The following is a 220,979-nucleotide window of genomic DNA, read 5'->3' on the forward strand; positions in this document are numbered from 1 at the left end:
CAAAAAAGCGCTAAAAGCCCGGTTTTTTGTTACCAAAAGATGGGTTTAGCTCTTTGTATTTTATCTCTGATGATCTTTGTGATTTATTTGTAAAAAATTGACATACATTCAAAATCAAACTAACATCAAAATCTTAATGATTCCAATTTATCTGTCAAAGTGATGAGGGTGTTGGGGTTGGTATTTCTTTGTTAAAGAGTTTGATTATTTAGATACAAACACTCTTTTAGGGTTAGAAGAAGAAATAGGAAAATTAGAGAAAAATACCCTGGCATTTTGTAATAAAAACCCTGCTTTCCATGTTCTTATTTGGGGTGACAGAGGATGTGGCAAAAGCTCAATGATAAAAGGAGTACTCACAAAATTTCTCAACCAATTCCATATTACATTGCGCGTGATTGAAATTGAGATGTGTGTAACCTCAAACAGACGACACCTTATTGTTGAAGAAGAAAATATTCAAGAAATACATCAAAATTGGTTAGTTTTTGAGGTTAGAGTAGTGTTTTATTTCTGTGACTCTAAAAACTTTTAATAAATAATATAATATATTTTGTTATCAATATAGAATTATGAAAAATAGTTGAATAGAGATATAAAATTAGGATAAATAATTGAGAGAATATGCTTTGAAACATCCCCTTAACCCTGTTTATGATGAAGATTGCAAAATTTTGATTCTTGGAAGTTTTCCATCAAAAAAATCTAGAGAAAGCTTTTACTATGCTCATTCTCAAAATCGTTTTTGGAAAATTCTATCTCGTTTATTTGGGATGGAGAACTTAGAGAGTATTGAAATGAAAAAAGGAATTTTGTTAATGCATCATATTGCTTTGTGGGATGTGGTTGGACAATGTGATATTCAAGGATCTAGCGATGCCTGCATTCAGAATGTTATCGCTAATGATATAAATAGAATTTTAAGATTAGCTCCCATCAAAAGGATTTTTGCTAATGGCAAAAAAGCAGGGGAATTATACTTAAAATACTCTTACCCTTCTACAAAACAAGAAATTACTGTTTTGCCCTCCACAAGTGCGGCAAATGCAAAATATAGCTTGGATTTATTGCTAAAAGAATGGAGCGTCGTAGCTAAAAAAATATAAAAATTTGCTTAGTTTTTTAACTATTTATGATTTTTGTCTAAAATTTTTGTTTAAAAACCATCTAATGAGGAGTTACAATGAAGTATAAAGTTTTGATAAGCACTATTTTGGCAGGAGCATTGAGTTTAAGTGCTTTTAGTATCCAAGATATGCCAAATGTTAATAAACGTGTGAGCCCTGATATTGCGCCCGGGACGATTTATTCTTATAATGATTCCGTGCAGCAAGCTTCAAAAGCGGTTGTGAATATTTCTACACAAAAGAAGATTAAAAATCAGATGACAAATAACCCCATGTTTAATGATCCTTTTTTCCAACAATTTTTTGGAGACTTGTATAGTCAAATTCCAAAAGATAGAATTGAGAGAGCGCTAGGAAGCGGAGTGATTATTTCTCCTGATGGTTATATTGTTACGAATAATCATGTTATTGATGGTGCAGATAAAATCACTGTTACCTTGCCGGGAAGCACACAAGAGTATTCTGCTACACTTGTAGGGGCAGATCCTGATGGAGATATAGCAGTGATTAGAATCAACAAGAAAGACTTGCCTTTTATTAAATTTGCCAATAGTTCTGATTTGCGTATGGGGGATTTGGTTTTTGCTATAGGAAATCCATTTGGAGTAGGAGAAACTGTGACACAAGGAATTATTTCTGCATTGAATAAAAATGGAATGGGGATTAATAACTATGAAAATTTTATCCAAACCGATGCTTCTATTAATCCGGGAAATTCCGGAGGTGCATTGATTGATAGTAGAGGTGCGCTTGTTGGGATTAATACAGCCATCATTTCAAGAACAGGGGGCAATCAAGGTATTGGTTTTGCTATCCCTTCAAATATGGTTAAGACTACCGCAACAGAGCTCATTAAAAATGGAAAAATAGAAAGAGGTTATTTGGGTGTAGGGATTCAAGATATTACCAATGATTTAAGAGGAACTTATAATGACAAGCAAGGTGCAGTTGTTATCAGTATTGAAAAAGACTCTCCGGCAAAAAAATCAGGATTAATGGTGTGGGATTTGATTACAGAAGTTAATGGTCAAAAAATAGATAATGCTGCAGAACTTAAGAATCTTATTGGTTCACTGAGTCCTAATCAAAAAATCACTATCAAATATATTCGGAATAAGCAAGAGCATACAGCTACAATTATTTTAGGGGAGAGAAAAAATAGTAGCAAAAAAGAAGTAACTGTGCCAAAAGACAATGCACAAGGACAGCTTAGCGGGCTAAAAGTAGAAACACTTACTCCTCAAATCAGACAAAGATATAAAATTCCTAATGATATTAATGGGGTGATGGTTACTTCAGTTGCAGAAAATTCACCTGCAGAAGATGCCGGGTTTATGCAAGGAGATATTATTTCTCAAATTGAAGATATTAGCATTAAGAATACAGCAGACTTTACCAAAGCTCTTGATAAATATAAAGGTAAGTTAAAAAGAATACTTGTTTATGGGAATAATGGCATTAAAACAATTGTAACTAAATAGTCTCTTTTTATTTAACTCCCCTTCAAAAGGGAGTTAAGAGTTAGATAACTTTAGCATTGCTTGCTTTATAAGCCAAAAATAGAAGTAAAAATGTAAGGATAATAAACAAAATAAGAGGCGGATTCCAAGAATGGGACAAATCATAAATGAACCCTAAAAATATAGGTCCTACTGCTGCAATTAAGTAACCAAGAGACTGAGACATTCCGGAGAGTCGGGCTACTTTTTGAGGGTGGGATACTTTTGTTGAAATGAACAGAAGTGCAATTCCAAACATGCCGCCCATTGGGAAAGAAAGTAAAATTGTTGCTATAAGTACAGCCATCGTATTGTGATAGAGATATAAAATCCCAAAAGCAAAACCATACAAAAAGCATAGAGCACCTGTCAAAAGATGTTTATTTTTATTGCGGATTCTTGTGATAGCTATAGGAGCAAGCAAGGCTATGGGGATGGAACATACTTGGTATAAAAGTGTCATATTGGAGGCAAAGTGCATGTTAAAGCCTTTGCCTATTAGGATAGAAGGGAACCAAGCCACAACACTATAGAAAATTAAAGATTGCACACCCATAAACAACGTAATCCACCAAGCTGTACTATAGTGATAAATAGCCTTTGAGTCTCCTTGTGTGATTTTTGAAGTTTTGTATTTCCTTCTACCTCCCAGATGAGGATACCACAATATCAAAGCTATGACGCCTATAAGAGCCCAAATAGCTAACGTATGATGCCAACCAAAGCCAAAAGATATAGCCAGAGGTACAGAAATCCCCGCACCAATGCTTGCAGATATGGTCAAAACAAGAGAATAAATACCCATAATTTTGCCAAATGTTTTTGGAAATTTTGTTTTGATAATGCTAGGGAGTAACACATTGGCAATAGCAATCCCTGCTCCCATAATCAAAGTCCCTATAAAAAGACCTATTTCTCCCAAATAAGAGCGAATTATTTCTCCTAAAATAATCATAATAATGCCATAAAACATAGTAATAGCGTATTTAAATCTTGCTACTAATGGGGAAAAAAATGCAAAGGCCAAAAGTGGTAATGTAGTAATGAGTCCGGCAGTAGCGCTAGAAAATTGATATTGATCTTTAATAAGCTCAATAATAGGACCAACCCCGGTAATAGGACCTCGTAAATTAAGCGTTATAAAAATAATTCCCAACAAAATAAAGCATTCAATATTTTTTTTGCTAAACATTAATAAATCTCCAAAAATAAAGAACTGATTATACTTAATTTTTTATAGAATTAAATTGAGTTTGTATTTTAATAATATTATCAATAATTCTTGGAGTGCCCCGAAGTAGAGAATAAGCATTGATATAGTAAATTCGCGCATTTTTTGCTGCTTTTGTCTTAGATAGCAAAGGATTGGTGCGTAAAAGATCGTTTTGATTGCGAACCCTAAGACCATATAAAATAATTTCAGGATTTTCTTTGAGAATAAATTCTTCAGAGAGTATGGGTCTTGCTCCGGCGACATCTTTAGCAATGTTTGTAATCCCGAGAGTTTGCAAAATATCATCAGGCAAAGTGCCTGGTGTAAAAACCATTAAGGGGGAGTCTGAATAAATCAAAACGCCTTTTTTATGAAGAGGGTGTTTTTTGATATTTTTGATCTTATCTTTATAATCAGCAATGAGTTTTTTGGCTTTTTCTTCTTCGCCAACTATGTCGCCTAAGGTTTTTATATTTTGAGCTATTTCATTCAGATTGTCAGCTTTGAGATAGAGAGTTTTGATTCCAAAGGTTTCAAGTTTTTGTTTCAGATTTAAGCTATAAGAACTTAAGATAACCATATCAGGTTTTAGGGCAATAATTTTTTCAAGAGAGGGGTGTGAAAATGTCCCTACACTTTGAAGTTTTGAAGTTTTTTCTTTGGGGTAAATTTGTGAGTTTTGCATATTTGCAATAGCAAGAATACTATCTTCTCTCTCTAGCATATACAGAATCTCAATACTTGCAGGGTCCAAAACAATCAAAGCTTGCTTAGAGAATCCAAAGTCTAAAAACAAGCACAATAACAATAATATTTTTTTCATCTTTTTTCCTTTTTTGGGATAATAAATGGACGTCCATGATGGGTAATCACATCACAAGCAAATCCATAGACTTCTTCTAAAATTTCCGGATTAAATAATTCGCTTACTTGACCTTGATAAAGAATTTCTCCTTTTTTGAGAAAAAATATTTTTGTGCAAAATAAACTTGCTAAATTCAAATCATGCAAAACTACAATTATGGTTATTTGATTCTCCAAAGATAATTTTTCGCAGATTTTCATTATTTCAATTGCATAATTAATATCAAGAGCGCTTGTGGGCTCATCAAGCAAAAGAATTTTAGGTGAAGAGGCTAAAGCCCGCCCCAATAAAACTCTCTGAAATTCGCCTCCACTCAAAGTGAGAATAACACGCTTTTTTAAGTGATGGATGTGAAGCATTTTGGCTATGGTATCAATATGATGCATATCATTTTGGTCATAACCTTTGAGTGGATTTTGTAAGTAAGAATATCTCCCCATATACAAAACATCTTCAACCAATAATGGCATTGATAAAGAGGACTTTTGAGGCACAAAGCCAAGAATATTAGCTAATTGTTTATGAGAATAATCAGTGATATTTTTATTGATAATTTTGATATACCCTACATCGGGTTCTAAAATGCCCAAAATTTGTTTGATGAGAGTGCTTTTGCCACTCCCATTGCTGCCTAGTATCCCAATAAATTCACCTTTTTTGGCTTCAAAATTAATATTTTGGAGAATTTTGTGGGTATGGTAACTAAAATTTAATTCTTGGATACTGATGGATTCTAGCATGGTTTGAAACTTTTTTGAAACGCAAGATAGAGAAAAAAAGGTGCTCCAAAAAAAGCCGTGATCACACCAATGGGAATTTCTATAGGAGCAAGGATTACCCTTCCAAAAGTATCGCAAACAAGCAAAAATACCCCACCCAATGCGCAAGACATAGGAAGTAAGAGAGAATGGTTATTAGTTTTTAGAAGTATGCGAATTGTATGGGGGATAATAAGACCAACAAAGCCTATCAAACCGCTAAACCCTACGCAAAATGCTACTCCTAAAGAACTGGCAATCAAAAGAGATCTTTTGGATTTTGAAACATTTATACCAAGACTTTTGGCTTCATCATCTCCACTTAGAAGAATATTAAGCTCCAATCTTTTGATATAAAAATAAATCAAACATCCCGTCACCGGAATAATTAGAATAAACACTTCTTTCCATGAAGCACCCCCAAGATAACCCATAAGCCAAGCTATAATTTTAAAAGAGTCTTCCCCGATAAGATAAATACCCAAAGTTGTGAATGCTCCTAAAAATGAAGACATTGCGATACCTATGACAAGTAATGTAGTGATGTTTTGTCTTTTTGAAATAGAAAATATCAACAATGAAAATCCAACACAACAAACAAATCCAAAAATTCCATAGTAAAAATCAGGCATTTTTAGAAGATAGGCTAAGATTGCCCCAAATGTAGCGCTTGAAGCAATGCCTATAATATAGGGGTCTGCAATAGGGTTGATAAAAACACTTTGGACAACCAGTCCTGATGTTGAAAGCAGCATACCAATCAATATTGCCATCAAAACTCTAGGCGCTCTAATATCCATTAAAATAATTTTAGCCATTGTATCCGGATTGCTCCATTCAAGAGAAACACTCCCAATACTTAAGGCTATAGGGATAACCACTATGTAGGATAAAATAATAAATAAGTAAAGTCTAAAAATCATAGCGGAGTTCAGCATAATAGCTTCTACCTGGGGCAGGGATATAGCCTGCAGTGATAAATTGATCTTGGCTTTTAGCTAATTGATATTCATAATAAAGAGTGTTGAAGATATTGCGAATACCTCCATTGAATTTAAATCCTTTGAAACTATAATTAAATCCTAAATCTGTGAGGATATAGGCATCAACTTTAGAATAACTATTATCTACAGAAGGACCAAAAAAGCTGTTGTTAGTAAAAATGCTTAAGAGTTGGCGAGTGGTTTTGAGAATATCATAAGCAATTCCTAATGTAATTTTGTAATCTTTGGCTAGAGGCACTTTTTTATTTTTATTGATACCTTTAGTTATTGAGGCATCCAGATAGGAGAGGGATTCATTTAGATGAAGGGAATTAAAAATATCTTGAATGCCAATCAATTCTACTCCTAATCTTTGAGTTTGATTAAGATTGGTGTAATTCCAGATAAGACCATGAGAGATTTGATTGATATTGATTTCATCTTGAGTGAGTGTATAATAAAGGGTAGCTGAGAGATAGCTATAAGCAAATTCATCTTTCCAACCCAATTCAAAAGTATCATATTTCTCAGGTTTAAGACCATTATAATAAAGTCCTTTTTTGTTAGAATCCATAAGTTGGTTGGGAGATGGGGTAATAAAGCCGCGTTCATACTTGGCATACACATTCCCGGTATCTGAATATTTGAAATTAGGGGTAAGCTCTAGGGCATAATTATTTTTGGATTCATGAAGGTGAAAATATGGATCGTTTTTACCATCGGGACCTGTATAGTCTGCTAAAACAGTAAAAAGCATTCTGCTATCAGCATTAACGCGAGTGAATTTATTTCTACCTAAACTATAAAGGCTATTTTCATATCTTGCCCCACCACTGAGTTCAAACCATTTAAAGAATTTATATCTATCAAGAATATAAAAAGAGTTGGATAATTTTTGTGCATTAAGATTGCTTGTCCAAAAATGATCCCTCAAAATTCCTGAAGTCAAATCAATCATTGTAGGTTTATGTGTAGTAGTATCTAGCGGCATACCGGGAAATTTTTTTGCTGTTGTCGTAACGACATAATGAGATTTGGAATCTCGTAGGGTATTTTGGTAGAGGAAGTCATAGCCAAACAAAAGAGTATTTTTGTATTTATCCCACTTGCCTTTAAAATTCAATCCGGCTGCTTGATTGAAAAAGCTTGTTCCGGATTCATCAAAGGGTGTTGTCTGACCATGTGATTGGGCTTGAGAAATATTGGTGGGGTAGTTGGTGTGATTCATTTCATAAAAACCTAACAAATCAAAATCCCATGAATCAGTTTTGATACGATAATCTATGGAGGTGCTTACAAAATCTTCTAAACTCTTGATTTTGCCCTTTCCTTGCGCCCTTCGATCTTTCTTGATCTCCTCAAAGCTGAGGGCTGGAGAAGTGATAGAGAGTGAATGGGAATAATTAACATTGAGGTTTAAGGACTGATTGGAGGTAATTTGGTAGCGTGCTTGCCCTCCAAGATAATAATTAAAAAGACTATCTCCCCTTCGGTATCCATTTGTATTGGCAACGCTTGCATCGGCTTTGAGAAAGAATTTCTCGCCAAAATTTCTACCTGCTGATATGTCTGCCCTTCCAAATAAAGTATTTTTAGCTTGGTAGGAGCCACCCTTTAGTGTTAGATTGGCAAAGTTTTTAGGATTTTGTTTGGTTACAATATTAATAACCCCTCCACGTGTCCCATTCCCATATACTACTGCCCCTCCCCCCGGTAAAACTTCTATAGACTCAATATCTTCAATGTTAATCATATTGATAGGCGTGGTTCCATGGCTCGTATCTAAAAGATTAATAGGGACGCGATTAACCAGGACTTTGACAGCCATATTCGCTTCTCCTCCTTGCCCTCTTAAATCAATATTCCCTCCAAAGCCATTATTAGAAAAACTCAAAAGCGGCACATATTTGAGTGCTTCATCCAGAGATTGATAGCCTTTATTTGTAATTTGATCTTTATCTATGACATAGATATTCCTAGGCTCATCTTTTAGTTGCATGTCAAATCCTGTAGCTGAAGTTACTACTTTATTTAATGTGGCTTCTGTTTGATTGGCGGCGTATAAAATTTGGAATAAAAATACGCTTAAAGCTAATATTTTGCGTTTTTTCATTATTCTATCCTTTTAGTTGTAGTAATTATTATCATTATAGATGATAATTACTTTATATTCCTTTAAAAAGATAGAGACAATAAATCTTATTTTTATATATTTCTAGTTATATAAAATACTAGAAATATATAAACTTTAGGACAAAAAAATAATAAAATTCTAAAAAGAATAGCGGAGTTCAGCATAATAACTTCTGCCTGGGGCAGGGATATAACCGGTAGTTTGTGAATAAGAAGCATAACTTTGATAATCAATATAGAGTGCGTTATAAATATTGCGTGCTCCTAGGTTAAACGTAAAACCATCTTTTAAGAATTTTATCCCAAGATCCCCTAAAATATAAGCGTCCATTTTTGCAAAGTTGTTATCTAGACGAGGACCCAAAAAAGAATTATTTAAAAAAATACTTGCCAGAGTTTTATCTTTTTTGTAAAAATCATAGTTAAAATTAAGCGTCATTTTGTATTCATTGGTGTAAGGAACCCTTTTATTTTTTGCATTTGAAGTGACTGTCTTGGTGATTTTGGTATCTACATAAGAGATAGATTCTGCGATAGAAAAAACATCAAAAAATTCTTGCATGCCTGCTAATTCTATCCCCATTCTAGAAGTGCGTCCTATATTCTCATAAGTGTAGTAAAATCTGGATTTATCAATCATATTAAGAAGAAACTCGTTTTGAGTATCCGTATAATAGGCTGTGAGTGAGAGAAATGTCCAAGAAAATTCATCTTTCCAACCTAGCTCGTAGGTGTTATAAGTAGATGGTAAAAGTTTTTTATTAATATTTGTCCCGCTCTCATCACTTCTAAGGAGATAAAATGCCAAAGGGGCAATAAAGCCGCGTTCATACTTGGCATACACATTCCCGGTATCTGAATATTTGAAATTAGGGGTAAGCTCTAGGGCATAGCTATTGATGAAACGAGTTTGGAAATAGAGATTTTTTGATTGCCCTTTCGCTTTTTTGTAGATATTGTAATAGCTATTTTCATATCTTGCTCCTGCTGTAATGTCAAAATAATTCAAAGGTTTGATTTGATCGAGTATATAAATAGAGTTTGCCCATCGGCTATCTCCCGTGTATAGTGTATCACTGGAAGTACTTCCTCTTGGAGGAGATTTGCTTCCAATAATGCTTCCTCCATAAATAGAATCAACCCCAAACATTAAGATATTTTTGGTGATGCTATATTTACCTTTGAGATTAATCCCTCCTTGTTCGCTATAAAATAAGGTAGGATTGCCTATGATGTCTTTTGCAGGGGTCTTTGTGATATTTTTATAATAGTTTTGGGTAAATTGATAATAACCTAAACCATCAAATTCTAAATTATTACCTATTTTGCCTTTGTAGTGCAATGAAGTCATGAAAAAGTCCAGATTTCTGTCTGTTGTTGTTCTTCCGGCAGAGCGTCTATCAGCTTTGAGTTGTTTATAAGTAAGGTTGCTTGAAGTAAGGGATTTGCTATAGGAGTAAGTGGCATTAAAATCAAGTGAGTGATTCTCATTGAAGTCATAAAGAGCTTCTATATCTCCAAACCAATTGGTAAGATCTTGCTGTTTGCGATAACCCAATTGAGTTTGAATGGAGGCATTAGCTTTGAGAAAGAATTTCTCAGTAATGCGTTTCCCACCAGAGAGGTTGTATTGAGTAAAACCTGTTTGTGAGGCTTCATAACTCCCGCCTTTAAGTGTCATTGAGGCATAATCACGAGGATTGCGTTTGGTTACAATATTAATAACCCCTCCACGTGTCCCATTCCCATATACTACTGCCCCTCCCCCCGGTAAAACTTCTATAGACTCAATATCTTCAATGTTAATAGAATTAAATGCAGTAAAACCATGAGTGTTCATTGCATTGATAGGGACGCGATTAATGAGGACTTTAACAGCTGTTTTAGCATCTCCACCTTGAGAACGCATATCTATTTCATTGCCAAATGCAGAGCCTGAAAAAGTTACTATAGGGATGTAAGTTAGGGCTTGTTCAATAGATTGATAACCTTTATCTTCAATAGTCTTTTTATCGATAACAAACATATTTCTTGCCTCATCTTTTAGTTGTGTATCAAATCCCGTAGCTGAAGTTACTACTTTGTTGAGTGTGGCATCAATTTCATCAATTGCATTTAGGTATTGCAATAACAAAGAAGCCGTGATTAGAATTTTGTATAATTTCATCTGTTTAATAACCTTTCGTATTTTGTTTTTGGTTTGGCACTCTAAAGAACGTTAAGATCACTGCGACAAGATATAAAATCCTGCTTCGTTCCTGGAGTTGCTAATTTATTTCAAAGTTTTACTTTGTTATAAAATATAATTATAATAACGATTATTATTATATATAATAGAATCTTAAAAATAAGCAAGGAATAAACCAAATAATTAAATTTTATTTTTTAATTAGAAGATGGAGTGTTTAGGAGAGAGATAATTAATATAAAGAAGCAAGTTATATCATATATTTAGATATAAGATTAATTAATAAATATAAAGAATGTCTATAAATCGCGGTTTAGATTATTGCTTTGTTTGAAAATTAATATAAAGTCTAAGTGGATACATTCTTTGGATTTTGGAATAGCTTAATAATTTTTTAAATAGAATTCAAAATAAAAGACAGCCGTTATCTTTTGTGAGTTGGCATACTGATGAGAATATGATCTCTGAGGGGTAGGCAATACAGGCAAATACTTTTGTATAATTCTCTTAGGTTATTTTTGTTAGTTTTTAAAATCATCAAAAAAGAAGTTAATAGTATTTTTGGCTATTTTGATTCTATTCGTTCCTATTTGCAAATAATTTTGAATATATTTTGATATATTTTAAGGAAATGGGGAAAATAGGGGTGGTGTCAAGAGGGAGACTTGAACTCCCGACCTCCGGCTTATGAGACCAGCGCTCTAAACCAGCTGAGCTACCTTGACCTAAAAGGATCGTAATTATAAGTGAAATCGCTTAAAAAGTCAATAATCAAAGGGTAATATCCACTTTTTGAAGGGTATTATAAGCATTTTTGTAGCGTTGTAAAAAATGATCCAGATTTTGCATTTGTATGCCAAAAGCTTTTTGCGCATTTTTTTCATAGGGAGTTGATGGTTTTAGGGCTTGTTGGTGATCCGGAGAATTATATTTGCCATTGTAGAAATTTGTTAAGCTATAAAGAGATTGGGCTGCAAGCATCTTGTCTCCTTCACTCATTCCTGCAGTTGCTCTTTTGAATGCATCATACTCATCATTACTCATAAGTTCCAGAACAAGTAACCCATAAGTTTGTCTTTTTTCTATATCTTCCGGGGGAGGCGTTTGAATTTCTTGGGGGAGAGTTTCGGGAGATTTTTTTTGCTTAGGGTTTTGAGTGCGTGAAATTTCAGCAGTGAGGTTTTGATCTTTTGAAGTTTGATTATTGAGTAAATTGTATAAAGATGTTTTTGGTAATTGTGAATTGATTTCCATACAAGCACTCCGAATTTTTTACAATTCCCAGCAAAAATCGCTCCAAAATTACTTTAAAATTATTCTTTACATATCTTGAGTTTTTCAAAAACTCTCAAGATTTTATCCACAGTTTCTTTTGCCGTATTTAAATTCATTTTTTGATGGCAAGGTATTGAAATTTCTGCGCGATAAAAATCTCTTGCATTAGGGAGCTCAATCTCTCCTAAAATTTGCCTATATAAGCTAAATTCATAAATGGGTTTGTAATGGACTTGAACTCCAAGCCCTTCTTGTTGGAGATTCTTAAATAATTCTTCTTTGGAGCACCAGAATTCCGGTGCAAGAATAATGGGATAAAGATGGTTGGTTGTTTTGTGTAATAGATTTTGATGTAATGTAAAAAAATAAGGATTAGATATGAAAGCCTTATCATAAAATTGTGCAATTTCTTCACGAATATTCAAAAATCTTTGAATTTTTTTGAGTTGCGAGATACCTAAGGCTGCTTGTAAATCTGTCATTCGAAAGTTAAACCCGCTTGTGATGACATCTGTGTTCCAGAGTTTCTTCTTGATAACGCCATGAGAACGGATCAGTTTGGCTTGTTCATAGATTGCAGAATTATTGGTGGCAAGTATCCCCCCTTCCGCGGTTGTAATAGGTTTGATAGCATGAAGGCTAAAAATAGTTGCATCTGCAAGTGTGCCGATTTTTTGTTGATGGTATTCTCCTCCAAATGCATGGGAGCTATCAGAGACAAAAGCAAGGTTATATTTTTTGCAAATAGATTGGATGCTTTGTGCTTCAACGCTATTGCCTGCATAATCAACACTTACAATGGCTTTTGTTTGAGGAGTAATGAGAGACTCTATTAGATTTTCATTGATATTTCCATCTCTTTTTATATCACAAAATATCGGCAAAGATCCACATTCAAGAATCATATTAGCTGTAGCAACAAAACTAATAGGAGAGGTGAGGGCATGGTGATTGGCATCCAATCCAATTGCTTTATAAGTAGCATAAAGAGCTGAGGTTGCAGAGTTAAAAACAAGTATATACTTGATGCCTAAATACTCTGAAAGTTTGGTTTCAAATTCTTCAATGAGAGCACCTTGAGTGAGATGGGGGCTTGAGAGGGCATGAAGGACTGCTTTTTTATCATCTTCTTCAATAAGCTGTGTGCTATAAGGATTCATCATTTTATCCCAATAATTTTGTTAATTTTTCTAAAGTAATTCCTTGGGTTTGATGAGAATCTTTGAATTGTTTTTCTTTGAGCGCAGATTTATCTAAGACATCATAATTCTTATCTGTTTTTTCAAGTTTTTCAAGATCTTTTTCAAGTTTCTCATTAAGAAGATTGATGGCTTCTTTGGCATATTTTTTTTGAGTATCAAGATTTTTGATAAAAGCAGAAATATTTTTAGAATCTTCTATCTTTATCTCAGAAGGTCTGATTGAATGGGCATCAAGTTTGATGTCTGAAGTAAGGGAGCGATAGTTTTTAGCAAAAACATTCTCTCCATCAAAGGTAGCATTATTGAATGTTTTGACAATCTCTTCTTTGAGATTTTTAGCCTCCGGGTCTTCTTTAGATGATCCTTGCGCTATTTTGAGAAGGGCTTTGCTCTGATGAGTCATTTCATCAATACTTTTAATAATTATTTGAAGAGAACCAATAGCATTATTAATATTTTTTGTAGATTGAGAGAGTTGATTGTCGTTGATCTCAATAGAATCTTGAGAATTTTGAATATTTCTTAATTGCTTTTCCTCTTGAGTAGTTTTTTGAGTGTGCTGTGAGAGGATTTTGTCTTTAGATGCTGATGTATGAAAAGGAGCAATCTTCATTCCCATTCCTTTGGCATATTTTCATCAATACAAGCATTTGTTATTCCATATTTTGCTCTAAATATTTGGTATGTATTTTAGAATGCTTGAAATCAGCATTATCCATCATTTTTAAGTGAAAGGGAATGGTTGTTTTGATCCCTTCAATACAAAATTCTCTTAAGGCTCTTTTCATTTTTGCAATTGCTTTATCTCGATTATTTCCCCAGACAATCAGCTTGCCAATCATGGAATCATAAAACATAGGGACATTATAACCTCCATAAGCATGGGTATCAAGTCTTACATGCGCGCCTCCCGGAGCAATCCATTTGGTAATTTTGCCCGGACAAGGATAAAATTTTTCAGGATCTTCAGCTGTAATACGACATTCAATAGAATGTCCTTTTAAAATAATGCTTTCTTGCTTGGGCAATTCTTCACCTTGTGCAATTTTGATCATCCATTCTACCATGTCCAGACCACTTACCATTTCACTAATAGTATGTTCTACTTGAAGTCGGGTATTCATCTCCATAAAATAGAAATCTTTATGATTAGCATCTAAGAGAAACTCAAAAGTACCCGCTCCTACATAGCCAATATATTTGGCTGCTTTTACGGCAGTTTCTAAAAGAGATTTCCTCACTTCTGTATCCAGGACTATTGCGGGAGTTTCCTCAATTAACTTCTGCTGTCTTCTTTGAGCAGAGCAGTCCCTCTCACCTACATGGATCACATTGCCATGTTTGTCTGCAAGAATTTGGACTTCTATGTGCTTGGGGTTGCGTATGAATTTTTCCATGTAAATAGTCCCATCGCCAAATGCACTTAAAGCCTCACTTTCAGCAGCCAAGTAAAGATTTTTTAAAAGCTTAGGATCTTCTACAACTCTCATTCCTCTTCCCCCACCTCCTGCAGCAGCTTTGATGATGACAGGATAACCAATTTCTTCAGCTACTTCTTGGGCTTCTTTGTAGCTTTTAAGAGCTCCATTGCTGCCCAAAATGACAGGGACACCGGCTTCTTTCATGACATCTTTGGCTTTGGATTTGTCACTCATCATTACCATTACTTCTGCGTTAGGACCTATAAACTCAATCCCATGATGAGAGCAAATTTCTACAAAATTTTGATTTTCACTCAAAAATCCATATCCGGGGAATATTGCATCAGCATCAAATAATTCAGCTACACTCATGATTGCAGGTATGTTGAGGTAGCTTTCAGAGGATTTTGGACCTCCAATACATACTTTGGCATCCGCAATATCAAGATAATGCGTGTCTTTGTCTGCTGTAGAATAAATAGCAATGGCTTCTTTGCCCATTTCTTGAATAGTGCGTATAGCCCTAAGCGCAATTTCTCCTCGATTGGCAATGAGAATTCGTTGAAGTGATTTTTTTTGCATTTGTTCCATGATATTAAATTTTCTCTACTTTAACAAGCTTTGTGCCAAACTCTACGGGTTGAGCGTCATTGACTTCCAGGCTAATCACTTTGCAATCACATTCTGCCTCAATTTCATTCATAATTTTCATCGCTTCAATGATACCTATAGTTTGACCTTTCTTGATAGTATCTCCAACATTGACATAAGGAGCAGAATCCGGAGATGGGCATCGATAAAATGTCCCTACCATTGGAGAAGTAATAAACTCTTCACTTTCAGAATTTGTTGTTGCATTTGATGGGGCTGCATTTGGCGTTGTTGTTCCAATATGGACAGGTTGATGATTGGCTAGAGACACATGGGATTGGATAGATGCAGGTGTTTGAACACAGGAAGATTGCTTATCAAGTTTGATTTCAAAATCATCCTGCTTAAGGTTTAAACGCATGATGTCTGAATGATTAAAAATCTCAATGAGTTTTTTTATTTCTGCGAGGTTCATAGCTGGGTCGTCCTTTTTAATTATGATTTGAAATTTCCGATTTTACATAATCGTTTTTTGTCTTTGGTATAATACCACAAGTTTAATTTAAAAATTAAGGAAGGGTTTTTTATGGGTTTAAAATCCGATAATTGGATCAAAGAAATGAGTCTCCATCATGGCATGATAGATCCTTTTTGTGAAGAGCAATTTGGGCAAAATGTTGTTAGTTTTGGGTTGAGCAGTTATGGTTATGATATTAGAGTTGGGGACGAATTTATGATTTTTACGAATGTTGGGGCAACAATAGTTGATCCTAAAGATTTCGATCATAGTAATGTTGTGAAAATTAATGCAGCCAAAGAAGGCTATTGTGTCGTGCCTCCTAATTCTTTTGCGCTGGCAAGGACGGTAGAGTATTTTAAGATGCCCAGAGATACTCTTGGGATTTGTTTGGGAAAAAGTACCTATGCAAGATGCGGGATTATCGTGAATGTAACACCATTTGAACCTGAATTTGAAGGTCATATCACAATAGAAATTTCTAATACAACGCCCTTGCCTGCAAAAATATATGCCAATGAAGGGATCGCTCAAGTGTTATTTTTGCAAGCAGATGAGGCTTGTAAGGTAAGTTACAAAGATAAAAGCGGTAAATATCAAGGACAGCAGGGGATTACTTTGCCTAAAATTTTAAAATAATTTTAGAATCTGTAGCTTACAGACAATCCATAGGTGTTTTGATAGATGCCTTTGGAAATTTCTTCTTGATCAACATCTATGTTGATATTCATATTTTTGTTGAGTTTATCTGTAACAAGATAAGAAACTCCATATCCCAAAATAGCTCCTGCAATAACTTGAGTGACGGTATGTCTTTGTGCAGTAATCCTTGAAATTCCCACCAAAGTTGCTAAAATTGTTGTGGGAACTCCCCATTGCCATCCATAACGTCTCTGCATAAAGCCGGCTGCGGAAAATGCTGATGCGGTATGCCCTGATGGGAATCCATCATAGCTTCCATTATTGGGTCTTTGACTGATTTTTGCCCAGTTGGGGTGATTTTTAGAAATTCCTACAAAGCTATACTTGATAGCAAATGTTGTTGCAAGCACACTCCCTGTCCCAATTGCCAGATAGCCCAATCCTTTATAATCTTTTTGAGTCAGAGAATAGACAGCTGCCATTGCAGGCAAAAATTGAAAAATATCTCCATAAATTTCAAATGCATCTTTTTTTCGTGCTTGAACTTGCGTCATCATACTTACTAAGATTAAAATAGTAAAAAATATTTTTAATTTATTCATTAATAGTCCTTAAATTTTATAGTGTGTATTATTACATATTTTTTATATTAGAGAGATTACTTTGTTTGAAATGTTTTGGATACAAGACTTAAAGTTTGTAGAATACCAAATTGAATTTTGGTATCATAGTATTATGGTATAGAATACAAAGAAAAATTCAAAAGGAGATATAGCTATAATGTTAGAAATATTCCCTGCTATTGATTTAAAAGATGGCCAAGCAGTTAGGCTGCATCAAGGTGATATGGCAAGTGCAAAAATTTATGGAAATGCAAAAGAGTTTGCTCGGAAATTTCAAGATATGGGATCAAAATGGGTTCATGTTGTTGATCTTAATGGTGCATTTTGTGGCGAACCTAAAAATCTTAAAGAAATTGAGGCGATTCGTAAATCTTGCAATCTCAAAATCCAACTTGGCGGAGGAATTCGTGATGAAAAAACAATAAAGAGATATGTTGATATGGGGATAGATAGGTTGGTGCTAGGATCGGTTGCTATGAAGAATCCTTCTTTTGTTAAAGAAATGGCAGTCTCATATAAAATAGCAGTTGGAATTGATGCAAAAAAGGGAATGGTTGCTACTGAGGGATGGGCGCAAACTTCTGAAATGCAAGCATTAGATTTGGCAAGAGAATTTAAAAGTACTTCTATTGATGCTTTAATTTGCACAGATATTGGTAGAGATGGTTGTTTGAATGGTCTCAATATTGATTTGACTTTACAAATAGCCAAAGTAAGCGATCATTTTTGTATTGCAAGCGGAGGGCTTAAAGATGAAAAAGATGTGTTGGAGTTGGAAAAAGAATTTAAGCGACAAAATATCAAAGGCGGTGTCATTATAGGTAAGGCTTATTATGAGGGTAGAGTAGATTTGGAGTCGATTTTAAAAAGATTTGCATAAAATATCTAAAAATTTTTTCATGGTTATTTATTATTAAAATGTGTTATTATTCTAAAAGCGAGTTTTTATAGAAAGACTATTTATTTAACATTTCATTAAGATTTTTTAAGGAGTAGGAATTGAAATTGCTGGTAGTAGATGATAGTTCTACAATGAGAAGGATTATAAAAAATACTCTTCAGCGATTGGGCTATGAGGATATTTTGGAAGCAGAACACGGTATAGAGGCATGGCAATTATTAGATACAACAGAGGGCATAGAGATCTTGATAACAGATTGGAATATGCCTGAAATGAATGGTCTTGATCTTGTCAAAAAAGTGCGCTCAGATCCCAGATATACAGAAATTCCAATTATTATGGTTACTACAGAAGGGGGAAAAGCAGAGGTAATTACTGCTTTGAAAGCAGGAGTAAACAATTATATTGTTAAGCCTTTCACCCCTCAGGTTCTTAAAGAAAAGCTTGAAGTTGTGTTGGGTACTAATGAATAAAAGGTTTTTATGCAAGAACACTATTTTGAGACAATCATAATCCCCAGTGATTGCGCAGAGGTTTTTGCTGACTTTATTATTGAAATTACAGGCGAGGGGATTGAAGAAAAAGATATCCAATCAGATATTTCAAAAATTCTCCAACATCCTGTGTATTTCAATATTTCATCTTTATGCTTACCCCAAAAAGCCTACATAGTCTATTCAGTATCAAATCCTCAAGACAAGCTTATTGCTTTGATCGAGAATTTATGTCTTGAGTTGTCTGAAAGATTGGAACATGTCATTGGATTTGCCTATCAGACAAAAATTTGTAAAAATGAAGATTGGATTGAAAATTATAAAAATAGCATTATTCCTATTGTACAGGGAAAATTCTACATCCGACCAAGTTGGTATCAACCCCTAAAAGATAAGATTGATATTGTGATCGACCCTGCATTGGCATTTGGATCCGGACATCATGCAAGCACTTCTATGTGTCTTGAATTTTTATGTCAGACCTCTTTGAAAGGAAAAGATATTCTTGATGTGGGTTGTGGGAGTGGGATTTTATCTATAGGCGCTAAAAAGCTTGGGGGCAATGTTCATTTGTGTGATACTGATGAATTTGCTATTATTGAGAGTAAAAAAAATTTCGCTCTCAATGGATTGAATATTGATAAAATTTGGCAAGGTTCTGTGGATAAGACAAATCATTTATATGATGTTGTGGTCGCTAATATTTTGGCAGATATTATTAAAATTCTTTCTCAAGATTTTATGAATGTTTTAAAACCTTGCTCAATTTTGATATTATCAGGAATCTTAAAAGAGTATGAGCAATCTGTTTTAGATAAATTTAGTGATTTTAAAATACTGGGCATTTTAAACAAAGAAGGCTGGGTAGGATTAAAACTTACACAAAAATAATATAATTAATTTAAATTAAAAAAGAGGAAAAGATGGCACAAAACAATAACCAAAATCCAAATAATCCTAATAATAAAAAACCATTCACGCAAAATCCTTTAATATTGTTTATTATATTTGCAGTGGTTGCCTTGATTGCTTTCAGAATTATGAGCCCTGATGATGGTGGCTTGATGGAGCGTTTTGGAGCAACAAGCAGCAAGAATGTTAATTATTATGATCTAAAACAATTGATTAAGAACAAAGAAGTAACTTCTGTAAGTATTGGGCAAACAATCATTAAAGCTACAGGCACAAGCGCAAATGGGCAAAAAATAGTCTATATTGCTAAAAAAGTTCAAGATCCATCTCTTGTGCCTTTGCTTGATGAGCAAAAGATTGATTATAGTGGCTTTAGTGAATCAAATTTTTTTACTGAAATGTTTGGTTGGCTTCTGCCTGTATTTATCATTTTGGGTTTGTGGATGTTTATGGCAAATCGTATGCAAAAAAACATGGGTGGGGGTATTTTTGGAATGGGAAGTTCTAAAAAACTTGTAAATGCTGAAAAACCAAAGGTAAAATTTGATGATATGGCAGGGAATGAGGAGGCAAAAGAAGAAGTTGTTGAAATTGTAGATTTTCTTAAATATCCCGATAGATATGCTTCATTGGGTGCAAAAATACCTAAAGGAGTTTTGTTAGTAGGTCCTCCGGGAACCGGAAAAACACTTTTAGCAAAGGCTGTAGCGGGAGAAGCAAATGTCCCATTTTTTTCAATGAGCGGGAGCAGTTTTATTGAAATGTTTGTAGGACTTGGAGCAAGTAGGGTGAGAGATTTATTTGAAATGGCAAAAAAAGAAGCCCCCAGTATTATCTTTATTGATGAGATAGATGCAATTGGTAAATCTCGTGCTGCGGGGGGAATGATTAGCGGGAATGATGAGAGGGAACAAACACTCAATCAATTATTAGCAGAAATGGATGGTTTTGGTTCTGAAAATGCTCCTGTAATTGTTCTGGCAGCGACAAATAGACCTGAGGTTTTAGATCCTGCGTTGCTTAGACCGGGTCGATTTGATAGACAAGTGCTTGTAGATAAACCTGACTTTAATGGTAGAGTAGAAATTTTAAAAGTACATATCAAATCAGTTAAATTGGCGCGCGATGTAGATTTGCAAGAAATTGCAAAGCTTACAGCGGGTCTTGCTGGCGCAGATTTGGCGAATATTATCAATGAAGCAGCATTGCTTGCCGGGAGGGGCAATCAAAAAGAAGTGAGTCAAAAACATCTCAAAGAAGCTGTAGAAAGAGGTATAGCCGGATTGGAGAAAAAATCTCGCAGAATTTCTCCCAAAGAGAAAAAGATTGTTGCTTATCATGAGAGTGGGCATGCTGTGATTGCAGAAATGACAGAGGGTTCAGCAAGGGTTAATAAAGTCTCTATTATTCCCAGGGGTATGGCAGCGCTTGGTTATACATTAAACACTCCTGAAGAAAATAAATATTTAATGCAAAAACATGAATTGATTGCAGAAGTAGATGTTTTGCTTGGGGGGAGGGCTGCTGAAGATGTATTCTTGGGTGAGATTTCAACAGGGGCGAGTAATGATTTGGAGCGAGCGACAGATATTATTAAATCAATGGTAAGTTATTATGGGATGACAGATGTGAGTGGTTTGATGGTGCTAGAAAAGCCCAGAAACTCCTTTTTGGGGGGAGGACTAGGAAATTCTCGTGAATTTAGTGAAAAAACGGCTGAAAATATGGACAGCTTTATTAAAGAGACTTTAAATCAACGCTATATTCATGTCAAACAAACATTGCAAGACTATAAAGAAGCTATTGAAAAAATGGTTAAAGAATTGTTTGATAAAGAAGTTATTGAAGGGGCAAGAGTGCGAGAGATTATTTCTGAATATGAAATTCAAAATTCCCTCAACACACGCTTAGTAAGCAGAGAAGAGAGTTAGCAGATGACAAAAACACAACTTATTGCAAAAGAAGGTTATAAAGGCACTGTTATTCTTGTATTGGCAGTGCTCATTTTTTTGTGGTGGGGATGGCATTTGCTTATATTTTTATCCTTTTTGGGGTTATTTTTGTGGTTGTTTATTTTTAGAAATCCCGAAAGGTTGGCATCTGATCCGTTTAACCCTATTTTAATCGCTCCTATTGATGGAGAAATTGTTAAAATTTATAATGACAATGAAAGAATTTGTATTTTAATTGATGTGAATTGGTTTGATGTGGGTGTTTTGAGAGCTCCAATAGGTATTTCAAATTATGAGGTTTCAAAAATAAATGGATTTTTTTTGAGATTTATTCAAGAATCTTTCAAAAATATTTTCAACACCAAAATTATTTTTTCTTCAAAACAAGATTATCATTTTGAAATGGAGCTTTATCCCCAAGTGTTTTCTTCTGCGAATATTTACGAAAAATCTGCTTTTGTTGCTAATGACAGGATGGGGTTTATGAAATTAGGGCAGTTAATGTTGCGATTTCCTGCTCAATTTTTGGATCTTAAAGCCAATGTTGGTGATAAAATTAAAGGCGGACAAACTCTCATAGGATATATCAAATGAATATAAATCCCTTATACGCGCTTCCTAATTTATTTACAGCAGGGAGTATCTTTTTAGGTATTATGAGCATTATGTTCTCATCTAATGCTATGTTTGAATGGTCTTGTTGGTTAATCCTTGCTTCAATGATACTTGATGGGCTTGATGGCAGAGTTGCCAGAATGACGCATACAACAAGCAAATTTGGAGTGGAATTTGATTCATTAGCAGATGTGGTTGCATTTGGTGTTGCTCCTGCGATGCTTGTGTATTTCTATATTGGCGGAGAATATGGAAGATATGGGATTGTTGTTTCAGGCTTATTTGTGATTTTTGGAGCTATCCGACTGGCCAGATTTAATATTGCTACTTCTGAAAGCGAGCCTAACTCTTTTGTAGGGCTTCCAATCCCATCAGCAGCAGTTTTGATAATGCTTTGGATATTAGTGGATATAAAATATAATCTTTTTGGTGTCGAATATGGCTATGCAATATTGATCGCTACTTTTATCTTGAGCATCCTGATGGTAAGCAATATTCGTTACCCGAGTTTTAAAAAAATCAAATGGAATCTTAAGTCATTTGTAATATTATTAATTCTTTTAGCTATAGCTTTTTTAAGACCTACAGAAGTTTTGAGTGTTTTAATGACCCTTTATGTGCTTTATGGAATTTTGCGTTGGATGTTTTTGATTGTGCGAATGTTTATAAAAAGATTTTAATATATTTTAATAAGAAATATCAAAGCAATTTTTAAGACAATAAAAGATAGACTTTAAAGAATTCTAAAAGGAGTGTTGAAATGAGGGTTTTTATCACAATTACTTATCATTGTAGCAAGAAAATTCACTCCACTCTTCTTCTGGACATTTGATACCTTAATTTAATTTTGCATATGTGTTAATGGATTGAAAATTCATTTAAATAAAAACAACTATAAGGATAACAAATGTCTCCTGTAATTAAAATTTTTGATACAACTTTAAGAGATGGCGAACAAAGCCCCGGTGCTTCAATGAATATTGAAGAAAAAATTAAAATTGCTAAACAGCTTGAAAAACTTGGTGTTGATATTATTGAAGCAGGTTTTGCCGCTTCTAGTCCGGGTGATTTTGAAGCTATTGATAGAATTTCTCAAATCATTGCTCAGAGTACTGTTTGCTCTTTGTCTCGCGCAATTGAAAAAGATATTTTATCTGCGGCAAATGCCTTAAAAAAAGCAAAATTTAAGCGCATCCATACATTTATTGCCACTTCTCCTATACATATGGAGTATAAGCTAAAAATGAAGCCTGATGAAGTTATTAAGCACGCTGCAAATGCCGTTGCTTATGCCAAAAGTATGGTGGATGATGTGCAATTTAGTTGTGAGGATGCTTGTAGAAGTGATATTGGGTTTTTAAAAGAAATTTTACAAGCTGTGATGGAAGCAGGCGCAACTACGCTTAATCTCCCTGATACAGTTGGATATGTCCTTCCTCATGAAATGGGAAAAATTATTAGCGAAATTGCAGAGTTTGTGAATAATAAAGCAGTGTTATCAGTGCATTGTCATAATGATTTAGGCTTAGCCGTTGCCAATTCAATCTATGGTGTGCAAAATGGTGCCAGACAAGTGGAATGCACTATTAACGGGCTAGGAGAGAGGGCGGGCAATACTGCGCTTGAAGAAGTTGTGATGATACTCAAAACCAGGAAGGAACTTTTTAATGGTTTAGATACAAAAATCAAAACTCAAGAGATTTATCCTTCCAGCAAGTTGGTTGCTGATATTACCGGAATTAGACCCCAACCCAACAAGGCAATAGTAGGTCAAAATGCTTTTGCTCATGAAAGTGGTATTCATCAAGATGGGATACTTAAAAATCCTGAAACGTATGAAATTATGAAGCCCCAAGATGTTGGTATTATCCAAACCGGATCTTTGGTAATGGGCAAACATTCAGGCAGGGCTGCATTTAGAGAAAAAATCAAAGCATTAGGGTTTAGTGTGAATGAAGAAGAATTGCAAAATGCTTTCGTTAGATTTAAAGCGCTTTGTGATAGCAAAAAACAAGTATTTGATGATGATATTCGAGCTATACTTAATGAAGAGACTACACATATTCCTCAAATATTTTCGCTTGAACTTACTCAAGTCAGTGCGAGTTCATCAGGGAAGTATTGCGCTGCTTTGAGTATCAAAAGAGATGGGATTGAATATAGTGATTGTGCATTAGGTAATGGTAGTGTCGATAGTATTCTCAAGGGGATTGATAGAATTAGTGGTATCAAGGGTAATCTCAAAGATTATCGTGTTGAGGCTCTTAGTAGCGGCAAAGACGCTCTGGCAAAAGTAGTAGTAAAAGTTGAATTTGAAGAAGGCAAGCCTGCAATTATAGGGCATGGGACTCATATTGATACCATGAGTGCTACTGCTAAGGCTTATGTTGCGGCGCTTAATAGCTATCTAAGCATGAAAGATTTAATAAGAGACAAAACGGGCACTATGAATCTATAAAGGCAAAAAATAAATTTATGAAGACACAAAGATTTTATATCCAAGGGATGACTTGTACAGCCTGTTCTACAGGAATTGAGCGTTCCTTAAAAAGAAAAAATTTTATTTTGGATATACAGGTCAATCTCCTCTCAAAAAGCGCCAAAGTCACTTATGATGAGAATAAGGTAACTTTAGATGAAATCTTTGCTTTAATTGCCAAATTAGGTTATCAAGCAAATATAGATGATTGTATAAGCCAAAATTTGAGTTTGATAGAAAAATTTGATAAAAAATTTCTCCCTCGTCAAATAAAATTGCCCTTAGGGATTATTTTTACTTTAGCTACACTTTATTTATCAATGTTTGGAATGTTTTTTCCCTCTTTTGTTCCAAATATTTTTCTTGATCCCAAGATAAATGGAGTTTTGCAATTATTTTTTACATTGATTGTGATGCATATAGGTAGAGGATTTTATATTAGGGGTATTGGGACACTTGTGCATGGAAGTCCCAATATGGATACTCTCATAGCAATTGGGACAAGTAGCGCGTTTTTTTATAGTTTTTATTTGCTTGTAAAGATTTTTATGGATTCCCCAATAGATGGGTTTTATTTTGAGAGTGTGTGCGTGATACTTACTTTTGTATTGATAGGCAAAGCTATTGAAAATAAATCCAAATTAAAAGCTACAGATTCTATCAAAAGATTAATTTCACATACAAGTAAAAGTGCTCTTAAAATACAGAATAATCAAGAGATTTGTATTGATATTGATAGGATTAGGATCGGGGATATTCTTAAGGTCTTGCCGGGTAGTCATATCCCTACAGATGGCATCATCCTTGAAAATGAAGTGAGTGTTGATGAGTCTATGCTGAGTGGCGAAGTATTTCCTGTTCTCAAACATTCAGGAGATGAGGTATATTCAGGCACTATCAATACAAATAAAGCATTTTTAATGCGCACGACCAAGAGTGCCAAAAATAGCACACTCAATCAAATTATCCATTTGATCCAAAATGCTCAAGAAAGTAAAGCCCCTATAGCACGAATAGCAGATAAGGTTTCTGCGATTTTTGTTCCTATTGTTATACTGATAGCTATTTTGGCCGGAATATTTTGGTGGGTTTATCAGGGTGATTTTGGTTGGGGGTTAGAGATTTTTGTTGGTGTGTTGGTGATTTCTTGTCCTTGTGCTCTGGGACTTGCCACGCCTATGTCAATCATGATAGGTGGGGGAAGGGCTGCTTATGGAGGGATATTTTTTAAAAATGCTAAATCATTAGAAAATACTCGCAAGGTAAGCACGATTGTTTTTGATAAAACCGGCACTTTAAGTATCGGCAAACCTTTGGTGCAAGAAGTTGTAATTTTTGATACTACAAAAACTACTGAAGAAATTATTGAACTTGCAAGTGGCGTAGAATTGGGGAGTGAGCATCCAATTGCTAAATCCATTATTCTTTATGCCAAAGAACGCCATATAGTCCCTAAGATTGCTAAAGATTTTGATGCAAAAGCAGGTTATGGTATCAGGGCAAATATAGATGGAAAGATTATTAAATTAGGCAATGAAGAGAATTTTTGTTTATCAAAACCTTTATCTGCACTCAAACAAGATGGTATTGTTGTTTTGGTAGGAGAAGAAGGTCAAAAAGACGATAAGGTTTTTGGGGCATTGATACTTAAAGATGAGCTTAAGCCCAATACGAAAGAATATATAGCTGTTTTAAAAGAAATGGGGATAAAAACAATTCTTTTGAGTGGAGATAATCTATCTAATGTCCAAGCAGCTGCTAATGAACTTCAAATAGATGAATTTATTGCTCAAGCTAAACCCCAAGACAAGCTTGAGAAAATAAAATCTCTCAAGAATAGGCATGAAATAGTGATGATGGTAGGAGATGGAATCAATGACGCTCCGGCTTTAGCCTTAGCAGATGTTTCATTGGTGATGAGTAAAGGAAGTGATGTGAGTATCCATACAGCCGATATTATAGCGTTTAACAATGATATTAAATCTGTTATCAATGCAATTTCTTTGAGTGAAGCAACGATAAAAAATATCAAAGAGAACTTATTTTGGGCTTTTTGCTATAATGTGATATTTATACCTTTGGCTTGTGGGGTAGCTTATGGGGCAGGTATTTTGCTTAACCCCATGATAGCCTCCTTAGCTATGAGTCTAAGCAGTTTAAGTGTGGTTGTCAATGCTCAAAGGCTTAGAAAATTTAAATTTAAGGATTAAAGATGAAAGAAACATTTCAAGTATCAGGAATGAGTTGCCAACATTGTGTAGATAAAATAGAGAAATTCATAGGTGAGATTGAGGGGGTGCAATTAGTGGATGTGGATTTGTCTAAAAAGATTGTAAATGTTGAATTTGAGGCGCCTGCTACCCAAAAAAGTATTTCTGATGCAATTCTTGATGCCGGTTATGAAGTGGATTGATGAAAAGGTTTTTAAAGCGATTTTATCCATATGTTAAAGATTATTATTTTTATTTTTTTATTGCATTTCTAGCTACGATTTTGACAGCTGCTTGCACGGCTTGGGGAACTTACTTGGTCAAGCCTGTTTTAGATGATATTTTTATCAAAAAAGATACCCATATGCTTGTTATTCTTCCATTTTTAGTTATAGGAGCTTATTTTGGTAAAAGTTTGGGGATGTATGTCCAAACTTATTTCATGAGTTATATTGGGTTAGATGTTGTGAGAAAGATTCGTAATCGTATGCTTGAGCGTCTCTTGGAAATGGAGATGAATTTTTTCAATAAAATGCGTAGTGGGGAATTGATTGCCAGGATTACAAATGATATTGGCTTGATTCGTGCGAGTGTTTCTAATTATTTAGCAGAGTTTGTGCGCGAACTTTTAACGGTCATAGGCTTAATTGGGGTTGTGATTTATCAAAGCCCTAAACTTGCTTTGGTAGGGTTGGTAATTATGCCCTTAGCTGCATATCCTTTAACAAGAATTATCAAAAAGATTAAAAAAATTTCTCGTCTAAATCAAGAAAAAAACTCTGATATTACCGCTAAACTTTCTGAAATATTTAATAATATTGAGATTATCAAAGCAAATAATGGAGAAAAATTAGAAAAGAAAAGTTTCAATGAAGAAAACCATAGATTTTTTAAATTAGGTCTTAAGGCAACGTTAATAGGACAACTATCTTCTCCGCTAATGGAGTTTTTGGGTTCAATTGCAATTGCTTTAGTAATTTATTTGGGTGGGAGTGAAGTGATTGCAGGCAAACTTAGCGCAGGAGCTTTTTTTTCTTTTATCACTGCACTTTTTATGCTTTATACGCCCTTTAAACGTTTGGTAAATATTGCTTCTTCATGGCAAGAGGCCTTGGTCGCCGGAGATAGAATTTTTGAAATTCTTGATAGAAAACCTGAGATTGTTGATGGTAAGGATATTTTATCAGCAACTATAAACAAAATTGAATTTAAAAATGTTTCTCTCAAATATGGTAATACTGAGGCATTGAAGAATATAAGCCTTGATTTTTGTAAAAATCAAATCATTGCTTTAGTGGGTAAAAGTGGTAGCGGCAAAAGCTCTTTGGTGAATTCTATTTTACGTCTTTATGAGCCTACAAATGGTGATATTTTTATCAATGGAGTTTCTATCGCTTCTTTTACGCAAAAAAGTATTCGTGATAATATTGCTATTGTTACACAAAGAATTTTTATTTTTAATGATAGCGTTGCTGCTAATGTTGCTTATGGAAATCATATTGATAAACAAAAAGTTATTGATAGTCTTAAAAAGGCGCATGCTTGGGATTTTGTATCGACTCTTGATAGGGGCATTGATACGATATTAGATGAATTTGGAGCTAATTTGAGTGGGGGAGAACGTCAAAGAATTGCAATTGCTAGAGCTATTTATAAAAATCCTGAAGTGCTTATTCTGGATGAGGCTACTTCTGCTTTGGATGCCAAAACTGAAGAAGCGATTAAAGATACCATTGCTTCTATACAAAAAGATAAAATTGTGATATTGATTGCTCATCGTCCAAGCACGATTGAATTAGCAGACAAAGTTTATCATTTTGAGAATGGTCATTTATTGAGAATTTCTTGAATATGCTACAATAATCAATAAGAAGTTAAAAATGAAATATAAAATAATATTTAATTTACTATTTATTTTTTTGGTAAATTTTCTTGATGCCAATATATCCGGAACAAAAAAAAGTGTTGATAGCCAATATAATCAATATCTCTTTTTTAATGGACTTTATGTTATGCTTGATGAAGAACTCAAAGTTTTTCTGTCTTTTAAGGCTAGGGAGGAGTTCCTATTAGTTCCTTTTGGTGTTATTTTAAATAAACTAAATTATTTTTTCCAAGATCAAATCCCGTCTTTGAGAAAGCCTTTAGAAACAAAGACAATTTCTTTTTATAAAAATTATTTCACTCCTGAAGAGATAAAAAAGTTACTTGATTTTTATCAAACCCCTGCAGGCACGCAATATTATTTAGCCAATAATGAAAGTATTCGTAAAATGATTATTGTGAGCGCTATTGGTCTTTCTCTTTTGAATAATGAAAGCCCAAGCATGGATGCAAAATATTTTAATCCTAATTTAAATGAATTTTTGAAAGTTAGTGGGATTTTAGAAGATATTCAATCAAGTTTTGTATATACGCTTGAGAGAAGCCAACAAATGGAGGGTAGGCAGCTTAGTGAAGAAGAAGCCACATTGTTAAAAAAGAAATTTGAAGCGATGTCCATAAAACCTTTTTTAAAACTTTCTGATAAAGATCTTAAAGAAATCATCAAATTTTTTAAAACCAATATTGCCAAGGAAATGGTTGTCAAAGAGAGGAAAATTATTGAAGTTGAAGACAAAGATGATGTTTTTGGTTATGACGATTATGAAAAAAGAGCCTTAGAATCTTTTATGTTATTTCTTAAAAATAATTTATCACATTAGTTGCCTTAGAGACAACAGAATCAAAATATACGAGAGAAATAAATGTAAATTGCTAAAAAATTAATTAGAATTACCACACAATATGCATCCTTAAAATGAGGACATCCTCTTAAGTTTTTAACAAACTTTGTTTGGTAAATCAAGAAATAATATGATGAACTCAAAATTTTTATGGCAATTCAAGGAGTTATTAAAAATATATAGAGGAATGAGAGAAATTAGATAATCTTGAAGTGAAGAGAAGAGACTATCTGCTAACTCAAGCGAGCATTAGCGTTCTTAGGTAGGGGATTATCTTGATATGTGAAATTATTGATAATAAAAATATTTTTTATTTAAAGATAGGTAAAAGAGACAGATTTATAAAGATTTTATCATTAGCTTTGTCATTCATATATCAATCTTAATCAAACAAAGTAATTTCTGCGCCCTTAAAAATATACTCACCATTTTGAGTTTTTTAGTGGCAATTTTTTCAAGTGTTTCGCTAATAATATCTTTATTAGGTGTGATCCCATTTTTTAGCAGGGGAATTGTTTCTAAACAAATATCATAAAAAGTAACTTTTTTACCTTGTAGATTAGATTTTTTAAGAAATAAAATAATAAAATATTTTGTTATTAATTTTAATGGAATATGAATTTTAAACTTATTCCATTTTTTAATATGGTATTTTTATGTGTTTTCATCATATTTGAAATTTTCATTGATAATTGGGATTAATGTATCAAATTTATTTCCTAATTCGTATAAAAATCCCATCTCAAGTCCGGCAATAGTAAGTTCTCCATAGATCTCTTCCGGACTTGCACCATTATCTCCGGCTATCAAGGCTTCAATGTGATTAAATATTGATTCAAAATTATCTCCTAATGATTCTTTAACCAATATTTTAGGATTCCTTACTTTTCTAAAATGCATAATAAGTTACCCGCTTAATGCCGTAAAAGGATTTTGAATTTTTTTAAAACTTGATTACCCATTGCTTTGTCTTATACTGCCTATATATTTAAATCCAATTTCTTGGGTATATTCTACAATTGTTTGCCATAATTGAGGGCTTGTTGAGTGTTTTTCCCACTTGTAATATTTTCTGCAGAAGCTTTGGTTTCTAAAATACAAATGGGTTTCCCATTCACAAAAAACGCGTAATTTGGAATTAAGATTTTATCTTTTTCTATCTTTGAATTTGAGCCTATAATGGCGGCAGTTTTTAATTTAATAGAAACTATAAAGCTTAAGGGTTGTTTTTTGTTGGCTCAAGAATAAACCCCGGTTCTTTTAATAGTGGGTTGATAATCTCTTTTCTAACTGCAGCTTCTTTGAAATCTTTCTCATCAATGAATTTTTATTTAGATTATAGCATTTCTCTTTTTGATATGATATTTGCTTTGATATTTTCTATGGTATTATGCGCGCCTTGAAAATTAGCCATTGCCTGTTTGAAGTTCCACAAAATCTTGATGCTACCGGCAATATCTTCGTTATATTCCTCAAGATCGTCAGTTGTTCGTGTTATTTTGCTGTAAATTTTTCCGGTTAAAATTATCAAATCTTGCACAGAAATAAAGATAAAACGTTTTATATCAGTTAGCACTTGCTTAGCCTAATTATATTTCAGTAATACCAGAATTAAAAAAGTGTATTTTTTAATTCAGTAATTCTTTTATTGGCCAGTTTTAAATATTGCGCATTGATTTCATAACCAATATAATTTCTATTCAGTTGTAATGCTGCTATAGCTGTCGTTCCACTACCTATAAAAGGATCAAGGATAATATCGTCTTCAAAACTGTAGAATTCTATCAATCTCCTTGGTAATTCTATAGGAAAAGGTGCCGGATGCCCTATTTTTTTAGCGCTGATGGCGTTAAATTGCCACACAGATTTACTCCATTGCATAAAATCATCCTTGCTAATAGAATCATTTTTATTATTTTTTTCTCTTTTAAAATCACCTTTACTAAAAATCAAAATATATTCATGAGTATCTCTCAATACAGGATTTGAAGCGCTTTTAAAACTTCCCCAAGCCATGCTAACTCCACTGCTGGCGCTTTTATCCCATATGATTTCGCCTCTCATCAAAAAACCAAGCTCCAACATCACTGTATTGATATGTGTTGTCAGAGGGATATAAGGTTTTCTACCTATATTAGCAACATTGATACAAACCCTGCCCCCTTCTACCAAAACTCTTTTTGTTTCTCTAAAAACATTTTTTAAAAATTCTAAATATTGATTCAAACTTAAATCTTCGTCATAATCTTTAGAAACATTATAAGGAGGTGAAGTTACCATTAAATGAATGCTATTATCAGGAATTTCATTCATTTGCTCACTGCTGTGATCATAAATTTGGTTCATTTTATCTTTTTGGATTAGGTTTTCATATTTTTTTTTATTTTTTTGGACAATGACACCTTCATAGAGTTTGGATTGATAAAATTTTTTAGAATCATGCCCAATTCTCTTGCTTACGCCAAATGAAGAAGTTTGAGTTTTGGCTTTCATTGATTTCATCTCTTTTTGAGTAGTTTTAAAAATTTTTCTGCAATTTGTATTTCATCATTATCAGAAGAAGATGATTCTTTGATTATTTTACCTAATTCTTTTTTGTCCAACATAGCAGAAAAATAATAAAAATCTTGGACTAAAATATCCTTTAGCATCTGATAAAATGATTCTAAGTTTTGAGGTGTTTGAAAATATTTTGATGGAGATTCTTTGTTGATATCTAAGTTTGGATTCATAGAAATCATTTTTTGCAAAACTCCATATTGTCCTAAATGATCTATTTTATGTAAATAATTATCACTTATATGTGAATTTCCCAAAACCACAATAGGGATATTTCGTGAAAGTTCAGAGCTAACCCGAATATTAATAGCTTTTCCAATAGCCTTTAAAACACTATCACTCCTCATTAACGAAGGCAAAGCCTTGTGTGTACGATAATCTCCAATAAATTTAATTTCATTTTTAAAAAATTCATAATTATGAACAATACTCATTTTTATTTCAAATATGATTTGTATGTCTTCAGGTTTTTGATAAATGCTATCCTTTTTACAAAAAGCGAGATCAGCTCGTGAATTTTTACTCAGTCCCGGTTTTTCGCAAACAACACCATTAATAGCAAACAAATTCAATTCTCCGGCTAAAGGTTCTAAAATCTTTTGACACCATGTTTCTGTATAATTTCCTATAAGAGAATTTCCGGATTGAAGCGTAGGGATATTTTCTTTGATTGTTTTTGGTATGTAAGCTAAAATTTTCCTTCAATTAAATAAAACAAATCATTTGCTGTGACAAATTTCCCCTTTAAAGCATTGATAAAAAAATTAATTTCATCTTCAATATCCCACATTTCATACCCTGCCATAGAATTTTCATAGCCGTAATTATAGCGTAATATCTCTTTATATAAAATCTTATTTAAATAATCCGAATATAATTTTGAATTAATATTATCTAACCTAAAATAAGGTTTTATATGCAAAAAAGTTTATTAAATTTTTTATTTGCTCTTGCTTGTGGGGTAATAGTAGCCAATCTTTATTATGCCCAACCAATCTTGTCTCAAATCGCTAATTCTTTGAATATTGGTGTTGAAAATATTGCTTTTATTACAACAATCACGCAAGTTGGCTATGCTTTGGGTATGTTTTTTCTTGTTCCTCTGCTGGATATTTTGGAAAATAAAAAACTTATTATTTCTATAATGATCTTGAATGTCATCGCTTTGTTTTTAACAGGATTTTCTCAGAATTTTTTGAGTCTTCTTGCTGTGTTTTTGATGGTGGGTATTTCAGCTTCAAGTGTTCAAATGATTGTTCCTTTTGGGGCTTCGATGGTCCCTGAAAATATTCGTGGGGCTACGGTTGGTAGAATTATGAGTGGGTTGCTTTTTGGAATTATGTTGGCTAGACCAATCTCAAGCTTTCTTTCGGGGCAAATAGGTTGGAGTGGTGTGTTTATTTTCTCTGCAACACTGGGTTTGTTATTGGTAATAGCTTTTTTATTGTTGATGCCCACAAAACAGCCTATGAATCGTATAAATTATTTTAAACTTCTTACTTCAATGGTAGATCTATTTTTGAATACTGCCCTTTTAAGGCAAAGAGGATTTTATCATTTTCTCGCATTTGGTGCTTTTTGTTTATTTTGGATTGTTTCCCCGCTTGTTTTGATTGAGAAATTTCATTTTAATACCAACCAAGTAGCTTTATTTGCTCTTATTGGTGTGGTGGGCGCATTGATTGCTCCTATAGCAGGGAGATTGGCAGATAGCGGGAGGAGTGAATGGGCAACAAAAATCGCGCTTTTGTCTGTAGGGCTGGCTATGATACTTGCCGGGATACCTATTCCAAATGCTTGGGGGAGTATTTTTTGGCTAGGGATTTGTGGGATTATTCTTGATTTTGGCGTGTCTTTGAATCTTGTAATAGGACAAAGAATTATTTATACACTTGGAGATAACATTCGTGCAAGATTGAATGCTCTTTATATGGTCATGTTTTTTATTGGCGGGGCATTAGGTTCTTATTTAGGCGCTTTTATATATGTTCATTGGGGTTATTCTATGGCATTTTTATTGGGAGGATTTATGGGATTGGCTGCATTATTTTTGTTTAGGTGGAATTTAAGGAAAAACCATTAAAATAATATAAATTTTAACAAGAAAGATTTCATGAAATTTTCCCTAACATTAGATACTTTTATTATTTCAGATAGTCATTTTGGTCATCAAGATGTTTTAGTCAAAGAGCCGTTACGTCAATTGTTTGCCAGAAAACACGGATTCCAAGATTTTGATGCTTACAGCGTGAATATGTGGAATGCACAAGTAAATAGAGATGATTTTGTTTTACATTTGGGAGATTTATACTTTAATAGGGGTTGGAAATACCTTTTAGAGCTTGAAGGTACTAAAAAACTTTTGGTAGGCAATAATGATTTGAAAAAATACAAACGGCTTCAAGATTTCACAGATTGGAGTGTATGTAAAAAAATTAAGCTTAAAATCAAAGATAAGAAAAAGATTCTTAAAAAGATTGGAGATAAATGGGGAAAAGATATTTTTAAAGATAAGCTTTTAAATGCAATTGTCATAGATATGGCAGGAGAAAGAATCATGTTTAGCCATTTCCCCGTAATGGATAGGAAGAAAAACGATCGCTATGCTTGCACAAGAGAAGTTCTTGATAGTTTGTATAAGATATGTGATTGTTCACTTAATATCCATGGGCATACACATTCTAGAAATACCAAAAATTCATTTTGCTTAAATGTAAGCGCTGAAAAAACGAATTTTATGCCTATTAAAATTAGAGATGTAATGGCAATGCGTTCTTTTTAAATGTTAATTTTAAACCATTTTTATCTGCGCTAATCTTGATATTTCCTCCATTTTTTAATGTTCCAAATAAAATCTCATCGCTAATCTTAAGTTTGATTTCAACATCTATAATCTTGCGAATTTCTCTTGCTCCTAATGAATTTTCATAACTTCTTTGGGCAATATTTTTAGATGCTTTTGGGTCCAGATCAATTAAAATATTTTTGTCTGCAAGCTGAGAATTAAGATCTTGAATATATTTTTTTGCAATTTTTTCAAATTCTTTTTCTCCCAATGGAGAGAAGGGAATAACTGCATCTAGCCTACTTCTAAATTCAGGACTAAAAATATCTTTTAGGGCATTTTCATGTTTGTTGTTTTGCATGTTGCCAAAACCTAAAGGATTGCTTTGGTTGCTTCCGGCATTGGAGGTCATGATTAAAATTACATTTTTGAAATCCGCCTTATTGCCTGCATTGTCTGTTAAAGAAGCGCTATCCATTACTTGCAAAAGAATATTATAAATATCTTGATGGGCTTTTTCGATCTCATCAAGTAACAATACGCAATGAGGGTGTTTTTTGATGGCATCAATAAGGAGTCCTCCTTGTTCAAATCCTATATACCCTGCCGGAGCTCCAATGAGTCTGGATACACTATGGGATTCCATGTATTCACTCATATCAAACTTTTCAAAATGCACTCCTAATGCTTGAGCAAGTTCTTTGCTAAGCTCTGTTTTGCCTACTCCGCTTGGACCTATAAATAAAAAACTTCCTATAGGACGATGAGGCACTCCAAGTCCGGCTTGATTGACTTTGATGGCTTGAGTAAGGGTATCAATAGCTTTTTGTTGAGAAAAAATACGAGATTTTAGTTTTTTAGCAAGATTTTTTAATAACCCTTTTTCATCGGTACTAATTTGTGATTTTGGAATGTGAATACTTTTTGAAATAATATTTTCAATATCTGTTTTGGTGATATTTTTAGATTTTTTGCCTTCATAAACTCTGTAGCTTGCCCCAACTTCATCCATAAGATCAATGGCTTTATCCGGCAAAAATTTATCACTTATATAGCGGTGGGATAGATCGACACAGGCTTTGAGAGCTTCGGGGGTATAAGTGATTTGATGATACTTTTCATAAATAGGAGAAAGCCCCTCTATGATTTTATAACAATCTTCCAAGTTAGGTTCATTGACTTCTACTTTGGCAAATCGCCTAGAGAGTGCTTTATCTTTATCAAAATAACTTTTGTATTCTGTATAAGTAGTTGCCCCAATACATCGAAGCGATCCATTAGCAAGCGCAGGTTTGAGTAAATTGGAAGCATCCAAAGTTCCCCCTGTTGTTGATCCTGCTCCTACAATTGTGTGAATTTCATCAATAAAAAGCACTGCATGGGGGATCTCTTCTATTTCGCTTAATATCCCCTTTAAGCGTTTTTCAAAATCACCCCTATATTTGCTTCCTGCAATCATGCTGCCAATATCAAGGGCAAATATTTGAAAATGGTGGAGGGCGCTAGAGACTCTTTTTTGCGCAATCTCTAATGCAATTCCTTCTGCGATAGCAGTTTTACCCACACCGGGTTCGCCAATAAGAATCGGATTGTTTTTTTTACGACGACAGAGTATTTCACTAAGACGTCTGATTTCTTTTTGTCTTCCAATGACAGGATCGATTTTACCATTTTTAGCAAGCTCTACGAGATTTCTGCTAAATTTTTTGAGGTAACTGTCTGTTTTTTGTGTTGAAGAAGATTTTTGGGTATCTGAAATATTTTCCAGAATATCAAGTCGTGTGATACCTTCAGAATTTAGAAGTTTGGCAGCATAGCTATTTTTTTCTTGAAGAATAAAAATAAGCAAATCTCCAACTTCTAAAATTTTTTGATTGGCATTGGCAGCATGTTCAATCATTGAGTTGAAAACCCTATCAAGTGCGGGAGTCTGTGTAGGGAGTGAAATTTCTTGCGCTTTTGAAGTAGGGATATGGCGGGTGAGATAAAGACGAATAAGTTTTTCCATTTGGAATGTGTCTAATCCGCAAGATCGGAGTAACTCCTCACCTTTTTCATTATTGAGCGTTGCAAGAAAAAGGTGTTCAATAGTTAAAATTTCATGTTTCATTTCTCTGGCAGCCTCAACAGCATCATTGATTGTTTGTGTTAAATTAGGGCTAATGAGATGGTTCATTTTTTCTCCTAGTTGAAATCTTGTATGATAATTTTGAGTGCGAATTTATGTTTTTGGGCTTGAATTGTGGCTTGTTTGACCTTAAATTCTGCAATGTCATAAGGATATACTCCACATACCCCACTACCATTATGATGGACATTGTAAGTGATTTTTTGAGCTTGAATAAAAGATTTTTCAAAAATATTTATTAATATTTCAATTACAAATTCTACGGTGGTATAATCATCATTGAGTAAAATGACTTGCGACATTTTTGGCTCTTGAAGTAAGAGTTCTAAATCTAGTTGGGTATTACTTTGCGCCATAAAATCCTCAAAAGATATCTAATATTTTTAGACAATTTTACCAGATTTTATTAATTATTAAAGGTGGTTTATGAAAAGCTTGTTTATTAGCGCAACCAATACAAATATCGGCAAAACTTATACAGCGCATTTTTTAAGCGATTATTTCAATCAAAAAGGTATAAAGACTTTGATTGCCAAGCCTATTGAAACAGGAAATGATGGTAGCGGCATTTTAGATTGTGAAGCACATCTAAATAAAGGACGCCAGATACTCCCTCAACTTCGCTTAGAAGACATTAATTTTTATCGTTATGTTTTGCCGGCTTCGCCTTTTGTTGCGCAATTACAGGAGGAAAATGCTCCAAAAGCAGATTTTTCTTACATTGCTCAAAAAATAAACAATTTGAGTTCTTTTTGTGATTTGCTTCTTGTTGAAGGGGCAGGTGGGTTGATGGTCCCCATTGATGAAAAAAACAATATGTTAGATTTAGCAAGATTTTTGAATGCGCATTTACTGCTCGTAAGTGGGGATAGATTGGGCATGATTAATGACTTGGTTTTGAATAAAGAATTTTTAGCTTCCCATGATATTCCTTGCACCTATGTAATCAATCTCATGAATCCTCAAATTTATAGGGATATTAGCAAACCTTATATTGATTATCTTAATACCACATCAAAATCTTATGTTTATTTGCTCCAAAAAGATATTGTCGCTATTGCTTCAGAAATATTACTTTTTTGCCGGGATTAATAATAAATTTTTTTAAAATAAAATATTTATTTATAAAATAATTACTATTTAAAATCATATTTAATTTTTATTATCATAAAATAGTATTTATAGTAATATTTATTGAAATCATTTGTGAAGGAATTATTTAATGACGCATAGCTATGGCAAGAAATATCGAGAAATCAATGTTTATGAAGCTACACAAGAAAGACTTGATTTTATATTTTCCAATTTTGAACGTATTATTTTAAGCTTTTCAGGGGGCAAAGATAGTGGCGTGATGGTGCATTTAGCTTTAGATTATATCAAATCTCATAAAATCAATAAAAAATTAATTTTATTTTTTGTTGATTTGGAGGCTCAATATACTTACACAATTGAATATATCAAGCGAATGATTGAGGAAAACTATCAATATTTGGAAGTGCATTGGTGTTGTATGCCCCTTAATCTTCGTAATGCTGTGAGTGTTTTTGCACCTTTTTGGACATGTTGGGACAAAGACAACCAAGATAAATGGGTGCGCTCCTATCCTCTAGAAATGCACAATCCCAAAAAAAATATTTATGTATGGACACTTCAAAATCATCTTTTTGATTTTTTTCGTTATAAGATGGAGTTTGAGGAATTTAGTCCATCTTTTGTACGTCATTGTGGGGCAGATGGTCTGATGACTGCATGCTTGGTAGGTATTCGTGCTGATGAAAGTTTTAATCGTTTTAGAACTATTGCCAATACCAATAAGCGTATGTTTGAAGGTAAGCAATACACTACTCAAATTGATGAAAATATCTATAATGTTTATCCCATCTATGATTGGACTACAGAAGATATTTGGATAGCAAATTATCGATTCGGTTGGGATTATAATGAACTTTATGATTTGTTTTATTCTTCAGGTATCCCGCTTTCGGCTATGAGAGTTTGTCAGCCTTATGGAGATGACCAAAAAAACGGGCTCAACCTTTTTCGTGCTATTGAACCCCAAACTTGGGGTAGTGTAGTTAATCGAGTGAGCGGAGCAAATTTTGGAAATATTTATTGCAAAACTAAAGCAATGGGGTATTATGAAGTCAAATTGCCAAAAGGGCATACATGGAAAAGTTATACTAAAATACTTCTAGCCACTTTGCCTCCGGAGATTCGAGATCATTATATTGCTAAATTTATTAAATTTATTCGCTATTGGAATAAGAAGGGATGTCATATTAGCCAAGAAAGCAGAAAGATTGAAGGCGTTCGTTCTCTAAGAAGGCTCAATTCCAGAGGAAAAGAACTTTTTATTTTTACCAAAATTCCTGATATGGCACCTAAAAAAATAGAATCCGCAAAGCAAGCTCCAAGTTGGAGACGTATGGCTACTTGTATTATTAAAAATGATATGCTTTGTCGTGGATTAAGTTTTACCCAAAGCAAGGAACAATATGGAAAAATAGCCAAAATAATGGAAAAATATAAGAGTTTTTAAGAAATCTATTTGTTATTGAATGGGGCTAAAACAGTGATGCTAACGATAACTATGGTAATATTATTAATATAAAAATTTCACAGAAGGAATCCATCATGTCTCCGGAAGAAAATCCCACATTTAAATCCCCGGCTTATGAAGTCATCCCCGTGCCTATAGAAAAGATACATTCTAATGACTATAACCCCAATCATATTGCTACTCCTGAAATGATTCTTCTTTACCAATCTATTCTTAATGATGGATACACAATGCCAATTGTGTGTTATTATCTCAAAGATAGCGATAAGTATGAGATTGTTGATGGATTCCATAGATATACTATTATGCGTGAACATCAAGATATTTATGAACGTGAAAAAGGACTTTTGCCGGTTGTAGTGATCAATAAAGATATTTCTCATCGTATTGCCTCTACTATACGCCATAATCGTGCTAGAGGCACGCATTCTATAGAATTAATGCAAAAAATTGTTGGGGAATTAATCGAGTGTGGGAAAAGTGATGAATGGATTATGAAAAATATTGGCATGGATGCAGATGAACTCTTGCGACTTAAGCAAATCAGCGGGTTAGCAGCCTTATTTGCAAATAAAACATTTAGTAAAAGTTGGGTTGTCTGATTTTGGTTTATTTTAGAATCAACAACAAAAAATGTTTCTAAAATATAAATATATAAAATATTTTCTTGGGCAAAATCCAAAAAGAGTTTGTAATTAGTTTTCTCTCAAATTTATAAGTTTAAGCTTACAGAATTAATTGAATAATAGAAAATAATATCATAATCCTTGAGATTTAAAAATCAAGCAGCGCTTGATAAATGATATTAAAATAATCCTTGAGGATTCCTATGGCTTGGTTTGATATGGAGGAAGCGGTAAGTTTTTTGTGTGGCTATCCTGCCTTTAGCTGTTCTTTCAAGATATCCGTTAGCAAGCAAATAAGGTTCAATTACATCTTCTATAGTGCCTTCATCTTCACTCATTGCTGCTGCGATTGTGTTGAGTCCAATAGGTCTGCTTTTTGCATCAGCGAGGATGCTTAAATAGCGCAAATCTAATTCGTCAAATCCAAATTCATTGACGCCCAATTCATTAAGGGCGTATTTTGTAGTTGAAAGATTGATAGTCTCTTCTTCGGCAACATCAGCAAAATCTCGTACTCTTCGGAGTAATCTCAAAGTAATTCGTGGAGTTCCTCGTGATCTTTTGGCAATTTCGTTTGCGCTATCTTCATCAAGAGGTTTATCCAGTTTTATGCTAGCTTTTTGGGCAATAATAGCAAGTTCATTGACACCATAAAATTGCATACGAAAACTCATTCCAAATCTATCTCTTAAGGGGTTGCTTAACATCCCTGCTCTGGTTGTAGCCCCAATGAGGGTGAATTTGGGCAAATCAATTTTTACAGTTTGGGCTGCAGGTCCTGAGCCAATGATAATATCAAGTCTGAAATCTTCCATCGCAGGGTAGAGAATTTCTTCAATAGCAGGGCTTAGGCGGTGGATTTCATCAATAAATAATATATCTCCGTCAGAAAGATTGGTCATGATAGCAGCCAAATCACCGGCTTTTTCAATCATAGGAGCAGCTGTTACTTTGATACTTGTCCCCATTTCGTTGGCAATAATATGACTAAGAGTTGTTTTGCCCAATCCCGGAGGTCCAAAAAACAGAATATGATCAAGACATTCTCCTCTTTTTTTACTTGCTTGAATAAAGACCTTAAGATTTTTTTTGATTTTTTCTTGACCGATATATTCTTCCCATAGAGTAGGTCTGAGTGAATTTTCTGCATTTTCTTCAAAATCCAGCTTTTCAATATCAATAATGCGGCTATTTTCTTCAAGAGATATTTTTTCCACTTTCTAATCCTCAATAACTTTCTTCCAAGCTTGGAAAATTACCTGTTTTAACATCTTGAATATAGGTTTGGAGCGCATTTTTTATAAGAGAACTCCCATCAAGATATTTTCTAACAAATTTTGGTTCAAAACGTTCAAAAAATCCAAACATATCACTCCATACAAGTATTTGCCCATCACAATGGATACCACTACCTATGCCAATAGTAGGGATTTTGAGATTTTCGGTAATATTTTTGGCGATTTTGGCTTGGATGCCTTCAAGCACAACCATACTTGCTCCACTATCTTGAAGGGCAATAGCAGAGTCCAAGAGTTTTTTGGCTTCTTCTTGGTTTTTACCTTTTATTTTATACCCTCCTTCAAAACGTGCAAATTGAGGCATAAGACCGATATGGGCAATCACCCCAATCCCTTCATGGACTAAATGTCTGATGAGTTCCGAGCGCTCTATGCCTCCTTCAATTTTTATGGCATCTGCATGTGTTTGTCGATAGATTTTTACAGCATTTTTAAGAGCCATATCCCCGGATTGATAACTTCCAAAGGGCATATCTGCAATAATAAAGGCTTCTTTAGATCCTTTGCAAACTGCTTTTGTATGGTAAATCATTTTTTCAATACCTATGCTGAGCGTGTCTTGATTGCCTCCAAAACTCATATTAAGACTATCTCCAACAAGGATAATATCAATATAGGGGTCAAAAAGATTGGCAAATAACGCGTCATAAGCAGTGATAGCAGTGATTTTTTCAACCCCTTTTTTAGCTTGTAGAATTTGGATAGTTTTTTTCATTTGATGACTCCTTGTAAAAGGCTATTATACATTTTGTTTTTATAGGGTATTGCTAAAATTATTCTAAAAATTTTTATATAAAAACAAAATTTTATATAAAAATAGATAAAATCTTACTATTAGAGTTGAGAGGTTTATCAATGTTTCGACAAGTTATATTGTATTTATGCCTATTGGGCGGGTTTGTTTGTGCAAGTGAAGAGGTGGATTATAATTCCTTAGACCCTTCATATTATCAATATATCAAAATGCATCCGGGAGCAACATACAAAGATATTGCTAAACTCATTAAAAATATTCAAGAAGCAAACAAAAAAACAGGTCTTTTTATCGGCATAAATGTAGCAGCATTGAATAACAACGTAGCAAATGATGCTATTAGAGACTACCTCTTTGGGTATGGCGCAAAATTTGGTTATCAGACTTTTTTACCCTCTTCTTTTGATAGTCTTTTTTTGCCAAATTATGTGGGCAGACGTATATATGTCCAATATTTGGGCACAATAGGCAAAGAAGAGCCTTTGGGAAAAATGAGTTATTCAAGCATTACTCTTAATGGAGATTTAATGATTGATTTGCCTATATATGGAGGGTTTAGTGCAGGTATGATTGCGGGGATTGGATTAGGAAGTATGGTGCATGGTTATGATGCCAATTCGCAATTTGTAGCCATGGTCAATACAGGGATTGGCATAACATTTTTTAGTAAAAATCGCTTGGAGTTTGAGCTAAAACTTGTTACGGACAAAGAAGTTCAATGGTTTGGAGCATTATTTTCAGTGGGGTATCAGTATGTTTTTTAGACAAATTATTTTAATTTTTATAATAGGGTTGAGTTTACACGCACAACAGGCACAAACAGACTCTTCCGAAAACAAAGAAATACAAGCCTATATGCTTAAGGGACAGCTTTATGAGCTGCAAGAGAAACAAAAAAGTCTAGAAATTGCAAAACAAAAAAATGGTTTGTTTGTTGGAGGGATTTTGGGAAATGCTACTTTTGAGAGTACTCCAATTGAAAATAATAATCTGCATCCTTTGTTTTATGGAGCAAGGGTGGGGTATCAAAAATATCTCAATGATTCTATTGCAGGACTTCGATTTTATGGAGAATATATAAGAAGCGATGCTTATAAAGTGGCTTATCAATTAGGGAGTTTTAATCTGGATTTGCTTGCTGATATGCCTTTGGATAAAGACAAAAAATATACTTTGGGTGCATTTGGAGGTGTAGGAATGTCGTGGATAGGTTATGGCAATTCTCTAAGTAGAGTTGATTTTTATGGTATTGGAGTCAATGTAAATTTGGGTATAGCTTTAGTACTTAATATTAAACATCGTTTTGAGTTGGAAATGAAAATACCTCCTATTAAAAATCAGCAGATAGAAACAGGGACTTTATCAACTACAAATATATATTTAGTTAGTTATAATTATTTATTCTAAAAGGTGTTTGTGTGAAAAGATTTACTTTTATTATAATAGTTGGATTTTGTGTGGGGATAACCCACTCAGAATTGAAATCTCAAGAAATACAATTTCAAGATGCAAGATTTTATCTTGCATCTGTTGATAAAAAAGATCAAATATCTACCGGAGAAAACACCGGGGAATATTATCCCAATCAAGATTATATCCAATCTCATTACCCTGATATTTCGGGTGAAAAAAAGCAAAAGCTTATTGCAAAATATAGACGTGCCGATAGAAAAAGCGGTCTTTTTATAGGGATTAATGTTGGCTTAGGGACATTATATAGTGATTATTTAGATGGGCGTTATAATCAGAGCACAACAATTGTTGATCTTAAAAGCCAAAGAACAGGGGTTTTCAAATCCCCACTTCAAACAAAAACTAAACTAGGCATGTTTGGAGGAAAAATTGGATACCAAAGTTTTTTTAACCCTTATTTTGGTGCTAGAGTTTATGGCGATGTGATGCTTTCCGGTGGGCTACCAAGCAGTGGAGTTATCAACAAAGAAGATGGAGAAAAAATTGGTTCATTAATTTATATGCTTGGATCATTGAATCTTGATTTATTGGCAGATATTCCCTTAAGTAGTTCGTATAAACATTTCATTGGAGGATATTTGGGACTGGGATTTGGATCGATGATTTTGCTTGATGAAGCCAATCAAGAGAAAATCAGACCACTCCTTAATGGCAGTTATCATAGCAATAATATCTTGTGGAATACTTTGTTGCAAGTTGATTATACTTTTAATGCAGGGTTATCTTTGACTATCAATACAAAAAATCGCATTGAAGTAGGAGCGAAGATTCCATGGGCTTTTTTAAGGTTGGGATTAGAAAGTCCTGCAAAATATAAAAATGATAATGGAGAAACCAAAACACTTGAATCCAAAGATATTGAATTCAAACGATCTGTAATTTGGACAGCCAGTTATATTTATCTATTTTGAAAAAGATAAAATAAATAAAATAAAATAATAGTAAAATAAATAAAAACGCAAAGGATAAAAAAATGGGACAAACAATTACAGAAAAAATTTTTTCAGCTCATTGCAATCAAGCAGTCTATGCAGATGAAATTATCCAGACCAATATTGATATGGTCATTGGAAATGATATTACTACGCCTCTTTCAATCAAAGCATTTCGCGCTGCAGGAGCAAAATCTATGGCAAAGCCTGATAATTTTTGTATCGTGATGGATCATTTTATCCCTGCTAAAGACATCGCTTCAGCAAATCAGGCAAGAATTAGTCGTGATTTTGCCAAAGAATTTGGCTTAAAAAATTATTTTGATGAAAGAGATATGGGAATTGAACATGCTCTTTTGCCCGAAAAAGGTTTGGTTGTGAGTGGAGATGTGATTATAGGAGCAGATTCTCATACTTGCACACATGGAGCATTAGGGGCATTCTCTACAGGAATGGGAAGCACTGATTTGGCTTATGCCATGATTACAGGAAAAAATTGGTTTAAAATCCCTCATTCTATTAAAGTTGAATTTATAGGTAAGCCTGCTGATGGTGTTTATGGTAAGGATTTGATTTTGGAAGTTATCCGGCAAATTGGCGTAGATGGTGCATTGTATCAAGCGCTTGAATTTTGTGGAGAAGGAATTGCGTATATGAGTATGGATGATCGGTTTTCATTATGCAATATGGCTATTGAAGCAGGAGCTAAAAATGGCATTATTGCTGCAGATGAAATCACAAAAGAATTTTTGAAAGGAACAAGAGAAGCCAATGGCAATCTACGCACAGAACCAAAGTATTATTATTCTGATGAGGATGCCCAATATTCAAGAGTGCTAAAAATTGATGTGAGTAAGCTTGAACCTATCGTGGCTTATCCTTTCTTGCCCAGTAATGGCAAAAGCATTACTGAAGCATTAAAAGATGAACTCAAAATTGATCAAGCCTTTATAGGATCTTGCACAAATGGACGTTTGAGTGATTTGAAAATCGCCAGCGAAATTCTGAAAGGAAAGAAAATCCATCCGGATGTGCGCTTGATTGTTACACCGGGGACACAAAAAATTTATAAACAAGCTCAAGAATTGGGTTATATTGATATTTTGCTTGAAGCGGGGGCATTGGTTTCTAATCCTACTTGTGGAGCTTGTTTGGGTGGATATATGGGGATTTTGGGAGATAATGAACGTTGTATTTCTACAACAAATAGAAATTTTGTAGGTAGGATGGGGGCAAGGAGTTCTGAAGTTTATTTGGCAAATTCTGCTGTGGTAGCAATCAGTGCTATTGAAGGAAAAATATCAGATCCCAGAAAATAAAGGTATGCAGATGAAATTAAAAACTTTTATTCGATTATTGATCTTAATAGCAGTAATTGTGGGTATTTATATGATTTACAATTCCAGCTTTTTTGAAGGGCGTCCTCCAACAGTAGAAGCTTATTTGTTTCCCAATAAGAATGAACATGTAAAAATGCCTGCCCAAGCTTATTGGAATCCTGATAAAAATATAGAAATCCATGCCGGTGATGAAAGCGGAATTAAAAACTATAAAATTACTGCTGTTACATCTGATAATGTTGTTGTGTTGGATAAAGATTTAGAAATAGTTTTGGGGAAACCTAAAGAAATCACTTTTTCTTTGCCAAAGCCTGAAATCAAACTTCCTGATGGGACAAAAATTCACTACAAAATTGCTGTTACGGATTGGAGCAATGCAAACTTTTTTAGTGGTAATACAACGATCAAGGAACTTGATTTGACTGTGGATACTCAAGCCCCTTTGGTCAATATTATTGCAAATTCTTATAAAATTAGTTATGGTGGGAGCGCCTTGCTTATATTTAGGGTGATTGATAATAGTATTCAATCCATAAAAGTTAGCAATGGAGAAAATGACTTTAAAGTATTTCCTTTTGTGGAAGAAGGGGTTTATGCGGTTATTTTGGCATGGCCTGTGCAAAATAATTTTTTTAATGGCACTATCACGGTTTTGGATAAGGCTTTTAATCAGAAGAGAGTATCTATCCCATTAATCAAAGATATGAGTGTCCGATACAAGTATTCAAATATAAAAGTCAAAGATAATTTTTTAAATGGTAAGTTAAATGAATTGATCGATACTGTTGGGGAACGTAACCCTAATGATTTTAAAAACAATATCGAAAAATTTAAATATATTAATGAAACAATACGCACTTCAGATGAGGCAACAATATTTAAAGCAGCTACAGAGGTTGATTATAATAAAATCTACCAACCTGTTGATTTTGTCGCATTCTTGCCATTGAAAGGTAGCGTAGTAGTTGGAAATTTTGGTGATCACCGCAGTTATTTTTTAGGCAAACAAAAAATTAGCAAGTCTTTACATTTAGGTTTGGATATAGCAAGTACAAGGAATGCTCCTATCATAGCGACCAATCCGGGAAAAGTCGTTTTAACTGATTTATTAGGCGTATATGGGAATACCACGATTATTTATCATGGTTTTGGTATCGCTTCTTTATATTCTCATATGTCAAAATTTGATCTCAAACTTGGCGAAGAAGTGAGCGCAGGCACAATCATAGGACTTACAGGTCAGACAGGATGGGCTTTTGGAGATCATTTGCATTTAGGTATTTTGGTGCAAGGGTATGCAGTAAGAGATGTGGAGTGGATGGATCCCAAATGGATCAAAGCAAATATTACAGATGTTTTTATGAAAGCGAAAAATATTATTAAGGCGCAGAGTGATTAAGACAAGACAGAAAAATATTAAAGCATTTGAATTAAGTGGCGGAAAGTCATCAGAATATATTGACTTTATTACTAAAAATTTTGTTTTGCTTAAAGATTATTTGCTTATATTTAAGGAACCAATTGAGCCTGAGATGAGCAATTTGCTTCAAGAGCTTCAAATTAACTATATTTTTAGCCAAACCCAATTGCGAGGAAGAGAAACTCAAAATTCTCAAGAACTCCATCCACAGGTAAAAACTCAAATCTATCAAAGAAATATTCGTAGTGGTGAGGAAATTGAAAGTTTTGGGGAACTGGTCTTGCTTGGTAATGTTAATAATGGTGCAAAAATTAATTCGGATAAAAGTATTAGTATATTTGGAAAATGTGATGGTGTCGTTATATGTGGGGGTGAATACTTGATTTTGAAATCTGTTTATTCGGGTCATATTGTTTTTTGTGGAGAGATCTTACCTCAAAAGATAATAGAAAAAATAAATTCAAATGACTTGCTAAAAATTATTACAAAAAATGGCGATAATATATCCATAAAGGAAATTCAATGAAGCAAAGAACTATAGCAAAAACCGTTGAGCTTATTGGTATTGGTTTGCACAAAGGTGTGCCTGTAAAAATGACTCTAGAGCCTCTAGAGGCAAATAACGGTATTGTTTTTTATCGGAGTGATAAGGGTGTGAGCATCCCTATGAAACCTGAAAATATTGTGGATACAACCATGGCAACAGTACTGGGAAGAGATGGAGTGAGAGTATCTACAATTGAACATTTGCTTTCAGCTATCAATGCTTATGGGATTGATAATCTTAAAATCTCTATTGATAACGAAGAAATACCTATTATGGATGGGAGTTCAATAGGTTATTGCATGCTTTTAGATGAAGCAAAGATTATAGAATTAGATGCCCCACGAAAAATTCTTCAAATCAAAAAGCCTATAGAAATTCGTGATGGAGATAAATTTGTCCGAGTAGAGCCAAGTGATCGAACAATTTTTGATTTTGCTATTGATTTTAAACATCAAGCCATTAAAGAGCAAAAATATAAATTTATCTTTAGTAAGCAAGCTTACAAAGAAGAAATTGCACGCGCAAGGACATTTGGATTTTTGCACGAAGTCAATTATTTGCGTTCAAAAGGTTTAGCCCAAGGTGGAAATTTGAGTAATTGTATTGTGCTTGATGAGAGTGGGATACTTAACAAGGAAGGGTTAAGGTATAAAGAAGAATTTGTTCGTCATAAAATTTTAGATGCCATTGGAGATATGGCAATTTTAGGCATGCCTTTAATGGGGAGTTATATATCCTTTGCAGGGAGTCATAAATTGAATTCTTTATTGACACAAAAAATTCTATCTGAAAGCAATGCCTATGAAATTCTTAGCATTGAAGAAGAAAGCAGTGAAAAAATGCTTGAATTTGTAAAAGCAGTCCAATAAATTGGAGGATTTAAAACAAGAGATTGATTTAGTTCTTATTAGTGTAAATTCTCCTTTAAAATGTGGGGTTTATAGGGACTTGAAACTTCAAAAGGTTTTTTCTTCTGTGCAAAAAACAGGGGATGCTTTGATGGAGGTTTTTAGTGAAATATTTGCTTATACACAAAAGCATAATCTTGGGCTTAGATCGATTTTTTATGCAAGAGGACCGGGTAGTTTTACTTCTTTGAAATTGACACATATTTTTTTGCAAACACTAGCTTTGTCTCAATCAATTCATCTTTATTCTACAAGTAGTTTTTATTTTAATCAAAATGCCCCTATTAAGGCATTTGGAAATAAATATTTTATTAGAAATTCTTTGGGAGAAATTGAACTTGTCCCATTCAAACAAGAGATCCCCTTAGATTTTTCTTTGCCCAAAATGATTGATCTCAATGCCTTTGATACTCAAAATATTCCTATGTATATTTTGCCCCCTATTTAGGTATAATAGCGAAAATTTTTCGGGGAAATAATGATTGTAAGTATTCCTGCAACAAGCGCTAATCTGGGACCGGGATTTGATTCTCTTGGATTAAGTCTTAATTTTAGAAACCAATTTCATATTACACCTTCTAAGCTTACAAGTATTCAGATTGTAGGAGAAGGTGAGGGAATGCCCAAGTTTTTGATTGATAATATGTTTGTAAAAATATTCAAAAAAACTTTATTAGACTTTGGGATTCTTGAGAGGGAATTTAGATTTTTTTTTAGTAACAAAATCCCTATTTCCAGAGGTATGGGAAGCAGTTCGGCAGTTATTGTAGGCGCCATTAGCGCTGCTTATGAAGTTGCAGGGAAAAAAATTGATAGAGAAAGTATTTTAAATGCAGCCCTTAATTATGAATCCCATCCGGATAATATCACTCCTGCAGTTTATGGGGGATTTAATGTAGCTGTGGTTGATTATAAAAAAGTCTATCATTTAAAACAGCAAATTCCTGATATGTTTCAAGCTGTAATGGTTGTGCCTAATCGTTCCATCTCAACAAAATATTCCAGACAAGCTTTGCCTAGAAAATATTCTGTAGCAGAAAGTGTTTTTAATCTTTCCAGAGCTTCTTTGATGAGCCTGGCATTTGCACAAGGAAAATGGGAATTTTTGAGGTTAGCGAGCAAAGATAGATTTCATCAAGATAGAAGAATGAAGCAATTCCCTATTCTTTTTGGGGTTCAAAAAATAGCGCTAGAGAATGGAGCGCTTATGAGTACGCTTTCCGGGAGTGGATCATCGTTTTTTAATATGTGCTATAGAGATGATGCTCAAAAGCTGGCAGCTATTTTTACTAAAAAATTTTCAAATTTCAGAGTTTTTGTGCTGGATTTTGATAATGATGGTATTGTATTTGAGCAAGAATAAGCTAATTTTGGTATAATAATGGACAAAACACCTCAATTCAAAAGATTTTCATCAAAAAAAGCTATGAGAATGTGTATTTGTTGTCGGAAACGTTTGATACAAAATGAGCTTTTAAGATTCAAGATAGAGCATGTAAAGATAAAGTTATTTGATGGGAATGGCAGGAGTTTTTATATATGCAAGGAGTGTATGAGTAGTGATAAGATTATAGGAAGTTTAGCAAAACTCAAAAATGCCCCAAAAGACAAAAATATTATCAAAGAGCATATCGAGGAGATAAGAAGTATATGGCAAAAATTAGATTGACAGAAATTGCAACCGAGGCGGGTAAAAATTCAAAAGAAGTATTGGAAAAAGCTAAAGAAATGGGCTTGGATGTTAAGACTGTTTCAAGCGGATTGAGTGAAGAAGAAGCCGGCAATTTATATGAATATATTACAACAGGGATTAATAATTATGTTCCAAAAACAGTTAAAGCTAAGCCTGTTAAAGAATCCAAAAATGTAGAAGAAAAAGAATTTAAAACTCTCAAAAAAGAAACTAAAACTTTTAAAAAAACTCCTGGAAAAAATACTGATAATTTAGATGAAAAACCTTTAGAGGAAATAATAAAAGAGCCTATCACTCAAGTATCTCAAGAATCACAAACAATAACTCAAGAAACCCATTGTGATATTCAAACAGGGGTTGCCAGGAGAATGGGTATTCGTATTGTCAAAAAAGGCATAGATGAAGAGATCGCCCCAAAGGTAGAAACAAAAAAATATCAATATGCCCCTTCAGCACAAGAAATGCTTGAAGAACTTCAAAATGACTCAGATAAAGGGATAAAGAAGATAAAAAAATCCAACAAATCTAAACCTCAACTTTCTCATAAACATAAGGAACAAAAAATTGATTTGCTTAGTCAAAGAGAGTTGAGTAGTGTTGATGAGTATGATGATGAACAAAATGAGATTATGCTTTTTGACTTGCATGAACAAGATATTCCGGATGAAGAAGAAGAAAATCAAGTTAAACAAGCCATTACCGATCGTATCAAAGTACATAAAAAAAATCCTTGGATGAGTGAGGGAAGTATTAAAAGAAGCACCAAAAAAAGAAAAATTCCCAAACAAGATACAACACTCAAGGTTGCACAAAGTGTGATTAGCATTCCTGAGGAAGTTAGGGTATATGAATTTGCTGATATTGCAGGTAGAAGTTTGGCTGAAGTTGTCAAAGTATTATTCAATCTGGGGATGATGGTAACTAAAAATGACTTCTTAGATAGAGATGCCATTGAAATTCTTGCAGATGAATTTAAGATAGAAATTTCTATTCAAAACACTATAGAGGATTTTGAATATATTCAAGAAGAAGTTGATGATAAGCTAGAAGAGCGTCCTCCTGTGGTAACAATTATGGGGCATGTTGATCATGGAAAAACTTCTTTATTGGATAAAATACGCAATACCAGGGTAGCAGGTGGTGAAGCAGGAGGCATCACTCAGCATATTGGGGCTTATATGGTCCAAAAAAATGGCAAAATGATTTCTTTTATTGATACTCCCGGTCATGAAGCGTTTACACAGATGAGAAGCCGAGGGGCGCAAGTTACAGATATTGCTATCATCGTAATTGCTGCTGATGATGGAGTAAAGCAACAAACCATTGAGGCACTCAATCATGCTAAGGCAGCCGGAGTGCAGATTATTATAGCGATGAATAAAATGGACAAAGAAAATGCAAATCCGGATAAATTAAAAGCTGAGTGTGCAGAACTTGGTTTCAGCCCTAATGATTGGGGTGGAGAATATGAATTTATCCCTATTTCAGCTAGAAGTGGAGAGGGAATTGAGAAGCTTTTAGAAACGATTTTAATACAGGCTGAAGTTTTAGAACTTAAGGCAAATCCGCATGCAAGCGCGAAAGCAGTAGTGCTTGAAGGCAGTATTGAAAAGGGCAGAGGACCTGTGGCTACTATCATTGTTCAAAATGGGACTTTGAGAGTTGGAGATTCTATTGTGGCAGGCACTGCTTTTGGTAGGGTGCGAGCATTGATTGACGATTATGGAAGAAATATCTCAGAACTTCTTCCTTCAGGAGTTGCAGTGGTTACAGGACTATCAGAAGTCCCGGAAGCAGGATCGATTTTGGTATGTGTAGAAAATGATTCTATGGCAAAAGAGCATGCTCAAAAGCGAGCTGCTTATTTGCGTCAAAAAGAGTTGAGCAAATCCACAAAAGTTTCCTTTGATGAACTTTCTGAGATGGTAGCTAAAGGGCAACTCAAATCTATTCCTATTATTATCAAAGCAGACACTCAAGGTAGCTTAGAAGCTATTAAAGTAAGTTTGGCAAAACTCAATAACGATGAAGTAGAGATCAATATTATTGGTTTTGGAGTAGGAGGGATTACAGAAAGTGATATTTCTTTGGCAGCAGCAAGTAATAATTCACTTATTTTAGGGTTTAATGTTAGACCTACAGGCACAGTAAAGACTAAGGCAAAAGAATTAAAAGTGGAAATAAAAACTTATTCTATTATTTATGCTTTGATTGATGATATGAAGGCATTAATATCAGGCTTAATGTCTCCACTTATTGAAGAAGAAAATACAGGGCAAGCTGAAGTCAGAGATACTTTTGTGATTTCAAAAGTAGGTACAATAGCAGGTTGTATGGTAACAGATGGAGTAATTGCCAGGGGTATTCATGTGCGTTTGATACGCAATGGAGTTGTGATTCATACAGGATCTATTGCTTCTTTAAAACGTTTTAAAGATGATGCTAAAGAGGTTTCTAAGGGTTATGAATGTGGTATTATGCTGGAGAATTATAATGATATTCAAGTTGGAGATGTTTTTGAAACTTACAAGGAAGTTCAAAAAAATCAAATCATTGCATAAAGAAAATTAGATGGATAAAAGTATTCGCTTGCAACGCACACAATCTGTTTTGAAAGAAATGATTCAAGAAGGGCTTGCTACGTTAAATGATACAAGATTAAACAGCTTAAGTATTTTGGAAGTCAGATGCTCAAAGGGTAAATATAATGCTGAAGTATCTATTTATTCAGATTTTTATACCCAAAAAGAACAAGAGCAAATTTTGCATCATCTTAAAAAAGCAGAAGGGATTTTAAAAGAATATATTTTGCAAGCCAGCAGCTGGTATAAATGTCCAAAATTATGTTTTTATTTTGATAAAAGCATAGAAAAAGCGAAGAATTTGGATAGTATTTTTGATCAAATTGCAAAAGAAAAAACTAAAGAGGATGGTCATGATTGATAAAGAACTTCAAGATCGATTAGAAAATCTGGTAGCATCTTTGGATTGTGAATTGTATGATATTGCTTTTTTGAAAGAAAATAATATAAATATTTTACGTATCAGTATTCTTGCAAAAGATATGCAGACAACATTAGATAAATGCCAAGCTGTAAGCGAGCTTATTTCGCCTTTATTGGATGTTTATGATCCTATCAGCGCACAATATACCCTGGAAGTGAGTTCGCCCGGAATTGAGCGTATTTTAAAAACTCCCAGACATTTCAAACTCTCCATAGGAGAAGAAGTCAGCATCAAGACAGATATAAAAGATACATTTGAGGGGATAATTAAAGATGTTAATGCTGAGGGGGTAATCTTTCAAATCCAACAAGAAGAAAGATTTTATCCTTTTACATCACTAAAAAAAGTTAAAACAATTTTTAGATGGTAATTTTCTTAAAATTATAGATTATTTTGGATGCTTTGATAGGCTTTTAAATATTTTTCCCAAGCGTTTTTGCGCAATTTGCAAGCCGGACATTCCCCACACCCATACCCCCATTCTTCACGTTTATTACGCACTCCATTATAACAAGTATGGGTATCTTCTAATATCAAATCCAATACACCTAAATCTCTAGCAAGTTTAAATTCTTGAGCTTTATCCAGATACATCAAAGGGGTGAGGATTTTAATAGAAGTATCAGATCCCAGATTTAGAGTATTTTCTATAGATTTAATAAATTCTTCCCTGCAATCAGGATAGCCGCTATAGTCTTGTTGTGAAACTCCTAGTATTAAGGTATCTGCGGCTATTTTTTGAGCAAAACTATGAGCTATGGTAATGAATATGGCATTGCGATTAGGGACAAAAGAAGCAGGAAGAGAGTGATTTTGAGGGTGAGTAGAATTTACATTTTGTGTGTTTGATTGCAATAAAGCAGATTCCACAATTTGCGCAAAAAAATCTATTTTAATTAAATGAAAAGGAAGATTTAGTTTTTGAGCAATTAGTTTAGCCTGAGTGAGTTCAATTTTATGTTTTTGATTGTAATCAAAACCGATCAATATTACTTCATCAAATTTATTTTTTGCCCATACACTTGTGGTTGTGCTATCTTGACCACCGCTAAAGCTTACAACGCATTTTGATCCCATAAGTCTCTCCTAAAATTGGCTTAAAGCATTTGATATAATACAAAAATTTCTTTAAGGATAAGGATGTTTGAGATTGTATTGCCCAAACAAGTTGCTCATCTTATTGCAATATTAGAAAATAATGGATTTGAGGCTTATGTTGTAGGGGGTTGTGTGCGTGATAGTTTATTGAGAGAGAATTTTTTGAATTTTTCAGATATTTTTCCAAAGGATTGGGATATTGCAACCTCAGGCATGCCCCAAGCTCTCATGAATATATTGAAGGCATCAGGAATTTTGGCAATCCCTACGGGTATCAGGCATGGCACAATAAGTGCTGTGATAGAAGGAAAAACTTATGAGATCACAACTTATCGCACAGAAAATGAATATGAACATCACCGCAGACCTAAAAAAGTTGGCTTTGTCCAAAATATTCAAGAAGATCTGTTTAGACGAGATTTTACAATCAATGCTATGGCATATCACCCAATACGTGGGCTTGTTGATGTTTGCGGGGGAAGAGAAGATTTAGAAAATAAAATTATTCGCGCTGTTGGGAATGCTAATGAACGCTTTGAAGAAGACGCCTTAAGGATATTACGAGCACTCCGATTGGCTTCCGGGATTGGTTTTGAAATTTTTTGTCAAACCAAGGAAGCTATTTTTTCTCATAAAAAACTTTTGAAATTTATATCAAAAGAACGACTTAAAAAAGAGATTGAAGAGTTTATTTGTGGGCAATATGTGCGAGGTGTATGGGAAGAATATGCTGAAATTATTGCTTTTGTGTTAGATGATGAGGGAGAATTTTTTAATCAAACCCGGATTTTACAAAAAAGCAAAGAAACTCTCAAAATCATTGAGTATTGCCCAAGAAATCCAACAATAAGAATGACAGCATTATTTTGTGGCATGAAAGATCCTTTCAAAACAGCTCAAAAAATTTTGAAAAATCTCAAATATGATAATAAAAACACAAAAACAATCCTAAAACTTATCAAATACACTTCTATTCCCCTTTGCGATGAGAAGCAATGGATTAAAAAATACTTGCGTCTTCTGGGAAAAGAGGATTTTAAGATGTTTTTAGATCTTCAATATGCCAAAGCTAAAGCTTTTGATCCTCAAGAAGACAATCAAGAAGAATTAGAAAAACTACAAAGTATTTTTGAAAAGCTTCAAGAAATTCTGCAAAAAGAAGAAGCTTTTATGCTAAAAGATTTGATGATTAATGGGCATGATCTTCAAGCCCTTGGTGTCCAAAAAGGCAAGGAGATCCATAATATCCTTGAGGCTATCCTTGATGCCATCATCCATGAGGATATTCCAAATACCCAAGAGACAATCATTGAGTTTGTTAAGAAAAATTTTTTATAACCATATAAGTGACTTATTAAGTATTGAGAAAAAGGTAAATATTAAGGGGATTTGTCTTTAGCAGATTGATGAAGACCATGCAAAAATAATCCCAAATATTTCTCAAAATCAATGACTAAAATATTAAAATACATATCTCATGCCAAGAATATAATGCCATCAAAGCTATAAAATCTTTTATTTGATGTGATAAATATTGATAAATCTATTATTAATAAGAAATAATCTCACAGGAAATATTTTCAAAATAATTCTCCTTTTGGTATAGATTATTATGAAAGAAATTATTTGAAAAATAATATTAAATATTTTAGTGGGATTGTTTGAAGTTCATTGATGTTGGGTTGTTGTTTGAAAAAAAGGTGTTATTACGAACGATTATAGCCCTTCGTTTTGATATTCAATCAAAGCTATCGCATTGTTAAAAGAACAAAAAATGATTAAGGACAGAAAAATACCGGCATACATATAAAATTCTCAAAAAACTTTTTTATTTTTGACTTATATTTTTTTAAGATTAATAATTATTTCTATAAATATATATAAAATATTGTTTTTAGCCTAAAAGGAGTAGTTTATTTATCAATAAAATGATTTTTTATAAAAATCAAGTATGCTATAATAATGAGAGATAAAATGAGGTAGAGAATGCAAATAAATTTTAATAACCTACTCATGCTTGCGCCTTTGGCCGGCTATACGGACCTTCCTTTTAGAAGCGTAGTGAAAAAGTTTGGGGTAGATATTACTGTGAGTGAAATGATTAGTTCTCATGCTTTGGTTTATGCCAATGCCAAAACACAAAAAATGGTTGAAAAATCTCCTTTTGAAACGCCTTACTGCGTCCAAATCGCAGGTTCAAAGGAAGATATTCTCAAAGAAGCTATCAATGTGCTTAACACAATAGAAGGCATTGATATTATTGACTTTAATTGTGGTTGCCCTGCTCCAAAGGTTGCCAATCATGGCAATGGAAGTGGATTACTTAAGGATCTCCCCCATTTGGTCAAAATGCTTCACATTATTAAAGAAAATACCAACAAACCCTACACAAGTGTAAAAGTTAGGCTTGGTTTTGATAAAAAAATTCCTTCTGAGATCGCTCATGCCCTCAATGATTCTCCTGTGGATTTTGTCGTAGTCCATGGTCGCACACGTAGTGATAGCTATAAAAAAGACAGGATTGATTATCAAAGTATTGGGATGATGAAGCAAATTCTTAAAGTTCCTTTGATTGCTAATGGCGAGATTGCAAATGTGAAAAAGGCTAAGGAGGTTTTGGATATTACAGGAGCAAATGGTTTGATGATAGGGAGGGCGGCTTTGAGTTCTCCTTGGATATTTTGGCAGATTAAAAACAATACAGATACTATCCCCTCTATTGTGAAGAAGGAATTAGTGTTGCAACATTTTGATGCTATGGTAAAATTCTATGGAGAAAGAGGGGTCGTGATGTTTCGAAAAAATCTCCATGCTTATGCAAAAGGGCATAATGGAGCAAGTGAATTTCGCACAAAGGTTAATTCAATGACCTCCGGCAAACAAATGCGTGAAAATATTGCAATATTTTTTGATGAAAGCATCATTGAGGACGATTTACCTGTGTTAGTTGAGCTTAACAAAAAAAGCATATAATTTAAAGAAAAAGGTTTAGAATTGAAATATTTTTTACTTCCATTTCTATTATTTTTTCCTTTGTGGAGTGGGGAAAATAACTTATTTGTAGGCTTCGGAGGGGGACAAAGCTTAGGACAAGCATATAAAACAAGTTTTTGGCAACAAGCAACCAAAGATAATTCCGGTTGTGCCGGAGGGACTTGTATTGGCAATAAAACAAGTGGTAGTTATGCGAGTGCTAAAAGCAATTCTTTTATGGCAATGGTAGGGGATGAGTTTTTTGTTGATCAATATAAAATCTTTGGGCTTAGGATTTATGGCAGTATTGAATATGCAAATGCTTCTTTGGGAAATTTAAAGAGCAAAAAAAATCAAGAGGGCAGAGATACAAGTTTTACAACCATTACAGGCACAGATTCCACGACAGGATCCCCTACTATAGGGGTTTATAATATGAAATCTGCTCCTCCTCCTCAAGAAGAATTATTTCATAATGGCGTATGGAATGCTTATAGTGTGAATTTAGATTTTTTTCTTAATCTTCCTTTAGATTCGATTATCAAAATGTTTTATAGCAAAATGTTTTTTTTCAAAATTGGGGTATATGCAGGAGGGGGTGTTGAATATGCAACTTTAAGAAGTAGTTCTTGGGAAAATAAGGCGATTGAAAAAAATGAGAAATTTTTTGCTTCAGGAAGTGGATTTTTTGCAAATTTAGGAGGTTCTATTTATTTGGGAAGACATAATCGTATCAATATAGGCATCAAGATCCCTTATTATTCACTGAATTCTCAAAATTGGCATAATTTTGGCAGTCCTGATCCTTGGGAGCAACAGCTTTTAAGGCAAAATTTTGATATTAAAAAAAATAGAGAATGGCGAGTGAGTTATGTTTTTTTATTTTAATCATGATTTTTTTCATCATAAGAGATAGTTGTTTTTGGGTCTGAATTTTGAATTTTTTTAATTCTGTCAAGGATATTACCTCTGCCTATTTGGAGTGATTTATTTGCATTTTCATATCGATTTTGAAGCGTTTCAATGCTTTTTCCTATATCATCCATATACCTGCAAAAGGTAATAAGCTTTTCTTTGAGTGTCTCTAATTTAGAAATAATATGGCGATAGTCTTTATCAATTTGTTCATTTTTCCATAAATTATTAATAGTCATTAAAATAGACATAAGCGTAGTGGGCGAAGTAAGCACAACTTTCATATTATAGGCCTTGTTGAATAAATCAGCATCCGCGTGCATAGCTTCTATGAAAGCCCCCTCAATAGGGATAAACATAATGGTAAAATCAGGGCTTTTGCCTTGTGTTAAAAGATGGTATTTTTTATTACCAAGCTCATTAAAATGTATATAAATATTCGATACTAAAAGATTTTTATTTTTTTCAATATCTTCTTTGGATTCTGAGGCAATGAGAGCATCATAAGCATTCAAATTCAGTTTGGCATCAATAATAATAATTCTTTCATCAGGGAGATTGAGAATAATATCAGGTTGATAACGTTTGCCGGAATCTTCATCTTTAAATTGAGTTTGTTTATGATAATTTTGTCCCTCCACAAATCCATTTCTTTTTAAAAGTGATTCTAAAATCATTTCTCCCCAATTCCCTCTGGTTTTGCTTTCACCCTTGAGGGCTTTGGTAAGATTGGAGGCTTCTTTAGAAATAGTTTCATTAAGATCTTTGAGGAGTTTGATTTCTGTAATAAGGCTTGTCCTTTCTTTGATTTGCTCTTGTTTGAGGTTTTCAAAGGCTTCTTTGAAGTCTTTGATTTCTTTTTGGAAAGGCTGGAGAGTTTTGCTCTGGGCTTCTTTGAAGTCTTGAGTTTTGTTTTCTAAAATCTTTTGACTTAAATTTTCAAATTCTAATTTAAGTTCTTTTTTGATTTTGTCTGTGTCGTGTAGCTCTATTTTGAGAGATTGTAATTTTTCTTGTTCGTCTATAAGGCGTTGCTCGTAATAATATTTTTGCGTGTTGTTTTGTTGTTCAAGATTTTTTATAGCAGATTGTAATTTTTCTTGTTCATTCAAAAGGGATTTTTCATAATAATTTTTTTGCAAACTAAGTTCTGTTTCAAGTTCGGTAATTCTTGTTTGTAATTTGTGGATATTTGGAGTGTTCCCAACAAATTTAAAATGATAAATTCCTAAGACAATGAGGGCTGTAAAAAAAGTTATAGATAAAAAAATAAGAAATATAAGCAATATTTTCTCCTGAAATTAAAAAATGTTATTGTACTCTTGTCATAGATAAAAATTCAATAGTTGATCTTAAAGATAAAATATTATCTCAAGCTTTTGATCTGTCTTTGGAAATATAAATTCCAACAAGTACAATTACGATCCCTGTAAGCTCTATCCATGTTAATCTTTCATTGAAAATAAAAAGCGCATAGATGGCTGCAATAACAGGTTGGGTGAGAATCAACACAGAAGCAAGCTGAGAGGTGATTTTGCCCAAGCAATAACTTAGCCCTCCTTGACCCAAAATTTGAGAAAAGATTGCCAACCCTAGAAGTGGCCACCATGAAGACCAAGAATGCGGGTATTTGATCCCTTCAATCAAAAAAGTCGCAGGGATAAGAACAATCAAAGATCCAAACCCGCTATAAAACATAATCTCAAAAGCAGAAACTTTTTCTCTTAGCTTATAAACAACGGCTAAAAATAGCCCATAAAATATAGAAGCGCAAAAAGCAAATGAATTACCCTTGGTGCTATCTGTCCCTTCTGCCACTCCTTTGCCTTCTAACAAAACAACAAGCCCAAAGAGAGTGATGAATAATCCAAATAAAAATTTTTTAGGAATTTTTTCTTTATAGAGAAAGTAAGAAATAGGGATAATGGTAAAAGAGACAAGATTTCCTAAAAGATTTGCATTCGCTACTGTAGTAAGATGGAGAGAAACATTCCATAAGAGGAAATCGCATGCAAGAAAAATACCTGCAAACATTATCACTAAAATATTTTTAAGAGAAATTTTTTGCTTGTTTTGGTAAATAAAAGGGAATAAGAATACAATAGACACAAGGACACGATAAAATCCTGTATTGATAGGTCCTATTGGACTTAATTTTACAAAAATACTCCCCAGCCCCAAAGAGCAAATTACAAGCATAGTCAGAAAAATATTAAATCCGGAATTATTTCTTATCATTATATTTTGTCTTTAAATAGTCCGTGAGCTTTTTAGAGTGATAAGCAAAGCAGGAAGCACAAAAATCGCGGCAAAGATAGGGTTAAAGACTATCCCTAAACGTGCAAAAACAATCCCTCCAACAAAAGAAGCCAAAGCAATACCTACATTAAAAGCTCCTTCATTAATGCTAATGGAGCTATCTGTAAAATTGGGAGTATATTTTTGCGCACTTATCATTGTAAGGGTTTTTAGTGGTGAGATACCTCCAAAGGCAAAAAATCCCATCAAACATAAATTAATGATGACCATTGTTTGAGAATAAGCACTTAGGGTTATGAGTGCATAGATGATTGCTTGTCCTACCAGAATAATACGTAAAGACATGATAGAACCCTTTAAATCAGTAAGTCTGCCTCCAACAAGATTGCCAATAATGGCACAAACACCATATAAAAATAAAATAACGCCAATCATTTTTTTATCAAAATGGCTTATATTTAAAAGCAAATCAGCAATATAAGTATAAAGCACAAATCCCCCACCACATGTGCAGATGGTGATGATATAGCATTTAAGCAATGGAGGGACTTTTAGGGCAAGGATAAGATATTTGATTTTAGTCGCAGAGCCATGGAGATGGTTGGGCATGATAATAAAAACAGCTATAAATGCAATGCTTGTTAAAATAAAAATCAACAAAAAAACAGCTTGAAAGCCAAAAGTTTGCCCAACAAAAGTCCCCAAAGGCACACCTGTAACAAGTGCAATTGTCAATCCCGAAACCATAATAGCAATCCCTTGAGTTTCTTTGCCTTTTTTGGCAACCTTGGCTGCAGCAATTGTAGCAATTACAAAAAATACTCCATGCATAAATCCTGCCACAACTCTGGCGAATAAGCTTAAATAAAAGTTGCTGCTTATGGCGATAGTAAGGTTTGCAAGGGCAAAAATGCCTAAGTTAATCAAGAGTTGGTATTTGCGATTTAGCGGGCTTAAGGGAATACTCAATAAAGGTGCTCCAATAACTACACCAATAGCATAAATAGTTACCAGCCATCCTGCAGTTGGTTGGGTAACTTGAAAATACTTAGCAATATCAGGAAGAATCCCGGCTACAATAAATTCAGTAACACCCATACAAAAAGAACTTAAAGCTAAAGCAAAAATAGCTTTATTCGAAGAGTTTTGTTTCATTGATTTTCCACAAATAATGTTTTAGGGATAGGATTTTATCTCAAAAATGTGTATTCTAAATTTAAAAATAGATTTTTAATGTTAAAATAGGCTTATTTTATAGAAGGGAATATTTTGAAAAAGGTTTTTATAGTTTTTTTTCTTTTATGTATTGGGTTGAATTCATGGGGGCAAGAGTCTCTCAAAGATGGTAAAGGCAAAATTGTAGGGGGGATAGCTATCACAGTTAATGGCGATCCTATTACATTATATCAGATCCAACAGACAGAAAAAAAATTCAAATTTAGCAAACAAAAAGCTATTGATAAGCTTATTGCAGAGAAGATTAAAGATCAAGAAATTAAACGTTTGAATATTCATGTTGATGATGCCAAGGTTGAAGAAGAGATTGATAATATTGCTAAACACAATGGAATGGATAGGGATAATTTTGTAAGCGCGCTAATGCATCAAGGCATAAGTTATGGGAAGTATAAAGATGAACTCAAAGAACAGATACAAACTCAGGAACTTTTGAGAAATATTTTGCTTTCAAATGTCAATACTGCAGGAGAAACACAAATGCGTGATTATTATAATAAGCACAAAGAAGAATTCAAAATTCCCAAAGATGTTGAGACAGTTCGATATATTTCTCGCGATCCTCAAGCGCTTAAAAAGGCTATTGAAAATCCAATGATGAATATTGCGGGCGTAGATCGCGGGGAAGAAAAAATTTCTTTAGAATCACTTAATTCTCAAATTGCTCAAGTATTTATTAAGACAGAAAAAAATGCTTTTACTCCTGTTCTTAATGCAGGAGGAGGAAGTTATGTATCCTTTTTTATTAAGGATAAAATAGGTCAGACAGAGATCCCTTTTGCCCAAGCTAAGAATTTTATCGCTCAAAAATTAGTTGAGGGCAACCAAGATAGAATCTTGGATGAATATTTTGAAAAAATAAAAGTAAAAGCAAAAATTAATGTCATAAGAGAATAAATGAAGGATATTGCTTTTATTTATAGAGATCCTTTGTTTGGAATCGCAATTTTAATTGCAATTATTGCGATTGTAGCTTTGGCTGATTATAGTCGCAATCGTTACCGTTCTAAAAAACGATCCCAATCTTTGAAAAATCTTGCTAAGTCTTATGAATATGCAGGTTTGAATGATGGGGTTATGGAATTTTTATCTCTGGCGCACAATCCGGTCCCTACACTCATGTTTTTGGCTCAAACCTATGCTAAAAGCGGGGATAATGAGCAAGCGATAAAAATTTATTTAAGTATGCTTGAAAAAACTTTTGAATCAAAAGACAAAATCCCAATTTTAGAGGCTTTGGGCATTACTTATTTTAATGCCGGATTCTTACAAAGAGCAAAAAATATTTTTCTTGAAGTGTTAAGAAGTTACCCTAGAAATTCTGGGGTTTTGTCTTATTTGATGCGTACTTATGAGAGTATGGGAGAATACAAAAAAGCCTTAGAAGTTTTGGATTGTTTAGATGAATTGGAATTTGGCTCCAATAATCAGACTAAAGAAATTAGCGATAATAAAAATTATCTCTATTTAATGATGATTATTAATGAGAATTTTCTTTCTTTAGAACAAAAACAAACTCAAATTGTTGCCTTAATGCACAAAGCTCCATCATTAAATAAAATGGCATTAGCCTATCTCAAGACATATCACTTGCCTATATTTTGGCAACAGATATTGCAATTGTCTGATATTGATAATTTGATTGATTTGTTTTGGGGTTTTTTACCGGATGAAATTCCTTTTGAAATGATTGAAAATAGACAAAATATTTTAGATATTTATCGTGCTAAAGGATATATATGTGATGATAAAGAATGCGCCTTATTTGAATTGGAGCTTTTAAGAGTACTTCACCAAAATTCTCATCTCAAGGGGAGTATAGATTTTGAATACCGTTGCCATAGCTGTAAAAATATTTTTCCTTTTGATTCCTATCGTTGCCCTTCTTGTTCAGAACTGGGGATGATGGATTTGATCTTGAAACTTCGTAGAGTAAAAAATCATGAAACAAATTAAATTATTCTGTGATGGATCTTCTTTGGGCAATCCTGGGGCTGGGGGGTATTGTGGTATCCTTCAATATGGAGGAATCCATAAGATTGTTTCTGGAGGGGAGAAAATCACTACCAACAATCGTATGGAGCTACGAGCGGTTATTGAGTCGCTTAAATGCCTTAAAGAACCTTGTAAAATTGAATTATATAGTGATTCAAAATATGTGTGCGATGGCATTATGCTTTGGCTAAAGAATTGGGTAAAAAAGAATTTTTTAAATATTAAAAATCCTGATTTGTGGCAAGAGTATTTAAAATTTTCCAAACCCCATGATATTCAAGCTATTTGGATAAAAGGGCATAACGGACATGCTCAAAATGAAAAATGTGATAGAATCGCTAAAGCTGAGGCTTTGAAATACAAAGAGGTAGAAGAAGATGGATAAAGCGGTAGAATTTATAAAATTAGAGCAAACTATTGGCTATGTATTCCATGATAAGGCATTGCTTTTAGAGGCATTGACTCATAAAAGCTGCAAAACATCTTATAATAATGAAAGACTAGAATTTTTAGGCGATGCTGTTTTGGATTTGTTGGTAGGAGAATTTTTATTTCGTAGGTTTCCTCGGAGTGCTGAGGGAAATCTCTCTAAAATGCGTGCGGCTATTGTTAATGAAAAGGGCTTTATGAAACTTGCCCAAGCAATACAATTAGGCGCTTATTTGTATATTTCTCAAAGTGAAGAATACAACAAGGGCAGGGATAAGCCCTCTATTCTTTCAAATGCTTTTGAAGCGCTTATGGGGGCAATCTATCTTGAAAGCGGGTTACAAAAAGTGCAGGAAATTGTTTATGATCTCTTAGAAAAAGTTTATCCAAAAATAGATTTTGAAAGTTTATTTGTCGATTTTAAGACAGCCCTTCAAGAACTCACTCAAGCAAGATTTTCCCAAATTCCTGAATATGTACTTATAGATGAAAGTGGTCCTGATCATCACAAAGAGTTTGAAATGAGCTTGTGGATTGATGGTAAAAAATATGCGCAAGCCAAAGGTGCAAGTAAAAAAGATGCACAACAAAATTGTGCCAAAATCGCTTTTTGTAAGTTAAAAGAGGAGCAACCATGAATGTATTTGGAGAGAGATTTAAGGTGATGACTTTTGGAGAGTCACATGGAAGCGCTATAGGTTGTGTTGTTGATGGAGTGCCGGCGGGATTGAGGGTTGATGAGAATTTTATAAATCAAGAAATGGATAGACGTAGGGGAGGTAAAAATCGTTATTCTACTCCGCGAAGCGAAGCAGATAAAATAGAGATTTTGAGTGGCGTTTTTGAGGGGATAAGCACAGGTATGCCTATTGCCTTGTTGATTAGAAATACGAATGTCAAAACCAAAGATTATGAAAGCATTCAATCTGTTTTCCGACCCGGTCATGCTGATTGGACTTATATGCAAAAATATGGGATTAGAGATTATCGAGGCGGGGGGAGAAGCTCAGCACGCGAAAGTGCTGCAAGGGTAGCAGGTGGGGCAATTGCCAAATTGCTGCTTCATGAATTGGGCATTATTTGCGAAAGCGGTATTTACGCTATTGGTGGAATACAGGCACAAAATTTGGATTTTGAATATGCAAAAAAAAGTGAGATTTTTGCTCTAGATCCAAATGTTGAAGAAAAACAAAAGGCATTGATTCGTGCGGCAAAAGGCGATCAAGATAGCATAGGAGGAGTAGCACTTCTTCAAGCCAGGAGACACAAAGGTAGAATGGTTGAAGGACTTGGAGAACCTTTGTATTATAAGCTTGATGGTGTTATTGGCGGTATGATGATGGGGCTTAATGGCGTGAAGGCTGTTGAGATTGGGGATGGGATAAGGGCTTCAGAAGTTCGAGGAAGTCAAAATAATGATGCAATGGATGTAAAAGGATTTTTAAGCAACCATTCCGGAGGGATTCTTGGGGGGATTAGCAATGGTGAAAATATTGTTGTAAAAATCTATTTTAAACCTACTCCAAGTATTTTTTTGCCACAAAAAACTATCAATACAAAAGGAGAAAATACACTTTGTGAACTTAAAGGCAGGCATGATCCTTGTATTGCTATTCGAGGGAGTGTTGTGTGTGAAAGCTTGCTTGCTTTGATTTTGGCTGATATGGTATTGTTGCATACGGCTACAAGATTGGAAAATATCAAAAAAATCTATAATTGATGATCTCAATTTTACAAAATAAAATAATTAGCAAACCCAACATGAGAAATAAGAACATGACAAGAGTATAAAAAACAGATAAAAAGAACCAATCAACCAAATAAAACAATTATGGAATTTTGTCTCAAAAACATGGCATTGGAGATACCATAAATAAAATCAAAGCTATTTCTAATTCAAAGTAAAATCTTTTGTTTTGTTGAGTGAGATTTTAGAGAATACTTTTTATGAGAGTATATTTTAATTCCAAAATCCGGATTTTGGAATTAAAATTCTGTTTTTAAAATAGCGCCATTGCTAGCATTGCTTACCAAAAGAGAGTAGCGTTTAAGCCATTTGCTTTGAATTTGTTTTTGTTTGGGCTGCCATTTTTGTCTGCGTTTTTCTAAAATATCTTCTTGTACAAGGAGTTCAAGAATACCTTCATTGACATCAATCTTGATAGAATCCCCATTTTCTACAAGTCCAATGACTCCTCCCTCAGCAGCTTCAGGACTGACATGCCCGATACAAGCTCCTCTGGTAGCCCCACTAAATCTCCCATCTGTAATAAGAGCGACGCTTTCTCCTAATCCCATTCCCATGATTAAACTTGTAGGGCTTAGCATTTCAGGCATACCCGGACCACCCTTTGGACCCTCATAACGGATGATGACAATATTTCCGGCTTGGACTTTTTTGGTTGATATTCCTTGGATAGCTTCTTCTTGAGAATCAAATACAACAGCTGTGCCTGTGAAATTTTTCATATTTTCAGCCATTGCGCCAACTTTGACAACTGCACCTTCTTGGGCAAGGTTGCCATAAAGGATTTTTAACCCTCCTGTTTGAGAATAAGCATTTTCATTAGTATGGATAATTTGGGTGTCTATAATTTTGGCATTTTGAATCCTCTCAAGAATGCTTTCTCCTGTGATGGTGGGCGTATCTTGAATAATATTGCCACGTTTATTGACTTCATTCATGACTGCGCTTACTCCTCCGGCACGATTGATATCTTCCATAAATACATTGGTTACTGCCGGAGCAATTTTTGTGAGGTGAGAGACATTTTTTGCAATTTCGTTGATATTTCTGAGATTAAAATCTACTTCAGCTTCTTTGGCAATAGCTAACATGTGCAAGACTGTGTTGGTGCTCCCACCCATTGCCATATCTACAACAAAGGCATTGTGGATGGCTTTTGCATTGAGGATATTTCTCATTTTGAATTTTTTGCTTTTGGCTTCATCCAAAGCGATAGCAACAATTCTTCTGGCTGCTTGATGCAATAATTCTTCCCTCTCTTTGGTCAAAGCGGGGATTGTTCCATTCCCACTGAGCGCTATTCCCATCGCTTCACAAAGAGTATTCATTGAGTTAGCCGTAAACATTCCACTACAACTTCCTCCGCTTGGGCAGGCTTTGCATTCTATTTCATAGAGTTTATCTTGACTAATTTTTTTAGCTTCATAAGCTCCTACAGCCTCAAAAACTTGTGAAAGACCAATACGACTCCCATCACTGAGTGTTCCTGCAAGCATAGGTCCCCCACTTACAAAAATCGTAGGTACATTAACCCGTAAAGCTCCCATAATCATACCCGGAACAATTTTGTCGCAATTGGGGATGCATACCATTGCATCAAGTTTATGGGCATTCATCACAGTTTCAATACAATCTGCAATAAGCTCTCTACTGGGGAGACTATAAAGCATCCCATCATGCCCCATTGCAATCCCGTCATCTACGCCAATGGTATTAAATTCAAAAGGCACTCCTCCGGCTTTATAGATTTCTTCTTTAACAATTCGTCCATATTCGGGTAAAAAATAATGACCCGGTATAATGTCAATATAACTATTAGCTACCCCAATGAAGGGTTTGTCAAAATCCTCATCTTTTAATCCTGCACCTCTAAGCAAACTTCTATGAGGTGTTCTTGAATATCCTTTTTTGATTGTGTCGCTTCGCATTTTGTACTCCTAAAGTCATTCAAGGCACTTGAATGAGCCTATTTTATATTATACCTTATAAAATTATTATAATCATCTTAATTTGTCATGTTGTTTCAAGTTAGGCTTGAGGGATTTTATTGTAAGATTACAAGTAAAATTTGGAGGCTTTGATGTGCGGGATTGTTGGGTATATTGGCAATAATGAAAAAAAAGAGATTTTACTCAATGGCTTAAAAGAGCTTGAATATCGTGGCTACGATAGTGCAGGTATTGCAGTGCTTGCAGCAGGAGAACTGAAAAATTTTAAAGCTGTGGGTAAAATTTGCAATCTTGAGAACAAATGTTTGGATTTTGTTTCAGAGGGATTTGGACTGGGAATAGGGCATACGCGTTGGGCAACACACGGGAAACCTACAGAAGTCAATGCACACCCGCATATTGCCCAATTTAGCAATGTTGTTCATAATGGGATTATCGAAAATTACCAAGAGATCAAAAAAGATTTAGAGCAAAAAGGGCATCAATTTGTAAGTCAAACAGATACAGAAGTGATCGTGCATTTATTTGAAGAAAATCTTAAAAATTTTGATGATGGGTTAGAGGCATTTAAGCAAACTATCAATACTTTGAGTGGGGCGTATGCGATTTTACTCATTACTAAAAAATATCCCGATAGAATTTTTTATGCTAAAAATGGTTCCCCTTTGATTGTAGCCAAAGGTGAAGGTGGGATTTATTTTGCCAGTTCAGATGCGCCTTTGGTCGGCTATGCTAATAAAGTTGTCTATCTTGAAGATGGTGAAATTGGCAGTATGGATAGTGTTGGATTTGAGTTGCTTAAAAATATCAAACCCTTAGAACATAACAAAGCCTTTGCTCAAAAAGAGGGCTTCAGATATTTTATGGAAAAAGAAATTTATGAGCAACATAAGGTTTTGCTTGAAACGATGATGGGGCGAGTGAGTCAGGAGGGGATTAATTTAGAATCTATTTGCGGGGATTTTTTTGAAGGTATTCATCAAATCACAATTTGCGCTTGTGGGACAAGCTATCATGCAGGCATGAGTGGCAAATATCTTTTAGAGAGAATTTCCAAAATCAAGACAAATGTAGTGATTGCCAGTGAATTCCGATACGCAAATCCTGTGATGGAAAAAGATGAGTTATTTGTTGTTATTTCCCAAAGTGGAGAAACAGCTGATACCCTAGAAGCCCTTAAACTTGCCAAAGCCAATCGTCTCAAAACTTTAGCCATTTGCAATGTAGATAACAGCTCAATTGTTCGAGAAAGTGATGGAGTGATTCTTACGCGTGCAGGGATTGAAAAAGGTGTGGCATCCACAAAAGCATTTGCTACTCAAGTAATGGTATTATGGATATTAAGCGTTTATATTGCTTGCCAAAAACAACTTTTAAATCAAGATGAGTTTAAAAATCAAGTACAATCTATGCTTCAAGCCAGCAAGGCAACAAAGGTTGATTCTAAATTACATGAACGTTTAAAAAGACTTTCAAAGCGTTATTTGCATGGTCATGGATTCTTTTTTATCGGTCGAGATATATTTTATCCATTAGCTTTGGAAGGGGCATTAAAGCTTAAGGAAATTAGTTACTTGCACGCAGAAGGATATCCAAGTGGGGAAATGAAGCATGGACCTATCGCTCTTGCAGATTCTTTGTTATTTACTGTGGCTTTGATGCCCAAGCATCTTTTATATGAAAAAATTAAAAGCAATGTTGAAGAATTAAGCGCAAGAGATGCCACTATTTGTGCTATTAGCTCACAAGATTTTGAAGTAGCTGATGATATGGTTTATATCAATCCGGGAGCAAGCTATATGGAAGAGTTTTTTTCAATGATGGTTGTTTTGCAACTTTTAGCTTTAGAAATTTCTATTAAGCTTGGTAATGATGTAGATATGCCCAGAAATTTGGCCAAGAGTGTCACAGTAGAGTAATTAGAATTTGTAATTATACATAATATAGGGCATAAGACTGGTTTCAAATCTCCCGCTATTTAAAAGAGTCTTGACCGTTGGGAGTATCTTGATCCCAAATTCAATGCGATGTTTGATAAAAATACTCAATGTTACCCCTCCTTCTATCATCAATCCGGCCGTATAAATGGCATCTTTAAATAAAGAAAAATTGCCATTATCTGTATAAATAACTCCCCCTCCCCCAAGCCCCCCAAAAAATCCTAAAAAATGTTTATAACTCCTGTTTAAAGGAAATTCTCCAATCATATCAATGCCCAAAGAAAACATAGCATAAAAAGAACGGCTGGGATCATTTACCCATTGATAATTGAGCATTCCTGTTGCCATATCCAGATCAAAGAACCCTCTAATTCCTATATTTTTATTAAAAAAAGTTTGAACGCCACTTTTGATAGAAAATATAGCGGGCGAATCTGTGTGGCTTTTGTTTTGGTAATCTTTTTTGATTTCAACCCCTCCAATCCCAATCCCAATATATTTACCACTTTTTTTTCGTATCAATTCTTGTTTATTTCTAATTTGGGCTATGCTTGAATCTTGGATATTATAATTATTGTTTTTAGGAGGTGGAGGGACGATTTGTCGGGGTGTATCTATAGAAATATCTTCGGCATCTAAAAGAGCGCATAAAAATAACCCGCACAAGAAAAATTCGCATAATCGACGCATTCTCACCTTTCGAAGTATAGTTGGTTATGCAACTATTTTTTGTTATAATATTTGTTATAATTTTACCAAAAAATCACGAGGAAGGGCAATGTCAAAAACTTCTTTGAGAATTAGAAAGGATCCCCAAAAAACAATCCTTTGGCTTTATGGAGATTGGAATTTTCAAACAAATTCTAAAGACTTAAAAATTTTGAAAAATGCTATAGAAAGCAGCAATTTGGCTTTGATAATTGATTTTGAATCTATAGGGCATTTGGATTTTGTCTTTAGTGCATTTTTATTTGAATTTTTAAAATCTTCAAAAAAAGAGATTGAGTTTATTAACATTCCAAGTAAAGCTTCCAAAATTCTAGAGACTACCCAAAATCTTTTGCCTAAATTCAAAGAAAGATCAAACCCATCTCTTCAACCCAATGTATTTAAAAAATGTATTGATTGGTGGGGTAGATATCTGGTCGGTTTTGTTCAAAAATCATTGGATTTTTTAAACTTTACAGGGATGGTGTTGTATTTTTTTGTTCAATCATTGATCCACCCTTCAAAGATACGTTTAGCCCCATTATTTTATCATATTAATGAATCAGGGTTTAAGGCATTGCCGGTGAGTATTTTGACAGCTTTAATCGTAGGGTATGCTATTACGCTTCAAGGGGCTATACAGCTTCAAAATATGGGAGTGCCTTTGGTGAGTATTGAGACAACAGCCAAACTTTCTTTGCGTGAAATGGGTCCTTTTATATTAGCTCTTGTTATAGCAGGCAGGAGCGCTTCAAGTTTCACAGCCCAAATTGGAGTCATGAAGATAACCGAAGAGTTAAATGCCATGAAGACAATGAATTTTAGCCCTTTTGATTTTTTGGTTATTCCTCGAGTCCTGGCGCTTATTATTGCTATGCCTTTGTTAGTTTTTTTAAGTGATGCTTTTACGTTGTTTGGGGGAATGATGGCTATTAAATACCAGCTTGGAATCGGGTTTGGGCAATATATAGATAGATTTTATGAGACAGTGAGTTGGAATCATTTTTGGGTAGGGATGATAAAAGCGCCATTTTTTGGTTGGGCGATTGCAATGGTGGGTTGTTTTAGAGGTTTTGAAGTCAAAGGGGATACTGAAGAAGTTGGAAGACTTACGACTATTAGTGTTGTGAATGCGCTTTTTTGGATTATTTTTATCAATGCGCTTTTTTCGATTATTTTTACAAAGTTGAGTGTATGAATCCGATTGTCGAAGTTAAAAATCTTTATAATGCCTATGGAGATACGATCATTCATAATGGGATTAGCTTTGAAGTATATAAGGGAGAAATATTTGCTATTTTGGGTGGGAGTGGGAGTGGCAAGAGCACGCTTTTATCCAGTTTGATATTTCTTAAACGCCCTAAAAAAGGACTAATTGAGATTTTTGATCAAGATATTTGGAGTCTTAAATACAAAGACAGGTATAAGATTTTGAATCGTTGTGGTGTGTTGTTTCAATTTGGAGCGCTTTATAGTTCTTTGAATGTACTTGAGAATGTTGGTGTTATGCTTGAAGAACAAAGTAATTATCCCAAAAAAAACATTCAAGAGGTCTCAAAAATGTGGTTAGATATGGTAGGTTTAGATAAAAAGGTCTATTATCTTTATCCTTATGAATTAAGTGGGGGGATGAAAAAACGTGTAGGTTTGGCTAGGGCAATGGCATTAGGACCTGAAATATTGTTTTTAGATGAGCCAACCAGCGGGTTAGATCCTACGAGTGCAGGGAAATTTGATGATTTGATCTTGAAGCTTAAAGAAATGCTTGATTTAACGATTATAATGATCACTCATGATTTGGATTCAATCAAAGACAGTGTCGATAGGTTTATTTTACTGAAGGATTGTCAAATCAATTTTGATGGCAGTTTAAATGAATTTAGTCTTAAAGCCAGAGAATGTGGGCTTTCAGAAGATAATTTGTTTAACTCAAAAAGAGGAGAGAGATTTTGGAAAGACATATAAATTACACACTTATTGGTTCTATTTTTTTTATTGTGGTTGTATGTATGGTGATTTTTATATTTTGGATCGGACGCATTGGCGTAGATGATGGAAAATATCGTACTTATTATGTATATACAGACAAAGAAGTATCCGGCATAGCTATAGATACACCGGTGAAATACAAGGGGATTACGATTGGGAGTGTTACTAAAATCGGTTTTGATACAACTCAACCCGGAATTGTTATCATTAGATTGGCTATCAATGCTTCTATTGGGGTACATAAAGATTCTTTTGTGATTCTTGATTCACAAGGATTAGCCGGACTTGGATACTTATCACTCAAACAAGGAGAAAATCCTGAAATTATACAAAAAGATGAAGATCCTATTTTGGAATATAAACAGAATTTTATGGGCAAGATAGCCTCACACGCAGATGAAGCGACAAAAGAACTCTTAAGTGTCCTCAAAAATGTCAAAAATCTCACTAGTGCGCAAAATATACAGAATATTTCTCACATCATTAAGTCATTAGACTTGCTCACAAGCACCCTTGTAGAGACAAAAGATGAAATCAATGCTCTATCAAAAAATTCTAATACATTGTTGCTCAACATCAATCATAGGTTTGACAGTGGGGAATATGATATTAAAAATATTCTTAATCCTGTTGTTTTAGAATTGGAGATGAGTTTAAAAAATATGAATAGATTTTTTCAAAAAAGTTCAGTTTTGCTGGATAAGTTTGATTCTAATCCCTATGATACATTGTTTGGAGAGCGCAAATGAAAAAGGTAGCCATAATTTTATATGCTTTGATATTAGGGGGTTGTGTTAATTTAAAGATAAAATCAGAGCTTCCAAAAATAGATTTATATAGCTTAAATACACATTCTTTAGTGTCTTCTAAATGTCAGGGATACAAAGATATTGCTTTGATTGGGATTGAGAGTAGCACGCTTTATGATACTAAAGATATTTTAATCCATTCAGATGATGGAAAAATACAAAGCATGGAGGGCAAAAAATGGGTTGATTTTCCTAAAAATATGCTTAAAGATTTATTAGCCCAAGAGGCATCCAAACAATGTATTTTGATTTCTTTGCCTCCATTTGGGACTTCTTTGCCTCAAAAAATGCTTAAATTGATGATTTTATCTTTTGGCATATTTACAGACAAGCAACCCCAAGCGCAATTAGGGCTAGGTTATGAAATTTTTATTGGAGGAAAAAAGGTAGATAGTGGTATTTTAATAAATAAAAAAGACACTCAAGGAAATCCCATCCAAGCATTACAAGAAGTATCCAAAATGGGGATAGATAAAGTGAGTGAATTATTTTCCAAGCAAAAATAAATATACCCAAAGCAAGCATTTAATGCAGAGTTTGTTGGAGGGCTTGTTTTACTTCTATTAAAATGTCTTGGTCATCTTTGATATCAAAGAATTCAAATTCCATACCACTTTGGCGTTCGCCATTTAACAAATCCCCACTATTGCGGTATTTGAGATCAAGTTCTGCAATTTCAAAGCCGCTTAAATTTTTTGAAAAATCTTGAAGGCGCATAGAATCTTTTGTGTGAGTGTATAAAAAACAATATCCCTTGAGACCATTTCTGCTTACTCTGCCGCGTAATTGGTGAAGGGTAGCCAGACCAAGTCTTTCAGGAGCAATAATGACTATGGTAGAGAGTTTGGGTAGGGAAATACCTACTTCTATTAATGTGGTAGCTAAAAGAATACTTCCTTTGTTTGTAAAATCTTGGAGCACTTGTTCTTTGTCTTTATCTTTTCCTGAAGTAACATAAACATTTTGGAAATTCTTTTCCCAAAATCCTTTTCCTTCTTTGAGCGAGAGGTATTTGAAATTTTGACTCTCTTCTACGAGGGGATAAACTATGACAACTTGCCTATTTTGAGCAACTTCTGTTTGTATGTGGTGGAGGAGGTGATTAAAATTGGTTTTGTCTATGATGGTTGTTGTAATGTCTTTTTTGAAAGGCAAGTCTTTGATAAAACTAAAATCTATTAAGCTTGAGTTTAGCATTGCCATTGTGCGAGGGATAGGAGTGGCAGAAAATTGCAAGACATGAGGTTTTTTTATATCTTCTGAAGTTTTTTCTTCGGTGATTTTTTCAAGTTGATGGCGTTGTTTGGTCCCAAATCGATGTTGTTCATCACTCATAACTAAGGCAAAATCATTTACATCAAATTCGCGATAAAGGAGTGCTTGTGTGCCGATGATAAAATGTTTTTCTTCCCCAAAAATATTCTTTTGGCTTTGGATTTTCTCTTTGGTATCAGCAGTAATAAGTTTGATACCTACAAAAGAAGGGAGGTATTTTTGAGCTTCTTCATAAAGCTGTCTGGCTAAAATCGTAGTAGGCGCCATCAATAAAGACTTGTGAGGATAAGCCATCATCACCGCACTCAAAATCACAATAGTTTTGCCACACCCTACATCTCCCATAATCAAACGTTTTGCTCCAACAGGGCTATTTAAGTCTTTGGCAATAGTTTGGATAGTTTCTTTTTGTGAAGAGGTAAGATTGAAGGGTAGTGATTGGATAAAAGATTGGTATTCTCCATTGCAAATATATTTGGAGTGAAAATATCTTCTTTTTTTGGAGAGACGTTTTAAGTAAGCATAAATTTCTGTCCATTTCAGAGCATTTAGATAAGGAGGGGGGAATGCATTGTTTTTTTGATACTCTTTCAAAAATTTTTCTGTAGGGTTGAAAATCTCTTGGATATGCATGGCAATATGTTCAGGAATTCCTTGACTGATAAGATTTTGTTTTGTGAGAAGTTTTTGGGCAAGTTGAGTGATAATGGTGTTTTTGAGTGCGACACTTTTAAACTTCAGTGTAATTTGTCCGGTTTCATGAATGATTTTTGGCTGTATCATTGTATATTTGCCAAATTTATATTCTATTTTACCCAATACATAAAGAGTTTTTTCATCTGAAAAAGTATTTTTATGAAAACTGCTTGCATTGAAAACAATCATTTCAAGGGGGGTTTGAAATTGAGTCATCAAGGCTTGAATTTTAAGAATTTTTCTATTCCTTATAAAATTGGCATGAAAGATTTTAACTTCTACAACACCAATAGGATCATCTTGTATGGATTGAAGCACAGAAGTATCGGTATAAGATTTTGGCGCATAAGTGGCAAAACAGAGCAAATCTTGACAACCAATTTTTATAAGTTTTTCATAGTCATGATGTGTTATTTCCATGAGCACATTTTATTATAAAATTTGTATAATCACAATTGAAAATACCCGGAGGATACAAAAATTTTCAAGATAAAACAAAAGAGTCAAGAAGTTTTATATAAAGATATTTAAAAAGTAACATAATTTTTGAGTCGTTAGTTAGCGGATTATTCAAAAGTATCTATTATTATGATGTATAAAGGATTCAAAAAGATGAATGAAAACTCTTATGGAAGAGGTCTTTTAAAGGTTTGAGACGATTTTGGAATTAAAGTTATTCAAATGAAAAATAAAATTTTAAAAATACTCAAAGTACAAGAGTCAAGATAAAATATTGAAGGAATATAAATGGATAAGGAAAATTTAAATCAACTCAATCTTTTAGGGCATAAAGATACTAAGTATATTTTTGATTATAACCCTAATATTCTGGAAGTATTTGAAAATAAACACCCTGATAATGACTATTTTGTCAAATTTAATTGCCCTGAATTTACAAGTCTTTGCCCCATTACATCTCAACCTGATTTTGCTACCATAACTATTAGCTATATCCCTGCATCAAAGATGGTAGAATCCAAATCTTTAAAATTATATTTATTTAGTTTTCGCAATCATGGAGGGTTTCATGAGGATTGTGTGAATATTATTTTGAAAGATTTGTGTCAAGTTATGATGCCCAAATATATTGAAGTATGGGGAAAATTTACCCCAAGGGGAGGAATTAGCATCGATCCTTATGTCAATTATGGTATTCCCCATACCAAGTTTGAAGAAATGGCTCAATACCGCTTGCTCAATCACGATCTCTATCCTGAAAAAATTGATAATCGCTAGCTCGCTTTTTTTGTTCGGAATTATCCTCTGATGAGTGCTTGTATCCTGTATTGAAGCATCATTTTATCCAGTGTTTCCCAAATCACTTTTTTAGCATCTATATAAAAATCACTAATACAATCATGGGGCAAATGCAAAGAAGCAATCATAAGACTTTGGCATATATGGGCGATACTCCCTTCAAACAATATCCCTACAAATGGTGAAGCAAGACTTTTTTTGGCACAAAGAGTGCTGATTTGATCAATCAAGGCAAAAAGCTCTCTTTTGGTCCGGATACGTGTTTCAAAAATTTTAATAAGATCATCTCTAAGGGTTGAAAGTTCTTGAGTATAAAGATCTTCTCTCAAATCTGTAAATATATCTTTGAAATTTTTACTAAAATAACTTTTCATTTGTTTGAGAGTCTTTTTTTTGTTAATTTTTGCAAAACCAAATTCTTCTATTTTCGTAGGTCTGGCTCCTTGTATATAGGCTCCATGTCCGAGGTTAAGCACCATTTTTGGATCAAAGGTCTTGATAGCTTGAACAAGATTCCTTAAAGAGAGTAAAAAAATAGAGTCACTATAGACAACCCCATCAAAATTTCCTCTTACTCTGCAAGCATCAGGAGGTAAAACAAATTTCTCCTTTCCATAAAAAGAATCTTTGGCATGTTTGCCTTTCCCCTCAATATAGCCGCAATCCAGCCCGCATATTAATACTTCAGAACCCATTTGGGCTGCTAATACAAATCCGGCATTCCCCACAAAAGGAGCAGCATATTCCATCACACTTTTTGGTGAAAAAAGATAGCTACTCCCACTCCCTCCACGCATAAAAAGATAGGCTTCTTTAGCAAGAGAGAGTACATCAGGATGGACCATGTTCGCACATAAGAGCGGCGTATTCTCTAATGGGGCATCTTTGAGGACATTTCTGAGATAATCCATTCGTTCAATCTCTATTTGAAAATCCGGCTTAATCCCATAAGCTTTGAGAGGTTTAATGGCTGTCCCGCAGCTGAAAATAATCATTTTTTCTTGATTGGCTTTGATAAAAGGCAAAAGTTCATCCAGGCTTGCGCCATTCCCCACTACACAAATAGGAGCATTGACTCTTTGAGGCAAGTTGAGGATAGGGTATTTTTGAGATCGAGGGGTGATATTGGCAAATGTATTTTTTACCCCTGTCATCTCATCTTCGAAACTGCCCCAACCTCTGGCATTGCTTGCATATGCTTCATTGATAATTGTTTGGGCACTATCAAGTTTGGGACTTGTATAGAGTTTGAGTTCTAATCGCAAGAAATTATTTGTGATTTTTTTTTGAGAAAAGAAATTATGGATAAAAAATTTGTCAATGAGATCTTTTACAAAAATATAGCAACTTTTAGGCGAAGTATTTTCAAAAAGTTTTTCATAATCAATAAAATAACAGCTGATACGAAAAATATCAATATTTTCTTCAAAAATGAGCAAAGAATGAAAAAATACCCCACGTTCGCGAATAAATTCTACAAACAACCCTCCTAATAGTCCAAAAATCGTTGTCGTAGGCAAAAAGGATCGACTTAAATAGTATTCTTTAATCCCTCCATATTCATGGAGCAAGTCAATAAAAGAATTGCACGCTTGCGCGGTAACCGGCAGTTTGAGAGTGTCCATTTTATCCAGATAGAGGTGGTTAGTGTGGATTTTCCATTTGGGATTAGATAAAGGATATGAAGCAATGTCTTGGCATACACTTACCATTTGATGTTTCCCTTCTGTGCAAGGGTAGGTGAGTTTTTGAGTTTTGAGATGGATGATGTTGAGACCTTTATCATCAAAAAGCAAATTATATTCAATTGGAGGAGTTTTGAGGGCATCAAACAGATGTGGAGAAGTTTTGTGAAAAAATTCCATATTTTTGACAAACCTGGAAGAAATTTCTGTTTCAATCAGAGATTTATCCTGTGAATTTAAAATTTCTAAAAGACTCATAAATATCCTTTAAATTCAAAAGAATTAAAAAATGATATTATAATTAAGTTTAATGTATTAAAGGGGAGTTTTTTTAATGACTGTAATTGGAAGTTTTGTATTTTGTAGATAAAATAATTTGTATGCATAGTTTTATGCTCCCCCCCCCCCCCTGAATTTAAGAAATAAAATCTATTTCTCATGATAAGCTCCTTATACTTGTGTTTTATTAGTTTCTTTATAGAAGAATCTATATTATTTTTGAATATTTATATTATTATAAATTTAGTTTATAGATAAAATTTATCAAAAATAAAATCATGCTAATTTACAACTATATACTCTAAATTAAATATCAAAAAATAATTCTAATAAAAATACGGGGATCTCTAATGATTTTTAGAGTATCCCATTGGATTTTGTTTTGTAAAGTTATTACCAAAGGCTTTGATACCGGATTTGGTTGTATCTATCTGTTTTATGAAGGGGGTATATCCCTTTGATTGGATTAAATCCAATAAAGTTATTATGCAAACTTTATTGGAATACGCCCCTATTATTATTTTGTATTAAAATATCCATCTGCCTCCTAGTGTGAGAGCGCCATACTGAGAAGCATTTCCTAGTTTAGCTCCCATGCTGATATTGACAAATAAATTATTGATGGCTTCCCATTCCCCACCCATTTGGAACATGAAAGCGCTATCCAGAGGATTTATTTTGTTATTACCTGTATCTAGGGGATTGCCACCGGCATCTTTAGCAGTGATTTTTTGATTATTCTCAAAGACATAGCCTTGATAATAAGCAGGGTTGAGGAAGAAGTAAGATTTTTCATTGAAGTATTTACGAAGCTCTAAACCAACTTGTAAATCACCAAAATGGGATTTAAAAGGATCAAAACTCAAAGAATACTTAGAACTTGCTGCATAAAAGCCTTTATTATCTCCATAATTATACCCGATACCTATATAAGGCTTGAGGAAAGCATCTGAACTAAGACCAAATACATAACCATAAGTGAAATTAGCATGGGTTGTGTAGGCATTGAATTTTCCTGAGAAAGAATTATCATTAAGTAGGGTATCTGTCATGCCCAATGTATTGGTTGCTATAACTTCTCCAATATTAATATCTACCTCATGATTGCCTGAATAAATCCTGGCATAAACCCCTACATCAAAGTTGTCAGAAGAGGATTTGGTATGATCTGAAAGAGCGCTGTTAGAATGAGCATAACTGCCATATAATCCCAACAAAGCACTCCCTACAAATACGTCATAACCTGCACTCACAGAGCTTGCAAAACTATTTACATGACCTACAGAACCTGCTACTGTGCCTATATTTGCCCAAAGATTATTGGTTTGAGACCAGCGAAGTTTCTCATAACCTAAGATTTCAGGAGTCAGACTTTTTGTAGAGGCAAGCTTTTCTTTGGAGATGGCATTAATAAATTGAGCAAAGCCCATGTTTTGATTATAAGGGTTAGAAAGTTTAGCCATTCTTGAGTTGGTTGAAAGGGCAGAAGTGAATTGAATTTGTTGCCCACCGGAGCTAAAGGCACTGATTTGAGAGAGTTCATCTTGTTTGTTTGTAGCTGAAGTGGTTGTAACTTTTTTCTCTACTTGTTGGACAGCTATTTTCTCAGCCTCAGCCTTCTCTGCTTGTTTTTTGGCAAGTTCTTTGGCTTGTTTGTCATATTGATCTTTGAGTTGGGCTAATTTTGCCGCTTCTTTTTTGCTTTTCTCAGACAATGTTTGCATATCTTGGTTGTATTTATTTTGAAGAATGGCTTTCTCATTAGCAACAGCTGTTTTTGCATTATTGAGTTGGGTAATCTTCTTATCAAGATTTGTGATTTGAGCTTTGAGAACATTGACACTGGCTATTTGAGCTTGAGTTGTTGATCCTGCTTCCGTAGTTTTTTTGTTGAGATCAGCAAGTTGCTTAGTCAGATTGTCTTTTTCACTATTAAGGGCAGCGATTTGGCTAGCTTGTTCAGCATTGGTTTTTTCCCTGGCAGCAATTTGTTCTTTGAGACCGGCTAATTCAAGACTGAGCGCAGCTTTAGCAGTGGTTAGATCGCTAACTTGAGCACTCAAAGTATTTTTCTCATTGGTGAGATTGGTCTTATCTGCCTGAAGTGTCTTGACTTGATTATCCAAGGCTGTTTTTTGAGAAATTAGAGTATTTTTCTCACTGGTGAGAGTGGCTTTATCTGTTGTGAGTGTTTTGATTTGAGCATCCAGAGCTGTTTTTTGAGTAACCAAAGCATTGATTTGAGCTTGAAGCTTGGCTGTATCTGTAGAAGTGGCTACTTGATCGGTAAATTGCTTGATTTGCTCATCAAGTTTGGCTTTTTCACTATTAAGGGCAGCGATTTGGCTAGTTTGTTCGGCAATCTTTGCATCTTTTTGAGCGATTTGAGCATCTTTTTTCTTCAATTCATCCCAAAAATATTTTCTCCTTTGAGTCCACCAATCGTGATCTTTATTCCATCTATTTTCCCAAAATTCTTTATCTTTGGTAAGTTGATTTTGTTGTGTGATGAGATCTAATTTGTCTTTGGTGAGTTGGACTTGTTGTGCCATGAGATCTGCTTTGTCTTGAGTGAGTTGGGCAATCTGAGTTTTGAAATTTGCAATTTGAGAGCCTATGTATTTTAGATTGTCCAGGCTTTCTTGGAAACTGTCAGATCCTGTTGTGCTTGTGGAAGTACTTGAGTTTGTCGAAACTGTACTTGTCGATCCTATTGGAGTTGTGCTTGTTGCAGTCGTCGATCCTGTCGAAGTGCTTGGAGTTGTTGATCCTGCGCTTGTGTTGAGATTGGCAAGTTGCTTGGTGAGATTGGCAAGCTGCTTGTCTTTATTGGCAATTTGGCTATTAAGAGCGCTGATTTGTTGATCCAGCTTTTTCTTGTCATCTTTGAGTTGTAAATTTTGAATAGAAAAATTCATGACCCCTTCACCTCTATCTTTATTGACTTTATCCAGCTCGGCATTGGTCTTTTCCAGTTGGGCAATTTGGGCATTCAAAGTGTTTTTCTCATTAGTGAGAGTGGTGATTCTTGTGGTTTGAGAAGCAATCTTTGCATCTTTTTGGGTGATTTGATTTTGGAGAGTGTTTTTCTCATTATTGAGATTTGTTTTGTCTTTGTTGAGTTGGGTAATTTGACTGTTGAGAGTCGCAATTTGCTTATTTAGATCGCTGACTTGTTGGCTTGTTTGGCTTACTCCTTGTTTTTTAAGATCATCGAGTTGCTTGGTTAGCCTGGTTTTTTCAGTAGTAAGAGTGCCAATTTGAGAGTCTTTGTTTTTCAATTCATTTTCAAAATATTGCCTTTTATTAACCCACCAAGTGTGATCTTTGTTCCATCTATGTTCCCAAAAATTTTTGTCTGTGGTGAGTTGGGTAATTTGACTGTTGAGAGTCGCAATTTGCTTATTTAGATCGCTGACTTGTTGGCTTGTTTGGCTTACTCCTTGTTTTTTAAGATCATCGAGTTGCTTGGTGAGGTTTGTTTTTTCTTTATTGAGATTGGCAATGTTGTTCTCAAGACCTCTGATTTGATTTTGGTATGCTGTCATATCAGAAGTATTCTTTGTGATTTGTTTGGTTAATTCTATCTTTTGATTGGTGAGATCAACAATTTTTTGGGTGAGCCGAGAGACTTTGTTTTGATAATCAACAATATCTCCTTGATTTTGAAGAAGCTTATCTTTTTCTTGTCTTAGGAGTAACAATTGTTTCTCGTATGCGGCAACTTGACTGTAATAGTAGGATAAAGGAACCCATTCAGTGTTGTTTGCGTAATCTGCTATATTACTGCTTGCTTGCGTATTATTACTGCTTGTCTGTGTATTACTTGTGGGCTTATTGCCTATGCCTACACTCCCTATGCCATTTATTATATAGCTTATATCATCATTATTTATTGGCTTGGTGCCTGCTACACTGCTAATATTACTATAATTACCATGTGCTACTCCATTAGCAAGTATTGTGGCAATTTGTTCCGCAGAGAGATTTGAAGTGTAGTTGCCATTTCCATTATCATAATAAATGTAGTTGCCATCTCCATTATCCATAAATACTATATCGGCAGGTTTGGTATTAGATTGGCTATAGCCGTGTTGGAGACTGGCGATCTGAGCACCGGTAAAAGTCATGGCGGGATCATTGATTGGGTCATGAGGTTTTAGTAATTCATTAGGAATATCTATCTCATTGGGCATGGTAAATGTCTTCGCGCTTAAATCTAAGAACCCCCCTCCCAACAATACACTTGCCAATAGTAAAGAAACAGATTTTGTCTTTCTTGCTCTCATATTAAATCCTTTTTATTGAATTTATATGTTGCAAGTAAGTGGAGTCTTTCTGAAAAAGTGTGCTATTATATCTAAAATTAATAAAAAAAACCTTAAAGATAAAATTTATTGATAGAAAGATATTAAAATTATTCAATATTAACTAAAAAAATTCTATCGTCTTATCATAAAAGTTTATTTCTATAAAAATAAATAAATATTGCATCTACACAAACAAGGCAGGGATTAGAATTTATATCTCATCCCTGCTTGTCCGTTATAGTATTGTTCATTGCCGGCTATTTTTATGCCCAGAGAGCCAAAGCCAAAAATATGGGCGCTAAATTTGAATTCTGCACCTGCAAGGGTGCTATAGTAGAGCTTGCCTCCAGAGTTAAGCGGGCTTTTGATCTCTATACCTCCCATAATATAAGTGATGTTTTTTTGGCTGTTATAGGCCATGTAATCAAGTCCGGGGATAATATAAAAATAGCCCCCATTTTTAAAATATTTTCTAAATTCCAAAGCTAAGGCGGTATTTAAAATAAAATTTGATGAACCTTTGACTTCAAAGGCTAAGCCCTTTTCTTTGTAGTTTCCTTGAATATTATACAAAGCGCTAATACCCAGTTGGGGTTTGATATAGAAATTTGTTTTTTCTGCTTGGATACCAAATACATACCCATAATTGAGACCTGCTTGAGTGGAATGGTTGATGTAGTTTGAGGTTTGCAAAGAGTTTAGATCAAGGATAGTCATGACTCTGTCTTGATTGACAAACCCCATATTATGGGAAACAAAAATATCAAACTCTGAATGGTGTGAAAATATTCTGGAATAAATGCCCAGTTGGGCATTGTGGGATTGGGTTTTTATATCTCCTTGATTGTTGCTTTTAGCATAAGCATAGCTCCCATATACGCCCAAAATCGCTGATTCTGTGATCAGGCTATCATAGCCTATGGTGCCCCCATAAATCATGGCATTTCCACTTGCGTTTGCATAAGCCCCGATGAGACTGCCCCATAAATCCATATTATTTTCTTCCTCTAGGGTATCCGGTTCTTGGAGGGACAGAAAGCTATCGACAGCATCGGTTTGAATGCTTTGATCTTGGGCATATTTATTTTTTGAGATTTTTTGAATCATTTTGGCAAAAGATGAGGTAGGGTTAAAAGGATTAGAAAGGTTTGTAAGTCTATTTTGAGATAGAGTGGAGGAGATAAGATTGATGGTCTTGGATATGGAGTTGTTCTGAGTTTGTTTGCTCAGATGATCCCTGTCATTCTTGGCTTCTTGGGTTAATTGGGTGAGTGCTACGTCATTATTGGCGTGCGTAATGATATAGGTAGCCAAGTCATCAGAAATATTTTTCAGAGCATTCAGGGTGCTTAGTTCATTAGCAGAAAGTCCTTGAATACCGGATTTATTGAGAATATTTAAAATCATTTTTGTTTTTTGGCTGTTGAGAATGAGGGCTTCATCTAAGAGTTGATTGAGTTGTTGGATTTCATCAGGATCATCGGTACTCAAAGCAGCCATTTTTTGATTGATTTCTTGAAGTTTATGTGTATATTTATTTTTGAGTTCGCTGTATTCCCCTGAAGTCATTGAGGGGAAATTTTGTTGGGATAAGGTCTTGTTTTTGAGTTCATCAACAATACCCTTGAGAAGGGCAAGCCCTTCTTGCTTGTAGGTTTTTTGTTTTTCTAATCGGGTGTTTAAAAGCGTTTTATAAACTTCACTTGCTTTAAAAGTAGCATTGAATTCTTCCAGCTTGGCAAGTTTTTGATTTTGCTTTTCTTTATCTTCTGCTTTGGGTAAGGCGCCTTTTAGATCATCTTGAAGCCATTGAATATTTTGGAGTTCTCGTTTTTTATCCTCATAATTTTTAATATCTTCATCATTGTAATATTTTGTTCTGATTTTGCTTTTTTCAGCTGCATCGGTGGTTGCGTTCAATTCGGCATCTCTTTGGGCTATTTTTGTGTCATTTTTGATTTTTAGCTCTGCTTCTTGAGATTTTAACAGTGCGATTTTTGCATCAATGGCGGCATTTTTTTCTTTGAAAAATTCTTCTCCAAGGAGCTGTTTGTATTCTTGAAGTTCCCCATCATGAATACTTAGAGCTTGTTGGGCTTTGGTAAGGGCAACTTTGGCGCCGGCAAACTTCTGTTGCAATTGAGTGATTTTTTCTTGTGATAAGAGAGCAGATTTAGCCTCATTCATCAGAGTTTCCACACTTTTTTGCTTGCTTGTTTCAGAGGGTCTCACAAGGATATAGAGATCTTTATTTTCATTTTCAAGCTTTGCTTCAAATTTGAGATTATTATTTGTGTAGTCTTGATCAAATTGGGCAAGCGATCCATTTATTTTGGTCGCTCCAAAGAGATGGATATTGTCTGTTGGCAAAAGAGGTGGGGTGGTTGTGGGTGATGGACTTACTTCCGGGCTAGAGGAGTCTTGATCGTTTGATACTGAGGGTTGTGGAGGAGTTTCAGATTGAGTGAAGCTAATGCCTTCTTGAGTTCTGAGAATCAAGTAAGCTCTATTGTTCATAATAGAGTTATCTTTGTTGGCAATTAACCCTATTTGAGACTTATCTGTAAGGATACCTTTTTTGCTTACAGAGATGTAGCCAAAGTCATTAGAATCTATTGCCCCTGAGAATATCCAGCCTTCATTTTTAAAATTTCCATTGATTTGTAAGATTCCCCCATCGATCAAAATAATTGTGCCGTTTTGGTGATTATGGACATTCCCGGTGATGCTAAGCTTGCCGTAATCAAATACAGAAATCCTGCCTTCTCTCCATGTAGAGGCATCTGTGAAGAAATTTTGAAACCCTAATGCATTTTTTTCTAAAGGGTTGTTAATAGCCTTGATCATATTTTGTGCGTTGTGTTCTAAAAGTGTTGCTCTTTTGAGGGTATCTCCGTTAGAAAAATTATAAACGATACTCTCAGTTTCATCAGCAGGAGTTTCTACGACAATATTTGCCTTTGATGCCCCTTGACTGATATAGAGTTCTCCAATATTAATAAAGGATTTATTTTGAAAATTCAGGGTTGTATTTTGAGCGATGAGACCCACTTGTTCTTGTAAAATTTTAAAATCATCATAGCTTTGATAAAAACTTGAAGGGTAGTTTTTGTTTGAATATTCATTATCAAAATAGTATTTTGTCTTTGGATAGGCAATTTCGCTTTTCATTTTGGCAGAGAAGGTAAGCTTATGATCGGTAATTAGGGATAGTGTGGAACCATTGCCTATATACAGACGTCCTTGAATCTTAAACTCCGAGTTTTCTGCGCTATCGGAGACAGGCGCAGAAGAGTCGGCTTTGACTTCAAGAGTTAATTTTGCAGCTTGAAGATATTGATTAGCAAGATTTAGAGCCAAAGGAGATTGGTATCTTGATAGAATCCCTATGCTGATATCTCGGATAGAATTGGTGGTATTGGGCTTAGACTTTAGGGTAAGTTCAGAGTAAGGACCTACAACATTAGTTTCATAAAGCTTGTTACTTGAATGTGAGATTTGAATCCTATCATTAGTGATTTCTAGAGAACTTTTAGGGATAGATCCATCTTGTGTTGGGAATGTATAAACATGCAAAGTTGTGGAAATAGAGGGTATGGAGAGTGTCCCATTTTTTCCGGAATCAACAAATATTTTTTCATAACCGCTCGCTTTATCTGCATAACCAAATTCTTTGACCTGATTGCAATAGCCGGATTTGCTGGAAGCGCAAATATCCACAGAGGATGTCGGTTGAGTATCACCATAAGCTGATAATATAATAGAGTTAATTATTAGAATAATTCTTATAAATGAAATAGAACGCATAAGTATATCCTTATATATAAAATGAGAATTATTATTAGATAGATTCCATAAAAAAAACCTGAAGTTTATTTTTTGCATATATAGTAAAATTATTTAATAATTTTCTACAAATTTCCCTAATTTATTTCCAAAAATAAAACTTTTAAGAACATGAAGAAACTCATCAATATTTTCTACAGATTGTGCATTATCTTGCCCGGCGCATTTTTGCCATGTTTGCAGAGTATTTTGGGATTGAATTTTTTTGGCGATATTAATGAAGAAAATATCTGTTTCTACCCCTTTTGCCTTAAAATTATCTTTGATTCTCTTGCACATTCCCATTGAAAAAAGCCTATCTTCCATATGAGCGAGTCTTTCTTCATAAGTTCCTTTTCCTAGAGCTTCTCCATCAATGCCATCTGTAACAATAATCATGATGCGTTTTTTATTTTTGCCTTTGGTAAGCATGGCGCTTCCACGTAAAATTGCTGTAGTTACAAGGGTTAGTTTCCCTCCCTTTATAGAAGCATCAAAGGGTTTTTCATTTAGAATTTTGAAATTTTTGGGATCGCTTATGGGCTGAAAATCTTCTTCATAAAATTTCATGTCTAAAGATCGCATTGATTTGTGGCTGATTTGATCTTTTTTCCCGTAAAAATCATAAGCAACTCCGTTTCTTCTGGAGTTTGGGATAAGAGGGTTGGTGTCAGTAAAATTATAGAATCTGAAACTGAAAATTTTTAATGGATCAAACATGTTTTCAAGTGTGGCTTCATAATCAATCATTTGAGGCAGGTTAGTTTCAATATTGGAGATGAGATTACTCTGAGGGTTGCTAAAAGCATGGAAAAAATTCAGGGCTTTTTGTTTTTCCGGATTTATAGAATAAGGGAGTTTTTCAAAAGTGAGATTTGTGTCATTTTGTGCCCATACAGAAGTCATTATTCCTGACCAAAAATCATAATCAGAAAGTCTGTATTGGGGTTTGAAAGTTACTTGTAAGACATAGTAAGAAGAAGTTGTGTCTCTTGAAATAGGCTTATCTCCCAAATTAATGTCATAATGAGTATTTTTTTGGATTTGAGTACCTGCATAAAATGGCAAGAATCCCAGTTGAGATTGGCTATTGGGATTAGAATTGATTGTTTTGATAATTTTATAAATAACAGCTTGCATAACTTCTGCACGATTAGAACTATTTTTTAATCTGGTGCAAACAATTTCATCATATTCAGGATCATTTGGAGTGCAAAAGCCAATATGAGAAATTTTTGTAACAAAGTCTCTGCTCATAGATTCAGAAAAATCCAAAACAAATAAATAATCCGTATCGATATGGGCATTAGGAGATTTTACAGAGATTTTTGCTTGGGCAAAATTTTGATTTTGTTTGTCTATAAATTTTCTAAACCATCCGGGAATAGATAAATCTGCATAAGAATTGATGATTTCTGCATTTTCTTCTTCTTGGGTTTTTTGATCTTTGATTTTTTTTAAGGTTTGGGCAGTATTTTTGATGTTTGAAAATTTGAGATTTTTGTCATGAAAATAAGCCTTGAGATAGCTTTGTATATATTGTCTTTTTTCTGCGTCATTTTTTAGGGTGCTTGCTCCTAAAGATGCTTCTCTTAAGGCATCTGATAACCTTGCTTGATGATTGAGTAAATTTGAAGTATCAAAGCCAATAACTAAAAGCCCAATAATAATAGGAGCAAGAATAGCAACACTCAAAGCAATAATCCCATCTTGTTGTTTCAAAAGATTAATGATTTTTTTCATATATATTTCCTATTATCTTTCCGGAGCAATACTTGAAGATTGGAGGGGGATGAATTTTGAGATAAGGTTTTTTATAGGCGCAAAACTACTTTTTTGGTGAAGGCAAACACTCACTCTAAAAAGTGTGGCATATTTTTGCTCAGAAGTTTTTACGCTTAAATGAGCATAATCTTGCAGGCTAACAGAGGGATCACATGCAAAATCCCCAAAGTCATAACTCATTGTCCGTTCAGGAGTGGGAGTAGTAGTGTTGGAAGTAAAATACAATGCTTCTACTTTCATAGAAATTGAACTATTTTTGGCGATAAAGTCTTTTTGGAGATTTTGTAAGATTTTATAAAGTCCGGAAGCCTCTTGGGAAGTGATTTGTTGGGAATAATCATAAAGGGTTCTCTCTCTAATGATAGAGACTAGGGAGTAGCTAAGACGATCCAGTTTGCCTTGATTAAGAAGGGCTTTGCCTATATCTCCAACAAGGACAATCAAAAGAATCAACAAACCAAATATAATGGATGCTTCAATGCTAATAGAGCCTTGTGTTTGAGTGATAAAATTATTGAATATCGGTTTTTGTTTTTTCATTTTGTTTGTTTTTTTCATTTTTTGGGGTAGGGCGATATTGGGTATGTTCGCTGTAATAAACTACTTTAGATGTGGTATTTTCTGTATTGGGAATTACACGTAAAATCTTAAAAATAGGCCGGATTTTGTACTCCAAAGTATAGACAATGAGTTGGTTTTCTAATTCACTTCCGGTGCAATTGTTGTCTTGAAGTTCTTCAAGGGAGCGGCAAAATATAAGCGTGGGTTTGAGGGAATTTTTAACGTCTGTAAATAAAAGCAAGCTATTTTTATGTTGTTGGATATATTCTTGAAATTTTTCTTTATAACCAAGTTTGGGTTCTGTGGCAGAGGCGTATTTGCCTGCACTTGTTGTGATGTAATCAATCATGCTTAGTTGATAAATAAGCACTAGGGATTCTAAAAGCATCATGATAAGCAAGAAAAAGGGCAAAAATAAAAAAGCAAATTCAAGGGTAGCCACCCCTTCTTCTTTCTTGAGAAAAATTTTAAAGAGATTTTTTTTCATTAGAGTTGGCTTTTATTTTTTGGAGGTTGCGGAGAAATTTTCTGGGGGATTTGGATAGATTTTCTTTTTGAACAATTTCTAAAGCAGCATTTAGCTTGTCAGATTTTACAAGGGCAAGGATAAGGTTATTTAGAATTTTTGGATCTTTATACCCACGCATATAAAGGGGCATCAGATAGTTGATAGCTTCTGCATAGTTTTGTTGCAAGATTTCAATCATGCCTAGATTGGTATTGATAATCATGTCGCTTAAAAAGAGTTTTTTTGCATCAAGAAAATCTTTTTTTGCCAAATCAAATTTTTTCTCAGAGGCATAGATAATACCTCTAAGATTGTAGGCTTGGGGAATATTTTTATCTGTTTTGATAAGATCATCAAGTATGGCTAGGGCATCTTGGTATTTGTTGGTTGTTTGGAGCGTTTGTGCCCAAAGCATAGTCGCTTGCGTAGATTTTTTATCTTTTATCAAGGGTCTGAGGTAATAAAATACAGAATTATAATCTTTAGATTTGAAATAATACTGAGCAAGTTTTATCCGGGTTTGGGGGGTGTCTTTTTTTTCTAATTTTTGTTTAAACATTTTGATGAGGTCTTTATAGTTTTTGGCTGCAAGTAAAACACGTTCTCTATAGACTTCATCACCAAAAAAGTCTTGATTTTTAGAAAAACAACCTGATAGTATTAATGGCAAAATTACCGAGAATGCAAAAAATAAAATTTTCTTTTTTATTAAATTTTTCATTAAAATCCTTCCAAAACTTTCATAACCCCCGGTGCAGCAATAATAATGATGACCGGGAACATGAAAAATAAAATCAAAGGAATACTCATCTTCGCAGATAGTTTTCCAATAGCCTCTTCGGTTTTTAACAATTCAAGCTCTCGAATTTCCATTGAGAGATGCATGAGAGTTTCATAAATAGCGCTCCCATATTTGAGACTTTGTTTGAGGGTTGTACACATCATACTAATTTCAGTGCTTGGGAGTTCTTTTTGGAGATCGTCAATAGCTGTTTGCAATCCGCTAATTTCACTTTTAAGTATAATGCGATTCAAAAAAGGAGCGAATCCTTTGTTGATTTGAGAAATACTCCCTTCCAAAAATTTGATAGCCCCTTCAATGTTCATTCCTGATTGCACACAAATTGCCAATAAATCCACAAACATGGGAATATTTTTGCTAATCTTTTGTATTCTGGATTCGACAATGAATTTTTGCAGATAAGAAGGTAGCAAAAAGCTTATGAGTATGGAAAAAATACCTATGATTCCAAGAAATGCTTGGGAAATTTGGAGTGAAAAAATAAGATTAATAAAATAAAAAAATATAAATACTCCAAATGCGCACAAGATTTTGAGAATAATATTTTCATCATAAAGGCGAATATTTTTTAAGAGAGTGTCTGATTTTTCAAGAATTTCTTGGGCTTTGTCTTTTTGAGAAGTTTTGATAAAAATATCATTTTGTTGGTTTGTTTCTTCAAGTAAATGAGTTAATTTTTTAATTTTTGAGTTTTTGATTGTCGAAGAAATGAGGATAAAAAATCCAAAGATCAAAGAAAATAAATAAAATGTATTCATGATAATTTCCTCATCAAAAATAAAATAATTCCCATGCCAATCCCCTCACTGATTAGAAAATAATAAAGAATATATCTTCCTTGCGGGTCGTGCATAATATAGTCAAAATTATCCGGACTGATGAATTTCATTAAAATCAAAAAAGCAAAAGGGATAGCTGCTGTAATCTTTGAACTCATCCGCACTTCTGAGGTCATGGCATTTTTCTTTTTTTCCATTGACTTGGCTTTTGTGGTGGCTGTAGATAATCTTGAGAGAACTTCTTTGATCCTTGCCCCGCTTTTGATACTTACTAAAAGGGAAGTAAGGAAAAAATAATAATTTTCAAAAGGGAGTCTTTGATAGGATTGCCCGAAAACTTTGGTAGGATCATCGCCCATATTAAGACTGCGGACGATAATTTTGAACTCATTTGCCAAAATCCCCTCCATGCTACCGGCGCAATCTTGCAAGGCTTGGGTGATATTATTCCCTGAAGAAATAGCTCCTGAGATAACAATAAGGGCTTGAGGGAAATTTTTTTCAAATTCATTTTTGATGGCTCTCATATACAAAACATTAGCCAAATAAGCGCCAAAAAATATAGCTATTAAAATAACTAAAAAAATATTAAATTGTAAAAAAATCCGGTTTAATCCCACCAATATAAGCATGGAAATAAACGTTGTTAAGAATCCTTTAAGAATAATGCCTTTTTGAGGATCATAGACGTTGCGAAAATGCCAAATCAATTTCTGCATAAGGATTTGGAATAAAGAGGCTTTTTGTTCTTTGTCTTTGAGATTTGGATAAGAAATATCAATGAGTTCCATAAATTTTTGAGTATTTTTGAGTATCCAAATTGAATAAATAGAGTAGATAAGAAAAATTGTTCCACTAAGGATTGTAAAAATAAAAAATATTATCATCAAATCCCCTCCTGCGCTTCACGGATTATTTTTTCCAAAAGCGGATAAATATCAAACATCATTGCATTTTTTTCCAAAATGGAATTTTTGGGTAAGCCCTTAAAAACATAGTGTCCTTGTATTTTTCCTTGTTGGTCTCGCTTAGGATTGATTTGAAAATCAAAAATATCATGAAGTTTGATTTGAGTATTTTCTATGCCTGTAAGTTCTGATATTTTGATTACTTTTCTACTCCCATCATTAAGACGAGCGATTTGGACAATGATATTAATGGCTGAAGCAATGTTGTGTCTAATGGCTTCAATAGGGAGGTTAAAACCTGCCATCATCACAAGATTTTCTAGTCTGGACATCGCATCAAAAGGGCTATTGGCATGCAATGTGGTCATAGATCCATCATGCCCTGTATTCATAGCTTGAAGCATTTCAAAGGCTTCTCCTCCGCGACATTCCCCAACAATAATTCGATCCGGACGCATTCTCAGGGCATTGATAACTAGCATACGCATGCTGACTTGCCCGCTATTTTCTACTCCTGCCATTCTTGTCTCCATTCTGACTATGTGAGGTTGTTGGAGTTTGAGTTCGGCAGCATCTTCTAAAGTGATGATCCTCTCATCATCAGAAATATGATGAGAGAGGGCATTAAGGAGTGTTGTTTTGCCCGAACCGGTGCCCCCTGAGACAATTATATTGCACCGAGATTTTGAAGCGATTGCTAGAGTACTTGCAATATGAGAACTCATGGAGCCATATTTGGCAAGCTCTTGAAGTGTTTTGGAAGTTTTGTTGAATTTACGGATAGAAATAGAAGTGCCATCAAGTGCTATGGGATTGATGACTACATTAAGACGACTGCCATCAGGGAGTCTGGCATCTACTAAAGGTTGGGCATCATCAATTCTTCTACCCATTTTGGCTACCAGTCTTTTAGCAATATCAGTGAGTTGATTGTTATCAATAAAATGTCGAGTTGTTTTTTCCAGTTTTCCATTTTTTTCAATGTAGATATTATCTGCGCCATTAACCAGAATATCGCTGACTTCCTCATCTTCCATAAGAATTCTCAAAGGTCCTAACCCCATAATCTCATCAGCAATAATTTCTCCCATCATTTGGAGTTCGTATTTAGAAAGATATTTTTTGTTTTGTGTGGCAACTTTTTGGATAACTTTTAAAATCTCTTTTAAAAATATATGGTGGTTATCCATAAGTTGTTCGATTTTTTCAATATCAATTTCTGCGAATACTTTTTCACGAATGAAAAGAACAGAAGCGTTTTGTTTTTCTCTGGCAACCATGCTTAAATCCATTTTCGTTTCCTTTTAGATATTGTCCCTGTTAATTTATCAACCAAGAGTTCTAAGGCTTTGTTGGTTTTTCCTTTGGGGATTGTGGTTGGTGCGCTTTTGTCTATAGGTTGATAAGGGATAACAGAGTCAATAGATGCCCCAATAATTTCTTCTAAATCAGAGATACAAAGAGTAGATTTTATATGGGGTATTCCCTGATTGACACAAATATAAATCTTTTTTGCTCCCTGATTGACACTCAATAAAAATTCATTAATACGCAATGTTTCTTTGGCTTTTCTCAAGCAATCAAGCTCATAATTAATCAGAAGAACAACAGTGTCTGATTCATTAAGGATTGTTTCGATACTTTCTTTTTGGAGACTTTGTATGGAGTGATCATAAAGTATGAAATTAAATTTAGCATGCTTAGGGTTGTGGTAATTATAAGCATCTTCTTTGGTTTCTCTAAAGAGACAGACTTCATTGTTATGATAATATTCTTTTTCAAATATTTTTCCGGAGATGAAATCCAGATTAAAAGAACTCTCCGATCCTTGTACATTCAGGACACATGAGAGATATCTTTGGTAAATCATGCAAGCTAAATGATAGCTTATAAAGGAATTTCCAACCCCCCCTTTAGCACCTAAAATACTTATTTTGATAGATTTTTTATTTTGTATATTTTCTTCAAAACTAAAGATTTTTTCATAAATTTGATCGCTTTGAGTTTGTCTATCAAGATAGAAAATTCCTTCGGACAAAAATTCTTGAGAAATTTTGATGGAATCATTATTAGCCAGGACAATACAGGGGATATTTTTGGGAAAAATTTTTGCAATAAAGTCGCAATATTCTTGAGTATCTTTAACATTGAGCGCATCTAAAATGACCGCTTGTAAATGCCACTTAATTTCACAAGGTTGTATTTCCAGGGGATTTTTATGTAATTTTTTGGAATTATCAATCCCTTTGAGGCATAAATATTCATAAATATTGTCTAAATGTTTGAGACTTTCAGAAACAATCAGAATAAAAGTTTCTTGATTTTTGTGTGTTTTATTTTTTAAAAATGATAATTGCATATTTTTTCCTTTATTGCATAAACCCTACATTTTGAAAAAATGCTTCTATTTCTCCGCGATCGTTTTCAAACTTTTTGTAAGGGAGATTGAAAAAAGACTCTATGACATTACGAGTTTGATAAGTTGGTATAGCAATATCCCCAACAGCAGGGCGAGCTAAACTCACAGTGGCAACAATAATAAGCTCAGCCTTTGAGCGAGTGATATTGGTTTTGCGAAATAACGCTCCCAAAACAGGTATATCTCCCAAAAATGGTACAGACTTGATGTTTTCATTATCTCTTTCATCTAACAAACCTCCAATGACAAAGCTTTCGCCATCAGCTACTTGTATGACACTTTCGGCACGTCTTTTTTTGAGATTGGCTGCGCTCGCGCCATTTTTTTCGATAATACTTTGTATATTGCTAACTTCTTGAGAAATACGCACAGTAATTTTGTCGCTACTTTCTACTTTTGGTTGGATGGTGAGTGAAATTCCATAATCTTTAGCTGCTCCCGGGGAGCTGATAGGTTGTCCCCCGAATGTAACAGTATTTGTGATAGGAGTATATTGTCCTGTAACGCTAAATTCTGCATTTTCTCCACTCAAAACAGAGAGATTGGGTTGGGCTAAAATTTTGGCTATTTGCTCATCTTTGAGGGCATCTATAATAGTGGCTAGGTTTAATTGAGAAAAACCCTGATAGATTCCTTGCGCAACAAGGGGGATAATCAAAGATCCTCCATTAAAATCTAATCCTAATTTTGTAGTCATATTCTTTTCTACATCTGCAACCAAAAGCTTCACATTTACTTGTCTGGGGAGTTGGATTTGGAGTTTGTCAATCAAAGAATCTGTTTCAAACCTGGCTAAAAAATCAAGAGAATTATCTTGTTGCCCGCCGTCATTTGTAGTTCGTTGAGAAGTCCTGGCAGCAGAGGTGGCATCTTTTTCTTTTTTTCTTAATTCCAAACCCAGCGCAAGGGCTGCCATATTAAAAGCTGTGTCCCGACTGCTTTCATCTAAAACACTCCCGCTAATAATATATCCTTGTTCTCCGGGGAGACCTAATTTATCAATTTTAATAGAAGATCCGGGAATTTTATTTTCAATTAATTTAGCGATTTTTTCTAAATTTTTTGCAAAAGGATCAACAGATATTTGTAGGGACAATAAAATATCATTATTGTTTTTGCCTGTATTGCCAAAGATTTTGATATCTCCAAATCCATCATCATTAGCATAAATAATGATTTGGCGAGAGTTAATAATTTTATAATCTATCACTTTGGGATTGGATGTGAAAACTGTGGTGATGTTTGATGTTGTTTTTAATATTCTGGAATCACCTTTTTTCATTACTATTTCATTGGCTTGCAAAATACTAAGACACCCTATTATGATGAAATAAAAACTAAAAAGAATCATTTTTCGCATCGATGCCTCCTTTAAGTTCTTTGATAAAATCTTTTGTTAAAACATCATCTGTTGCAAGAAAATTTTGTGATTTTTGACTTGTTTGACTTGAAGGAAGAATAAAAAAATACCCCAGATCTTCTATTGTATAAACTTTTTTAATATCTTCTTGGGAGAGTTCAGCGTAAAGGTGCGCCATTATTTGTGGAGTCTTTTGAAGGTTTTGAAGATCTGATTTTTCTTGAGAAGACTTTTTTTCTAAAAATAACACGCGTTTATGAGGAAAGACAAGCACAAGATTGGTGCTGTTTGCATTTTCTTGAGATGAGTATTGTTGGTTTTGAGATTGCTTAGGGAGAACAGGAATATTTTTTGGATTTTTAGTTTCATATTTGAAATAAATATCTACAAATTCATTTGGTTTAAGCTTTTGTAACACAACATATTCTCTTTGGTTTAAATCAAAACCAAAAGAAAATAAACTTTTTCTTGGAGAGGCTTTTAGTTGATCATATTCTTTGCTGCCGGGGCGAGCAATATCTGAATAAGTAATTATTTCCCCTTTGGGAATGTCTCTAAGCAAGATAGAATCCAAAATAAAATCTTTATTTTTATCTACAATTTTATCTCCCCATATTTTATCTTCCTTATCTTCAATAGTTTGTGTAGCTATGTCTGTGGGGTTGATAATTTCTCCTGCATGGAGATTTTTTGTAGCGCTTAAGAGACTGAAAGTTTGTTTAGAAGGCTCAATGTTATCTTGCTTGGTACTATTTGAAGATTCTCCTTGAGTGATGAAGAGACCCAATACAGATACCAATAAAATCATAATGGATATGAGAATCATTATTTTTCTATTCATAAAAAAACCTTAGTTTAAATTTTTTGAATCATTTTCGGTAAAAAGAGCAACAAAAAGCTGCTCATGATAGCTATTCCATAAGGGACTGTTCGATTTATCCCGAATAAATGCCATAAAATCCAGATAATAATTCCAATCCCTGCGCCTATAAGAGATGTTAAAAATAAGAATGATAAAATCAGATGGTAAGGCATTATTAAGCTTAGTATGCTTAAAAGTTTCACATCTCCTGCCCCCAGAAATCCAAAATGCCATAATAAAAATCCTATCAGAAAAATACCAAGAGATGTCCAAGTATTAATATCTAGTCCATATTGAAAAAAACATAAAATTCCTAAAATTATCACACTCAAAATTTGAATATTGCTAATTAGGCGATGAGATATATCTGTGCAAACAATCCATACAGAAACCAAAAACCATAAAATGGTTGTGATTTGCATTTATTTATTATTCCCTTGTGAATTGCTAATGCTCAATCCATCTTGAATGGAACGGAAGGATTCTTTAATTTTTGCAATCAATCCATCTTCACCCCCACTTCCTAAAACAATAAATAACATGGATGAAATAGCAACAGCAATAAGGGCATATTCGATAGCAGTAACCCCTTTTTGGCATTTATAAAAAAGCATTGTTCGAATAAATAATTTTATCTGCAAATTTTTTAAATTACTCAGTAATTTATTAAACATATTTTTTCCTTTTTAAAAGTTTATATAAGGCTGTATCGTAATGTATTTTTTCTTAATAAATAATAAAAATTCTCATTATTTTTATAATGATTGGCTATAAAATAATAAAAATTTGAGATATTAAATTAGATTAAACTATGTTTCATACGTATTTTATGGGATTATAGTATTAAGATTTCAAATAGGTTACATCTCTAATAATTTTGAAAAATATATTTGTTGAAAAGGATATTTTTTGAGATTGATATTTTTTATTATCTATTTAGACAGATAATTGTTTATAGATAAATAAATTTAATTAAATATTTAATAAGTTAATGATTTTTTATTTATTAAATATTTACTATTTATTTACTTAATTAAAAAATTTTAAGAATTTGATGGTAGATTTTGTAAATTCAGGTTATTTCTAAAGAAACTATTCCTCAAAACTTATTGATACTTGTAGTTTTGTTTTGTAAAAACTACATTTCAAAATCCTGAATAATATTTGTTGGTTAAGTCAAATGAAATATTGAATGATGTTTGTTGATAAAATTGTATGCAGATAAAAATAAAAACTGGTCGGAGTAGCGGGATTCAAACCCACGACCTCACCCACCCCAAGGGTGCGCGCTAATCAGGCTGCGCTATACTCCGGAAAATAAAGCTCATAATTATAGCCTAAAAATTGAGATTTTAATTTGCTTCTTGGTAATTAATTTTGCCCATTTGATTTAAAATTTTAATCATGAGGGAATGTTTCTTGCTTGATAAAAGCAGTTATTCTAAGGAGAGAAAATTATGGTCTTACAAAATTTAGGCAAATTCACTCTTTTGTCTTTGTTTGTTTGTTTGTTTCATGTTAGTTTATATGCAGAGAAAATAGGAGATATTGCTAATATTGTTGGGGTAAGAGATAATCAACTGATTGGCTATGGATTAGTCATCGGGCTTAATGGGACAGGGGATAAAACCAGTTCAAAATTTACCATGCAATCAATTGCTAATATGCTTGAGAGTGTGAATGTAAAAATTTCTCCTGAGGATATTAAGTCTAAGAATGTTGCTGCTGTGATGATTACAGCATCTTTGCCTTCATTTGGAAGGCAAGGGGATAAGATTGATATACAAATTTCTTCTATTGGAGATGCCAAATCTATTGAGGGAGGTATATTGGTGATGACTCCATTAAGCGCAGTAGATGGCAATATTTATGCGATTGCTCAAGGTCCTATTGCCTTAGGGAGTTCTCAAAATACGCTTTCCGGGACAATTGTTAATGGCGCAACTATAGAGCGTGAAGTAACTTATGATATTTATGATAAAACAGGAATGGCATTAAGTTTGAAAGAGTCTAATTTTCAAAATGCCATTAAAGTTCAAAATGCTATCAATAATGTTTTTGGTTCAGATATTGCTTTGGCAATTGATCCCAGAACGATTAAGATCGTCCGACCTGAGAAGCTTAGTATGATAGAATTTTTGGCTTTGGTCCAAGAGGTGAATGTAGATTATTCCAATAGAAACAAAATCATTATTAATGAAAAATCAGGCACAATTGTTGCAGGCGTAGGAATTATTGTCCATCCGGTAATGGTGAGTAGCGGGGATATTACTATAAAAATCACCAAAGAACCCCTAAATGATGAAAAAGCCCAAAAACTAGATGATGATACTACTTTTGATGCCAAAGAAAATACCCTAAGTTCAAATGGTAAATCTACGACAATTTCAAGTGTAGTAAAGGCACTCCAAAAAATGGGGGCAAGCCCTAAAAGCATGATCTCTATACTTGAAGCGCTCAAAAGAAGCGGGGCAATTAGCGCAGAAATTGAGGTGATATAAATGAAAATAGATACAAAAACTCTTTATACAAATTATCAAATAGATAAAATAACCCATCAAAATCTTAAAGGAGATGACAAAAAACTCAAGGATCAAACAAATGCTTTTGAGGCACTCATATTGAAGTTTTTTTTAGATACTTCACTCAAGCTTGATGACCCTCTTTATCCCAAACAAGCCGGAACAGAAATCTATCAATCTATGTATAAAGATGTTTTGTCTAAAGAATTAAGCGGGAGTTTTGGTTATAGTGAGTTGCTGTTTAATTTCTTAAAAGAACAACAAGTTGGCAAGTAATAAATTCGAAGATAAAAATACTCTCCGGCCGGAAGAAGTGTTAGATACTGATGAAGGCGTGATGAATAAAGAATTGCTTGAGAAGATTAATTTCCAAGACAAGCAAGAGCTTTTAACACTTTTAAATGAATTTATTTTACAAAGTTATAAAATTGAAAAAGAATTTAAGGATTATAAAGCCCTTTATGAATGGGTAATTGAAATCTTGCCTCAAGCAATTTGGGTTATCAATAATAATGAGAGCTTTTTTTATAAAAATACATTGGCTAATCAAATGGAACAAGTTTTTCAAGAAGCCAAGAAAATAAGCTTTAGCGGAGAGGTAGAAAGCGAAGAAAAGACATTTTTATTTCAAAATAATGCTATTTTGAATAAGCAAATTATTACAGCTACAGATATTACTTTACAAAAAAGGCAAGAACGCCTGGCTTCTATGGGGCAAGTATCCGCCCATCTTGCCCATGAAATCAGGAATCCCATAGGATCTATTTCTCTTTTGGCATCTACATTGCTTAAACGAGTTGATAATGCTTCCAAACCAATTGTGTTTGAGATACAAAAATCTCTTTGGAGAGTAGAGCGTATTATCCGCGCTACTTTGTTGTTTTCTAAGGGTGTTAATATCCATAAATCCAAACATCATTTATCAGAATTAAAAAATGACCTTGAAGAACTCATAGAGCAATATACCTATTGCAAATCTATAGAATTTTTATTTGATTTTGAGGATAAATGGGGATTTTTTGATTTAGATTTGATGGGGATTGTGCTTCAAAATTTTGTTTATAACGCTATTGATGCTATTGAAGATGGGGAAGTCTCAAAGGGTGAAATTGAAATCAAAGCTAAAATTTTAAATGATGAAATTATTTTTTATATTCAAGATAATGGCAAAAGTATAGAAAATAAAAATTTACTTTTTGAGCCTTTCAAAACAACCAAACTTAAAGGCAATGGTCTTGGGCTTGCTTTATCATTACAAATAGTCGAAGCCCATAACGGGAGCATCAAACTTTTAGAAAGCAAGAATAAGGTATTTGAAATTAAAATTCCAAATTTAGTTTAGGTTAGATTTTGATTTACTCTGTTGCTATATGATGGACAATATTATCTAAGGATAAAATTTTTCCATTAAAAAGGATACCAAAATGAAAACCGTTCAATTACTCAAACAACTTCAGGCAGATTCTATTGTGCTCTTTATGAAAATTCATAATTTTCATTGGAATGTGAGGGGTTCAGATTTTTACCACACTCACAAAGCAACAGAAGAGATTTATGAAAAATTTGCTGATATGTTTGATGATCTTGCAGAGAGAATTGTCCAACTGGGCGATAAGCCGGTTACTACGCTTACAGAAGCTTTAAAAATTGCCCAAGTCAAAGAAGAAGCGCGAAGTGATTTTAAATCAAGTGATGTTTTTAAGGGTATTTTGGCTGATTATGAATATCTTGAAAAAGAATTTAAAAAACTTTCTGAACTTGCAGACAAAGATAATGACAAAGTAACAGCTGCTTATGCCGATGAGCAAAGCGCTCAATTACAAAAATCTATTTGGATGCTAAAAGCACATTTAGGTTAATTTATATGGGGGTTTTCCCCTATTTTTTCTTTTATTTATTTCTTCTTGATGATATTATAAAGTTATTAAATTTTTAAAAAATATATTATAATTACCAAAAATTTAAAAAACTTAAGGATTCTTATCGTCAAGAATATATTTACTACACTTACATTATGTTTGTTTTTTATTGTTGGTTGCGCAAGTGCGCCAAAATATATCAATAACTCAAAAAATTACACCTCAATTGGCATTGATTATCATGATATACAAGAGGTAGTCGATAAAAATGCAAAATCTTTACTCAAATCAAGATCTGTGCAGAAAATCCCGGAAGATAAGAGAATTTTGGCTATATCCGATATTATCAATGACACAAAAGACGATATTGATGTAGAACTCCTAAGCCGCAAACTGGCAACAAAAATCCGCAATGATGGTTTTATCCTGAGCGCGGCAATTTCAGGGAATGCTTTGAGTACTGATGAGATATTAAAAAGCACAAGAAACATAAGAAATAATGAAGAATTCAATCAAAAAACTATTGTCAATAAAGGAAATCTTATTGCCCCAAACTACTCACTTTCAGGTAAAATCATTCAACGCAGCAGAAATGTAGGTAAAAAAGAAAGGCTTGATTATTACTTTTTGCTTACACTTACAGATATTGCTACAGGTTTGGTTGTATGGGATAATGAAACGATTATATCAAAGGTAATTGACAAAAAAGAATTAGATCAATACGCAAATAACCCTCCTTCAAAAAGCCCTAAAACTTCAAATAAAGCTAAAGGTTTTTTCTCAAACTATCTTGTGATTGGTCTGGAGACTAGGTTAGTTAATTATGGAGGCATCAAAATCCCTTCTATTTCTTTAAAACCCTATGGTTATGGTAATTATATTGAGGGAGTTCCGGAAGGTTTAGATGATTCTAGCCGGCTAAGCCTTGATGTGAAACTTGGATACATGCTAAGTCTGAATGAATCGCTAGCCTTTCAATTCAATGCTTTGTATAGTTACTCAAGCTTAATAACAAAAAAGATTGATGTTTCTTATTACAGTTCTTGGAGGGATTCATACAAATTCAAAGACATAGGTCTTTGTATGGATTGTTCTGCTACTGCCGGAAGTCATAAGTTAGGCGGAGAATTACTACTCTTGGTTGAGCGTGGGATTACAAAGGGATTTTATGTGAGCGGAGGGTTATTAGCAGATATTTATTCTAACCTAAGGTTTGATATTCATGGCATTCATATTGAGCAAAAATTTAATAGTTTTTATCCGTTTGTTTCTCTTGGTTGGACATATTTTTATGACAAATTTGGAATCAATATTGGAACAAAATATGAATGGAGCGTAGATGATGAAAATTATTTTTCTCAAGGTTGGTCATTGCTAACATTAGGCTTGTTTTTAAAATTATAAAATCTCTAAAATTTGCTTTTACTTCATAGCCGTAGCGATTGATTTAGTAATATGTTATCACTTTTATTGTGTTATAATAATCTAATAAGCTTAAATAGGGTGTGCTAATGATAAGAATATTCAATACGGCTGATTTGGATTTTGAGGAGCAATTTAAGATCTTACTCAATAGAGGCAAGCTTGATATAAGAAATGTTACTCAAAAAGTTCAAGGATTGCTTGATGAGGTATCTGAAAATGGTTTAAAAGCCATCTTGGAACATATTAGAAAGTTTGATGGCTGGAATCCTCAAACTATACAAGATATTCAAATATCTCCAAAAATCTCTCAACAAGCTTATGAAAATCTGGATAAAGCAACCAAACAAGCTTTGCATACTGCTTATGACAGAATTTATGCTTTCCACTTAAAACAAAAATCCAAAACTTGGCTGGATTTTGAAGAAAATGGCACTATTTTGGGGCAAAAAATTACTCCCATGGACAGAGCGGGGCTTTATATACCCGGTGGCAAGGCAGCTTATCCAAGCTCTTTATTGATGAATGCTATTCCTGCAATAGTTGCCGGTGTCAAAGAGATTGTCATCTCTACTCCAACTCCCCATAACCAACCCAATGAACTTCTACTGGCAGCAGCGCATTTATGCAAAATCCAAGAAATTTACAAGGTTGGTGGGGCAAGCGGGATTGCAATGATGGCTTATGGAATAGAAGGGATTAAAAAAGTTGATGTAATTACAGGACCGGGAAATATTTTTGTCGCTACTGCAAAAAAGCTTGTTTTTGGAGAAGTCTCCATTGATATGATTGCCGGACCTAGTGAGATTGGAATTATTGCTGATGCATTTAGCAATCCAAGCTACATTGCTCATGATTTGCTTTCTCAAGCTGAGCATGATGAGATGGCAAGCTCAATTTTGCTGACAACAAGCCACAAAATAGCCCAAGAAACAATTCATTATTTGTATGCTATTCTTCCTAAGCTGGGGCGTGAAAAAATTGCCAAAGCAAGCATTGAAAATCGCGGAGTAATTATTGTTGCTAAGGATTTAAAAGAATGTATCGCTTTGAGCAATACATTTGCTTTTGAGCATTTGGAGATTTTGACGCAAAATCCTTTAGAAATACTGCCCCAAATCAAGCATGCAGGGGCAATATTTTTGGGTGAGAATACTCCTGAACCCATAGGAGATTATCTTGCAGGACCTAATCACACATTACCAACCGGTGGGGGCGCGAGATTTTTTTCTCCCTTGGGGGTTGAGCATTTTATGAAAAAAAGTTCTATTATTAGTTTTTCAAAACAAGCAATGATGGAATTAGGTAAAGAGTGTGCTATATTGGCACATATAGAAGGATTAGATGCCCATAAAGAAGCAGTTTTAGCTAGAATAAAGGAGTGATGATGTGGGAAGAATTTGATGAATTGGAAGTTTTGGAAGGTGATCCTATCCAAAAGTGGAAAGATGTGGTTTTTAATGCAAGTAGAAAATTATCGGCTGATGAATTAGAAAAAATTCTTGAAATGCAAGCAATCTATGAAATTATTTTTGAAGAGCATGGGTTGGAGGGTAAATTAAGAGAATTTTATATCAGGCTTAAAGAAGATACCCTATTAGAGCAAAAACTAAAGCATCATAAAAATAATATCGCTATTGAATCTATGGCTAAAATCTTAAGTGAAAATGAATAGATTTTTATTTTTATTTATTTTAAGTGTTTTTGTTTTGGCAAAAGAGCCTACTTGGACAATGAATAAAGATATTTATCTCAAAAAAGATGAACTTTATGAAGGTAGTATCTATCAAAATCAACTTCAAAAACCTCTTTCTTTGAGATGGACATTGTATAAAAATCATGGACTTGTGGTTTATCTCAATTACGATAAGTTTCCTTATCAGTTTATTTTGTATCAAGATTATCAAAGAGATACCTTTAAGCTTGAATTATTTAAAGGAGACTCCCATCTTGGGAACGCTTATTTATTTATTTCGTTTAAAGATTATAATCAAAAGACAAATCAAGCTTTGTTGTGGTTGGGAATATCAGGGGATGCTCAATTTTTGCAAAAAAATTAGAGGGAAAGAATGTTAGAAAAAATTCGAGAAAAAATACAAAGCTTTATTGATGAACTCCATCATCCGGACATCAGTCATCTTGCTTCCAAAATAACTTCAGGCAAGATGTTAAGAAGCAAGCTTGTTTTAGCTATTTGCCCCAGTCATCATGCTTTGATTGATTTATGCGCTATTATTGAGATGATTCAAAGTGCTTCTTTGCTTCATGATGATGTTATTGATGCTTCCGATATACGCAGAGGAAACCCTTCAGTGAATGCGATTTTTGGGAATAAAAACTCAATCATGTTGGGAGATGTTTTTTATGCTAAAGCATTTTTTGAACTCACAAAATTAGACATTAGGATTGCCCAAAGTATTTCTAATGCTGTTATTGAGCTTTCAAGAGGAGAAATTAGTGATGTTTTTATGGCAGAAAGTTTCAACACAGATAAAGCAAAATATTTTCAAATGCTCCAAGATAAAACAGCATCTTTGATTGCTGCTAGTGCTGAATGTGGCGCTATTTTAGCAGGATTAGACAGTCAAAAATATAAAGAATATGGGAAAAATTTAGGGATTGCATTTCAAATTGTTGATGATTTATTAGATATTACTCAAGAAGCTTGTAAGCTTGGCAAACCTGCAATGAGTGATTTCAAAGAAGGCAAAACAACGCTTCCTTATATTTATTTGTATGAAGTCCTTCCATTAAGCGAAAGAAAAATTCTTATTTCTTATTTTAAAAAAGATAAAATAGAGGCTTATAAATGGTTAAAAGAATATTTTGATAAATATCATATTATTCCTCTTGTGGTTGCAGAAGCTAGAAAATATGGGGATTTGGCTATTGCTTCTATCAAAAATGAAAATAATCATTTGCTTGAAGAAGTAGTTAAAACAATGATATATAGGGAGTTTTAATGGATAACGAAAGTGGCTATTTAGCTATTAGTTTTTCACATAAAAATACGCAAATACAAATGAGAGAAAAACTAGCTTTTAATTCTGCTGAGAGCACTAAAAGTTTTTTGCAAACAATAAAAACTCAAAATACTCATACCCAAGAAATAATTTTACTCTCTACTTGCAATCGTGTTGAAATCTATATCTATACTCTCCATCCTCAAAATACAAAAGATTTTGTAATTTCCTTGCTTGCACAGATAAAAAATATTGATTTGCCCACTTTGGAGACAATAGCAGATGTTTATGTCAATCAAGGAGCTGTACATCATATTTTTTGTGTTGCAAGCAGTTTAGATAGTATTGTTGTGGGAGAGACACAAATTGGAGGACAACTTAAAAGTGCCTATAAATTTTGTTTTGATAATAATTTTTGTGGCAAAAATTTAACAAGATTAGTTCATTTTGCGTTTCGATGCGCTGCGGAAGTGCGAAATTCTACTCAAATTTCTCAAAATGCCATTTCTGTTGCTTCTGTAGCGGTTAAAGAGGCAAATACTCTTTTTGAACAACATGGGATTGAATGTAAAATTGCTATTGTAGTTGGTGTGGGTGAAATGGGGATCCTAACAAGCAAACATTTGCTGCATTGCGGGTATAAGATTTTGTTGTTAAATCGCAACAAACAAAAAGCTGTTACATTGGCAAACGAGCTTAATAGCGAATATGGAGAAATGGTAGAGGTAAGGAATTTTTCTGAATTATCTACGTTAATCAATCAACATATTCTTTTGTTTTCTGCGACATCTGCGCCTTATCCTATTATCCATCAGCCCATGGTAGAGCTTACAGATTTTAAGAGATTTTGGTTTGATTTGGCAGTTCCTAGGGATATTCAAAAGCCAAATATAGATAATATCGTTTTATTTGGGGTTGATGATTTGCAAGAGGTTGTGTGCCAAAATCTTGCCAGCAGAAGGAAAAACACCACAAAAGCTTATGAAATTGTAGGGACTTATACATTAGAGTTTTTTAGATGGCTTCAAACTCTAGGCGTAGAGCCTCTGATTAAAAAGATTCGAGAATTCGCTAAAGAAGCCTCTTTGAAAGAACTTGATCGTGCTATAAAGAAGGGTTTTTTGCCCCAAGAATATGAAGATAGTGTGGCAAAAATTCTCCATAATGCTTTTAATGTTTTTTTGCATAAGCCTACTATTAATATTAAGAAATTTGCAGACAAAGAAGATGCAGATCCAATCATTGAGGCAATCAAAGCAGTCTTTGATATTGATGATGTGATGCTTATCAATCGTTATAAGTGTGAATATGATACGACTTTAAATTAAGAAAGGAAATTTATGTTATTTTCTAAGATGTTTATCCCTACAACGAAAGAAACCCCTAAAGATGCCCTTTTGAAAAGTCATCAGTTTTTGATACGTGGGGGTTATATTCACCAAATTGGTAGCGGGATTTATAATTTTTTACCACTTGGAAAAAAGGTTTTAGATAAAATCACACAAATTATTAGATACGAACTTAATCAATCGGGCGCTCAAGAGATTTTAATGGGTTTTGTTGTACCTGCAGAACTTTGGAAAGAGAGTGGGCGATATGAAAAATATGGCAAAGAACTTCTAAGATTCCAAGATAGAAAAGAAAATGAGTTTGTTTTGGGACCTACTCATGAGGAGAGTGTAGTAGAAATTGCTAAGGCTTATATTAAAAGTTACAAACAACTCCCTGTTAATCTCTATCAAATTCATACTAAATTTCGCGATGAACTTAGACCCAGATTTGGGTTAATGAGGGGTAGAGAATTTATCATGAAAGATGCCTATAGTTTTCACTCAGACAGACAAGATTTAGATAGAGAATTTGATTTGATGGAACAAACTTATAAAAAAATATTTCAAACCCTAAAACTTGATTTTAGAATTGTAGATGCTGATAGCGGGGCTATTGGAGGGAGTGGGAGTAAAGAATTCATGGTATTAGCTGAATGTGGAGAAGATACAATTGCTGTGTGTAATCATTGTGATTATGCTTCTAATATTGAGGCTGCTATTCGTGCTAAACGTCATGAACCCCAAGATTTTCCAAAAGCTGTTTTTGCAAAATTCCATACCCCAAAAATCAATACTATCCAAAAACTTTCTGAATTTTTTAAGACAGATCCATTCTGGACTCTAAAAGTCGTCATAAGGAAAGCCATATTTGATAGTACTTCTAATAAGCCTGATGAGTTGGTTTATTTTTTCTTGCGTGGAGATGATGAGTTAGAAATTACCAAAGCTTTGAATGCTATTAATAAGATTGGCGCTAATGCTTTAGAACTTACAGATGCAAGTGTTGAAGAAATTGTAGCTGTAGGATTGAAACCGGGCTTTATTGGACCTTATGCTTTGAGAAATATCACCAATGCCAATTATATTATTTTTGATATTGATTTAAAAGAGGAGCAGAATTTGATTTGTCCGGCCAATGAAGAGGATTATCATTTTGTTGGCGTAGATTTGGGTTTGTTTGAAGGCTTGGTTTATGAAGATATCACAAAAGTCAAAGAAGGGGATAAATGTGCATATTGTGGGGGTGAGCTTAGTTATAAAAAAGGGATAGAAGTAGGGCATATTTTTAAATTAGGGCAGAAATATTCCAGAGCATTAGGGGCTAATTTTCTTGATAAAGATGGTAAAAATATTCCCTTAGAAATGGGGTGTTATGGGATTGGGGTTACTCGTTTGCTTCCGGCTATTTTAGAGCAAAAAAGTGATCTCAAAGGTTGTATTTGGACAAAACCAAGCGCACCTTTTGATATAAGTATTATCATTTCTAATACAAAAGATGAAGAACAAGTCTTCTATGCCCAAGAGGTTTATAGAGATTTGTTATCCGATCATATAGATGTTTTGTTAGACGATAGGGATTTGAGATTTGGCATAAAAATGGCAGATTTTGAGCTCATAGGTTCTACTTATGCCCTTATTATTGGAAAAAGTCTCCAAGAGGGCAAAGTTGAACTTATCAATAGAGAAAACTTGGAAAAAAAAGAATTAGAATGTAAAAATTTATCTATACAACTCGTTGAAATTTTAAAACGAGATTGATATGCCCTTTTTATATTTTGTAGGCATATTGTATTTGATATTTGAATTTCTAGGGATTGGTTTTTTTGTCAAAGAATGGGGGATATGGCTGTTTTTATTAGAAGTGATTATAAGTGGTTTTACAGGTATTTTGATTTTGGCTAACATGAATATTTCTAGCGATCTTTATGGGCTTTTGAAAGGTAAAATTACATCAGGATCTTTAATTGGAGGTAATATCGCTCGTTTTATCGGGGCTATATTTTTGATACTACCCGGAATTTTGAGTGATATTTTTGGAATTATTTTAGAAATCATCGCGTTTTTTATGTTACGTTATGGTTTTTTGGGCAAAACATCTCATTTTTCACAATCTTGCGACCCAAAGACTCAAGATGATGAAGTTATTGATGTAGAGATCATTGATGATATAAAAAATCATTAAAGGAGAAAAAGTGGGAAAGCTGGTTATAGGAACGAGAGGAAGTGTATTGGCTTTGTGGCAGGCTAAATATATTCAAAGTAGGCTGGAGAAAGAATTGGGGATTTTAAGTGAGCTTCAAATTGTGAAGACAAAAGGAGATAAAATTTTAGACGTCCCTTTGGCAAAAATTGGAGGCAAGGGATTATTTACTAAAGAGTTAGAAGAGTTGCTTTTAGAGGGAAAAATTGATTTGGCTGTTCATTCCCTCAAAGATGTGCCTGTTGATTTTGTATCCGGATTAGGGCTTGCTTGTATTACTCAACGTGAGGATATAAGAGATTGTTTTTTGAGTCAAAAATATAAAGAATTCAGAGATTTGCCAAAAGGTGCGAAAGTAGGGACAACTTCTTTGAGACGATCCATGCAGCTTAAGGCGTTAAGATTTGATTTGGATACACAAAGTCTGCGAGGCAATGTGCAAACAAGACTCAAAAAACTTCAAGATGGTGAATTTGATGCCATTATTTTGGCAAAAGCAGGCGTTAATCGCTTGGGAATAGATTCTCATCAGATAACCTATATTACTCCCTTATCACAAGAGATGATGATACCGGCGATGGGGCAGGGAGCTTTGGGTGTAGAAATGAGAGAGGATCATCAAAAGTTTGCATTGTTAAAAAAACTTAATGATGAGCCTACAAGTATATGTTGTAATGCTGAGCGTTTATTTGTGAAGATTTTAGAAGGAGGGTGTCAAGTCCCTATAGGAGTAAATGCAAAAATCACTGATAACAAAATTTATTTGAGTGCTGTTGTAGGGCTTCCTGATGGTAGCAAAATTTTGAGGGATTGTATTGATGGGAATATTTATGAAGGGGAATATTTGGCTAATGTTTTAGCCCAAAGATTTATTCAAAATGATGCAAAAGAATTATTGCAAAAAGCACAAAAAATGATTTTCGGAGATTGATTTGAAACTTAAAGGTCTTTATGGGATTAGTGATGATCTTCTCACTCCTTCTGAAAAAATTTTTGAAATGTTATATCAGGCTATTTTGGGAGGATTAAAAATTTTTCAACTTAGGGATAAAATTCAAAGTGATACAGCCCTTCTTGAATTGGCAATAAAAATTCGTGATTTTTGTTTTCAAAATGATGTTTTGTTTGTGATAAATGATAGGGTTGAATTAGCGATTAAAATAAATGCTCCTGCCCTTCATATTGGGAGTGAGGATTGTTCTTTGTTGGAAGCTAAAAGACACTTTAAAGGCAAGATTGGCGTGTCTTGCTATGACAGATTGGATTTAGCACTCCAAGCACAAAAAAATGGAGCCAATTATGTGGCATTTGGAGCGTTTTTTGCCTCTCAAACAAAACCTGAAGCTAAAAAAATACCCTTAGATATCCTTAAAGAAGCTAAAAAAATATTAAAAATTCCTATTTGCGCTATTGGGGGGATTGATTGCCAAAATGCTATTGAACTTAAACAAGCAGATATGATAGCTGTTATTGGAGGTCTTTGGAGGGGAAATGTTCAAAAAAATGCGCAATTACTATTAAAAAATTGGCAAGAAAAATAATTCTCTTGCCAAATTAAACTTATCTTTTAGGATTAGCTTCATTTACTCTAATTGTTCTGCCCATAAAATCTGTTTCATTAAGAGAGCTGATAGCTTTCAAAGCTTGTGCATCTTCCATTTCTACAAAACCAAAACCTTTTGCTCTATCTGTTTCTCTATCACTAATAAGCTTGACAGAAACTACGTTGCCATATTTGCTAAAGAGTTCTTTAACATCCTCGCTAGTGGCATTATAAGCGAGATTTCCTACATAAATACTTTTCAATTCTTTCTCCGTTACGCTAAAAATTAGAGGCAAAACCTCAACAGACACTTCATCTTTAATGTGTAGGCAGAGAATTAAAGATTTTAGAAATACTAACAAAACTCAAGCTTACATACTAAAGGTATCATATGGTAAGCTAGTTAAGCTTAAAAACAATTAAATAATGCGTTATTCATTCCTCAAAATTGATAAAGCATTAACTTTTGAAGCTTTTTTGGCAGGATAATAAGAGGAGATACATACAATTACAATAGCTCCAACAATAGTAGAAAAAAAGTCCGTCATTGATAAATCAATGGGTAATCGCGTGATACCATATACATCTGCAGGCAAAGATATAATAGGAAATGTTGATAGAATATAGAGAGTTAGCATCGATAGGATGATCCCTAAAATAATCCCTCCTATGCCAATAAAATTTCCCAACCAAAAAAAAGTTTTTTTGATTTCTCTCGAGCTTGCTCCTAAGCTTAAAAGCAATGCTATTTCCTTGCGTCTATTCATGATGACCATTAATAAAGAGCTAATGATATTCAAAGATGCCATAAGAATAATAAGCATCAATACGATAAATAAAACTCTTTTTTCCAGTGCCATAGCAGAGAAAAAATTTCCATTTTGTTGCCACCAACCCTCAACCCCTATTCCATAATTGGGAATTTCCAGAAGGGCTTGCTTGATTTTGTCAATATCATTCATAGGATCTTTGGAGAAGACATGTATTCCATCATAAATATCGGGTTTTATATTTTTGATAGCTCCAATGGCTGCAAGATTGGTATAAATATAACTTGTATCATAGGCTTTAAGACCTGAATCAAAAAAACCCTTCACATCAAATCTTTTCATTGTAGGAGAAAAAGTTAATCCTGTAGGTTCAAGTTTGGTGAAAAATAAACTTAGTTTAGAATTTTTTTCTAAAACTAGCGCATCTTTGAGTCCTTCACCAACAATGAGTGAAAATTTATCTTGATAAAAATCTTTTATATCCACTCCTTGGAGTGCTTTTGCAAGAATTTCATTGATTTTAGCTTCTTTTTGAATATCTACCCCAAAAACAATGCCTGCAGACATGATTCCATTAGCTCTTGCAACAGATTGAATACGTAAATAAGGGCTAAAAACCAGATGAGGGAATTTGCTTTCAAGTTGGTCTAAGATATTTTTAGAGATTCCTTTATGGCTTGTTGCAAACAGCGTGAGGGGATAATTCATTACAAAAAGTTTTTTTTCAAATTCTTTGCTCATGCCATTCATGATTGCCATAGCTACGATCAATACCATCACCCCTACCCCTACCCCTACAAATGCCAAAACAGCAGTAATAGAAATGAAAGGCTGTGTTTTATCAAAACGCAAATATCGTTTCAAAAGAAATAAAATTAAGTCCGTTTTTTTAAACATTATTAGCTAATAATCCTTTTTTTGGACCACTTTTTCCATGACATTGTTTATATTTTTTGCCACTTCCACAAGGGCATAAATCATTTCTGGATATTTTTTTAGGATTAATATCTAATTCAATTTCGTCAATATTATAATCAAGATTTTCTTGGGATTCTTCAAGTTCTTCAAGTATTTTTTGTGCAGAATCTTGGGCTTGGGCTTGAGTATTTTCTGCTTGGAATTGAATAATATGAAGTGTCTTGATGGCTTCTAGTTTGATAGATTCAATAAGTTCTAAAAACAAATTATAGCTTTCTTTTTTGTATTCGACCAAAGGATCTTTTTGATTATAGCCTCTCAATCCAATGCCTGTTTTGAGATTATCCATCGTATAAAGATGTTCTCTCCAAGTATTATCAAGTACTTGAAGATAAATAATTCTTTCTATTTCATTTCTTTGTTCAGCACCCAAAGAGGACATTTTTTCTTCATAAGTTTGGGTGAGTTTATCTGAAATAAGTTGGTAAATTGCTTCATCATTTAGGTCGTTGAACATATTTTTTTGTATTTGAATCCCGAAGTCCTCTTGGATAATTGCACTTAGGGCTTCTAAATTGAAATTTTCCGGAGTGTCTCCTTGAAAAATCTGTGCTCTCTTGAGGGATTCACACAGGGCATATTCACGATTTTCTGTAATCCGATTGCCCATATGATAGCTTGTATCCAGAAGTTCATTCCTAAATTTATAAACAGTTTTTCTTTGTTCATTAGCAACATCATCATATTCTAAGAGATGTTTTCTTGATTCGAAATGCAAGTTTTCTACTTTTTTTTGGGCATTTTCTACAGATCGTGTTACAAGTCCGGATTCAATATGCTCTCCATTTTTTAATCCAAGTTTTTCCATAACCCCCTTAATACGATCGCTGCCAAATATTCTTAAAAGCGGATCTTCCAAACTCAAATAAAATTGACTTGTGCCCGGATCTCCTTGTCTGCCACTTCTTCCCCTTAATTGATTATCAATTCTGCGACTTTCATGCCTTTCTGTACCAATAATATACAATCCCCCTAATTGTTTTATCTCTTCTTCAAGCTTAATATCCACACCACGTCCGGCCATATTTGTAGCAATCGTAACAGCTCCTTTTTTGCCGGCATCTTTAATAATTTCTGCTTCTTTGGTATGTTGTTTGGCATTCAATACTGTGTGGGGAATACGTTGTTTTTGAAGGAACTCATGAAGAACCTCACTTTTTTCAATACTTGCAGTCCCCACAAGGACAGGTTGTCCCTTAGAGTAAAGTTCTTTGATTTTATCAATGACAGCTTCAAATTTTTCTTGCTCACTTTTGTATATAAGATCATTGAGATCTTTTCTGCGAATAGGTACATTTGTAGGGATAGAAACGACTTCCAGATTATAAATTTGTAAGAATTCACTTGCTTCAGTTTGCGCTGTTCCTGTCATGCCTGAGAGTTTTTCATAAAGTCTAAAGTAATTTTGAAAAGTAATATCAGCTAAAGTTTGGCTTTCTTCTTTGATTTTTACCCCTTCTTTAGCTTCTAGTGCCTGATGAAGCCCCTCACTAAAACGACGTCCTTCGCTCAATCTTCCTGTAAATTCATCAACAATGATCACTTCCCCTTCTTGGACAACATAGTCTTTATCTTTGGCGAATAAAAAATTAGCTTTAAGGGCTTGGTCAAGATGGTGAGAGAGAGCAGCATTTTCAATGCTGTATAAATTATCAATTTTGAATAATTCCTCAGCTTTTTTGATGCCATTTTCGTTAATAAGGATAACACGATTTTTTTCATCAATCGTAAAATCTTCTTGAGGTTTGAGATTTTTAGCAACCTTATTAGCAGATTCGTAGTTTTCCATTTTGCGATTAACAGGACCTGATATAATAAGGGGTGTTCTTGCCTCATCAATTAAAATAGAATCGACTTCATCAACAATAGCAAAAAAGTGTTCTTTTTGGACTTTTTGATCAAGAGAATATTTCATATTATCTCGCAAATAGTCAAAGCCAAATTCATTATTTGTTCCATAAACAATATGGTTTGCATAGACTTGAAGTCTTTGATTATCATCTTTGACTTCTGCTGTAATCACCCCGATAGTGTAACCCAAAAAATTATAAAGAGGTTGCATTTGATTGGCATCTCTGTTTGCTAAATAATCATTAACAGTAACAACATGCACACTTTTTGCGCTCATGGCATTGAGTGCTACAGCCAAAGTAGCCACTAATGTTTTTCCTTCCCCGGTTTTCATCTCAGCAATTTTGCCATCATGGAGTACCATCCCCCCTATGAGCTGGACATCAAAATGTCTCATATTTAAGATTCTTTTGGAGGCCTCTCTGGTGATAGCAAAACTATCTTCTAAAACGTCATCAAGTTTTTTTTCATTATTTTGGACAGAGATTTTGAGGGCATTAAATTCATTTTGTAATGTTTCATCGCTCATTACTTCATATTTAGATTCTAATGCATTGATGGCTTGAACACGTTTTTGATATTTTTTTATAAGTTTATCGTTGCGAGTGCCTATGATTTTTCCTATCAATGTTTGTATCATGGAACGACCTTCATGTTTTTGGATAATTTAAGCAATTGTTAATTCTAACATAGTTACGATAAAATTCTTTTAAAGATAGAATAATCTTCTTAAGGTGGTGAGTATCTATAATGAAAATCTTAATCATATGTTTATTATTCATGGGAAATGTTTATGGGTTGGGCGATGATATTAAAAGTTTTCGTGCAAATTTTATACAAAATGTCCAAGGAGAAAATGGCGATAAAATAACCTATCAAGGGAGCATAGAAGCAAAAATTCCTAATCTGGCAAAATGGATATATAAAAATCCACTGGAAAAAGAAATCTACATCAATGGAGAAGATGTTGTGGTTTATGAACCTAAACTTTATCAAGCAACTATTTCTCATCTCAAAGAAAAAACAGATTTTTTTTCTATATTAAATAACGCTGTTGCAGATAAAGAGGGTAAATATCACTCCAAAATCGGCAAAACTATTTATTGGCTTACTTTTAAAGATAAAAAACCTTATTTATTGGAGTTTCAAGATGATTTTGATAATAAAGTTTCTATTAAGTTCACCAAAGTTCTCATTAATCAACCTATTGAAGATAGCGATTTTGTTTTTATTCCAAAAGAAGGGATTGATATTATTGAGCAATAATTATCAAAATATTAAGGTATAATGCGTCTTATGGGGCTGACTTGGCTTCGACAGGAGTTATGTCGCTTGGGCTGCATGTCGGCTGTATGCCGTAAAACTACAAAAAATAAACGCAAATAATACAAATTACGCTCCGGCTTACGCAAAAGTAGCGTGAGTTTAATCTACTCTTAGGAGCTGGTCTTTTCAGAAATGCTAGCTATCTGATTAGTCCATCATCACTGCTAGATGCCCTTGGGTTTTGTCCGGACACAAGGAAAGATTTTGACTGCTTATTTTGCTTGTTTTAAAGATTGAGCAACGAAATAAAAAGATTTTCAATCTTTGTTTAAGCATGTAGAGGCTCTTGTAGGGTATGATTTTTGGACTGGGGTTCGATTCCCCACAGCTCCACCATCGCAACTTCTTTAGATATTTCAGATTTAGTTTAAAGAATTACATTTTTAAAAATCAGTTTTTAATTTATTGTATAATTTTGTAATTAAAATACATGGATACCGTTTTAAGGTATTAAAAGTAAAGGTATAGTTATGTTTAAAAATGAATTATTGCAAGATTTGGAAAAACAATTTGAAACCTTGGGAAATGCAAGAAATTTAGCTATCAAATATGATAAAGAGTTTCTGGAGTTTTTACTTAAAAAATCAAAATTTAAACAAGAATTTAGCAGTAAGTTTTTCATACAAATTGCGGGTAGTTTTGTTTTTAAACAAGATGATTTTTTGACTTTTTTAGACCTTAGAAGTTTAGGTGGAAGTTGGACAAATTATACTAACAAAATCGGCTTGGCAAACAAAATCAAAGTGTTTTTAAAGACACAAAATGAAGTCGTCTTAAACTTCCCCTTCAAAGATTGTGTATTAGCAGGTGGGGCAAATAAAGATGAAGGCAAGAGAAAAGAAATATTTTTTAATGAAATCTTAGCAAAAGATGAGATTGATATCTTATTCTCTCCTAAAGTATTGCACAACTTTGAATACATCACTTATGAGTCAGTCAGTCAGTCAGTCAGTCAGTCAGTCAGTCAGTCAGTCAGTCAGTCAGTCAGTCAGTCAGTCAGTCAGTCAGTCAGTCAGTCAGTCTCAATATCATAGCGTAAAATCCGCAATACATCCCCAACAAGACTCAAAAGAACTTTTAGACTTATTAAAAAATCAAGATTTTTCCGGTTTCCCTAACTTGTTGCTTCAAGGTAACAATCTCTTAAGCTTACATTCTCTCAAACATGTCAAATCTATCTACGGGCAAGTCAAACTCATTTATATAGATCCTCCCTACAATACAGGTAAGGATAGCTTTAACTATAATGACAATTTCAATCATTGTACTTGGCTTACTTTTATGAAAAATCGCCTGGAAATAGCCTATGAATTCCTGCGTGAAGATGGGGTAATATTTATCCAATGTGATGATAACGAACAAGCTTATCTCAAAGTGCTTTGTGATGAGATTTTTGGGAGAGAGAATTTTGTAGCAACGATATGTTGGGAAAAAAAGACATCACCACAAAATGATGCTAAATGGCTGAGTGATAATCATGATTTTATTTTAATTTATGCAAGAAATAAAAAAGTATGGAGACCTAATCTCTTACCTAGAACAAAAGAAATGGATGCCAGATACACTAATCCTGATAATGATCCTAGGGGGCCATGGATGGGAGGAGATTTATCAGTAAGAACTTATAATTTAAATTATGATTTTCCCATAACTACACCATCAGGAAGAATCGTAAATCCTCCTACCGGAAGAAGTTGGAGAACTTCAAGAGAAGGTTTTAAAAAATTACTAACTGATAATAGAATTTATTTTGGAAAAAACGGCAATAATGTTCCGACTATAAAAAGATTTTTAAATGAAGTAAAAAATGGCATCACTAGTCTAACTGTGTGGGCAGCAAAAGATGTTGGAACAAATTTAATTGCTAAAAATGAGATCAAGGCTTTGTTTGATAACAAAAATTCACACATAGAAGCAGCTGAGATAAGAAATCAGAATTTTCAAGAAGTGAGTCAAGAAAATTATTCAAATGACAATATTCGGATACACAATAAAGTTGCAACACCTCTATTTGCTACTCCCAAACCCGAAGCCTTACTCAAACGCATTATCGAAATCTCCACTGCACAAGGGGATCTTGTAATGGATTTTTTTGCAGGGAGTGGGACGACTCTGGCTGTAGCGCACAAGATGCATCGCAAATGGGTAGGTATCGAACAGATGGATTATATAGAAAATATTACCAAAAAACGTCTTGAAATGGTCGTATATGGGGAGCAAGGAGGGATAAGCAAGGCTGTGGGGTGGAAAAGTGGAGGGGAATTTGTTTATGCGAAATTAGCGTCTTTCAATGCTCTTTATAAGGAAAAAATTCAAAATTCAACCGAACAAAAAGAATTAGAAAATATCTATGAAGATCTGGAGCAAAAGGCTTTTTTGGATTATCATATAGACTTGCAAGCAATTTTGAAAGACAAAGAATTTAAAGACTTGAATTTAGAAAATAAAAAAGAAATTTTAAGACTTCTTTTGGATTCTAATATGGATTATCTTCCTTATGGAGATATTAAAGATGCTGTTTATGGGGTAGATAAAAATACTATAGAACTCAATGAAATTTTTTATAAAGATTAAAAAATGGAAAAATTACATGATGAATTAAAGATAGCTTTAGAATATGGAAATGTCGAGATCCCCCTTCATATCAGTGAAAATCTCAATAAAGAACTTCGAGAGTATCAAAAAAATGCTTTGAAATATTTTCTTCTCCAGCGTAAAAAACCCAAGACAAATCATCTGATGTTTCATATGGCTACAGGAAGTGGGAAGACAGTGATTATGGCTGCTTTGATGTTGGATTGTTTTTCCAGAGGGTATAGAAACTTCGTATTTTTTGTGAATTCCACTGCGATTGTGGAAAAAACAAAGGCTAATTTTGTTGATAAAAATTCAAGTAAATATCTTTTTGAAGATAGGATTATTATAGATGGCAAAAATGTCGCCATCAATGTAATCAATAATCTCAATGAAAGCAAGCAAGATTGTATGAATATCTATTTTACAACGATTCAATCTTTGTTCGCACTTTTTTCTTGTGAGAGAGAAAATGCCCTAACACTACAAGATCTTATCAATAAGAAGCTTGTATTTTTGGCTGATGAGGCGCACCATCTCAATGCCGAAACTAAAAAAATAAACAAAAAAGAAAAAGAAGAAAAAAAAGACTGGGAGAGTGTTGTCAAAAAAGCCTATGAAAGCAACAAAGAAAATCTATTGCTTGAATTTAGTGCTACAATCCCCAAAGATAAAAATGTGCCAGAAAAATATAAAGACAAGATCGTTTATGAATACGATCTGGCAAAATTTTGCAAAGATGGGTATTCTAAGCGTATTTTTGTAATAAAATATGAAAATTCCAAGATAGAATATCGTTTCTTGGGGGCAATGCTTTTGAGTTTGTTTCGAGAATTGCTTGCTCAAAAGTATGCAATATTCTTAAAACCCGTTATTCTCTTTAAAAGTGAGGCGATTGCTGCTTCAAAAACAAATCAAAATCTTTTTTTAAGTTTTTTGGATACATTAGATCCCTATGTGGTAGAGGAATTTTATAAGCATGCCATATTAGAGGGGAGTGAATTATTTAAGAAAAGTTTAGAATTTTTTAGAGAGGAATTTGGTGATACTTTTTTAGAAAAAATTACAAATTTTTTGAAATGTAATTTTAAAAAAGCTTACACTATCAATGTCAATGATAACAACGATCTTGAAAACAAGCAAATGCTTTTAAATTCTCTAGAAAATCCCAACAATCGGATAAGAGTGATTTTTGCAGTTGATAAACTCAATGAGGGATGGGATGTGCTAAATCTATTTGATATTGTGAGATTAGGAAATGTAAAAAGCAAGATCGCAACGACAAAAGAAGCCCAACTTATCGGGCGTGGCGCTAGATATTATCCCTTTGAAGACAGAGAAAAAATTGGGGCAAAAAATAAACGCAAATTTGATAAAGATTTGGAAAATGACTTGAGTATTTTGGAAAGATTGAGTTATCATACGCTCAATGAAGTTGCATTTATCAAAAATTTGAATGAAAGCATGATGGATGAAGGACTTATTTTAGAAGATTCGAGGCAAAGGGTTGCGTTAAAACTAAATCCAAATGTAGAGCAGATTATGCAAAAATATAAAATCTATTATGCAAAAAATAATCGAATAAAAAAGAAAGATTTAAGCTACTTTGAGATTACAAAAAAAGAGTTGGATCAAAAAATAAGAACTCTAAAAATACCGCTTTTTTCAAATGACATTCAAGAAGTCGAAGAAAAATTTGAAAAGATAAAAGAAGAAGAGGAATCAGGAATATTTGCCAAGATTGGGAAAAGGGTTGATGTGAAGTATTTTCTTAAGGCTATGAATATCCTTGGTCTGAGTTTTGAGGATTTGAGCAAATGTTTTGATACTTTGCCAAGCAAACATGAGTTTGTCCAAAAATATTTAGGAGAAATTGATGTTTGCTTTTCTAAAAAACAAATATTTTCTGAGGAGAATAATTTAGAGATTGCTAAGTTTATTATTGAGAATTTTAAAGAAATCAAACAAACCATAAAGTCAGAATATGAAATAACTCCTTTTCAGGCAGAGGAACTTATAGGAAAAGATCGTGTGATTTACACGATAAAAGAGGTAGAAACAAAATCTTATGATTGGTTGTATTATCATCAGTGCAGGTTTGATAGCGATCTGGAAAAGGAATTTTTAAAATTTATTGAAGGAAACAAACAAAAAATCAGCGAGATTTTTTCTCAATGGTTTTTGATAAGAAATGATGGGTTTGAGGAATTTAAGATTTATGATAATCGCGAAGGGGAATCAACTTATGGGATGGGATTTGAACCTGATTTTATCTTTTTTGGAAAGAAAAAGGCAGAGGAGAAGAAGTTTTTGAGTATTGAGTGTTTTATTGAGGTAAAAGGGGATCATTTGTCCGGGGATAATAAAGGTGATGAAAAATCTGCAACCGAAGGTGTTGATACTTGGAAAGAGAGATTTTTAGAAATTCTAAAAAATCAAGAAGTGAGTACAAAAATAAATGAGACTCTCACATTGTTTTCTTTGCCATTTTTTAGAAAAAAACATAATGAAAAATTTGTGGATGCTTTTTTTAGATTCCTAAACTAGTTGATGGGTATCCACAAGTTGATTTTCCAAATATGAGTTTTCATGAGATCAACATAGGCGGGTGTAAGCGGATATGTTTGTTTGTAAAATCAATGCTATTGTTATATTTTGGGTTAGGGTCTCTCAAAGGTTTCTTGGAGTAAATATTGATATAAAAGCCGGAAACAGTCTCAAAAGGTTATTTCCGGCTTTTGGGTCAAAAAATTTATTGTGAGAGAGGGTAGGCGCATCTTCCTTGAGAGCATTGATTGATTGAAGTAGCGCTTGGATAGGTTAAACTGCCTCTTCTGTCCTCTCCATCACCTGTGCAATTGTTGTTAGAAACAAACTCATTCATAGGTGAAACTCTAGAGGGATCTCGCACTTGTAAGGTCATAAAATTAACGATAGGGTATGGAAATAATACTCCAAAAATTCTGTCTAAATCTGTTGTTGGAGTAACGCTTTGGGCAAAATTAGCGCGTGATATTGTCTCAAGATTGGTTTGCACAACTGAGAGTCCATCAGTTGTGCGCAAAATCACAAGAGCATGTCCAACTGTTTGAGTTGGAGTTCTCATTCGTATGGAGGCAATCCAGGCATTTCCTACAGGAGAATCTAAAAGTGTTTGTAAATGTCTGATTACATCAACTCGGGTAAGGAAGTATTGTGAAGGAAACCAATCAAATTGGGGTAGCATTGCCCTTGAGCTTGCCCAAAATAGTCTTGCATCTCTATCTGCAAGGCTTTCTCCGGGATAAAGAGGAGTATTAGACCAATTTACTAAATTTCCTCTTAACTCATCATTCAAATCAGGGAATCTTTGCGCAAAAGAATCAAAAGGGTTGCTGCTTGAGGCAATATCAAAGAAAAATCCCCGTCTTCCGGGAGGTTCTCCGGGGTAATGAGTCTCTAGTTCGGCTATCATTTGATAAGATTGTAAAAGACAAACCCCGCAAATCCCGCTTACTTGTTGGACTTGATTTGTAGTTCTTGCTATTGCCCACAATCTCCGAATCCAATCATCATTTAACCTAAAATCAGGGGGCAGAGCGACTTTTGGAGTTTGGCTGAGAGTTGTATTTTTTTGAGATTTTGCTCCCGGGGCAGGGCAATAAGATAGGGTTTCTCCTAAATTTCCATTTACATATCTTACCCATCGTTGTAAATCTTGATCAAGAAAGAAAATAGATGTAGGAGAATTGGTTGTATCTTTTTGCAAATAATCAAGCTTGGCTGTATAGGGAACACCCCAATTGCTGCCATATTTGGTAACTCTTAGGGCATTTTTTTTATAATCTGTGATAGCACCTCCTTTAGGGGTTGTAAAAGAGACGTCCCAGTAAGCAGAATCATCTTTTGTTGATGGAGCATCACTGCATAATTCCCAACTAACCCAATTCCAATCATAAGTGTTAATTTGACTTTTCATACAATAAAGACTCCCACTCACTCCGTCATATTGGGCAATATGTCCATTATCAGGATTGTAATAAAGCCAAACATAGCTATCCCACGATCGATTATTTCCAATATAATAACGCTCCATTTTGGAAGATTCAACAAAATTCCATCCAATGGAGGTTCTTATGCTAATGTTTCCGGGTGTCGCTATTGTGGCAAGCCATTCTTTCATGGAATCATCAAGAGTATGATCATGCTTATCTGCGCTATCTTTGGTGAGATAAAGCCAAGTCGTGCTTTTAATGCGGTATTTTCCATCAGCAGTCCAAAAAGCATTATCCTTGATTATCCAGCGTTGGTTGGGGGTGTTGATAGCGCAAGGAGACAGATAAATATAATCCCATTGTGTTGTGCCATCTGTTACGTTTGTGGGCGCACTTAAACATACCCATACATCATTGATATGATAACTGATGCGTTGAAAAACATCATATCTTGCAGGAATGGCTCTTGGATCATCGCAGTTCAAAATTTCTACAAAACCTCCATTGGGTTGAAAAATAGGAATATAACAAGTTTTTACTCCCGAAGAATTTAACATGATAGCTTTGTCTTTTGGTTTATCTGTAGGTTTTTGAATAATGGAAGCAGGGATTGGGTTAGACTTTGTATTGGCTTTATGAGGATTGGATAAAATATTTGAAGGATTATCCATAGAATCCATAGAAACAGACTTTTGAGCAATTAGTGGATTTATAAAAAAGTATGAAATAATAAATGTATTGATAATTGAATAGATCATTTTATTCATTTGTTGCTCCTTATTTAATAATAATTTAGTAGTGTTGAGGATTTTATTGTAATAATAATTAAAATTCAATAGTAATAATTATTCATTGAATAATAAATTATATTTTTAATTTGATCGCCCATTTTTAGAGAAAGCGATGCATTAAATAATACAATGAAGATTAGTAAATTTCCCGGATTAGGGTTAGATGGGATTTTAATAATACTGTTTGATTATTAGAATTTGTAATTTTATGAATACTTAATCTTCTTGTAGTTTTTGATAAAAAATGGAAATAAGGATATTGTTATCTAAAATAAAGTATATTAAGATTTCTAAAAATTGAGATACAAACTCAATCAACTAACCATCTAATACCCTAAAAAGGCTATTGATATGAGACATTTTTTAACACTTGGAGATTTGAGCAAAGAAGATATTCTCCAAATTTTGGATTTGGCTATTGAAATAAAAGATTGTTTTTTGCAAAATCGTCCAACCCCTCATAGAATGGAGAATAAAATTCTTGCAATGATATTTGAAAAGAATTCTACTCGCACAAGAGTAAGTTTTGAAGCCGGGATTTATCAACTCGGAGGAATGGGGATGTTTTTGTCAAGTAAAGACATTCAATTAGGAAGGGGAGAACCTATCAGGGATACAGCCAGAGCTATTGGTTCTATGGTAGATATGGTTATGTTGCGCACTTATGCCCAAGAAAGATTGCAAGAGTTTGCTCAATATTCTCCGGTACCTGTTATTAATGGCTTGAGTGACTTGTTTCACCCTGCGCAACTATTGACAGATTACCTTACCATGATAGAATGCGGGATATATCTTACAGATAGAAAATATAGCAGCCCTCATATTGGGATACCAAAGGTAGCTTATATTGGAGATGGGAATAATATGGCAAATTCATGGTTAATGCTAGCCTCAAAGTTAGGATTTGAATTGCGGATAGCCTCTCCTGAGGGCTATATGCCTAATGCAAATATTCTGGCTCAAGCTCTTGAATTTGCTCAAACAAGCGGGGCAATCATTCATCTCTCACACTCCCCTCAAGAAGCAATAAAAGATGCCAATGTGGTTACTACAGATACTTGGATTTCAATGGGACAAGAAGATGAAAAAGAGATGAGACAAAAGGCATTTCAAAATTATTGTATTGATGATAAGCTGATGGCTTTGGCAGATAAAAATGCCATTTTTTTACATTGTTTTCCTGCTTATAGAGGGCAAGAAGTTAGTGAGAATGTTTTAGAAGGATCTCAAAGTAGGGTGTTCAAGGAAGCCCAAAATAGACTTCATACACAAAAAGGGATCATGGTATGGCTACACAAAAACAGATAAAATACCCCGCATTTGCTCAAAAATCTGAAGCTTTATATCGGAGTTTAGAATCAGGCAAGAATCAAGCAAGTGCAAGAAAAGTCGATGATAAAAAAATACTTTTAGAACTCCAAAAAGGAGAATTTAGCTCACAAGAAGCGTGGTTTGTCAAAGATCAAGATAATCAAGAATATGTCATGATTCCTGAAGTTGTGCTTAAAAGTATTATCCGGACTATTAAGAAAGCCTATGAAGATAAGCTTAAAGTAGAACTTGAAAGAGATATTGCTACACATACTCCTATTGATTTTGATGATGTAATGGCAGTCGCAATTAATAAGCTTGAAGCATTTCGTAAAAGCGATGGAAGTTTGCCAAAAATAGATACTTCCTCCTTTGTTAAGCAAATTAAAAAAGAGTACCCCAATTTATTTTTTGACCTTGATGATTATTTTCGCAAACAAAATCTAGCCAAATAAGAAGGCAAATGTCATGATAGACTTTAAAAAATTTGTCAAGTATTCTAAATCAGGACCCAGATATACAAGCTATCCAACTGCAGTAGAATTTAGTCCAAAATTTGATTATAACGCCCTCAAAGATTCTCTTAAACGCAATGACAGCATGGATTGTCCCGATCATAAACTTCCTTTATCTTTATATGTACATTTACCTTTTTGTCGCAGTGCTTGTTATTTTTGTGGCTGTAATGTGATTTATACAAGCAAAGAAGATAAAAAAGATCGTTATATTGGTTATTTGAAAAAAGAACTTGAAATACTCAAAAAACATATGCATACAGAGCGTGAAGTAGTGCAATTTCATTTTGGCGGGGGAACTCCTACATTTTTTGATGCCAAGCAATTAGGGCAAGTGATTGATTTGATAAAAATGGCTTTTCCCAATTTTGCATCCAATGCAGAAATAAGTTGTGAAATTGATCCCAGACATTTTAGTCGTGAGCAAATGGAAGTGCTTAAAAAAAGTGGTTTTAATCGTTTGAGTTTTGGGGTGCAAGATTTTGATGAGAAAGTCCAAGAGGCTGTGCATCGTAATCAAAGTGTTGATTTTGTAGGGCGTTCAGTGGAGCTTGCTAGAGAATTTGGTATTTCTTCAATTAATTTTGATTTGATTTATGGACTGCCTTTTCAGACATATGAAACTTTTGAGCAAACATTAAAAAAAGTGATTGATTTATCTCCTGATCGTCTGGCGGTGTTTAATTATGCTCATGTGCCTTGGATGAAAAAAACAATGCGAAAGATTGATGAAACAGCACTCCCTACTCCTGATGAAAAACTTAGAATTCTAGAACATACAATTGGTTTTTTAGATAAGGAAGGGTATAAAATGATAGGCATGGATCATTTTGCCAAAACATCTGATGAACTTTATAAAGCCAGTATAGAAGGTCAATTGCGTAGGAATTTTCAAGGTTATACGACAAGAGGGTTTTCACAAACTATCGGGATTGGGCTTACCGGTATTGGAGAAGGGGTGGATTATTACACTCAAAACTACAAAGACATGCAAAATTATGAAAAAGCCATTGATAATGGAGTTTTGCCCGTAGAACGCGGGGTGAAGCTTAGTGATGAAGATATTATTAGGAAAGAAGTCATTATGGGCTTGATGAATAATTTAAGATTAGATTTTAAAAATATTGAAGAAAAATTTCACATAAAATTCCAAGAATATTTTGCACAGGAGTTAGAGTCTCTTAAAGAATATGAAGGAACTGATTTGGTTTCTCTCACAGATAAAGGAATTTATACTACTCCTACAGGAGGAATGCTTATCCGAAATATTGCCATGGTTTTTGATGAATATTTACAAAAAATTCCTATTGATCAAAGAAGATTCAGTAAGACAGTTTGAGATGAGTCTCCCTAATTTTAAAAATATTTCTCAAGATTGTGTTAAATGTGGGAAATGTATCCCAAGTTGCACAATTTATCAAATCAATCGTGATGAAAGCACTTCTCCAAGAGGCTTTTTAGATTTATTAGGAGCTTATGAGAGAGGGGATTTAGAATTAGATAAAAATGCAAAAAATATTTTTGAATCTTGTTTTTTATGCACAACTTGCGTGCAGGTTTGTCCCGGCACACTTCCGGTAGATGTTATGATTGAAAAAATACGTGTGGATATTGCCAACAAATATGGTATTGCATGGTATAAAAAAATATTTTTTTATTTACTGAAAAATCGAAAGGTAATGGATTTTGTTTTTTCATTTGTTTATTTTGTATCTCCTTGTGTTTTGCAATCAAATGACACAAAGACTAAAAATAGATTTCGCTTTAAATTACCAAAAATGGGAAAAAGGACAATTTTTCCATTTTCTTCTAAGAGTTTTTTGCAAAGATATTTTGGTGAGATTCTTTCCAAAAACAAAATTCCTAATTCAAACTTATCTCACAATAAAGTGGCAATTTTTATTGGTTGTTTGAGTAATTATAATTATGTTGGGGTAGGGGAAAGTCTGCTTTTTATTCTTGATAAACTTGGGATTAATGTCCTTATTCCTAAGCAAGAATGTTGTGGCGCTCCTGCATATTTTACGGGTGATATTAAAACAGTGAGACATTTAATTAAAAAAAATATCATTTATTTTGAGGATTTTATCCATAAAGTAGATGCAATACTTATTCCGGAAGCTACTTGTGCAGCGATGTTGATAGAAGATTGGGAGCATGCTTTAAGTGAAGATGAACAAGCAGAGGAATGGTTAAAGCGCTTGAAGCCCTTGAAGTCCAAAATGCAAATGGCAAGTTTATGGCTTGAAAAAAATACTTCTTTGATTGCAATGCTTCGCTCATCTCCTATGCAAAATCAAAGTATAACTTATCATGATCCTTGCCATGCCAGAAAAGTTTTGAAAATTTATCAAGAGCCGCGTAATCTTTTGGCACAAAATTATAAAATGATTGAGATGAGTGATTCTAGTAGATGTTGTGGGTTTGGAGGGATTAGTATGCAGAGTGATAAGTATGATTTGGTAGTCAAAGCAGGAGAACCAAAAGCAAAAATGATTCAAGAGAGTGGTGCAGATATTGTAAGCGCAGAATGTAGTGCTTGCCGTATGCAATTAGATAATGCGATGGATAATGCTAGGGTTGAAGCAACTTTTTCTCATCCATTAGAATTAATAGCCCTGGCATTAGGAAAATCATCACAGATGACTTAGAAAATACTCAAAACTAACGCAAATAAATATTTAAGCTGATTATAAAATTATAAGGAAATAAATGCAAAAAAGGCAGTTTTGGTCGAATCGTTTTACCTATATTTTGACTGTAGCAGGGGCTACAGTAGGGTTTGGGGCAACATGGCGTTTCCCTTATTTGGTAGGAGAAAATGGCGGAGGGGCATATGTACTGGTTTTTGTGGTAGCGATGTTGTTAGTAGGTATTCCTGTGATTTTGGTAGAAAATGTTATTGGTAGGCGTGCTCATATGAATTGTGTGGATGCTTTTGGGGGAAAGATTGATGGGAAAAAAATTTCAAAATATTGGAAAATTTTTGGCTATACAGGATTGATAGGCGCTTTTGGGATTTTAGCTTATTATATGGTATTGGGAGGTTGGGTAATTTCTTATATTACAAATATTTTTAGTGGAGAATTAAATCTTTCTAATCCTATCAACAAAGATATCACATCGGCATTTTATTCTCTTCATATTGAGCATTCACCCTTGTTGATTGGATTTTATACATTTATTTTTGTATTGGTTAATTGGTGGATTTTATCTAAGGGGATTATCAATGGGATTGAGCGTTCCATGAAATATTTAATGCCTTTATTATTTTTGTGTTTGTTGGCTATGGTAATACGTAATCTCACGATGGAAGGGGCTATGGAAGGGATAACATTTTATTTGATGCCTGATTTTAGCAAAATTACACCAAAGCTTTTTATTCTAGTTTTAGGGCAAGTATTTTTTGCGCTTTCATTGGGATTTGGCGTCATGATTACCCTTTCATCTTATCTGCATAAAAAAGAAAATCTTGTGCAAACAGCTTCAATGACAGGTATTTTAAATACTTGTATTGCAATTATGGCAGGTTTTATGATATTTCCTTCACTTTTTAGTTTCGGATTGAGTCCGGATTCAGGTCCTTCGCTTGTATTTAAGACTTTGCCAATAGTATTTTCTTATATGCATTTTGGAAATCTGTTTGCGATATTGTTTTTTTGTCTTTTGATTATTGCAGCTTTGACAACCTCATTGCCTATTTATGAGGTTATTATCACGGTTTTGGAAGAAAAATTACAATTTAAACGTAAAAATGCTATTTTTTTGACTCTAAGTTTTGTTTTTATTTTTGGAAATATCCCTTGCATATTGGCTTATGGACCTTGGAGAGAAGTAAAAATTATGGGAAGAAATATTTTTGATACCTTTGATTTTGTGAGTGGCAATATATTTTTTGTTTTCACCGCTTTGGGCGCAAGTATTTTTGTAGGTTGGGTGCTTAAAATAGAGGCTATCAAAGAGTTAATGATGGGGAGCAGTTGTAAGGCTATAATCATTAAAATTTGGTATGGGTATGTTAAATACATTATTCCTGTAGTGATATTAGTGATTTTTGTGAGTGGATTTTTGATTTCGTTTTAGCTTAATCAATCAAGGCTTATTCTATTATTTTTTCATACCATGATAATTTTATAAAATAATATTTTTAATATCTTTTTAATAATTTATGAATAAAATGTCAATATTATTATTTTTTATAAATTAATAATATTTAGTTTGGTAACAAAAAATTAAGGGTGGAAAATGTGGAAAAAATCTCTAAAATTCGCTTTATGGGCTTTGTTTGTTACAAATTTAGGGGCATATGAAACAAATGAAACAAAAGATTATGAATTGAATAAAATCATTACTACTTCAAATAGAATGCCCACTTTAATCTCAGAAGCTCCCGGAAATGTTACGTTAATGGAACATAAAGAGATTAAAGATAGGACATCTCAACAACTAAGCAATATGCTAAGCGTTATAGCAGGGGTAAAAGTAGATAAAGATGCCGGATATAATGGGCGTCCTCAAGTTTTTATGCGTGGGATTCCTTATGGAAGTCTTATCATGCTTGATGGAGTGATTCTCAATGATTTAGAGGGAGAAATGCGCGTTATCCAATCAATTTCAAGTATGGATATACAAAGAATAGAAGTAGTTCGAGGTCCTTTTTCAAGTCTATATGGGACAGGTGGGATTGGAGGGGTTATTAATTTTATTACCTCAATGCCTACCAAACCGGAAGCCAAAGCATCTTTGGGGTATGGTAATGAAATTGTCTCCGGAGGTAGCGAGAAAAACAGAACAAGAGGATACTTTAGCATAGGGGATGTATTTTTAAACAACAGACTCCGTATTAAAGCGAGTTATGGCTTTAGTATGAGCGATGGGTATGCAAGAGTCCCTGCAATTATGAAAAATACATTTTCTGCCGGCGATAAAATTACTTTTAATGGAGTCAATCCAAGTAAAGGTGATATTGTAGGGAATTTGGGTCGTAGCGGTTATGTAACCAACAATGGACATATCAAAATCCAATATGATGAAGGGGATAAGGATACAACAAGCGCAAGTCTTAATGTTTCAACAATTAATGAAAATCAAAATTCTACAACAACAGATTTGAGGACACAAGGAGGGCAACCGGTATATGGAGGAGCAACTGAGAGCGGATTTTATAGTCCATTTTATGGAATTGGTTGGGCAGGATTTCGTTTTGAGATCAACTATATTGCTTCCATTTCACACAAGCATTATTTCAATGAAAATTCATTTTTGAACACTACTGTTTCTAGTGTAAATTTGGTCTCACACTTTAGTGATGGTGATGGAAATAATCCCTCCACAAGTATTTTTGGAGGTCCGGGTAAGTCTCTGGATAATACAGCTACAAGCAATTATTTAGATATTATTTATGAAAATAAACTTTCAGATAAACACACCTTGATGATTGGGCTTCAAGGTAGAATTATGGGAGCAACCAATCAAAGGCATAATGTTGGAAATTGGACTGGAAGTGATTTTTGGAATGATTATACAAACTTGTATGCACAAGACAATAGTAATGCTTGGACAGCGGCACTTTGGGGACAATTTAGCAGCAAATGGAGTGATGTTTTGAGCACGAATCTTGGATTGAGATTAGATTATTGGCAAACATTTAATATGAGTACTTTGGATACAACAGACAAACATAATCCGGATAAACAAAAATTTCCGGATACAAAAGAATTTTTTCCTTCTCCAAAATTTGCAATCAATTATAAGCCTCTCAAATATACTTTGTTAAAAGGATCTGTCGGACTTGCTTTTAGAGCGCCTAATACCAGAGAAATGTATGCGCATGCCCACAGTGGAGATTATCAAGAAAATAATCCGTTTCTCTCTCCGGAATATGGAGTGGAATTTGATATAGGGATAGAGCAGAGTAATGCTTATGGGGGGTTATTGAAGGTATATTATTACCAGACAGAAATGTTCCACGCAATCTATAAAAATGGCACAGGGAGTATAGATGATCCTTATCAAAATATTAATGGAGGACATGAGCGTATCAATGGGGTAGAATTAGAAATAGATCAAAAGATTTATGGAGATTTGGTATTGAGTGCAAATTACACTTGGACGAATGCTAGGATTATAAAAAACAAAGCCAGACCGGATACTAATGGTCATTATATTGCTTCTATTCCGCCCCATATGGGACATTTAGCATTGTTATATGGAGGAGAGAATCAAGAAGGATTTTTTGGATCTTTGCAACTCAATGCCCAATCAGGAGCTTATGCAAATATCCAAAATACCAAAATAGAAAAAAATACTTTTGGTTCTATTGATTCGCGTGTGAGTTTTGATGCAAAATTAGGCTATGAATTTCATAACAAAACTTCTTTATCCGTTAGTTTTTTAAATTTTACTAATACACAATATTATGATTATTATAAAGCACCCGGAGCTTCATTTTATATACAAATTTCAAGTAAATTTTTATAAAATGATGGATTATTTATTTTTTTAGTAAATATTATTTTTTATCACTTTATTTTTTTAATTTGTCTTATTTATAAAAATTATGGAATAATAAATATGCTTAATAACCAAAAAATAAAGGGATAATTATGAAGTATATACTAGTGTTTTTGGGGCTGATGCTTGGAGTTGCTTTTGCTGCTGAAGGTGATATTACCCCAAATCAAGCAGCAGATTTTTTTTATCATCAATTTGGAGATAAAGCAAATCCCCATAAAAAAGTCAATCATACTAAAGGTTTTTGTGTTAGCGGAAAGTTTGAGGCACGCAAAGATATTGATGAATTTGTCAAAATTCCCTTGCTTGAAAAAAATGTCAGAGTTTTGGCAAGATATTCTACAGGTGGAGGAAATCCGAATGCAAATGATAAAACCTCCGCGCATGGTCTTGCTTTGAGATTTACAAATGGCAAGGAACAATGGGATTTTGCTACGCTTAATGGGGTGATTAATGCAGGCAAAACTCCTAGTGTGATTGTAAAATTTTTGGAAGTAGTAGGCAATCCGGCAAAGAAAAAAGAACTTGAAGCGCTTATAAAAGAATATCCCGGCGTTGGGCGTATTTTGGAATATAACAAAACTATAGGAGTGCCTTTGAGCCTTGCGAATGTACAGTTTAACTCACAACATGTTTATGGAGTTTTAAGTCCTGATGGTAAGATATTGCATGCAAAAATTATTTTTGTCCCTCAAGCAGGCATCATCGAACTTTCTGCTAAAGAAGCGCAAAAAGTTGGTGATAATTTTTTAGAAGAAAGGTTTTTAAAAGATTTGAGAAAAAATAATGTAAATTATTATATGTATTTAGTCCTTGCTAATCCTAATGATGTTATTGATGATATTAGTGCCCCTTGGGAAAATACTAACAAAAAAATTTTTCTAGGCACTTTAAAATTAAACAAGTTTAAGGGTGATTCTTGTAATTTGGATGTATTCTTGCCGGGTATCCTTCCAAATGGCATTCAAGCTCCCATAGACCCTGTTTTTGAATTTCGTAATCAAACTTATGGCATTACGTTTCAAAGACGTCAATAAGCCTTTCTAACCTTTGATGATATTAAGGAAAATATAGAATTCATTCTATGGTTTCCTTAAAAAAATACTTCTTGTTTTAGAAAATTTTCTACCAAACCTCTATTTCCATCGTTTCTTGAGTATAATTTTTTCTCAAATAATATTATTTTTTATATAATAATAAGGATTAGATATGCAAGCACATAGGAGAATATTGGTTTTATTTTTTGGTTTGCTAACAGCAAGTGATGCTCAAGAAGTCCAAAGTTATATGCTTGAACGTCAAGTAAGCACGGCTACACGATCAGAAACTACAATAGAAAAAGCCCCCGGAAATGTCAGTGTTATTACTTCTAAAGAAATGAGACAGAGAAGCCCACAAAAAATCAATGATTTTATCAAGAATTATGAGGGTATCCATATTTTGAATAATGCCGGATTAAACCCACGCCCTGCAATCACAATACGAGGTATCAACAAGGGAGTGCTTGTTATGCTGGATGGGGTAATATTAAGTGATTTAGAAGGAGAAAATCGTCTTTTGGATGAAATTTCTCTTTATGATATCTCAAGAGTAGAAGTAGTTCGGGGTCCTTTTTCAAGTTTGTATGGGACCGGAGCAATTGGAGGGGTAGTAAATTTTATTACTTCAATGCCTACAAAGTTAGAAAGTATGGTATTGTTAGGGTATGGGAACGGGTTTAAAGATCGTCAAGCAGACCTAAATTTGACTAGAGGTTATGTGAGTGTTGGAGATGCCTTTTTTGATAAAAGGCTTCGTGTTAAGGCAAGTTATGGCTTCACGACTTCGGGAGGTTATCCAAGTGTGCCTGCATTTGGATCTCAGAGTGATTTTGCCAAATTGAGTGGGATAACCGGCTATACTATAGACAAAGCAGGCAATTATATTGCCGGAGATACAGGTAGAAGAGAATATGTACTTCAAGATTTTAGAGTAAAAGTAGAAGGCGATCTTGGCGATCAAGATACCATAAGTCTTTTATCTTCTATATCCAACCATCATTATGATTTTGTTGATCCAAAATCAAACTTGAAAAATGCACAAGGTCAAAGTGTTTATGGTAATGAATCTTATAATCCATTTATTGGAAGCGGGTATGAAGGGATAGGAAGTTACACGCATTATATTAATTCTATATCTTATACCCACACTTTCGAAGATGAGTCTAATTTAAAGACTACTTTTTCTTCAGTCAGATTATCCAGTTATTGGCTTGATGCAGATTTGTCTGCTACCCCTGCGCCAACACTCTCCGGAGGCAAGGGCTATTCTCAAGATATTTATACAGATAACAATTATTTAGATGTGGTGTATGATAAAGGTTTTGGCAAACATCTCTTAAGCTTAGCATTTCAGGGGCGATATATGAGACTAGATCAATTGAATCATAATTTTAGTGATTGGAAAATAAAAAATTATGACTTAGGATTAGGAAAGGCATATGGAGGACAAGCTTTTTTAGTAGCCGGGTATGTGCAATTAGATAGCTCATGGACCAAAAATCTCAATACCACATTGGGATTACGCTATGATTATTGGCAAAATTATGACAATTACACGCAAATTAAATCAACAAAAACTTATATCCACAATCTTTCCCAAAATGCTGTCTCTCCTAAAGTTTCGATCAATTATAATCTTCTGAATAAAGTAGTTTTTAAAGCTTCGATAGGTTCAGCATTTCGTATGCCTACTTTAAGAGAAATCTTTCGTATTAGCACTATCACCAGAAAATGGGAAAATAACCCCAATCTCAAACCCGAAAGAGGGATTTCATTTGATATAGGAGGAGATGTGAATACTTTTTGGAGCGGTGTACTTAAGGTTTATTATTTCCAAACAGAACTTGATGGGATGATTTATCGAACCGGAAATGGCAAGGAGGCTTCACCTTATCAAAATAGAAATGCCGGACATGGAAGAATCAATGGAATTGAATTGGGGTATAGCCAACCTTTAGGAGGAGATTTGTTGCTCAATGCAAGTTATACTTGGACGAATGCAAGAATCATTAAAAACACCGCTAACCCTTCTATTGAAGGGAAGTATCTTCCAAACACTCCCCCACATATGGCACATGTTGCTTTATTGTATGGTGCTAAATATGGATTTTACGGATCTATAGCAGGAAATTTTCAATCTGCTTCTTATAGTGATGATAAAAATAGCAAGATCTTGAAACATACCTTTGGCTATTATGATACACAGCTTTATTTTGATGCAAAATTAGGCTATGTCCTTAAAAATAATCTTGATTTAAGTATAAGTTTTTTAAATTTTACAAATAATCGATATTATGATTATTATCAAGTTGCAGGGGCATCATTTTTTGCTCAAGCAAGAATGAAATTTTAAAATTAGGTCAAAAAAATGCTCCAAGCAATACAAAATTATTGGGATCAACGATCAAATACTTATGCGCAAGAGAATTTAATAGAACTTATGAGTGAAAAAAAGCAAAAATACCAAGCAATATTTTTCAAATATATCCCTTTTGATTTTAGAGAGATGAGGGTTTTAGATATTGGTTGTGGTCCGGGGATTTTTTCAATCTTATTTGCAATGCTTGGGGCTAAAGTAAGTGCGCTGGATTATACTCCGGCTATGCTTGATCATGCTGGAAAAAATGCCTTGAAGTATGGGGTTGAGATTGATTTTTTTGAAGGAAATGCACAAGAATTATTTTTTGAAGAAAGCAGTTTTGATATAGTGGTCTCTCGAAATTTAACTTGGAATTTGCCCGATCCCCAAAAAGCCTATATGGAGTGGTATCGCGTGCTTAAAAAAGGTGGAAGAATGCTTAATTTTGATGCCAATTGGTATTTGCAACTTTATGATGAAGAACAAAAAAAATCTTATCAAGAAGACAGAGAAAAGGTTGCAAAAATAGGTATTTATGATCATGCAAAAAATCCTTACGCACATAAAATGGAAACCATCGCAAAATCTCTTCCATTAAGCAAAATAAGACGCCCACAATGGGATTATGAAGTGCTGAGTTCTCTAGGATTTGAAATAATAGCCTATGATAAGGAATTTTATCAAGAGATTTGGGATGAAAAAGAGAAAATAATGTTTCATGCTACCCCTATGTTTTTGCTGGTAGCTCAAAAATAAATTTTGAAACTATTTATTGTGATTTCATTGATTTTTGTTAAGTTTTCGCACTTCGGTAATACTTTTGCCCCCTAGGCCATAATTGTCTGTTTGAATTTCATCAATAATGACAACTATGGAGGATTTATTTTTATTTAAAATTTTTGTAAGCAGTTCACTAACTCCTGCGATTAATTCTTGTTTTTGTTTGGGGGTAGGTTCTCCATTTTCTTGAGTGATTTTGATATTAACAAAGGGCATTTGATTTTCTCCAATCGCAATGAAATAGCTTTTTGAGATATTATATACACTAATTTAAGTTAATAAGAGTTTTTTATGGAAAAATAAAATAAATATCTTAAGGAGCCTTTTGTAAAAAGTAGATTTATAAAAATTTGATTTTATGCTATCAAAGAGATTATTTTAGTTTAAAATTTTGTTTTTAAGAAGATTTTTTGGATTAGAAACCGGAATTTGCAGATAAATCTTAATACAAACAATCTAAATTTGATTTGTTTCATAGCTAAAATGGTATAAAATGAAATAAAATTTTATATTGACAAAAGGTATGCAATGGCTATAGCTTTAGCTTTAAAATATCGCCCCACTCAGTTTAGTGATCTTATCGGGCAAGAGAGTGTTTCACAGACTTTGTCATTGGCTCTTGATCATGGACGTATTTCTCATGCTTATTTATTCAGCGGTCTTAGAGGTAGCGGCAAAACAAGTTCAGCCAGAATCTTTGCTCGTGCCCTGCAATGTGAAAAAGGTCCCACAAGTACACCTTGTGGAGAGTGCGATAATTGTAAATCTGCGCTTGAAAATCGCCATCTTGATATTATTGAAATGGATGCAGCTTCAAGTCGTAAAATAGATGATATTAGGGATTTGATTGAGCAAACCAAGTATCGCCCCAGTTATGGAAGGTATAAAATCTTCATTATTGATGAGGTGCATATGCTTACAAAAGAAGCATTTAACGCACTTTTAAAAACCCTTGAAGAGCCTCCTGAATATGTAAAATTTATTTTAGCCACAACTGATCCGCTCAAACTTCCTGCAACTATTTTGAGTCGAACACAACATTTTCGATTTAAAAAAATCCCTCATAAAGCGGTGCTTACTCATATTGCACATATATTAGATATAGAGGGAGTGAGTTATGAACCTCAATCCTTGGAAATTATTGCCAGGAGTGGTTCAGGTAGCCTTCGAGATACGCTTACAATCACTGATCAAGCAATTAATTTTTGCAATAAACATATCACAACCCTTAAGGTTACTGAAATGCTTGGTGTGGTTGATCCCCATATACTTGAGGAATTTTTTGGTGCAATTTTGGATCATGATAAAACAAAGATTCAAGACATTCTTGTGCTGTTAGAAGAATATGAATGTGAAATGATCATTGATGAGATGATGATGTTTTTAAAGCAGGCTTTGCATTCAAAAAATAAAAATTTTCCTATCATTATCATTGATAGATTTTTGCGCATTTTGAATGAGAGTAAATATTTGCTCAATCTAAATTCAGATGGGGATTTTGTTCTATTGTTATTAAGTTTAAAAATGGAAGAGGCGATGAAAGTGAAAGATATTGATTCTATGATTGAGGAATTAGAATCTCATTTGTCTCAAAATAGAGTGTCCAAATCCTTTCAACATCAAGCTGAAGTTAAACCTACGCATGATTCTTCAACCCAAGAGATTTCCATGCAACCTTCCTCTATACTCCCAACTAAAAATTTATTTGAAGTTTTGATTGCAAAAATTTATGATAGAAACAAAACATTAGGGGAGATATTCGAAAAAAATGTGGCATTTGTATCTTTTGCAGATTCGATTTTAAAATGGAAGTCATCAGCAATCGGGGAAGATAAGGCAATGCTTTTGCAGAATTTTCCTTATATCAAACTTATGGTCCAAGAGATTTATGGTGTTTCTACCAAAATAAGCCCTTCTCAATCTCAACAAGAAAATCCATCCCCACAGCTAAATTCCCTACCCACACCACGAGCAACCACGCAAGATTCTATAAAATCTGAGACAATCTCACCCATACAAACTCAACCCACTCCACAACCCTTGAGTTCAAGATCTTCTCATGAAATATTCAAAGAAGAAAATAAAGAGCTTATTGAGAGCATCAAGATTAATCTGGGAGCTACTCAAATGATAGTAATAGACAATAAAGATCAGCAATGATAGAGATTTGTGCAGATATCAAAAAGCTTGATTTGGTTGTGAAGCAAATTGTAAAAATAACACAACAAGGGGCTAAAATTTTTTTATTAAGAGGTGATTTGGCTAGCGGAAAAACAAGCCTTATAAAGGCATATACAGCTTATTTTTATCCTGATGAAATCGTTAGTTCGCCTACTTTTACACTGATGCATTGTTATGGGGAGATTTATCATTATGACCTCTATAGACGATCATTGCAAGAAGTGTTGCAACTAGGGCTGTTAGAGTGGCTTGAAAATCAAGGAGTGCATTTTGTTGAATGGGGCAGCCAACAATTAGAAAAAATATTGAAAGAGAATGGCTACAATGCTTGTGTGATTGAGATTATCAAGCATGAAAATAATCGAACTTATAGGATAAACTGTGGATAGACTCAAAGCTCAAAATCTTAGCAAGCAGATTAAAAAAACAAAAATTGTTCATGATATTTCTATTGAAGTAACAAGTGGTGAGGTTGTAGGACTTTTGGGTCCTAATGGCGCGGGAAAAACGACAACATTTTATATGATATGCGGGCTTTTGCCTCCTAGTGGAGGTAAGGTTTTTCTCAATGATATAGATCTTTCTAATTACCCTTTGCACAAACGATCCAATATGGGGATTGGCTATTTACCTCAAGAATCAAGTATTTTTAAAGACTTGAATGTAGAGGATAACTTAGCTTTAGCAGCCCAGAGTACTTTTAGCAGCTCAAAAGAAGCGCAAAATAAAATAGAGCAAATGTTAGAGGCTTTTAACATTGTGCCTATCAGACATCGTAAAGGATTGAGTTTGAGTGGAGGCGAGAGAAGAAGGGTCGAGATCGCAAGGGCATTGATGAAAGATCCGAAGTTTATTTTGTTGGATGAGCCTTTTGCAGGTGTTGATCCTATTGCGGTTATTGATATACAAAAGATTATTGAGCAACTTGTCTCTTTGAATATTGGTGTGTTGATCACAGATCATAATGTAAGAGAAACGCTTTCTGTGTGTCATCGTGCTTATGTGATTAAAAGTGGGGCATTACTTGCTAGTGGAAATAGTGAGCAAATTTATGAAAATCCACTAGTAAGAAAATACTATTTAGGTGAAAATTTTAAGGTATAGTCATGGCAACAGGGGCTAAATTACGTCAGAATGTATCTGTTAAAAATAAACTTTCTACGACATTGAGGGGTTGGTTGCCCATACTTCAAAGTAATGTGCTTGAGATGGAAGAGACTATTAATGAATACGCCAAAGAAAATCCTTATATTAGTCTTAAAAGCTCAATTGTTCAAGACTTTAGCTCCAAACTCAAGCAGCCTTATCCCAATACGCCTCTAAAAAACTCTATTAGTGATAAAATAGAATCAATGAGCATCCAAGAAAAGAGTCTCTATGAAATTTTAGATGAACAAATTCTTCCCCCACTTTTTCCTACAGAAATTTCTGTTTCAATTGCAAGAAATATTATTGATAATATCAATGAAGAAGGTTATTTTGATGGTGATGAGCTAGAAGAATCGAAACTTATTGGTGTGAGTGTAGAACAATATGAAAAGGTTAGACAAAGATTTGCCTATCTTGATCCTAAGGGTGTAGGTTCAAAAAATGTGATGGAGTCATTTTTGTTTCAATTAGAAGATGTCCAAGATATTCCTGATGAGATTTATTCTCTATGTGCATGTATTATTAAGGACCTGGGCAATCATAAAAATTATGCTTCTAATAGTGGATATACTCTTGCGATGAAGACTATACGAACTTTCAAAAATCCTCCGGCATTGGCATTTGTTCAAAAAGAAGCTTTTATTATTCCGGATATTTTAGTATTAGACAATGATGGAGAAATTCAAGTCCAATTAAACGATGATTTTTATCCAAGTGTTGTGATTGAACCTATCAAGGTGAAATCTGCTGAAGGAGAAAATTATTTAAAAAACAAATTAAAAGAAGCGCGAGATTTGATTGATGCCCTTGATATGCGTAAGCAAACGATTCGAAAAATAGGACTCATGATTGTAGAATACCAATATGATTTTTTTATGGGCGGAGAAATGAAGCCTATGCGTCTCAAAGATATTGCTGATGAGTTTGGACATTCTCCAAGTACAATTTCACGTGCTATTTCGAATAAATATCTTGAATGTTCCAGAGGTATATTGCCCATCAAGAGTTTCTTTACTACTGCAATTGATGGAGACACTTCCAATGCCTCTATCAAAGATTTTATTGCAGATTTGATTAAAAATGAGAATCATAAAAAACCATTGAGTGATTTAAAAATCCTTCAAACCATTGAAGAAAAATTTCAACTCAAAATGGTTCGTAGGACTATTACAAAATATAGAAAACAACTCAATATTGGTAGTTCAAGTGAGCGAAAAAGACTTTATGAAATGAGCGTATAAGAAGTTTAGATAGCAAAATTCAAAAGAAACTTGTTATTTATACCTATTAGATGAACAAGATCAATACAAATTGAGATTTTTTTAAATTAAAAATCACAAAGACTAAGCCCTCTAGATTTATAAAAGAATTTTTAGATTCCGGATAAAGGGGTTAAAATGGATTAAAATCTTTATATAGTTTTACTAAAATATCTCTATGTCCCCCCTTTCTTTTTATAAATAAAATATTTTCCATAGATTAAAATTATTTTAGATGTATAAAAATTTTTATCTTTATTACTCATTTTTTAATAAATTTTAATAAAGATTTAGATTGAATAAAATTTATTTTTTTATTTTTCCTTTAGCTTTTCCTGCAATAATAAATCGCAAGGCATTCAATTTGATAAACCCCTCAGCATCCTTTTGATCATAAACACTATCTTCTTCAAAAGTGCTATAAGCTTGATTGAATAAAGAATTTTTAGATTCTCTGCCTGTAATGATTACATTACCTTTATAAAGTCGAATATAAACCTTTCCTTCTACTTTTTCTTGTGTTTTATCAATCAAAGCTTGCAATGCCTCTCTCTCCGGAGAAAACCAATAGCCATTATAAATTAAAGAAGCGTATTTTGGCATTAATTCATCTTTAAGATGCGCTTGTTCGCGATCTAGACAAATGGATTCAATTGCGCGATGGGCTTTAAGAAGGATTGTTCCTCCCGGAGTTTCATAACATCCTCTGGATTTCATCCCTACATAACGATTTTCTACCAAATCAAGTCTGCCTATACCATGTTCCCCCCCAAGAAGATTGAGTTTTGCAAGAAACTCTGCGGGACTAAGCTTTTTACCATTTATGCCAATAGGATCGCCATTTTTAAATTCTATGGTAATATCTTGGGCAATATTGGGTGCTTTTAAAGGAGAAGCAGTCCATCTCCACATATCCTCTTCGGGTTCTCTGGCAGGATCTTCCAGAATCTGTCCCTCATAAGAAATATGTAAAAGGTTCGCATCCATTGAATAAGGGGATTTTTTTCCTTTTTTTTCAATAGGAATTTGTGCTTTGTTGGCATAATCAAGCAATTTTTCTCTAGAATTAAGATCCCATTCTCTCCAAGGTGCGATTACTTGAATGTTGGGATTGAGTGCATAAGCACCTAATTCAAAACGCACTTGATCGTTCCCTTTGCCTGTTGCTCCATGCGCAATTGCATCTGCTTTGACTTTTTTGGCAATTTCAACAAGTTTTTTGGCAATAAGAGGGCGTGCAATGCTTGTTCCCAGAAGGTATTCGCCTTCATAAATCGTATTTGCACGAAACATAGGGAATACAAAATCTCGCACAAATTCTTCTTTAAGATCTTGGATAAAAATATTTTCAGGTTTGATGCCAAGCTTTTGAGCCTTTTTTCTGGCAGGTTCGACTTCTTCGCCTTGCCCAATATCTGCTGTAAAAGTGATAACTTCACATTGATAATGATCTTGAAGCCATTTGAGGATAACGCTTGTATCAAGCCCTCCAGAATAAGCCAAAACTACTTTTTTGATATTTTTTTTTGCCATTTTTTCCTCTAATTGATTGAATTTCTCTAATTTTAGCAAAAGTTATGCAAAAAATGATATACTCAAGTCTAAAAACAAATAAAAGATATTTTATGAAAAAGGTAAAAAAATGCAAATGATTGATATTATAGGGATTATTTTGATAGTTGTGGTTTTGGGATGGGGGATTTATAAGATTTTTGGCATAAAGAAATCCGGTGGGGGTTGTGGTTGTGGAGGTGGGGGTAAATGCTCAAAACCAAAGCATTATTCTTCAGATAAAAAAGAAATATAAAAATTATTAATTGCTTATACCAAAGAAAATATCGATGGGGTAATTTTTGCCTATTTTTTTAAGGTCAAGATAAGCATTTACAATCAAAAACTCGTTTTTTGAATGGGTAGAAAGGCGTTCAACGACTGAATCCGGTATTTCAAGATCAAGTAAGACATAAAGATAGCTTTTTTCGGCATTTTCATCACCATCAGCAATGAATTCAAAAAGCTTAAGCCAAGCATCCGGAGAGAGAAAAGGCTTTGATTCTTTAGCTAGTCTCAGATAATTGTTTTCATCATAATGCACATTTTTGCACATTTGAGCAATATCTGCATGCGTGAAAGTTGCACGATTTTGCGAATAAGCTATAAATAATTCTTTGAGCATTTCTCTATCCAGAAAACCTTCAGAGAGCCGGAGTGCTTTTTGAATTTCTTTATCGCCTCCTCTTTGGGCTATTTGAATAAAAGCGTATTTTTTGAGGTCAATATTAAAATTTTCTTTAAGCACTTCAAGGGCAAATTTTAAATCTTTTTGAATTTTGTTGTAGGTATTTTTGATAAAAAATTCATTATCTTCAGATAAATTATATTTTTTGATGTCTTGTCCATTGCCTTGATTGATTTGATTATAGATATCAAAAAGTTTATCTATTTTTGCATAAGAACTAGGGGGAGAGTCCAGATTAGCTTGAAGATAAAAACGAGCCAGTATTTTTGAGAGTAGGTTTAAATGGTGATTTTTATAAACTTCTTTTGTAAAAGCTTTTGTAGTGCTTTGTTCAAAAATTTGGTGGATAATTTTCTCAAAATCCCGATTATTACGATATTCTATGAGCATCCCACGTATCCATTCGCCTAAGAAAAATATCAAAGATAAAACAAAAAATATTAAAATAATAATAGCAACCCAAACAGCAATAGGCAAATTAAGCGATTGGGATTGATGAGGGGTAGAGAGAGTGTAGCTGCCGGTATCAATACTATAAATATAAGCAGCAACAGCAATAATGAATAAAATAGCAAAGATTATATAATATTTGAACCTCATTTTTCGCCTTTGGGTTTGGATTTTTCATGTAATTGGCGGCATTTAATGCAATATTTTGCATGTGGCTTGATTTTTAATCTCTCAATATCAATTTCATCATCGCACATTTCGCAAATCCCATAAGTTTTATTCTTAATTTTTTCTAATGAATGTATTATATCTTGTAATTCTAACTTATGTTTTTGGATAATTAAAAAATCAAGTTGTCCTTGTAGGTTTGCAGAAACAATATCGCCTTGATCTTTGAGGTTGGATGTATTGAGTTCTTTGAGATTGATATTACGCATATCAATGTGAGAAGTAATTTCTTCAAGCCTATCTTGCAGCATTTTTTCAAAAAATTTGAGATTTTTTTTATCCAATAGGATCTCCTTATTTGTGATATGGGTGATGGTTAATGATGCTTAAAGCACGATAGATTTGCTCGCATAAAATGATTTTCACGATTTTATGACTAAAAGTTAATAAACTTAGACTAACCGGGATGGATTTTGTTAAAAAATCATCATCAAATCCATAAGCTCCACCGATAAAAAAATTCATTTGAGTTTGGTCTTTAAATAAATTGCTAAAATCAAAACTATTGAGTAGTTTTCCATCCGGATGGAGGGCAATATTTTTACCCTCGGCAATAAAGGGTAAAAAAGCTTTAGTATAGGATTTTTTGGCATTTTTTTCAGATTGTCTTTGGGCATAAAGTATTTCATTATTCATAATATCTTGGAAAAATAAAGTTGTTCCAAATTGTTTGCATAGCTTTTGATAATGAAGAATGAAAGTGTTTATTTCACTATTGGGTTTAGTGATCGAGTATAGGTTGCATTTCATGGTTGGGGTTAAGCATCTTGATAATATCGCCTAAAGTTTTTTTAAGTTCTTTGCGATGAATGACCATGTCAATCAGACCATGTTCAAGTAAAAATTCAGCAGTTTGAAAACCTTTGGGCAGATCTGTTCCGATGGTTTGTTTGATAACCCTTGCCCCTGCAAACCCAATCATTGCCCCCGGCTCTGCAATGATGAGATCTCCCAAAAATGCAAATGAAGCGCTCACTCCGCCAAAAGTTGGATCTGTAAGCAGTGAAATAAAGGGGAGTTTGGCATCACTAAGCTTATTGAGTGCTGCGCTTGTCTTTGCCATTTGCATCAAAGAATAAGTTGATTCTTGCATTCTTGCTCCCCCGCTTGTAGAGATAATTAGTAATGCTTGTTTTTTTGCAATAGCACGATTGATGGAGCGGACAATTTTTTCTCCTTCAACAGATCCCAAACTCCCGCCCATAAAGGCAAAATCAAATACAGCAATTTGCAAGGGCATATGGCAAATAGTGGCTTCCCCTGAAATAACAGAACTGGGGCGACCTGTTTTGCTTTCGTATTTTTTGATTCTTTGTTTGTAACTTTCTTTATCTACAAAGTTTAAAGGATCAATGGGTTTAAGATTTTTGTCGTATTCTATAAAGCTTTCCTCATCACATAATAGATCAATGCGCTCTTTTGCTGAGATTCTAAAATGATAATTGCATTTTGGACAAACGCTACATTGAGAAAAAACCTCCTTGTAATACATAAGCGCTGCACAACCGGGGCATTTTATCCAGTGGCTGGTGGTATCTTTTTGTGAAGATTTACCCTCATCTTTTTTGAGATTTTTCAAAAAATCTGCAAAACCCATTTCTAGTCCTTCTTTGCAATTTTTGTAATCATATCAAAGATTTGCTTATTTCTACTTACGAGTAAAAAATGCTCTGAATTCTCTATCCACAAATGCCTGCACAAAAATAGCCCTGCCGCGCAATCATATTTTCTTATTTTGCCCCCAAAAAGCATAAAATTTACATCATGAGCAAGTGAAAGCGACAAAGCAGAAGCCCCAAGAGATCGAAATTTAATTTTATGTTCATATAACTTTGCGGCAAGAGAGGGATTAGAGTAGGCTTTTTCAAAGATCCCACATTGGCTGAGAGAATGATTTTTAAGAATAGGAGTTTGTTGGCAGTCAATAAGACTAAGTTGTTCTAATCCGCTACCCATATCAAAATAGGCATTTTGAGAACAAAAATTAACAACAATAGCTTCTTTGGGAATTTTATTCGAATCATATAATGCTATTGATGCGCCATAGTATGGTATATTTGAGAGATAGTTATCGCTTCCATCAAGAGGATCTAAAATAATAATATCCTCACCCTTTCCATTGAGATAACCTGATTCTTCAGAATCAATATTGGCTAAAGGTAAAAGATGCTGTGTAAAAATTTTTTCACAAATCATGTCTGCTCCCAAACTAATATCCCCACCTGCTCCAATGTCATATTTTTGCATGTGTTCTATTTTTCTTTGTGATAAAATTTGAATAATTGTTTTACTTGCTTGAATTGATGCTTTGATAAAATCACTCAAGAAATATCCTTGCAATAGAATCAAATTATTATTATAGTGATTTTATTTTTAAGCAAAACTTTATTAAAATAGGAGCGTATGTGCAGGGGTATATTTTAAATACTTTGCCGGTAAAAAATGAAGATATGATTGTGCATATCCTTACCCCAACAAGCATTAAGAGACTTTATCGATTTTATGGAGCAAGGCATAGTATGATTCATATAGGCAAGAAAATAGACTTTGAAGAAGAAGGCGGGGGTATTTTTTTGCCTAGACTTAGAAATGTTATGCATTTAGGACATCATTGGGAAAATACTCTAGAGCGCGTCTATGTTTGGCAAAGATTTATTCGCTTGTTAAATACACATTTGATAGATGTTTATGAATTAGATAGTTTTTATTTTGACATGCTTAATAGGGGCGCTAATAAATTATCCATACAAAACCCTTTGCGTGTAGCTCTTGAGATGTATGCCGAACTTTTGGGGTTTGAGGGCAGAGATGATAGGGGAAGGCAGTGTTTTGTTTGTGGGGAGGCGACAAATCACGAAGTAGGTCTTGGAAGAGCATTTTTATTTGGACATCTTAGGTGTATTGGAGGGAGGGCTTTTCATAAGGATAAAATTCTAGAATTTTTATCAACAAAATCCACACTCCACTTAGAAGATAAAATCATTGAGGGAATGTGGGAAGTGCTTATAAAGGGTTTGTAATGTTTTGATGGGGATTTTGAGAGTAAGAATGGATAATTTTGGGGTCTGCAAGCAAGCAAACACTTCCGGGATCTTTGCCTTCATAATCAATCTTGCTTAATAAATCTCTGGCAATATTCAATCGAGCTGCTTTTTTGTCATTAGAATCAACAATAATCCAAGGAGCATAAGGTGCATGTGTTCTGGAAAACATTTTCTCAAAGGCTTGGGTATATTCATCCCATAAACTAAGTGATTTGGAATCAATGGGGCTTAGCTTCCACATTTTTAACGGATCTGTTTTGCGATTTTTGATACGCCGTTTTTGTTCATTTTGATTGACATTAAGAAAATATTTAAAAAGCATGATACCACTCGAAATAAGCATTTGTTCGAGGTTTGATACTTGATAAATAAATTGTTTATATTCTTCTTGTGTGCAAAACCCCATTACTTTTTCTACACCAGCCCTGTTATACCAGCTTCTATCAAAAAAGACGATTTCCCCTCCGGATGGCAATGTGCTAATATAACGCATGAAATACCATTGTGATTTTTCAGTTTCAGTTGGTTTTTGAAGGGCGATAATGCGACACCCCCTAGGATTGAGATGCTCACTCAAGGCTTTGATGGTCCCTCCTTTTCCTGCTCCATCTCTGCCTTCCATGATGATAACGATTTTTTGGCGTGTGTTTTTCACCCAATTTTGAAGTTTTACAAGTTCAATTTGGAGTTTGATAATTTCTTGATTATAAAACCACTCTTTGAGTTTATCATTTTTGTTGTAGGGAGATTTTTTGTTGGGTTGGGATTCCGGACGCATAGTGATAATAGAGTGTTGTTTTGACATTTTATTTCCTTGTTTGTTTCAAAATAAGTTATAAAAATTATATAATTTTATTATACCTATTATTTTGGAGATGGCAACATGGAATTTCAGAGTTTAAATGTATGGATTATGGAGACTTTAAAATCAAAAAACAAAAAAGTTACAACTGCAGAAAGTTGTACCGGTGGGCTTTTGGCATATCAATTTACTTCTATTGGGGGAGCTTCAGATATTTATGAGGGCGGGATTATTAGCTATGGGAATGAAATCAAACATCGTTATTTGAAAGTCAAAAATGAATCTCTGAAAAAATATGGCGCAGTAAGTGCAATAGTGGTAGAAGATATGCTTTTAGGAGCTTTAGAGATGTTTGGCGCTGATTATGCTATTGCCACAAGCGGTATTGCCGGACCCGGTGGGGGAAGTTTGGATAAACCTGTTGGGACTGTTTATATAGGAGTGCAAGAAGTAGGTAAGAAGCCTTCTATAGAGAAATTTTTATTTGCAGGAGATCGTAGGGGAATCCAAGAGCAAAGCTGTAAGAAGGCTTTGGAAATATTAGCAAGGAATTTGTAATTTTGTGCGATAAGCTTGACAAATGAGCGTAAAAAAAATATAATTTCGCTCTTTTAAAATTAAAGTGTTATTTCCATAGATTATTGTTTTGACCCGTTAGCTCAGTCGGTAGAGCAATTCCCTTTTAAGGAATGGGCCGTTGGTTCGAATCCAACACGGGTCACCATTAAAAAAGTAGAAGTGGCCCCTTCATCTAGCGGTTAGGATACCACCCTTTCACGGTGGCTACAGGGGTTCAAGTCCCCTAGGGGTCACCACTTTTATTCTTGTTTCCCTTATTGCTAACAATATATTCAGAATTGGTCGCTTAGCTCAGTTGGTAGAGCGCTACCCTTACAAGGTAGATGTCACAAGTTCGAGCCTTGTAGCGACCACCACTTGGATATTCGGAGCGGTAGTTCAGCCGGTTAGAATACCTGCCTGTCACGCAGGGGGTCGCGGGTTCGAGCCCCGTCCGCTCCGCCACTTCTTCTTTAATAATTTTAAATATTCATTGCAAACTTTAGCATTTGTTAGTTATTTGAATATTTTAGACCCCTTCATCTAGTGGCCAAGGATACCACCCTTTCGAGGTGGCTACAGAAGTTCAAATCTTCTAGGGGTCGCCAATTAGCATTTTTTAGATTTTTATCTTTTTTTGATGGCTATGGTGTTGTTTTATTGAGGGCATTCCAAGAATAAATCAAATTGGGCACTGTTTCTAAGTTCGCGTTTAGTATCCAGATTGATAATGACTTCTTTTGTTTGATTGAGTGTGCCGGAGAGTTCTTTTTTGATGACGATTTTACAATCTTTTATGTCAAAAAATTCCGGAATTTTTTTAACTAAGATTTGATATTTATTTTTGGACAATCTTTTAAGAGAATATTTTTGATGAGGCGCTATAGTTGAGTATCTATCTATGGATTTTTGAGCGTATTTGTATTCATAAATTTTTCCATCAATATTTGTGATTTGAGTATAAGAATCTTGCAAGGAAAATGTTTGGACTTGTTGTTTTGTCTGATAAATCCCTCCTTCCATAAATTTTTGTAATTCTTTGGAGTGAATATCTGCAATAAGCTTATGAGATTTTTGAATAAGAGTGATTTCACCTCTTTTTGGTTCATAGAATTCTTCTTGAATAAAAGTTACTTTTTTGGCTTTTGGGTCGTCTTTTTTGACTTCTTTGAGGAATTCTTGATTCGTTTTTTTTGTTTGAGGTGTTTTTGAATCAGTTTTTTTCTCAGCTATTTCTTTCTCAACTGTTAAAGGATCTGTTTTTTCTTCGGGTTTAAGAGAGGGAGGAGAAGAGATTTCTTTATTTTTATCACTGACTTCTTCTTTAAGTGGCTGCGAAGCTTGTGGAATATCTTGTTTTGAAGGAGTTGTTTGAGTAGGGGCATTAACAATGGGAAGTTTAATATCTTCATTTTGGATTGATTGAGGGGTTTGCGGATTTTCATCAACTTGTGTATGGGCAAAATTTAACCATACACAGCTTAAAGCAAAACCCCATATAATGTTTTTCATCTAAAAGACTCCTGTAAGTTTTAAAGTTTTGGCTATGATTACATATCCATAAAATAATTAGCAAATTATAAGAAAAATATTATTAAAGAGAAGCAAATTTATGAAAAAAATCGCAATTTTGGGCAAACCAAATGTAGGTAAAAGCTCTTTATTTAATCGATTAGCCAAAGAACGCATTGCTATTACATCAGATATTTCAGGCACAACCAGAGATGTGAATAAAAAAATTATTTCTATTTGGGGCAATGAAATTGAACTTTGTGATACAGGCGGGATTGATGAGAGTGTTTGTTTGTTTAAAAAGGTTAAAGAATTAAGCTTAAAAACCGCAAAAGAAGCTGATATTGTACTCTATCTTGTAGATGGAAAGCTAACCCCTCAAGATGAGGATAAAAAACTTTTTAGAGAGATAAGCAAAATCAATAAAAAGTGCTTTTTGGTCATCAATAAAGTTGATAATGATAAAGAAAAACAATTTGCCTATGAGTTTGATTGTTTTGGAATGAAAGATTTATATTTTATCTCTGTAAGCCATAATCGTGGCATAACGAATCTTATTGAAGCAATTTTATTGGAATTGGGATTGGGGCAAATTATCATAGATGAGAGTCAAGATGACGAAGATATTTCCACTTATATACAAAATACACACGAAGATTTTGTAGATGTGCCGCAATTGGATTGTTCCAGTCAAATTAATGTAGGGATTATCGGTAGAGTGAATGTAGGTAAAAGTTCTTTGTTGAATGCTTTGATTGGACAAGAAAGGAGTGTGGTGAGTGAAATAGGTGGCACTACAATCGATCCTGTAGATGAAAAAATTATTATCAAAGACAAAGAAGTTTGCTTTGTAGATACTGCCGGGATCAGACGCAGAAGCAAGATTGAAGGGATTGAAAAATATGCTTTAGAGAGGACGAATAAAATACTTGAAAAAAGTCATATTGCCTTGCTTGTATTAGATGTAAGCACTCCTTTTGTTGAACTTGATGAAAAGATTAGCTCTTTAGCAGATAAGCATGCTTTAGGGGTAATTATTGTCCTCAACAAATGGGATATACGATATGCAGAATATAAGACTATTATCGCAGAATTAAAAAGAAAATTTAGATTTTTAGAATATGCTCCTCTTATCACAGTAAGCGCACTTAACCATCGTCATATTCAAGAACTTAAAGAAAAAATTTTAGAAGTTTATGAATACTTTTCTTATCGTATTCCTACAAGCAAGCTCAATGAAACTATTTTGGAAGCTACCAAAAGACATCTTCTTCCCAGTGATCATGGCAAGATTGTAAAAATTTATTATGCCACTCAATATGATGTTTGTCCTCCAAGAATTGCTCTAATTATGAACAAACCCCAAGCCTTGCATTTTAGTTATAAGAGATATTTAGTGAATTTTATGAGAGAAAAATTTGGATTTATGGGAACCCCCATTATTTTTACTCCAAAAGGGAAGTCTCAAGATCAGGCAAAATCATGAATAAGATAAATGATTTTTCAATAAAATGTATATCAAAATATTTAATTTTTTTAACTTCTAAAAATTTTTTGAATACTGCTAATATTTTTTTGAGGATATAAACTTATGAAGTTATTTACTCCTAAAAAAGGCGCTATAGTAGCTACTGTAGTGTCTATTTTTTTGATGATTGTCAAATTCATTGTTGCTATTTCCAGCGGTTCGGTTGTTGTTTTGGCAAGCGCAATTGATTCTTTGTTGGATGTTTGTATTTCCGGTTTTAATTATTTTGCCCTTAAAAAAACAGATAAACCTGCTAATAAAAAGTTTAATTACGGATTTGATAAAATTCAATACATTGCAACGACTATTGAGGGATTGGTAATTTTTATATCTGCGGGGTACATTTTTTATAAATCTGTTGAACATTTGCAGACCAAAACCCCCTTAGTTGATGCAACAGCAGCGATTTGGATAATGATTTTTAGCACGATTGTAGTGGGTTGTTTGATTTTATTTTTGAATAAAATTACCAAATTCCATGAAAGTGAAGTTACTAAAGCAGATATTTTACATTACAAAAGTGATTTATTTAGCAATGGGGCAATTTTGATTTCACTTATCATGATTGAATGGAGTGACTTTTATTGGATGGATCCTGTTTTTGGGATATTTATTGCCCTATATATTGCTTATAGCGCCTTAAAAATTGTCAAATCAGGTATTTTTATGCTCCTAGATAGGGCATTAGATGAACATACACAAAATCGTATAATAAATATTCTTAATGAGAGTGCGATTTTAGGGTATTATAATCTAAAGACACGAATTGTAGGGAACAAAGTTTTTATGGTGGTTTATTTGGTATTTGATGAGAGAATTACTCTCTTGTTTGCCCATGATATTTCTGATAATATTGAAATGCGTATCAAGGCTATAGATATGAGCAAAGAATGGGAAATCATTGCTCATTTAGAGCCTATTGAATACTTCAAAGATGGAGATCATAGTTTTAAAAAAGGAAGTAATCTTGAAACATTACATTAATTTTATTCGCTCAAAAAATATTGTAAAAACTACTATTTACCCGCATTTAAAATGCGATCTCGCAGAAGCCAAAATTTTGCGTTATATGGCGGAGGGACTTTTGGGGGGAAATGATGAATTTAGTGTTTTGACATTGCTTGAAAATGTATTTGTGGATAAAAATATTTTTTTACTCGATTATTTGCCAAAAGTTAAAAATCTTTTAGAGTTGGGTTGGATTGTGCAAGCAGGTTTTGTGCCCATGAGAATCAATGAAATTGCTATGTTGGAGCTTTTGAATTCTACTATTTCTTTAAGCCCCGGTTTTTTGAAGCTTTTAGAAGAAGGTACTCTAAATCTTGAACTCCCTGAAATTAGCCCCTATGAAGATCATTTGGAGTATCTTAAAGATCAATTTTTGCGTATCGATTTACTTCAAAAATTAAGTTATAGTTTTCAAAAGCTTTCCTCCGCTTCCCTTTCTCGCACAAAATACCGTCTCAAATTACTTGAAGAGAGGATTTTATCGCGAATTAAAATTACAAAAACCCCCATTGAAGTTCAAATTCTCATGAAAGAAAATTTATTAACTCCTAAAGAAGAGATTATTTTCTTTGCCTTACTGAAAGAGGAATATTCAGGGGGAGATGAGAGCTTGCGTGATATGAATAGCTTGATAGATTTGATAAGTGAAAATGAATATGATAGAATCAAAAATCGATCTTTGCTTGATGAAAAAAGCACTTTAGTAGAAAAAAACCTTGTAGATTATGATGAAATGCTTAATCCTTTTGGGGGGATTAGTAGGGCATTTTTTATTCCTGAAGAAGTGCTTGAGAAGATTATTCATCCTAACCGCAAAAAGAAAAAAACAAAAATTACCCTGCAAGCCTTGATAAAAGAGCAAGAAATTTTTGAGATTCTTGAACCTAAAGTCAGGCTTGATGAGGTGATTTTAGCTCCCAAGACAAAAGAAACTCTTCATTCCCTCCTCAAACAAGTAGATCCGAAAGTTATTGCACATTTGAAAGAATGGGGTATCAAGGAGAAAAATAAAGGCATTGATGCTAGAATTATTTTTTACGGACCTGCAGGCACAGGGAAAACACTGACTGCATTAGGGATTGCAAAAAGTCTTAAAAAATCTATTATTAGTTTTGATTGTTCCAAGATTTTGTCTATGTATGTAGGAGAATCAGAAAAAAATGTTCGAAAAATATTTGATGAATATAAAGAAATTACTCGAAAACTTAAAAATAATCCTATTTTGCTTTTGGATGAGGCTGATCAATTTTTGAGTGTTAGGATAAGTAGCGGGAGTGGAGCAGAAAAAATGCACAATCAAATGCAAAATATTTTTTTAGAGCAGATTGAAAAATTTGAAGGGATTTTAATTGCAACAACAAATCTGTTAGAAACGATTGATTCAGCATTCTCCAGACGTTTTAACTATAAAATTGAATTTAAAAAACCTTCATTAGATCAAAGAGTTCAACTTTGGGAAAAATACCTTCCTAAAAATGCCAAATACCATGAACCTCATACAATTTTATCTTTGGCTAATGAATTAAGCATGTATCCTTTGAGTGGAGGGCAAATTTCATTGGTGATAAAAAATACTGCTTATAAGGTTGCCACTCGCAATAAACCTGTATTTAGCAAGGAAGATTTTATTGAAGAAATTCAAAAAGAACAGAGTGGAAATTTTGATGGGGAGAAAAATTTAGGATTCCAATCATAAATCTTGATATTTATCAAGTCTTATGTATTTTTATTTAACTATTTAATAGTAATATTTAATGTAATTTTTTACAAGGAGATTGAATGAGACAAACAACAATAAAGGTGCTTATAATTTTACCATTAATAGTAGGTATTGGATTTGGTTTTGACAAAACCATATCCAAAGAAAAAGGGGCAACAGGGATTGATTTGCCTGAGCAAGAGTGGAAACTGCCTCCTGCTATGCAAGAAGATGGCTATGTTGATGAGAGTAAAATGCCAAAAAATTCTAAATATACAGAGATGGTAGTTTTGGGCAATAAAATTCTGAATGAAACTGCTAAATATATAGGTCCCCAAGCCAAAGATCCCAAAATGAGATACGCAGGGAATAATCTCTCTTGTTCGAGCTGTCATGCTGCAGGTGGGACAAAAAAATATCAATCAGCTTTTGTAGGGATTTGGGGTAGATTCCCTTTATATCGCGCTAGAAGCGATGGGATTGATACATTAGAAGATAGGATTAATGGTTGTATGCAAAGAAGTCTAAATGGTAAGGCTTTACCGGTAGATTCTAAAGAGATGAAAGCAATAGTTACTTATATGCAATGGCTTTCTCAAGGGTTTTTGGTTGGAGCAAAAACTAAAGGTCAAGGCTTAATAAAAATGCCATTATTAGATCGAGCCGCAGATCCCAAAAAAGGTAAAATTGTATTTGAAGAAAAATGTGTTGCTTGTCATCAAGCTGATGGTCAAGGTTTGAAAAATCCGGATACTAATGGGGCTTATTATTTGTTTCCACCTCTTTGGGGTAAAGATAGTTTCAATACAGGGGCAGGGATGCATCGTGAGTTAAAAGCTGCTGCTTATATCAAGGCAAATATGCCCCAAGGTAATCCTGATTTGACAGACGAGCAAGCTTATGATGTAGCTGCTTATATCAACTCCCAACCAAGACCCGTTAAAGCAGGAGGGGAAAAAGACTTCCCTGACAAGAGAGTCAAACCTGTTGATGCAGTTAGCGGACCTTATCCGGATAAGTATCCTCAAAAACAACATCAATTTGGACCTTATAAAGAAATGTTAAAATAACTATATCGTATGGATGGGGTCTATATCAATTTCAAACCCCATTTTATGCGAATAGTTGAGGATTGGATGAAGCAATTTTAAAATAGCAGTGTGAGATGAGGATCTTAGAAAAATATGGTAGCGGTATTTTGAAGCTATTTTTTCTATCCCTGATTTCCCTGCTCCTACAATAGAAACTTCTTGAGTAACAGAGCATTTGAGTAAGTTTAAGATAAATTCCATATTTGCTTGTGCTTTTGCTTCTTGTTTGCTTGAAAAATGCAAGATAGCTAGCTTTTTATAGGGTGGGTAGGCATTTTTTCGATGCAAAAGTTCAAAGTTTAAAAAATCTTCATAATCATCCATAAAACGGCTTAAAAAATCACTATTAAGGCTTTGGATAATGACTTTTCCATTTTCTTTTCGCCCGCTTCTTCCTGCAATTTGGTGTATTAAGGCAATTGTTTTTTCGTAACTTTTATATTCCCCACTTCTGAGAAGATAATCTATATCTAAAATAATCGCCAGATTAACGCTATGATAATCATGCCCTTTGCTAATCATTTGTGTACCTACAAGAATGTCAATTTGATGGTGATTAAAATCATCTAAAATTTTGCGGAGTTTATTTTGCGTGCTTGTGTGATCTTTGTCAAAAATAGCTATCCTTGCTTGGGGGAGCAAATTACTTAATTCCTCTGTAATTTGGGCAGTTCCGATTCTTTGCGCAGATAAATGAGGGCTTTGACATGAAGGACAGCAAGAAGGAATAGGTAGGCTATAACCACAATAATGGCATAAAAGCACTTTTTTGTCTAAGTGCAAACTCATGCCAATACTACAAAATGGACATTCAAGAGTATGCCCACATTCTTGGCATAAGAGAATTTTGAAATTTGCCCTTGTAGGTAGGAATAAAATAGCCTGTTCTTTTTGTTTGAGAATAGTTTTTAAATGCTCCAAAATAAAGGGTGTGATTTGAGTGGGTTGATTTTGTAATAAAATTTCTTTTTTGGAATTAAAGTGTCTTCCTCTCAGACGGATAAGATAATTGTCTTTTTTTGCATAATAGTAGCTATTTAGGCTTGGTGTAGCTGATCCCAAAAGGATTTTGATATGACTTTTTACTCCCAGATAAAGGCTAATATCTCTTGCATTATATCTGGGTCTATTCTGAGATTTATAAGCATCATCATGTTCTTCATCAATAACAATAAGCCCTAATTTAGGCAAAGGCAAAAACAAAGCACTCCTTGCCCCTGCAATAATTCTTATTTCTCCATTTTTGAGTTTTTCTAGAATTTTAGTTTTGTTTTTTTTGGAGATCTTGCTGTGCCAAATCCCAACAATATCTCCAAAAACATTTTGAAGTCGTTTTTCTATTTGAGGGGTGAGAGATATTTCGGGCATTAAAAAAACAATGTTTTTATCTTGATTGAGGGTTTGAATCATAAGATGGATATAAATTTCTGTTTTGCCACTCCCTGTATCCCCAAACAAAAGACTTACAGGCTTTGTGTTGATAAAATCCAGAGCTTTTGTTTGTGCTGCGCTTAAGGGATTGGTATGATAGATTGAAGAGTTTGGAATCTTGAGATTTTGTGTAGATTCAAAAGGATAAAAAAGCCCATATGCCTCTCCATAACTACAGCAATAATATTGTGCAATAAAATCTGCTAAAGTGATTTGATGTTTCCCGAAATAACCGGTTGTCTTGAGGGCTTCTTTGGAGGGAAAATCAGGTTGCATACAAGCTGCAAGTACCACTCCTTCTTTTAGTATATTTTTGATAGGAATATTTACAACATCACCTTTTTTAAAGATTTCTGCAGAATGATAAGTCAAAATTGGAGAGTTTGCTTTTAAGGGAGCTATTTGATAATAGTTCATGAAGTAATTTTTTGTAGAAGGCTCTTTAAATGATTGTTTAGGATTGAGTATTCTTGAATTTTGTTCAAATGATTTTTCAGTAACTCTGTAAGCTCAATATCTTGATTGTCAAAAGTCTGTGTAATTTCTTCTTGTGCTTCTTGAGTAAAACCTTCAAGTTTGATTTGAAATTTTCTACCGGAAATTTTGATTTCAATAAACTCTTGATTCATTTTTCTAATACTTCTTGGATTTTATTATAAAGTTCTTCCATACTCTTGTCTTTATTAGCTAATTCTTCATAAAGGGTGGACATTTGCCTGTCTTTTTCTTCATTTTGAGCCATAAGCGTTGTGATTTTGAGTCTTAATTGTTCAATTTCTGATTGTTGAGAATTTAATCTTTGTAATAAAAGGTCAATTTTTTGGCTTAATTTTTCAATTAATGGCATAGGCACTCCTAAAGAGTTAAGGTATAGATTTCAGGTATAATTGTAACAGATATTCTAGTGTTTTAGGAATCATAATGGCAAAATTTATACTTAATTCTCCTTATTCCCCCGCAGGCGATCAGCCCGCAGCAATTGCAAAAATATCTGATTGTATTGCACAAGGGAGTTGTTATCAGACTTTGATTGGGGTAACCGGAAGTGGCAAAACTTACACAATGGCAAACATTATTGCACAATTGAATATCCCCACTTTGATTATGAGCCATAATAAGACTTTATGCGCACAACTTTATAGTGAGTTTAAAGGATTTTTTCCAAATAACCATGTTGAGTATTTCATTTCTCATTTTGATTACTACCAACCTGAAGCCTATATCCCTCGTCGAGATCTTTTTGTTGAAAAAGATAGTTCGATTAATGATGATTTGGAGCGTTTGAGACTTTCTGCTACGACCTCATTGCTTGCTTATGATGATGTGATTGTTGTTGCAAGTGTTTCAGCAAATTATGGTTTAGGAAATCCAAGCGAATATTTGGAAATGATAGAAAAAATAGAGGTTGGAGAGAGTCGAAATTATAAAGAATTTTTACTCAAACTTGTAGATATGGGTTATAGCAGGAATGATATTGCCTTTGATAGAGGTAATTTTAGAGCACAAGGAGAAAGTGTAGATATATTTCCTGCCTATAATGAGGTTGAATACATTCATGTAGAATTTTTTGGTGATGAGATTGAGCGGATTGAGATTTTTAATCATATAGAACGCCAAAAGGTCAAAAAGCTAAATTCTTATGTTTTGTATGCAGCAAATCAATTCATTGTAGGGCACAAGCGCTTAGCCTTAGCTATGAAAAATATCGAAAGTGAGCTGGGAGAAAGGCTTGCATTCTTCCAAGAAGAAGGCAAAATGATAGAGCATAGCAGGTTAAAAGGGCGCACTGAATTTGATTTAGAAATGATGCAAGCAAGTGGGGTTTGTAAGGGGATTGAAAATTATGCACGCCATCTTACGGGTAAAAAGGCAGGGGAAACACCTTATACTTTGCTGGATTATTTTGAACAAAAAGGCAAGCCTTATTTGGTGATAGTGGATGAATCTCATGTAAGTTTGCCTCAATTTGGGGGAATGTATGCCGGGGATATGAGTAGGAAGCATGTTTTGGTTGATTATGGATTTCGCTTGCCCTCAGCGCTTGATAATCGTCCATTGAAATTTGATGAATTTATTCACAAAGCCCCTCATTATCTTTTTGTCTCTGCTACGCCGGCCCAACTTGAGATTGAGCTTTCTAAAGAAAATATTGCTGAGCAGATTATTCGTCCTACAGGATTGCTGGATCCTATCTATGAAGTAAGAGATAGCGATAAACAAGTAGAAAATCTTTATGATGAGATCTTAAAAGTTATCCAAAGAAAAGAAAGAGTACTGATTACCACACTTACTAAAAAAATGGCAGAAGAATTGACCAAATATTATAGTGAGCTTGGACTTAGAGTCCAATATATGCATAGCGAAATAGATGCCATTGAGCGCAATCATATTATTCGAGGACTGCGATTAGGAGATTTTGATGTTTTAGTCGGGATCAATTTATTGAGAGAGGGATTGGATTTGCCGGAAGTGAGTTTAGTAGCGATCATGGATGCGGATAAGGAAGGGTTTTTGCGTAGTGAAACGAGTCTGATACAAACAATGGGAAGGGCGGCACGCAATATCAATGGCAAAGTACTTCTTTATGCCAAAAAAATTACACGCAGTATGCAAAAGGCGATGGATACTACAGACTATCGTCGCAAAAAACAAGAAGAATTTAACCAAGCGCACCATATCACGCCTAAATCAGTGGCTAGGAATGTTGAAGAAGAGTTGCGATTAGAGTCTTCCGTGAATGCAAAACTTTATGAAAAAGCCCTCAAAAAATCCAAAATTCCCAAAACAGAAAAAGATGCCCTCATCAAAGAATTGAGCAAGAAAATGCATGAAGCAGCTACCAGATTGGATTTTGAAGAGGCTGCAAGAGTTCGCGATGAGATAGCTAAAATCAGGAGTTTGTAGCTTTATAGTTTTGTGGATTAGAATTATAAAATAAAGTATAATAAAAGCAATTTTCACAAGACAGATAAAGATAAAAAGATAAAAGAGTGATCGACAAAATAGAAGAAAAAATTTTAGAAAAAAGTCTTAAACATTATATTTTGGAAGAAAATAGGTAAAAACAAGTTTATATCAATGCCCTTAAAATCGATGCTCAAAATTCCCGATTAGAACTTTTGGATTTTTTACATGGAGAATTTGGAGAAGAGTTTTTTCAATCTCTTTGTAATGGAATGCTTGTGTTTGATAAGTCAAAGTTTTTAGATTTTATCACTCAAAAAAAATTTTTTAGCAATTCTTGGACAAATTATACTAACAAAATCGGCTTGGCAAACAAAATCAAAGTGTTTTTAAAGACACAAAATGAAGTCGTCTTAAACTTCCCCTTCAAAGATTGTGTATTAGCAGGTGGGGCAAATAAAGATGAAGGCAAGAGAAAAGAAATATTTTTTAATGAAATCTTAGCAAAAGATGAGATTGATATCTTATTCTCTCCTAAAGTATTGCACAACTTTGAATACATCACTTATGAGTCAGTCAGTCAGTCAGTCAGTCAGTCAGTCAGTCAGTCAGTCAGTCAGTCAGTCAGTCAGTCAGTCAGTCAGTCAGTCAGTCAGTCAGTCTCAATATCATAGCGTAAAATCCGCAATACATCCCCAACAAGACTCAAAAGAACTTTTAGACTTATTAAAAAATCAAGATTTTTCCGGTTTCCCTAACTTGTTGCTTCAAGGTAACAATCTCTTAAGCTTACATTCTCTCAAACATGTCAAATCTATCTACGGGCAAGTCAAACTCATTTATATAGATCCTCCCTACAATACAGGTAAGGATAGCTTTAACTATAATGACAATTTCAATCATTGTACTTGGCTTACTTTTATGAAAAATCGCCTGGAAATAGCCTATGAATTCCTGCGTGAAGATGGGGTAATATTTATCCAATGTGATGATAACGAACAAGCTTATCTCAAAGTGCTTTGTGATGAGATTTTTGGGAGAGAGAATTTTGTGGGGTGTATGGTGTGGCTAAAAGGTAATGCGCAAAATGATGCTAAAACAATTCAACGCAATCAAGAATATATTCTTTGCTATGCCAAAAAACTTGAGACTTTGCCAATTTATCAAATCTCTCAACAACAAAAAGTTAAAGTTTTTAAAGATATAAAGACAGATAAATTCTATTATGAAGGCGCAGGACTTACTACCGGAGGAGCCGGTGGAACTCTAAATGCAAGATCCAATTTAGGATTTAGTATTTATTATCATCCTCACACAAAAGATTTTTTTGCTTTTAATGATTATGATAAGGATTTCGCAAGAATCAGTAATGATGAAAATGAAGTTTATACAGATCGGATGGATTTTTTAAATCAAGGATATGAGATTATAAGACCACCAAAAAAAGGTGTTAGACTTGGATGTTGGACTTGGGCATTGGAGAAATTCAATCAGGAAAAAGACAGTATCCTCATTAAAGGAGAAGCTAAGAAATATATTTTAATTAAAAAAGAGTGGCTGGATTCACAAAAGATAAAAACAGATGCAGAAGGGAATTTCTATGCGATTATAGAAAAACAAAGCCCCCCTAAAAGTTTTATTGATGATGTTGGAGGAGGATTGCCATTTTATTCACAAAATAAAGAAAATCTATTTGAAGATCATTTCAATAAAATTTTGGATATTTAAAAATATATTATTTTATATATAATTTTATAGATTTATATATCTAAATTTTATCTAAATAAAAAAACTTATAAAATTCTTCCCCAATAAAACAATTTTCCAGACTTTTTTGAGAAAATAAATATCTCCCATCGCAAATAAAGCCTAATTCTTCCCAATGAGTATGATTGAGCAGGTCGCAAATTTCTGATAGGGTTAAATCATCAGTCTGAAATTTTGGAAATATAGCCAATATAGATCCATCATAGGCTTTGATGGGATGAGTAAAAAAAGGTTTTTTATTTCTTGTTTTGGTATTGACATAAATTCTAGGCAAATCACTTTTAAAATAATCTCTCCCCCACTCCCACCAATTAGATTGAGTAAATTTTTTGATTTTTCTGCGTATAAGAATATCTTTGTAAGTTTCCAAATAAGGAAGATAGCAATTAAAAATCATTTTTTTTGTTTTTCCTGTTTTGCAAGTTGTTGAAGATACAAATTCTTCATTGCCTATAGAAGGATTTGTGAATATTTTATCATTCCCGCTTACTGCCCCTACTTTAACAAAAAATAAATCTTTGAATCTAACGCAATAGTGATTGTTTGTAAAAGATATTTGACCATTGTTGCAACTAAAATTTTTTACCAAATTTGTTTTGCGAGTATAGTTGTCTTTTTCAAATCTCCATATCGCGCAATTAGGTTGGACATCTTTAAAGATTTTCTTATCTCCTAAATCTATAAAATCAGTAATAGTTCCATTTGCATATAAAAAATCATTGAGTTTTATAGATGCAGTGAGTTTGAGAAAATCTCTAGGTGTAATAAAAATAATCTCTCCGTTATCTTTTAGATGCAATACGCATTTGTAGATAAAAAATAAATAAAGGTTGCTTCTATTATCAAACATTTTTTTATAGGGAGTTAAGAGTTTTTTTGTGTCCTCCAGGATTTCTTTATAGGCTACATAAGGAGGATTTCCTATGATGGTATCAAACTTATTTTTTATATCATAAGAAAAAAAATCAATATTTTGCACATTTTGATTTTTGATAATTTGAACATCTAGTTCGATTCCAATTGCATGTTGTGGTAAATAAGTCAGAAAAGATCCGTCCCCACAACTAGGTTCTAATATATTTCCATTATTTTGAATGAGTCTTATCATTTCATCTACTATAGAAATAGGAGTGAAAAATTGCCCAAGTGTTTTTCGCATTTTATTCATCAAGAAGACTTTTAAATTCAGGGAAATATTCAATAAATTGGCAATAAACCCGACTTCGTAATTTGAAGGATTTGCCCATCGTGGATAATAAATAGTTTTTTGCTTCTTCAAATGTCCTGTGTAGAGGAATTTTGTTTTGATCCCATCTGGCCTGAAAGGGAAGGTTGTTGCCATTGGGAATTATTTTGTGAATGCATTTGAGTGAAACAGGATAAATATCATTGAAATTATTTTTATTTATCACTAAAAAATAATAGTCTTTATCATTTTCTGAAATATTTTTTTGTAAAATTTCCAGATATTTTTTCCAATCAATTTGATTATCAAATGTTGGGATTTTTCCGCTTAAGGCATAATAAATACCTACTTTGCAATTTAAATTATCCGTCGTATTTGTATTGGTTATCTTGATATTTACAGGAATATATTTTTCATTCTCTTCAAAGGAAAAATCCTTCGGCTCTCTTTTTTTAGGGCATAAGATATTTGGAAATTGTTTTTTGATGAAAAACAGCAACTCATCTTCATTGATAGCCGAATTTATCCTGCCATCTGCACTTTTTTGTGAAAGCTTAAAAGGACTCTTTTTGAGATAATTTGCAATTTCTATAAGAGTTCTTGGTAGCATTATTTCATATCCAATAATTCTTCAGCCAAGAATTTTCCTGTATAACTATGGCTTTTTTTGAAATTTTTGGCTATTTGTTCCGGTGTGCCTGTATCGACGATTTTACCACCTTTATCACCTCCTTCAGGTCCTATATCAATGACATAATCAGCATTTTTAATCATATCAAGATTATGCTCAATGACAATCATAGAATTACCAAGTTCTACGAGGTGATGGAGGACTTTTGTGAGTTTATCCACATCAGCAAAATGTAGCCCTGTAGTAGGCTCATCTAAGATATAAAGGGTTTTCCCTGTGTCTTTGCGACTGAGTTCTTTGGCAAGTTTGATTCTTTGGGCTTCCCCACCACTTAGTGTAACAGCATTTTGTCCCAATGTAATATAGCCCAAACCTACATCTTGAAGGGTTTTGAGTTTGGATGCAATTTTGGGGATTTTGCTAAAGAATTCACAAGCATCATTAACACTCATATTTAAAACATCGGCTATAGATTTTCCTTTGTATTTGATTTCTAGAGTTTGCGGGTTGTATTTAGCGCCATTACAAGCATCACATTTGACCATCACATCAGGGAGAAAATGCATCTCTATTTTTATTTCTCCCTCGCCTTGACATTTTTCACAACGTCCTCCTTTGACATTGAAGCTAAAACGCCCTATCCCATAACCTAAAATTTTGGCTTCTTTGACTTCTGAAAATAGCACTCTAATATCGTCCATGACCCCTGTATAAGTTGCAGGATTGCTGCGTGGGGTTCTGCCTATGGGGCTTTGGTCCAGATAGATCACTTTATCAAGCATTTCAAGCCCATTGATTTCTACACCATCGCATTTTTTTACTTTTTTGGCATTGTTGAGGAGTTCTTGGGCTACGGGTAAAAGAGTTTGCAAAATCAAAGAGCTTTTGCCACTCCCACTCACCCCTGTGATGCATACAAAATTTGAAAGAGGGATTTGAAGGCTTAAGTTCTTAATATTATTGATAGTAACATTTTTGATCTCTAACCATTTTTTTTGGGGACGATGATGGGGGTAGAAAATATGTTTTGTACCATTGATATATTGAGCGGTTTGGGTGTTGGATTGAAACATTTTTTTAACACTCCCTGCAAATACGACTTCTCCTCCGTTTTTCCCCGCTCCCGGACCTATATCAACGATAAAATCAGCATTTTTAATCGTTTCTTTGTCATGCTCGACTACAATAACAGTATTGCCTTTTTCTTGAAGATTTCTCAAAGTTTTGATGAGTTTAAGCGTGTCTCGTTCGTGCAGTCCAATACTTGGCTCATCCAATACATACATAACACCTGTAAGCCCACTCCCTATTTGACTGGCAATACGGATTCTCTGGCTTTCTCCTCCGCTAATTGTTCTGGCATCTCTTCCCAAACTCAAATACCCCAACCCAACATCATGGAGGAAAAATAATCGCTCACGAATTTCTTTGAGAATTGAGCTTGCAATAAAATGTTGTTGCAAGCTTAGATAGGCGAAATTTTTCTCATTGTTAAAAAATTCATAACTCTCTTCAATGGGCATATCAATGACATCACCAATTCCTTTATTGGCAACTTTCACACTTAATGAAGAAGCTTTGAGTCGATACCCTTTACAAGTTGAACAGGGTTTTTCACTCATATAATCACCTAAATCTTTTTCGTCTTTAAACATGTCATAAGCGATTTGTATGATACCTTTCCAGGGGCGTTTGAGTGTGGAATTTTTCCAATTAAATTCTATTTCAGTGCCATTGCCATAAAGCAGGGCATTTTGTTGGTGGCTTTTGAGTTCTTCAAAAGGTTTATTGGCATCTATTTGATTTGATTTGCAAAATCCATTAAAAAGCTCGGCATAATAATTTCTATTGAAACCAAAAATAACTTTGATACCACCTTTGTTAAGTGGGAGGGATTTATTGAGAATCTTTTTAATATCAATACTATATTTACTTCCCAGTCCCCCACAATCTTCGCAAGCACCCTTAGGAGAGTTGAATGAAAAACTGAGAGGTTCAAGGGGTTCAAAACTTACCTTGCAATCAAAACAAGCCAAATGTTCGCTATAATGGATGAGTTGATTATTTCCTTTTTCATCATTGATAATTTCTATCTCAAGCTCCCCGTAAGTTTCTTTGAGAGCTTTTTCAATAGCTTGGGCAATTCTGGAGTGATTTTCTTCATTGTTAATGACCCTATCAATGATAGCTTTAATGGTGTGTTTCTTGGTTTTGCTTAAATCTATCTCTTCATCAAGACGCACCATAACTCCATCAATATAGGCACGTACATAGCCTTTTTGACGTAAATTTTGAATTTTATCTGCAAAAGTTCCTTTTTTTTCTTTGATAATGGGGGCTAGGATAATAAGTTTGCTTTCTTTAGGGAGGGAGAGGACTTGTTCAATAATATCTGTTTGACTCATTTGAGAAATAGGTTTGCCACATAGATAACAATGTTGTATCCCTATTCTAGCATAAAGCAACCTTAGATAATCATAGATTTCAGTAATAGTACCTACTGTTGAGCGAGGATTTTTGCTTGTAGTTTTTTGATCAATAGCAATAGCAGGAGTGAGACCCTCAATTTTATCTACATTGGGTTTGCCGACTTTGTCAAGAAATTGTCTTGCATAGCTTGAGAGGGATTCAATATATCTTCTTTGTCCTTCGGCATAAAGTGTATCAAAAGCCAAAGTAGATTTACCTGACCCGCTAAGTCCTGTAAAAACAATAAGCTTGTTTTTTGGAATTTCCAGATTAATATTTTTGAGATTATTTTCTTTTGCGCCGATGATTTGGATTTTATCTAACAATCTATACTCCTTGATTTAGAACCTTAAAGAATCTAATATTATAGCTAAATACTTGGAATACAGAGTGATGGTTATGTATTGTTGATTTCTCTTCAAAGATGTTTTATCATTATTTAGGAATATTGAAAAATGAAAAAACTGAGATTTATATATGAAAGTAAATTTTAAATTTTACTTTCATGTTACTATGATAAACATATAAAAATTTAATGTGAAAAATCTACTCATTAATATTTTTGAACAAATAAATTTCTAGGTAAAACCGGAAGGTTTTTAATATGATTAAATATAACAACCTTAAGGAATGATAATGAAGGCATACGATAAGCTTGTGTTAGGGCATATTGTTTTAGCGCATAAGGAGATACAATCAGGTTATGTAGCCATTAGTAATGGAGTTGTCATGGAAGTAGCGATGATAAATTCTTCCAAACTCCCCCCTGCTAAAGAAATACATGATTTTAGCGGGTATTATATCTTTCCCTCAGTAATTGATTCACAAGTACATTCTCGTTCCCAAGCAGGGCAAGAGGATTTTATTTATTCAAGCGCTTCCGGAGCAGCAGGAGGCGTGGGCACTATTATTGATATGCCCTATGATGCAGGGCGATTGATTTGCAATGAACAAGCTTTCAATGCCAAAAAACAAGAAGCAAAAGCACAAACCAGAGTAGATTTTGGACTTTATGCAACAATAAATCCTCTTGAGGGAAGCAGGCATATTGAAGAATTGATTCAAGCAGGGGCTATTGGATTCAAATTTTCTACATTTGGTACAGATCCAACAAGATTTCCTAGAATCCCCCCTTATATTATGCAGGAATGTTTTGCCAAAATTGCTCCTTATGGATTGGTTGCGGGTGTGCATAATGAAGATGATGAGAGTATCAAATATTTAATTGAATTTTATCAAAATCAAGGGATTACAGATTATAAGGCTCATAACCTATCCAGACCTATTTGGACAGAAAATATTGCTATTGCTCAAATCTATGAATTAGGAGCGCAAACAGGTTGTCATGCCCATGTTGTGCATTGTTCTAACCCAAGGGGCTATGAGATTTGTGCCGGTTATCAAAAACAAGGATTTTGCGTAAGCATTGAGGCATGTTTGCATTATCTGGTGTTATCTGAAGAAGAAGATGTATCCGGACTTGTAGGGAAGGCAAAGGTCAATCCTCCTATCAGAAGCCTTAAGGACAAAGAAGCATTGTGGAAGCATCTTGATTGTGGGAATATCACGGTAGTATCAACAGATCATGTAAGTTGGTCGGAGGATAGAAAATCTTTTGCAAATATGTTCAAAAATTCTTCAGGGGCTACAGGGTTAGAAGTTTTATTGCCTTTAATGCTTACTGAAGCTCATAAGAGAGGTATTAGTTTTTCTAAAATTGTGCGTGTTTTGTCTTATAACCCTGCAAGATTATTTCATATCAACCACAAAAAAGGCGCTTTAGAGATTGGTAGAGATGCTGATTTAGTGATTTTAAGCAAGGAAAATTATCTTTATGATGCCGGCAGGAGTGGGGTAAATTTTGTTTCTTGGAGTCCTTATGATGGCAGAGAAATAGACTTTAGGGTAAAAAAACATATGCTTAGGGGAGAATGGATATTTGATGATGGAAAAGTTTTGGCATCTCCCGGATTTGGAGAATTTGTCTCGCCAATGAAGTAAAATATAAGGAGATTATTTTGAAAATTAACCCGGATCGTTATGAAAAATTTCTCATGGATTTATCTCTGAAGACAGATCCCAATCAGCCTTATACAAGGCGTTCTTTTAGTGATATGTTTGTAGAAGGTCGCCAATGGTTAAGTGAGAAAATGTTGGAATTAGGTCTTGAAGTTTCCCTAGATTGCGCCGGCAATCTTATAGGCAAAAGAGCAGGTAAAAATCATCAATCCGGTTATCCTCATACAATTGCTATAGGTTCTCATAGTGATAGTGTGCCAAGTGGGGGCAGATATGATGGGATAGCCGGAGTGATTGCAGGATTAGAATGTGTAGCGAGTCTTAATGATAAAAACATTGCCCTAGAGCATGATTTAGAAATTATAGATTTTTTGGCTGAAGAACCTAGTGAGTGGGGTGTTTCTTGTATAGGGAGTCGAGGAATAAGTGGGTTTTTAGATGAAAAAACTCTCCAATTGTCTCATCCCCAAACAGGTGAAAAATTGGGTATAGCAATCAATCGCATGGGTGGGGATAGCGCCGGGTTAAAAAAAGCCACTCATATAAAAGCATTTTTTGAACTTCATATTGAGCAAGGTAAGGTTTTAGAAACTCTAGGTATGGATATTGGTATTGTAAGTTCTATTGTAGGGATTATGCGTATTGAAGTCAGTTTTTTAGGAGAAAGCAATCATGCCGGTACTACTCCGATGAATATGAGAAAAGATGCCGGAAGAATAGCTTGTGAAATGAGTGTTTTGGGAAATATTCTGGCATCAGAAATTTCCAAAAGAAATGAAGGTTATTTTGTGGCTACTTGTGGGCAAATATTTTTTAAACCCAATGCAAGCAATGTGATTTGTGGCGCTAGTAAAATTGTTTTTGATGTGCGTTCTGATTCAAGAGCATTGATGGAAGAATTTAGGGATAGATTGCTTGAAGAAACACAAAAAATTTCTAAAAAGCAAGGTATTTTACTCCAAAATTTTGAGGTTTTGAGTGATACTCGACCTACATATTGTGATAGAAATTTAATGGGTATTTTAGAAGGAGTATGTAAAAAAGATGCCCTTCCTTTTATGGTGATGCCAAGTGGAGCGGGACATGATAGTGCTTTTATGAGCCATCTGGCTCCTGTAGCTATGATTTTTGTCCCCAGTCAGGGAGGCAAAAGCCATTGTCCGGAAGAATATACTTCAAAAGAGGAGTTAGGCAATGGTGTGAATGTGCTTTTTAAAGCTCTTTTAGAATATGACAAACAATTTATTAATTCATAAGGAAACAATATGGGAAGAATTTTGAAATTAAAAGATGTCTATGCTGCTGTCAAAGGTGGTTCAGTCTATGCTTGTGGTGGTGGTGGATGGGTAGAACATGGGATTGAGTTAGGGACTTTGGCAGTTACAATTGGCAGACCTGAGTTAGTTAGTATTGATGAGATTCAACCTGATGATTATGTTGCAACAGCCGCTGCTATTGGAGCACCTGGGGGACTTAGTGATTGGGAAATGTTAGGGATAGATTATGTCAAAGCAGTACGATTTGTCCAAGAAGCTTTGGGTAGCAAAATAGCAGGGCTTATTATTGGTCAAAATGGAATGAGTTCGACTATAAATGCATGGTTGCCCTCAGCAATTTTGGGGACAAAAGTTGTTGATGCTTTGGGAGATTTGCGTGCGCACCCTACAGGAGATATGGGTTCTTTAGGATTAGCTAATAGTCCTGAAATAATGATTCAGAGCGCTGTAGGAGGGAATCGATCAAAAAATCAATATATTGAATTGGTTGTTAAAGGAGCTACTGCAAAAATTTCTCCGATTTTGCGGACAGCTTCAGATATGTCAGGAGGGTTTATAGCCAGTTGTCGTAACCCTATCAAAGCTTCATATGTGAAAAAAAATGCAGCCCTTGGAGGGATAAGCATGGCAATTGAACTCGGAGAAGCTATTCTTGAAGCAGAAAAAAAAGGCAAAAATGCTGTTATTGATGCTATTTGCAAGCAAACTGATGGAGTGATTTTAGCAGAAGGCAAAGTGATTAAAAATTCTTTGCAATACACTCAAGAAGCTTTTGATGTAGGGATTATTGAAGTAGGAGAAGGAAAGAATAAAGTGATTTTGCATGTTATGAATGAATATATGGCTATTGATGATGCTTGCGGGAATAGAATAGGCACTTATCCGGATGTAATCACTACTTTTGATAAAGATGGTAATCCCATCAGCGCAGGAAAACTCAAAGCAGGGATGGATATTTTTGTATTCCATATACCCAAAACAAAAATTCCTCTTAGTTCAAGTGTTAAAGATCCCAGTGTTTATCCTCATGTAGAAAAAACATTAGGGATTGAATTAGCAAAATATGCTCTTCAAAAGGATAAACAATGAAAATACAGATTGCTTCAGGGGATAAATTAAGAACCAAAAATTGGCGTACAGAGGGTTTGTTGCGAATGCTGGAAAATGTGCTTTATGTTGGTGAAGATCCACAAAATTTGATTGTTTATGCTGCTTTGGGGAAGGCAGCAAGAGATATGAAAAGTTATGAAAAAATCGTAGAAACACTCAAAAATCTTGAGATAGGTTATACCCTTATTGTGCAATCAGGGAAACCTATTGGGGTGCTAAAGACTCACTCTAAAGCTCCTGTTGTTTTGATGGCAAATTGCAATATGGTGGGGCAGTGGGCAAATGCGGATTATTTTTATGAATTGAATAAAAAGGGGTTGATTTGTTGGGGAGGATTGACAGCAGGAGATTGGCAATACATTGGATCACAAGGGGTGATTCAAGGCACTTATGAGATTTTTTGTCAGATTGCACGCAAGCATTTTAACCATTCTCTGGAAGGAAGATTTATCCTTACAGCCGGACTTGGAGGCATGGGTGGGGCACAAGGATTGGCAGGATTTATGGCTGGTGGAGCAACTTTGATTGTTGAGGTTGATGAAGAACGCATTGATAAGCGTCTCAAAAATGGCTATCTGCAAAAAAAGGCAAAAACACTTGACCAAGCCCTAAGTCTTATCCAAGATGCTATAAAGAAAAAAGAAGCACTATCTGTAGGGCTTTTGGGAAATGCTGCCCAAATTTATCCCCAAATACTTCAAAGAGGTATCTTGCCCGATATTGTTACAGATCAAACATCTGCACATGATTTGGTCTATGGCTATATCCCTGTTGGATTTACTCCGGAAGAGATCAAAGAATTAAGAGAAAAGAATCCTAAAAAGCTCATGGAAGCTTCTTTGGCTTCTATTAAAATCCATTTAGAAGCTATGCTTGGTTTTCAAAAAAGAGGCTCTATTGTGTTTGATAATGGTAATTTAATACGCACACAAGCTAAAAATGCAGGAGTGCAAGAGGCTTTTAATATCCCTGTTTTTACAGAGGCATTTTTGAGAGATTTGTTTTGTCAGGCTATTGGTCCTTTTCGTTGGGTATCTTTGTGCAACAACAAAGAAGATATTGCTAAAATCGATGCTTTTATCTTGAAACATTTTGAACATAACAAAATTGTAAGCAATTGGATAAAACTCGCTTCAAAATATATTCCTTTTGAAGGGTTGCCTGCAAGGATTGCCTGGCTTGGACATGGAGAAAGGACCCAATTAGCCTTAGGCGTTAATGAAATGGTAGCTAATAAGGATCTTTCAGGTCCTATTGCTTTTACAAGAGATCATCTGGATGCCGGTGCTATGGCGCATCCTAATATCATGACAGAAAATATGCTTGATGGGAGTGATGGCATTGCTGATTGGCCTCTTTTGAATGCGATGTTAAATTGTTCTTCAGAAGCTGATTTGGTAGCTATCCATTCAGGAGGAGGAGGTTATAGCGGGTATATGACTTCTGCCGGAGTTACTCTTATTGCAGATGGGAGTAAGGAAGCTGCAGAGAGGTTAAGTTTATCTTTGAATAATGATACGGCTTTAGGTGTGATGAGGTATGCAGATGCAGGTTATGAAATAGCTTTAAGGGAGGCTAAATCTAAAAATATCGGATATTTTGATTTAAGAAATTCAAAGGAATAAGATGAAAAATAAACTAACAACTAGAGCAATTGTTGCAGCTGCGATAGGGAATGCATTGGAATGGTATGATTTTAGTGTTTTTGCTTTTTTTGCAAGTTACATCGCGCATAATTTTTTTATTGATGGTGATGGGACATCTGCTCTTTTTAGTGCTTTTTTGCTTTTTGGGGTTGGTTTTATTGCAAGACCTTTGGGAGCACTATTTTTAGGAAGTTATGGAGATAGAGCTGGGAGAAAGGCAGCCTTGACATTAACAATCTTGCTTATGGCAGTGGGAACTTTGATCATAGCTATTGCCCCACCAATCTGGTTTATCGGGATAGGAGCACCTATATTATTGCTTATAGCAAGACTTTTGCAAGGATTTTCAACAGGTGGAGAGATTGGCGGGGCAGCTGCATTTTTGATTGAATATGCTCCTAAAGAAAAAAAGGGAGTTTATAGTTCCTGGCTTCAAGCAAGTATGGGTATTTCAAATATTCTTGCTGCTTTAGCAGGGATTTTGATCACCTACTTCTTTAGTGAAAAAGAAATTTTGGATTGGGCATGGAGATTGGCTTTTGTTTTTGGGCTTTTGATTATTCCGGTGGGATTGTATATCCGCAAAACTTTAGACGAAACCCCTGAGTTTCAAGATCAAATTAAGAAAGATCCTTCCAAAATCAAACACCATCGCCCTCTTTTTGATTTGTTTAAAAGATATCCAAGACAGCTTGTTGAAGGGATATTATTTTCGATTTTATGGACATCAAGTGTTTATACTTTAATTATTTATATGCCTACTTATTATACTTCTTCGGTTGTTGGGCTTGGATTTAGTAAATCTGAAAGTTTCAGTGCCAGTTTTATTGGAAATATTTTTATGGTAATAGGATGTGTGGTAGCCGGAAAACTTGCAGATAAGTTTGGGATAAAAAAAATACTCCAAATAAGCATTGTCGTTATGTTGGTAGCTATTTTTCCTTTGCTTTATTGGTTGCATGCAACTCCAAGCTTTGAGCACTTGATTTTGATACATACATTTTTTTGTCTTTGTGTGGCTTTTTTTGTGGGGGTTGCTCCTGTGGCATTAGCTATCCTTTATCCGGTAGCGATCCGATCAAGTGGAATGGCAATCTCTTATAACACAGCTGCTATATTTTTTGCAGGTTTTACGCCTGCATTGATGACTTGGGCAACTCAATATAGTGTTTATGCACCTGCGTATTATTTGGCTTTTTGTTGTGTTCTGGCATTTGCCAGTGTTATCTTTATGTTTAAGGAGAAAAAATGAATTTATTAAAAAATATATCAAAAATTATGATAATGAGTATTTGTTTGTTTGCCATAGGGTTTGGAAAGCAAACAAAACCTTTGGAATTAGATCCAAATCACCGATTGAGTTTGCAAGAAGTTTATGAAGTGGCTTATGATCATCGCAAAGTTACCCTTACTCAATCATCTTTAGAGAATATCAAAAGAGGTCATCAAATTGTTATGGAAGCTGCCTTGCTGGATAAGCCTGTTTATGGACTCACTACTGGGGTAGGCTGGAACAAAGACAGGCCTGTTTTTGAAGAAGTAGGAGGCAAGAAGATCCTTTCAAAAGAATTGCTAAAACTTTCTAAGCATTTTAATACAATTTCTTTGAGGGCGCATGGTTTGGGTATCGGGGAGCCTTTGTCCAATGAAATTGTGCGTGCTTCTATGTTGATACGTCTAAACACTATCACCAGTGGGGGGACAGGAGTATCTTTGGAAGTAGCAAAGGCTTATGAGGATTTTATTAACCGTGATGTTACACCTGTTGTGCCCATGAATGGAAGCGTGGGAGAAGCAGATATCACCTTGGCTTCTCATATTGGTTTAGCAATGATTGGGGAGTGGAAAGTAAGCTACCAAGGCAAAATTTATCCGAGTTTAGAGGGTTTGAAAAAAGCGGGTTTAAAGCCTATTGAACTTGTGGGTAAAGACTTTTTATCTATCTTGAGTAATAATTCTATCACTGCTGCAAGAGCGGTTTTGAGCACTCTTAAAGCCCAAAAATTCTATCATCAAGAAATTAGACTATTTGCTTTGATGTTAGAAGGTTTTAATGGTAATGTTGCACCTTTTAGTCAGGGAGCTATTGGGGATTCGAAATTCATAGGACTTCAAGAAGCTTCAAAAGAGATCAGAGATACCCTCAAAGGGAGTGATTTGTGGAAACTCTCTTCACAAAGAGCATTACAAGATCCTCTCTCTTATCGCACTATGAATTATGCGCTTGGCAATGTATATACAAGCCTTCAAGAGCTTCAAGAAGCCCTCCTTATCCAAATTAATCGCAACGATGATAACCCTATGGTGCTTTTGAATGCTCCAAAGGCAGAGGGATCGCAGCTTCAATCTTATGATGTCAAGGATGGCGGGGCGATTTATCCGACTGCAAATTTTAATTTTTTGCCTGTGGTTTTAAAGGTAGAGAGTCTCAACATTTCTTTAGCGAGACTTGCAGAAAATATGACCCAACAACTTATCCGTATCTCTAACCCGGATTTTACAAAACTTCCAAGATTCCTCAATGCTCCCACAAATCATGGACATGGTTTTGGTGCAATTGAAAAGCCATTTAGTCAGAGTAATATTATGATTAAAAATCTTGCTTTGCCTCAATCATTTCATACTGTCGTGCTTGCAGGGGATATTGAAGATGTCGCTTCAATGGGGAATCTTTCTGTGGCACATTTGGGCGATATTATAGAACATCTTTATGAGATCGCAGCCTTTCAGCTTCTAGAGGGGACACAGAGTTTAGATTTACGAAAAGGTTTTGTTCCCGGCGTCTCTTCTGCTGCAATCAAAAATCAATATCGCAAAATAGTTCCTTTTGTAAGTCAAGATAGAATTTATTCTGATGCCATCAAACAAAGCATACTTTTTGCCAAAGAACTTTAAAAAATTAGACATAAATAAAACTCAAGATACCTTAATCCTAAGAGATTGGGGTATCTTATAATTTTCTTAGCAAACATCCAAAGTCAATACAATTTTACTTAATCTGTTATAACTGCTATATTTCAATTGCCATGATAAGTCTTTTTATAAAAGAAGAAAACTTTAAAATTTTAAATAATTACATTTATTATGAACCTCCATTATTGCAACCAGAGAACATAGCAAATATCGATTTTTCTGTGATGAGAGAACTTGATGACCTTTAATATACTTGTGAGACTTGGAATATTTGAATTTTTTATAGATAATGAATTGAATATTTTGCGATAGTACGCAAGGGTTTTGTGGCGGAATCAAATATGGATTTTGTATTTGTTGGCAGCACAAAAATGTATTGTTAAAATGAAATCAAAAATAGAATTTAACTAAAATTATGAGATATAATAAAAAATTCCTTGTCTTGATCTAACTTGTATTGCGCGAGACATTTTATACAATTATTTATGAAGTGTCCTCATCATTATCTCAAAAATAGAAAAAATATTTATTTTAAATAATTTTTATTATCCATAAGATTAAGGCATCTATTATCAATAATAGGAATAATAATCTTATTTTATTAAGCTTTATTATTTTTATATAAAAATTATAATTATTTTCAAAATAAATATTTATTTGTATTAAATTAGAAAAATAATTTCATTTAAGTATTTTTTAAAAATTAAAATAGTTTAATAATATTATTCATTTAGATACATAAGATAAAAAGGAGAATTTATGCCCAATAGAACTTTGTTTGCCGGTATGCGGGGGGGGGGGGGGTAAAATTGAAAAATTTATTTTTTCAAAGTTGTTTTCTTTTCTTTTTAGTTTCTCTTAGTTTTTTTCAAAAATCTTACGGAAACCAATCTATTGACTTAAGTGTGCCTTGCAATAGCTTGGTTAATGGGTATTGTGTGCAAATAACCAACCCTGTTTCCTCTCCTAATATTTCTTATACAAGCGCAGATCATAAAAATGTTTCTTTGGATCTCAATAATGCAGAAAGAAGTCACAATAGTGATAATAGCAATTCAGATACTTTTATGCTCAAAGCCTTTGGAAAATCTTCTGATGATAGAATAAATTTATTTGGCAATATTTTTGAACACAATACAAATGGTTATAGAAACTTAAGTATTGATTTTGATGGGGTTAATTATTATGGAAATATGACATTTGAAGAATATGGGCAGGTAGATAAAAAAGGAGCATATGGAAACATAAAAATAACTCCTAAAGCAAAATTTGTTTTGAATCATACTATGATAAATGGGGATTTAATTTTTCATAATTATTATATTTCTCCTTCTGAGGAAAATAGTTTTAGCATAAAAAACTCCACTATTAATGGAAACTTTCATTGGGATTCTGAAAATACAACCTCCCTTATAAATGAAAATAATATCTTTAATGGAAATGTGGAGATTATAAGTGGATCCAGTGTCGGCACTTCTTTAAGAGTTTTTTTGAAGCATTCTGTATTTAATCATTCTAATGTTTATTTTGGTGTTTTAAAAAATCATCAATCTAATCTTTCAGATGTTTTTTCGCAGTCAATAGGGAGTTATTTTTTCTACAATGATGTTTTAAATGATGCCGGTTTGACAATCATGACAGATTATAATTATCTTATTTTCAAAAATACAACCTTTAAAGGGGGTTCTATGACGATAAATAATGCATCGTCTTTGCTTAATTCTCAAATTAATTTTATGGGATCAGATTTCTTTATTTCTAACTTGAATATCATTGGAAATGAGAATTCTTTGGGGGTGAATTTTGTTTTTGATCAATTAAGTCCCGGGGATAAAGATGTGAGTGTAGATCAAACAAAAATAACTACTTTTGAAGGGAATATCACCTTTTCCGGAGGTAAAAATACTCTGGATATCAAAAATCACTCTGTATTAAAAAATGGCACTATTTTTATTGAAGGAGGAATAAATGTCTTTAATACCACAGATTCTACTTGGGATAATATGAATATTTCCATTTCAAGAAAAATCTATGTCTTGCCTATTTCTTATAGACCTTCAGATACTGCTCCTAATGGTTATGTATGCACAATTGGTTCTAGAATTTGTTATAGCGATTCTACCAATACCCTAAATTTTAATAATTCAGTAGTAAATGGAGGGAATATTATGATTGTTGGGGGACATTCTAATACTTTGAATTATATTAATTCTCCATATAAGAATGGGAATATCACTATTTTTGGAGGAGAAACAAACAAGCTAAGTTTTCTGGATTCTCTAAAAGAGAGGGATATCTTGATTGCCGGTGGGGCTAGGAATACCTTAGAGTTTAAAAATACAATATTATCTTCCCAAAGCTCTGATTTGATTGGTGTCAAACCCACTGCACATATGAGTGTCATCAAAGGAGCTATTCTTGCAGGGACAATGACTCCGGAATTTTTAAAGATGATTGAAAATACTCCTGCGGATTTATTAAATGGAAACTTGATTTTAGATTCTGCATCGACGATGAACACAATCAATACCTTGAGTTTTATCAATGGTATTTTGCATGGAAATATCACGATTGAAAATCACAATACCAGTCATGTTAATACCGCTATCTCTATTGATAATAGCCTTTTGCTTGGGGATATTTCATTAAATGGTAAAAATATGTTTGTTAAAAATAACCTTACTGATGCAGCTTTGATTGGAGATGTCTTTATCGATCAAGGAGTGAGTTACACTTCATTGGATAATTCTCAAATCTATGGAGATATCACTACAAGGGGAGGAATTAATATTTTTTCACTTAAAAACAGCTCTGTTTTTGCAGGCTCTATAGACACTTTTGATGGAACCAGTTTTATTGATTTGAATATGTCCTTATATGCTAATCAGAATGGACAAATTTCTAAAATTAATACTTATGGGGGTGTGAGTAATATTTCTTTGAGTATCAATGATTCTATTGCCGGTTTGCTTACAAGCCAACATATCTACCCTACTTTTTATATTGGAAATTATAATAGAGGTATTTCAAATATTGCTATATCCGGACCTGTGAGTGGGACTGCTTTGATAGATTATAGTGGGGGGAGGGCTAATATTATTTTCGCTGATGGGGGCAATAGCGCAGATACAACTAACTTTTTTGCGAACAAAACACAATGTGAGGGGAGTTGGATAACACAAGAATGTTTAAATAGCGGCAAGGCTATTTATTCTCCAACATCAAATACGTTTGAAGTCAATGGTTATACTTATGAAAATGGGTTGGCTATTACGCTTGATGCTTCCATGGCCAACAAAGTTTTGAAGCCTTTTAGGGATGTTTATTCAAGCAATTATGTTTCTTTATTTATTGATAAATCAGGAGTGAATCCTAATACCCATATAAAAGATGATATTTATCGAATGAAGATTGATGGAGTGATAATAGGCGGGGAATATAACCTTCCTTCTACCAGCGATCAAAAATATGAGATTACTTTTGCTCCACGTGCGGCATTTATTGGAAATATGTTTGCCAAAACAGATAACACGACTTTTGTTTTGTCTCAAGGCTCTAAACTCGTTCTTTATAACGGATCTTTGTCTGTAATTTCCAGCCTTACTTCAAGTCATGGTTCTTTTAGCGCCAATACCGACACAATGTTTGCTGCCACTCTTGCTCAAAGGGATAATACAATTATTGATCTGGCTACAAGTGGGAAAGAAATCAATAATACTTTCCAAAAAGATACATTTTCTACAATGATTGTCAATAACTTAGGACATTTTAATAATGCTATTTTTAGGGTTGCCATAGATTCAAATCGGGCAGATAATAATCCTAATATTCATAATAATTCTCTTAATTCTGATAGAATTATTATCCAAGATGTGGGTGCAGGGCAACATTTGAGCAACTATCTTCAAGTTTATCAAGATTATACGAGTTTGGCTACAGGGGATTTGTCAGCAAATAATATTCTGGTTGCAATAGTAAAAGACTCCTCTGATTCAAATTCAAATATGATTTTTGATACCTCTGCTTCTAAAGTAGAACAAGGCTATGATATTGTCAATACAATACTTTATTCTAAGCGTATTTCTGTAGATGCCACAGGAAAAATTGATACTAATGTGGAGAAAGATTTGGCAAATGCAACAGGGTATTTTGTCCGGTCTGCATCTACAGCTATTGATAAGTCAAACTTAGGGGATACCAATAATGCCATCACTTCTAATTATTCTATCTTTTTAGCCAACATCAACAATCTCAACAAACGACTCGGGGAGCTTCGAAATAATTATTATGCACAAGGAATTTTTTCCAGGGTATATAGCGGTTTGAACACTTCTAATAGGGGAGATAAATCTAAGATTTATGCAACCAATATCCAAGTGGGCTATGATTATGGGTGGAATACAGCTTATGGAGAGCAATTTTTAGGAAGTGCCCTGAATTATGGATACAACACTATTAGAGGGGGTGGTTATAATGGAAGCGCCAATATGCTTGAATTTGGAGGGTATTATTCTTTTGTGAATGAAAGTGGATTTTATACAGATAGCATTTTGAAATATACTTATATCCACAGTAATATTTCTATCAAAAATAACAATATCTATAATGTGCCTCTGGATTCTCATGGAGTGAGTTTGGGGCAAGAATTAGGTTATCGATATTATACAGATAAGAAAAAACGATTTTATTTAGAGCCTTCTGCAGAAATCATCTTGGGATGGATGAGTGGAGGAGTCATCAATCAAGTCAATCAAAGTAGTTTATTGGATTATAGACCCGATTATTTTCCTTATTTTAAGGCTGATTTGAATTATATCTTTAATTTTAGATCAAAATTAGGCGCGAATGTGGGTTATCGTCTTATGAATGCCAAGAATCAGACTGATTTTAGATTGGGCGCTTTTTGGGTGAGTGATGTAGTGAGTGGAGGGGTGATAAGATACAAAACCAATTATTCGCAAGCTCAAACATTGCTTGCTCCCAATAATCAAATGATGATTAATCTTGGACTCAATTCGGTAGTGTCAGAGAATTGGCGGGTTTATGCAGATGTGGATACCGGGTTTTTGGGTAGATATTTTAATCAAAACTACCTTGTATCTATAGGGCTGCGCTATGAATTTGGGCATGCTTTGAATCCTTTAGCAGCTAAGCTTACCCAAGAAAAAAGACTTGCAAGTATCCGTCGATCTCAAATGCGCTTTGATGAAAGGCTTGCTAATATCTCAGCCAAACAAGAAAAAATCAAACAAAAACAAGCCTTTGAAGAACAAAAATCTCAGATCATAGCCACTAAAAAAGCCCAAGCAAAAACTTTGAGTATTTATAGAAAACAAGAAGATAAAGTAGAAAAAAATGATTTTAAAATGATTCATATTGAGATTGCAAAAATTCTTAAGAGTGATCAACCTTCAGGTGAAAAAATAAAAGTTCTCCATGCCCAAGAGCTTAAAGTTTTCGAAGCTTCAAAAGCAAGAAAAATAAAGGAATTCAATGATGATTATAAAGGTGCTTTCAAGACATTAGAAGCAAGGTATGCTATAGAGAATGAAGAACTCCAAGCCAAAGCAAAAAATGCAAACAAAGTTTTAAACCAAAAGTCAGAAAAATCTCTCAAAGATTTGGAAGCAAACCAAGCCAAAGAACTTCAAGAGCTAAATACAAAAAATAAATCTGCCTTTGAGATACAAGAAGCGAAGTTACATAAAGATCCTCAAAAAGCCAAAAAACTTCAAGACTTGCAAAATAAACAGACCAAAGTTCTCAAAGATCTCCAAACCAAGCAAGCCAAAGCCCTTCAGAATCTCCAAAATCACTTTGCCAAAGCAAGCAAGGAGATACAAAATAAACAAGTTAAAGATCTAAAGAGTCTCAAAACAAAATTGGACAAACAGACTAAAGATCTCCAAACCAAGCAAGCCAAAGATACCAAAAAGAATGAAAGCAAGTATAAGACAGCATATCAAGATTTGCTAAAACGTCAAGCCAAAGAAGTAAAAAAAGCTCAAGAATTGGAGAAAGAAATGGATAAAAAATCTCAACCTAAAAAATAAAATAAAGCCTAAATCTATGAAAAATAAAGGTAAAAAATGGATTATTTTAAAATAACCGAATAAAAAAGAGAGGGGTGAAATTAATTTTGGGGTATGAAGTAAAATGCCGGTCTTATTTGATGTCAAATCATAGCATAGCACTTTTTAAAATACGACAAATTTATTTTGCCCTAAATTTGTGAAAAAATCCTAATTTTACGCCTGTCCTATCCTTAAGCCTATGAATTAAAAGTTTTTGTTGGCAGGTGTTGAGAGGTGAATAAAACATCTTTGGGATCTTTCATTTTGATGACTCTTGAGACTTGATAAAAATCTTAAATGCAAAAAGTTTCATAAACATAGCAATAATCCAAGTAAAAAGTAATGGAAATATGGAAATAATAAAAAAATAAATATAAAATTAAATTATAGAATCCAAGTTACTTCTATAATGGAGTCTATGTTTTTCAAAAATATGCTAGAATTGAAGCTATGGGAACTTATGAGGCTATAAAATATATTGACACTTGCAAAACAACTTCAAACGTAGGTATGCTTATTGAAGCATTAGAGAGTTTGGGTCGTATTGCCTGTGATTTTGATATTTCTCCTATCTTGAAATTGACCGGTCATAAGTCCCCTAATGTACGGGTTTTAGCAATTAAAAATATCGCTAAACTAAATCATCAAGATAACTCAGAAATTTTTATCTCCATTTATAAAAATGATGAAAACAGCGCTGTGAAGCGCGAAGCAATTTCAGCCATAGGTCGGCAACGCAATCGTGATAATATAGAATTTTTATTTGAGGTTTTAAAGGATAATGATCCAAAAATTATTTGCCAAGCAATTCGGGCTTTGCTTGTCTTTAAGGGTAATCATAAAGTTGATGTGATTCTCAAAAGACTTATAAGTCATGAGAATGAGATGGTTAAACAAATCATAAAAAAAGAATATTTTTCACAAACAACACCCAAAACAAAACCAAAACCACACACAACAATCGATCAAAAACTTTCAAATGTTGTTGTATTGGGTGATGTATTAGAGATATTAAAAAATGTTGGTGAAGAAAGTATCCATTTAACTTTTACTTCACCACCATATTATAATGCGCGAGATTATTCGATTTATCAAAGCTATGAAGCCTATCTTGATTTTTTGCGCAAAGTTTTTGAACAAACCCATCGCATAACAAAAGAAGGACGATTTTTGATTGTGAATACCTCGCCTGTTATTGTGCCTAGAATTAGTCGGGCTCATTGCAGCAAAAGATACCCAATACCCTTTGATTTGCATGCTTTGCTTGTGCAGCAGGGTTGGGAGTTTGTTGATGATATTATTTGGGAAAAGCCGGAATACAGTGTAAAAAATCGTATTGGAGGGTTTCAACAACATCGTAAGCCGCTTGCATATAAACCAAACACTATCACTGAATATTTAATGGTTTATAGAAAGAAAACCGATAAATTACTTGATTGGAATATCCATCAATATGACCTTAGTATCGTAGAAGACAGCAAAGTAAAAGATGGTTTTGAAACAACCAATGTTTGGAAGATTTGCCCTAGGTCTGACAGGGTTCATAGCGCAATTTTTCCAACACAATTATGCCAAAGAGTCATTGAGTATTATTCATTTAAAGGTGATTTAATCTTTGATCCATTTGCCGGAAGTGGGACACTTGGACGAACTGCAAAGGCATTGGGACGGAAATTTTTCTTAACAGAAAAAGAGCCAAAATATTTTGAATATATGAAAAGCTTAATGAATAAAAATTCATTGTTGGAGGATAACTCCTCTGAATTTATGACGTTAGAAGAATTTAAAAATTTATGACATTCACTAATCAAGTCATAAAAAATATTGTTAAGCGGGTGATTAAAGGACAAGATTATCGTATTGAAGTTGTTAATTTAATCAACACTGATTTTTTGCAATTTGTGATTGATTTTTTCAAAAAAATTATCAAAGTAAAATTAGAAAATAAAGATGTAGTCAATTGGTATAAAAAAGAATTTTTGAAAAACACTCTCCCACCCGATGAGATTGCCCTTCATGCCGGTCTTAATATGAAAACGATACATAATATGTATGGGAGTAGCGCAAAAGAAATTGTAATTGATGCAGCTTATGAACATTATGATAGTTTGTATGAAGCAATCAGTGGTTTTATTGATAACAATGAAGATCTGACTTTAATGCTTACTCTAAAATTCAATGGTGTCTGTGTTGATTTGACAATCAATGAAACCTTACTTGTTATCAATACATTGGCAGTCAAGCGTGCGGCTTTGAGAGGTGGCGCGTGGAGTGCAGTCGGTAAAACTGCAGAAAAAATATTGATGAAAACAATTTGTGAACTCTATAAAATCCCTACAAATAACTATGAAGAAAAGTTTGTGCGAGATAGCGCCAAAAAAGTGAGTCGTGAAGTTGATTTTTATCTCAAAGACAATGAGGGCAAAAAATATCTTTGTGAAGTAAAATTAATGGGACGAGGCAACCCGGAAAGCGCTGATGTGATTTTTGCAAGAAAATCACATATTTTTATTGCCGATACCTTATCCCAACAAAACAAAAATCAATCTGATGAACTTGGTGTGGTTTGGGTTGAGTTGAGAGTTGCTAATAGTTATAGGCGAATCAAAAAAGCATTTGATAAATATGGCATTCCTTATGTTGATTATGATGGTGGCAATTTAGATAAGGATTTGGATATGATTTTGAATAAAATAATGGAATAAATCAAAACAAGCTCTATGAGTTTGTCTATAGAATGGGCATGCCAATTAATGATCAACGGGTTTTTTATAAGCGACTTGCAAGATTAACACAATAAAAATAAAAAAATATGGAATTAAAATATTAATAGATTGTTAAAAGACTTTTCCATATTTAGTTTATTTTTATGTGGTGATGGGTTTGAATATCACTCTTTTGCGAAGATTTTTTTGTTGTGATTTTTGGACCAAAGCGAGAGTTATATTGTGCTTTGTGCAGGATTATTCAGGTTGTTTTGATCAATGAATAATTACCATTTATCACGCTTAAGCAGTGTTTTGGATTTTAACAATTTGTTGGTATAAGTTGAGACTTTTATAACAAAATAGTAATTGAGTTAGTCAAAGAATAGGATTTTGCAATAAGCATAAAAAAGCATAAAATTGTAAAATCTTAAAACTTACTCAAGTAAATTTTATTCACAACACATCACTAATGGATATTTTGTGTGAATTGAAGTTTTTGGGAAACTCTAAGTGCGCTGCAAATAATTCAAGAGGGACATCAAAGGCTTGGCTTAAGTTTTCTTGAGTTAAAACCCTGCTTGTTTCTCCATAAATATTTTTTATTTCATTTTCTTTGTGGTATATCAAAAGGCTTTTGTGAGAGATTTTGAGAGCATGGGTAGGGTAGTGCGTGTTACATAATATCCCGACTTTGTTGTTAGAGAGAGTTTTGAGTATCTCTAAAATCTTAATTTGATTTTTAAAATCAAGATTAGATTCAGGTTCATCTAAAATCAAAAGCTTAGGGCAAGAAACCAAAGCCCGCGCGATTAGAACCATCTGTAGTTCTCCCCCACTTAAAGAATGGCAATGTTGTTTTGCTAAATGAGAGATATCTAATTCTTCCAGAGTTTGAAGGGCTAAGGTTAGATGTTGTTTTTTGGGAGAAATGTTAAGCAAAGGATTGCAACCTAATAATACCATATCCAAAACACTAATACCGCTATGGATAGTTTTTGCTTGAGGGACATAAGAAATATTTTGCCATAAATAAGAATTTACAACATGTCTAATGTCTTTTTTGTTTAAAAAACTTGCTCCCTCACTCCATTTGAGAAGCCCCATGCAACATTTGAGAAATGTAGTTTTTCCTACACCGTTAGGACCTAAAATCGAAAGAATTTCACCCGGATAAAGTTCTAAATTAATATTTTTGAAAATTTTTTTGTGCTTTCTTTGATAACCCCCTTGTTTGACACTAAATAAACTCATAATGTGATACCTTTATTTTTCTTGAGGATATAAATAAAAAATGGTGTTCCTATTAGGGCACTCAGGATAGAAATAGGGATTTCATCAGCGCTTATTGTGCGCGAAAGTGTATCTATGAGCACCAAAAAAATAGAACCTAGCAAAACACTTAGAGGTATGATTTTTGTATTTTCACTCCCACACATTAAGCGCGCTATATGCGGGATAAGCAACCCTATCCAGCCAATAAGCCCGCACATAGAAACAATACAGGCTGTAATAAGTGTGGAAGTGACGATAAAAATAAGACGATAAGTATATAAAGAAATCCCCAAACTCTTTGCTTCATCATCTTCTAAAGCAAGGATATTGAGTTTCCAACGTAACAAATAAATAATCCCACAGCCTAAAAAAATCCCTCCCATTCCTAAGGAAATTTCAGAAAAACTGCTTGTTTGCAAAGATCCCAAAAGCCAGTAAGTAATCATTGGAAGAATATCTTGTGGATCAGCGACATATTTGATAAGAGCAAGGAGACTTTGAAAAAGAGCTGATACAATAATCCCTCCTAATACAAGCATAATCGTGCCATATTCATAGGTATTTTTAGCAATTAAAATTGTAATACTTAAGGCTAAAAATCCAAAAACAAGAGAGCTTCCAATCAGACCATAACTTCCAAATCCAAAAAAAAGTCCAAGTACAGCCCCAAAACTTGCTCCACTACTGACTCCTAAAATATCAGGGGTAGCCAATGGATTTTTGAAAATAGATTGGAAACAAGCTCCTGTTATAGCGAGTCCTGCCCCTACAAAAACTGCTAATGCAATCCTGGGTGCCCTGAAATTAAACACAACTTTTGCTCTTATTGTGTCTTCAATGGCGCTTGAACTCAAGAGTGTTTTAAAAATTTTAAATAATGTTGCATAATCTATGGCATATCTACCCACTCCAAAAGACAGGAAACATATTCCCAGAAGGATAAAGATCAAAAGTATATTTCTCATAAAATTCACTTAATATTTATAAGCATATTTAAGCACAAAATTTCTACCGGGCTCTACAAGAGGATTACCTACCAAAGTATTGGGGTATTTGAGATCCTCGACAGTAACAGGATTCCTCCCTGTCGTATTGAAGAAATTCTCTATGCCCATGATAAGATCCATACCACTTAATTGTTTGGACAAAGATTTGAGGTTATAGCCAAAGTAAATATCGCTCATTGCATAAGATTTGGTGGGACGTTCTTGGGAAGGATCAATACGAGAGGCAAATTTACCCAGATAAGCGCGTTGCACAAAACGGAAGAACCAATTTGATGCAAAATACTCTAAACTAATACGTCCATACAAAGGGGCAATATAGCGATAAGGCTTGTTGTTGCTTACATCTTGAGCGTAAGTATAGGTTGCACTATAGTTTAATGACAAGCGATTATCTAAAAATGAATGTTTTCCCTCAAGCTCTGCCCCGGTGATATAAGCTTGTCCGATGTTGATATATTGGTTATATAAGCCTGCTTGAACGGTTTTTGAGGTAATGAGATCGCTATAATAGGTAAAATAACCCGTAAGACTTACAAAATGATTAGGATTAGAGTAGCGCAAACTGATTTCGCCGGTTTGTGAATATTCAGGTTTTAATGTAGGATTTGCAACAGTTTGAAGGCGTAAGTCTCCTGCCGGAGTAGAATTCATTCTTGATCCCGGTGAGGGGACTCTAAAATTATGACTGAGGTTAATAGCATTACTAAAATATTCATTGAAGAAATATACCGATCCTAGGGCTCCTGTAAGTGCGCCATTATTGATAATGCTATTGGCGTCTAAAAGTTGAGTATCTACAATAGATTCGCTTGAATAATGAGGGTGTTTGGCAATAGTTGTTAGCACATAATCCCCGCGCAATGAACCTGAAAGTATCCAAGATTCTAAGACATTCCAATCATCCTTGATAAAAATACCCATATCTGTGAAACTGGAAGGTCTATAGAGTGTTTTGATGATTTTATCTGTTTTTTGACTCCTGAGTTTGACCTGTGGAGATAAGCTTGTATAAAAATCAACTCCATAGATAATAGCGTGGTTAGAGAGTTTTTTTTCTATTGCCATTCTACCTCCAAAAATATAGCTATTGATGACAGGTTGGATTGTTTTGACAATATTGTTATAAATGTCTGTGTCGTATTTTCTTGCATATAAATATGCTTCTAATTTATCGGCAAATCCAAATTCATAAGATTGGACGCCTATACGGAGATATTGTTCGGTGAGGGGATCTTCTTTGGTATCTGTATAGGGGTATCCCGGAGCTGCCCCAAGTCCTCCGGCACGCTCAGTAATAATATATTCATACCTGCCTTGGACATAAAATCTTGTAGAATGGGAGTTGGTATAACCTATATTAAAGTCCCCACCTGTTGTTTTGAAACCACTATTTTTAGCTACTCCTATTGGAGTTTGATAATCATCTCCTCTTTTGCCATTAACTCCAACAAGAATATCCCATTGATTTCCTCCTCCTATAAGTTCAAATCGACCTCCGATATAGTTATTCACACTTGCAAAATCAATCGCTCTAATTCTGGGAGTGAGAGTAAAGGGATCGTGGATATTTATATGAGATCTGCGCGTTTTGATATTGACTACGCCATTCATAGCATCTGATCCCCATAGCGATGAGGCAGGACCGCGAATCACTTCAATACTTTCAATGGAATTAGGATCAAAAGTATTAAATTCTAATGTATTTCTTCCTGAAACACGTACTCCATCAACTAAAACAATTGAGCGAGTGTCATTAGAATTCATCCCTCGAATGCTGAGTTGTCCATTGATACCTCCCGATCTGGAATAAAGGATGCCGGGGACTTGTTCTAAAAGGGTTTGAATCCCACCTGTGCCGATATTTTGTAAAATTTCATCCTCAGGGATAATGCTAATAGCCAGGCTTTGCTCTTCCAAGGGAAGTTCAGACATGCTTGCTTGTGTTGTTACTTTTTCAAGAGAATAGATTTTTTCATTTTGGTGATTTATTTTTTCTTCACCAATAAGCAGCGAAGAAGTAATTATAAAATAAAATAAAATTTTTAATAAATTATTTTTCATAAAAATCCTTAAAATATATTTTTGATAACTTTATTATTTTATATAAAAATTAAAAGTTTGAAAGCTGACGATCTTAATAAACTCTAACTTAATTTATGATAAAAATAATGATAATTTATATTATTTTAAGTTGATGTCTTATAGACTTTGCTTTAATTTTTTAAAAATTAATTGATAAAAATTTAGTCAATAAAGGAATTTTGTGAAGACTTATTTTAATGTAGCGCAAAGATCTTGGAAGAATAAGATAGCCTATCTTGATAGTAATGGGTATGAAGAAAAAGGGATTTATAATTATTTTTTATATCAAAATATCTTGGAATATTTTGATATTTATACGCGTCTGGAAGAAGGGTTGGAAAATTTTGATGCTATTGTTATCCCCACAAGCATTGATGAAATCTATCTTTTAAGACATGCTTCCAAAATCCAATCTTATCTTGAAAAAGGAGGCATTCTTTTATCTTTTGCGCAAAATTTTTTACCTTGGCTTCCGGGAAATAATCTTTATATTCCAAGTGAGATTTCAATAAAAGATAGAACTATATATCCAAGCAAACATTCTATATTTGAAGGGGTGAGAGAATATGATTTGAATTATCGACGCGGTGTAAAGGGGTTTTTTAATCGGGGTTATTTTATTCCCCCTAAAAATGCGCAAATAATTCTAAAAGATAATGAAGATTGTTGTGTGGCTTATATTGATAGGCATAGCACTCGTGGGATTATTTTAAGCAGTGCCGGAGCAGATTTGTTAGGGTTTGGTATTTTTGATAATAATACGGCAAGAAGAATGGGATTGGGGTTGTTGGAGTGGGTTTGGGAAGAAATAAAAAATACTAAGGATAATCAATGAAACTCAAAAATGCAATTATTACAGGAGGTAGTTGTTATCATCAAAAATTTTTTATCAATAAAAATGGTAAATATGCAAATTTTTTTGATAAAAGGATTTATCTGCCGGATTTGTGTGATACTTATTTGGACGAATTTGATTATATTGTAGTGGCTTCCAGAGTAAATCCTCATTTTTTGCTTCAAAACCGGGAAAAAATCGAGGATTATCTAAATCATGGCGGTCATTTAGTAGTATTTGGAGAAATGAGTAAAATCTGGCTTAATGGCGTGCAATGGAGGGATTATGCAGTAAATTTTTGGTGGTGGATTATTCCTCAAGCTGATTTACCTCTTTATGCAGCTAATCCCAAACATCCCCTTTTTAAGAAAATAACCCCTCAAGATGCCAAATGGCACTATCATGGTGTATTTTATCCACCAAAAGGAAGTGAGAATATTTTGGTTAATGAACTTGGGGAGAGTATTATTTATAAAGATAATGTAAGTTTTAAGGGCAATGTCTATATCACTTCTTTGGATCCGGACTTTCATTTTGGATTTGGTTTTATGCCTAAGACAGAATATTTTTTTGATCGTTTTATGGAGTGGGTTTGTGAGGATATAGAGCTTCATAGGGATACCCTAAAGGTTGAACGATGAGGTTTGGGCTAGTTTTTTTAATGCTATTTTTTGGTATTGAAGTTTTGGCAAATGAGATCAATAGAATTGTTGTGGTAGGGGGAATGTGGCCATTGCCTTCAGTGATTACTTTGGTTGATAATGGAGCTAAAAAACTTGTTTATATTCCAAAAGCAAGTATCAATGCAATTAGAGAATCTGTTTTGGCTACATTTTATCCTGATATTCTAAAAGTTCCTTATGGAAATACCCAAAATATTGAAGAAATTTTAAATTTGAAACCGGATATTGTTTTTTGTCATGCTTCTAATGTCAAACTTTGTGATACTATTAAAAGTAGCGGGATACCTACCATCGCGCTTTCAGTAAATATAGGGGATTATAATTATTTATTGACACTACAAGATTGGCTTGAAAAGATTGGCAAAGTTTTATCCAAAGAAGAGATGACAAATAAGCTTATCAAACATAATCAAGAAATAGAGTCTCAAATAAAATCTGCCCTCAAGGCATGCAAACAAATTCCAAAAGCAATGATTTTGCACCAATATCATCATAATGAAATTATAGTCGATGGCTTGTTTGCAAATTATTTGCTCAAAACTACAGGGGCACGTAATGTTTTTTCTTCTATTAAGGCTAATAGAAAGGTTAATTTGGAAGAGATTTATGCCCTTAATCCTGAGGTTATTTTTATTACTAACTTTACACAAACAATGCCTAAGGATCTCCTTGAATCTAAACTATGGCAGGGGATTGATGCCATTAAAAATAAACGTGTGTATAAAATTCCTTTGGGATCTTATCGTTGGTTTGCTCCATCGGCAGAATTTCCCGTATTTCTAATGTGGTTAGCTAAAAAGAATCATCCTAAAATTTTTGCCAACATAGATATTCAGGAACAACTTAAAAAGCATTTCAAAGAATTTTATGGTCTAAAATTAGATGATGCAGGGGTCCAAAAAATCTTGCATCCTAGTCCAAAAGCAGGGATATTATATTGATAAGAAAATTATTTCAATAGTTTCAAGGCTTCTTTGATGATATCTTGTGTGCTAGAGCTGTGGATACTTTTAAGTACTTTTGAAATATCCCCACTCTTGAATCCTAAACTTTGAAGCGCCATAAAAGCTTCATTGCGAATACCTTCATTTTTAGGGAGATTTTGTGTTTGCATAAGTTCAGAAAAAAATCCTGCCAAATCAACCATGATTTTGCCGGCGCCTTTGGCTCCAATGCCGGGGACTCTTTGGAGTGCATTAATGTCTTTATCTTGAATGATTTTTCCAAAAGTTGCAGAGGTGTAGGTAGAGAGAATAGCAAGGGCGACTTTGGGACCTACGCCATTGATTTTGATAAGGCGTTCAAAAGTAGCTTTTTCCATGTCCTCAACAAAGCCAAATAAAAGATGGGCATCTTCACGAATAATTTCACTAATAAGAAGAGTGATTTTTTTGTCTTTGTTGGCATGAAGCATGTAGCTTGTGTTTGTAGAAATGTGAATTTTATAAATAATGCTATTGACTTCAAACTCCACCAAGGTAGGTTCAAGCTTATAAATGTTACCTATCATCCCTGTTATCATCATTTCTCCTTAGAATTGTTTTAGGATTTTTTTGGTTTGCTCATCAATAGAAATATCGACATTTTCGCCATCTTGAAGTATCAAAACTTCATCACCGGGTTTAGGATAATCTCGATGATAAACTATTTCATTTTCAAATTTCCACTCACTTTGAGTGGTAATTTTTGCTTGAAGGGTTTCATCTTGTATTTGAATTAAGTTGTGATTTAACTCTTTGATATTGTTTTGAAACTTTATCAATTCTTGTTTGATAAGTTTGAGTTTTTTTACATTGAGGATAAAATCTTGGTAAGTTCTCTTAATGTCATCGTCCATAAGCATGGCTTTTTGCGTTTGTTTGTCTGCTGTTTTTATCTTATCAACAGTGGGTTTGTTTTTTTTAGCTCTTGACATCAGGAGTTGGTATTCTTTAATCATTGAATGCATTTTTGTTTTCAAAAGAGAGATTTTTTTATCAATAAAATCCATTGTATCTTTTGTCTTTTCATGAGAGGTTGCAGAAATGGTGATTTTATTTTCTCCTCCTTGGATTTCTGCGATAAAGCATTCTTGATAAAAATTAATTTTGTTATTTGATTTTAAGTTTTTAATTTTTAATTTTTTGGCATATATAGTGCTTCCGCTAGCAATACCAATATCAGCTTCATCTGTTTGTATAAAACCGGAATCAAAATTTTTTACTTCAATAAAATCGCCATAAAATTGCCCTTTATGAGTTGTGATTTTGGCTTTTTGGGCATGGATAATGCTGCTTTGGTGAGTTTGTCCTTCAATAGAAATATTTTTTGCCCTCAAGGCAACATTTTCACCAATGCTGCCAATGATGTTGATAGTTGAGGCTTCAATAATCATGTTAGAACCGACAGCATCAATGAGTTCATTGTCAGATTTTATCGTAAGGGTAATATCACTCTCAAGCCCCCCTAAAAAAGTTGGGGAATTAATCGTCTTCATTGTGTCAAACTCATAATCTGTATTGAAAGTAATGATATCGTTAAGAATTTTTACATAGCCTGTTATGAGGGATTTAAATATAAATTTCTCAGGAGTCTCTTCTTTGCTGACATAGTTTTTATTATGCGTGATAGGGGAGATTTGATCCGGGCGAATAGCATCCATTCTGATATATTCTCCCCTGAGATTTCTCCCGCTTTTTCCTTTGATAGGTTTGATATATTCTGCAATGACTTCTTCTACCCCAACCCCAAAAAAAGCATTTTCAGGAGCTTTTTTCCCATTGCTTTCCCATTGTTGTTTGAGGATAAACTCAAACCTTGAAGGTTGGTAGGGGATAAAATCAAGAGCTGTTTTGAGCAATATTTTTTGAGGGTAATCTCCTTGCTTTAAAAATTCTTGAAATTGGAGTTTTAGATTTTGGCGTTGTTGATCTTGTTGCCTGAAAATAATTTTATTTAGTGCCATCAAAGAATCCACTACGCCAAAAATCTCTTCATAAAAACGATCATCATCAATAATAATAAATTGATCTTGGAATAATAAATACATACTATCTGCTTGAGGGGTAACTTCAAGTTTTAATCCATAGTCTTTGATCTTGGGACGAATTCTGATATCATAAGTTTGTTGGATAAAAAAATTATCCTTAGTGTAGAAATTGTCTTTATCTAATTGAGCAAACTCATCGCTTGTAATAATTTTGTATTCTTCTTTTTGATGACTTTTTATGAAGGTATGAATATCAAGCACATCAAAACACAGATTTGCAATATCAATTTTTGAAGATTGAGAAAATTCTTGGAGTTGCTCATTAATATCTTTGCAATTTTTGATTACTTGCGGGACAAAATTTAGGGCGTCCATACATTCTCCATTATAATTTTTTAGTTCTTTGGTATTATTATTCTACAATAATTAAGCATAAAGATTAATGAGTAACTTTTAAAGGAATTTATTTTGTTAAAAAAAGCTTTTTTTACCAATAGTAGTGGGATTATGTTTTCAAGAATCTTTGGATTTTTGAGGGATTTATATATGGCACATATATTGGGAGCAGGGCTTTATAGCGATATTTTTTTTGTAGCATTTAAATTTCCCAATCTCTTTAGGCGGGTATTTGGAGAAGGAGCTTTTACACAAAGTTTTTTGCCCGGTTTTATATCCGGGAGCAAAAAAGGTATTTTTGGAGTGAGTGTATTTGTAATTTTTGTTTTGATTTTGCTGGGATTGAGTCTTTTAGTTTGGCTATTTTCCGGGATAATTACCAAGCTTTTGGCTTTTGGTTTTGATGAAAATACCATTATTTTGGCAGAACCTATTGTTGTGATTAATTTTTGGTATCTTGAACTTGTTTTTATAGTTACATTTTTAAGCACACTTTTACAATACAAAAATAGCTTTTGGGTAGGGGCTTACAATACAGCACTGCTTAATATTTGTATGATTGGATCTTTGTATTTAGCAAGAGATTCTGATTTGATAGAAGTCGTGTATATGTTGAGTTATGGGGTTTTGCTTGGAGGGGTGGCACAGATTTTAATACATTTTTATCCACTATATCGTCTGGGTTTTTTTAAGCTTTTTGAAGTAGGTATTAAGCAGATTTGGAAAGTATTTTTTTCATCATCACCAAATGCAAAACATTTACTTTTATGTGCAAAAAATGACTTGAAGGGATTTTTTAAGCAATTTTTTCCTGCAATTCTTGGGAGTTCAACAGCTCAAATTGCTTCATTTATTGATACGATGCTTGCTTCATTTTTGGTAAGCGGGAGTATTTCTTATCTTTATTATGCTAATCGCATTTTTCAACTCCCTTTGGCTATTTTTGCCATTGCCGTCTCTACGGCACTTTTTCCAACTATAGCCAAAGCGATTAAGAACTCTAAAGAACAAAAAGCCCTTGATTTGATGAAAAAATCTTTTTGGTTTTTATTTATCATGCTTTGGATATGCACTATTGGGGGGTTAATGCTTAAAAATGAAATTATTTGGCTGTTATTTGAAGGTGGAGAATTTAGCAGAAAAGATACTTTGATTTCTGCAAATGTGTTTGGAATGTATATGATAGGGTTGTTGCCTTTTGGGGTAGCAAGGATTTTTTCTTTGTGGCTTTATTCTCATAAAATGCAAGGAAAAGCAGCCAAAATATCTGCTATTTCACTTAGCTTTGGCGTGGTGTGTTCTTTGATATTGATGAGGTATTTTGGAGCCATAGGACTTGCATTGGCCGGGAGTTTGAGTGGGGCGATGCTTTTTATATTGAGTATCAAGGCATTTGGTATTAAGAGGTTTTGGGATATAATGGCATATCCAAAAGGCTGGTTAGGGTTGATTTTGATAGGGATTATTGAAGTGGGGGTGTTATCTGTATTTTTGCATTTTTTTCATATTAACTAATTAACTAAAGAAGGTTGTGATGAAGATTTATGATACCAGACAAAAACAAAAACTTGATTTTACTCCTATCATGCCTCATGAAGTTAGGATTTATGTATGTGGTCCTACAGTTTATGATGATGCGCATTTAGGGCATGCAAGGAGTTCTATAGTTTTTGATTTGCTTGTGCGCACATTGGAATCAAATGGGTATAGTGTGATTTTTGTAAAAAACTTTACAGATATTGATGATAAGATTATTAAAAAAGCTCTGGATACTCATACGGATATTGTAGAATTAAGCGCACATTATATTCAATCTTATTTAAAAGATATGGATGCTTTGGGTGTAAGAAGACCCGCTAGAGAGCCCAAAGCCACAGAAAGTCTCCACTCAATCGCTAAAATCATTGGTGTGCTTTTGGATAAAAAAGTGGCTTATCAAGCCCCTAATGGAGATGTTTATTTGGATGTAAGTCAAGATAAACTCTATGGAAGCATTAGCCATAGGGGGAGTGAGGAGGATGAAAATCTAAGCCGTGTGGGAGAAAATGAAGAAAAAAAACATAAAAGAGACTTTGTTTTGTGGAAGGCTTATAAAGGGAGCGGAGATATTGGTTATGAAAGCCCTTTGGGTAGGGGTCGACCGGGGTGGCATATTGAATGTTCGGCTATGATTGATCATAACCTTGCTTATAAAGATAAGCCTTATCAGATTGATATTCATGGCGGGGGTGGAGATTTGGCTTTTCCTCATCACGAAAATGAAGCTTGCCAAACGCGTTGTGCATTTGGAGTGGAGATTGCCAAATATTGGATGCATAATGGATTTGTGAATGTCAATGGAGAAAAAATGAGCAAAAGCTTAGGCAATAGTTTTTTTATCAAAGATGCCCTCAAATTTTATGATGGTGAGGTTTTGAGAAATTATTTATTGGGGACACATTATCGGGCAGTTTTGAATTTCAATGAAGAAGATTTATTAGTCAGCAAAAAAAGGCTTGATAAACTCTATCGCTTGAAAAAAAGAGCCATAGGGGAAACTCCATGCGCGAACAAAGATTTTGAAAACTCACTTTTAGAATCTATGAATGATGATTTGAATATTTCTAAGGCTTTGAGTGTTGTTGAAGAAATGATCAATGTTTCAAATGAAATGATGGATAAAAATCCTAAAGATAAACCGCTAAAAGCAAAAATATTAGGAAATATTGATTTTGTTTTCAATCTTTTGGGAATAGGGGGGAGAGACCCTCTTGAGTATTTTCAGCTTGGAGTAGCCCAAGAGCAAAAATCTTATATCCAATCTCAATTGCAAAAACGCCAACTCGCCAAAAAAAATAAAGACTTTGTAACAGCTGATAAAATCCGAGAGGAACTAGCCCAAATAGGGATACTCATCATGGATACTCCGGAAGGGAGCGTATGGGAAAAAGTCCCTACTTGATGGACTCCACCAAGAATTTCAAAAAATACCATAGAAAATTGAAAAATCATAGTTTTTGAGCTTAATATTGTAGGTATAAGATTTTTTCATCATCGTGATTTTGCCTATCAATATGACCAAAAAGTCCCAAAAGTGCAATGCGATAATTTTTTGTTTAATCATCATAAGAAGGTAAAAAAGAAAATATTAAGCGAATTGTTTGTTAGAAAAGGAAAATTCAGAATTTTAAGACTTCCCCTTACATATCATAGCAATGCGGTTGAGGGGGTAAAACCACTTGGTTTGATTACATCAAATAGTGAGACTAAAGGATTGCTTAAACAAGGGAAGTCCTTTTTAAATTCTTAATGAAGTTGATAATACCGGGCTTTGCTTAAGCTTATAGCAAAAATTTAAAATTGGATTTATGGAAATAAAATTTAAATAATTAGCTTAATTTAATTTTGGTTTGGATTAAAAATATTTTTGATAATATAGGCAAAGGTGCGAGTGTGTTGATGATTGATCTATTTAAAAATTACAATAAATATTTATTATTTTATAAATAAAATTGAAAAAGAAATAATTTGCTAAAAAATTTAAAAACCCAAAGCCATCTAAAGCGGATAAAAAATATTTCAAATCAAAGAATAAAGAGTTTTAGAAAACTATAAAAGATATAAAAGTGAAAAATAATTTTAGAAAACTAGAAAAAAATTTAAAATAAATCAAAATAATAAATAAATATTATCTTAAAATATTTTAAAAATTTAAATTTCAAGAAAAGTATGAGATTGATTTGCTAAGATGTAACTCAGAGCGCTAGAAAAATAGGTGCTTAAAAAGATGAATGAAAATCACACAAACCAATGAACAAGCACTTTTTAATGCATAGATTTTAGACACCAAAAAGCCTCACTAGGCATTATATGAGGTCAAAAACTATATTTTAATTTATTTTAGAATATTTATTTCATTTAACAAAGAATTTCTTTAAAATAAAAAACAGACTTCATGAAAACAGATTAAAATTAGGGTTGATGTGAAAATAAGCCAATATTTTAATGATAATAAGAGTGCTAATCCCTGCTAATAAACCGGCTAAGGCATCATCGCCGACCACTCCAAGCCCGCCTTTGACCTTTTTGTCAATTTTGCCAATCATAGAAGGCTTGGAAATATCATAAAATCTAAAAAATAAAAATGCCCCCAAAATACCTATAATCGAGAACCCACTCATACCCATTGCAAGCCACATACCCACAAGCTCATCAATAACAATACTTTTGTCATCATGAGCACCTCCATTTTGCTCATAAACATCAATTTGCTTGATGGCAAAAACCCCCACTAAAATGGCAAGTAAAAATATCGTTTGATTTGAAAAATAAACTAAAGGCAATCCAATAATCAGTGCAAGAATACTCCCCATTGTCCCGGGAGCTATGGGGGATTTGCCACTATAAAAGAGTGTTAGAAATATTTCTCTCATTATTTTCCTTACATTTGAATAGGGTTTTGGTAAAGTCCCATAAGTTTAATATAAAATTCTTCTTCACTTTTGTTGTTCAAAATCCCATCAGAAGGCACAATATCATAATAAAGTTTTTTGAGATTGGCAAAACGATTGGGGTGGAGACCAGAGAGAATCATGGCAGAAATTTGCTCTCTTACTAAGATAGATGGAGGCAAGATGCCAAGTTTATAGAGTTCCAAAATAGATTCTGAATTATAGTTGGTATGATGATGGTGGCCATGGGGACAGGTTATCTTGCTTACAAGAGTTTTGCAAAGCGAACAATAAACATATTCATTGATAATTGTAGTTTCAATATCCACGCCTTGGAGACGATCAAAAACAGAATGTCTTTTGTTGTCTGTATAATAAACAGATAAATTAGGGCTATTTTCTCCGACAATAAGCTTGGTGCAGCCATAATTTTTTGCCACAATGGCATGGAGAATCATCTTATTTTGTCCGGCAAATAAATAAGTATCATCAAGAGGAATGATACAAATTTTATCTTTGATAAGAAAATTATTTGCAATATATTGCATACACTTTTCTCTCAAAGCATAGTTCATAAAATCTTTTTTATAAGGTTTGAGTAGAAAAATGACTAATAAATCGCATTTTTCTAATTCTTCGCGAAGCATGCGTTCATGTGCCCTATGAAAAGGCTTAGCACTCATCATAATCCCTGTGATTTGTTTGGCATTGGTGAGATTGATTTTTTCATGCAATCTTTTTTTGGCTTCTTTAATGTCTTTAAAAATGACAACATATTTTCCACTAACAGCATAATTTCCGAGTCTTTGAAGGGTGCTGGAGGCTTCTTGAGTGGAGAGATCCCCGCCCATAATTTTTTCTAATCTTTGGTGTTTGTCAATTTTGTAGATTTCCTCTACAATAATTTTGCCAACAACCCTTCCTTCGGTTACGATATTAAGTGCCTCTCCTTTTTTGATAGAAGATAAGACTGCCTGATTCCTTCTGCCACTAGGGCTAAGTAGAAATGGACAAGGAAATGTTTGGTTTTTGTAAAGCCCGGTTTTATTGACTTCTTCCATTTGTGTTTTGTTCATTAGCGTGGTTACAGGATAAAGTAGCCCTTCTTGCACTAAAGAAAGCGCTGAGAGTGCCTCTTTATCAATATAGATTTTATTTCTTTCTTGCAATGCCATATTTTTTTCTCTTTTCCCATAGACTTTTTCGACTCATCCCTAATTTTTTTGCAAGTTCAATATCCGGATAGCGTCCCTCAAATTTTGAAATGATGACTTTTTCATATTCTTTGATTGAGAGGATTTCTGCTCCAATTTCATGACTATTGGGAATATTGGATATATCGACAATTTGAGGAAATACAATTTTATCGGTTGAAACGATTGAAATAATCAACGAATATTTAATGGCGATGTCGAGAAAATCTTTGCGTTCCAGTTTTTTAAGTTCTTCAAGATTCGTGATGTAGGCTACGGTGGATTTTGATGGATTTGTTTTCAAAAAATTTTTATATTTTTCTTCTTTGAGTGTGAAAAATTCAAAACGAATATTTTTTTCTCTTGCATATTTCATTGCATAAATATCAGCACTCCTTTGTGAATTGCTTTTGATGACAAAAGGAGGGCTATATTGGAAGGGAGTGGGGGTGTTGAGTTCTTTTTCTATAAAATTAAAATAAGAGTTATAAAAATTAATCTTAGTGATAATGTCTTTATAATCCCTGTAGTGTTCAATTTTTCTAATGAGTTCATCAATCATAAAAGGTTTGAGAATATAATCTTTTGCCCCTGCCTTAATAGGCTTGCTCACAGTATCATCGCTAACATAAGAAATCATCATAATGATAATGCAATTTGCATTGCTGCGAATAAATTTTTCGTAATTATCCCCACAAATACTTGAAGAGAGGAGTATGACATCATGATGATTTTTAACATTAGTATCCATTACAGAAGTGATATGGCAATCATGTCCAATATCGGCTAATTTTGATGCGATACTTTGGGCTAAGTAAGTTTCATTCTCAATAATTAAAATATTCATATTTTTTCCTTCCAATTAATAAATTTCATATTGACATTTGCCATTACGGCTATGCCTTCTTTTCGACCAATAAATCCTAAGTTCTCTGTTGTAGTAGCTTTGATATTGACACGTGATTTATCCATATAAAGAATTTCGGCAATGCTTGTGTGTATTTTGGACTTGTAAGGGGCGATTTTTGGTGTTTGGGCTATAATAGTAATATCTGCATGAATGAGTTGGAAGCCTATAGAGATGGCAAAATCATAAATTTGTTTCAATAAGACCTTGGAATCAGCCAATTTGTATTGAGGATCTTCATCAGAAAACCATTCGCCAATATCTCCCCCGCCAATAGCTCCAAGTATAGCATCGCTAAGGGCATGCAAGGCAACATCTCCATCGCTATGAGCAGCAAATCCAAAATCTGATTGAATCTCTATTCCCCCTAATACCATTTTTTTGCCTTTTTCAAAAGCATGGACATCAAAACCATTTCCTGTAAATATTTCTACAGAAGGCGAGGGCAATTCTTTAAGCGCAAAAATATCATTGTAATAAGTGAGTTTGGCAAGTTTTGGGCTTCCGGGGATATAAACAACCTTGCCATGATTGGCGCTGATAGCTGAGCTTTCATCGGTAAAATTTTCGTTTTTGAGACATCGGAGTTTTTGTGTCCTGGAGAGTTGTGGGGTTTGGATTAGTTTGAGGGCAGTCCTGTCAATATAGGTTTCTTTATAAATAGCAGTATCCGGGACTTCCAGATAGGGGGCAACACAATCTGTGGAGTCATCAAAAGCTTCCAGCAAATTAAAAAAGACATTTTCATCAAGGTTCCATCTGGCTACATCGCTAATCAAAACAGCTTGTGTTTGGACATGCTCGAGTGCATTTTGCATAGATTCCCAACGTGTTTTTCCGCCTAATACAATTTCAAAATCACAAATTTTTTGCATATAAACAAAATCCAAATCACAAGCAGTAATGATGATTTTTTTAAAATTATAAATCTTTTTAAAATCATTTGCTACTTTTTGCCACAAAGGAAGAGATCCTAAACGTATCCATTGCTTTTTAATACGATAATGGGCGGGGGCTTGAGCGCAGAATCGACTTGAACTTCCTGCTGCCATTATGATTAAAGATAAATCTGATTTCTTATCTGACACCCTATATACTCCTATGTTGTAAAAACCTGTTACTAAATTATACACATTTAAATCTTTTTAAAAGCTTGAATTTTATTTATTTTGAAATTTTTGTTATAGGGTTTGATGTATAATTCAAAAAGATCAAGAAATATATTATTTTATGAAAGTGAGAGAAAATGAGGAAACAATGGGTAGCCCAACGCAAAAATGATACAATTAAAACGCAGCTATATTATGCTAAAAATGGCATAATTACCCCGGAAATGGAATATATTGCCAATAAAGAAAATCTCAAAGCAGAGATAATTCAAAAAGAAGTCGCCAAAGGGAGGCTTATTATCCCTGCTAATATTAATCATCTCAATCTGGAGCCAATGGGGATTGGTGTCGCATTGCGCACGAAGATTAATTCAAATATTGGAAGTTCTTCAATTATCAATTCTATTGATGAGGAAGTGGAGAAATTAAAAGTTTCTATCAAATATGGTGCAGATACAGTGATGGATCTTTCTACAGGTGGGAATTTGGATAAAATCAGAGAAGCAATTATCCGAGCATCTTCTGTGCCTATTGGGACCGTGCCTATTTATCAGATTCTTCATGATGTCAAAAACGATGTGATGAAACTAGATATTGATGTGATGTTAAAAGTCTTAAAAAAACAAGCCCAACAAGGTGTGAGTTATTTTACTATCCATTGTGGATTTTTGCTTGAACATATGCCTTATGTGAGTCGGAGAAAAATGGGGATTGTCAGTCGTGGGGGAAGTTTGATGGCAAGCTGGATGATGCATTATCACAAACAAAATCCTTTTTATGAAGCCTATGATGAAATTCTTGGAATTTGCAGAGAATATGATGTGAGTTTGAGTTTGGGAGATTCTCTCAGACCGGGTTGTTTGGCTGATGCAAGTGATGAGGCGCAATTTAGCGAACTCAAAGTATTAGGAGAGCTTGCAACAAGAGCTTATCAAGCTGATGTCCAAGTGATGATAGAAGGACCGGGTCATGTTCCTCTCAATCAAATAGAGAGGAATGTCAAATTACAAAAAGAATATTGTAACCAGGCGCCTTTTTATGTTTTGGGTCCATTGGTTACAGATATTGCAGCAGGATATGATCATATTGCAAGTGCTATAGGTGCTTGTGTAGCGGCATGGAAGGGAGTGGCAATGTTATGTTATGTAACACCTAAGGAGCATTTAGGCTTACCAAATGCAAAAGATGTGCGAGAAGGTATTTTGGCTTATAAAATTGCTGCTCATGCTGCTGATATTGCACGTGGAAGGATCAAAGCAAGAGAAAGAGATGATGCCATGAGTGATGCGCGTTATAGCTTTGATTGGAATAAACAATTTGAACTTGCTCTAGATCCTGAAAGAGCAAGAGAATATCATGATGAGGGCTTGCCTCAAGAGGTTTTTAAAGAGGCTGAGTTTTGCTCTATGTGCGGGCCAAAATTTTGTAGCTATAAAATCAGTCAAGAAATTTTCAAAGAATACAAAGAGGAAGTAACCCAGTGACATAACAATGATACTTAGGAAGAAACCTAAATATTAAATAAATAGTTAATTTTTTAAGTAATTGATCGGAAGGGGTGGGTTTGCTTGTTTTCTTTGTTTGGAAAACTTCATTATAAACAAAAAAACCCTTCATAAGTCTGTTGCATTTATAAAGATCCCTAAAGATAAAATGTGGAAAAACATTTTGAATGTAATGGTAGGGATGGTTTTTAAGATGACTTGATTTGTGTATTGTGTACTCAAGGGGAGTGGATTTGGAAATAAAATTAATGATTTTTCCAATATTTGCAGATCTCTATTCAATAGCCGCCTACTATGAACAATATCAATGCTATCTATCATTGAAAAAATGATTGAGAATGCTGATAAAGTAAGATTTAAGTAATGGAAAAATAGGGGATAGGGAACTTCATCAAAAAACTTCTGTTTTTTGGCGTGCCTATTTAGCATGCTTTTAACATTGATTTGAGGAAAGATACCTGCGGTCTATATTGCCTGATTTATATCCCGGAGACACTTTGTAAGGTTTGATCAAGACTATTATAATGTGTTTGGTGAAGCATTTTTGGAGAGATGATACTTCTACTCCGGTAACTCTCTAATATTTTCTAATCCGGGATCTTGAGGTAAATTCTCTGTCGCATTGAGTATTTTGCTTTGAATATCCGGAATTTCATCACTCATTACAAGGGATAATAATAGATTGATTATAGAAATTTTTTTGATCATAAAAAGTATTTTATAATATTAGTAATTATTATTATTTTATTTATTTGAAATGATCCTGAAATACAAATGAGGGAGTATTTAATAGAAATTTATAAACTTAGTGAATACTTCATTGAAGTTTGGCAGAAATTTTTTCTATGAAATATGGAGATATTTTGAGAGTTTATTTTGCATTAAGGTTTTATTGATTATAAGGTTTGTATATTTTATTATTTAAGGAAGATAATGATTACTCAAGACAAGATTTTAGAAGTGTTAAAAACAGTTATATACCCTAATTTTGAAAAAGATATTGTGAGTTTTGGTTTTGTCAAAAATATTACGTTGCATGAAGATAAATTAAGTCTCTTTCTTGACATCCCATCAAGCAACCCGGAAGTTGCCGGTCTGCTTGAAAAAGAAATAGAGACCAAAGTTGCAAAACTAGGTATCTTATCATTTCATATTGATATTAAAACTCCTCCAAAACCTGAACCCAAAGCATCTACAACAAAAAATTTAGCTCCTCAAATCAAACATTTTGTAATGGTGAGTTCGGGCAAAGGTGGTGTGGGCAAAAGCACAACAAGCGCCAATCTTGCTATTGCTCTTGCACAACAAGGTAAAAGAGTCGGCTTGTTAGATGCGGATGTTTATGGTCCCAACATCCCCAGAATGTTAGGACTCAATACAGCAAAGCCCAATGTAGATTCAAGCGGAAAGAGGCTTATCCCTCTTAAGGCTTTTGGTGTAGAAATGATGAGTATGGGAGTGCTTTATGAAGAAGGTCAAAGTCTCATTTGGCGGGGTCCAATGCTTATGCGAGCAATTGAACAGATGCTTACAGATGTGCTTTGGAGTGAATTGGATATTTTGGTCATTGATATGCCCCCAGGAACCGGAGATGCGCAATTGAGTCTTGCTCAGAGTGTGCCTGTAAGCGCCGGGATTACTGTTACAACTCCACAGCAAGTAAGTTTAGATGATAGCTCTAGAAGTTTGGATATGTTTGTGAAGCTTCATATACCTATTGGTGGGGTTATTGAGAATATGAGTGGGTTTATTTGTCCCAGTTGTGGGGGTGAATCGGATATTTTTGGCAAGGGCAGTGCTAAAATACTTGCAGATAAATACAATACAAGCATACTTGCACAAATCCCCCTAGAACCAAAAGTACGTGAAGGAGGAGATAGTGGGAAGCCTATTGTATTCTTTGATCCTAGTTCTGTGAGTGCAAAAGCTTATGTTAAAGCCGCATTATCAATAATGGAATTTCTTCAAAAAGTTACAGAGGAAAAATTAGCAGATAATAAAAATATCCAGCCAACACAAGATAATTCTGCTCTGCATTCCTAAGATTTTTAAATGCCTATGGGGTTATGAAAATATTTAATAACCCCATAATCTTTTAAATATTCGCAAGGATTTATGCTAAAAAATTTTATAATTTTAGAGTGGTTATAAGCGCCTAAAAAAAGAATGGTTGTATTGGGAATATTTTCTCTTAATGTTTGAATATTCAGAGATGCAGTATTGTAGGGCTAGAAAATCATAAATTCAAAATAATAAAATGAACTAACTCAGATGTGGACATATTTTGTTTAAGAAACAAGCTGTATTTATTATCAAGATCAAAGTTATGGTAGTCTCCAGAGTAAGTTTTTTTATTTTGTGCAACTCAATATCTTATAAAACTATTTCATATGATTGATATTGTGGAGTCTTGTTGATAGAGTATTTTATTAATTTTTTATTTTTTAAAGAGACTAAGTTTTAAAATTGATTTTCCCAAAATGCCAGAATGCTACTATCCCTAGAATAATAAGCGGTATTAAAATACCTATTTCAGGGGGAAAAAGTCCGCTAATACTTAATTTTCCCAAAGCAAAGAATAAACCCCAAACAACAAGAGAAATAACAATAAAACCAAAGCTCAACAATGCAAGATTTCCATATCGTGCCAGGCTTGGGGTGTAATAAGCAATAATCATTGTTGTTAGAGGGACGAAGAAGGGAATAAAAATAAAGCTATAAAGCATAGCACGTATTTTCTCGCTTCCGGCATTTTGATTTTTAAGTATAAGCATTGATTGAATAGCATCAATAATAGATACAGAAGGCTTATTTTGATAAATAGTATCTAAAACTTTTGGACGAAAACCTTTGAGGATTTTTAATTCTTGAAGATGCTCAATATCAAGTCCTTTGCCTCCGAGTGAAAAAGTTTGTGGCAGAGTAGAAATACTTGCATTTTGGAGCACCCAATAGCCATTTTCAAAATGGGCAGTATCTGCTTGGGTAAAAGAGTTTAAAAAATAATTTTTAAGGTGAAATACTTTAATATTTTGTGCTTTTTGCAATAGAGGGAAAATTTTGCCAAAATAGACATAATCTTCCCCATATTTCACCAATAAATCTTCAGTAGTATTTGAAAAATTTCCTTGATAAATAATAGCTTCTGCTTTTTCTTGCGCATAAACAAAAGGTGTAGCATTTAAGCCAATATAAATTAAACTAAAAAATAAACTTATGATAAGAATAGGTTTTAAGATAGCTTTTTTTGAAAACCCTATAGCCAAAAGGGCAGTATATTGATTGGACTTAATCATAGTAATATAGACTATTACCATACCCAAAAGCAAAGAAATTGGCAAAGTATAATTGAATGCATACAAAGCATCATAAACAAAAAATAAAATCGCAAGGTTTGCAGAATCAGGAAATTTATCTACATATTTGAGACTATCAATACTGATAAAAAACATTTCTAAAGCGCAAAATACTATAAAAAAATATTTTAGATAATAATAGGCTATAAATCTAAAAATCATTGTCGATCTTATTTTTAGGGTTTTGTGTAAAACGATTTTGGAGCAAGGAAAAATCTCGTGTATGGATAAAAAACTTCAAAGCTTCCATGCAGTGTAGGATTAAAGAAGATATTTGACTTGACTGATTGAGATCGAATTTTCCAAGCACATAATCAATAACGTTTTTTTGCTCATCTCTTCCAATGCCAAACCTTAAGCGATAATAATCATTTCCAAAAGCTGTATCAATTGATTTAAGTCCATTGTGTCCTCCGCTAGAACCTCCTTTTTTGAAACGTATGCAACCTAAAGGTAGGTCTAATTCATCATGAACAACAAAAAGAACCGGTATTTTATAGAAATTTATCATAGGTGCAATTGCTTGTCCTGAAAGATTCATAAACGTTTGTGGCTTGATCAAAAATGTATCTTGTGTAGGGAACTTCGCTACTTGAGCGTTCAATTTAGGTTGGGATTCAAAAGATACCCCTAAATTTGTAGCTAAAGAATCTAAAATATCAAATCCAATATTATGCCTTGTGTGGTCATATTTACTGCCGGGATTTCCTAATCCGGCAATTAAAAGAGAGGACATTAGATTACTTGGCTTTGATCACGCCCACAACAGCAACAGATGGATTTTCGATTATTTTAACTTCAGTAGTTTGCACTAGATCTCTAACAAGCACAGAATCGCCTACATCAAGTTTTGAGACATCAATATCATAGCTTGAAGGAAGTTTTTCAGGCGCAGCTTCAACACTGATACGTCTTTTAGAGAAAAGCAAAACGCCCTTATTTTTTAATCCTACAGGAGTCCCACTAATTTTTACAGGAATTTTATATTTTGCAACTATCCCTTTTTGTGCTAAAAGTAAATCTACATGTAGAATATTGCCGGTTACAGGGTCTTTTTGGTATTCTTGAACGACCACATCTATAGTTTGAGAATTAATTTTGACAGGGAATATTAAGGAATTTTTGGTTTTTATGGTTTTTATAAATTCATTGGTTTTAAAAGCGCAATGAATATTCGTAGCCCCTTTGCCATAAATATTGGCAATTAGATAACCATCATTCCTCAAGGCTTTTGTATTTGCCTTTGAAATACTCTCTCTAATTTTTCCTTCTAACATTTTTAGTCCTTATTGTTTTTTGATAAAATTAAAACCCTTATTCTAACTGAATATGGCTTAAAATTCCCAAAATATTTCAAATTATTAAATAGAACTTAGCAAATCCTCAAAAGATTTAACAAATGCCTCTAAACCTTCTTGCATTAAAGATTGGTATAATTTCTCAATATCAACTCCGGCATTTTGGATTTCTTGAAGTTGTTGTGAGATATATTGGGTATCCGGAGGGATTTGGAGGGTATGATTTTTTTCTTCCATATAAGCTTTGATTGTATCTAGAGGAGCGGTATTGATGGTATGGGGCAAAAGAAGTGCTTTGAGATAATAAGTCTTAGGCAAATGATTGCCTTTTACACCTGTGGAAGCAAAAAGAGTTCGCGTGAGAATATCTTGATTTTTTTCTATTAAATTGTAACATTCCATAGCATTGTAAATACCTAGTTTTGATTGCAAGTCGGGAAACTTCTCCAGTTGCGGATCGCTGATGCGATCAAATCTTGAAACAAAAACGCTAATGACGCTGCGAGTATGTTTTGATTGAGGACTTTTTCGTGCATTCTCAAACACATTAGAGCATTCTTGAGCTTGTTGAGGCGAAAAGATGAGGGTGGCATTGATAGGGATACCAATTTTTAAAAGTTCATACATGACTTCATATCCTGCTTGTGTGGCTGGGACTTTTATCATAACATTGGGCATATTGATAGTATCAAAAAGTCTTTTGCCCTCATCAATGCTTTTGGAGACATCTTGACTTAAAAGCGGATCAATTTCAATGCTAATATAACCATTATCCTGATTGTCTTCCCATAAAGGTTTCAATATATTTGCTGCTTTTTTAACATCAGCAATAGCAAGTGTCTCATAGATATTTTTGGGATTTTGATTTTTGAGGGAAGCTATTTGAGCTTTGTAAGCCGGAGATTTCAGAATAGAATTTGCAAAAATACTTGGATTGCTTGTTGCCCCATCAATAAATTGTAAAAGAGATGGAAATTCATGATCCAGAAAGTCTCTCTCAATAAAATCACACCATAAACTAAAATTAGAAAACTTTGAAACACTCATGATGATTCCTTTTTTTGATATTTTAACTTATTTGAGATAGAAATTTTCTTTTTAATTGATTTTGAGATATTCTTGAACAATTTTTCTATCATCAAAATAAACTTTTTTCTCTCCAATAATTTGATAAGTTTCATCACCTTTGCCCAAAATAAGGAGAACTTCATCAGGAGACAATGCTTGCATAGCTTGATGAATGGCTTTTTTTCTGTCAGGTTCAACGATGATAGAATGAGTTGTCCGGGAAGGAATACCCTTTAGAATATCTCCTATGATTGCTTGAGGATCTTCAGATCGAGGGTTGTCTGATGTGATGTAGATTTTTTGGGCATAGTTATAAGCGCACTCTCCCATTTTTGGACGTTTGCTTTTGTCTCTATCCCCACCTGCTCCAAAAACAACAGAAATTTTTTTTGATTTGAAACTTTCAAAGATTTGTTTCATGCCATCATGAGTGTGTGCAAAATCTACAATAATTAAGGGAGATTGAGAAACTACTTCCATCCTGCCCTCTACCCCTCCAAAATTTTCCAAAGCTTTAGTAATTGTATCTAAGGATTCTTTTGTAACACATTGGACACAAGCTATGGCTGCTAAAATATTGTAGAGATTATGCAAGCCATACAATGAAGAATCAATCAAGGCTTCTTGAAAATGAGCTTGTGTTAAATTTTCTTTCCAAATAATATGGGCATGAATGCCCTGAGTTAGCGAATATGCCGTTGTGCTTAGATTGGTTTTTGAGCTAATGGCATAACCATAAGCATTTATGGGGTTAAATAATGCTTTAGATTCATCACGATTGATGATTTTTAATGTTTCATCTGCAAAAAAACTATTTTTAATGCGGACATATTCTTGAAGAGTTTTGTGATAATCCAGATGATCGCTTGTGATATTTGTTAAGATTTTGGCATAAAATTCCAGCCCTTGGGTACGTTTTTGTTCAATAGCATGTGAGCTTACTTCCATGACAAAATATTCACATTTTAGAGAAGCTGCTTGATCAATATCCTCATAAAGTTCCAAAATACCGGGTGTTGTAAGTCCCTTTGATTTGAGTTTTTTATCATTAGCGAAAAACCCGCGTGTACCAAGTAGAGCAACTGAATAACCCATATCCAATAAAATAGAGTAAATAATCGCAGCTGTTGTTGTTTTGCCATTAGTTCCTGTGATGCCAATAAGTTTTGGGGTGAGGGAAAAATACTTTGGCAATTCCTCTGCTTGGAGTATGTCTAAGTGATGTTGTTTGATTGTATCAACAAAGTAGGAGTTTTGTTTGGTGTGGACAAATAAACTATCGGGTTCTTCAATAGCGATTCTGGAATCATCTGTGAGAAAATGATAGGTTTTGTTATGAAAATTAATTTGTTTTTGTATTTTCACTTTGTTTTTCAACCGCCTTCCGGAGAATCTCATTGATCTTTTTATCATAAGCTGTGATATTGTGCATATTTTCTATATAGTTGATAGACATTTCATAAAAGTCATTTTCTACCAAAAGATCTAAAAAATCATAAAAGTCATTTTTGTTTGTAAAGACAATTTTGGTGCTAAACATCAAATTTTGAAATGTTTCTTTGAAGTTGTGATTTTGACACATTTTTTTAAAGTCTTTGTACAATATCCCATCAATACTATCAGCCTTAGTAGCATCTTCATCATAAAGCAAGCCGGACATTTTGTTGAGTCCTGCATCGAAAGAATGGATAAGTTCCAGGATTTGTTTTTGTATTTTTGCTTTTGCAGATCGGGGCTGGGTATTTGACATTGTTTGATAAAGATCATGGAGTCCATGGGCTTCTTTTGGAAAATCTATTGCCATATCAGAGAGCAGAAGTCCAATTTTAGCATTCAAATCATCTTTATCAAGAAGAAGAGCATCTGAAAAAAATCCTAAGGCAAGCTTATAGTCGCCATTTATAAATGCTTTAAACCCTCTGTGAATCAGGGTTCTTTTTTGGGGATTATTATTGATTTGAAATCTGGTCTCCATAGGATTCCTTAAAACCCTTGATGATCATTTTCTTGACCATGAGGGATATTAATCACTTCAATATCAGGATGGATATCTTCTTTGAGTTGTTTTTCTATCCCATGTTTGAGTGTATTTGCACTGCTTGCACAGCTTTTGCACGCGCCTTCAAGACGGACATATACTTTTGCATTTTTGATCCCCAATATGGTAATATCACCTCCATCTGTTGTGAGCATAGGGCGAATTTTTTGAATCGTGTTTTCTACAGGTTTTTGGAGTTCTTGATCGCTAAATGGAAACATCTTTTACCTCCGTTTTTAATCTCAAACCATTTATACCATAATTTTTTAGTTAAAAGCTTTATGCCTATCTTAAATAATGCAATTATAATATAGAATATAAAATACTCCATCATAGAATATTATACAATTGATAAATTATCATATTAATGAGTTTGGTTTGAAAAAGCTACATCCGCAGACGTAGCTAGGACTCTTATGTGTTGATATACAAAGGAATTCTCCAATACCCTCAAAACATAATCATCCGGTGCGATATTTATCTTAGGGTTTAGAATGCAAGGAAAAATCCTCGCATATTTTATGATGATTAGTATTTATAACTCAAGGTAAGTTTAGCATTAAATCCCCCATCAATATCATTGGTTTTGTTATAAGGAGTGCTATAAAAAGCATTGGTAATATTATAGAGTCCTAATGTTATGTTGAACCCATCCGACTTTTTTTCAGGTACCCAAGAAATATAGAGATCATGGACATTAAAGGCCGGTTTAGATTGTGAAGAATCTTTATAAGATGTGTAAAATAAGCTATTCCACCCTGCAATTACTTCAAGATAATCAAAGAAATACTCTACATTTAGTGTATATTTATCTCCGGAATAAGGAGAAATATAATAAGGGATAATGTCATTTCCTATATTTTTTCCTTCAGTGCTTTTTGTCCAGTTTGGTTTGAATTTGTAATTTGTATAGCCAAATGAAAGCCCTAAATTATAGATAGAACCTCTAAGGGCTATTTCTGCTCCATTGATTTTAACCCCTCCGGTATTGAAATGTTGCTTGCTTTGACCACTGGTCCCTGCACGATAGGCAATAAGATTTTGATATTGGGAATGAAAAAATTTCCCTACAAATCCTATGCTAAAAGCATCTGTAAAACTTTGTCTCCAGTCAATCCCTATTTCATAATTTTCTCCTGTTTCGGGCTTGAGTTTGGAATTTTTGGTAGCAGGTTCTCCATTTAAGAAGATACCTTCTAAAACATCAGGACCTCTAAAAAGTTGTGTCCAGTTAGCAAAAGCTCCTAAGCCAAATGGGGCTTTGTAACTAATACCTACAGCTCCCAGAGGATGATGGTATATATTTTTGAACCCATCACTTTTAAGATTGTAATAATCATAGCGAAATCCCGGAGTGATCTGAATATCTCCGATTTTAGTAGCAATTTTAAGATTATATTCCAGCCAACCTGATAGATTTGTAGCAATATCATCGGGGATTTCTTGTCCCCAAAGTATAGCTTGTTTTTTAGTATCAGAAGAACCATCGGCATTGAGTTGTTTGGCATCAATTTGAGCTTTTGTGCCTGCATGTTGGAAAGTAGAATACCATTCGTATCCATAGGCAATTGTATGGGTAAAAATCCAAGTATGAAAGGTATTTTTCAAGGCACTCTTCCATCCAATATTAGTTGTAGATAAGTCCCATATAGGGATGCGATTATTATCGGGTTTAGAAGTTGAAGTTGAGCTTTCGGTATTACTTTTGATATTTCCGGAAGTAAAAATAGTGCTTGGTTCAAAATCAATTTTATAACGCACAATATTAGTATAGAGATTAGAATCCAAATCAAAACCTCCGGAATTAAAATGATAGGCTAGGGTATGAGTATTTCTGGATGAGATAGTGGGGTATCTTTGTTGTCCTTTGATTTTTTTGGTTTGGGGATCTTGATAATAAGCTGCAAATTCACCTCTCCAGGGATATTTGCCATCATATTGGAGATGTTCTGTAGAAAACATAAGGTGATGAGAGGGAGAAAAGTTTAATTTTGCTTTGATGAGTGAGTTGATAACTTGACCATCCCCGCCAATCTGAAATACTGCTCCTTTAGGTGTGGATGTCTCCTTGTCGATACTTGCAATACCGGGAAATTCTTTGCCATTATAAGGAGCGCTTTTTCCATAAGTGTGGCTTCTATGATTGACATAACCCAAGAGTTCAAGTTTTTCCCAAGCTCTTCCATAAAGCATAATAGATTTTTGCCATTCACGATTGTTGGTTGCATACCCGGTACGAATTTTGAAACCAAAATCCTGATTTTCTCTGAGTAAATCAGCAGCATCAATACTCTTGAACGCCACAGATCCGCCAAGTGCCCCTGAATTGCCTACAACAGTATTGGTCCCCACTGCAATATCAACAGCTTTGAGGATATCAGGATCAATGAGGAGATTAGAGTTGTGATGAAAAATGATCCCCTTTTGTCTGGCTCCATCAATAGTAACATTGAGAGCATCTTGATTGAGTCCTCGCATTTGTATTCTTTGGGCTGTGGCGCTAGAGCCTCCGACACTAACACCGGGTAAATCTCTCATCAAATCTTTTAAAAGGCCCGGTTGTTTCAATTGAATCATATTTGAATCAATCTGATCTAAATGTGAAGAAATAGTTTCTATACGATTGAGTTGGTATTCTTTTTCTTTTGATTGATCTGCAAATATATCTTGGATTGTTAATATACTCATCCCTAATATTGCATATGTTTTTAATCCCATATTATGAAACTCCTTTTTATAATTTAAAAATGATATTGTTTATCATTTTTAAATTTATACTACAAATAAAATTAATTTATTATCAAAAAACTTTCATTTTTATGAACATATATCTAATATTATGTTAAGATTTTATGAATTAAATGAGATAAATCTCAAATTTTTTATTTATACAATATAAATAAATAAAAAATATTTTTACGGATATTTTAAAAATTAATTTGCTTTTTAGAAATATTATTTAGATTTTATATACAATAATTTTTTTCTTAATAAAAATATTTTCTATCAATAATTTATATATTCTTATAAAGTATCTAAATATTTAATGTCTTAGATGTAAAATAAAAATATTTCCAAAAAATAAGGAGAAAAATATCATGAAAGTTGCTGAAGTGATTGTTGAGGTTTTGGCACAAGCAGGTGTGCAAAGATGTTATGGAATTGTTGGAGATACGCTAAATCACTTTAGTGATGCTATCTATCATAATAAGAAAATCAAATGGGTGCATGTCAGGCATGAAGAAACAGGTGGGTTTGCCGCAGGAGCAGATGCGCTTATTAGCCAAAAGCCTACAGCTTGTGCAGGATCTTGTGGTCCGGGAAGTTTGCATTTTATTAATTCATTGATGGACGCAACGCGAAATCGTGCCCCTGTAGTGTTAATAGCTTCTCAATTAGAAATCGGCAATTTGGGGACAAGTTTTCCTCAAGAAGTTGATTTTAAAACAATCTACGGGAGTTTTTGTGTGTATTGTGAGCAGATTAATATCCCCGCACAAGCGCAATACATCACAACAATGGCTGTTCAAAATGCCATCAATAAAAGAGGTGTGGCTGTTGTGATTATGCCTGTGAATATAAGTGTCCAATCTGCCCGTTATGATCCAAATATGAAGATTCATATCCCTCACCCTATTTTTTGTCCTAATTCTCAAGAAATTCAAGAAATTTCCAAAATATTATCCAATGGAAAAAAAGTAGCCATATATGCAGGAGCCGGTGTAGAGGGTGCTCATGATGAGTTGATTGATCTGGCCAAAAAAATCAAAGCTCCCATCGGTCATAGCGCTCGTGCTAAAGATTTTGTAGAATATGATAATCCTTATAATATGGGTATGACAGGACTTGTGGGTATTAAATCAGGGTTTGACATGATGAATGAATGTGATACTTTATTAGTTTTGGGTTCAGATTTGGCTTGGAGACAATTTTATCCTCAAAAAGCCACAATCATTCAAGTTGATAATGACCCCACTCATTTAGGGCATCGTTGCAATCCAAAATTGGCTGTTTTAGGAGACATTAAACATACTTTAGAGAAACTGCTTCAGGTCGTAGAGGAAAAGAGTGATACTTTGTTTTTAGATCATTGTTTGAAAATAAAACAAGAAGCTCATGAAAAAAGACTCAAAGATATTCAGGCTTCTTGTGATGAATTGATTCACCCTCAAGTTTTAACCGGTTTGATTGATCAATATGCCTGTGAAGATGCTCTTTTTAGTGCAGATGGAGGATCTCCTATGGTATGGGCTTTGCGTTATATTCAAGCAACCAAGGATCGTAGGATTTTTACTTCTTTGTTGCATGGGACTATGGCGAATGCTATGCCAATGGCTTTGGGATTAAAAAAGGCTTTTCCGAATCGTCAAGTGATTTCTTTTTCAGGAGATGGAGGATTGGCAATGTTATTAGGAGATCTACTCACAGCTATTCAAGAAAATATTCCTATTAAAGTAGTTGTTTTTAACAATGCATCATTGAATTTCGTTGAGCTTGAACAAAAAGTAGAGGGTCTTTTGGACAATTATACAGATCTCAAAAACCCTTCTTTTGCAGCGCTTGCTCAAGCTATAGGGTTTGAAGCTCAAAGAGTCGAAAAAAATTCTGAGTTACAAGAGGCTCTTAGAAGATTTTTAGATACAACCAAGCCCGCGTTGCTTGATGTAGTTGTAAATCCTAAAGAACTTGTCATGCCTCCAAAGGTAGAATTTTCTGAAGTAGCCAATTTTGCTCTTTATTCGGCAAAAGCCTTGATAGCAGGTCGTGCAAGCGATGTTGAAGAATTGATTAAAACTAATATCAAGCATTTGATATGATTGGTTTATGACGCCAAAATCAGTATTCTATCTTTAAGTTTTGATTGGATATAGTTGCATAATCCTAAAAATTTTGAGATAATGGAGATTATTTGAATTTTATAAACATTTTATATTTGATGAGAATCCATCAGTATATCAAGAATTTTTTTATTTTTTTACCTGCATTTTTTAGCTTTAAAATTTTTGATATGCACAGTCTCAGTTATGCTTTTTTCGCTTTTATCTCATTTTGTTTGTGCGCCAGTGCTATTTATATTTTTAATGATATTATTGATGCTCCCCAAGATAGGCATCATCCAAGTAAGTGCCACCGCCCGATTGCAGCAGGAAAAATCACTCCAAAAATGGGATCAGGGATTGCCCTGATACTTTTGCTTTGCGGGGGGGGGGGGCAATATTATGGATACCTCAAACAATATATCTTATTAGTTTATATATTCTTATTAATCTTTTTTATACTTTTAAGCTAAAACATATCCCCATTTTAGATATTTTTATCATCGCAAGTGGTTTTGTAATCCGTTTATTTGTTGGGGCAATTGCCATTGGAGTAGGGTTGTCTGAATGGATTATTGTGATGACTTTTTTGTTGGCATTGTTTTTAGCGCTTGCAAAAAGACGTGATGATTTGATTTTACATGAAAGCAATGGCAAAAAAATGCGCAAAGTAATGGATGGTTATAATAAACAATTCTTAGATATTGCTATTAGTATCAGCGCTTCTGTTGTAATGATTGCCTATATTTTATGGAGCGTTTCTTCGGAGGTAAAGGCCAGACTTCATAGTGATTATTTGTATCTGACGAGCATATTTGTATTAGCAGGGATTTTTCGCTATATGCAAATTATTTTTGTAGATCAAAAAAGCGGGAGTCCTACTAAAATTATTCTAAAAGATAGATTTTTACAAATCGTAGTTATAGCGTGGTTGTTAAGTTTGGTTGTTTTGATATATTTTAAAGGAGATTTTTAAATGTCTTTGAAAAATAATGCGATTTACATCATCATGCTCGTTGTTTTGATTTTTTTTGCTTATATGGATTATCGGTATTTGGATATTCAATTTTTACCCGCTACAAGTGGGGATGAATTTCCTCAATTTTATCAACTGTTCAACATGTATGAAGGGCTTAAACAATTCAATATAGAAAAATTTTTTCGTTTTGAATTTTATAATTATGGTTTTGGCTGGTACTTACTCAATTTATTAGCCGTTATTCCCTTTCATATATTGCATTCCGAATCTATGGCAATTTTTGCCCCAAGAGTGCTTAATGGTCTTTTCAGCGTGATGTGTTTGTGGATGGTATATAAGATTTCTTGTCTTTATCTCAGAAGATTATATGCTTATGGAATTGTTTTACTATTTTTAAGCATGCCCGGATTTTATTTGGAGGGTTATATTTTTAAACCTGATGTCTTGCAGGCGTTTTTTCTTTTGTGGTGTGTATTTTTGTTTATGCTTGATGATTTTAGATTTGGCAAAAATTATTATCTGGCTATCGGTGTTTTTGGTTTGGGGGTTGGCGTGGCGAAATTTCAGGCTGTCATGTTTTTTCCAATGGTATATGCTTATATTTTGCTGCCATTTTTTGTAGATAAAAAAGCATTTCCCTTTAAGAAAGTGTTTTATCATGGAATATTTTCTTCTGCAATGATTTTATTCATATGGATTTTGAGTAATCCGTATTTATTGCATCCAAGAGGTTTTAGGGCTTGGTGGGAAATGTTTATTATCAATATGCATAGCAATGCTACTAATCATGGTAACAATATTCATGTATCTTTAGGGGATAAAATTTTTGGCATTATAGATATTTATTATTTGGAAATTTTTGTATTTGTTATTTTATGTCTTGTGTTTTTAGGTTTGTTGGGAAAATTTTTGTATCTGAGATCAAAGCATTGTTCTTATAGGATTTCTCATACAGATATATTTATTGTTATAGGTGTGGGTGTTTTTGTAAGTTTGGCTTATTTATTGTTTGGTGTCAATAAAGCTTGGAGCAATTACTATATTAGCACATTTTATTTGGGGATTTTATTATTTATTCCTATTTTAATGGTTTCAAAAATCAGGCATTGGACGCTCCTTATTCTTTTGATTTTACAAATTTGCGGGGGGGGGGGGGCAAAATGGAGGTTATAAGCTTGCATTTACGAAATATACTCAAGATCTCTGTAAAAACTATGCTCAAAGTAAGGAGCTTGTCGCAATGCTAAAGCCAATCGTAGAGAAATTACATTCACAACAACACACAATTAATATTTTGACAGACACCCCTTCTTTTGAATTTAAAAAATTAGGATTAGAAGGAAAAAATATTTATCAAACATTTGGGCAGCTTTTGGGAGAGATGATTTCTTTAGAGGAATTTATGAAAAAATCTCATTCAAAAAATCAGGCATTTTTTATTCCTAAAGATATTATTGTTCTTTCAAAACAGAGTGTTTTCTTTAATCCAAAAGATCAAGCCATGAAAGAAGAATTATCAGATACCCTAGCTTGTATTCAAGCACTCCAAAACAATCAATATGGCTATAAAAAAGCTATAGAATCCAAAGATTTTGTCATCTATGTAAAATCACCCTATAAGGATAAACAATGATATTTTTTGAGATGTTTTTTAAAAAAACAAAAGATATTATGGTAAAAATATTTGAAAAATATCAATTAATTTTTATGATGATTTTTATTTTTATCTTTATTCGAATTTCCTATAAAACCTTAAAAGAAGCTATAAATAGCAGTGTAGATATGCAATGGTATCCTTCTGTACAATATTGGGGTAGAGGAATTAGCAATGCTATTAATCCCTATATTGCCTATCTCAATCATGATACATTTATGTCTCAAGGACCTAATTATATGCCTATGCTTTATGTATTGATGTATCCATTTGCTTTAATGGATTTTGAAGGGGCAAAAATAGCTTATGGATTTTTGAATATCTTATGTTTTTTAGGCACATTATGGCTATTTTTTCGAAGTAAAATTTCCTTAGCATTTTTGGTTTTGATGAGTCTTTTTGTCCTGGTTGGATATACATTTGAAAATGTGATGGGCAATGGGCAATTTGCTTTGATTTTAGGATTCTTTGTCGTCTTAGCTTATAAATATCGCCAAAATTTTTTTATTTTGACTTTGTGCTTGAGTATTGTGTTGATAAAATACTCCTTTGGAATCCCCATATTGCTTGGATTTTTTCTAGCGCGATATTATAAAGAAGCCCTTCTGGCAGGCTTGATAAATTTTTTATTTTTTATTCTTTTTGCTTTTGAATTTCATACAAGTATTTTAGAGTCATTGTTGCTTCCTTTGAAAGTAAGTCAAGATGCTACAGGTATTGGACCTTCAGATTTGATGAGTTTATCTAGAATTGTATTTGGCAATCATTTCTTGATGGCTACCAATCCATTTGTGTGGATGATTGGAGTTATTTATGGTATTTATATCTTTTGTATTTTAATATTTCGTCCTTGCCTTAGTCTTATTGTTTCTTCTTCTATTTTGCTATCTTTGGGGACTTTTTATCATTTAGGCTATGATCATTATATGTTTTTTATAGCTATTTTAATTGCAAAAAATCATCTAAAATCAACACATTTTTCAATGATTTTTCTGATTTTATTGGCATTATTTTTTTGGTTTGGGAATCGCTTAAAGAGCTTTCATTTATGGGAAGGAGATTATTTTTGGGCAATGAATATGGGTGTGGTTTTTTGTTCTGTGATGAGTGCCATCATAATCATAACTGCATTTGCAATACTTTTGGGCCAAAAGTTTAAAAAACAAGCAATACAACAAAAGGATTAAAATGATTCAATTTATCCCGCTTATTTTATTTTCGGTGGCTTTGAATGCTTTTGCCCAGTTGTTTATCAAAAAAGGCATGCTAAATTTAGGCGCCCTTGATTTGAGCTTTGATTTTATTTTGAGAGGTTTGGGAAATATATATCTTTGGATAGGAATGTTTTGCTATGGAGTGAGTATTTTATCGTGGATGGCTGTGCTTTCAAAAGTTAATGTAAGCGTTGCTTATCCTTTCTTAGGAGTTGGTTTTATTCTTTCTGCCATTATTGCTTATTATATTTTTGGAGAACCTTTGACGTTTTATAAAATTATTGGAATTGGGCTTATTTGTGTAGGGTTAGTATTTTTGACTATGAGCAAAGGATAGGCAATGAGGTGTATTGTTGTAGGAGGAAGTGGTTTTTTGGGGGAATATGCAGTAGATTTACTTCTGGAAAATGGCTATGAAGTTGTGATTTTGGATATTTCAATGCCCAAAAAATCCACTAAAGCAGAATTTTTTCAGATTGATTTAACAAAAGATTTTGATTTTGATTTTTTTGATGATGATGTCGTGATTCATTTGGCAGCCAGACAATACCATCAAAAGCCACCAAGAAAAGATAGAAAAAAATATTTTTTTGATTTAAATTATTTTGGCACAAAAAAACTTTTAGAAGTTATGGAAACCCATCATTGTAAAAATCTAATTTATTTTAGCACAGACATGGTCTATGGCAAGCCATTGTATTTGCCACTGGATCCTAATCACCCCAAAAATCCATTTGGTCAATATGGTCGGAGTAAGTTAGAATCTGAAAAGCTTTGTGATGTGTATAGAAACAAAGGGTTTTGTATTACGATATTTCGTCCTAGAATGATTGTAGGGAGAGGAAGATTTGGAATTTTGACTAAATTATTTAAGCTTATGGATTTGGGTTTGCCTATTCCTCTGATAGGAGATGGAAAGAATTGTTATCAAATGGTGAGTGTCAAGGATTGTGCAAGTGCTATTTTGCTTGCCATAAAACATCAAATTCCTAATGTTGCCCTCAATCTGGGCAGTCAAAATCCCCCTCAGGTAAAAACATTATTACAAGAGAGTATTCATAAGGTAGGTTCTAAATCCAAAGTGATCCCTACTTGTGCAAGATTGGTTAAATATTGTATCCAATTGTTGGGTTTATTGGGTATAGAAATTTTATATAAAGAGCAGTATGAAATAGCAGATAAACAATACATTCTCGATATTACACAAACAAAAAATATTCTGGGTTGGGAGCCTTTGTATCAAGATAAAGATATGCTTATAGAGGCTTATGAAGAATATAAACAAAACTATCATCAAAAATGACACAAGGCAAGCATTGAAAAATATAGCATTTTTTGATTTTGATGGAACGATAAGTAAGAGTGATAGTTTATTTTTATTTGTTAAGTTTTTGGTCGGTAAAAAGCGGTTTTATGTTGGGATTTTGACACATATACATATTTTATTAGGTTATTTAATGGGGATTTTGAGCAACCATTATGCCAAAGAGAGACTAAGTAAATATTTTTTTAAGGGTTTGGCACAAGGTGAGTTTTTGAATATTTCCAAAGATTTTTTGCCAATCTTAACAAGCATAATTAAAAATTCTGCTCTTAAAAAAATTCAATGGCATCAAAATCGAGGGGATAAGGTTGTTATCGTCAGCGCGAGTTTTGAAGAATACCTCAAACCTTTATGTGAAGAATTAAGGGTAGATTGTATCGGCACGACTTTAGAAGTCATAAATGGCAAATTGAGTGGGAAATTTGCTACCCCAAATTGTTATGGAAAAGAAAAGCTTAATCGTATTTTGGCAATATATAATCTGTCAGATTATGAAAAAATCTATGCTTATGGAGATAGCAGGGGTGATGAAGAGATGTTGGCATTGGCTTTGGAAGAAAATAGATTTTATAGATATTTCAAATAATGTATAATAGCGCAATTAGTTTCCAAAAGGGTAATAATGAAAAAGTATGTTGTAGCAGTTGTTGGAGCAAGTGGAGCAGTGGGTGAAGAGATTTTTAAGATACTCCAAGAGAGGGATTTTCCCATTAAAAAATTAGTACCTCTTGCAAGTGCCAGGAGTGCAGGGGAAGAAATAGAAGCACTCGGGCAAAGGTATAAAATTTTAGAAACAACTCATGATATTTTTGAAAAAGAGGGGGTCGAAATCGCCTTTTTTTCTGCCGGGGGGAGTGTAAGCGCAGAATTTGCTCCCAGTGCTACCAAAGCAGGAGCACTTGTTATAGACAATACAAGTCATTTTCGTATGAATCCTGATGTCCCCCTCGTAGTCCCGGAAGTAAATCCTGATGATATTATTCAATGGAAAAAAACAGGCATTATTGCCAATCCAAATTGTTCAACAATCCAAATGGTGCAGGTTTTATACCCTTTGCATAAAAAATTTGAAATCAAAAGGGTAGATGTAAGCACTTATCAGGCAGTCAGCGGTGCCGGAAAAAAGGGGATGGAAGAGCTTGTAATGCAAATGCAGAAATTTTTTGCATTTGAACTTGATGAGTGCGAACCCAAAGCATTTGCTCACCGCATTGCTTTGAATTTGATCCCCCATATTGATGTCTTTATGCCTAATGATTATACAAAAGAAGAAATGAAAATGCTCAAAGAGACAAACAAAATCCTCCATAGTGATTTTGCTTTAAGCGCAACATGTGTGCGGGTCCCTGTTTTGAGAAGTCATAGCGAGGCAATTACTATTCATTTTTCTACAGAAGTTGAGGTTATTCAAGCAAGAGAAATTCTTCAAAAATCTCCAAATATTGTAGTGGTTGATAACCCTCAAGAAAGTCTTTACCCCATGCCTGCCCTTGCTACAGATACAGATGAGACTTATGTAGGTAGGATTCGAAGCGATCTTTATGATAAGAAAATTTTGCATTTATGGTGCGTGGCTGATCAAATACGGGTAGGCGCAGCTACTAACGCAGTCAAAATTGCTCAAAAATGGACGCAAATCCAAGGCTAGGAATATCAAAATAGTTCCTCAATATCTAATCTTTCTCTGGCAATGAGAGTGGAAGGATAGAGGATTTGCAAATGAGGTAAGAGAATTTTATGATTGAGGGTAGGGTCATCATCATGGCGATCCGGATAATAATTGGAGATAATCAAACAGACAAAAGATCTCCAAATCTTATAAATAATTTGTTTTTTGCAATAACTGCGCTTTTATGATTTTGCAATGCTTTGAATCTTATTTTCATTCAAAATACATATTAATTTTGCCGGATTGTCTGATAGCAAACTTTTTGGAGGAAATCTTCCTGATGACACTCTTAGCTACGTCTCCATTATTTTATAACCCACTCATAAGATATTTTATAAAATGATGTTCTATAGATATGGAATATTTGTCTTCTCCATGATTATTATTTTTTCAGTTCCATTTGGATTTCTTACCATTTATGATTATCCAAATCCAATAGCAATACAAGTTCTACAAGCTTATATTCTTTAATCTTTTCTTGCTATTATTTTTTCTTTATCAATCTCTCATGATTATTTCTCAATATAGCTTTCAGATTCTCTTATTCTTTATTGAGATTAATCATTTGAAAAATATTTTAGAGTTTATAAACATAATTATAGACTAAAATTAAATCTTAAAGTGTCTCAAAGTTCCTATTTTGATATGAGATCTTATAAGCATTCTATACTAATCCTAACCTTTCGTGTTCCAATATAGTGTCCATTGTATCAAATTATATTTTTTGGGTTATTTGTGCGCACTTAAAGACTCAGATAGTATTTATCTCCGGCAACAAACTTAATCACATAGAAATCCAAATTTAAAACTTGATGAGATTTTTGAAAAACTTCTGAGTAATCTTTGAAATATTCTCTCTTTATTCCTCAATTTCAGAAAGTGTTTTTAGAATATCTTCCATGTTGGGTTTAAAGATATGTTTGTTGCGTAATTCTTCTTCAGAGACATGTTTCC

The 220,979-nt window shown here is 33.9% G+C and carries 189 protein-coding genes, 7 tRNA genes, 1 other RNA gene and 3 pseudogenes; 119 read left to right on the forward strand and 81 right to left on the reverse strand.

What is annotated here, in order from left to right:
* Nucleotides 1-202: 202 nt before the first annotated feature.
* The 3 genes and pseudogenes from BKH45_RS08790 to BKH45_RS01250 all read left to right on the forward strand — a co-directional run.
* Nucleotides 203-535, forward strand: a pseudogene (locus BKH45_RS08790) (DUF815 domain-containing protein); the annotation flags it as partial.
* 79 nt (nucleotides 536-614) lie between these two features.
* Nucleotides 615-1,106 (forward strand): DNA-deoxyinosine glycosylase, encoded by a 492-nt coding sequence (locus BKH45_RS01245; protein ID WP_095273661.1) that lies wholly within the window; start codon nucleotides 615-617, stop codon nucleotides 1,104-1,106.
* A gap of 77 nt (nucleotides 1,107-1,183) precedes the next feature.
* Nucleotides 1,184-2,608, forward strand: coding sequence for a Do family serine endopeptidase (locus BKH45_RS01250; RefSeq protein WP_095273662.1), 1,425 nt, complete (start codon nucleotides 1,184-1,186; stop codon nucleotides 2,606-2,608).
* Nucleotides 2,609-2,648: 40 nt separating this feature from the next.
* Here BKH45_RS01250 and BKH45_RS01255 read toward each other — a convergent pair whose 3' ends face one another.
* The 12 genes from BKH45_RS01255 to accB all read right to left on the reverse strand — a co-directional run bounded on the left by BKH45_RS01255 (nucleotide 2,649) and on the right by accB (nucleotide 15,730).
* Entirely contained in the window at nucleotides 2,649-3,818 is a 1,170-nt protein-coding gene (locus BKH45_RS01255; RefSeq protein ID WP_095273663.1) for an MFS transporter, read from the reverse strand.
* Between the two features lie 34 nt (nucleotides 3,819-3,852).
* Entirely contained in the window at nucleotides 3,853-4,662 is an 810-nt protein-coding gene (locus tag BKH45_RS01260) for an ABC transporter substrate-binding protein (protein ID WP_095273664.1), read from the reverse strand.
* Nucleotides 4,659-5,444, reverse strand: coding sequence for an ABC transporter ATP-binding protein (locus tag BKH45_RS01265; protein ID WP_095273665.1), 786 nt, complete (start codon nucleotides 5,442-5,444; stop codon nucleotides 4,659-4,661). The genes BKH45_RS01260 and BKH45_RS01265 overlap by 4 nt, the downstream gene beginning before the upstream one ends.
* Nucleotides 5,438-6,400 (reverse strand): iron ABC transporter permease, encoded by a 963-nt coding sequence (locus BKH45_RS01270; RefSeq protein ID WP_257874471.1) that lies wholly within the window; start codon nucleotides 6,398-6,400, stop codon nucleotides 5,438-5,440. The genes BKH45_RS01265 and BKH45_RS01270 overlap by 7 nt, the downstream gene beginning before the upstream one ends.
* Nucleotides 6,375-8,558, reverse strand: coding sequence for a TonB-dependent receptor (locus BKH45_RS01275; protein ID WP_095273667.1), 2,184 nt, complete (start codon nucleotides 8,556-8,558; stop codon nucleotides 6,375-6,377). The genes BKH45_RS01270 and BKH45_RS01275 overlap by 26 nt, the downstream gene beginning before the upstream one ends.
* A 159-nt stretch (nucleotides 8,559-8,717) precedes the next feature.
* Nucleotides 8,718-10,745: a TonB-dependent receptor gene (locus BKH45_RS01280; protein ID WP_095273668.1), complete on the reverse strand. Its 2,028-nt coding sequence runs from the start codon at nucleotides 10,743-10,745 to the stop codon at nucleotides 8,718-8,720.
* A 668-nt stretch (nucleotides 10,746-11,413) separates the two neighbouring features.
* A tRNA-Met gene (locus BKH45_RS01285) sits at nucleotides 11,414-11,491 on the reverse strand.
* Between the two features lie 46 nt (nucleotides 11,492-11,537).
* Nucleotides 11,538-12,020 (reverse strand): hypothetical protein, encoded by a 483-nt coding sequence (locus BKH45_RS08710; protein ID WP_143428364.1) that lies wholly within the window; start codon nucleotides 12,018-12,020, stop codon nucleotides 11,538-11,540.
* 59 nt (nucleotides 12,021-12,079) lie between these two features.
* Entirely contained in the window at nucleotides 12,080-13,201 is a 1,122-nt protein-coding gene (gene pseC / locus BKH45_RS01295) for a UDP-4-amino-4,6-dideoxy-N-acetyl-beta-L-altrosamine transaminase (RefSeq protein WP_095273669.1), read from the reverse strand.
* Nucleotides 13,202-13,205: 4 nt separating this feature from the next.
* Entirely contained in the window at nucleotides 13,206-13,856 is a 651-nt protein-coding gene (locus BKH45_RS01300; RefSeq protein ID WP_095273670.1) for a hypothetical protein, read from the reverse strand.
* Nucleotides 13,857-13,896: 40 nt separating this feature from the next.
* A complete protein-coding gene (locus BKH45_RS01305; RefSeq protein WP_095273671.1) occupies nucleotides 13,897-15,255 on the reverse strand; it encodes an acetyl-CoA carboxylase biotin carboxylase subunit in 1,359 nt (452 codons plus the stop codon).
* 4 nt (nucleotides 15,256-15,259) lie between these two features.
* Nucleotides 15,260-15,730, reverse strand: coding sequence for an acetyl-CoA carboxylase biotin carboxyl carrier protein (gene accB / locus BKH45_RS01310; RefSeq protein WP_095273672.1), 471 nt, complete (start codon nucleotides 15,728-15,730; stop codon nucleotides 15,260-15,262).
* Nucleotides 15,731-15,841: 111 nt separating this feature from the next.
* Between accB and dcd the strand changes: the two genes are divergently transcribed.
* Nucleotides 15,842-16,411 (forward strand): dCTP deaminase, encoded by a 570-nt coding sequence (gene dcd / locus BKH45_RS01315; RefSeq protein WP_095273673.1) that lies wholly within the window; start codon nucleotides 15,842-15,844, stop codon nucleotides 16,409-16,411.
* Between the two features lie 2 nt (nucleotides 16,412-16,413).
* Here the strand turns inward: dcd and BKH45_RS01320 are convergent, their stop codons facing one another.
* A complete protein-coding gene (locus BKH45_RS01320; protein ID WP_095273674.1) occupies nucleotides 16,414-17,016 on the reverse strand; it encodes a phosphatase PAP2 family protein in 603 nt (200 codons plus the stop codon).
* A 178-nt stretch (nucleotides 17,017-17,194) separates the two neighbouring features.
* On the opposite strand from BKH45_RS01320, the gene hisA reads away from it, so the two are divergent.
* The 11 genes from hisA (at nucleotide 17,195) to BKH45_RS01375 (ending at nucleotide 29,305) form a co-directional block, all read left to right on the forward strand.
* On the forward strand, nucleotides 17,195-17,917 hold the full coding sequence (gene hisA, locus BKH45_RS01325) for a 1-(5-phosphoribosyl)-5-[(5-phosphoribosylamino)methylideneamino]imidazole-4-carboxamide isomerase (RefSeq protein WP_095273675.1): 723 nt from the start codon (nucleotides 17,195-17,197) through the stop codon (nucleotides 17,915-17,917).
* A 119-nt stretch (nucleotides 17,918-18,036) separates the two neighbouring features.
* The gene (locus BKH45_RS01330) at nucleotides 18,037-18,411 is read left to right on the forward strand and encodes a chemotaxis response regulator CheY (protein WP_095273676.1); all 375 of its coding nucleotides are present in this window, start codon (nucleotides 18,037-18,039) and stop codon (nucleotides 18,409-18,411) included.
* A 9-nt stretch (nucleotides 18,412-18,420) separates the two neighbouring features.
* Nucleotides 18,421-19,323: a 50S ribosomal protein L11 methyltransferase gene (locus BKH45_RS01335; protein ID WP_095273677.1), complete on the forward strand. Its 903-nt coding sequence runs from the start codon at nucleotides 18,421-18,423 to the stop codon at nucleotides 19,321-19,323.
* A 32-nt stretch (nucleotides 19,324-19,355) separates the two neighbouring features.
* Entirely contained in the window at nucleotides 19,356-21,275 is a 1,920-nt protein-coding gene (gene ftsH / locus BKH45_RS01340) for an ATP-dependent zinc metalloprotease FtsH (protein ID WP_095273678.1), read from the forward strand.
* A gap of 3 nt (nucleotides 21,276-21,278) precedes the next feature.
* On the forward strand, nucleotides 21,279-21,890 hold the full coding sequence (locus BKH45_RS01345) for a phosphatidylserine decarboxylase (RefSeq protein WP_095273679.1): 612 nt from the start codon (nucleotides 21,279-21,281) through the stop codon (nucleotides 21,888-21,890).
* The gene (gene pssA / locus BKH45_RS01350; protein WP_095273680.1) at nucleotides 21,887-22,591 is read left to right on the forward strand and encodes a CDP-diacylglycerol--serine O-phosphatidyltransferase; all 705 of its coding nucleotides are present in this window, start codon (nucleotides 21,887-21,889) and stop codon (nucleotides 22,589-22,591) included. The genes BKH45_RS01345 and pssA overlap by 4 nt, the downstream gene beginning before the upstream one ends.
* A gap of 227 nt (nucleotides 22,592-22,818) precedes the next feature.
* Entirely contained in the window at nucleotides 22,819-24,369 is a 1,551-nt protein-coding gene (locus BKH45_RS01355; RefSeq protein ID WP_095273681.1) for a 2-isopropylmalate synthase, read from the forward strand.
* Between the two features lie 17 nt (nucleotides 24,370-24,386).
* On the forward strand, nucleotides 24,387-26,600 hold the full coding sequence (locus BKH45_RS01360) for a heavy metal translocating P-type ATPase (RefSeq protein ID WP_095273682.1): 2,214 nt from the start codon (nucleotides 24,387-24,389) through the stop codon (nucleotides 26,598-26,600).
* 2 nt (nucleotides 26,601-26,602) lie between these two features.
* Entirely contained in the window at nucleotides 26,603-26,803 is a 201-nt protein-coding gene (gene copP / locus BKH45_RS01365; protein WP_095273683.1) for a copper-binding metallochaperone CopP, read from the forward strand.
* Nucleotides 26,803-28,449 (forward strand): ABC transporter ATP-binding protein, encoded by a 1,647-nt coding sequence (locus tag BKH45_RS01370; RefSeq protein ID WP_095273684.1) that lies wholly within the window; start codon nucleotides 26,803-26,805, stop codon nucleotides 28,447-28,449. Before copP ends, BKH45_RS01370 begins: the two co-directional genes overlap by 1 nt.
* A gap of 31 nt (nucleotides 28,450-28,480) precedes the next feature.
* On the forward strand, nucleotides 28,481-29,305 hold the full coding sequence (locus tag BKH45_RS01375) for a DUF2059 domain-containing protein (protein ID WP_095273685.1): 825 nt from the start codon (nucleotides 28,481-28,483) through the stop codon (nucleotides 29,303-29,305).
* Between the two features lie 675 nt (nucleotides 29,306-29,980).
* On the opposite strand, the gene BKH45_RS01380 is transcribed toward BKH45_RS01375, so the two are convergent.
* The 4 genes from BKH45_RS01380 to BKH45_RS01395 form a co-directional block, all read right to left on the reverse strand.
* Nucleotides 29,981-30,226, reverse strand: a complete 246-nt coding sequence (locus BKH45_RS01380) for a hypothetical protein (RefSeq protein ID WP_143428365.1) — start codon at nucleotides 30,224-30,226, stop codon at nucleotides 29,981-29,983.
* A gap of 436 nt (nucleotides 30,227-30,662) precedes the next feature.
* On the reverse strand, nucleotides 30,663-30,902 hold the full coding sequence (locus BKH45_RS01385; RefSeq protein ID WP_095273687.1) for a hypothetical protein: 240 nt from the start codon (nucleotides 30,900-30,902) through the stop codon (nucleotides 30,663-30,665).
* Nucleotides 30,903-30,937: 35 nt separating this feature from the next.
* Complete coding sequence (locus BKH45_RS01390) at nucleotides 30,938-31,819, reverse strand: site-specific DNA-methyltransferase (protein ID WP_095273688.1); 882 nt, start codon at nucleotides 31,817-31,819, stop codon at nucleotides 30,938-30,940.
* 5 nt (nucleotides 31,820-31,824) lie between these two features.
* Nucleotides 31,825-32,451: a hypothetical protein gene (locus BKH45_RS01395; protein ID WP_095273689.1), complete on the reverse strand. Its 627-nt coding sequence runs from the start codon at nucleotides 32,449-32,451 to the stop codon at nucleotides 31,825-31,827.
* Nucleotides 32,452-32,801: 350 nt separating this feature from the next.
* On the opposite strand from BKH45_RS01395, the gene BKH45_RS01400 reads away from it, so the two are divergent.
* Both BKH45_RS01400 and BKH45_RS01405 read left to right on the forward strand, forming a co-directional pair.
* A complete protein-coding gene (locus BKH45_RS01400; RefSeq protein ID WP_095273690.1) occupies nucleotides 32,802-33,968 on the forward strand; it encodes an MFS transporter in 1,167 nt (388 codons plus the stop codon).
* Nucleotides 33,969-33,998: 30 nt separating this feature from the next.
* Nucleotides 33,999-34,667: a metallophosphoesterase gene (locus BKH45_RS01405; RefSeq protein WP_095273691.1), complete on the forward strand. Its 669-nt coding sequence runs from the start codon at nucleotides 33,999-34,001 to the stop codon at nucleotides 34,665-34,667.
* Here BKH45_RS01405 and BKH45_RS01410 read toward each other — a convergent pair.
* Both BKH45_RS01410 and BKH45_RS01415 read right to left on the reverse strand, forming a co-directional pair.
* Nucleotides 34,636-36,846, reverse strand: a complete 2,211-nt coding sequence (locus BKH45_RS01410) for an AAA family ATPase (protein ID WP_095273692.1) — start codon at nucleotides 36,844-36,846, stop codon at nucleotides 34,636-34,638. The two genes, BKH45_RS01405 and BKH45_RS01410, sit on opposite strands and share 32 nt — an antisense overlap.
* An 8-nt stretch (nucleotides 36,847-36,854) precedes the next feature.
* Complete coding sequence (locus tag BKH45_RS01415; RefSeq protein ID WP_095273693.1) at nucleotides 36,855-37,154, reverse strand: ATP-dependent Clp protease adaptor ClpS; 300 nt, start codon at nucleotides 37,152-37,154, stop codon at nucleotides 36,855-36,857.
* Between the two features lie 70 nt (nucleotides 37,155-37,224).
* On the opposite strand from BKH45_RS01415, the gene bioD reads away from it, so the two are divergent.
* The 3 genes from bioD (at nucleotide 37,225) to BKH45_RS01430 (ending at nucleotide 39,963) form a co-directional block, all read left to right on the forward strand.
* On the forward strand, nucleotides 37,225-37,890 hold the full coding sequence (gene bioD / locus BKH45_RS01420) for a dethiobiotin synthase (protein ID WP_095273694.1): 666 nt from the start codon (nucleotides 37,225-37,227) through the stop codon (nucleotides 37,888-37,890).
* A gap of 130 nt (nucleotides 37,891-38,020) precedes the next feature.
* Nucleotides 38,021-39,340 (forward strand): DUF3440 domain-containing protein, encoded by a 1,320-nt coding sequence (locus BKH45_RS01425; protein ID WP_095273695.1) that lies wholly within the window; start codon nucleotides 38,021-38,023, stop codon nucleotides 39,338-39,340.
* Between the two features lie 95 nt (nucleotides 39,341-39,435).
* Nucleotides 39,436-39,963, forward strand: coding sequence for a ParB/RepB/Spo0J family partition protein (locus BKH45_RS01430; protein ID WP_095273696.1), 528 nt, complete (start codon nucleotides 39,436-39,438; stop codon nucleotides 39,961-39,963).
* 203 nt (nucleotides 39,964-40,166) lie between these two features.
* Here the strand turns inward: BKH45_RS01430 and ruvB are convergent, their stop codons facing one another.
* Both ruvB and panB read right to left on the reverse strand, forming a co-directional pair.
* Complete coding sequence (gene ruvB, locus BKH45_RS01435; RefSeq protein WP_095273697.1) at nucleotides 40,167-41,204, reverse strand: Holliday junction branch migration DNA helicase RuvB; 1,038 nt, start codon at nucleotides 41,202-41,204, stop codon at nucleotides 40,167-40,169.
* 10 nt (nucleotides 41,205-41,214) lie between these two features.
* Entirely contained in the window at nucleotides 41,215-42,000 is a 786-nt protein-coding gene (gene panB / locus BKH45_RS01440) for a 3-methyl-2-oxobutanoate hydroxymethyltransferase (protein WP_095273698.1), read from the reverse strand.
* A gap of 140 nt (nucleotides 42,001-42,140) precedes the next feature.
* Between panB and BKH45_RS01445 the strand changes: the two genes are divergently transcribed.
* The 13 genes from BKH45_RS01445 to rimP all read left to right on the forward strand — a co-directional run bounded on the left by BKH45_RS01445 (nucleotide 42,141) and on the right by rimP (nucleotide 53,728).
* Nucleotides 42,141-42,803, forward strand: a complete 663-nt coding sequence (locus tag BKH45_RS01445) for a hypothetical protein (RefSeq protein ID WP_095273699.1) — start codon at nucleotides 42,141-42,143, stop codon at nucleotides 42,801-42,803.
* Complete coding sequence (locus tag BKH45_RS01450; RefSeq protein WP_095273700.1) at nucleotides 42,793-43,446, forward strand: outer membrane beta-barrel protein; 654 nt, start codon at nucleotides 42,793-42,795, stop codon at nucleotides 43,444-43,446. The genes BKH45_RS01445 and BKH45_RS01450 overlap by 11 nt, the downstream gene beginning before the upstream one ends.
* Before the next feature lie 11 nt (nucleotides 43,447-43,457).
* Nucleotides 43,458-44,423: an outer membrane beta-barrel protein gene (locus BKH45_RS01455; protein ID WP_095273701.1), complete on the forward strand. Its 966-nt coding sequence runs from the start codon at nucleotides 43,458-43,460 to the stop codon at nucleotides 44,421-44,423.
* Between the two features lie 62 nt (nucleotides 44,424-44,485).
* A complete protein-coding gene (gene leuC / locus BKH45_RS01460) occupies nucleotides 44,486-45,763 on the forward strand; it encodes a 3-isopropylmalate dehydratase large subunit (RefSeq protein WP_095273702.1) in 1,278 nt (425 codons plus the stop codon).
* Nucleotides 45,764-45,773: 10 nt separating this feature from the next.
* On the forward strand, nucleotides 45,774-47,183 hold the full coding sequence (locus tag BKH45_RS01465; RefSeq protein ID WP_180675570.1) for a M23 family metallopeptidase: 1,410 nt from the start codon (nucleotides 45,774-45,776) through the stop codon (nucleotides 47,181-47,183).
* Nucleotides 47,176-47,730 (forward strand): septum site-determining protein MinC, encoded by a 555-nt coding sequence (gene minC / locus BKH45_RS01470; protein WP_095273704.1) that lies wholly within the window; start codon nucleotides 47,176-47,178, stop codon nucleotides 47,728-47,730. Before BKH45_RS01465 ends, minC begins: the two co-directional genes overlap by 8 nt.
* Nucleotides 47,727-48,620, forward strand: coding sequence for a UDP-3-O-acyl-N-acetylglucosamine deacetylase (lpxC, locus tag BKH45_RS01475; protein WP_095273705.1), 894 nt, complete (start codon nucleotides 47,727-47,729; stop codon nucleotides 48,618-48,620). The genes minC and lpxC overlap by 4 nt, the downstream gene beginning before the upstream one ends.
* A 1-nt stretch (nucleotide 48,621) precedes the next feature.
* The gene (locus BKH45_RS01480; RefSeq protein WP_095273706.1) at nucleotides 48,622-49,107 is read left to right on the forward strand and encodes a hypothetical protein; all 486 of its coding nucleotides are present in this window, start codon (nucleotides 48,622-48,624) and stop codon (nucleotides 49,105-49,107) included.
* A gap of 30 nt (nucleotides 49,108-49,137) precedes the next feature.
* Nucleotides 49,138-50,022: a homoserine kinase gene (gene thrB / locus BKH45_RS01485; protein WP_095273707.1), complete on the forward strand. Its 885-nt coding sequence runs from the start codon at nucleotides 49,138-49,140 to the stop codon at nucleotides 50,020-50,022.
* 18 nt (nucleotides 50,023-50,040) lie between these two features.
* Nucleotides 50,041-50,328 carry a DUF448 domain-containing protein gene (locus BKH45_RS01490; RefSeq protein ID WP_095273708.1) on the forward strand — a complete coding sequence of 96 codons (288 nt, stop codon included), beginning with the start codon at nucleotides 50,041-50,043 and terminating at the stop codon, nucleotides 50,326-50,328.
* On the forward strand, nucleotides 50,310-52,913 hold the full coding sequence (gene infB / locus BKH45_RS01495; protein ID WP_095273709.1) for a translation initiation factor IF-2: 2,604 nt from the start codon (nucleotides 50,310-50,312) through the stop codon (nucleotides 52,911-52,913). Before BKH45_RS01490 ends, infB begins: the two co-directional genes overlap by 19 nt.
* 10 nt (nucleotides 52,914-52,923) lie before the next feature.
* Nucleotides 52,924-53,295, forward strand: a complete 372-nt coding sequence (rbfA, locus tag BKH45_RS01500) for a 30S ribosome-binding factor RbfA (protein ID WP_095273710.1) — start codon at nucleotides 52,924-52,926, stop codon at nucleotides 53,293-53,295.
* Nucleotides 53,288-53,728, forward strand: a complete 441-nt coding sequence (gene rimP / locus BKH45_RS01505) for a ribosome maturation factor RimP (RefSeq protein WP_095273711.1) — start codon at nucleotides 53,288-53,290, stop codon at nucleotides 53,726-53,728. Before rbfA ends, rimP begins: the two co-directional genes overlap by 8 nt.
* Before the next feature lie 11 nt (nucleotides 53,729-53,739).
* Here the strand turns inward: rimP and queC are convergent, their stop codons facing one another.
* Nucleotides 53,740-54,435: a 7-cyano-7-deazaguanine synthase QueC gene (gene queC, locus BKH45_RS01510; protein WP_095273712.1), complete on the reverse strand. Its 696-nt coding sequence runs from the start codon at nucleotides 54,433-54,435 to the stop codon at nucleotides 53,740-53,742.
* Nucleotides 54,436-54,498: 63 nt separating this feature from the next.
* Between queC and BKH45_RS01515 the strand changes: the two genes are divergently transcribed.
* From BKH45_RS01515 to BKH45_RS01525, 3 genes are all read left to right on the forward strand, one after another.
* Nucleotides 54,499-55,794, forward strand: coding sequence for a CCA tRNA nucleotidyltransferase (locus BKH45_RS01515; RefSeq protein ID WP_095273713.1), 1,296 nt, complete (start codon nucleotides 54,499-54,501; stop codon nucleotides 55,792-55,794).
* Nucleotides 55,795-56,442: 648 nt separating this feature from the next.
* Nucleotides 56,443-57,429 carry a tRNA-dihydrouridine synthase gene (locus BKH45_RS01520; protein ID WP_095273714.1) on the forward strand — a complete coding sequence of 329 codons (987 nt, stop codon included), beginning with the start codon at nucleotides 56,443-56,445 and terminating at the stop codon, nucleotides 57,427-57,429.
* A 21-nt stretch (nucleotides 57,430-57,450) separates the two neighbouring features.
* Nucleotides 57,451-58,317, forward strand: coding sequence for an outer membrane beta-barrel protein (locus BKH45_RS01525; protein WP_095273715.1), 867 nt, complete (start codon nucleotides 57,451-57,453; stop codon nucleotides 58,315-58,317).
* Here the strand turns inward: BKH45_RS01525 and rmuC are convergent.
* The 3 genes from rmuC to BKH45_RS01540 form a co-directional block, all read right to left on the reverse strand.
* Nucleotides 58,314-59,630, reverse strand: a complete 1,317-nt coding sequence (gene rmuC / locus BKH45_RS01530; RefSeq protein WP_180675572.1) for a DNA recombination protein RmuC — start codon at nucleotides 59,628-59,630, stop codon at nucleotides 58,314-58,316. The genes BKH45_RS01525 and rmuC overlap by 4 nt on opposite strands.
* An 85-nt stretch (nucleotides 59,631-59,715) precedes the next feature.
* On the reverse strand, nucleotides 59,716-60,582 hold the full coding sequence (locus tag BKH45_RS01535; protein ID WP_095273717.1) for a DMT family transporter: 867 nt from the start codon (nucleotides 60,580-60,582) through the stop codon (nucleotides 59,716-59,718).
* Between the two features lie 12 nt (nucleotides 60,583-60,594).
* Nucleotides 60,595-61,758, reverse strand: coding sequence for an MFS transporter (locus BKH45_RS01540; protein WP_095273718.1), 1,164 nt, complete (start codon nucleotides 61,756-61,758; stop codon nucleotides 60,595-60,597).
* 114 nt (nucleotides 61,759-61,872) lie between these two features.
* Between BKH45_RS01540 and BKH45_RS01545 the strand changes: the two genes are divergently transcribed.
* The 5 genes from BKH45_RS01545 to aroC are packed head-to-tail and all read left to right on the forward strand — an operon-like array spanning nucleotide 61,873 to nucleotide 65,983.
* A complete protein-coding gene (locus tag BKH45_RS01545) occupies nucleotides 61,873-62,736 on the forward strand; it encodes a peptidylprolyl isomerase (protein ID WP_180675574.1) in 864 nt (287 codons plus the stop codon).
* Complete coding sequence (locus BKH45_RS01550; protein ID WP_095273720.1) at nucleotides 62,737-63,795, forward strand: tetratricopeptide repeat protein; 1,059 nt, start codon at nucleotides 62,737-62,739, stop codon at nucleotides 63,793-63,795. It abuts the gene before it with no gap.
* A complete protein-coding gene (gene rnhA / locus BKH45_RS01555) occupies nucleotides 63,782-64,219 on the forward strand; it encodes a ribonuclease HI (protein ID WP_095273721.1) in 438 nt (145 codons plus the stop codon). The genes BKH45_RS01550 and rnhA overlap by 14 nt, the downstream gene beginning before the upstream one ends.
* Complete coding sequence (gene rnc, locus BKH45_RS01560) at nucleotides 64,212-64,901, forward strand: ribonuclease III (protein WP_095273722.1); 690 nt, start codon at nucleotides 64,212-64,214, stop codon at nucleotides 64,899-64,901. Before rnhA ends, rnc begins: the two co-directional genes overlap by 8 nt.
* Nucleotides 64,898-65,983: a chorismate synthase gene (aroC, locus tag BKH45_RS01565; RefSeq protein ID WP_095273723.1), complete on the forward strand. Its 1,086-nt coding sequence runs from the start codon at nucleotides 64,898-64,900 to the stop codon at nucleotides 65,981-65,983. Before rnc ends, aroC begins: the two co-directional genes overlap by 4 nt.
* A 266-nt stretch (nucleotides 65,984-66,249) precedes the next feature.
* Here the strand turns inward: aroC and ilvD are convergent, their stop codons facing one another.
* On the reverse strand, nucleotides 66,250-67,938 hold the full coding sequence (gene ilvD / locus BKH45_RS01570; protein ID WP_095273724.1) for a dihydroxy-acid dehydratase: 1,689 nt from the start codon (nucleotides 67,936-67,938) through the stop codon (nucleotides 66,250-66,252).
* A 152-nt stretch (nucleotides 67,939-68,090) separates the two neighbouring features.
* Between ilvD and glmS the strand changes: the two genes are divergently transcribed.
* Nucleotides 68,091-69,878, forward strand: coding sequence for a glutamine--fructose-6-phosphate transaminase (isomerizing) (gene glmS / locus BKH45_RS01575; RefSeq protein ID WP_095273725.1), 1,788 nt, complete (start codon nucleotides 68,091-68,093; stop codon nucleotides 69,876-69,878).
* On the opposite strand, the gene BKH45_RS01580 is transcribed toward glmS, so the two are convergent.
* The gene (locus BKH45_RS01580) at nucleotides 69,879-70,589 is read right to left on the reverse strand and encodes an outer membrane beta-barrel protein (RefSeq protein ID WP_095273726.1); all 711 of its coding nucleotides are present in this window, start codon (nucleotides 70,587-70,589) and stop codon (nucleotides 69,879-69,881) included.
* A gap of 88 nt (nucleotides 70,590-70,677) precedes the next feature.
* On the opposite strand from BKH45_RS01580, the gene BKH45_RS01585 reads away from it, so the two are divergent.
* Genes BKH45_RS01585 through BKH45_RS01600 form a run of 4 tightly spaced genes read left to right on the forward strand, consistent with a single transcriptional unit; the run spans nucleotide 70,678 to nucleotide 73,911 of the window.
* Nucleotides 70,678-71,805 carry an MlaE family lipid ABC transporter permease subunit gene (locus BKH45_RS01585; RefSeq protein ID WP_095273727.1) on the forward strand — a complete coding sequence of 376 codons (1,128 nt, stop codon included), beginning with the start codon at nucleotides 70,678-70,680 and terminating at the stop codon, nucleotides 71,803-71,805.
* Nucleotides 71,802-72,572 (forward strand): ATP-binding cassette domain-containing protein, encoded by a 771-nt coding sequence (locus BKH45_RS01590; protein WP_095273728.1) that lies wholly within the window; start codon nucleotides 71,802-71,804, stop codon nucleotides 72,570-72,572. The genes BKH45_RS01585 and BKH45_RS01590 overlap by 4 nt, the downstream gene beginning before the upstream one ends.
* Complete coding sequence (locus BKH45_RS01595; protein ID WP_095273729.1) at nucleotides 72,557-73,345, forward strand: MlaD family protein; 789 nt, start codon at nucleotides 72,557-72,559, stop codon at nucleotides 73,343-73,345. The genes BKH45_RS01590 and BKH45_RS01595 overlap by 16 nt, the downstream gene beginning before the upstream one ends.
* Entirely contained in the window at nucleotides 73,342-73,911 is a 570-nt protein-coding gene (locus BKH45_RS01600) for a hypothetical protein (protein WP_095273730.1), read from the forward strand. Before BKH45_RS01595 ends, BKH45_RS01600 begins: the two co-directional genes overlap by 4 nt.
* A gap of 19 nt (nucleotides 73,912-73,930) precedes the next feature.
* On the opposite strand, the gene recG is transcribed toward BKH45_RS01600, so the two are convergent.
* The gene (gene recG, locus BKH45_RS01605) at nucleotides 73,931-75,796 is read right to left on the reverse strand and encodes an ATP-dependent DNA helicase RecG (protein WP_095273731.1); all 1,866 of its coding nucleotides are present in this window, start codon (nucleotides 75,794-75,796) and stop codon (nucleotides 73,931-73,933) included.
* 327 nt (nucleotides 75,797-76,123) lie between these two features.
* Between recG and queF the strand changes: the two genes are divergently transcribed.
* Complete coding sequence (gene queF, locus BKH45_RS01610) at nucleotides 76,124-76,612, forward strand: preQ(1) synthase (protein ID WP_095273732.1); 489 nt, start codon at nucleotides 76,124-76,126, stop codon at nucleotides 76,610-76,612.
* Nucleotides 76,613-76,632: 20 nt separating this feature from the next.
* Here the strand turns inward: queF and BKH45_RS01615 are convergent, their stop codons facing one another.
* From BKH45_RS01615 to BKH45_RS01695, 16 genes are all read right to left on the reverse strand, one after another.
* Entirely contained in the window at nucleotides 76,633-78,576 is a 1,944-nt protein-coding gene (locus BKH45_RS01615; protein ID WP_095273733.1) for a 6-hydroxymethylpterin diphosphokinase MptE-like protein, read from the reverse strand.
* A gap of 548 nt (nucleotides 78,577-79,124) precedes the next feature.
* Nucleotides 79,125-82,886, reverse strand: coding sequence for an autotransporter domain-containing protein (locus BKH45_RS01625; protein ID WP_095273735.1), 3,762 nt, complete (start codon nucleotides 82,884-82,886; stop codon nucleotides 79,125-79,127).
* 225 nt (nucleotides 82,887-83,111) lie between these two features.
* Entirely contained in the window at nucleotides 83,112-86,714 is a 3,603-nt protein-coding gene (locus tag BKH45_RS01630; RefSeq protein ID WP_180675585.1) for an autotransporter outer membrane beta-barrel domain-containing protein, read from the reverse strand.
* A 93-nt stretch (nucleotides 86,715-86,807) separates the two neighbouring features.
* Nucleotides 86,808-88,475: a TadE/TadG family type IV pilus assembly protein gene (locus BKH45_RS01635; protein ID WP_095273737.1), complete on the reverse strand. Its 1,668-nt coding sequence runs from the start codon at nucleotides 88,473-88,475 to the stop codon at nucleotides 86,808-86,810.
* A gap of 12 nt (nucleotides 88,476-88,487) precedes the next feature.
* Complete coding sequence (tadF, locus tag BKH45_RS01640) at nucleotides 88,488-89,057, reverse strand: tight adherence pilus pseudopilin TadF (RefSeq protein ID WP_180675587.1); 570 nt, start codon at nucleotides 89,055-89,057, stop codon at nucleotides 88,488-88,490.
* Entirely contained in the window at nucleotides 89,029-89,565 is a 537-nt protein-coding gene (locus BKH45_RS01645) for a hypothetical protein (RefSeq protein WP_095273739.1), read from the reverse strand. The genes tadF and BKH45_RS01645 overlap by 29 nt, the downstream gene beginning before the upstream one ends.
* Nucleotides 89,546-90,307, reverse strand: coding sequence for a CDC27 family protein (locus BKH45_RS01650; protein WP_095273740.1), 762 nt, complete (start codon nucleotides 90,305-90,307; stop codon nucleotides 89,546-89,548). The genes BKH45_RS01645 and BKH45_RS01650 overlap by 20 nt, the downstream gene beginning before the upstream one ends.
* Nucleotides 90,307-91,146, reverse strand: a complete 840-nt coding sequence (locus tag BKH45_RS01655) for a type II secretion system F family protein (protein WP_095273741.1) — start codon at nucleotides 91,144-91,146, stop codon at nucleotides 90,307-90,309. The genes BKH45_RS01650 and BKH45_RS01655 overlap by 1 nt, the downstream gene beginning before the upstream one ends.
* Nucleotides 91,143-92,054 (reverse strand): type II secretion system F family protein, encoded by a 912-nt coding sequence (locus BKH45_RS01660; RefSeq protein WP_095273742.1) that lies wholly within the window; start codon nucleotides 92,052-92,054, stop codon nucleotides 91,143-91,145. Before BKH45_RS01660 ends, BKH45_RS01655 begins: the two co-directional genes overlap by 4 nt.
* Complete coding sequence (locus BKH45_RS01665; RefSeq protein WP_219349977.1) at nucleotides 92,054-93,367, reverse strand: CpaF family protein; 1,314 nt, start codon at nucleotides 93,365-93,367, stop codon at nucleotides 92,054-92,056. Before BKH45_RS01665 ends, BKH45_RS01660 begins: the two co-directional genes overlap by 1 nt.
* On the reverse strand, nucleotides 93,358-94,434 hold the full coding sequence (locus BKH45_RS01670) for a hypothetical protein (RefSeq protein WP_095273743.1): 1,077 nt from the start codon (nucleotides 94,432-94,434) through the stop codon (nucleotides 93,358-93,360). The genes BKH45_RS01665 and BKH45_RS01670 overlap by 10 nt, the downstream gene beginning before the upstream one ends.
* 10 nt (nucleotides 94,435-94,444) lie before the next feature.
* Entirely contained in the window at nucleotides 94,445-95,854 is a 1,410-nt protein-coding gene (locus BKH45_RS01675; protein WP_095273744.1) for a pilus assembly protein N-terminal domain-containing protein, read from the reverse strand.
* Nucleotides 95,832-96,695, reverse strand: coding sequence for an SAF domain-containing protein (locus tag BKH45_RS01680; RefSeq protein ID WP_095273745.1), 864 nt, complete (start codon nucleotides 96,693-96,695; stop codon nucleotides 95,832-95,834). Before BKH45_RS01680 ends, BKH45_RS01675 begins: the two co-directional genes overlap by 23 nt.
* A 14-nt stretch (nucleotides 96,696-96,709) precedes the next feature.
* Nucleotides 96,710-97,138 (reverse strand): prepilin peptidase, encoded by a 429-nt coding sequence (locus BKH45_RS01685; RefSeq protein ID WP_095273746.1) that lies wholly within the window; start codon nucleotides 97,136-97,138, stop codon nucleotides 96,710-96,712.
* On the reverse strand, nucleotides 97,139-97,390 hold the full coding sequence (locus BKH45_RS01690) for a Flp family type IVb pilin (protein WP_095273747.1): 252 nt from the start codon (nucleotides 97,388-97,390) through the stop codon (nucleotides 97,139-97,141).
* A 561-nt stretch (nucleotides 97,391-97,951) separates the two neighbouring features.
* Nucleotides 97,952-98,029, reverse strand: a tRNA-Pro gene (locus BKH45_RS01695).
* Nucleotides 98,030-98,173: 144 nt separating this feature from the next.
* Here BKH45_RS01695 and BKH45_RS01700 point away from each other — a divergent pair.
* The 14 genes and pseudogenes from BKH45_RS01700 to thiE all read left to right on the forward strand — a co-directional run bounded on the left by BKH45_RS01700 (nucleotide 98,174) and on the right by thiE (nucleotide 110,554).
* Complete coding sequence (locus tag BKH45_RS01700) at nucleotides 98,174-99,217, forward strand: flagellar basal body P-ring protein FlgI (RefSeq protein ID WP_095273748.1); 1,044 nt, start codon at nucleotides 98,174-98,176, stop codon at nucleotides 99,215-99,217.
* The gene (locus BKH45_RS01705; protein ID WP_095273749.1) at nucleotides 99,218-99,514 is read left to right on the forward strand and encodes a hypothetical protein; all 297 of its coding nucleotides are present in this window, start codon (nucleotides 99,218-99,220) and stop codon (nucleotides 99,512-99,514) included. It abuts the gene before it with no gap.
* A gap of 94 nt (nucleotides 99,515-99,608) precedes the next feature.
* Nucleotides 99,609-100,580: pseudogene (locus BKH45_RS01710) on the forward strand (ATP-binding protein); the annotation flags it as partial.
* 82 nt (nucleotides 100,581-100,662) lie between these two features.
* Nucleotides 100,663-101,097, forward strand: a complete 435-nt coding sequence (locus tag BKH45_RS01715) for a Dps family protein (protein WP_095273750.1) — start codon at nucleotides 100,663-100,665, stop codon at nucleotides 101,095-101,097.
* Nucleotides 101,098-101,232: 135 nt separating this feature from the next.
* Nucleotides 101,233-102,501: a penicillin-binding protein activator LpoB gene (gene lpoB / locus BKH45_RS01720; protein ID WP_143428368.1), complete on the forward strand. Its 1,269-nt coding sequence runs from the start codon at nucleotides 101,233-101,235 to the stop codon at nucleotides 102,499-102,501.
* A gap of 107 nt (nucleotides 102,502-102,608) precedes the next feature.
* Complete coding sequence (hisD, locus tag BKH45_RS01725) at nucleotides 102,609-103,904, forward strand: histidinol dehydrogenase (RefSeq protein ID WP_180675589.1); 1,296 nt, start codon at nucleotides 102,609-102,611, stop codon at nucleotides 103,902-103,904.
* Nucleotides 103,905-103,906: 2 nt separating this feature from the next.
* The gene (locus BKH45_RS01730) at nucleotides 103,907-104,194 is read left to right on the forward strand and encodes a DUF2018 family protein (RefSeq protein ID WP_095273751.1); all 288 of its coding nucleotides are present in this window, start codon (nucleotides 103,907-103,909) and stop codon (nucleotides 104,192-104,194) included.
* Nucleotides 104,187-104,579, forward strand: coding sequence for a hypothetical protein (locus tag BKH45_RS01735; protein WP_095273752.1), 393 nt, complete (start codon nucleotides 104,187-104,189; stop codon nucleotides 104,577-104,579). Before BKH45_RS01730 ends, BKH45_RS01735 begins: the two co-directional genes overlap by 8 nt.
* Before the next feature lie 9 nt (nucleotides 104,580-104,588).
* Nucleotides 104,589-105,482 carry a polyprenyl synthetase family protein gene (locus BKH45_RS01740; protein WP_095273753.1) on the forward strand — a complete coding sequence of 298 codons (894 nt, stop codon included), beginning with the start codon at nucleotides 104,589-104,591 and terminating at the stop codon, nucleotides 105,480-105,482.
* Nucleotides 105,482-106,810: a glutamyl-tRNA reductase gene (hemA, locus tag BKH45_RS01745; RefSeq protein WP_095273754.1), complete on the forward strand. Its 1,329-nt coding sequence runs from the start codon at nucleotides 105,482-105,484 to the stop codon at nucleotides 106,808-106,810. The genes BKH45_RS01740 and hemA overlap by 1 nt, the downstream gene beginning before the upstream one ends.
* 12 nt (nucleotides 106,811-106,822) lie before the next feature.
* Nucleotides 106,823-108,571 (forward strand): proline--tRNA ligase, encoded by a 1,749-nt coding sequence (proS, locus tag BKH45_RS01750; protein ID WP_095273755.1) that lies wholly within the window; start codon nucleotides 106,823-106,825, stop codon nucleotides 108,569-108,571.
* Nucleotide 108,572: 1 nt separating this feature from the next.
* The gene (locus tag BKH45_RS01755; RefSeq protein WP_095273756.1) at nucleotides 108,573-108,995 is read left to right on the forward strand and encodes an FxsA family protein; all 423 of its coding nucleotides are present in this window, start codon (nucleotides 108,573-108,575) and stop codon (nucleotides 108,993-108,995) included.
* Nucleotides 108,996-109,005: 10 nt separating this feature from the next.
* Entirely contained in the window at nucleotides 109,006-109,944 is a 939-nt protein-coding gene (gene hemC, locus BKH45_RS01760) for a hydroxymethylbilane synthase (RefSeq protein ID WP_095273757.1), read from the forward strand.
* Nucleotide 109,945: 1 nt separating this feature from the next.
* Nucleotides 109,946-110,554 carry a thiamine phosphate synthase gene (gene thiE, locus BKH45_RS01765; RefSeq protein ID WP_257874472.1) on the forward strand — a complete coding sequence of 203 codons (609 nt, stop codon included), beginning with the start codon at nucleotides 109,946-109,948 and terminating at the stop codon, nucleotides 110,552-110,554.
* Nucleotides 110,555-110,573: 19 nt separating this feature from the next.
* Here thiE and BKH45_RS01770 read toward each other — a convergent pair whose 3' ends face one another.
* From BKH45_RS01770 to secA, 3 genes are all read right to left on the reverse strand, one after another.
* Nucleotides 110,574-110,819, reverse strand: coding sequence for an RNA-binding protein (locus tag BKH45_RS01770; RefSeq protein WP_095273759.1), 246 nt, complete (start codon nucleotides 110,817-110,819; stop codon nucleotides 110,574-110,576).
* 168 nt (nucleotides 110,820-110,987) lie between these two features.
* Nucleotides 110,988-112,223 carry an ABC transporter permease gene (locus BKH45_RS01775; protein ID WP_095273760.1) on the reverse strand — a complete coding sequence of 412 codons (1,236 nt, stop codon included), beginning with the start codon at nucleotides 112,221-112,223 and terminating at the stop codon, nucleotides 110,988-110,990.
* Entirely contained in the window at nucleotides 112,216-114,795 is a 2,580-nt protein-coding gene (gene secA, locus BKH45_RS01780) for a preprotein translocase subunit SecA (protein WP_095273761.1), read from the reverse strand. Before secA ends, BKH45_RS01775 begins: the two co-directional genes overlap by 8 nt.
* A gap of 110 nt (nucleotides 114,796-114,905) precedes the next feature.
* On the opposite strand from secA, the gene lolA reads away from it, so the two are divergent.
* The 5 genes from lolA to BKH45_RS01805 all read left to right on the forward strand — a co-directional run bounded on the left by lolA (nucleotide 114,906) and on the right by BKH45_RS01805 (nucleotide 120,602).
* The gene (gene lolA, locus BKH45_RS01785; RefSeq protein WP_095273762.1) at nucleotides 114,906-115,421 is read left to right on the forward strand and encodes a LolA-like outer membrane lipoprotein chaperone; all 516 of its coding nucleotides are present in this window, start codon (nucleotides 114,906-114,908) and stop codon (nucleotides 115,419-115,421) included.
* 32 nt (nucleotides 115,422-115,453) lie between these two features.
* Nucleotides 115,454-115,817: a transfer-messenger RNA gene (ssrA, locus tag BKH45_RS01790) on the forward strand.
* A gap of 134 nt (nucleotides 115,818-115,951) precedes the next feature.
* A complete protein-coding gene (locus BKH45_RS01795; protein WP_095273763.1) occupies nucleotides 115,952-116,515 on the forward strand; it encodes a site-specific DNA-methyltransferase in 564 nt (187 codons plus the stop codon).
* Between the two features lie 13 nt (nucleotides 116,516-116,528).
* Nucleotides 116,529-118,055, forward strand: a complete 1,527-nt coding sequence (locus tag BKH45_RS09010; protein ID WP_257874477.1) for a site-specific DNA-methyltransferase — start codon at nucleotides 116,529-116,531, stop codon at nucleotides 118,053-118,055.
* 3 nt (nucleotides 118,056-118,058) lie between these two features.
* Nucleotides 118,059-120,602: a DEAD/DEAH box helicase family protein gene (locus BKH45_RS01805; RefSeq protein ID WP_095273765.1), complete on the forward strand. Its 2,544-nt coding sequence runs from the start codon at nucleotides 118,059-118,061 to the stop codon at nucleotides 120,600-120,602.
* Between the two features lie 205 nt (nucleotides 120,603-120,807).
* On the opposite strand, the gene BKH45_RS01810 is transcribed toward BKH45_RS01805, so the two are convergent.
* Nucleotides 120,808-122,796, reverse strand: a complete 1,989-nt coding sequence (locus tag BKH45_RS01810; RefSeq protein WP_219349978.1) for a DUF1561 family protein — start codon at nucleotides 122,794-122,796, stop codon at nucleotides 120,808-120,810.
* Between the two features lie 375 nt (nucleotides 122,797-123,171).
* On the opposite strand from BKH45_RS01810, the gene argF reads away from it, so the two are divergent.
* The 9 genes from argF (at nucleotide 123,172) to BKH45_RS01855 (ending at nucleotide 135,314) form a co-directional block, all read left to right on the forward strand.
* Complete coding sequence (argF, locus tag BKH45_RS01815) at nucleotides 123,172-124,128, forward strand: ornithine carbamoyltransferase (RefSeq protein ID WP_095273766.1); 957 nt, start codon at nucleotides 123,172-123,174, stop codon at nucleotides 124,126-124,128.
* Entirely contained in the window at nucleotides 124,107-124,586 is a 480-nt protein-coding gene (locus tag BKH45_RS01820) for a DUF2603 domain-containing protein (RefSeq protein WP_095273767.1), read from the forward strand. The genes argF and BKH45_RS01820 overlap by 22 nt, the downstream gene beginning before the upstream one ends.
* A gap of 13 nt (nucleotides 124,587-124,599) precedes the next feature.
* A complete protein-coding gene (hemN, locus tag BKH45_RS01825; RefSeq protein WP_095273768.1) occupies nucleotides 124,600-125,985 on the forward strand; it encodes an oxygen-independent coproporphyrinogen III oxidase in 1,386 nt (461 codons plus the stop codon).
* Nucleotide 125,986: 1 nt separating this feature from the next.
* Nucleotides 125,987-127,297, forward strand: a complete 1,311-nt coding sequence (locus BKH45_RS01830; RefSeq protein ID WP_095273846.1) for a (Fe-S)-binding protein — start codon at nucleotides 125,987-125,989, stop codon at nucleotides 127,295-127,297.
* Between the two features lie 61 nt (nucleotides 127,298-127,358).
* Entirely contained in the window at nucleotides 127,359-128,729 is a 1,371-nt protein-coding gene (locus tag BKH45_RS01835) for a sodium-dependent transporter (protein WP_095273769.1), read from the forward strand.
* Between the two features lie 162 nt (nucleotides 128,730-128,891).
* Nucleotides 128,892-131,126: a TonB-dependent receptor gene (locus BKH45_RS01840; RefSeq protein WP_095273770.1), complete on the forward strand. Its 2,235-nt coding sequence runs from the start codon at nucleotides 128,892-128,894 to the stop codon at nucleotides 131,124-131,126.
* 125 nt (nucleotides 131,127-131,251) lie between these two features.
* The gene (locus BKH45_RS01845; protein WP_095273771.1) at nucleotides 131,252-132,196 is read left to right on the forward strand and encodes a catalase; all 945 of its coding nucleotides are present in this window, start codon (nucleotides 131,252-131,254) and stop codon (nucleotides 132,194-132,196) included.
* A 172-nt stretch (nucleotides 132,197-132,368) separates the two neighbouring features.
* Complete coding sequence (locus BKH45_RS01850; RefSeq protein WP_095273772.1) at nucleotides 132,369-134,552, forward strand: TonB-dependent receptor; 2,184 nt, start codon at nucleotides 132,369-132,371, stop codon at nucleotides 134,550-134,552.
* Nucleotides 134,553-134,567: 15 nt separating this feature from the next.
* The gene (locus BKH45_RS01855; RefSeq protein ID WP_095273773.1) at nucleotides 134,568-135,314 is read left to right on the forward strand and encodes a class I SAM-dependent methyltransferase; all 747 of its coding nucleotides are present in this window, start codon (nucleotides 134,568-134,570) and stop codon (nucleotides 135,312-135,314) included.
* A gap of 24 nt (nucleotides 135,315-135,338) precedes the next feature.
* Here the strand turns inward: BKH45_RS01855 and BKH45_RS01860 are convergent, their stop codons facing one another.
* Nucleotides 135,339-135,554, reverse strand: coding sequence for a 4-oxalocrotonate tautomerase family protein (locus BKH45_RS01860; RefSeq protein WP_095273774.1), 216 nt, complete (start codon nucleotides 135,552-135,554; stop codon nucleotides 135,339-135,341).
* A gap of 312 nt (nucleotides 135,555-135,866) precedes the next feature.
* On the opposite strand from BKH45_RS01860, the gene BKH45_RS01865 reads away from it, so the two are divergent.
* Genes BKH45_RS01865 through BKH45_RS01880 form a run of 4 tightly spaced genes read left to right on the forward strand, consistent with a single transcriptional unit; the run spans nucleotide 135,867 to nucleotide 139,909 of the window.
* Nucleotides 135,867-137,498, forward strand: a complete 1,632-nt coding sequence (locus BKH45_RS01865) for a DNA polymerase III subunit gamma/tau (protein ID WP_095273775.1) — start codon at nucleotides 135,867-135,869, stop codon at nucleotides 137,496-137,498.
* Nucleotides 137,495-137,908 (forward strand): tRNA (adenosine(37)-N6)-threonylcarbamoyltransferase complex ATPase subunit type 1 TsaE, encoded by a 414-nt coding sequence (gene tsaE / locus BKH45_RS01870; protein ID WP_095273776.1) that lies wholly within the window; start codon nucleotides 137,495-137,497, stop codon nucleotides 137,906-137,908. The genes BKH45_RS01865 and tsaE overlap by 4 nt, the downstream gene beginning before the upstream one ends.
* Nucleotides 137,901-138,623, forward strand: coding sequence for an LPS export ABC transporter ATP-binding protein (gene lptB / locus BKH45_RS01875; protein WP_095273777.1), 723 nt, complete (start codon nucleotides 137,901-137,903; stop codon nucleotides 138,621-138,623). The genes tsaE and lptB overlap by 8 nt, the downstream gene beginning before the upstream one ends.
* Nucleotides 138,624-138,625: 2 nt before the next feature.
* Nucleotides 138,626-139,909, forward strand: a complete 1,284-nt coding sequence (locus tag BKH45_RS01880) for an RNA polymerase factor sigma-54 (RefSeq protein WP_095273778.1) — start codon at nucleotides 138,626-138,628, stop codon at nucleotides 139,907-139,909.
* A 324-nt stretch (nucleotides 139,910-140,233) separates the two neighbouring features.
* Here the strand turns inward: BKH45_RS01880 and BKH45_RS01885 are convergent, their stop codons facing one another.
* Nucleotides 140,234-141,460, reverse strand: a complete 1,227-nt coding sequence (locus BKH45_RS01885; RefSeq protein WP_095273779.1) for an argininosuccinate synthase — start codon at nucleotides 141,458-141,460, stop codon at nucleotides 140,234-140,236.
* A gap of 109 nt (nucleotides 141,461-141,569) precedes the next feature.
* Between BKH45_RS01885 and BKH45_RS08715 the strand changes: the two genes are divergently transcribed.
* Entirely contained in the window at nucleotides 141,570-141,734 is a 165-nt protein-coding gene (locus BKH45_RS08715) for a FeoB-associated Cys-rich membrane protein (protein ID WP_219349979.1), read from the forward strand.
* Between the two features lie 6 nt (nucleotides 141,735-141,740).
* Here BKH45_RS08715 and BKH45_RS01890 read toward each other — a convergent pair whose 3' ends face one another.
* The 5 genes from BKH45_RS01890 to BKH45_RS01910 are packed head-to-tail and all read right to left on the reverse strand — an operon-like array spanning nucleotide 141,741 to nucleotide 145,169.
* On the reverse strand, nucleotides 141,741-142,766 hold the full coding sequence (locus BKH45_RS01890; RefSeq protein WP_095273780.1) for a hypothetical protein: 1,026 nt from the start codon (nucleotides 142,764-142,766) through the stop codon (nucleotides 141,741-141,743).
* Entirely contained in the window at nucleotides 142,763-143,128 is a 366-nt protein-coding gene (gene dksA / locus BKH45_RS01895; RefSeq protein ID WP_257874473.1) for an RNA polymerase-binding protein DksA, read from the reverse strand. The genes BKH45_RS01890 and dksA overlap by 4 nt, the downstream gene beginning before the upstream one ends.
* A 10-nt stretch (nucleotides 143,129-143,138) precedes the next feature.
* On the reverse strand, nucleotides 143,139-143,594 hold the full coding sequence (locus BKH45_RS01900; RefSeq protein ID WP_095273781.1) for a 23S rRNA (pseudouridine(1915)-N(3))-methyltransferase RlmH: 456 nt from the start codon (nucleotides 143,592-143,594) through the stop codon (nucleotides 143,139-143,141).
* On the reverse strand, nucleotides 143,566-144,441 hold the full coding sequence (accD, locus tag BKH45_RS01905) for an acetyl-CoA carboxylase, carboxyltransferase subunit beta (protein ID WP_095273782.1): 876 nt from the start codon (nucleotides 144,439-144,441) through the stop codon (nucleotides 143,566-143,568). The genes BKH45_RS01900 and accD overlap by 29 nt, the downstream gene beginning before the upstream one ends.
* A 2-nt stretch (nucleotides 144,442-144,443) precedes the next feature.
* Nucleotides 144,444-145,169, reverse strand: a complete 726-nt coding sequence (locus BKH45_RS01910) for an inositol monophosphatase family protein (protein WP_095273783.1) — start codon at nucleotides 145,167-145,169, stop codon at nucleotides 144,444-144,446.
* A gap of 80 nt (nucleotides 145,170-145,249) precedes the next feature.
* On the opposite strand from BKH45_RS01910, the gene recO reads away from it, so the two are divergent.
* Complete coding sequence (gene recO / locus BKH45_RS01915; RefSeq protein ID WP_095273784.1) at nucleotides 145,250-145,864, forward strand: recombination protein RecO; 615 nt, start codon at nucleotides 145,250-145,252, stop codon at nucleotides 145,862-145,864.
* Here the strand turns inward: recO and ppk2 are convergent.
* Nucleotides 145,848-146,693 (reverse strand): polyphosphate kinase 2, encoded by an 846-nt coding sequence (ppk2, locus tag BKH45_RS01920; RefSeq protein ID WP_095273785.1) that lies wholly within the window; start codon nucleotides 146,691-146,693, stop codon nucleotides 145,848-145,850. The two genes, recO and ppk2, sit on opposite strands and share 17 nt — an antisense overlap.
* Before the next feature lie 78 nt (nucleotides 146,694-146,771).
* Between ppk2 and BKH45_RS01925 the strand changes: the two genes are divergently transcribed.
* The 6 genes from BKH45_RS01925 to BKH45_RS01950 all read left to right on the forward strand — a co-directional run bounded on the left by BKH45_RS01925 (nucleotide 146,772) and on the right by BKH45_RS01950 (nucleotide 147,856).
* Nucleotides 146,772-147,248, forward strand: a complete 477-nt coding sequence (locus tag BKH45_RS01925) for a CinA family protein (RefSeq protein ID WP_095273786.1) — start codon at nucleotides 146,772-146,774, stop codon at nucleotides 147,246-147,248.
* 90 nt (nucleotides 147,249-147,338) lie between these two features.
* A tRNA-Lys gene (locus BKH45_RS01930) sits at nucleotides 147,339-147,414 on the forward strand.
* Between the two features lie 16 nt (nucleotides 147,415-147,430).
* A tRNA-Glu gene (locus tag BKH45_RS01935) sits at nucleotides 147,431-147,505 on the forward strand.
* A gap of 44 nt (nucleotides 147,506-147,549) precedes the next feature.
* Nucleotides 147,550-147,625 (forward strand) — tRNA-Val (locus BKH45_RS01940).
* A gap of 11 nt (nucleotides 147,626-147,636) precedes the next feature.
* A tRNA-Asp gene (locus BKH45_RS01945) sits at nucleotides 147,637-147,713 on the forward strand.
* A 67-nt stretch (nucleotides 147,714-147,780) separates the two neighbouring features.
* Nucleotides 147,781-147,856 (forward strand) — tRNA-Glu (locus BKH45_RS01950).
* A 49-nt stretch (nucleotides 147,857-147,905) separates the two neighbouring features.
* On the opposite strand, the gene BKH45_RS01955 is transcribed toward BKH45_RS01950, so the two are convergent.
* Nucleotides 147,906-148,760 carry a hypothetical protein gene (locus BKH45_RS01955; RefSeq protein ID WP_095273787.1) on the reverse strand — a complete coding sequence of 285 codons (855 nt, stop codon included), beginning with the start codon at nucleotides 148,758-148,760 and terminating at the stop codon, nucleotides 147,906-147,908.
* A 100-nt stretch (nucleotides 148,761-148,860) separates the two neighbouring features.
* On the opposite strand from BKH45_RS01955, the gene der reads away from it, so the two are divergent.
* The 4 genes from der (at nucleotide 148,861) to BKH45_RS01975 (ending at nucleotide 154,065) form a co-directional block, all read left to right on the forward strand.
* Nucleotides 148,861-150,246 carry a ribosome biogenesis GTPase Der gene (gene der, locus BKH45_RS01960; RefSeq protein ID WP_095273788.1) on the forward strand — a complete coding sequence of 462 codons (1,386 nt, stop codon included), beginning with the start codon at nucleotides 148,861-148,863 and terminating at the stop codon, nucleotides 150,244-150,246.
* Between the two features lie 105 nt (nucleotides 150,247-150,351).
* The gene (locus tag BKH45_RS01965; protein WP_095273789.1) at nucleotides 150,352-151,272 is read left to right on the forward strand and encodes a cation diffusion facilitator family transporter; all 921 of its coding nucleotides are present in this window, start codon (nucleotides 150,352-150,354) and stop codon (nucleotides 151,270-151,272) included.
* Nucleotides 151,256-152,992, forward strand: a complete 1,737-nt coding sequence (locus BKH45_RS01970; protein ID WP_095273790.1) for an ATP-binding protein — start codon at nucleotides 151,256-151,258, stop codon at nucleotides 152,990-152,992. The genes BKH45_RS01965 and BKH45_RS01970 overlap by 17 nt, the downstream gene beginning before the upstream one ends.
* An 83-nt stretch (nucleotides 152,993-153,075) precedes the next feature.
* On the forward strand, nucleotides 153,076-154,065 hold the full coding sequence (locus BKH45_RS01975) for a c-type cytochrome (protein ID WP_095273791.1): 990 nt from the start codon (nucleotides 153,076-153,078) through the stop codon (nucleotides 154,063-154,065).
* Here BKH45_RS01975 and BKH45_RS01980 read toward each other — a convergent pair whose 3' ends face one another.
* The 3 genes from BKH45_RS01980 to BKH45_RS01990 are packed head-to-tail and all read right to left on the reverse strand — an operon-like array spanning nucleotide 154,066 to nucleotide 156,364.
* On the reverse strand, nucleotides 154,066-155,934 hold the full coding sequence (locus BKH45_RS01980) for a primosomal protein N' (RefSeq protein WP_095273792.1): 1,869 nt from the start codon (nucleotides 155,932-155,934) through the stop codon (nucleotides 154,066-154,068).
* Nucleotides 155,931-156,146: a hypothetical protein gene (locus BKH45_RS01985; protein WP_095273793.1), complete on the reverse strand. Its 216-nt coding sequence runs from the start codon at nucleotides 156,144-156,146 to the stop codon at nucleotides 155,931-155,933. Before BKH45_RS01985 ends, BKH45_RS01980 begins: the two co-directional genes overlap by 4 nt.
* A complete protein-coding gene (locus BKH45_RS01990) occupies nucleotides 156,143-156,364 on the reverse strand; it encodes a DUF904 domain-containing protein (RefSeq protein ID WP_095273794.1) in 222 nt (73 codons plus the stop codon). The genes BKH45_RS01985 and BKH45_RS01990 overlap by 4 nt, the downstream gene beginning before the upstream one ends.
* A 74-nt stretch (nucleotides 156,365-156,438) precedes the next feature.
* Between BKH45_RS01990 and uvrB the strand changes: the two genes are divergently transcribed.
* From uvrB to BKH45_RS09015, 3 genes and pseudogenes are all read left to right on the forward strand, one after another.
* On the forward strand, nucleotides 156,439-158,421 hold the full coding sequence (uvrB, locus tag BKH45_RS01995; RefSeq protein ID WP_095273795.1) for an excinuclease ABC subunit UvrB: 1,983 nt from the start codon (nucleotides 156,439-156,441) through the stop codon (nucleotides 158,419-158,421).
* Between the two features lie 215 nt (nucleotides 158,422-158,636).
* Complete coding sequence (locus BKH45_RS02000) at nucleotides 158,637-159,095, forward strand: site-specific DNA-methyltransferase (RefSeq protein ID WP_257874474.1); 459 nt, start codon at nucleotides 158,637-158,639, stop codon at nucleotides 159,093-159,095.
* Between the two features lie 79 nt (nucleotides 159,096-159,174).
* Nucleotides 159,175-160,149, forward strand: a pseudogene (locus tag BKH45_RS09015) (site-specific DNA-methyltransferase); the annotation flags it as partial.
* A 40-nt stretch (nucleotides 160,150-160,189) separates the two neighbouring features.
* Here the strand turns inward: BKH45_RS09015 and BKH45_RS02010 are convergent.
* Genes BKH45_RS02010 through uvrA form a run of 3 tightly spaced genes read right to left on the reverse strand, consistent with a single transcriptional unit; the run spans nucleotide 160,190 to nucleotide 164,815 of the window.
* The gene (locus BKH45_RS02010) at nucleotides 160,190-161,356 is read right to left on the reverse strand and encodes a class I SAM-dependent methyltransferase (protein ID WP_095273798.1); all 1,167 of its coding nucleotides are present in this window, start codon (nucleotides 161,354-161,356) and stop codon (nucleotides 160,190-160,192) included.
* A complete protein-coding gene (locus BKH45_RS02015) occupies nucleotides 161,349-161,984 on the reverse strand; it encodes a restriction endonuclease (RefSeq protein WP_095273799.1) in 636 nt (211 codons plus the stop codon). The genes BKH45_RS02010 and BKH45_RS02015 overlap by 8 nt, the downstream gene beginning before the upstream one ends.
* Nucleotides 161,984-164,815: an excinuclease ABC subunit UvrA gene (gene uvrA / locus BKH45_RS02020; RefSeq protein WP_095273800.1), complete on the reverse strand. Its 2,832-nt coding sequence runs from the start codon at nucleotides 164,813-164,815 to the stop codon at nucleotides 161,984-161,986. The genes BKH45_RS02015 and uvrA overlap by 1 nt, the downstream gene beginning before the upstream one ends.
* A 295-nt stretch (nucleotides 164,816-165,110) precedes the next feature.
* On the opposite strand from uvrA, the gene BKH45_RS02025 reads away from it, so the two are divergent.
* The 9 genes from BKH45_RS02025 (at nucleotide 165,111) to BKH45_RS02065 (ending at nucleotide 182,218) form a co-directional block, all read left to right on the forward strand.
* Complete coding sequence (locus BKH45_RS02025; RefSeq protein WP_095273801.1) at nucleotides 165,111-166,475, forward strand: amidohydrolase family protein; 1,365 nt, start codon at nucleotides 165,111-165,113, stop codon at nucleotides 166,473-166,475.
* 17 nt (nucleotides 166,476-166,492) lie between these two features.
* On the forward strand, nucleotides 166,493-167,749 hold the full coding sequence (locus BKH45_RS02030; RefSeq protein WP_219349980.1) for a Zn-dependent hydrolase: 1,257 nt from the start codon (nucleotides 166,493-166,495) through the stop codon (nucleotides 167,747-167,749).
* A 9-nt stretch (nucleotides 167,750-167,758) separates the two neighbouring features.
* Entirely contained in the window at nucleotides 167,759-168,859 is a 1,101-nt protein-coding gene (locus BKH45_RS02035; RefSeq protein WP_095273802.1) for a DUF917 family protein, read from the forward strand.
* On the forward strand, nucleotides 168,856-170,505 hold the full coding sequence (locus BKH45_RS02040; protein ID WP_095273803.1) for a urocanate hydratase: 1,650 nt from the start codon (nucleotides 168,856-168,858) through the stop codon (nucleotides 170,503-170,505). Before BKH45_RS02035 ends, BKH45_RS02040 begins: the two co-directional genes overlap by 4 nt.
* A 1-nt stretch (nucleotide 170,506) precedes the next feature.
* Nucleotides 170,507-171,778: an MFS transporter gene (locus tag BKH45_RS02045; RefSeq protein WP_095273804.1), complete on the forward strand. Its 1,272-nt coding sequence runs from the start codon at nucleotides 170,507-170,509 to the stop codon at nucleotides 171,776-171,778.
* Nucleotides 171,775-173,421, forward strand: a complete 1,647-nt coding sequence (locus BKH45_RS02050) for an aromatic amino acid ammonia-lyase (protein ID WP_095273805.1) — start codon at nucleotides 171,775-171,777, stop codon at nucleotides 173,419-173,421. Before BKH45_RS02045 ends, BKH45_RS02050 begins: the two co-directional genes overlap by 4 nt.
* Before the next feature lie 827 nt (nucleotides 173,422-174,248).
* Complete coding sequence (locus tag BKH45_RS02055; protein WP_095273806.1) at nucleotides 174,249-179,492, forward strand: autotransporter outer membrane beta-barrel domain-containing protein; 5,244 nt, start codon at nucleotides 174,249-174,251, stop codon at nucleotides 179,490-179,492.
* 471 nt (nucleotides 179,493-179,963) lie between these two features.
* Nucleotides 179,964-181,310, forward strand: a complete 1,347-nt coding sequence (locus BKH45_RS02060; RefSeq protein ID WP_095273807.1) for a DNA methyltransferase — start codon at nucleotides 179,964-179,966, stop codon at nucleotides 181,308-181,310.
* Nucleotides 181,307-182,218, forward strand: a complete 912-nt coding sequence (locus BKH45_RS02065) for a CfrBI family restriction endonuclease (protein WP_095273808.1) — start codon at nucleotides 181,307-181,309, stop codon at nucleotides 182,216-182,218. Before BKH45_RS02060 ends, BKH45_RS02065 begins: the two co-directional genes overlap by 4 nt.
* Nucleotides 182,219-182,674: 456 nt before the next feature.
* On the opposite strand, the gene BKH45_RS02070 is transcribed toward BKH45_RS02065, so the two are convergent.
* From BKH45_RS02070 to BKH45_RS02080, 3 genes are read right to left on the reverse strand one after another with little or no spacing between them, the layout of a single operon-like run.
* Complete coding sequence (locus BKH45_RS02070) at nucleotides 182,675-183,472, reverse strand: ABC transporter ATP-binding protein (RefSeq protein WP_095273809.1); 798 nt, start codon at nucleotides 183,470-183,472, stop codon at nucleotides 182,675-182,677.
* Entirely contained in the window at nucleotides 183,469-184,458 is a 990-nt protein-coding gene (locus BKH45_RS02075) for an iron ABC transporter permease (RefSeq protein WP_095273810.1), read from the reverse strand. Before BKH45_RS02075 ends, BKH45_RS02070 begins: the two co-directional genes overlap by 4 nt.
* A 9-nt stretch (nucleotides 184,459-184,467) precedes the next feature.
* Nucleotides 184,468-186,561 carry a TonB-dependent receptor gene (locus tag BKH45_RS02080; protein ID WP_095273811.1) on the reverse strand — a complete coding sequence of 698 codons (2,094 nt, stop codon included), beginning with the start codon at nucleotides 186,559-186,561 and terminating at the stop codon, nucleotides 184,468-184,470.
* Nucleotides 186,562-186,763: 202 nt separating this feature from the next.
* On the opposite strand from BKH45_RS02080, the gene BKH45_RS02085 reads away from it, so the two are divergent.
* Genes BKH45_RS02085 through BKH45_RS02095 form a run of 3 tightly spaced genes read left to right on the forward strand, consistent with a single transcriptional unit; the run spans nucleotide 186,764 to nucleotide 189,041 of the window.
* Entirely contained in the window at nucleotides 186,764-187,417 is a 654-nt protein-coding gene (locus BKH45_RS02085; RefSeq protein WP_095273812.1) for an aspartate/tyrosine/aromatic aminotransferase, read from the forward strand.
* Nucleotides 187,414-188,058 (forward strand): hypothetical protein, encoded by a 645-nt coding sequence (locus tag BKH45_RS02090; protein WP_095273813.1) that lies wholly within the window; start codon nucleotides 187,414-187,416, stop codon nucleotides 188,056-188,058. Before BKH45_RS02085 ends, BKH45_RS02090 begins: the two co-directional genes overlap by 4 nt.
* The gene (locus BKH45_RS02095) at nucleotides 188,055-189,041 is read left to right on the forward strand and encodes an ABC transporter substrate-binding protein (protein WP_095273814.1); all 987 of its coding nucleotides are present in this window, start codon (nucleotides 188,055-188,057) and stop codon (nucleotides 189,039-189,041) included. The genes BKH45_RS02090 and BKH45_RS02095 overlap by 4 nt, the downstream gene beginning before the upstream one ends.
* An 8-nt stretch (nucleotides 189,042-189,049) precedes the next feature.
* On the opposite strand, the gene ruvA is transcribed toward BKH45_RS02095, so the two are convergent.
* Both ruvA and BKH45_RS02105 read right to left on the reverse strand, forming a co-directional pair.
* A complete protein-coding gene (ruvA, locus tag BKH45_RS02100) occupies nucleotides 189,050-189,622 on the reverse strand; it encodes a Holliday junction branch migration protein RuvA (RefSeq protein WP_095273815.1) in 573 nt (190 codons plus the stop codon).
* Between the two features lie 9 nt (nucleotides 189,623-189,631).
* Nucleotides 189,632-191,443 (reverse strand): flagellar assembly protein A, encoded by a 1,812-nt coding sequence (locus BKH45_RS02105; RefSeq protein WP_095273816.1) that lies wholly within the window; start codon nucleotides 191,441-191,443, stop codon nucleotides 189,632-189,634.
* A 93-nt stretch (nucleotides 191,444-191,536) separates the two neighbouring features.
* On the opposite strand from BKH45_RS02105, the gene murJ reads away from it, so the two are divergent.
* Complete coding sequence (murJ, locus tag BKH45_RS02110; protein ID WP_095273817.1) at nucleotides 191,537-192,979, forward strand: murein biosynthesis integral membrane protein MurJ; 1,443 nt, start codon at nucleotides 191,537-191,539, stop codon at nucleotides 192,977-192,979.
* A gap of 19 nt (nucleotides 192,980-192,998) precedes the next feature.
* Nucleotides 192,999-194,405, forward strand: a complete 1,407-nt coding sequence (gene cysS, locus BKH45_RS02115) for a cysteine--tRNA ligase (protein WP_095273818.1) — start codon at nucleotides 192,999-193,001, stop codon at nucleotides 194,403-194,405.
* Between the two features lie 991 nt (nucleotides 194,406-195,396).
* On the opposite strand, the gene BKH45_RS02120 is transcribed toward cysS, so the two are convergent.
* Genes BKH45_RS02120 through BKH45_RS02135 form a run of 4 tightly spaced genes read right to left on the reverse strand, consistent with a single transcriptional unit; the run spans nucleotide 195,397 to nucleotide 199,082 of the window.
* Nucleotides 195,397-195,876, reverse strand: a complete 480-nt coding sequence (locus BKH45_RS02120) for a phosphatidylglycerophosphatase A (protein WP_095273819.1) — start codon at nucleotides 195,874-195,876, stop codon at nucleotides 195,397-195,399.
* 8 nt (nucleotides 195,877-195,884) lie between these two features.
* Nucleotides 195,885-197,069, reverse strand: coding sequence for a sulfate adenylyltransferase (locus tag BKH45_RS02125; RefSeq protein WP_095273820.1), 1,185 nt, complete (start codon nucleotides 197,067-197,069; stop codon nucleotides 195,885-195,887).
* Nucleotides 197,047-197,934, reverse strand: a complete 888-nt coding sequence (locus BKH45_RS02130) for a response regulator (RefSeq protein WP_095273821.1) — start codon at nucleotides 197,932-197,934, stop codon at nucleotides 197,047-197,049. The genes BKH45_RS02125 and BKH45_RS02130 overlap by 23 nt, the downstream gene beginning before the upstream one ends.
* Nucleotides 197,931-199,082, reverse strand: coding sequence for a bifunctional 2-C-methyl-D-erythritol 4-phosphate cytidylyltransferase/2-C-methyl-D-erythritol 2,4-cyclodiphosphate synthase (locus tag BKH45_RS02135; RefSeq protein ID WP_257874475.1), 1,152 nt, complete (start codon nucleotides 199,080-199,082; stop codon nucleotides 197,931-197,933). Before BKH45_RS02135 ends, BKH45_RS02130 begins: the two co-directional genes overlap by 4 nt.
* Nucleotides 199,083-199,240: 158 nt before the next feature.
* Here BKH45_RS02135 and thiC point away from each other — a divergent pair, with 158 nt between their 5' ends.
* Nucleotides 199,241-200,587 (forward strand): phosphomethylpyrimidine synthase ThiC, encoded by a 1,347-nt coding sequence (gene thiC, locus BKH45_RS02140; protein WP_095273822.1) that lies wholly within the window; start codon nucleotides 199,241-199,243, stop codon nucleotides 200,585-200,587.
* Nucleotides 200,588-201,169: 582 nt separating this feature from the next.
* Here the strand turns inward: thiC and BKH45_RS08795 are convergent.
* A complete protein-coding gene (locus tag BKH45_RS08795) occupies nucleotides 201,170-201,316 on the reverse strand; it encodes a hypothetical protein (RefSeq protein WP_180675591.1) in 147 nt (48 codons plus the stop codon).
* 225 nt (nucleotides 201,317-201,541) lie between these two features.
* Between BKH45_RS08795 and BKH45_RS02145 the strand changes: the two genes are divergently transcribed.
* A complete protein-coding gene (locus BKH45_RS02145; RefSeq protein ID WP_095273823.1) occupies nucleotides 201,542-202,651 on the forward strand; it encodes an Mrp/NBP35 family ATP-binding protein in 1,110 nt (369 codons plus the stop codon).
* A gap of 410 nt (nucleotides 202,652-203,061) precedes the next feature.
* On the opposite strand, the gene BKH45_RS02150 is transcribed toward BKH45_RS02145, so the two are convergent.
* The 8 genes from BKH45_RS02150 to BKH45_RS02185 all read right to left on the reverse strand — a co-directional run bounded on the left by BKH45_RS02150 (nucleotide 203,062) and on the right by BKH45_RS02185 (nucleotide 211,086).
* Nucleotides 203,062-204,126: an LptF/LptG family permease gene (locus BKH45_RS02150; protein WP_095273824.1), complete on the reverse strand. Its 1,065-nt coding sequence runs from the start codon at nucleotides 204,124-204,126 to the stop codon at nucleotides 203,062-203,064.
* The gene (pth, locus tag BKH45_RS02155; RefSeq protein ID WP_095273825.1) at nucleotides 204,116-204,700 is read right to left on the reverse strand and encodes an aminoacyl-tRNA hydrolase; all 585 of its coding nucleotides are present in this window, start codon (nucleotides 204,698-204,700) and stop codon (nucleotides 204,116-204,118) included. The genes BKH45_RS02150 and pth overlap by 11 nt, the downstream gene beginning before the upstream one ends.
* Before the next feature lie 4 nt (nucleotides 204,701-204,704).
* Nucleotides 204,705-205,241 (reverse strand): 50S ribosomal protein L25/general stress protein Ctc, encoded by a 537-nt coding sequence (locus tag BKH45_RS02160; protein WP_095273826.1) that lies wholly within the window; start codon nucleotides 205,239-205,241, stop codon nucleotides 204,705-204,707.
* A gap of 84 nt (nucleotides 205,242-205,325) precedes the next feature.
* Entirely contained in the window at nucleotides 205,326-206,309 is a 984-nt protein-coding gene (locus BKH45_RS02165; RefSeq protein WP_095273827.1) for a transaldolase, read from the reverse strand.
* A 51-nt stretch (nucleotides 206,310-206,360) separates the two neighbouring features.
* Nucleotides 206,361-207,695, reverse strand: a complete 1,335-nt coding sequence (locus BKH45_RS02170) for a UDP-N-acetylmuramoyl-L-alanyl-D-glutamate--2,6-diaminopimelate ligase (RefSeq protein ID WP_095273850.1) — start codon at nucleotides 207,693-207,695, stop codon at nucleotides 206,361-206,363.
* Nucleotides 207,673-208,305, reverse strand: a complete 633-nt coding sequence (locus BKH45_RS02175; RefSeq protein ID WP_095273828.1) for a histidine kinase — start codon at nucleotides 208,303-208,305, stop codon at nucleotides 207,673-207,675. Before BKH45_RS02175 ends, BKH45_RS02170 begins: the two co-directional genes overlap by 23 nt.
* A gap of 8 nt (nucleotides 208,306-208,313) precedes the next feature.
* Nucleotides 208,314-208,589, reverse strand: a complete 276-nt coding sequence (locus tag BKH45_RS02180; protein WP_095273829.1) for a NifU family protein — start codon at nucleotides 208,587-208,589, stop codon at nucleotides 208,314-208,316.
* Between the two features lie 307 nt (nucleotides 208,590-208,896).
* Nucleotides 208,897-211,086: a TonB-dependent receptor gene (locus BKH45_RS02185; protein ID WP_095273830.1), complete on the reverse strand. Its 2,190-nt coding sequence runs from the start codon at nucleotides 211,084-211,086 to the stop codon at nucleotides 208,897-208,899.
* Between the two features lie 380 nt (nucleotides 211,087-211,466).
* On the opposite strand from BKH45_RS02185, the gene BKH45_RS02190 reads away from it, so the two are divergent.
* From BKH45_RS02190 to BKH45_RS02235, 9 genes are all read left to right on the forward strand, one after another.
* Nucleotides 211,467-213,185, forward strand: a complete 1,719-nt coding sequence (locus BKH45_RS02190) for a thiamine pyrophosphate-dependent enzyme (protein WP_095273831.1) — start codon at nucleotides 211,467-211,469, stop codon at nucleotides 213,183-213,185.
* 307 nt (nucleotides 213,186-213,492) lie between these two features.
* A complete protein-coding gene (locus tag BKH45_RS09020) occupies nucleotides 213,493-214,161 on the forward strand; it encodes a UbiA prenyltransferase family protein (protein WP_257874476.1) in 669 nt (222 codons plus the stop codon).
* Nucleotides 214,162-215,337: a glycosyltransferase family 39 protein gene (locus BKH45_RS02205; RefSeq protein ID WP_095273834.1), complete on the forward strand. Its 1,176-nt coding sequence runs from the start codon at nucleotides 214,162-214,164 to the stop codon at nucleotides 215,335-215,337.
* Between the two features lie 67 nt (nucleotides 215,338-215,404).
* Nucleotides 215,405-215,797, forward strand: coding sequence for a hypothetical protein (locus tag BKH45_RS02210; RefSeq protein ID WP_095273835.1), 393 nt, complete (start codon nucleotides 215,405-215,407; stop codon nucleotides 215,795-215,797).
* Nucleotides 215,794-217,005: a glycosyltransferase family 87 protein gene (locus BKH45_RS02215; RefSeq protein ID WP_095273836.1), complete on the forward strand. Its 1,212-nt coding sequence runs from the start codon at nucleotides 215,794-215,796 to the stop codon at nucleotides 217,003-217,005. The genes BKH45_RS02210 and BKH45_RS02215 overlap by 4 nt, the downstream gene beginning before the upstream one ends.
* A gap of 1 nt (nucleotide 217,006) precedes the next feature.
* Nucleotides 217,007-217,369 (forward strand): SMR family transporter, encoded by a 363-nt coding sequence (locus tag BKH45_RS02220; RefSeq protein WP_095273837.1) that lies wholly within the window; start codon nucleotides 217,007-217,009, stop codon nucleotides 217,367-217,369.
* Between the two features lie 3 nt (nucleotides 217,370-217,372).
* Complete coding sequence (locus tag BKH45_RS02225) at nucleotides 217,373-218,335, forward strand: NAD(P)-dependent oxidoreductase (protein WP_095273838.1); 963 nt, start codon at nucleotides 217,373-217,375, stop codon at nucleotides 218,333-218,335.
* Nucleotides 218,301-218,942: an HAD-IB family hydrolase gene (locus BKH45_RS02230; protein WP_095273839.1), complete on the forward strand. Its 642-nt coding sequence runs from the start codon at nucleotides 218,301-218,303 to the stop codon at nucleotides 218,940-218,942. The genes BKH45_RS02225 and BKH45_RS02230 overlap by 35 nt, the downstream gene beginning before the upstream one ends.
* A 36-nt stretch (nucleotides 218,943-218,978) precedes the next feature.
* Nucleotides 218,979-220,004 (forward strand): aspartate-semialdehyde dehydrogenase, encoded by a 1,026-nt coding sequence (locus BKH45_RS02235; RefSeq protein WP_095273840.1) that lies wholly within the window; start codon nucleotides 218,979-218,981, stop codon nucleotides 220,002-220,004.
* The last annotated feature ends 975 nt before the right edge of the window (nucleotides 220,005-220,979 follow it).

The organism is Helicobacter sp. 11S03491-1, assembly GCF_002272835.1.
In the GTDB taxonomy this organism is placed as follows: Bacteria; Campylobacterota; Campylobacteria; order Campylobacterales; family Helicobacteraceae; genus Helicobacter_J.

Excerpts from the sequence above, each read along its gene's own strand:
- infB (WP_095273709.1), top strand. The coding sequence starts at position 50,310 with ATGGCAAAAATTAGATTGACAGAAATTGCAACCGAGGCGGGTAAAAAT.
- BKH45_RS01755 (WP_095273756.1), top strand. The coding sequence starts at position 108,573 with ATGCCCTTTTTATATTTTGTAGGCATATTGTATTTGATATTTGAATTT.
- BKH45_RS01715 (WP_095273750.1), top strand. The coding sequence starts at position 100,663 with ATGAAAACCGTTCAATTACTCAAACAACTTCAGGCAGATTCTATTGTG.
- BKH45_RS02225 (WP_095273838.1), top strand. The coding sequence starts at position 217,373 with ATGAGGTGTATTGTTGTAGGAGGAAGTGGTTTTTTGGGGGAATATGCA.
- rimP (WP_095273711.1), top strand. The coding sequence starts at position 53,288 with ATGATTGATAAAGAACTTCAAGATCGATTAGAAAATCTGGTAGCATCT.
- BKH45_RS01280 (WP_095273668.1), bottom strand. The coding sequence starts at position 10,745 with ATGAAATTATACAAAATTCTAATCACGGCTTCTTTGTTATTGCAATAC.
- BKH45_RS02035 (WP_095273802.1), top strand. The coding sequence starts at position 167,759 with ATGGGAAGAATTTTGAAATTAAAAGATGTCTATGCTGCTGTCAAAGGT.
- BKH45_RS01520 (WP_095273714.1), top strand. The coding sequence starts at position 56,443 with ATGCAAATAAATTTTAATAACCTACTCATGCTTGCGCCTTTGGCCGGC.
- BKH45_RS01890 (WP_095273780.1), bottom strand. The coding sequence starts at position 142,766 with ATGAGGTTCAAATATTATATAATCTTTGCTATTTTATTCATTATTGCT.
- pth (WP_095273825.1), bottom strand. The coding sequence starts at position 204,700 with ATGTCCTCTCTTTTAATTGCCGGATTAGGAAATCCCGGCAGTAAATAT.
- BKH45_RS02015 (WP_095273799.1), bottom strand. The coding sequence starts at position 161,984 with ATGCTACCAAGAACTCTTATAGAAATTGCAAATTATCTCAAAAAGAGT.
- BKH45_RS01850 (WP_095273772.1), top strand. The coding sequence starts at position 132,369 with ATGCAAGCACATAGGAGAATATTGGTTTTATTTTTTGGTTTGCTAACA.
- BKH45_RS01635 (WP_095273737.1), bottom strand. The coding sequence starts at position 88,475 with ATGAAAAAAATCATTAATCTTTTGAAACAACAAGATGGGATTATTGCT.
- BKH45_RS02215 (WP_095273836.1), top strand. The coding sequence starts at position 215,794 with ATGATATTTTTTGAGATGTTTTTTAAAAAAACAAAAGATATTATGGTA.
- BKH45_RS01305 (WP_095273671.1), bottom strand. The coding sequence starts at position 15,255 with ATGGAACAAATGCAAAAAAAATCACTTCAACGAATTCTCATTGCCAAT.
- BKH45_RS01355 (WP_095273681.1), top strand. The coding sequence starts at position 22,819 with ATGTCTCCTGTAATTAAAATTTTTGATACAACTTTAAGAGATGGCGAA.
- ppk2 (WP_095273785.1), bottom strand. The coding sequence starts at position 146,693 with ATGTCAAAACAACACTCTATTATCACTATGCGTCCGGAATCCCAACCC.
- ruvA (WP_095273815.1), bottom strand. The coding sequence starts at position 189,622 with ATGATAACAGGGATGATAGGTAACATTTATAAGCTTGAACCTACCTTG.
- queF (WP_095273732.1), top strand. The coding sequence starts at position 76,124 with ATGGATAAGGAAAATTTAAATCAACTCAATCTTTTAGGGCATAAAGAT.
- BKH45_RS02190 (WP_095273831.1), top strand. The coding sequence starts at position 211,467 with ATGAAAGTTGCTGAAGTGATTGTTGAGGTTTTGGCACAAGCAGGTGTG.
- der (WP_095273788.1), top strand. The coding sequence starts at position 148,861 with ATGAAAAAAATCGCAATTTTGGGCAAACCAAATGTAGGTAAAAGCTCT.
- BKH45_RS01705 (WP_095273749.1), top strand. The coding sequence starts at position 99,218 with ATGAAAATAGATACAAAAACTCTTTATACAAATTATCAAATAGATAAA.
- BKH45_RS08715 (WP_219349979.1), top strand. The coding sequence starts at position 141,570 with ATGCAAATGATTGATATTATAGGGATTATTTTGATAGTTGTGGTTTTG.
- BKH45_RS01465 (WP_180675570.1), top strand. The coding sequence starts at position 45,774 with ATGAAATTAAAAACTTTTATTCGATTATTGATCTTAATAGCAGTAATT.
- BKH45_RS02080 (WP_095273811.1), bottom strand. The coding sequence starts at position 186,561 with ATGAAAAATAATTTATTAAAAATTTTATTTTATTTTATAATTACTTCT.
- BKH45_RS02025 (WP_095273801.1), top strand. The coding sequence starts at position 165,111 with ATGAAGGCATACGATAAGCTTGTGTTAGGGCATATTGTTTTAGCGCAT.
- tsaE (WP_095273776.1), top strand. The coding sequence starts at position 137,495 with ATGATAGAGATTTGTGCAGATATCAAAAAGCTTGATTTGGTTGTGAAG.
- BKH45_RS01645 (WP_095273739.1), bottom strand. The coding sequence starts at position 89,565 with ATGAAAAAAAATCTCTTTAAAATTTTTCTCAAGAAAGAAGAAGGGGTG.
- BKH45_RS01275 (WP_095273667.1), bottom strand. The coding sequence starts at position 8,558 with ATGAAAAAACGCAAAATATTAGCTTTAAGCGTATTTTTATTCCAAATT.
- BKH45_RS01515 (WP_095273713.1), top strand. The coding sequence starts at position 54,499 with ATGTTTGAGATTGTATTGCCCAAACAAGTTGCTCATCTTATTGCAATA.
- BKH45_RS01535 (WP_095273717.1), bottom strand. The coding sequence starts at position 60,582 with ATGATAAGAAATAATTCCGGATTTAATATTTTTCTGACTATGCTTGTA.
- BKH45_RS01320 (WP_095273674.1), bottom strand. The coding sequence starts at position 17,016 with ATGAATAAATTAAAAATATTTTTTACTATTTTAATCTTAGTAAGTATG.
- BKH45_RS01375 (WP_095273685.1), top strand. The coding sequence starts at position 28,481 with ATGAAATATAAAATAATATTTAATTTACTATTTATTTTTTTGGTAAAT.
- BKH45_RS01380 (WP_143428365.1), bottom strand. The coding sequence starts at position 30,226 with ATGCATTTTAGAAAAGTAAGGAATCCTAAAATATTGGTTAAAGAATCA.
- BKH45_RS01835 (WP_095273769.1), top strand. The coding sequence starts at position 127,359 with ATGCAAAAAAGGCAGTTTTGGTCGAATCGTTTTACCTATATTTTGACT.
- BKH45_RS01390 (WP_095273688.1), bottom strand. The coding sequence starts at position 31,819 with ATGAAAGCCAAAACTCAAACTTCTTCATTTGGCGTAAGCAAGAGAATT.
- BKH45_RS01360 (WP_095273682.1), top strand. The coding sequence starts at position 24,387 with ATGAAGACACAAAGATTTTATATCCAAGGGATGACTTGTACAGCCTGT.
- BKH45_RS02230 (WP_095273839.1), top strand. The coding sequence starts at position 218,301 with ATGAAGAATATAAACAAAACTATCATCAAAAATGACACAAGGCAAGCA.
- BKH45_RS01600 (WP_095273730.1), top strand. The coding sequence starts at position 73,342 with ATGAAAAAGGTAGCCATAATTTTATATGCTTTGATATTAGGGGGTTGT.
- BKH45_RS02010 (WP_095273798.1), bottom strand. The coding sequence starts at position 161,356 with ATGAATAAAATGCGAAAAACACTTGGGCAATTTTTCACTCCTATTTCT.
- bioD (WP_095273694.1), top strand. The coding sequence starts at position 37,225 with ATGAAAAGCTTGTTTATTAGCGCAACCAATACAAATATCGGCAAAACT.
- BKH45_RS01585 (WP_095273727.1), top strand. The coding sequence starts at position 70,678 with ATGTCAAAAACTTCTTTGAGAATTAGAAAGGATCCCCAAAAAACAATC.
- BKH45_RS02090 (WP_095273813.1), top strand. The coding sequence starts at position 187,414 with ATGAAACTCAAAAATGCAATTATTACAGGAGGTAGTTGTTATCATCAA.
- BKH45_RS01410 (WP_095273692.1), bottom strand. The coding sequence starts at position 36,846 with ATGAACCATCTCATTAGCCCTAATTTAACACAAACAATCAATGATGCT.
- pseC (WP_095273669.1), bottom strand. The coding sequence starts at position 13,201 with ATGAATCCTTATAGCACACAGCTTATTGAAGAAGATGATAAAAAAGCA.
- queC (WP_095273712.1), bottom strand. The coding sequence starts at position 54,435 with ATGGGATCAAAATGCGTTGTAAGCTTTAGCGGTGGTCAAGATAGCACA.
- BKH45_RS01265 (WP_095273665.1), bottom strand. The coding sequence starts at position 5,444 with ATGCTAGAATCCATCAGTATCCAAGAATTAAATTTTAGTTACCATACC.
- BKH45_RS01660 (WP_095273742.1), bottom strand. The coding sequence starts at position 92,054 with ATGATAATATTTTTTATTTTTACAATCCTTAGTGGAACAATTTTTCTT.
- aroC (WP_095273723.1), top strand. The coding sequence starts at position 64,898 with ATGAATGTATTTGGAGAGAGATTTAAGGTGATGACTTTTGGAGAGTCA.
- thiC (WP_095273822.1), top strand. The coding sequence starts at position 199,241 with ATGAGGAAACAATGGGTAGCCCAACGCAAAAATGATACAATTAAAACG.
- BKH45_RS02050 (WP_095273805.1), top strand. The coding sequence starts at position 171,775 with ATGAATTTATTAAAAAATATATCAAAAATTATGATAATGAGTATTTGT.
- BKH45_RS01400 (WP_095273690.1), top strand. The coding sequence starts at position 32,802 with ATGCAAAAAAGTTTATTAAATTTTTTATTTGCTCTTGCTTGTGGGGTA.
- BKH45_RS01580 (WP_095273726.1), bottom strand. The coding sequence starts at position 70,589 with ATGCGTCGATTATGCGAATTTTTCTTGTGCGGGTTATTTTTATGCGCT.
- BKH45_RS02060 (WP_095273807.1), top strand. The coding sequence starts at position 179,964 with ATGGGAACTTATGAGGCTATAAAATATATTGACACTTGCAAAACAACT.
- accD (WP_095273782.1), bottom strand. The coding sequence starts at position 144,441 with ATGGGTTTTGCAGATTTTTTGAAAAATCTCAAAAAAGATGAGGGTAAA.
- BKH45_RS01370 (WP_095273684.1), top strand. The coding sequence starts at position 26,803 with ATGAAAAGGTTTTTAAAGCGATTTTATCCATATGTTAAAGATTATTAT.
- BKH45_RS01655 (WP_095273741.1), bottom strand. The coding sequence starts at position 91,146 with ATGAATACATTTTATTTATTTTCTTTGATCTTTGGATTTTTTATCCTC.
- BKH45_RS08710 (WP_143428364.1), bottom strand. The coding sequence starts at position 12,020 with ATGGAAATCAATTCACAATTACCAAAAACATCTTTATACAATTTACTC.
- BKH45_RS01270 (WP_257874471.1), bottom strand. The coding sequence starts at position 6,400 with ATGCTGAACTCCGCTATGATTTTTAGACTTTACTTATTTATTATTTTA.
- BKH45_RS02205 (WP_095273834.1), top strand. The coding sequence starts at position 214,162 with ATGTCTTTGAAAAATAATGCGATTTACATCATCATGCTCGTTGTTTTG.
- BKH45_RS01625 (WP_095273735.1), bottom strand. The coding sequence starts at position 82,886 with ATGAGAGCAAGAAAGACAAAATCTGTTTCTTTACTATTGGCAAGTGTA.
- BKH45_RS01840 (WP_095273770.1), top strand. The coding sequence starts at position 128,892 with ATGTGGAAAAAATCTCTAAAATTCGCTTTATGGGCTTTGTTTGTTACA.
- BKH45_RS01740 (WP_095273753.1), top strand. The coding sequence starts at position 104,589 with ATGTTAGAAAAAATTCGAGAAAAAATACAAAGCTTTATTGATGAACTC.
- BKH45_RS01820 (WP_095273767.1), top strand. The coding sequence starts at position 124,107 with ATGGCTACACAAAAACAGATAAAATACCCCGCATTTGCTCAAAAATCT.
- BKH45_RS02095 (WP_095273814.1), top strand. The coding sequence starts at position 188,055 with ATGAGGTTTGGGCTAGTTTTTTTAATGCTATTTTTTGGTATTGAAGTT.
- BKH45_RS02235 (WP_095273840.1), top strand. The coding sequence starts at position 218,979 with ATGAAAAAGTATGTTGTAGCAGTTGTTGGAGCAAGTGGAGCAGTGGGT.
- BKH45_RS01650 (WP_095273740.1), bottom strand. The coding sequence starts at position 90,307 with ATGAAAAATTTAATAAAAAAGAAAATTTTATTTTTTGCATTCTCGGTA.
- proS (WP_095273755.1), top strand. The coding sequence starts at position 106,823 with ATGTTATTTTCTAAGATGTTTATCCCTACAACGAAAGAAACCCCTAAA.
- thrB (WP_095273707.1), top strand. The coding sequence starts at position 49,138 with ATGATTGTAAGTATTCCTGCAACAAGCGCTAATCTGGGACCGGGATTT.
- BKH45_RS01675 (WP_095273744.1), bottom strand. The coding sequence starts at position 95,854 with ATGCGAAAAATGATTCTTTTTAGTTTTTATTTCATCATAATAGGGTGT.
- ftsH (WP_095273678.1), top strand. The coding sequence starts at position 19,356 with ATGGCACAAAACAATAACCAAAATCCAAATAATCCTAATAATAAAAAA.
- BKH45_RS02150 (WP_095273824.1), bottom strand. The coding sequence starts at position 204,126 with ATGATTTTTAGATTTATAGCCTATTATTATCTAAAATATTTTTTTATA.
- BKH45_RS01590 (WP_095273728.1), top strand. The coding sequence starts at position 71,802 with ATGAATCCGATTGTCGAAGTTAAAAATCTTTATAATGCCTATGGAGAT.
- BKH45_RS01885 (WP_095273779.1), bottom strand. The coding sequence starts at position 141,460 with ATGGCAAAAAAAAATATCAAAAAAGTAGTTTTGGCTTATTCTGGAGGG.
- BKH45_RS01445 (WP_095273699.1), top strand. The coding sequence starts at position 42,141 with ATGTTTCGACAAGTTATATTGTATTTATGCCTATTGGGCGGGTTTGTT.
- BKH45_RS01345 (WP_095273679.1), top strand. The coding sequence starts at position 21,279 with ATGACAAAAACACAACTTATTGCAAAAGAAGGTTATAAAGGCACTGTT.
- BKH45_RS01615 (WP_095273733.1), bottom strand. The coding sequence starts at position 78,576 with ATGAGTCTTTTAGAAATTTTAAATTCACAGGATAAATCTCTGATTGAA.
- rbfA (WP_095273710.1), top strand. The coding sequence starts at position 52,924 with ATGGATAAAAGTATTCGCTTGCAACGCACACAATCTGTTTTGAAAGAA.
- cysS (WP_095273818.1), top strand. The coding sequence starts at position 192,999 with ATGAAGATTTATGATACCAGACAAAAACAAAAACTTGATTTTACTCCT.
- BKH45_RS01855 (WP_095273773.1), top strand. The coding sequence starts at position 134,568 with ATGCTCCAAGCAATACAAAATTATTGGGATCAACGATCAAATACTTAT.
- BKH45_RS01690 (WP_095273747.1), bottom strand. The coding sequence starts at position 97,390 with ATGTTTAATAAATTACTGAGTAATTTAAAAAATTTGCAGATAAAATTA.
- BKH45_RS01335 (WP_095273677.1), top strand. The coding sequence starts at position 18,421 with ATGCAAGAACACTATTTTGAGACAATCATAATCCCCAGTGATTGCGCA.
- BKH45_RS02210 (WP_095273835.1), top strand. The coding sequence starts at position 215,405 with ATGCTAAAGCCAATCGTAGAGAAATTACATTCACAACAACACACAATT.
- BKH45_RS02075 (WP_095273810.1), bottom strand. The coding sequence starts at position 184,458 with ATGAGAAATATACTTTTGATCTTTATCCTTCTGGGAATATGTTTCCTG.
- BKH45_RS01860 (WP_095273774.1), bottom strand. The coding sequence starts at position 135,554 with ATGCCCTTTGTTAATATCAAAATCACTCAAGAAAATGGAGAACCTACC.
- BKH45_RS01975 (WP_095273791.1), top strand. The coding sequence starts at position 153,076 with ATGAGACAAACAACAATAAAGGTGCTTATAATTTTACCATTAATAGTA.
- hemA (WP_095273754.1), top strand. The coding sequence starts at position 105,482 with ATGGATAACGAAAGTGGCTATTTAGCTATTAGTTTTTCACATAAAAAT.
- BKH45_RS01900 (WP_095273781.1), bottom strand. The coding sequence starts at position 143,594 with ATGAAATGCAACCTATACTCGATCACTAAACCCAATAGTGAAATAAAC.
- argF (WP_095273766.1), top strand. The coding sequence starts at position 123,172 with ATGAGACATTTTTTAACACTTGGAGATTTGAGCAAAGAAGATATTCTC.
- BKH45_RS01830 (WP_095273846.1), top strand. The coding sequence starts at position 125,987 with ATGAGTCTCCCTAATTTTAAAAATATTTCTCAAGATTGTGTTAAATGT.
- BKH45_RS01965 (WP_095273789.1), top strand. The coding sequence starts at position 150,352 with ATGAAGTTATTTACTCCTAAAAAAGGCGCTATAGTAGCTACTGTAGTG.
- BKH45_RS01425 (WP_095273695.1), top strand. The coding sequence starts at position 38,021 with ATGACGCATAGCTATGGCAAGAAATATCGAGAAATCAATGTTTATGAA.
- BKH45_RS01925 (WP_095273786.1), top strand. The coding sequence starts at position 146,772 with ATGGAATTTCAGAGTTTAAATGTATGGATTATGGAGACTTTAAAATCA.
- hisA (WP_095273675.1), top strand. The coding sequence starts at position 17,195 with ATGTTAGAAATATTCCCTGCTATTGATTTAAAAGATGGCCAAGCAGTT.
- BKH45_RS01685 (WP_095273746.1), bottom strand. The coding sequence starts at position 97,138 with ATGCAAATCACAACCATTTTATGGTTTTTGGTTTCTGTATGGATTGTT.
- BKH45_RS01680 (WP_095273745.1), bottom strand. The coding sequence starts at position 96,695 with ATGAATAGAAAAATAATGATTCTCATATCCATTATGATTTTATTGGTA.
- BKH45_RS02130 (WP_095273821.1), bottom strand. The coding sequence starts at position 197,934 with ATGAATATTTTAATTATTGAGAATGAAACTTACTTAGCCCAAAGTATC.
- BKH45_RS01985 (WP_095273793.1), bottom strand. The coding sequence starts at position 156,146 with ATGAATCAAGAGTTTATTGAAATCAAAATTTCCGGTAGAAAATTTCAA.
- recG (WP_095273731.1), bottom strand. The coding sequence starts at position 75,796 with ATGGAAATAACACATCATGACTATGAAAAACTTATAAAAATTGGTTGT.
- BKH45_RS01540 (WP_095273718.1), bottom strand. The coding sequence starts at position 61,758 with ATGAAACAAAACTCTTCGAATAAAGCTATTTTTGCTTTAGCTTTAAGT.
- BKH45_RS01670 (WP_095273743.1), bottom strand. The coding sequence starts at position 94,434 with ATGCAATTATCATTTTTAAAAAATAAAACACACAAAAATCAAGAAACT.
- BKH45_RS02105 (WP_095273816.1), bottom strand. The coding sequence starts at position 191,443 with ATGGACGCCCTAAATTTTGTCCCGCAAGTAATCAAAAATTGCAAAGAT.
- BKH45_RS01845 (WP_095273771.1), top strand. The coding sequence starts at position 131,252 with ATGAAGTATATACTAGTGTTTTTGGGGCTGATGCTTGGAGTTGCTTTT.
- BKH45_RS01490 (WP_095273708.1), top strand. The coding sequence starts at position 50,041 with ATGGACAAAACACCTCAATTCAAAAGATTTTCATCAAAAAAAGCTATG.
- BKH45_RS01630 (WP_180675585.1), bottom strand. The coding sequence starts at position 86,714 with ATGCGTTCTATTTCATTTATAAGAATTATTCTAATAATTAACTCTATT.
- BKH45_RS02175 (WP_095273828.1), bottom strand. The coding sequence starts at position 208,305 with ATGGAGACCAGATTTCAAATCAATAATAATCCCCAAAAAAGAACCCTG.
- BKH45_RS02185 (WP_095273830.1), bottom strand. The coding sequence starts at position 211,086 with ATGGGATTAAAAACATATGCAATATTAGGGATGAGTATATTAACAATC.
- BKH45_RS01405 (WP_095273691.1), top strand. The coding sequence starts at position 33,999 with ATGAAATTTTCCCTAACATTAGATACTTTTATTATTTCAGATAGTCAT.
- BKH45_RS01810 (WP_219349978.1), bottom strand. The coding sequence starts at position 122,796 with ATGAATAAAATGATCTATTCAATTATCAATACATTTATTATTTCATAC.
- BKH45_RS02045 (WP_095273804.1), top strand. The coding sequence starts at position 170,507 with ATGAAAAATAAACTAACAACTAGAGCAATTGTTGCAGCTGCGATAGGG.
- uvrB (WP_095273795.1), top strand. The coding sequence starts at position 156,439 with ATGGCAAAATTTATACTTAATTCTCCTTATTCCCCCGCAGGCGATCAG.
- BKH45_RS01980 (WP_095273792.1), bottom strand. The coding sequence starts at position 155,934 with ATGAACTATTATCAAATAGCTCCCTTAAAAGCAAACTCTCCAATTTTG.
- pssA (WP_095273680.1), top strand. The coding sequence starts at position 21,887 with ATGAATATAAATCCCTTATACGCGCTTCCTAATTTATTTACAGCAGGG.
- BKH45_RS01805 (WP_095273765.1), top strand. The coding sequence starts at position 118,059 with ATGGAAAAATTACATGATGAATTAAAGATAGCTTTAGAATATGGAAAT.
- BKH45_RS02070 (WP_095273809.1), bottom strand. The coding sequence starts at position 183,472 with ATGAGTTTATTTAGTGTCAAACAAGGGGGTTATCAAAGAAAGCACAAA.
- hemN (WP_095273768.1), top strand. The coding sequence starts at position 124,600 with ATGATAGACTTTAAAAAATTTGTCAAGTATTCTAAATCAGGACCCAGA.
- copP (WP_095273683.1), top strand. The coding sequence starts at position 26,603 with ATGAAAGAAACATTTCAAGTATCAGGAATGAGTTGCCAACATTGTGTA.
- BKH45_RS01990 (WP_095273794.1), bottom strand. The coding sequence starts at position 156,364 with ATGCCATTAATTGAAAAATTAAGCCAAAAAATTGACCTTTTATTACAA.
- BKH45_RS01775 (WP_095273760.1), bottom strand. The coding sequence starts at position 112,223 with ATGTTTAAAAAAACGGACTTAATTTTATTTCTTTTGAAACGATATTTG.
- rnhA (WP_095273721.1), top strand. The coding sequence starts at position 63,782 with ATGAAACAAATTAAATTATTCTGTGATGGATCTTCTTTGGGCAATCCT.
- BKH45_RS01430 (WP_095273696.1), top strand. The coding sequence starts at position 39,436 with ATGTCTCCGGAAGAAAATCCCACATTTAAATCCCCGGCTTATGAAGTC.
- BKH45_RS02145 (WP_095273823.1), top strand. The coding sequence starts at position 201,542 with ATGATTACTCAAGACAAGATTTTAGAAGTGTTAAAAACAGTTATATAC.
- BKH45_RS02180 (WP_095273829.1), bottom strand. The coding sequence starts at position 208,589 with ATGTTTCCATTTAGCGATCAAGAACTCCAAAAACCTGTAGAAAACACG.
- BKH45_RS01700 (WP_095273748.1), top strand. The coding sequence starts at position 98,174 with ATGGTCTTACAAAATTTAGGCAAATTCACTCTTTTGTCTTTGTTTGTT.
- BKH45_RS01880 (WP_095273778.1), top strand. The coding sequence starts at position 138,626 with ATGGCAACAGGGGCTAAATTACGTCAGAATGTATCTGTTAAAAATAAA.
- BKH45_RS01550 (WP_095273720.1), top strand. The coding sequence starts at position 62,737 with ATGAAGGATATTGCTTTTATTTATAGAGATCCTTTGTTTGGAATCGCA.
- BKH45_RS01865 (WP_095273775.1), top strand. The coding sequence starts at position 135,867 with ATGGCTATAGCTTTAGCTTTAAAATATCGCCCCACTCAGTTTAGTGAT.
- BKH45_RS02040 (WP_095273803.1), top strand. The coding sequence starts at position 168,856 with ATGAAAATACAGATTGCTTCAGGGGATAAATTAAGAACCAAAAATTGG.
- accB (WP_095273672.1), bottom strand. The coding sequence starts at position 15,730 with ATGAACCTCGCAGAAATAAAAAAACTCATTGAGATTTTTAATCATTCA.
- hisD (WP_180675589.1), top strand. The coding sequence starts at position 102,609 with ATGATAAGAATATTCAATACGGCTGATTTGGATTTTGAGGAGCAATTT.
- BKH45_RS01300 (WP_095273670.1), bottom strand. The coding sequence starts at position 13,856 with ATGAAGATTGCTCCTTTTCATACATCAGCATCTAAAGACAAAATCCTC.
- secA (WP_095273761.1), bottom strand. The coding sequence starts at position 114,795 with ATGATACAAACATTGATAGGAAAAATCATAGGCACTCGCAACGATAAA.
- glmS (WP_095273725.1), top strand. The coding sequence starts at position 68,091 with ATGTGCGGGATTGTTGGGTATATTGGCAATAATGAAAAAAAAGAGATT.
- lpxC (WP_095273705.1), top strand. The coding sequence starts at position 47,727 with ATGAAGCAAAGAACTATAGCAAAAACCGTTGAGCTTATTGGTATTGGT.
- ilvD (WP_095273724.1), bottom strand. The coding sequence starts at position 67,938 with ATGCGAAGCGACACAATCAAAAAAGGATATTCAAGAACACCTCATAGA.
- BKH45_RS02065 (WP_095273808.1), top strand. The coding sequence starts at position 181,307 with ATGACATTCACTAATCAAGTCATAAAAAATATTGTTAAGCGGGTGATT.
- BKH45_RS02220 (WP_095273837.1), top strand. The coding sequence starts at position 217,007 with ATGATTCAATTTATCCCGCTTATTTTATTTTCGGTGGCTTTGAATGCT.
- BKH45_RS02125 (WP_095273820.1), bottom strand. The coding sequence starts at position 197,069 with ATGGCATTGCAAGAAAGAAATAAAATCTATATTGATAAAGAGGCACTC.
- BKH45_RS01415 (WP_095273693.1), bottom strand. The coding sequence starts at position 37,154 with ATGGCGCAAAGTAATACCCAACTAGATTTAGAACTCTTACTTCAAGAG.
- BKH45_RS01250 (WP_095273662.1), top strand. The coding sequence starts at position 1,184 with ATGAAGTATAAAGTTTTGATAAGCACTATTTTGGCAGGAGCATTGAGT.
- BKH45_RS02120 (WP_095273819.1), bottom strand. The coding sequence starts at position 195,876 with ATGAGAGAAATATTTCTAACACTCTTTTATAGTGGCAAATCCCCCATA.
- BKH45_RS01450 (WP_095273700.1), top strand. The coding sequence starts at position 42,793 with ATGTTTTTTAGACAAATTATTTTAATTTTTATAATAGGGTTGAGTTTA.
- BKH45_RS02160 (WP_095273826.1), bottom strand. The coding sequence starts at position 205,241 with ATGTTAGAAGGAAAAATTAGAGAGAGTATTTCAAAGGCAAATACAAAA.
- rnc (WP_095273722.1), top strand. The coding sequence starts at position 64,212 with ATGGATAAAGCGGTAGAATTTATAAAATTAGAGCAAACTATTGGCTAT.
- lolA (WP_095273762.1), top strand. The coding sequence starts at position 114,906 with ATGAAAATCTTAATCATATGTTTATTATTCATGGGAAATGTTTATGGG.
- BKH45_RS01795 (WP_095273763.1), top strand. The coding sequence starts at position 115,952 with ATGTTTAAAAATGAATTATTGCAAGATTTGGAAAAACAATTTGAAACC.
- tadF (WP_180675587.1), bottom strand. The coding sequence starts at position 89,057 with ATGAAAAAACAAAAACCGATATTCAATAATTTTATCACTCAAACACAA.
- BKH45_RS01255 (WP_095273663.1), bottom strand. The coding sequence starts at position 3,818 with ATGTTTAGCAAAAAAAATATTGAATGCTTTATTTTGTTGGGAATTATT.
- BKH45_RS01730 (WP_095273751.1), top strand. The coding sequence starts at position 103,907 with ATGTGGGAAGAATTTGATGAATTGGAAGTTTTGGAAGGTGATCCTATC.
- BKH45_RS02165 (WP_095273827.1), bottom strand. The coding sequence starts at position 206,309 with ATGAGTGTTTCAAAGTTTTCTAATTTTAGTTTATGGTGTGATTTTATT.
- panB (WP_095273698.1), bottom strand. The coding sequence starts at position 42,000 with ATGAAAAAAACTATCCAAATTCTACAAGCTAAAAAAGGGGTTGAAAAA.
- BKH45_RS01735 (WP_095273752.1), top strand. The coding sequence starts at position 104,187 with ATGAATAGATTTTTATTTTTATTTATTTTAAGTGTTTTTGTTTTGGCA.
- leuC (WP_095273702.1), top strand. The coding sequence starts at position 44,486 with ATGGGACAAACAATTACAGAAAAAATTTTTTCAGCTCATTGCAATCAA.
- BKH45_RS01955 (WP_095273787.1), bottom strand. The coding sequence starts at position 148,760 with ATGAAAAACATTATATGGGGTTTTGCTTTAAGCTGTGTATGGTTAAAT.
- BKH45_RS01665 (WP_219349977.1), bottom strand. The coding sequence starts at position 93,367 with ATGGATTTAAGCATGGTTGCCAGAGAAAAACAAAACGCTTCTGTTCTT.
- BKH45_RS01260 (WP_095273664.1), bottom strand. The coding sequence starts at position 4,662 with ATGAAAAAAATATTATTGTTATTGTGCTTGTTTTTAGACTTTGGATTC.
- dcd (WP_095273673.1), top strand. The coding sequence starts at position 15,842 with ATGGGTTTAAAATCCGATAATTGGATCAAAGAAATGAGTCTCCATCAT.
- BKH45_RS08795 (WP_180675591.1), bottom strand. The coding sequence starts at position 201,316 with ATGATCAAAAAAATTTCTATAATCAATCTATTATTATCCCTTGTAATG.